The following is a 228,835-nucleotide window of genomic DNA, read 5'->3' on the forward strand; positions in this document are numbered from 1 at the left end:
TTACCAGCATGTCCGATGTGCTCAAGCACACGCCGGGTATCACCATGTCCCAGGACGGCGGTGAGCGCTTCAATATCTACTCGCGCGGCAGCGCGCTGAACACCTACCAGTTCGACGGCGTCACCACCTACCAGGAGAACCAGACCCGCACCATGCCCAGCACCCTGCTGGACATGGCGATCTACGACCGCGTAGAGGTGGTGCGCGGCGCCACCGGCCTGATGACCGGCGCCGGCGACCCCAGCGGTGTCGTCAACGTGGTGCGCAAGCGCCCGACCCATAGCTTTCAGTCCTACATCCAGGGTGGTGTCGGCTCATGGAACTACCAGCGCCTGGAAGCAGATGTGTCCGGCCCGCTGACCCCAAGCGGCAATCTGCGCGGACGCCTGGTGGCGGCCAAGCAGACCAACCATACCTTCATGGACTGGTACCAGCAGGATCGTGACATCGCCTACGGCGCGCTCGAAGCCGACCTCTCCGAAAGCACCGTGCTGCGCCTGAGCATCGATCACCAACGCTACCGGCCGACCGGCGCCCAGGGTGTACCGCTGCTCTACAACAACGGCCAGCAAACCGACTTTTCCCGCTCGACCAGCTCCGGTGCACGCTGGAACGAAGACCGTTTCGAAACCACCAACTACAATCTCGGCCTGGAGCAGCAGTTGGCTGGCGACTGGCAATTCAAGGTGGCCACCACCTACATGGACGTCGACCGCGACACGCGCACTGGCTCTTACTCCAGCCCGTCCGGCAACTCCAACCTGACCCCGCAGGGCATCGCCACCATTGGCCAAAGCGCTTCCTGGGCCACTCAGCGACAGAAAGCCATCGATGCCACGCTCCAGGGGCCGTTCGATTTGTTCGGGCAAACCCACGAACTGATCCTGGGTGCCAACTACCTCGACTACGTCAACCATCATCACGCGGTTGGAGGCCAGGCAGTAACTGTCGATTTCAATAGTTGGGACAATGAGCTGCCCAAGCCTGACATCGACAGTTTCACCCCTAACCTCGACTACGACGTCGACACCCAGCAGAGCGGCTACTTCGTTGCCGGGCGCTTCAACTTCAGCGATGATCTGCACCTGATCCTCGGTGCCCGTGCCAGCAACTACCGTTACCACTATTACCTGCGCAGCCTGCCCAGCGGCGCCCCCACCGACTACCGCTTGACCGAGCGTGGCGTGGTGACACCCTATGCCGGGCTGGTCTACGACCTGAACCCCGAACAATCGGTCTACTTCAGCTACACCGATATCTTCAAGCCGCAATCGAGCCGCGACCGCGAGGGCAAGATGCTCGATCCGGTGGTGGGCAAGAACTATGAAATGGGTTGGAAAGGCGAATTCTACGAAGGCCGGCTCAATGCCAGCGTGGCCGCGTACCTGATCAAGCGCGACAACGTCGCCGAGCTGGATGGCGGCTTCACCGTGCCTGGCACAAACCCGGAAGAGAGCGCCTACCGCGCAGTGAGCGGCGCAGAAACCAAGGGTATCGACCTGGAGCTGGCAGGCGAGCTAAGCCCCGGCTGGAATCTGCAGGGTGGTTACAGCCATTCACGCACCGAAGATGCCGAAGGTGAACGGCTGACCACGCAACTGCCGCTAGACACCTTCCGCCTATGGACGACCTATCAGCTGCCGGGTGAATGGCAGCGCCTGACCCTGGGCGGCGGCGTCGACTGGAATTCCAGCAATTCGCTGTACTTCAGCCGATACAACAGCCGCGTGGGCCAGGATGACTACAGCGTGGTCAACCTGATGGCCCGTTACCGGTTCAACGATCACCTGTCGACCACGCTCAACCTCAACAACCTGTTCGACGAGAAGTACTACGCCGGTTTCGCCGGCAGCTATGCGCACTACGGCGCGCCGCGTAACCTGATGATGAATGTGCGTTACGACTTCTGATTCAGCGCGTCCAGGATGCAGCCCGAAATCTGAGCGTCCTGGACAGCTACACCAGTCAAGTCGACCAGGGTGATCTGCTCGTCGTTGTCCCGACCGGGTACGCGGCCTTCAAGCAGGGCACCCAGTTCAGCCAATTGCTGCGCGCCGATCAGGCCAGTTTTCAGCGCATGGGAGACTTCGCCGTACTGACTGCATTGGTTGAACGCGTCGACGATGATGCGATCAGCCCGCGCGACCAGTGCCGGGTCGAGCTCTTGCTTGCCCGCTGCATCGGCGCCAACCGCGGTGATATGGGTACCCGGTTGCACCCATTCGCTGAGTAACAGCGGATCACGCGATGGCGTTGCGCAGACGATCAGGTTTGCATGGCGCGCAACCACCTCAGGATTGAGCGTGGCCTCAACTTCATAGCCGAGGTCGCTGGCAAACGCTTTGTATGCTGTAAGCTGGGGAACACCGCGCCCCCAGACGACCACCTTGCGGCATGGGCTGACAGCAGCCAGCTGCTCCAACTGCATCCGCGCCTGCGTGCCGGTGCCCAGAACCCCGATGGCTTTGACGTTCACAGGCGCCAGCAGGCGGGCAGCAATGCGCCCGGCCAGCGCGGTGCGGATACACGTCAGCCAGCCTTCATCCTGAAGCAAGGCGATGGGTTGCCCAGTGGTCGCCGATACCACCATCATCAGGCCGTCGTTGCTAGGCAGGCCTTTGCTGGGATTGTCGTAGAAGCCGGTCGATATCTTTACCGTGAAGGTATCACTGCCATCGACATGTGCAGACTTGATGCAGCAGTCGCCGTTGGCCTGGGGGAATGTGAACGCTTGAGTCGGTGGAACCTGGACATTGCCTTTGGAGAAAGCAATGAAACCTTCCTCAAGACGTCGTACCGCGAGGTCAATGTCGAGCCGAGCAATGATCTGCTCTTTATTCAAAATTTTCACTTGACCGCCTCAAGGAATTTTTCGAGCACGATGTTGCGCCCGCAAATGACCACTGCAACGCGTTTGCCACGGTAGTCATCAGCCAACTTCTTCATACCGGCTACCGCGACACCCGCCGCGCCCTCGATGATCCAGCGCTCACCGCTGGCGACATCGCGCATCGCGGCCTTGATCTCTGCTTCGCTGACCAGCACGGTGCGGGCCAGCAGCGCCTGGCAGAGCGGGAAGGTGATGCAGCCGGGTTCGACCACGCCGGCCGTGCCATCGGAGATCGTGTCGTCTTCTTCCATCTCGATGATCTCCCCGGCTTCCAGCGAGCGCTGCAACGTTGGGGCGTTAGCTGGCCAACAGCCGATGATCTCGATGCCCGGGTTTTGCGCACGCAATGCCGCGCCGATGCCCGAAATCATGCCACCGCCTCCTACTGCGACAAACACCGCGTCCAGGTCCGGGGCTTGCTCGAAGAGCTCCATGCCGATGGTGCCCTGGCCGGCGATGACTTCTGGGTCGTTGTAGGGCGAGACAAAGGGTTTGCCCTGGATCGCAGCTTGCCGTGCGGCTTCCAGCTCCACGCCCAGCGGGTCCAGGTCGAGGCTGATCACTTCGGCACCCAGTGCGCGAATAGCACCGAGCTTGTAGGCCGACGCCGACGTGGTCGTGTAAACGGTGACCGGCACCCCCGTTACCTGACCGGCAAGCGCGAGCGCTTGGCCATGATTGCCGGAAGAGGCCGTGATGACGCCCAGCTTGCGCTGTTGAGCTGGCAACAGGCGAATCTTGTTGCTGGCACCTCGAAACTTGAACGAGCCCGTGTCTTGCAGGTGCTCGCATTTCAGATACACGCTGCATCCGGTTATCGCCGAGAGCCCAGCGCTGTAAGTGAGCGGGGTGACACTCACCTGGGGACGCAGTTTCTGATGTGCTTCGGTGATCGCTTGATACAGGGAAGATAGCAATTGGGCATCGACAACCATGGCAATTGAAGTCCGTTCGTGGATTTGTGATCCACAATAGACTCAAAGTCTCTCACGAGCAAGGTGTGGACGGGCCGCGAAGTTCCTTCAAGTATTTGTAAACCGTCGCACGCCCCATGCTCAGCACATTGGCCACATAGTCGGCTCCGCTGCGGCCCTCGAAGGCACCTTCGGCATGCAGTGCCTCCACCAGGGCGCGTTTCTCTTTCATGCTCAGGGTGCGCAGCGACAGACTGCGTTCCTTGAGCCAGGCGTGGAGAAAGGTGTTGATGCGTTCCTGCCAGTCATCCTTGAACAACGCATCGGGCTGCGGCAGCAGGCGGCTGATTTGGAAGAACGCATCCAACGCTTCGCGCGCCTGTTCCAGCACCGAGAAATTCAAGTTGATGCACAACAGGTGCTCGGCCTCACCGCGCGGGTTGTACAGAACAGTGGTCATTGAACGGATCTTCTGACCGTCCCAATTGAGCTTCTCGTAAGGGCCGAGCTTGGCGGCATTGCGCAAATCGCCTAGCTCCAGGTCAAGGGCCGAGTCGTCGCCGATCTTGCGCTTGGAAAAATTGTTGGCGATGTGGATCACGGTCTGGCTCTGCACCTCGTGAACGATGACTTCAGCGTGAGGGAAGAGCAGCAGCGCAATGCTGTCGGCGATTGCCTTGTAATTTTCGATGTTCATGTTTAGCCAGGTTTGGGAAGGGCTTGGAGGCACAGGTAGCCATTTTGTCCATGGTGGACTCAACCGCTGCTCGACTTCAAGGCGACTGCAATGTCGCTTCAGTGCCTTTCGTACTGCCCCGCCTATTAGAGCTCCCTTGGAAGCGACTTTCTAAGCCATCTCATGCGATAAGCCGTGATTATTACACCTTAGAAACAACTTGTAGCGGCCCTTGGAAACAGCCACAATCCACACGTAATTACATGGTACGTAACACAATACGAAATCGTAGGAGCAAACATGGCCCGGGGCGGTATCAACAAGGCGGTAGTGCAGCAGGCAAGGCAGGTGCTGATCGCCCGCGGCGAGTACCCCAGCATTGACGCGGTACGTATTGAACTGGGCAACACTGGCTCAAAAACCACCATTCATCGCTATCTCAAAGAGCTTGAGGAGCAGAAACCCGCAGCACTGCAGGGCACGCCTGCGCTTAGCGATACACTGACGAAGCTTGTGGTGCAGCTGGCCGAGCAGCTCCAGCAAGAGGCGGATACTTGCGTAGAGCGGGCCGAAGCCGCGCTCAACGAACAGCGCGAACAGCTTCAGGCGCAACTGCAAGTGGCGCAGCAGGCACTGGCCGCTGCACACCAGCAACAGCAGATACAGGCCGCCGCACTGGCCGCTGAGTCAGAACGCCTGCACGCTACGCAAAGCACGCTGCAGGCCGAGCAACTGCGCGGCGCCAGCTTGAACCAGTCCCTTGGGGAGCTGCAGGTGCGGCTGACGGACAAGGACGAGCAGGTGCGTTCGCTGGAAGAGAAGCATCGCCACGCGCGCGATGCCTTGGAGCACTACCGCAGCGCCAGCCGTGAACAGCGCGAACAGGACCAGCGTCGCCATGAAGCCCAGGTCCAACAGCTACAGGTCGAGTTGCGTCAGCTGCAGCAAGGGATGATCGTCAAGCAGGATGAACTGACCCGCCTGCATCGAGATAACGAGCGCCTGCTCGGCGAGCATCGCCAGGCCAGTAGCGAACGCAAGGCACTGGATGAATTACTGGAGCAGCGCGATACGCAGATTCAGGGCCTGCGCACGATCCTTGCGCAAGCACAGGGGGCCAGCGACGAAATGCGCCGGCAGTTGCAAGCGCAAGGTCAAACACTGGAGGACAAGCGCGCACTGTGTCTGGAGCAGGGCAGACAGCTGCAGTTTGTTGAAGATCAGTTGCTCAAGCGCGATGAAGCCATCAAGGCTTATCAGGCAAGGGACGACCTGAGAGTCCCATGACCAAAATCACCTCACGCTCCCGCAGAGGCGCCTGCGGGAGCGTTGCCGTGCTTAGCTTTCCACCTGCTTTGCAGCCTCGACACCGGATGCAGACAGCTTGATAGGGTAACTGACGCTCAATGGCTGATCACCCTCAACCGTCACGCTGCCATCCTGTATCAAGCCGTGTGCCTGCAAGGTAACCAGCACATCAGCGACAGCTTTTTCCCCGCGATAGTTGTCCAGTACTTCCTTGCCCAACCCGTGGGGGTGTGCATGCAAGAGCCTGGTGAGAATTTCGCTACGCAATGTATCGTCTGTCATGAGTTGCCTCCGGCTACTGGCCATGCTTGGTCTGAAGTGCCTTGGCCTGCTCCAGGTGATGTTGCAAAGTAGGCAGGGTTTCGCTGGCGAAAGCCTTCAGCTCTGGCTTGTCGGACGAAGCAGCCTCTTTCTTGAACAGTTCGACGGCTTTTTCGTGGGCAGCGACCTGGTTGTTGACATAGGATTTATCGAACGACTCTTCACGCCATTCGAGGATCATCTTTTTGACCTTGTCGGTCAGCGCCGCTTCATCCGGCACGCTGATGTCCAGTTTGCGGGCGATGTCGCCAAGTTTCTGGTTGGCTTTGGTGTGGTCAGTCACCATTTGCTGAGCGAAAGTCTTGATCTCTGCGTTCTGGCTTTTTTCCAGCGCCAGGTTGCCGGTGACCACTTCCGCTATCCCGGCCTCCGTAGCTGCATCGACGAAGTCATCGGAGGATGCGGCCATTGCCTGCAGCGATGCCATGCCAAGTATCAGCGACAAACCTGCACGCTTGATGAACAGATTGCTCATGTCTCACTCCTTGCTATCGGTGGCGCGACCTCAGTGTCGCGTACGGTTGAGCCGTGTCCGTGGTAATAGGTTTAATTTTTTTGCAGGGAGGCCGACCACCGCGCCAATGGTTTGAACGATGCCCGGCGCGGACGCTCACACATTCAAAGGTTGCCGCAATGGAGCAGAGGATGAGCATTGAACGCAGCATTCCCGAGCTTGAAGCCTGGTATGCGCAGTACGACGATGACAGCTATCGTCGGGAGTCGCCGGATGCTTACCACCACGAACTGGTGCGCACGGCCGAAGCGCTGCGCGATGATGGCGCCATCGACTGGGATGACTGGCTGGCACTGAAGGCCTTGGCCGATGAAGCCCACGTCGGTGCGCTGCACACGGCGGTACAGGCCCATGTGGAAGACCCGGACGCATGAAGGCATTGCGCATCGCCACCTTCAACATCAATGGCATCCGTAGCCGCTTGCCTGGCCTGTTGGCTTGGCTAGAAAGGGAAAAGCCCGATATAGCCTGCCTGCAGGAACTCAAGGCGGCCGACGCGCAGTTCCCTGGCGAAGCCATTGAGGCTGCAGGATACGGCTACCTGCATCACGGACAGCCATCCTGGAACGGGGTGGCAATCCTGGCGCGTGACAGCCAGCCGCTGGAAGTGTGCCGGGGACTGCCGGGCATGGAGGATGACAGCCAGAGCCGCTATCTGGAGGCCGCAGTCCATGGCGTGCTGGTCGGCTGCCTTTACCTGCCGAACGGCAACCCGCAACCCGGGCCAAAATTCGACTACAAGCTGCGTTGGTTCGAATGTTTGAACGCCCATGCGCGTGAACTGCTAAGCAATGGCCATCCCACGGTGCTGGCGGGCGACTTCAACGTAGTGCCCACCGATTTCGACATTTATGACACCAAGTCCTGGCGCAAGGATGCCTTGCTGCAACCCGAGTCACGGCTCTGCTTCCAAGACCTGCTCGGCCAAGGGTGGATCGACTCCATTCGCCACCTCTATCCCGAAGCGCGCATCTACACGTTCTGGGATTATTTTCGTAACCACTGGGCCCGTAACGCCGGCCTGCGTATCGATCACCTACTGCTCAACCCAGCACTTGCCCCCTACCTCAAGTCCGGCGGCGTAGACGCCTGGGTACGGAACGAAGCCAAGGCCAGCGATCACGCGCCTACCTGGATCGAACTGGCTACGCGCAAGCGGCGCTGAACTATAGTGAAAGGCGGCAAACGCTTGAGGGCAAGGATTTCCATGGGTGCGGCCAGGAAACAGGACGATGATGGGCTGTTCGCGGTCACCAGCGAGGGGCGGGCCTTGGCGTTGTTCCGCCTGGTGCTGACCTTCATGGCCGTGGTGATGCTGACCTTCGTGATGATCGAAGGCTGGCGCATCTGGCGCGACTATCGGCACGCTTTCAGCAACGCCGAGAACATGGTCAGCAACTTGGCCAGGGCGACTGCCCAGCATGCCGAAGACGCCATTCGCCAGGTAGACGCGATCACCGCTGCGCTGGCCGAGCGCCTGGAGGGGGATGGCTTTGAACAACTGAACCGGCCGCGGCTGCACGCCCTGTTGGCACAACAGAAAGTCATCATGCCGCAATTGCACGGGTTGTTCGTCTATGGGCCTGATGGCAGCTGGATCGTCACCGATCAAGCTGAGATCCCTGCGAACGCCAACAATGGTGACCGTGACTATTTCGTTTTCCACCGCACCCATACTGACCGGGCAGTGCGGATCGGCGCTGTGGTGCGCAGCCGTTCAACCGGGGACTTGATCATTCCCATCTCGCGCAGGCTGAACCATCCAGACGGCAGTTTCGCCGGCGTGTTGCTGGGGACCATCAAGGTCGATTGGTTCGTGCGTTACTACGGCGACTTCAAAATCGATGAACGCGGTGCGCTGGTGTTGGCCAAGCGTGACGGCACCATTCTGGTCCGCAGGCCATTCGTTGAGCAGGTAATAGGCCGCAGCCTGGCCAACAGCGAGATTTTCCGCAAACATTTGCCCTACGCCAGCGAAGGCCTGGCCGAGGCGGTGGCGGTCGTCGATGGCACGCCACGCTTGTATGGCTATCGTGCGTTGGCAAGCTATCCACTGGTGGTCGAGGCGGGGCTGTCAAGGGAGTCGATCATCGCGCCGTGGCGCCATGACATGATCAAGTCGGCCACCGTCATGCTGTTGCTGCTGGCGGGGTTGGGCGCATTCGGCTGGGTAGTGTTGCGTCAGCTGCGCGAGCGAATTGCCATCGAGCGGGCACTGCACCGGGCGCATCAGACGCTCAAGTCGCTGGCCCTGACCGACAGTCTGACCGGCCTGGGCAACCGCCGCAGGCTCGATGCGGTGTTCGAGGCCGAGATTCGACGTGCGCGGCGCCACGGCTATGCGCTGGCAGTGGTGATGCTCGACCTGGATTACTTCAAGCTCTACAACGACCGTTATGGCCACCCCGCAGGCGACCAATGCTTGCGCCGGTTTGCCGAGCTGTTGCAGCAGGCGCTGAAGCGTCCGGCGGACCTCGCGGTGCGTTATGGTGGCGAGGAATTCACTGTGTTGCTGCCCAATACCGATGTGCAGGGTGCGGTTCAGGTGGTCGAGGAAATACTGCAGCTGCTGCGCCGGCAGCTACTTGAGCACGCTACCAGCCCGCTGGGCCGTGTTTCCGCCAGCGCGGGGATCGCCGTGGGTCATCCCGCCATTGATTCAAGTAGCCAGGAGAGCTTGATGAGCGCAGCTGATGGGGCGCTCTACAAGGCCAAGCGGCAGGGCAGAGACAGTTACACCGTCGCTGGCGGGATGGCGATGAGCCTGGGCTAAGGCGGTTGTGTGGTTATGCAATCAGCAAATGCATTGCACATCTTCCCTGCAAGCCATGGGCGTTTTCCGTCGCCAAAATGCCGCGTAACCTAGGGCTTAGCGCGTCCTGTGCAATAACCGCGAACCCGTATCGCGCATAAAACGGCGCATTCCATGGCACGTTGGAGAAGGTTGTCAACGTCAGTTCGTGCATCCCAAGGCGTCGCGCCTCGCTGGCTGCCTGATCCAACAACTGCCGACCAATGCCTTGGCCCTGCGCCTCTCGCCGCACGGACAGTTCCTGCACGTGCATCACCTGTTCTTCCCTGCTTGCGCAAATAAAACCCAGCAAGTGCCCGTCAGTGCTTTCAGCTACCCAGCTACTGCCTGCGGCGATGAAGGAATGATGTTTAGTAGGGTCCAGCACTTCACCGCCGGCCAACCAAGCCAAGCCCGGTAACTGAGCGAACGCCTGCGCGGCCGAACGCTCGATGGCCGCCAGCCTGGGTACATCGTTGCGGCGAGTTGCGCGTATCAACATCGAGGGCTCCTTGAATGCACGCCATTATCAACCCGTGCGCTTGCAGCCGGTCAATGCCGCGTAGAAAAAATAGCCGGTACTCGGTACCCTTGCGCAACTCTTTGCCATCATCCGGACACGCTGCATGCTGCTCAATCTCTTCGTGCTGATCGGCACCTTGGTGGCCATGGAAGGGGTCGGCACGCTGGCGCACAAATACATCATGCATGGCTGGGGCTGGTGGCTTCACCGCTCGCACCACGAACCCCACCTGGGCATGCTCGAAACCAACGATCTGTACTTGGTGGCCCTTGGCCTGATAGCTGCTGCGCTGGTGGCGCTGGGCAAAGCTGGCCATACGCCGTTGCAGTGGGTTGGCGGCGGTGTCGCGGCTTATGGCGTGCTGTATGTGCTGGCCCACGACGGCTTTTTTCACCGGCACTGGCCGCGCAAGCCACGCCCCCTTAATCGCTACCTCAAACGCCTGCATCGCGCGCACCGACTGCACCATGCGATCAAGGGCCGCAAGGGCAGCGTTTCGTTCGGCTTCTTCTACGCACCACCGCTAAACGTGCTCAAGCGCCAACTACGTGCCCGCCGCCTCCAGCGCTAATACCTCAGTTGACCATTTTGCTTTCTGGCGCTACAGATGCCTGCCCCCGGCTGACCCACCAGCCAAACGCTGCCGCCGTGAAGAACATGATCAGGCTGTACAACGCTGCGGGCACGGCCATGGTCGCGTTGTTCAGCAATGAAGGGCTCAAGGCCAGGGCAATCGCCAGGGTGCCGTTGTGGATACCGATTTCCATGCCGATGGCGATGGCCTGGCGCTTGGGAATCCTCAACAGGCGCGGCACCCAGTAGCCGACCGCCAGGCTGATGACGTTGAACAGCAGCGCCGCCAGCCCCACCACTGGGGCGTACGCCACCACCGTCTGCCAGTCCTTGGCCAAGGCCAGCACGATGGTAAAGGCCAGGAACAGCGCAGCCACCAGCTTCATGGGCTTTTCCATGCGTGAGGCAAATCCAGGTGCCCAGTGTCGAATCAGCATGCCCAGGGCTACCGGCAGCAGGACAATGGCAAACACCTGCATGACCTTGGCGAATTGCAGCGGGATGGCCTGGCCAGATTCCATGAAAAACGCCAGCGACAGGTTCACCAGCAGCGGCATGGTCAGGATCGCGATCAGCGAGTTGACCGCCGTCAGGGTGATGTTCAACGCCACATCGCCGTGGGCCAGGTGGCTGAACAGGTTGGCGGTGGTGCCGCCTGGCGAGGCCGCCAACAGCATCAGGCCAACAGCCAACGCCGATTCCAGGCCAAAGCCATTGGCAATCAGGAAACACACCAGCGGCAGCAGCAGAATCTGGCACACCAGGCCAACCACCACGGGCTTGGGGTATTTCACCACACGAGCGAAGTCGGCCAAGGTCAACGAAAGACCCAGGCCGAGCATGATGATGCCCAGGGCCAAAGGGAGAAAGGCGGTCAGCAAGGGCGAGGCGGTCATTGGCGTTCACTCGGACGGGGGATCCAAGCAGTCTAAGGTCGGGCTTGAACGATAGCTAATTGCAATGCGCCAGTACTTGGTAACCTTTTGTTACCGCGGCAGCCATGTCGCGTTGCGGCTGAAGGCTGCGCGCAGTAGCATTCGCGCTTTTGCCAAGGATTCGCCTGTCATGCCGTTCCAGCAAGGTCTGCTTGCCACTCCGGTGCCGGCCCACGCCCGTCACCTGTTTTTCACCCTGCACGCGTCTGAGGCACTGCCAGCGGCACTGGATGCGTTGCTGCCACTGATAGATGGCCAGCATTTGATCGCCGGCATCGGCGCACCCCTGGTGAAGGCAATGGGCCGTGAAGTGCCGGGCCTGCGTGCCTTCCCGCAGCTGGACGCGGCGGTGGAGAACCCAAGCACCCAGCACGCGCTGTGGCTATGGCTGCGTGGTCACGAACGTGGCGACCTGCTGTTGCAGGCACAGGCGCTGGAAAACGCCCTGGCTCCCGCGCTACGCCTGGCCGACAGCGTCGACGGCTTTCTGCACCGCGGCGGCCATGACCTGACTGGCTACGAGGATGGCACTGAAAACCCGGTCGACCAGGACGCCGTCGAGGCGGCCATCGTTGCCCCGTCGCAGGCAGGTCTGGCGGGTTCCAGTTTTGCTGCTTTCCAACTGTGGAAGCACGACTTGGAATACTTCAAATCACTGCCGCAGGCGGATCAGGACAACATTATCGGTCGTCGCCTGAGCGATAACGAAGAGCTCGACGACGCCCCGGCATCAGCCCACGTCAAGCGCACCGCCCAGGAAAGCTTTGAGCCAGAGGCATTCATGGTGCGCCGCTCGGTGGCCTGGGCCGACAGCCGCGGGGCAGGTCTGGCATTCGTTGCCCTAGGCCACAGCTTTGACGCCTTCGAAGTGCAATTGCGGCGTATGAGTGGCCTTGAAGACGGCATTATCGATGGCCTGTACCGCTTCAGTCGCCCACTGACGGGGGGGTACTACTGGTGCCCACCGATGACCGAGACAGGTCTGGACCTTAGCCTGCTATTGCAAGCCTGATCACTAAACATCCAGATACAGAATCAGCGACCGGCGTACGGTAGAGCGGCTAGCCTTGAAAGTTTCCGACTTATGACGGGAGCCTTTCCATGTATGCACGTCGCGATGTCCTACGCGCCGGGGCGGCTTTGGGCCTGCTCGCCACCGCTCCCTGGCTGCGCGCTGCTCCCTCCAGTAGCCTGCTGACCCGCAAAGTACCGTCCACGGGCGAGGCTTTGCCGGTGATCGGCGCAGGCACTTCCGGCAGCTTCGAGGTCCAGGCCGGCTCGGCCGATTACCAGCAGCTCAAGCAGGTCCTCAAGGCCTTTTTTGACGGCGGTGGCAAGGTCATCGACACCTCGCCGAACTATGGCGGTGCCGACAGCATTCTTGGCCAGTTGCTAGAGGAGGGCGGCTGGCACCGGCGGTGCTTCATCGCCACCAAGATCGCCGCCGACAATCGCGCGGATGCCGAAGCGCAATGGGCCGGCACCCTTGCAAGCTTGCGAACCGACAAGGTCGATCTGTTGCAGATCCACAACCTGCGTGACTGGCAGACGCAGTTGCCCTACGCCCGCGAGCTCAAGCAACAGGGCAAGACCCGCTATGTCGGTATCACTCACTATTTGAACAGCGGTCAGGACGAAGTCGCGCGCATTGTGCGCAGCGAGCCTCTGGACTTCATCCAGATCAATTATTCAGTCAATGCACCCGACGCGGCGCGTGAACTGCTGCCCCTGTGCCAGGACAAAGGCGTAGCAGTGCTGATTAACCGCGCATTCGACGACGGGCGCCTGTTTGCCAAGGTCAAGGATCAGCCCCTGCCAGCCTGGGCAGCGGAAGCGGGGGTCGGCAGTTGGGCGCAACTGTTCCTGAAGTTCGCCATCAGCCACCCGGCCGTGACCACGGTGATTCCCGCCACCAGCCGCCCCGACCGCCAGCTGGACCAGCTCAAGGCCGGCCACGAACCGTTACTCTCGCACGCGCAGCAACAGGCGCTGATTCAGCAATTCTCCTAAGGCCATGTTCAACTGGCGCAGAGGACTGAACATCCAACCGGGAGAGGGCCCGGCCGTTATTGCTGGGCTGGCGCTGTTCTACCTGTTGTTCACCGGCTATTTCATGCTGCGACCGGTACGCGAAACCATGGGCGTGGCTGGCGGCGTCGAAAACCTGCAGTGGTTGTTTACCGGTACCTTCATCGCCACCCTGGCATGCCTGCCGTTGTTCGGCTGGCTGGCTTCAAAGGTGCGCCGGCGGCAGATCCTGCCCTGGACGTATGGTTTCTTCACCAGCAATTTGCTGTTGTTCGCTGTGCTATTTGCCCGCGAACCCGATGATTTGTGGAACGCGCGGGCTTTTTACATCTGGTTGTCGGTGTTCAACCTGCTGACCATATCCCTGGCCTGGAGCGTACTGACCGACCTGTTTTCCACCGAACAAGGCAAGCGCCTGTTCGGCCTGCTCGCGGCCGGGGCCAGCCTGGGCGGCCTGAGCGGTCCGATCCTCGGCACGCTGCTGGTCGCACCGCTCGGCCATGCCGGCCTGGTGGTGCTGGCCGGAGTGTTCCTGATGGGCAGCATCGCTGCAGCGGCTTATCTTCAGCGCTGGCGTGACCGCCATCCACTGCCGGCGCCCAATGATCATCCAGCCTCCAAACCCTTGGGCGGCAATCCATTCGCGGGCGCAACGGCCGTGATGCGTTCACCGTATCTGCTGGGGATCGCCTTGTTCGTAGTACTGCTCGCCAGCGTCAGTACCTTCCTGTACTTCGAGCAGGCGAGGATCGTCAGCGAGACCTTTACCGATCGTACTCGTCAGACCCAGGTGTTCGGCATCATCGACAGCGTGGTGCAAGGCCTGGCGATTCTCACCCAGGTGTTCATCACCGGCCGCCTGGCCAAACGAATGGGCGTTGGCGTGTTGCTGGTGGCGGTGCCGCTGATAATGGCGGCAGGTTTCGTGTGGCTGGCCTTGGCGCCAGTGTTTGCCGTGTTCGTGGTGGTGATGGTGGTGCGCCGCGCCGGCGAGTATGCCCTGGTGCGGCCGGGGCGGGAGATGCTGTTTACCGTGCTGCCAGCCGAAGACAAGTACAAAGCCAAGAACTTCATCGACACGGTGGTGTATCGCGGCGGCGATGCGCTAAGCGGATGGGTGAAGCGCGGGCTGGATGTGTTGGGGGAGCATCCGCAGCTGGCCATGTTCATCGGCGCAGCAATCGCTTTGGGCTGGGGGGTGACCGGCGCCTGGCTGGGACGGCGGCAGCGTCAGTTGGACAGTGAAAGCCCATCATCTGCTGGCGCACCAAATACTCCACCGCCGCTTATTTAATGCCACCGGTCCGAACCCATCGCAATAAAGCGAATCCTTCGATATTGCCGAACTCCGAGACTATGTACGGCGTTTGCGCCGTGCATCCCGAAGTCATATGAGGTTTCGCACCATGGACAAGAAAGATAAGGGCAGTGCCGGCAGCCAGGCAGGTCAAGGCAGCCAGGGCGGTTCGAAAAATCCTGGTAACTTCGCCAATGACCGCGAAAAGGCATCCGAAGCCGGACGCAAAGGGGGCCAACAGTCTGGTGGTGGCCACACCAACGACACCAGCCGCAAAGGCGGGCGTTCGTAAGTGACGCAGCGCAGTGTCGGGGCAACCTGGCACTGCGATTCACTCCCGCACGAGGACTTCCCATGCGTTTGCTTCCACTACTTGGATTACTCGGCAGCCTCACCCTTGTTGGTGGCTGCTTCGACCGCGACAGCGATCACCCGGCAAAGGATGCCGATCAGAGCAAGCCTTCGCTGCAGATGCAACAGAATACTGAGAAACCTGCACCACAACCTGCGCCAGGCCCGGAGCCTATGCCGCGCGAAGGCCAGAGCCAATAAGCAGACGAGGAGGGCGGTATGACGGTCTTGTCTCGAAACAGCTTACCCCTGACGCCGGCTTCGACCGCGCACGTTTCCCTCGCCAATCACTATGAATCACTGTTGAACGGCCACGCAAACGGCATTCATGACTGGCTGGCCGAACAACTCGCGCTGACACACTCTCTTCCTGACGACCTGCCAGAGCGCGTCGACCAGTTGCACGCGTGGAGCGCCCAACATGCCGCGCAGGTGGCCGCCGATCATGCCGAATACCTTGAACAGCGCCGCCAGGGCGCGCCCCGTCGTTTTTTTGCCAACCGCGCCCAGGCGTTGTGGTTCATTCAGCAGGTAGCGCCGACCAAGGCAGTAGACGGTGCTTGGCTTTTCGGCACTTTGCGCCACTGGCAAGACCCACGCTTCCACGGTCTGATTCGCACCTACATCGAGGAATTGGGCGAAGGCGACCCGCGCTGCAACCATGTGCTCATCTACCAGCGGTTGCTTAGCCGGCTGGGCTGTTTGGAACCCTTCGAACTGGACGACGAACGTTACCTGCAGGGGGCCCTGCAGTTGGCCTTGGGCATGTGCGCGGATGATTATCTGCCTGAAGTGATCGGCTATAACCTTGGCTATGAACAGCCGCCACTGCATCTGCTGATCACCACTCACGAGCTCGCTGAACTGGGCATCGATGGCTACTACTTCCAATTGCACGTGACGATCGACAACGCAGCCATCGGCCATGCCAACAAGGCCATTCATGCTGTCCAACAACTGTGCCCCCAGGGCAGCGCCGAGGCATTCTACCAACGGGTGCGGCACGGTTACCGGTTGAACGCTCTGGGCACTGACACGCCGACTCTGATCAGGCGCTTCGAGCTTGAATCGCAGATCATGGCGCTACTGGCGCGCAAACGTGTTTTCGGGCAGTTCATGCACGCCGACCGTTGCCGCCTGCAGCAACGCACGGTCAACCAGTGGCTGGCTGATCCTGATGCGCTGCCAGCCTTCTTGCAGGCCTTGCAGGCGCAGGGTTGGATCAAGCGCGGGCAAGATCCTGCCGACAGCCGCTGGTGGTCGCTCATCGACGGCCCCAATGCGCCCATGTTCGGCGTGTTCAATGCCTATGAAAAGCAACTCTGGCATGACTGGATCGCCGACGGCTGGCAAACACCCCAGCGGCGCGTGCCTCCGGGCACCTGGGAGGCTGAATTGATGCAGACCCGCGTGACCCCAGCGGACGACGCCAAGGCAGATATCGAGACCCTTCTGGCACGCATGGCGGGTAATCGCCATGCCCTGCCGGAGGGCCTGCAGGCGACGCGTGCGTATCTCAAGGCCACCGGCCTCGCCCAGGAGGGCCCGCACTGATGATGCTTACCCCGTATGAAGTACAGGCTGATGAGGCATTGCTGAAACTGGGGCAGCGCCTGCGTGCAGATGGCTACCGCTTCACCTGCGTGACGCCCGCTACCCATGCCCGCAACAATGCCAGGGAAGGTACTGAACAGGCGCGTAACCTGCGCGATGTGTTTGGCTGGAGCCGGCCGTTCGCCGCTTCGATGGTATCGGCCGATGAGCTGGAGCAGATGCGCACTGCGCAGGTGCTGTCCCAGCACGGCGACTTGTTGCTTAGCCGGGTACGCTGGTCCAGCCTCGATGACCTGCTCCTGGTGCATTCCGCTTATCCGACCGATGCCAACGACGCGGTATTCTTCGGCCCGGATAGCTACCGTTTCGCCCAGGTCATCCACGACCACTTGCAGCGCAACCCGCTGCCCGTCGAACACGCCGTGGACATCGGCTGCGGCAGCGGCATCGGCGCGCTGATCGTCGCTCGCGCGGCACAACACGCCCAGGTGACCGCGCTCGACATCAACCCTCTGGCCTTGCGTTACACCGCTATCAATGCGGCACTGGCCGGGGTAAGCAATGTGTCGATCCAGTCCAGCGACCTGCTGGACGGCATCAGCGGCACCTTCGATTTGATAGTGGCTAACCCACCTTACATGCTGGATGCCGGGCAGCGAACCTATCGCCACGGCGGTGGGAGTCTTGGCGCGCAGCTGTCAGTGCGCATCGTCGACCAAGCGTGCGAGCGTCTGGGCCCCGGCGGCACCTTGCTGTTGTACACCGGTGTGGCGATCGTTGAAGGTCGCGACCCATTGCTGGAAGCGGTTCGCCTGCGACTGGCCGGGCCGGAATGGGCGTGGGTGTATCGTGAAGTGGACCCCGACGTGTTTGGCGAACAGCTGCTTGAACCGGGGTACGAGCACGTCGAGCGCATCGCCGCAGTGGTTCTGTCAATCAACCGCTGCGCCTGACGCCATGTATCGCGCCTGCACGTTTGGAATCGAAGAAGAATACCTGCTGCTGGATCTGGCCAGCAGGCGGGTGCTGGCATCGCCCTCGAAAAGCCTCGCCGAGCGCTGTCATAAGGTCTTAGGCAAGCACTTCGCCGACGAAATGTTTCTCAGCCAGATCGAGCTGGTATCACCTATATTTGGCAATCTTTTGCAAGCGCGCAGGTTTATCCAGGATAGCCGTTCGCGGCTGATTGAAACGCTGGCCGAAGAGGGTGTGGGCCTGTACTGCGCAGCCAGCCATCCGAATGCACCGTGGCTGCGACAGCGGGCCAGACCAACAGCGCATTATCGGCAATTGTTCGAAGATTATCGGCATGTCGCTCGTCGCAGCTTGCTCAATGGGCTGCACGTACACGTCGGCGTGCCGCCGGGCCATGACCGCATGCAGTTGATCAATCGCGTACTGTACTGGCTGCCGTTGTTTCTCGCGCTGAGCACGTCATCGCCGTTATGGATGGGGCAAGTGACAGGCTACATGAGCTATCGCCGGGTGATTTGTGGGGAATGGCCACACATGGGGCTACCAGAGCCCTTGCAAGACTGGTCCGCTTACGAACGTTACCGGGCATTGCTGCAACGCACCGGCGCACTGGCCGCGGAGGGTGATTTCTGGTGGGCGATAAGGCCGTCACGGCGTTTCCCTACCGTGGAACTTCGCATCTGCGACGCTTGCCCTGACCTGGAGGACGGCCTGTGCCTGGCCGGCCTGTTTCGCCATCTGGTTGAGCACTGCCTGCAACCCGCTCGCCAGGTTGCCCCCGCCAGCCGTGAACTGCGCTGGGTGACCCAGGAAAACTACTGGCGCGCGCTGCGCTATGGGCGCCTGGCCGAATTCATCGGGGTTCATGAGCAGCAACCAGTTACCGCGCTTGGCTGGCTGGCGCAACTGCAAAGCTGCTACCCCATCCAGACCCTGGACGCCGAGTTTGCCTTTACCCGAGCTCAACGCATTCTGCGCGAAGGTAGCAGCGCCGATCTGCAACTGGCCTGTTTGAGGCAGGCGCGCGAAGACGGGGCGAGCAATACCCAAGCGTTGCACGCGGTAGTGGACCAGGTGCTGGCTCAAGCCCGTGGGCCATCAGGGTCGCAACCCACAACGCCAGCACTTGCATTACGCTAGGCTTTGCCGACAATGGCGGCGTCCATTGCAAGCCATTCGGAATGCCCGCCCCATGATGCTGAACCAGCAATTCCCCGACATCACGCTGGCCGATACCCTGTTCGTGTTCGCACTCGAGGCGGAAGCAGGCTCGGTGTTCACCGACGTGAATACCGTCTTTACTGGCATCGGCAAGGTCAATGCCGCCATTGCCCTGACCAAGGCCATCCATCAGCAGCGCCCCAAGCTCATCGTCAATCTCGGCTCGGCCGGCAGCCAGCGCTACGGCAAAGGTGAAGTGGTCTGCTGCACGCGCTTCGTGCAGCGGGACATGGACGTGACGCCTCTGGGTTTTGCCCGTTACCAGACGCCGCTATCCGACATCCCGGTACTGCTGGAGCACGGGCAAGCGATCCCTGGCTTGCCACTCGGCACTTGCGGCAGTGGCGACAGCTTCGAGGTCAACCATGGCGAGTCGCCGTATGACACTGTCGACATGGAAGCCTATGTGCTGGCGCTGATCGCCCGCAGCGAGGGCATACCCTTCGTTTGTCTGAAATACATCTCCGATGACGCCGGCAGCGATGCGGCAGACGACTGGTCGGTGCAAGTGCACCTGGCCGCCGAAGCGTTCAAGCGGGTGTTGTTCAACGCCGCCAGGCAATCTGAGTAAACCTTCCCGTCGCCACGCAGTCATTTCAAGTAAGCGCCCGGCGTTTCCGGGCCAAGGAGGTGGCTGATGACCCTTCTCTGCCTGCTGCGTGGCTGCCATTGGCGTGCCATGGCCCACCCCGAAATCGTCGGGCTGCACTGCCAGCACTGCGACCGCTGTGGCGCGTTGCGTTACTGTCAGCCCGGCCAACCCCTGCAACCTTAGGAGGACCGCCATGGCCAGGGCAATCTGGAAAGGCGCTATCAGTTTCGGCCTGGTACATATCCCGGTGTCCCTCAATACTGCGGTGCGTACGGAGCGGGTTGATTTTGACTGGCTCGACAAGCGCAGCATGGAGCCTGTGGGCTACAAGCGCGTGAACAAGGTGACCGGCAAGGAAATCGACAAGGACAATATCGTCAAGGGCGTTGAATACGAAAAAGGGCGCTATGTGGTGATCAGTGAGGAAGAGATCCGCAAGGCCCGTCCCGAAGCCACCCAGACCATCGATATCTTTTCCTTCGTCGCCGCCAGCGATATCCCCCTGCAGCATTTCGATACCCCGTATTACCTGAGCCCTGACCGGCGTGGCGGCAAGGTCTATGCGTTACTGCGCGAAACCCTGGAAAGCACCGGCAAAGTGGCCCTGGCCACCGTGGTGCTGCACACCCGTCAGCACCTCGCGCTGCTTCGCCCGCTCGACGATGCGCTGGTGATGATCACGTTGCGTTGGCCAGGAGAGGTGCGGGGGGTGGAGACATTGGAGCTGGACAAGAGCGTGACCGACACCAAGGTCGACAAGCGTGAACTGGATATGGCCAAGCGACTGGTCGAGGATATGAGCGGTGACTGGGCGCCGGATGAATACCATGACGCATTCCGCCAGACCATCATGGATTTGGTGGAGGAGAAGGCCAGCAAGGGCAAGATCAGTGTGGTGGACAAGGGCGAGGGCGGCGATGCCGAGAAAAGCGCCGATATCATCGACCTTACCGAACTGCTCAAACGCAGCCTTGGGGGCAAGACTGCCAAGAAAACACCTGTTGAGAAAAAACCAGCTCGTAAGACTCGAAAGGCTTCTTAAGAGCAGGACTGGCCTCTTCGCGGGGCAAGCCCGCTCCCACAGGTGATCGGTGCTCCAACGTGTGGGAGCGGGCTCGTCCCGCGAAGAGGCCAGCGAAAACGCTAGGGAATCTGCGCCTGCAACCCCGAAAGGAAGTCCCCAAACCCCTCCCGCGCCCGGCTATCAATGCGGCTACTGGTCGCCACACTGTGCTTGGCCGTCCAGACGATCTGCGCTCCGCTGGCCTCTAGATCGCGCACCAGCTGCACATCCTCGTGCGCTTTTAAAGGCTGAAAGCCACCTACGCGCTCATAGGCGCGGGCACAAACACCCAGGTTTGCTCCATGAATGTGCCGATGTCCCTCGCACGCCTGATATCCACTGAGGTACAGCTTGCGCAAGGCAGCACGCTGCCACGGCTGCCAGCGCTCGATATGCACCGTGCCACAGACCACCTCGGCACTGCAGTCCAGTTGCGACAGCAGCCAATGCGGCGGTACCTGGCTGTCGGCATCGGTGCAAGCCAGCCACTGGGCTCCGCGCTCCAGCATCAGCTCAGCACCCAGGCGCCGGGCCATGCCGACACTGCCGGCAGCGACCGCCACGGTGTCCACACCGAAACGCTTTGCCACCGCGGCGCTCCCATCGACACAACGGTCCAGCACCACCAGCACTTCGACCTGATGGCCTGCCTGCTCGGCCAAGGCCACCGCTGCACCCATGGCCTTCAGGCAACGGCCCAGCCGACGTGCTTCGTTGTGCGCCGGAATCACCACGGCAATCATGAGCACGTCTCGTTCAGGTCGACCACGCTGGGCTGGCAGGACCAGTATTCCAGCAGAAAATCCGCCTCTTCATGGCGTACGACCGGATACAACGGCAAGTGCCTGGCCAGCATCTGATGGACCTGCTGGCCATCCTGCGGGCAGCCTGCAATCGGGTGGCGCCAGTGGCAGGCCAGCAGGCCGCCGTCATCGGTGAGGCTGGCGACGGATTGCTCGATGACCTGCAACCAGTTGGTGGGATCGAGGTAGTAACCCACCTCGCTGAGCACGATCAGGTCAAAACTGCCGCCAGGCCAGTCCGCCGGCAAGCGACCCTGGGTTACCGAGGCATTGTGCAGGCCCGCAAGGCGCTGCCGGGCCAACTGCACGGCAGTCGGGTCCAGGTCCTGGCACAGCAGTTCGGCACAGCGTTCAGCCAGCGCGGCGCTTACCTCGCCATTCGCGCACGCTGGCTCGAACACGCGTTGGTAACACTGTCGCGGCAGGCTAGCCAGCAGCAAGTCACGCTTGCGCCGTTCGTACCAGCGGGTGCGAAACGCCCAAGGATCCTCATTATCGGCATATAAATCGGCGAAATACTGGGCATCAAGGCTCATGACGTCTCTCTTCACATGAATATCAGTTCGAACGGCTGCAACAGGCAGTCGAGCAGGTGCGCAGGCAATACGGGCGGCCGCTGCTGGTCAGGCTCCAGCTGACTGTGATGCGCGGCGATCGCCTGGCGCTTGCGTGCCACACGTACTTCATCCAGTTGCAGGCGATGCGCCCGTGGCCACGGCAGGCGTGCGTCGTCAGGCTGAGCCCAGTGCCAGGCCCACACCGGCACCTCGACCAGCTGGACGCCGCGCGCGAGCGCGGCTTGGGCGGCGGCGCGGCCGAGCGCTTCGTGATCACAGTGGCCGTCACCGCGCCAGGTGGTCATCAACAGGTCGTCGGGCTTGAGCAGCTGGTTAAGGTGATTGACCAGAAACGCCTCATCACGCGGCAGTCCGCCGTCCTTGAGGTGCAGCCGGCGCCAATCCAGGGTGTTGAGATCCAGGTCCAGCTGCTGCAACGCATGGCGACTCTCCAATGGCCTTTGTCGACGCAGGCGGTGTTCGGTCCAGGTCGGCGAGTCGGGGTGGCTGCCTTCACCATCGGTAGCGGAAATCAGCAGCAGGTCCTTCTCGCGGCCGTGCATTCCCGCCAGTAAACCACCGGCCATCAAGATCTCGTCATCCGGGTGCGGTGCCAGAAGAACCAGGCGTCGGCCCGGGGGAAGGAGCTGTTCCGGAGTAATCCAGGTCGCACGGGCCAAGTGCGCGGACTGTTGCCAATCCGCCCAGGACGTGCCTGAAGTAGCCTGAATGAGGTTTTCCGTCATAGCTGCCAGGCTCCTGCCGGTACGTGGGCCAGCTGTTGTCCGAGGGTGGCCAGATCGCGTTCGGCGTGGCTCTGGCGCAGGTAAACCGGAAGGTCGGCGCTGAGTCGCGCGAAATGGGCGTTGCGACAGAAAGGAGCGGCACCCAGGGCGCGTCCCACATGATGAATGACCTGATCGACCGCCTGTTCCACCTGGGCACGCACGCGCCGTACCTCGAAGCTGGCGTCGGCGGCAGGATGTAGATCGATCCACGCTGCACATTCGCGCAATGCGGCGCGGGCGCCGAACAGCGCTGCGTCTACCGCACCCAGGTGCGCTTGCGCATGGGCCTCTGCTCGGGGTTTGCGGCAGTGCTCGCGCAGATAGTCGGCCAACGCTTCTGCAGCGCCATACCAGCAGGCAGCAATACCCGCGCCGCCATGCCAGAAGCCCGGGCGCGAAAGGTATTGGCCCGAATGGCCGACCGCGATCCCTGGCGTGTCGTCGAAGGCGACTTCCACGCTTGCCGTGATGCCCATGCCAACCGCTTGCCAATGATCGATCTGCAGGTTATTGCGGGTGTCGACCAGCTCGATCGCCACCAACTGCGGCAGGTCACTATCGGTCCAGGCGGTAATCAATGCGTGATCGATCTGCAACGCGCCAGAGCACCACGCCTTGCGCCCGCTCAGGCGTACTTCATCGCCATTTCGGGCAACGATCTGGGCACGGGCATCGGGGGGCTCGGCGGCCCATACGCCCCATACTCCCTCGCCCGCCAGGTGTGTCGCGCCACACTCGGCCAGAATCGCCAGCGCGTCAGTATGGCCCTCGTAGAGTTTTGCCAATGCCAGGTCGCATCCGGCTATCCGCGCCAAGGTCTGCCAGCGCTGCAAGGTCTCGCCACGACCCGGAAGGGGCAGCAGGTCGAGATGGCCAGCCCGCAAGGCCTGCATCAGTTGCGCTAATTGGGCGTCCAGGTTGAGTGCCTGCGGCCGCTCACTGAAGGTGCGCAGCAAGCTGTCCAGCGTGTCCAGATTGAAATCCTGAATGATGCTCATGCCATCCCCATCTGTTTGCGCATGCGCGCGGTAATCGATTGCCGGGTTTTGCCCATTGCCGCCCAGGGGTCGTCGACTTCGGCCAAGCGCTCGTGCAGGTTGCCGATGTGCCATTGGTTGGCGCCTTTCAACTGGCCCAGCTCCTCACGCCATATCGGCACCGACACCGGTAACCCTTCGCGGGCGCGCAGGGAATAGGCGCAGGCCGTCGTAGCGCCTTTGCCGTTGCGCAGGTAGTCGATGAAAATCCGCCCAACCCGATTCTTCGGCCCGGACACCGCGCTCAGGCGGTCGGGGAACAGCTTGGCCAGGTAGTTGACGATGGCATGACTGAAGTCCTTTACCTCATCCCAGCTGGCACGCCGGGTCAGCGGCACCACCAGATGCATGCCTTTGCCCCCACTGGTTTTGAGGAACACTTGCAGGCCCAGTTCGTCGAGCAGGGTCAATGTCAGCTGGGTGGCTTCGATCATGGCCTTCCACGGCAGTGCCGGGTCGGGGTCCAGGTCAAGCACGAAGCGGTCAGGCTTGTCGAAGTCCTTGTCGGTGGCATTCCAGGTGTGCAGTTCGAGCATGTTCATTTGCACCGCACCGAGCAGGGTGTCGGGGCGGTTTATGACCATTGCCGCCTGGCCGGCCTCTGCCTTGTCATAGGTGACGACATTGGCGATATGCAACTGGCCGGCGTTCTTCTGGAAAAACAGCTCGCCGCCCAAACCCTCCGGGGCGCGGACCAATGCGACCGGGCGATCCTTGAGCTGGGGCAGGATCAATTCGCTGACGCTTGCGTAATATTCGGCAACCTGCCGTTTGGTCGCGCCGATAGTGGCGTCGATCACCCTGTCTGGATGGGTGAGGCGCAGGTCGCCTAAGTCTTCGTCTTGCTGTGCTGGTTTATGCTTGGAAACTTTGTTGGCTGGCATGGCACGCTCCAGGTCGATGGCGCTGGCCGGTTTGTCGTCCCGCAAGCCATGAAACACCGAGTGGCGCACGATCCCATCGCGGGTCATTTGCGCGTACGAGACTTCGGCCATCAGTTGCGGCTTGAGCCAGTGCACACCGCGGACCTCGGCACCGGTCGGCGGCTGGGGCAGGGCGGGCTTGGCAACCTCCAAGGGTTTGAGGCGGGCATGGATACTGTCCAGCGTCGTCGCACTGAAGCCCGTGCCCACCTTACCTGCGTAGCGCAACTCGCCGCTGTCGGGGTGGTGCAGGGCCAGTAGCAGCGCGCCGAAACCGCTGCGGCTTCCCTTGGGGTCGGTAAAACCGACGATCACGAACTCCTGGCGTTGCTTGCACTTGAGCTTGATCCAGTCGGCGCTGCGCCGGCCGATGTACGCGCTGCCGGCACGCTTGCCGATCAGGCCTTCGAGCTCCAGACGACACGCGCTGTCGAGCAGCGATTGCACCGGTTGATCGAAATCGGCGGAAAATTCGAGCACCTCGGATGAGTCGTGCTCAAGGAGCTGACGCAGTACTTCACGCCGATCCTCCACCGGCTGCTCGCGCAGGTCCCGACCGCCCAGCAATGGCAGGTCGAAGAGGTAGTAGACGATTTGCCCATCCTGTTCGGTGTCGAAGGCATTCTGCAGGGCCTGGAAATCGGCCACGCCGTTCTCGCCATTGACCACCATCTCGCCATCGAGCCAGGCAGAGTCGATACCGAGTGCACGCAGTGCCGCGACCTGCCGGGGCATCTTGCTGCTCCAGTCATGGCCATTGCGCGTGAACAGGCGAACGTCGTCGCCCTCGATGCGGGCGAGAATGCGGTAGCCATCGAATTTGACTTCATAACGCCAGTCGCCTTGGGGAGGCGAGTCGACCAGGGTCGCCAGCTGAGGCTGCAATGTATCGGGCAGGGCAACCTTTTTACCTGCATTGGCGCGACTGCGCTTGGCCGGTTTTCCGGCCTTCTCCGTTTTCGCCTTACGACGGGGGACCAGGGTGCGATCACTGATCACGCTGTCGGGCTGCGCCTCGACGATGCTGTAATCGGCCTCGCTTCGCGCCTGGCCGTCATGCGACTTGACCAGCATCCATTGCTCTTTCTTACCGGCCAGATGGGTCCTGAACAGGTTCCACACACCGCTGAGCTTTTCGCCTTGCAGGCGAAAACGCAGTTTGCCCTTGGCATAGGCTTGGTGTGCATCACCCTCCGGCTCCCAGATACCCCGGTCCCAGACGATCACATCCCCGGCGCCGTAATGGCCTTCCGGGATATTGCCTTCGAAGTCTGCGTAGTCGAGCGGGTGATCTTCGACATGCACAGCCAAACGTCGCACTTTAGGATCCAGCGACGGGCCTTTGGGAATCGCCCAGCTTTTCAACGTGCCATCCAGTTCAAGCCGGAAGTCGTAGTGCAGGTGACTGGCATCGTGCTTCTGGATGCAGAACTGCAGGGCATGCGCTGCCTTGGCGCGCCCCCGCTTGCCGCTAGGCTCGGACGTGGCGTTGAAGTCACGCTTGCGCTCATATTCCTCCAAGGGTTTGGCCATATCGGGCTCCAGATAGGGTGGCGGTCCTTAATTAGGGAGGCAGCGGGCGAGGCGGGAGTTCAAAAAATTGCAAGCGAGGGGCCAGGCGTGAAAAAGACTGAATCTCGGCTGTTCTGTGCAGTCGACCAGTTACACCCCTCTGATGGAGAGCCGAGATGAGCCAACCCACTGACCGCAGGCCTTACACGCCCAGCGAAATCGACGACACCGAGGATCGCATGGGCAGCGTTCATGAGCTGGATTTCAGTGAGCGCAACGACGAGCGCAAGGGGCGTATCGGCGATGAACGCCCGGCCTCGGAAGTGGACAAGGAGTTCCCGCCGCAGCGCGTGGCAGAGAGTGGCATGACCGGCGGTGAAGCGCTGACCGACAGCCTGCACGAGGATAACGTCACCGATGATGACCTGAGCCCCGACACGTTGCTGGACGAAACGGGTGCACGTGACCCGTATGAGCCGGGCGATGGCGGCGGCCCAGCAGATCAAGATCTGCGCGAAGTCGATGCCAGTGAAATTGGTGGAGGCATTGGCCTGGATGAGGCGGAACTGACCCGTTCCGCCCCACTGGACGGTGAGCCGTGGACGGACGATGTGGCGGATGAGCCGCCAAAGCGGTGATGTCCCATTATGTGGTGTGGGAGCGGCTTTAGCCGCGAAACAGACGACGCGGTGAAGGGCACCGGCTTTGCCGGTGTTCGCGGCTGAAGCCGCTCCCACAGGGTGATGTGTTTTCCAGATCCACAGAACTAATGTGTCTGCCAGATGCCGTTGCTGCGTTCGCAGTCCGTGCGGGCCTGGCCCAGGCTTGGCGTGTCGTAGTAATAGGTGATCACCCGGGCATCCTTGGGCAGGGCAGGCTTGGTCGATGGTTCATCGCGACCCGCAGATTTCGGATTGGCCAGGCTCTCCTGGGTTAGCGGCGCAATACAACTGCCGACGCTGCCATCCGCGCAGCGCGGCACCTTATGTTTTTCGGTGTTGAGCATTTCCTTGCTTTCATTGCTGCACGACCAGTTGATCGCCTCGGCGGGCATGTTGCTGTAGCTGTAGCAGGTCCGCCCCTCCACCGGTTTGATGGCTTCGCTGGACGAGCGGGTCATCACATCGCAGGCTTCGGCCAGCACCTCTGCGCTGGCCAGGCTGCCCAGCAGTATCATCAGCAGGGAAACACGCATGTGTCACCTCCAGGGCGTCAGCCCGTGTTCAGGTTTTGCGCAAGTTCGCTTCGCCGCGCTGGCGCATGGCCCGCGCCCGTTTCTCCAGCACCAGGTAAGTGATCACCGCCAGCAGCAGGGGTATCAGGTAATAAAGGGTGCGATAGCCCAGCAACGCTGCTACAAGGCTGCCCTGGCTCAACTGGCCGTGCAGCAGGGCGAGAAACACCGCTTCCAGCACGCCCAGCCCCGCTGGAATGTGCGCAACCACGCCTGCCACGCAGCTGATCAGCAAGATGCCGAGGATCGACGGGTAGAACAGGTCATCGGGCAGCAACCAATAGATCAACAGCGCCATCAAGGCCCAATTACTCGCCCCCAGCGCCACTTGGCAGAGCGCCAGACGCAGTGATGGCAAGGTGACCTCATGCTCCCGTATGCGCCAGGTACGTCGCTTGGCGAAGCCGCAGGCCAGTAGATAGCCCGCCGCTATCGCTAGCAGCAGAAAACCGATCATCTGCAGGCCGGTTGCACCTACCGCCCAGCTTTCGGGCAACTTGACCAGACGCAGTGCGAAGACCGTGCCCGCCAGCAACATGTAGCCCATCCAGTTGGTCAACAAGCCCAGCGTGAGAATCTTGGTGATAGTCGCCGTATCCAGGCCCAGCCGCCCGTAAAGCCGATACCGCAGGGCCACACCGCCAACCCAGGTGGTGAAGTTGAGGTTGAAGGCATAGCAGACGAACGCCACTGGCAGCACTTGGCGCGCGGGCAGGTGGTGCCCGGTATAAGCCCGCGCCAGAAGATCATAGCTGGCGAACGTCAGGTAGCTGCACATCGCCAAGCCCAAACCCATGACCAAAGTGCTTGGCTTGTAGGCGACCAGCGACTGCCGAACCTCGTTCCAGTCAAGGTTGCGCGCAAGCATGTACAACAAGACCGGGATCAAGATCAGGAACAACAGGGTCAGCACGCGCTTGCCCCAGGTATGCCAGGTTTTTTGCGCCATCAGGTATTGCCCTCGTGCAAATCGCCCTGGGCCTGCATCTCAGGTTGTACCGAGCGAAGCTTTTGTCGGTGAGCGGGGAACCAACCCGCAATACGGGGGAAATAGCGGGTGAGGTGGAAGCCCATGAAGATCAGCGGCGCCCGCCACCAATAACCGCGGATCATCCGTTCCAACGTCACCGCTTTGCAGTGATCATTGGCCAGCGAGGTAAGGTGCTGGTACAGGCACTGATTGAAGCCACGATCTCGGATCAGCAGGTTAGCCTCGAGATTGAACGACAAGCTCAAGGGGTCGAGGTTGCTCGAACCCACGGTCGACCATTCTTCATCCATCAGCGCCACTTTGCCGTGCAGGGGGCGTTGGCAGTATTCGCGAATGCGCACGCCATCACGCAGTAGGTAGTTGTACAGCAACCGGGAGAGAGTACGGACCCAGCGCATGTCCGGCTGGCCCTGCAGGATCAGCGTCACCTCGACCCCTCGGCGAGCAGCGTTGCGCAACTCGCGCAAAAGCCGATAGCCCGGGAAGAAGTAAGCGTTGGCTATCACGATCCGTCGGCACGCAGCACGGACGGCTTGCAGGTAGCACGCCTCGATATCGCTGCGGTGTTGCTTGTTGTCGCGCTCGACCAGTACCGCGCTGACGCCGCCGGCTACTGGCCGGCTGATAGAGCGCACCTCGCTGGGTGGGTCGAGCACCGGGGCCATCAGCCGCTTGCTCGACGCATGCAGCTGCGCCACAACCGGCCCACGCACCTCCACCGCGTAATCCTGCTTGGCCATCGGGCCGAAATCACCCAGATGGTCGGCGCTATAGTTGATCCCACCTATGAACGCCCGCGCGCCATCGATCACCACGATCTTGCGATGCAAGCGCCTGAACAGATTGGTGCGCATGCCCGCCACACGTGGCTGTGGGTCGAAGGCATGGAAATTCACCCCCGCTTCGGTCATGGCCGAAATGAAGCCATCGGGCAGGTCCGCCGTCCCATAGCCATCCACCGCCAGTTCCACCCGTACGCCTCGCTGCGCGGCACCGATCAGCACCTGCTGCAGTTGCTGGCCGACTTTGTCATCGAAAATGATGAAGGTCTCAAGGAGGATTTCTTCGCGTGCCTCGGCCATCGCTTCGAACACGCGAGGGTAATATTCTTCGCCATTGATCAACAGCTCGACGCTGTTGCCCTCCACCCAAGGTCTGTTCACAGGTTGATCTCCGCAGCCAAAGGGGCATGGTCCGACAGATGCGACCACGGGTATTTGGACAGCACCTGAGCCTTGCTTACCTTGGCGTTGCGCAGGTAGATGCGGTCCAGGCGCAGCAGTGGCAGGCGCGCCGGGAAACTGCGTGCCGGCGCCCCAAAACGCTCACCGAACGCTTCCACGAGGCGCTCTGTGAGCACGGCATCGGCCTTGAGCCGCCAGTCGTTGAAATCGCCGGCAACGATGACCGGGGCATTGGCTGGCAAGCTGTCGAGCAGCTGCAGTAACAGGCGCACCTGGTTTTGTCGATGTGCCTCGCGAAGGCCCAGGTGCACGCACACTGCATGCACCTCATCATGGCCCGGTACGTCCAGGCGACAATGCAACAAGCCGCGCTCTTCGTTGCCCTGAATAGACACGTCGAGGTTGCGGTGATCGGCAATGGGGAATTTCGACAGCAGTGCATTGCCATGGTCTCCATGCGGATACACCGCATTGCGCCCATAGGCGAACTGCGGCCACATGCTGTCAGCGAGAAACTCGTACTGCGGTGTCTCGGGCCAGGCTGGATGACGCAGCGCATGCTGCTGGTGGCTGCCGTGTACTTCCTGCAGGAACACCAGGTCGGCACCGGTGGCGCGCACGGCCTCGCGCAACTCCGGCAGGATGAAGCGCCGATTCAATGCGGTGAAGCCTTTGTGCACATTGATCGTCAGCACATTCAGCCGATGTACCGTGGTGATGCGGTCAATGATGCAGCCAGGCTGAGTGGCCAGCTCACCGTTGCGAATTTCGCTCACGCCGTCGTCCTCGTATGTCCTTTGAATAGCGACAAGGCAGGCGCTCAAACGGTTCCAGGGTGTATGACCAATGGCCGACAGGCCCGTGCAGGGAACTTTGCGGCCGCCAACGATTCCACCGAAGGACGCAGCCTGGTGAGGACCGTTGGCATGAAATTCGACCGTTTTGCCCAATCGCTGGCCAACTGGACCGGCCGTCCGATGTCCTTCGCCGTGGCTTTGTTGTTGATCCTGGCGTGGGGCGTGAGCGGGCCGTTGTTCGACTACAACGACACCTGGCAGCTGGTAATAAACACCTCAACCACCATCATCACCTTCCTCATGGTGTTTCTTATCCAGAACACTCAGAACCGTGATAACAACGAGCTGCATATCAAGATTGACGAGCTGCTGCGCACTACCCAACGCGCTCACAAGGCATTGCTCGACCTCGAAGACATGGATCCCGCGCAACTCCACGCACTGCGCAAGCAATACCAACTGATGGGCGAACGCGGGAACTAAGACGGACAAACTGCCACCCGGGATGACGCGCGCGACTGAAAGCCGCCCATTGATCCGAGTGTCCCGGCAACCTGGAGGCAAGCATGGCCAGACACATCATCCACTTCACCGGCCCGATCAACTCTTCTACCTGCGGCAATCTGATAAACACCTGCTCCAAGGTCGTGCAACAAGGTGCCGAAGTGTTGCAGCTAAACATCGCGACGATGGGTGGGGAGTGCAGTTATGGCTTTACCTTGTACAACTTCCTGCGCACGTTGCCCGTGCCGGTGCATACGCACAACCTTGGCACCGTGGAATCGATGGGCAATATCCTGTTCCTGGCGGGCGAGCACCGCACTGCCTGCGCTCACAGCAAATTCCTGTTTCACCCGTTTCACTGGACGCTGCATGGCTCGGTGGATCATGCGCGCATGGCCGAGTATGCGATGAGCCTGGACTATGACTTGCGCCTGTATGCGCAGATCGTCGCCGAGCGCACTCAGGGAAGCGACGAGGTGCTGGATATCCCGCGCTATTTGATGGCCTATCCACGCATTCTGGGACCGCAGGAGGCGCTTGAGTGCGGGATGATTCACGCCATCGACGAAATGGCGATCGAAGCAGACACCACTCAATGGAGTGTCCACGCATAGTTCGGGCGCAAGCATTTGTCTGTCTGAAGTTTCGCGCCACCTGTCAGCTGCGTGCATTCGCATTGAGCAAATCGTTGCACTGATGGCTCGGAAACTAGGCATGGCAACGGTTCATGCGCCCAACCCTCGAATCGCAAGGAGAAACGACATGGCTCGTGATCAAGAGCGAACCAGCCAACGTGGCGGCACCAAGGAAACCAACCCGGGTAACTTCGCCAACGACCGCGAACGCGCATCCCGCGCCGGCCACAAAGGCGGCCAGGCATCGGGCGGCAACTTCGCCAATGATCGTGAACGCGCTTCGCAAGCTGGCCGCAAGGGTGGGCAGAACAGCCACGGCGGGGGCCGTCCGCAACAGGGTTAAGCCACTGCTAATCCGAGGGCCCGCAAGCGTCCGCTCTGCGGGCCGCCTTGGAATGCGATTGTTCGACAATTATTTTGAATCTTTGCCGCCAGGCATCACTCAATGATTAAGTCATCCATGGAGAAGAGGAGGGCCCCGTGATGCCTAATCCGCAACTGTACATCATTGACTACCAACTGCATGGGGAACAGCGCAGTTTCATCATTCGCATGGAGCGGATGGATAACGCCGAGGCCTGGCATTGGGCAAGTTGTGATGCGGGTATCGGCATCATTCCCAAATTCGGTCGTGAAAAAATCAAGAAGGTCAGCCGGCCGATGGCCGAGCGGTATGGCATCACGGCTGTGAGTTGGCGCCTGTCGGGAGGCAAGCCGAGCCAGCCTGTGGGAGATTCGGCCGTCATCAGCTGAAAGCAGGGGCGGGCCTTGAGGCCCGCTCCAAGGTGTCAGGCACCCGACTCCGGGTCGCTGGCCGGGACGCCAGGACGGTTCGGCTCATCATCCGCAACGTTCGGGTCGGCATCCGGATCGTCCGCGCGATCATTGCGCTTTTCCGGGTCCAGTTCGGGCCAGTCATCCTGGGCGCTGCCGCCGCCCATTCGCAGTGTCTCGTTCATCACGATCTCCATGGTGGCATGTGCAATTTAGAGTGCAATGCAGCCAAGGATGATCTGCCCGTCAGCGGCTGCTCCCGACCAACGGCTTCAGGTGCCGGTGTACTTGACTGCCGCCGCCGTACGGGTGGAGACATTCAGCGCCTTGAGCAGCGACGACACATGAATACGCACGGTAAACGGCGAGATATCCAGGGCGCGGGCGATTTCCTTGTTGGTCTTGCCTTGAGCGATCAATCGCAGAACGTCGTGCTGGCGATGGGTGAGCAGTTCAAGTTCGGGCTCACTACCCAGGTTAGGCAACAGCCCTGAAGCCGCGTACTTGACCAGTACTTCGCCCTCGCGAATGGCCAGGATCGCCGCGCCGATCTCGTCGGGCGCGATGCTTTTGCCGATAAAGCCGTCGACCCCGCTGGCCATGACCCGCTCGATCAGGGCGGGCTCATCGACCATCGATACGACAATCAGCGTGGTGCGGGACAATTGCTGGCGCAAGTCAGCCAGGCGCTCGATGCCGGTCAGGCCGGGAAAGCGCAGGTCGAGAATCAGCGTGTCCGGCGCGTCGCCCTGGCTGGCCAGGTTCAGCACCTGCTGCAGGTCGCCGGCTTCCTCGAGCCGAGCGTGCGGCAACACCCGTTGCACGGTGCGGGCCATGGCTTCCCGGAACAGCGGATGGTCATCCGCCACGATGATGCGGCACGTCACGTCTTGGCACTCCCTGTGAACACCGGTTTCCCGGACCCTGCTAATTTAGCAGGTGACATCGGCAACCGTCGCGCCGGGATGGCCGTTATGCGACACCGCACACAAGGACGTCACCATGGACTACAACAAGAACAACGAGCTCGACCAGGCCAACCTGCGGGTCATTGTCGCCAGCTGCGCGCTGGTCTACATCACCGTGCTGGGTTTTTTGCCCGGGCACTCGCTGAACGACTACCTGCCGGTGATCTACTACATCGTCAGTTTCATCGTGCTGTCAGTCGGGCTGCGCCAGGCCATTGCACGCTGGCCGGGGCATTACCCATGGCGGCGGGTGCTGGGCATCGTGCATGACTACACCGGTACCTGTTTTGGCCTGGTGCTGGGCGGTGAAGCGGCGCTGCCGCTGTATGCGGTGATGGTCTGGGTCAACCTTGGCAACGGCATGCGTTTCGGCACGCGTTACCTGTTGATTGCCACCGTGCTGGCGCTCACGGCCCTGGTGGCGGTCTATCAGCTCAACCCGTACTGGCAGGCCAATCCGTTCATGGTGCTGATGCTGCTGACCACCAGCACCGTGATCCCGGTGTATGCCCACCTGCTGCTGGAACGCACGCGCAAGGCCTCGGAGCTGGCGATGGCAGCTACCCGCGAGAAGTCGCGCTTTCTGGCCCAAGCCAGCCACGACCTGCGCCAACCGATCCACTCCATCGGCCTGTTCACTGCGTGCCTGCGCGAAGCGCCACTGGGTGAGCAGGAGCGGCGTCTGGTGGACAGCATTGATCGCTCACTGCTCAATGTATCGCAGCTGTTTCGCTCGATCCTCGACCTGTACACGCTGGACAACGGCCGCGTGCAACCCAAGCTTGAAACCTTCGCCGTTGACGATTTCCTGGCTGAGCTGCGTCATCACAACGCCGAAGCAGCACGCTGGGCCGGCGTCGAAATACGCCTGCGCCCCTGCGGGCACTGGACCCGATCCGACCGTGGAATGCTTGCGACCATGGTGCAGAACGTACTGTCCAACTGCTTCAAGTACGCGGCCCATCGACCGTTGCTGCTGGGGGTGCGACGCCATGGAGAAGGGCTGGCCATCGTCGTTTATGACCAGGGGCGCGGCATTGCTGCTGAACATCATGGGCTGGTCTTCGAGGAGTTCTACCGCGTGCGCCACGTGCGCGACAAGGATGTCGAAGGTGTTGGGCTGGGCTTGTCGATCGTCAAGCGGCTGGGGCGGCTGATAGACGTGCAGGTGCGCTTGAGTTCACGGCTTGGCCGAGGCACAGCGGTAAGCTTGCAAGGCTTGCCACGGCTGGCACCGGGGAAACCGCTTGCCAGCGTTGAACAACAGGCGCTGCAGAACGCAATGCTCGGGGGATTGCGTGTGTGCCTGGTAGAAGATGATCACAACGTGTTGCGCGCCACTTCGGCGCTGTTGCAGCGTTGGGGATGCGAGGTTGAGGCGTACAGCTCACCGCTGGGGCTGAGCAGCCAATGCGAGGTAATCGTAGCGGACTATGACTTGGGGCAGGAGGCGACGGGGGTCGACTGCATCGACAGCTTGCGCAAGCAGCGCGGTTGGCAGGTCCCGGCGCTGATCATGACCGGGCATGACCTGGAAAAGATCCAGGCCATCGTCCACGGGCGTGACATCGCCGTGCTTTCCAAACCCGTGCGACCAGCGCAATTGCGGGTAGCCCTGCGCAAGCTTACTGCAGGATCAGCGCCTGGCCTTCCTTGAGGCACGACGGCGTCGGCTGATACAGCCCCATGCCGCCGATCGCAACGATCGCGCCGCTTGGGAGCTGGCAGTTGTACTCGCCCTTGGCCGTGGTGACGGTATAGTACGTGAGGGTGCTGTCGTTACGCACATCGGCGACCTTGCTCACCTTGGTGTTCAGGGCGAACTCGGCACGCTCTTTGAGGGTGTCGTTGGAGGGTTTGATGGTCTGGCAGCCGGCGACACCGACCAATACGGCGGCGCTCAGGAGGAGTTTGAGGGTGTTCATGGCAATGGGCTTCCTTGGCGTTGTTCTGTGGCCGGACTATAGCGCCGAGGAACGGGCAGGGCAGTAGGGCGGATGTACGAGGTGGCCATGTGCCTCTAATGGATGCTGTACCGGCCTCTGTGGGAGCGGGCTTGTCCCGCGAACACGGGCGACGCCCGTGCCATCCAGCGCGGAGCCTGCTTCCCGGGGCAAGCCCGCTCCCTCAGAGGCCGGTACACGCGCCCCATCACTCAGGCTTTTTCAGCACCAAGGTCAGAATGTCATAACTGGCCACCAGCTCACCCAGCTGGTTGGTCACCTCCACATCCCACGCCACCACGCCTTGCGGCTGCCCCAGCGGGCTGGTCTTGCCCTGGTCGATCTTGCGCTTGCAAGTCAGCCGCGCCTGGATGGTATCGCCAATGCCTACCGGATTGATGAAGCGCAGGGTATCCAGACCATAGTTGGCCAATACCGGCCCGGCGCCTGGGGAGACGAACAGCCCAGCGGCGGCCGACAACACGAAATAGCCATGGGCGATGCGCTTGCCGAACTGTGATTCCTTGGCCGCGATTTCATCGAAATGCATGTAGAAATGATCGCCCGACAAGCAACCGAAGTTCACCAGATCGGCTTCGGTGACCGTACGGCGGTGGGTGAGCAGCGACTCACCGATGCGCAGCTCCTCAAAGTAGCGGCGGAACGGGTGCACCTCGGTCTCGATCACTTCGGCACCGCGCACATATTCCCCCGTCACAGCGGTAAGCATGCTCGGCGAACCCTGCACGGCAGCGCGCTGCAGGTAATGCTTGACCGCACGCAGGCCACCCAGCTCTTCGCCGCCACCGGCGCGACCCGGGCCGCCGTGCTTGAGCTGCGGCAGCGGGGAGCCATGGCCAGTGGACTCTTGCGCGGCTTCACGGTCCAGCACCAACAGTCGACCATGCCAGGCGGCAGCGACAGGAATCGCCTTGGCGGCCACGGCGCGGTCGCCGGTGACCAGGGTCGCCACCAGGCTGCCTTTGCCGCGCGCCGCCAGGGCCAGGGCCTCGTCCAGGTCGTCGTAGGCCATCAAGGTGCTGACTGGGCCGAACGCTTCGACATCGTGGGCACCGCCATCGGCATGCGGGTCGCGGGCCTGGAGCAGAGTCGGCGCGAAGAACGCACCCTCGGCAACACCTTCGCCACGTGGAGCAAAGCCGTCACTGGCGCCAAACAGCTGGTCACAGCTCTGCAGCAGGGCACGTACCCGTTCGCCGACATCACGCTGCTGATCGTGCGAGGCCAGGGCGCCCATGCGCACGCCCTCCAGCGCCGGGTCGCCAACCACCACCTTGCTCAGGCGCTCACGCAGGCGCGAGGCCACGGCATCCAGGTGCTTGGCGGGGACGATGGCGCGGCGGATGGCGGTACATTTCTGCCCGGCCTTGGTGGTCATCTCGCGCACCACTTCCTTGATGTACAGGTCGAACTCTTCGCTGTCCGGCGTGACATCAGGGCCGAGAATGGCGCAATTGAGCGAGTCGGCCTCAGCGGTAAAAGGCACCGAGTTGCGGATCAGGTTGGGCGTCACGCGCAGTTTCGCCGCCGTATCGGCGGAGCCGGTGAAGGTCACCACATCCTGGCCTTGCAGGCGGTCGAGCAAGTCGCCAGTGCTGCCGATCACCAGTTGCAGGCTGCCTGCCGGCAACAGGCCGGACGCGTTCATCAGCCGCACCACGGCTTCGGTCAGGTAGCTGGTGGAGGTCGCGGGCTTGACGATGCAGGGCATGCCGGCGAGGAAGGTCGGGGCGAATTTCTCCAGCATGCCCCAGATCGGGAAGTTGAATGCGTTGATGTGCACGACTACGCCAGCACGCGGCACCAGAATGTGGCTGCCGGCGAAATGGCCCTTCTTGCCCAACGGGATCGCCGGCCCTTCATGCACGAGGTTGCCCGACGGCAGTTCGCGGCTGCCGATACCGGCATAGGAGAACAACGTAGCGTTGCCGCCCTCGATGTCGATCCAGCTGTCGGCACGGGTGGCACCGCTGTGGTGGGACAGGGCGTAAAGCTGCTCTTTGCGCTCGGCCAGGTATAGCGCAATGGCTTTGAGGCGGGCGGCACGCTGCTGGAAGTCCATGGCCATGAGCTCGGTCAGGCCGCGGGCACGGGCGAACTCAACGGCTTCGGCGAAGTCCGGGCGCTCTTCGTGGCTGTACGCCAGGACGTGACCATCCAGAGCGCTGCGCAGGGCCTGGGCGCCGTGCTGGCCGATCCAGCGGCCGGCGATGAAGCTTTGCAGGGTAGGGGCTTCGGACATGCTGTTCTCCATGCTGTTCAAGTGGGGTGAGGGCGTTGTTACCACAGCGCCACGGTGTAACCGATGATCAGGCGGTTTTCGTCCACGGCGTTGGTCAGGCCATTGCCGGAACGGAAGGTGACGTTGCGCCAGCGCAGGCTGACGTCCTTGAACGGGCCGCTCTGGATGACGTAGGTCAGGTCGGTGTCGCGTTCGCGTTCACGGCCATTGCTGATGGTGGCCGTCTCAGCGTGACGGCCGTCGGTATAGCGGGTCATGAAGCTCAGGCCCGGAATACCCATGGCGACAAAGTCGTAGTCGTAACGCAGCTGCCAGGAGTCGAGGCCGGCGCGGGTGAAGGTGTTGTAGGTCACCAGGTTGACAGTGAACGGGTCACCGCCGTTGACGAACGGGAAGGCGCTGTCGCCGGACATCTGTTGCCAGGTGGCGGTGAACTTGTGGGCGCGCACGCCGAGGGTGAACATGGCGTTGAAGTTGCGGTTGTCGATGTTCCCGGCGCGTACGGCGCCGTCGTTGCGGCTGTCGAAGTAGCGCAGGTCGGTGCGCAGGCTCAGGCCTTCGCCCAGCGGGCGGGTATCGATCAGGCCGACGAATTGCTGGCGGTAGATGTCTTCGAGCTTGGCGTAGTAATAGCTGACGCTGGTCTGCGGGGTGATCGCGTAGCTACCACCGCCGAAGTCGAGATGGTCACTGCTGGCGGCGCCGTAGCCCATGTCGTCGCGCCCGGACGAGTCGCGCAGGTTGGTTTTGCTGAGGCGCCCGGCATTGAAGGTCAGCCGGTCGATGTCCTGGCTGGTCAGCTGGCCGCCTTGGAAGGTCGAGGCCAGCAAGCGGGTGTCGTTATATACCACTACCGGCAGGATCGGCTGCAGGGTGCCCAGGCGCAGGGTGCTCTTGGCCAACCGCAACTTCCCGGTCAAACCCAGCTCACTGTAATTGTCGACCGGTTCATGGCTGTTCGGGCCGAACGGCAGCAAGCCGGTGTTGCGTCGGTCGGGGCTTGAGTCGAGCTTGATGCCCAGCTGGCCCATGGCGTCCACGCCAACGCCCAGCGGGCCTTCGGTGAAGCCCGACTCCAGCCGCGCGGTGAAGCCTTGGCCCCATTCCTCGGCCTTGGCTTGCGGCGCATTGTTTTGCCGGAAATCGCGGTTGAGATAGTGGTTGCGCAGGTCCAGCCGTGCGTGGCTGTCGCCGATGAAGTCGGCCAGCGCGGGCAAGGGCAGGGCGAGTGTGGCCAGCCATGCGGCAGAGGTGAAGTGCATGCGGTTCATTGGTGTTGTTCCCGAGAGTCGAAATTCAGTGCTTGCTGGCACCCGCGGCGCCGATGCCGGTCATCGAGCGGATGAACTGGGCGAGATAACGCCCACGTTCCTCGCTGGCACGCTCAGAGGCGTCCGTCACCGAAAATGCCCAGGCGCCGAGAAACGCAAGGCTCATGGAGAACAGGGCTGGGTTGCTATAGGGAAACAATGCTTGCTCGTGGTGGAGCACGTTGACCCACACCGCTGGGCCCAACACCACCAACACTACCGCCGACACCAGCCCGGCCATGCTGCCGCACACCGCACCACGGGTGGTCAGGCCTTTCCAGAACATCGAAAGCAGCAACACCGGGAAGTTGACCGAAGCGGCCACGGCCAATACCAGGCCGGACAGGAAGGCGATGTTCTGCGACTCGAACACCAGGCCCAGCACCACCGCCAACATGCCGATCACCAGCGTGGCGATCCGTGACACGCGCATTTCCTGCTGTTCCGTGGCCTGGCCCTGGCGCACCACGCAGGCATACAGGTCGTGGGACACCGCCGAGGCACCGGACAGCGCCAGGCCTGCCACCACGGCAAGAATCGTGGCGAACGCCACGGCAGAGATGAAGCCCAGGAACAGGTTGCCGCCCACGGCTTGCGCCAGGTGCACGGCGACCATATTGCCGCCGCCGATGATCGCGCCGCTGGCATCGCGGTAGGCGGGCTCGGTACCGACCATGACGATGGCGCCGAAACCGATGACGATCAGCAGCAGGTAGAAGTAGCCAATGAAACCGGTGGCGTAGAACACGCTCTTGCGCGCTTCCTTGGCATCGCTGACGGTAAAGAAGCGCATCAGGATATGCGGCAGGCCGGCGGTGCCGAACATCATGCCCAGGCCCAGCGATATCGCGTCCACCGGGTTCGACAGCAAGCCGCCGGGCGCCATGATCGCCTGGCCCTTGGCGTGAACGGCCACGGCGTTGGCGAACATCGCTTCGGTACTGAAACCGAAGTGTTTGAGCACCATGAACGCCATGAACGTGGTGCCCGACAACAGCATGACCGCCTTGATGATCTGCACCCAGGTGGTGGCGAGCATGCCGCCGAAGGTGACGTAGGCGACCATCAGTACGCCGACCAGCATTACGGCATACAAGTAACTGATCCCGAACAGCAGTTCGATCAGCTTGCCAGCGCCGACCATCTGCGCCACCAGGTACATCAGCGCCACCACCAGGGTGCCGAACGCCGAAGTCAGGCGCACAGGGGTTTGCGCCAGGCGGTACGAAACCACGTCGGCGAAGGTGTACTTGCCCAGGTTGCGCAGGCGCTCGGCGATCAGGAACAGGATGATCGGCCAGCCGGCCAGCACGCCCAGGGCATACAGCAGACCGTCGTAGCCGTTCATGAACATCATGGCCGAAATGCCCAGGAATGACGCGGCGCTGATCATGTCACCGGCGATCGCCAAACCGTTCTGCATGCCGGTCAGGCCGCCGCCGGCGGTGTAGAAGTCACTCGCCGAGCGGGTACGCAGGGCAGCCCAGCGGGTCACCAGCAGGGTGAAGCAGACGAACACCATGAACATCGAGATGGCAGTCCAGTTCATTGCGCGCACTCCTGCTTGACCTTGTCGTTGAGCGGGTCGAGCACGTTGTTGGCGCGGTGGACGTAGATACCGGTGAGGGCAAAGGACAGCACCACCATGAGTACCCCAACCAGCATGCCGACGGTGGTGACGCCGCCGCTCAGGGATTGGCCCAAGGTGCTGGGGGAGAACGCCACCAGCAGGACGAAGCCGTAGTAGATGACCAGCATGGCCAGGGTCAGGCTGCCGTTGAGGCGGCGTTTGCGTCGGACCAGGTGTTGGAAATCGGGGTGGTTGCTGATGCTCTCGATGTGTTCGGGGGTCATGGCAAGCGATCTCTTGGTGTTGTAATTGTTGTAATCAGGTCACTTAAGGGTGGTGCTGAGGGCTTCTTCGCGGGCAAGCCCGCTCCCACAGGTTTTGTGGGTACCGCCGAATCTGTGGGAGCGGGCTAGCCCGCGAAGAAGGCGACTCGGTCTCAGAGCTGGTCGAAATCGAGCACCACCTTGTCGCTGACCGGGTAGGTCTGGCACGACAGCACATACCCGGCCGCCACTTCGTAGTCCTCCAGCGCATGGTTGCTGTCCATCTCCACCTCGCCCTCGATCACCCGGCACTTGCAGGTCGAGCACACTCCGGCCTTACACGAGTAGGGCAGTTCGGCGCCAATGGCGTTGCCGGCGTCCAGCACGCTCTGGGTATTGCGCGGCAAATCGAAGCTGAGCGCGCGGCCATCGCTGATCACGGTGATATGGCTGAGCGCCGAATCCACCTGGCGCGCCGCCTCGCGGGCCTCACGACGGGCTTCGCTGCCAGCGGCGGCGAACAGTTCGAAGTGAATGCGGTCCCCGGCCATGCCGTTGGCCTGCAGGCTGTCACGCACCGTTTCGGTCATGGCCTGCGGCCCGCAGATGAACGCCGCGTCGAGACTGGCCACGTCCATCCAGCGGGAGAACAACTGGCCACATTTGTCGGCGTCGATGCGGCCGTTGTAGAGGTCGACGTCCTGCTGCTCGCGGCTGAACACGAAGATCAGGTTGAGGCGGTCGAGGTAGCGGTTTTTCAAGTCCTCGAGCGTGTTGCGAAACAACGCACCCGAGCTGGAACGGTTGCCGTACAACAAGGTGAAGCGGCTGTCCGGCTCACTGGCCAAGGTCGTGGCGATGATCGAAAGGATCGGCGTGATACCGCTGCCGGCGGCCACGCCCAGGTAGTTGCCCTGGCGGGATGACTGCAGCGGCACGAAGAAGTTGCCAGACGGCGGCATTACCTCCAGTTGCTCACCCGCTTTGAGCACGTCATTGGCGAACGCCGAGAAACGCCCACCCGGCACACGTTTGACGGCCACGCGCAGCTCGCCGTCCTGCACGGCACTGCAGATGGAGTAGGAGCGGCGTACTTCCTCATTGTCCAGCTGGGTGCGCATCACCAGGTACTGGCCCTGGGTGAAACGAAACGCTTCCTGCAGGTGCGCTGGCACCTCGAAGGCAATCGACACGGCGTCGCGGGTCTCATTGCGCACTTGCTTGATGGTCAGGCTGTGAAACTGGCTCATGGTGGTCTCCACGGCTCAAATGCATTTGAAGTAGTCGAACGGCTCCAGGCACGCGCGGCAGCGGTACAACGCCTTGCAGGCCGTGGAGCCGAACTGGCTGAGCAGTTCGGTGTGCTGGCTGCCGCATTGCGGGCAGCACACATCGGGTGCCTCGCCGAGCAGGCTGCGTTTACTGGTGCTGCCGCTTGGCGGGGCGATGCCGTAGGCATGCAAGCGTTCACGGCCCAGCGCGCTGATCCAGTCGGTACTCCAGGCCGGGGTCAACCGGCGTTCGAGTTCAGGGGCAGGAAAACCCGCCTGCTCCAGCGCCTGGCGGATATCAGCCTCAATCACCTCGGTGGCCGGGCACCCGGAATAGGTGGGCGTGACCACCAGGTGCAGATGACCGGCGCGCCAGTCCAGGTCGCGGACAATGCCCAAGTCGACGACGCTGACCACGGGCACCTCGGGATCCATGACCTGGCCCAGTACGGTCCAGGCTCGCGCCAGGTCATCCCTGTGCTGCGCCCGGGCACCGCGATCGCCGACGATCAGCTCACCAGGTCGCATCGGGGTAAGCCCTTGGCAGGAACTGCATCTCGGCCAGCAGCAAGCCGAGGTGTTCGGTGTGCAGCCCTTGGCGGCCACTGAGGTAGAAATGACTGGCCGCTTTCGGCAGCGGCAGCTCCACCGAGGCGAAGGTGGCGCTGACCTGCTTGAGCCAGTCGGCGCCAACCTGCGCAGGGTCGGCAGCGATGCCAGCTCCTGCCAGCTGTATCTCATGATCGCCGCCCGCCGTGAGCTCAACGGTAAAGCGCCACAGCGCTGGGATCGCTTCAAGCATGCGCCGACGACTTTCTTCAGTACCGTCGCCCAGGCGCTGTACCCACTCGGAAGAGCGGCGCACGTGGTAGGTGACTTCCTTCAGCGCTTTGGCGGCGATACCGGCAATACGCGCGTCGTTCGAAGCGGCCAGGCGCTCAAGCACGGCGTGGTGCCAGGCGTCATAGAGGAACTGCTTGGCCATGGTCACGGCGAAGTCGCCATTGGGCTGTTCGACCAGCAACAGGTTGCGAAACGCCCGTTCATCACGGCGAAAGGCCAGGTCGTCGGCATCGCGGCCGTCGTCCAGCAGTTCGGCGGCGTACTCCAGCCAGTTGCGCGCCTGGCCCACCAGGTCGAGTCCGCCGTTCATCAAGGCCAGTTCTTCTTCAATCGCCGGTGCGTGGCCACACCATTCGCACAGGCGCTGGCCCTGGATCAGGGCGCTGTCGCCGAGCAACAGCAGATAAGGGATGAGATCGTGCTTGTGCATGGCCAACCTCACATGTGCCCGACTTCGTCGGGCAGTTCGTAGAAGCTGGCGTGGCGGTAGACTTTGTCGTCCGACGGCGAGAACAGCGGGTCTTTTTCGTCAGGCGAGGAGGCGGTGATCAGCGCCGAAGGCACTACCCACAGGCTGACCCCTTCGCTGCGGCGGGTGTACAGCTCGCGCGCGTTCTCGATCGCCATGGCGGCATCGGCGGCGTGCACGCTGCCGACATGCTTGTGGTTCAGGCCGTGCTTGCTGCGCACGAATACCTCGAAGAGGGTCCAGACAGACATTTCAGATCTCCGCATCAATCGCCGCTCAGGCGGCGTTCTTGTTCTGTTGCTTGCGTGCATAGGCCACGGCCGCTTCGCGTACCCAGGCGCCATCCTCGATGGCCTTACGCCGGGTGGCGACGCGTTCCTGGTTGCACGGGCCGTTGCCCTTGATGACTTCATAGAACTCGTCCCACTGGATTTCGCCAAAGTCGTAGTGGCCGCGGGCTTCGTTCCACTTCAGGTCAGGGTCGGGCGCGCTGCAGCCCAGCAGTTCGAGCTGCGGCACGGTCTGGTCGATAAAGCGCTGGCGCAGCTCGTCGTTGGTCTGGCGTTTGATCTTCCAGGCCATCGACTGGGCGCTGTTGGGGGAGTGTTCGTCACTGGGGCCGAACATCATCAGCGACGGCCACCACAGACGGTTGATAGCGTCCTGGACCATGTCCTTCTGCGCCTGGGTACCCTGGCGCATCATGGTCAGCAGCAGCTCGTAGCCCTGGCGCTGGTGGAAGCTTTCTTCCTTGCAGATGCGCACCATCGCGCGCGAGTAGGGGCCGTACGAGGTGCGCTGCAGCACCACCTGGTTGACGATGGCGGCGCCATCGACCAGCCAGCCCACCGCGCCCATGTCGGCCCAGCTCAGGGTTGGGTAGTTGAAAATGCTCGAATATTTGGCCTTGCCGCTGTGCAGCTTGGCGATTTCTTCGTCGCGGTCAGCGCCGAGGGTTTCCATGGCGCTGTACAGGTAAAGGCCGTGGCCGGCTTCGTCCTGGATCTTGGCCATCAGCTGCAGCTTGCGCTTGAGGCTGGGGGCACGGGTGACCCAGTTGCCTTCGGGCAGCATGCCGACGATCTCCGAATGGGCGTGCTGGGAGATCTGCCGGATCAGGGTCTGGCGGTAGGCCTCGGGCATCCAGTTCTTGGCTTCGATCTTGATCTCGGCGTCGATCTTCTCCTGGAAGTGGCGCTCTTCTGGCGACATCTCCTCCAGCGCCTTGACGCGTTTGACTCCGGTTTCCACTAGCTGTGCGTACATGTTCCGACTCCTGCTAAGGCATGAGTCATTTGTAAGCGATACAAAATATAACGTCAAACAAATTTGTTAGTATCGAATAAGATTTGCGTGTCATTTGCTGGCCTCTTCGCGGGGCAAGCCCGCTCCCACAGGCTTCGCTGCATGACCTGTGGGAGCGGGCTTGCCCCGCGAAGAGGCCATCAGCCACAACGCAAAAAAAAGTCCCGGACTAAGCCGGGGCCATGGAAGGCAGCTGTAGGTTCAGCTGGCCAAACGCTTGTCAAACACGTGGCACGCCTTGCCCTCAGAGCGCTTGAGCGTACCGCAAGGCTGCAACCGCACCTGGGTGCTGATGCCAATGTAGGTCTTGATCTGCTTGGTCAATTCACCAATCAGCAGATTGCGCTGCCCATCATCCATGCCCTGACACTCAGCACGCAGTTCCACATGCAGCTCGACACTATCCAGATTGCCATTGCGATACAGGTGTATCTCATAAAGCTCTGAAAGGTGTTTTATTTTCAGCACCTGCTCCTCGATCTGGGTCGGGAACACGTTGACCCCGCGAATGATCAGCATGTCGTCGCTGCGCCCGGTGATCTTGCCAATGCGCCGCATCGGCCGCGCCGTGCCCGGCAGCAGGCGGGTCAGGTCGCGGGTGCGGTAGCGCACCATCGGCAGCGCTTCTTTGCTCAGCGACGTGAACACCAGCTCGCCGAGTTGCCCATCAGGTAACACTGCGCCGGTCACGGGGTCGATGATTTCGGGGTAGAAGTGGTCTTCCCAGATGGTCGGGCCATCCTTGGTCTCGATGCACTCCATGGCTACGCCCGGCCCCATGATCTCGGACAGGCCATAGATATCCAGCGCATCGATGCCCAGCCGCCGCTCGATCGACCGGCGCAGCTCGTCGGTCCAGGGCTCGGCGCCGAAGATGCCGAGGCGCAACTTGAGGTCGTGGGGGTCGATACCCTGGCGTTCGATTTCGTCGGCCAGGTTGAGCATGTAGGACGGCGTGACCATGATGATGTCGGGCTGGAAGTCGCGGATCAGCTGCACCTGTTTTTCGGTCTGGCCACCGGACATGGGGATCACGGTGCAACCGAGGCGTTCTGCGCCGTAGTGGGCGCCAAGCCCACCCGTGAACAGGCCGTAGCCGTAGGACACATGCACCTTGTCGCCCTTGCGCCCGCCGGCGGCGCGGATCGAGCGGGCGACCACGTTGGCCCAGGTGTCGATGTCGTTCTGGGTGTAGCCGACCACGGTGGGCTTGCCGGTGGTGCCGCTGGAAGCGTGCAAGCGCACCACCTCCTGCTGGGGCACGGCGAACATGCCGTAGGGGTAGTTGTCGCGCAGGTCGTTCTTGCCGGTGAAGGGGAACTTCGCCAGGTCGTCGAGTGATTTCAGGTCATCAGGGTGGGCGCCGCATTCGTCGAAGCGCTTGCGGTACAGCGGCACGTTGTCGTACGCGTGTTGCAGGCTCCAGCGCAAACGTTCCAGCTGGTGCTGACGCAGGGCGTCGACACTGGCGGTTTCCATCGGGTCCAGCAGGGCACGATCGGCATCATGGTACATGTTCATGGCTTCACTCGAATTGTTCTTGTAGACCGGCGCCTTCTGTCGAGAAAGGCGCCGTGAGTGTCATGGACGCAGCATAACCGGCGGCGTCGCGTTCAGTAACAAGCCATTGGTCAGAGACGTTCGATGACCATGGCAATGCCTTGGCCGACGCCGATGCACATGGTGCACAGGGCGTAGCGTCCGGCGGTTTCTTCCAGTTCGTGCAGGGCGGTGGCGACCAAGCGCGCGCCGCTCATGCCCAGCGGGTGGCCCAGGGCGATCGCGCCGCCGTTGCGGTTGACCCGCGTATCGTCGTCGGTCAGGCCCAACTCGCGCAGTACGGCCAGGCCCTGGGCAGCGAATGCCTCGTTGAGCTCGATGACGTCCATGTCGGCCAGCGACAGGCCGGTCAGCTCGAGTACCTTGTGCGTTGCCGGTACCGGGCCGATGCCCATGATGCGGGGTTCGACACCGGCCACGGCCATGCCGACGATCCGCCCACGCGCCTTGAGGTCATGGCGACAAGCCGCTGCGCTGCTGGCAAGCAGCAGTGCGCAGGCACCGTCGTTGACCCCGGAAGCATTGCCAGCCGTTACGCTGCCGTCCTGGCGGAACGGCGTACCGAGCCTCGCCAGCTGTTCCAGGGTGGTGTCCGCGCGCGGGTGTTCATCGTGCTCGACGCGAATGGCCGGGCCTTTGCGCTGGTTGATCTCGACCGGCACGATCTCCCGCGCCAGGCGGCCACGGGCCTGGGCGGCAGCGGCCTTGTGCTGGCTGTGCAGAGCGAAGGCGTCCTGATCAGCACGGGAAATGGAGAATTGTTCAGCAACGTTTTCCGCCGTCTCCGGCATCGAGTCAATGCCGTACTCGGCCTGCATCAACTTATTGACGAAACGCCAGCCAATGGTCGTGTCGAACAGCTCGGCGCTGCGGCCAAAGGCCTGCTCCGACTTGCCCATGACGAAGGGTGCACGCGACATCGACTCGACCCCGCCGGCCAGCATCAGCCCGGCCTCGCCACAGCGCAGGGCGCGGGCGGCATTGCCGATGGCGTCCATGCCCGAGCCGCACAGGCGATTGATCGTGGTACCCGGTACGCTGATCGGTAAACCGGCCAGCAACGCGGCCATGCGCGCCACATTGCGGTTGTCCTCGCCGGCCTGGTTGGCGCAACCAAGGATCACATCGTCGATGGCGTTCCAGTCCAGCTGCGGGTGGCGTGCGACCAGCGCTTTGATCGGTACGGCGGCCAGGTCGTCGGCGCGCACGCTGCTGAGGGCGCCGCCGTAACGGCCGATCGGCGTGCGCACGGCATCGATGATCAGCGCATCGAGGGGCGTGTGGTCAGTCATTTGCGTTCTCCTGCGCGATCACCGAGCCGCGCACTTTGTAGGATTTGCCGTGGAACAGGGCGATCAGCTCGCCGTGCTGGTTTTCGATACGCACGTCATACAAGCCGGTGCGGCCCTTGCGGCTCAGTTCGGTTGCAATCGCCGTGAGCACATCGTCGCGCAAAGCAGGGGCGACATAATCGATGCTGCAGCCCAGCGCGACAGTGGCCTCGTTGTAGCTGTTGCAGGCAAAGGCGAAGGCCGAATCGGCGAGGGCAAACAGAAAGCCGCCATGGCAGGTACCGTGGCCCTGGATCATGTCGCTGCGCACCGGCATGCTCAGTCGGGCCTGGCCAGCGCCGGCGCCCAGCAGGCGGATACCCATGGCCTGGCTGGCCTGGTCGCGGGAGAACATTGCATTGGCGCAGGCTTGGGCCAGTTCGTCCGGGGTGCGTTGCAGTTCAGTCATAAAGGCGGGCTCCTTGAGCGTGGCTGCGGTGCAGCAACAGGGAAGGGCGGTAGCGGCTTTCGCCGTAACTCGATTGCAGGTTTTCCAGCACGCGCAGCGTGTAACCCAGGCCGATCTGCTCAGCCCAGGCCAGCGGCCCACGCGGGTAATTGACCCCGGCACACATGGCCAGGTCGATATCAGCAGCGCTGCCCACGCCCTGCAGCACCGCGTCCGCCGCTTCATTGGCGAGCATGGCCACCGTACGCAGTATTACCAGGCCGGGCAGGTCGGCGACCGCCGCCACCTTGAAGCCTGCGTGCTGCAGCAGCGCAACCACCTGGTCGCGCGCAGCGACCGAGGTGTCGGCAGACCAGCTGATAGCGATGCGCGTCGCCGTGCGGTAGTCCAGGGCCAGGTCGACCAGCACCAGGTTGCGCAGGCCTTCTTCACGTGCACGCTGGCTGGCCAGGCGGCCATCAGAAAGCGCAAGCGTGGCGTCACCGACGTGAATCAGGCCTTTGCCTGCACGCTCCGCAAGGGCGATTCCGCTGTCGCGCACGCGCTCGACCAGAGGCTGCAGCGGCCCCAGATTGCCCTCGATCACGCAGCGCTCAACCGTCAGCGTACTCTGCAGTTCGGTCGCTTGCGGACGCTCGGCGCCTTCGGCGTAGCGATAGAAGCCTTGGCCGCTTTTTCGCCCTAGGCGGCCAGCATCGACCAGCTCCTTCTGCACCAGCGAAGGCTGGAAGCGGAAGTCACCATAAAAGGCATCGAAGACCGAACAGGTCACGGCGTAGTTGACGTCATGCCCAATCAGGTCGGTGAGTTCGAATGCGCCCATGCGAAAGCCGCCGGCATCTCGCAACACCGCATCGAGCGTTGCGCAATCCGTCGCGCCTTCCTGCAGCAGGCGCAGGCTTTCGGCATAGAACGGCCGCGCCACACGGTTGACGATGAAACCTGGGGTTGAACGGGCATGGACCGGCTTTTTGCCCCAGGCTTGGGCCGTTTCATAGAGGCTTGCAGCAATGGCTGAATGGGTTGCAAGGCCCGAAACAATTTCAACCAGCGCCATTACCGGCGCCGGGTTGAAGAAATGCATGCCGATCACGTTTTCAGGCCGGGCAAGGCCTGCCGCCAGGCTGGTGATCGACAAGGACGAGGTATTACTGGCCAGCATGCAGTCGTCTGCGCACAGCGCCTCAAGCTGGCGCAGCAAGTCTTTTTTGACCTGGAGGTTCTCGACGATGGCCTCGATCACCAGGCGGGCATCGGCCAGCGCTTCGAGTGTTTCCTCCGGCTGCAGGCGCGCGACGATTGCCTCGCGGGCATCCGGCTGCAGCTTGCCTTTTTCCACCAGGCGCCCGAGCTGGTGGTCGATCCCCACTACGGCCTGCGCCGCAGCACCGGGGCGATTGTCGTAGAGTTTTACCCGGTGGCCAGCCTGGGCAGCCACCTGGGCGATGCCGGCCCCCATGGCACCTGCACCGATGACCGCCACCAGAGCGTTGCTGTCGAGTGCGCTCATGCTCAACGCCCCTTGAATGCTGGTGTGCGTTTGTTGATGAAGGCACTGACGCCTTCACGATAGTCCTCGCTGCGCCCGGCCAGGCGCTGCAGGTCGCGCTCAAGCTCCAGCTGCTGGTCGAAACCATTGTCGAAGCTGGCGTTGAGACTGCGCTTGATCAACGCCAGGCCGTAGGTCGGCTGAGTCGCCAGGTGGCGGGCTAGGGCAAGGGCCTCTTCACGTAGCTCGGCATCATCGACCACACGGTGAATCAGACCCCATTGTTGCGCCTGCTCAGCACTCAGGCGCTCGCCAAGCATCGCCAACGCCTTGGCTCGGGCCATGCCGACCAGGCGCGGTAGCAGCCAGGTACCACCTGAGTCCGGCACCAAGCCGATCTTGCAGAAGGCCTGGATGAAACTGGCCGAACGTGCTGCCAGCACCAGGTCGCAGGCCAGCGGTATGTTCGCCCCGGCACCCGCCGCCACGCCATTGACCGCGCAAATGACAGGCAACGGCAGGTCGCGCAGGGTGCGTACCAGCGGGTTGTAAAACAGCTCGATGGACTCGCCCAGGTCAGGCACCGCCGCACCGGGGGCGACATTGCGGTCGGACAGGTCCTGGCCTGCGCAGAAACCGCGGCCTTCACCCGTCAGCAGCAGAACGCGCGCGTCACCGCTCAGGCGCACCTGCTTGAGCGCTTCGCGTACCTCCAGGTGCATCTGCTTGTTGAAGCTGTTCAGTTGCTCGGGCCGGTTGAGAATGAGCTGGGCGACACCGCCCTCGATGGAAAACAGGATGTGCTCGAACGACATGGAAGGTTCGCTCCGTCAGGGATGGGAAGGGCTGGTCAACGGCCTTTGAACTGGGCCGGGCGTTTTTCCTGGAAGGCGCGGATGCCTTCGTCGCGGTCGTCGGTGCCGGCCAACAGGGTGAAGGCGTGGCGCTCGAAGCGCAGGCCGCTGGCAAGATCGGTGTCCCCCGCCTTGAGCAGTGCCTCCTTGGCCAGGCGGACTGCCAGCGGCGCCTTGGCGGCAATGCTGAGGGCCACCTGGAGCGCGCGCTCGACGGTCAGTTCAGGCTGGGTGATTTCGCTGACCAGGCCGGCCAGCAACGCACGCTTGGCATCGATTGCCTCGCCGGTCAGCACCATCTGCATCGCCAGCGGCTTGCCCACGGCGCGCAACAAACGCTGAGTGCCACCGGCACCGGGGATGATGCCCAGGTTGATTTCTGGCTGGCCGAAGCGTGCATCGCTACCGGCGATGACGATGTCGGCGCACATCACCAGCTCACACCCACCGCCCAGGGCGTAACCGTTCACGGCGGCGACCAGGGGCTTTGGGAATGCGGCGATGCGTTGCCAGTGGGCAATCCGCGGGTCGTTGAGAATGCCGACCAGATCACGCTCGGCCATTTCGCGGATGTCGGCGCCGGCGGCGAACGCCTTGCGGCTGCCGGTAATGACCACGGCCAGGGTTTGCTCATCGCCTTCGGCCGAATCCAGTTCGGCGGCCAGCTCTGCCAGCAGTTCGGTGCACAGGGCATTGAGGGCTTCTGGGCGTTGCAGGGTGACCAGGCGAACGCCGTGTTCAGGCGCCTGCACTTCGAGAAAACGCGGCATGTCGGGATCCTCAGGCTGCTCGCACGGCGCATTGGATGGCCGGCATTTATTGGAATGGTTTGCAGGGGCGATGCTGGAGCACACCCAGGTGCGATCAATATAAGCATCATGCGATACACTTAATCAATAGTGAATCTCCGTTCTGGTATCTCTTTATGCGGTTGCAGTTCACACAAAAGCTTTATGAGCCTTTGGATGCGCCACCTGATCGGTGATTGACTGCCAGTACAGTAACGATACAAGATCTCTTGACTATGCATATTGATTAGGGAGAATAAGCATGCCTTGCTACCGCCTCGAAGGCTTGACCCCAGTCGTCGACCCGACGGCTTATGTCCACCCGAGCGCCGTACTGATCGGTGATGTCATCATCGGCCCGCACTGCTACGTAGGGCCGTTGGCTTCTCTGCGCGGCGACTTCGGCCGCATTGTCCTGGAAGAGGGCGCCAACTTGCAGGACACCTGCGTGATGCATGGTTTCCCGGGAGGCGACACGGTGATCGAGCGCAACGGCCATGTCGGCCATGGCGCGGTACTGCATGGCTGCCGCGTTGGGGCAGATGCGCTGATCGGGATGAATGCGGTGGTCATGGACGGCGCCCACATCGCACCACGTTGCATCGTCGGGGCCACGGCTTTCGTCAAGGCAGGTTTCGAGTGCGCCGAACAGAGCCTGGTGCTCGGCTCGCCCGCCCAGGCCAAACGCCAGCTGACCGATCAGGAACTGAGCTGGAAACAGCGTGGCACCGCCGAATACCAGCGCCTGAGCCAGCGCTGCATGGCCAGCCTGGTCGAGTGCCCACCCCTGGCCGAACCTGAGGCCGAGCGCCCGCGCATGAGTGACGGCGGCTTCAGGCCCAAAGCCGAGGAGGGCGCATGAACCTCCCTGCAACGCGCAATGGCCAGGCGGGACGCCGCACAGGTATAGTCGATGCTTTCCCCGCGCACAGTTCCTCCATGAGCAACCTCGCCCCGCTGAATCACTTGATCACCCGCTTCCAGGAGCAGACGCCAATCCGCGCCAGTTCGCTGATCATCACCCTCTACGGCGATGCCATCGAGCCCCATGGCGGCACGGTATGGCTCGGCAGCCTGATCAACCTGCTGGAGCCGATCGGCATCAACGAACGGCTGATTCGCACGTCGATCTTTCGCTTGACCAAAGAAGGCTGGCTTACCGCAGAAAAAGTCGGCCGGCGTAGTTACTACAGCCTCACCGGCACCGGCAGGCGGCGCTTCGAAAAAGCCTTCAAGCGTGTCTACAGTCCCAACCAGCCGGCCTGGGACGGTGCCTGGACCCTGGTCTTGCTGTCGCAGCTCGATGCCAGCAAACGCAAGGCCGTGCGCGAAGAACTGGAGTGGCAGGGCTTCGCTGCCATGGCGCCAAACGTACTCGGCTGCCCACGGGCAGACCGCGCCGACCTGGCCGCGACCTTGCGTGAGCTGGAGGCGAGCGACGACAGCATCGTATTCGAGACCCATACTCAGGAGGTCCTGGCCTCCAAGGCCATGCGCGCCCAGGTACGGGAAAGCTGGCGAATTGACGAGCTGGGGCAGCAGTACAGCGAGTTCATCCAGCTGTTTCGACCACTGTGGCAAGCCTTGAAAGAACAAAGCGAGCTCAACCCCGAGGACTGCTTCCTGGCCCGAACCCTGTTGATTCACGAGTACCGCCGGCTGCTGCTGCGAGACCCGCAACTGCCGGACGAGCTATTGCCGGGCGATTGGGAAGGCCGGGCCGCGCGGCAGTTGTGCCGTAATCTGTACCGCCTGGTGTGTGCCCAGGCCGAAGCGTGGCTGAATAGTGCACTGGAAACAGCCGACGGGCCGTTACCGGACGTGAACGAAAGCTTCTACAAACGATTTGGTGGCCTGGCTTGAGGTGGTAGGGCTTAATACAAAACCTTTGACCCTGAAAGCGTAAGGCTTCCGCGTTGGCGAACTGTTGGCCGGGTAGGCTGGCACTGTTAACGGTCGGCCAGTCCCCCAACTACACTAAATGACTATCTAGTGTAGTTATCACTTGAAATTGATTCAAAGCGCACACTACCAAGCTGCCGCCCTTTGCTGCAAAGGAGCAGGCGACGGGGGTTGATCGCCCAGCAACCAGTCGCAGTAACGAGCAATGCCTTGCTCGACAGTCAATGTAGGTGCCGTGTAACCGGTAGCGCGCAAGTGTTCAAGGTCGGCACAGGTGTAACACTGATATTTGCCTCGCAAATTATCGGGAAAGTCGCTGTACGCCAAAACGCCTTCCCGCAAAGCCATCTGCGCACTTGTCCCAAACTTCCGCACAAAAAACCATGTGCGGAGCAAGGAGTTATCAAGGGCTATCAGGCAATCTTGTCGGCCCCTGATTTGAGGCTCAACTTCTCTTCGATCGTGTTCGTGACACTGCGCCAGGGGCATCACGTGGCAGTTGCAGAGTTCGAGAACGCTTTGGAGGATGTTCCATACATCGTTCAAGCTCAGCGCTTATTTGGGGATCCCGATTACCTTCTAATGATCGTCACGGCTGATCTCCCAAGCTTTCAAAGGCTTTACGACGAGCAGCTTTCCAGGCTACCGAACGTTCAGCGGCTGATTTCCACCCTGGTGATGAAGCACGTCATCTCAGACCGTCCGTTGCCGCTGCCAAGCAACTGAACGTCCACAGTTGCCTATCCTCCAAACTTCATCTCTCGGAGGATTAATCATGCAGCCAAAAACCGAAGGACTTGAAGGGCAAGGCCCGAGCGGCGTGCCTTTCATCAATGACCCTGAAAAGCCCACCTCACCGCCGCTGAATGATGCCGACGCCACGGATGCCGCTGAGGCCGAGGAAGACATCGAAGACGACGGTGAGTCGATCTAGACCAGAGGAGTCGCGCCATGGACAACTACCACCTGAGCCCGACAGCCGAAGGCTGGGAACTTAAAAAGGCAGGCGCGGAACGTGCCTCCAAGCGAGCCGCAACGAAACAGGAACTGGTCAGCTCGCTGGCTGACTTCTTTGATGGCAAAACAGCGTCGGTGAAGATTCACAAAGCTGACGGCACGATTGAAGAGGAGCGTACCTACCCGCGCTCTGCTGACCCGAAGCGTTCGAAGGGGTGATTCCTGTCACCGCTGCCGACCTGGGTATTGATGTCCGGGATCCGAGCAGCCACGGGTTTTACAAGTGGTTGCTCGCGAGCTTTCTCATCGGGAAGAGGATTCGATCATCCGTTGCCGTCGAGGCCTATCGAAATCTCGTTGATCGGCATGGGTTGGACACGCCTGGAAAATTGGCTCGCTGCTCCCACCGGGATCTCGTCAGGCTCCTAGGCCAGGCAGGTTATGCCCGGTACGACGAATCCACCGCCACAAGATTGCACGCGCTAGGTGTTGGCCTGGCTGCCGAGCTTGAATTCCGAACGAGTGCTGTAGATAGCGGGTCAATGAAACCAGCTGAGTTTGACCAGTGGCTGCTCAGCTTCAAGGGCATTGGGCCGAAGACGTTGGAAATCTTCAAGCGTGAAGCTGTTCTAGGAGAAAATTGATGTGACAGAGGGGCAAGCTAAGCAGGATGATGCTCTGCTGGCCGACCTACTACTGAAGTGGGCGCCGTCAGAAGCGGAGCGCAATCGCATACTTCGGGACAATGCTCTTAGCCTGTACGGCTTCCCATTCAATGAGAGCGTACGCTGATTGAGCAGCCCCTCGTAGGTCTCGCAGCGTAAAAGCGATGGGGGAGGTAAGGGCCACTCTGCATTCGATGCGGAGGCGTGGGAGGCCCTCACCTAATGGGCTACGTGCGTTTAGCGCACACTTGCCCGTACTTTCTCGCGGAAGCTATTTTCATAGCTGTCCTGAAGTTTGACCTTCTCTGCCAGAGCCGGCAGCAGGCTGCGAGCAATTACGATGATGCCGTCGCGGTCGCCGATAATGGCATCACCTGGGTAGCAAACGACATTGCCGCAGGCGACTGGGACGCCTACTTGGCCTGGGCCCCACTTTGAGGGGCCAGCTGGGTTCACTGCACGGGCGTAGATTGGCAGCCCCATGCTGTCGAGCTCTTCAATATCGCGTACCGCGCCATCAATGACGACCGCTGCAACCTGCTTGGCCAGGCAAATCTCACCGAGAAGATCGCCGAACACAGAGCGGTTCACTTCACCGTTGCCGTTGATGACCAGCACATCGCCCGGCTGCGCTTCGTCCAGCGCACGGTGGATAGCAAGATTGTCACCCTCGCGAGTATTCAGTGGCAGGATTGTGCCGAAGAACGTAGGTTTGCCTGCGGTGTGGCGAATAGCCGAAGCCATCATACCCATCCGGTTTAATACGTCGCCGATGAGCGCTACTGGGTGACTTGCAACCTGGTTGTCTTGGTTACTTCGCAATGAGGTTTTGGGTCGCCCACTGCTCGGCGGTGGTGACTTTAATCGACTGATGCTCGTTGAAGGTTCCGGCTTTCGGCCAGGAAACGCCTCGACCTTGAGCGAAAACGGCACGGTATTTTTTGATGTGGTGGGTAGGGTCTTTTTCCAATTCCTGGAGCAGGAAAGGAACAGACCACAGATTGGTATTGAATGGCCGGCCTAAGGCTCGCTCGAGAATGCCTGCCACCTGCCCATAAGCCACGGTATCACCTGCAAGGTAGACAATTTCGTTACGGAACCGAGGCTCGAAGAATACGATTTGTGCTGTCAATGCCCCAATGTCTTCAGGCGTCGTGAGAGTTACTTTGTTCTCTAGACTGCCCAAGGCGTTAACGGTGTCGCTCTCAAAGTCGACCACCTCAAACACTGGTTCAAAGAGGAAACTCGTGAACATCCCTGTCGAGATGATCACCCATTCTGTTTTGTCTTGGCCACGAAGTAGTTCTCGTACATCCAATTGTGCATCAAAGAGATCTTGAGGGCTGCCGCGTCCGATCACTTCAAAATCGACGCCGAACTGCCATGGGAAGTAGCGTTTTACCCCTGACTTGAGGGCAGCTCTCGCCAGTTTCATCGGGGTTTCTTTGCCCGCGACCATGCCTGCGCAGCCTATGATGGTGTCGAATCGTGCAAATACTTCGGCCAATTGCTCAATGGAAGCGTTGACCAGATCAGCAGCGACCATTTGGATGCCTAGGCTACGAAGCTCATCGATCTCAGCCTTCTTCTCAGGCCGCTGAGTGTTGATGCTTGAATCCCGCAGCAGAACGCTGATCGTTGAGCTGGACGTTCGTTTAGCCACTTGTGCAAGGTTACGCAAAACGGGCAGGCCGAGCTCACCGGCGCCTAGAACGAGAATCGATTGGGAAGGGTAACTGGTCAAGTCGGCCATAATTTCTCCTGGAAGCTGCTGTCTGTAAGATGAGCGAATCGTTGCACGATCCAGCAGCGCTCGTAAGAAGGCACACGTGTGATACCAGGGGAAGCTATGACCGACCATGAAGCCCTCAGGCAGGCAGAAGCTGTCTGTCGGACGCTTAGAGAAGATGATGACGGGGTCAGGCGGGAAGTTCTTGCTCACGCAGGAAGCCGGTGGTCATTGGGTATTCTGCACTCCTTGGGGGTGTATGGAACGATGCGTCATGCTGAAATTAAGCGGCAGATGGCCGGTGTTACTCAACGCATGCTGACCAAGACACTGCGCTCCTTGGAGCGTGACGGTTTGGTCAAACGCATAGAGTTCGGGGAAATCCCGCCCCGCGTTGAGTACGAGCTCACCTCACTGGGCGCGCAGCTCCTGGTAAGGATGTCGCCGGTGTGGACGTGGGTCGTTGAAAATGTCGAAGAAATTCGTCAAGCCAGAATCGTTTTCGACAGTCAAAGTGATGAAAAACCGGCATGGCAAGTCCCATCGCCAATGCCTTCTAATGAATGATCAAATGTAGATTGATATCGAATGGAGACGCCCGCGTTCAAGAGTCGGCGAGTTTTTGCAGCACGCTCATTGCCCGCCGAGCGTCATCCTTCCCCACAAAAATATGGTCATGGTAGTAAGCAGCCACAACGTTGCAGCTAATGCCCGCCTCTGCCAATGCCCTCGCAAAAGCCGCTGTAAGCCCTACAGCCTCTAGCGATGAGTGGATAGTCAACGTGATCCATGAGGCGACGTAGTCATACCCAAGGCCTAAGGCTTCAGCTCGCTCCCGATGGAGAATAACTGTGAGTCCTTCCCTCTCACGGAAACTGCCCAAAATGTCTTGAGTGTGAAGGTTTTCGAGGCTTTCCGTAGTGCAGAAAACATACTCTCCGTCGTTGAGCTCCGGCTGCATTCCTCGCAGAAGGGAGTTGATCGATTTCTCTCCGGCCATTTTGGTCACCTCGTTATTAAAACGCGCATTCTCTAGCTCTTGTGGGAATCAGAAAATCTCATAGTGGTAATCCCCGATTAGCGCTTCTGATGACGCCGTCACTCGATAAACCCCTTGTCGCCGTATTCGAACGAGCCTCTTCTTTCAAAATCAACAGAAGATAATCTTGATGGGAAGCGGGTATGGACGATACGACATTGGCCTACGTCCTATTCATTCAAAGAGAACCTGCGGCGCTTGAGCAGGTACTGGCATTGGGCGAGGCGGAAGCACTTGAAGCCGGCGAACTACTCCCGGCGTTGCGCGATACGATGATAGTCCAGATTCTGACGGCAGAAGCTGGCCAGAGAGGCGTTTCCCTCGAAGCGCTTGTCCAGGAGTTGATCGGCAGACCTGAGGATTCAGCACTAGGTCTTGAGAAATACAACCGTATGCGGGATTTCAATGCCTCCCCTGAGCCATCAGGTGCCCCGAAATCTACCAAGCGCTCGAAGCGTGAAACCGGACATGCTTTGCAGTTTTGTGTTCAAAAACACGATGCCACTCGACTGCACTACGACTTCCGCTTGGAGCTCGGCGGCACGCTCAAAAGCTGGGCGATACCTAAGGGCCCATGCCTGGATCCGAAGGTGAAGCGGCTTTCGGTGCATGTCGAAGATCACCCGCTCGATTACGCCTCATTCGAAGGCACGATCCCGGAAGGGCACTATGGTGCGGGAGATGTCATCGTCTGGGATCGTGGAACATGGCTTCCCCAGGGCGACCCGGCTGAGGCCTACACGAAAGGTCGTATGAAGTTTGAGCTGCAGGGTGAAAAGCTCTCAGGCCTATGGAACCTAGTCCGGACGAACATCGAGGGTAAGCAGGAGCAGTGGTTTTTGATCAAGCATCAGGACGAGGCTGGTAAGCCGCTCGCTGACTTCGACGTTGTGGTCGAGCTGCCCAACAGTGTGCTGAGCGACCGTACCATCCTCCCCAAGAAGCGCGGTCGGGCGAAGGCCACGTCACCCAAGTCGAACCCTCCCACCACTGTCACCGGGCCGAGCACAGAGGGCGCTGTGACTGCAGCACTGCCAGAGAAGCTCTCTCCGCAGCTGGCTACCCTGGTCGACTCCAGTCCCCGAAGCGAAGAGTGGCGCTACGAAATCAAGTTCGATGGTTACCGCATGCTGTGCCGCGTCGATGGAGATGACGTCCGGCTGTTCACCCGCAATGGTCACGATTGGACTGCGAAGTTACCCAAGCAGGCCGCTGCAATCGCCTCGCTCGGGCTTAAATCAGCCTGGCTGGACGGCGAGATTGTGATCCCTGATGAAAACGGCGTTCCCAACTTTCAGCTGCTACAAAATGCATTCGACGCCGGCAAGAGCCAGGGTATCGTGTACTACCTGTTCGACCTGCCGTACCTCAATGGCGCCGATCTTCGGCAGGTGCCGGTTGAGAGCCGCCGTGGACTGTTAAAGCAGCTTCTCGGTGACTCGACCGACCCGCTGCTGAGGTTCTCCGAAGACTTCACCGAAGACGTCGACGCCTTGATGAATAGTGCCTGCCAGATGCGCATGGAAGGACTGATTGGCAAGCGCTTGGGCAGTCCCTACGTATCCCGCCGCAGCGATACGTGGATCAAGCTCAAGTGCAAACATCGCCAGGAGTTCGTCATCGTCGGCTATACCGACCCGAAAGGTGCGAGGAGCGGTTTTGGCGCACTTGTCCTTGCGCTAACCGACCAGCATAGCGGCGAGCTGAAGTACGCCGGCAAGGTCGGGACGGGGTTCACGGAGTCGACTCTCGCCACCATCCTGGAAACGCTGTTGCCGCTGGAGCAGAAACAGGTGCCGGTGATGAATCCACCGAAAGGTGTCGACGGAAAAGGCATTCACTGGCTGCAGCCGACGCTGCTGGCCGAGGTCACCTTCGCTGAGATCACCTCTGACGGCGTGGTCAGGCACGCGGTGTTCCAGGGCATCCGGACGGACAAGCCTGTCCAGGATATTACGGAGGAGAAGCCGGCGCCTGCGCCGAAGGCGCGAAGGTCTGCCAAAGCGAAATCGGACGACAAGAACTCCTCGACCAAGGTGCGAATCACTCACCCGGAGCGTGTGATTGATCCCAGCAGCGGCCTCACCAAACGAGACCTGGCCGAATATTATGCGCAGGTTTCACCCTGGCTCCTGCCTCACCTGAAAGACCGGCCCATTGCGCTGGTCAGGGCACCCGAGGGGATTGCCGGCGAGTTGTTTTTCCAGAAGAACGCTGACCGTCTCGCCATCCCGAATATCACGACGGTACCTAAAGCCGAGGCGGGCAAAGCAGGTATGGTCATCAACAGCGTCGAGGCCCTGGTCGGTGCCGTGCAGATGAGCACCATCGAACTGCACTCCTGGAATGGCACGATCGACCACATCGAGCAGCCAGACCGCTTTGTGTTGGATCTTGACCCTGATCCCGCGCTGCCTTGGAAGGCCATGGTCGAAGCGACTCAGCTGACGTTGGTGGTGCTCGATGAGTTGGGCCTGGAGTCGTTTCTCAAAACCAGTGGAGGTAAGGGCATCCACATCATGGTGCCGCTCACGCCTAAAGCTTCGTGGGAAGAAGTGAAGGATTTCAGCCAGGCCATCGTAAAGTACATCGCCAAGCTGATCCCGGATCGGTTCTCAGCCGTGCTAGGCCCGAAGAATCGTATCGGCAAGATCTTCATCGACTACCTGCGCAATGGCAAAGGTGCGACCACCGCCAACGTCTTTTCGGCGCGGGCCAGAGAGGGGCTGCCGGTATCGGTGCCGATCTTCAGGGAGGAGATCGTCGAGCTGCAGTCTGCGGCCAAGTGGAACATCAAAAATGTTCAGCAGCGTCTGGATGAACTGGGTGGCGATGACCCGTGGACAGAGATCTATGGTTTGAAGCAGTACATCACCGCTGAGATGAAAAAGCGGATCGGTATGAAATAAGGCGCAGGGTGGATGGCGGTTTCACGCTAGACACAAACATTTCTCGCGGCGCTTAGGCCGGTATTCCCTCAGCGTACACCATCCTTACCATCTCACCTGGGTTTGACCAAGTCATCGATAGCGTTACTCAGCATTTCAAGTGAGCAGGGCTTGGCGATGAACCGGGCATTCGCGGGTAGTAGTCCCGGCTTCGGCACCATATGACCCGAAACAATGATGACAGGCAACTGAGGCTGCGTTGACCAGATGACCTTGGCCAATTCCATGCCGTCGGCCTGGCCTGGCATGCGGACATCGGTGATGACGAGGTCGAACGGCACAGAGTCAGCCACCTGCAGCAGCGCCTGATCTGCATTCGAGCACTGGATGACAGCGTGACCAAGATGACTGACGGCCTCCGTCATCAGCCAGCGAAGGATCTCATCATCTTCTACGACCAATACCCTAGATTGCATGGTTCAGCACTCATTGTTATCTCACCATTAGTACCCGCCTTATAACGCGCCGTTTCAAAACCCTGACCGGTGGTGCTTGGTCGTTGCTTTGACCGACCTTGACGATACGCTAGTCTGTGGTAGACCTCAGGGCCGGGCGGAAGGCCAAGGATTACTATGAGACTCTACGAATTCATTGACACCCGCTTGGAAGAAATTCTCCAGGCTTGGGAAGACTTTGCCCGTTCCGTTGAAACGGATTTACCGGAGCAAGATGCAGCTGGACTGCGAAATCACTCGGAGAAAATCTTGCGCACCGTGTCTGCGGACATGCGTACGTCACAGAGTGATTTCCAGCAGTCTGAGAAATCTCAGGGTAGAGGGCCTACCCAATCCAGCGATACGGCTGCTGAAACCCACGCGATCACTCGCCTGATCGCGGGCTTTACCATGGATCAAATGGTCTCTGAATACCGGGCACTGCGCTCCAGCGTGTTGACGCTCTGGTTGGTTCAGGAAGCGATCGACGAGACCTATCATGTACAAGACATGATTCGGTTCAATGAAGCCATAGACCAAGCCCTTGTTGAGTCAATTGCAGCCTATGGTAAGGCTGTCGAGTCAACGCGAAAGATGGTGCTAGGTGTGCTGGGACACGACTTGCGCTCACCGCTGGGCGCTGTGTTGATGGCTGGCGATTTGATCCTTCGTCAACCTGGTCTTGATGAGAAGGGCAGAGTCCTGGCGACTCAAGTCTGCAACAGTGCCCGGCGTGCGAATAACATGGTGAATGATTTGCTTGATCTGGCGCGCTGCAACCTGGGTACAGGTATTCCGGTTCACCTGGAGCAGATCGAACTCAATGCTGTGTGCCACTCGGTTGTAGCTGAAATGAGCACCGCCTTCCCCCAGGCGAACATCAACCTCGTAGAGTCTGCGCATATTGCCGGCCAGTTTGACCCGGCTCGTATCGCCCAGGTGTTTTCCAACCTGGTGGGCAATGCGCTTCGCCATGGCGATCCAACATCCCCCGTAACAGTAACCTTGAACGATGATGTGGATGGCCCTCGCGTCAGCGTACACAACTCGGGGCAGCCGATTCCCCCGGAAGCCATGCCTAATTTGTTCAGGCCTGAAGGCCGATATTCGAGCTACGCCCATGAGGAAAAAGGTGCGTCAGCTGGTCTAGGCCTGGGCCTGTTTATCGCCTCTGAGATTGTGGCCAGTCACGGTGGGAGGATCGAAGTGGAGTCCACGGCCCAAGGGGGAACAACGTTTGATGTCGTATTGCGTGTCGTTGATGGTCAATGAGCTGCGGTTGCCAGATTTGGGACGCATGTCCGCACAAGGCCTGGAAAAAGCATTGCGTCAAAGCAGGCCAGCAAGGATCAGCAGTTCGATGTTGGTAGGCTTCACGTTCACAGTCGCGAGCTCGTCTATCTTGAACCAGCGGCATTCCACGATCTCGTCCGAGGGCCGGGGTTGCAACGAATCCGAGACGGACATTTGGTAGAGATAGTGTTCCTCGGTCTCGAACACCTGGTGCGCAAGAAACCGGGCGTCGGTAAGCGGTAGCGTGGTCTCCTCGCTCAGCTCTCTCTGTGCGGCTTCTAGATGATTTTCGCCGGGATCAATCTTACCTCCTGGCAACGACCACTCTGGTGCCTCCTTGCGCACCATTAGGATTTTGCCTTCTTGTATGCAGATCACTGTCGAATGGCGCTCTCGCATGTCGTTCATATCTGCCCTCCTTTAGAAATGGAGAACAACGGGGACGGTGGAGGTTCAGTCAGAGGCGCCAAGGGTAGGGACGGGAAATATCCGAAAGCTGCACAGCCTGTCACACCAGAAATCCATAATCCGCTGGCCGGTCATTACTTTGCCGCTTCGCTGGGCTATGGTGATCGAACCTAAAAATAAGACTAAAGTCGTAGGAGCTCGGAATGCGGATTCGCGGTGATATTTTTTGGAACTGGGCAGATCCGACGCTTCACCATCGGACACACGACGAGACCTTGGACGACGGCACTAGGATGGACATCCAAGTGCGGCTGTCGCGAACAGGCAACACTCAGATGTTCATCGGCGTCTACGCCGGCACTGGGATGGTGCTCCACGAGGAAGCCTTCGATACCCGCCCGGGAGAGTCGATGACTCGTGCTTTGGCGTGGGGAGTGGGTCGTGCCAGATGCCTTGCTACCGAGCCTCGCCAAGTCAGCCAGCAGTTCGCGTAGACGATCTCCCAGAGGCGAGGATCGTTTTCTTTTCAGCTCAGCGATCCTCGCCTTGCTGAGCCATAACGGCATAGTCACCGTCTAACTAAAGGATCCATGGCTGGACTGATCTTTGCGCGTGCTCGCACAGTTCTGTACGGTGCGATCACCAATCCTGATTTACCTGCTCAGAGAGGCAACTATTGTCTACAGACCTGCTATGTATCGTTTTTGTGCCTGCGCTCGTAGCCTTGCTAAAGGCGGCGGAGGATCGAAAAGGTTCACCCCTCTGCGAGGTTGAGGTGCTTGAGATTCGAGATAACGCAACTGCCACAGCGGTGCCCTTCAGCACCGCTTTTGCATTGGAGAAAGAGCGGGGTTATGAAGATATTGTCCCTGAAGAGTGCTGGAAGGAATGGCAGCGAGTACGCTCATCCCTGTGAGTAACCATTCTACGCTGTGATTCATCAAGGCTTTGGCCGCTACTGCACCGCGTGGCCTCCATTTTCGAACAACGAAGCAAGCGGAGCGCGCGGGCCCCGGAGAGGCCACAGGCATGAGGATGGAAGCCCGCACGGGCCGCAACATGGCGAAGCCGGGGTGCGGTTTACGACAGCCGTCCCCGATAGGGGCACGTCCGGCGTCAGGCTTTCCTGCGCATCCACTCCCAAACGCCGATTCCGCTGCTCGATCATCGCTTGGTCAGCCTGTCCATCCGCAGTGAATCCCATCATCAATTGCGGCACACCCACAGGTAGCGCTTTGTCCTGGTCGGTGTGCCACGTGTGCCATGTCTTTCCATAGGTATGGGCAAGCCGCTCCATCAAGCATGCTCAGCAGGCGCAGGAATACCAGGCGCGATCAACTGCCCGGACGAGACCTCATACCCGTGGCTGTGCCACATCGCCTTCTTCTTGGCCAGCAGTCCAGCGAAGAGCTTCTCGTCGATGATGTAGCAGCAAAACGATTTCGGCAGCTATCGGATAGACCACCATCGCGATAAGCCCTTCCCCTGGATGCATTTGAGCCATACGGCGAGGGTCTTCAACGAAGCTGGCAAAACTGAATACGCTGAATGCGATTCCAAGCAATAGGCCCACCAAGAGAGGGGAGAGCGCGAAACCGAGACCGATCTTCCATTTGCGAGACATCACACTCGTCCTTGCCGAAAATCCACAATTGTCGCATGTCTCAATCTCCGCACGGGAGCGCCAGGTAGAGACGTTCTGCCTCCAGCCTTCGGATTCGTGTCTATTTTTCGCGGCGACCTCTGGCAGAATGCTAAGCAATCATTTTCCGTTCAAGAACGACATTTATGCTGACCGAGTCGGAGCTCACGTCATTAATCCGTAGTGCACACCAGGATTTGGAGTCCTGGTCGAGGTTCGTGGCGCTGACTGAATTTGCTTGGCAGGATCGAGCCGTGGTTTCAGATGCTGCTGGGTGGCAGGCGATCTGGTTTGAGATGGAAATCGTCAATGCCCTTGCACTAGCCGAGTGGGAAGAGCAGGGATCACCTGGTGATTGGCTGCACCAGTGGCGCGCAGGGTATCAAGCGGATGCGCAGGAATTGGCTTCTCAACTTTGTCGCCTGATCGTGTGAGAGAAGACATTTAATGTGCCCGATGCTTTCAGGCTGTGGAGTGCCGGGATTGCTTCAAGTAGAAATAGGAAAATTGCGGGGTTTAAACCATGAGGATTATCGACACGGATCGCAGAAGCTATACCCCACTGAGAATGGCCTATTTGCTCGTAACGGCTGTAATACTGGTGGGTTCTGCGATATTGCTGCTTGGCAAGGGAGCGTGGGGTATATCGGCATTTTTCTGCTTGACCACGCCTTTTGTTGTGGTGTCCGTTTACTTGAAGGACGGCAGGCTGAAGCGCTTCAATGATGGCGTTTCTGAACTGGCGGATTTTTTTTGGCCATTCAACTAACTCCGAATTGAAATCGCGTAAGGTGTGACTCACTAGCGCCTGCACTGCTCTTCCCGCCACACTCGATTGTGAACCAAAGAGCAAGCGGAGCGCGCCGGCCCGGATAGGCCAAAAGTGTGAGGATGAAAGCCCGCTAGGGCCTCAACCGGCGAAGACGGGGTGCGGTTTGCGACAGCCGTCCCCGAATGGGGACACCCAAGGCAATTCTCTATCACGCCGCTTCCGGATGCCTTCGCCTCCTGAGCTGCGAATTCTTAAGCAATCTGGAAGGGTCGGGATTTCAGTTGAGCGATCAGGCAAAAGAAAGCCCGCTGCTAGGGCGGGCTAATGGGAGCTTCTATCACACGTAGGGATAGAGCAAGTGTGGTTGAGGCGCTGTGAAAATTGGGTGAAAGAAAAGTCTTCACCATGTGATCCCAACCTTGAGCAGGGCTAGCTTGCAGCGGATCAGCGTACCTTGAAGCCCTTTTCCACCACCACATCAAGAAGCTCCTTTCGGCCTCCCAGATAATCCATGCTTGTCATAGAGTTATGTACGGCACCTTTCCAGGTCTTCGGGGACATTTTTTGCCGTGAGCGGAAATCGTGGGTCGCTCGCTCATAATCATCCAAGTAATCGCGATAGCTTTCGGGGTCGTACCGGTTGAAATGCAGAACTACAGGCTGAGCAGGACGTGGGCGTATGGCACTGGTGCGGCTCAGGTCTGGACAGCCGAGTGCCATACCGAAGCTCACGAACGCGTGGTCTGGCAGATTGATGATCTGAGCGAGATCCTTGGCGATATTCCGCATCACTCCTAGGAAGACAATGCCCAGACCCATGGACTGGGCAGCCAGCGAAGCATTTTGCGCTGCGAGCGTGACATCGATAGATGCCATGAGCAACGAATCCAGGTACTCCAGAACGACCGGCTCGTCCCCCTGGGTGCGGGTAATGTCCGCAGAGCGGGACGAATCGGCGATCCAAAGGAGTAGGGCGGGAGCTTCTAGGATCCACGGTATGCTGTCGATCTTTACCTCGCGTGCAACGGTGTCGTGGATCTCTTTCTTCAACTCCTCATCCGTGATGGCTACGACGCTCCACTGATTTAGAGCTGATGAGGTCGATGCCGACTGGGCTGCAGCGACCATCGTCTCGATGGCACCTTTCGGCAAGGATTCCGGCAGGAAAGTCCTCACGGACTTATGGCGCAGCATCGCTTCGACCATGGGGGTCATGATGACGGATTCAGGTTTTACCTGGTTTCCGTAACGCTGTTGAAGCAGATCTGATTGTGCGCAGGTAAGCGGGCTCATCTGAGGCCTCCAAGTCAAGATTGAGCACAGGTTATAGGCCTCGCAGAGCTAAATAAGCCCCTGAAAATCGACTACATAATTCACAGCTGTGGACAATCGAGCGATCAGAGATACAATCTGCTGATGGATCATTTGACTGCAATTCGCGCTTTTCAACGGATCGTCGAGACCCGGTCGTTCACCAAGGCGGCGGCCCACTTGTGTATGCCTCGGTCATCTGCGAGCAAGGCCGTACAGGAGCTCGAAGAGCATTTGGGCACCAAGCTTTTACAGAGGACAACTCGCGCTGTCACTCTGACCATGGAGGGGGCCGAGTATTATCGGAAGATCTGTCAACTGGTGGCCCGGCTGGACGAGGCAGAGGCTGATCTGCGAGACATGGGAGCAGCTTCGCAGGGCAGAATTCGAGTAGACCTCCACTCATCACTGGCGCAATTGTTACTGCTTCCAGTGCTCAGCGAGTTCAGGGAGCGGCATCCGCAGATTCAACTGGCATTGGGCATCAGCGACCGCCCAGTGAACCTGATTGAAGAGGGTGTTGACTGCGTCATTCGTGCTGGTCAATTAGCTGATTCCTCGTTGGTCGCAAGGACGCTTTTCAAAGACAAGCTGGTGACCTGTGCGAGTCCCGCCTACTTGTCAAAACACGGTGTGCCGTCGTCACCTGCTGACCTTGAACATCACCAGATCGTTGGATACTTCGGCGCCTCCAATGGAGAGGTTTGGCCACTTCGGTTTCGAAAGCGGGGAGCAGAGCATTTCATCTCACGGTTCGATATTTCGACGAATGACAGTGCCAGCCAGATCAGCATGATCATGAACGGGGCGGGGGTAGGGCAGACGTTTGCCTCTGTTGCAGCCGGGCTTTTCAAGTCCGGTGCTCTCGTGCCAGTCCTTGAGGAACACACGAATTACACGATACCTATTTCAGTGATCTATCCACCGAACAAGCGGCTCAATACCCGGGTACGCATCTTCGTCGACTGGGTTGTAGAGCGCCTGTCGGCGTGATTAGTCTTCTCAGCCCGACGGGGTTTCTTTGGCTCATCTCTACATATCCAGCAAATGACATCCGAGCCTGATTAACCAGGATTAGATGAAAGGCTTGGCCTGGAGATTGCCACGGTTCCCCACTGGATCTTGTGGGCAAAGGAGCAAGCGGAGCGCGCCGGCACCGGAGGGGCCAAAGGTGTGAGGATGGAAGCCCGCGAGGGCCGCAACCGGGCGACGCCGGGTGCAGTTCACGACAGCCGTGCCCGAAGGGGCCACGCCCAATCGTCCACTCGCTCGCGATGTCACTGGCTGCATATGCGAACTCTCCGGTTTAACGAGCCTTAAGCGACATCAACGCAGATCCGTCCAGCTGCCCTATGACCAACCGGCTGGCTGTATGGATCGGTGAGCAGGACTGCCGTTTCGTCGAAGCACTGTTGATACATCCAGTATATCTCGCTAAGCTCGTCAGGAGAACATTTGTACTAATCTCGGTGACTAGCGCCATGAAGAACTCTGAACAGACCATTGACGACCGCTTTGCTTTTTTCTCCCGCGAGGAGCTGCTCGAGCAGCAGTGCCTATTGCTGGGGAGTGAGCTGGGCGTGATGGGGGAGGAATTGACCGCCTCTCGTGAGAAGATCGCAACCTTGGTTTTGATGTGGACAGGCGTCAAGGCGGAGCTACAGAAGGCGGAAGCAGAGCTAAGTCAGGCGAGATATCAGCTTCAGGTCGGGAGCGTTGTCCACTGAGGAAAGTAGCTCTAACGATGTAGGATGGAGTTCGGGGCTGGGGGTATGAAACCTTCTCGTTGCCCCTCGGTTACCCGGTTTTGAGCTGCTGCTTAAGCTTGGTCATTAGGCGCATACCTGCAGCTTCCACGAGATCGCCATGGTGGCTCAGAGCGCCACAGCCCCTGCAAGTGATCACTGATTTACGATGTAGCCTGGTGGGTTGCACAAGATGCTTTCCATCACATTTGAGGCAGCGCAGGGTGAGGCTCATCGTTCCTTCTCCTTGGAAATTTCACGTACTGGGCCCTCGTTCCTTGAGAGAGCGTTACATTGAGTGGTGAGGGGCTTTGATCGTTCAGTCGGGGAATCATGAGCAGCTGCACAGCCAATCTCGCTGTGAGTTATCACCCTGAGAGACGGAGCGCGCAGACCATAGCATTGGGTGGTAATTTGCGATGCGTTCCACACGCCATAGCGTTGTCCCTCAACGTCGCCGGTGCTGGAGGAGGGAGCCTATGTAGGCTGTAGTTGCGATGAAGTGGGCCAGAAATACCCAACCGAATCCCATCATCTCGCTGGTTGATGAGGCTTGCGCACGATCACATTGATCCGGTGCCAATTCACAGCTCCAGAGTCGATAACCATCGATGATTCAGATTCACGCAGCAGAACAATCTCGAATGCCTCGCTTAGCCTCCGAATGTCATCCAGGCTATGGAATGACATCAGCTCTTCGCTCGCCCAGGTGTGCCTCAACCCAAAGAAATGACCTACGAATACACCGCCTGGGACTAGGGCGGTGCGAATCTGGCTCCAAAGGTTGGCAAATTTGTTAGGCCTGCAGAAGGGAAGAGCTAGCCCTGCGTGAATCAAAGCAGATGGTGGAAGGTGGGTCAGATATTCAAAGTCCGCGACCTGAGTCGTGAGTCGGCGAGCTTCGTCCATCGAGCACTTGCGAATCGTCCGCGCGATGGCCTCAGGTTCCTTGTCAATTGCCAAGACCTGCCACCCGCCTTGGATGAGCTGCCATGCTTCATTGCCTGACCCAGATCCCAGGTCTATTGCATGGCGAGGCTGTAGATCTCCGACATAATCCATCGCACAACTGAGAAGCGGAGAAGGTGCTCGGGTTTCTGTACGTTCGTAGAAAGCATTCCAACTCGTCATGGATGAAGCGTCCTTACCAGTCCATGTTTTTAGAGCGCAGAGGCCATCATGGGAAACTTTACCTCAGCGGATCGATACGGATGCTCGGGTAGTGTTTCCGTAGATTACCTAGCAGCGAGGGTAGGCGTGGAGCGGGTGTGCCGAGAGGGCTTCCGCTACAGCAGAAAGTGGTGCTGCCGCTCGATCTCAGCCAGCCGAACGAGATCATGGGTGACCTGTTCGCGGCGGCTCAGCCAGCAGCAAATGGGTGTGCTAGATGCGGTCGGCAGCAGGTGGGGCAAGGGGGCGACGCGACTCGCCAATGTGCCTGGCGATCCGGCTTAGAAAATCGTACTGGGATGAACGTCTACGTTATGTAATCTGAAGAACTGTTCAACTCCAGACCGTGTAGGTGTAGCTTCCATTTTCCTGCCGGCTGAAGGCTTCCGGTCGCTGAATGAAACAGCCATCATTCGTTCGCTCAACAAGAGTTTTGCCAGTCAGATCAGGCACCAGTGGCCATGAAGCGGGAGCCGGTGCAAGGAGTGCTTGCCACAAGATCGAGCGTAGGAAATTTTGTCATCCTCGTAGGAGGAGCATAAAATTCCAATTAGATAGCCATGCGAGTCAAGCACTGGCCCCCACTCATGCCGCCCCAGGCTTGACATTCAATAGCAAAACATGGCCATTTGAGGAAGTATGAATCTCGTTTGGCCAGGTGAACGTCGATCACCCTTTCTGTGCTGATAATCAAGCCGCCGTTTATTTCAACCTCGTCGCCTTGGGCGGTTGGCCCGTTAGAGCGAAAACCCACAACATGAACAGTTTCGCCGACCGCTGGTGTTCTAGAAGTAATGCTAAACGTTGAGAATGTGGCCCCGTCGGCCATTGGCGATACGAGCCTGATGGAGAGCAGACTCAGATCCGTATTCGGAACTCTTACGATGGATATCACCCTCCAGATCTGATGGTGATCGTTGCGGAGAGCCTGGGCCTTGATTTGCGTTTTGCCAGAGATCAGATCCGAAATATGTTCGTCTATCACATGGGTTGCGCACAATACGATGCCTGGTGACACGATAACGCCAGATCCAGTCACGCTGTAATTTTCATCATCCTCAAATGAAATGATGACGAAGACGCCATCGAGCAGATCCCAGTCTTCGAGATACCCAGCTTCACCATGGTGTCCTGGTGTGAAGCAGCGTGGCTGGAAAACAATTTTTCCACCCGATGGTATAGATGCGGCGGAGTCACCGATGATGATTGAGGAAGACTTAGCTGTCACTCAAAAGATTCCGGTGAAGCACGATGTGCTAAACGTAGCTCAGTAGCTGGAACCTTGCTACTCTGTATTCTTTCTTATTTGTATGAAAGGTAAGCGAATGTCCCGTCTCGCAGAATTCCGTAAGCTTGAGCAAACATTGGCCGCACAGCTGGCCGAACTGGAAGCTATGAAAGGCTCCTCCGAGTTGCAAGCGGAGATAGAATTTGAGACCAAATTGCGTGATCTGCTGAACAAATACGGTTTCAGCCTGCGCGACATCATCAACATCCTGGATCCTCAGGCCAACCGCCGACCAGCAGCTCCCGTAGCTGCTGAAAAGGCCCCGCGTCGCGCTCGCCAGGTCAAGCAATACAAAAACCCGCATAACGGCGAAATCATCGAGACCAAAGGCGGCAACCACAAGCTGCTCAAGGAATGGAAAGCTGAGTACGGTTCTGATGTGGTGGAAGGCTGGCTCGCCCAGTAACACGCTCCGCTAACGGTTTGCTAAAGCCCCCTGATGGGGGCTTTTTCTATGGGGATGCTGTCAGGTGAACCCAGATGGGTTAGCTAGCCCAATCGTTTAGATGGCCCGCATCCAATCCAGGGCTCTACGGAAAACGGGGTACTCCTGATCAATCACCTCCGGTTGCCAATTCTTGATGTTGTCCTCCTGAGCGATTATTGCTGCCTCCCCCTTCTCTGTGATGTTCAAGGCATCCTCGATACATCCCATTGGCCATACCCAGGTTGTGTGATCTTTCATGGCCTCATGAGCAGCATTTGCGAGCGGTTGCCCATCGGAGTGCTTAGCAAAGGCGGCCCATTAGTCAGCGGCTGATCCACTCTTTGATGTTCGAGGCATGCCATGTCCGCCGAGTTGAAAGCCTTCAGCTTGGCTAACGATTTGAAGTACAGATTTGACGTTGGTCATCTCTTGGCAATCCTTCGGCAGCCAAGGGCCTCTGGCGTGCGTGAATGCAAAATCCAAGTCAGCGATCACGCCGCATTTGATGCCCATCGCTGTCAGTAGAGAGAAGCCCTTGGGAATAGACGTGCAGCTATCGAGAGCAACAAAGCAGATAGGTTCGAGCTCAGGCCGTACTCCGTAGAGCTTTTCGTAGATGAGAGGCAGCAGCCTCTGATCTGTCTTGCCCTCGCAAAGAATCACTTTTTCGGCGAAATAGATCTCGGCAATGTTCCCGAGCTCGAACATGGGCAAAGGCGTTACTGGCCCGCTGTCGATGCGTATGAAAGACGTTAGTTGGGACGATGCTATTGAGCTTGTTACCGCACCTCGCGGTCTTCTGTATACGGTCGATGGTCAGTTTCTTCGCGTCAGCGCATATTCGCATGTTGACGATGGCTCCAGTGTTACCTTCGGAGCTTTTACAGACCCGCCTGGCTCGTTTTCTAGCCCAGCGACAGTGTATAAGGTCACCGTATTGAAGGTTCGAAATATCCCGTCGGCAGATGCTATCAATGCGTTTCCACTCGACCAGGGCGAGAGTTTGAACGCCGAGCAAGGCTCTTCAGTTGTTGTTGCACGCATGAGTGATGAGCGGCTGGCCGATTTGCGTACATATCTGACAGCTGTTGATTATTCGCGTAAGCAGGTAATGATTGAGGCCCGAATTGTCGAGGTTGACCGGTCCTATTCTAAGAACCTCGGTGTTCAATGGTCTGGTTCTGTTGGTAGCGGTGCTGGTACTTTAATTGGCAGTGTTCCCCTTGGGCTCACACCAGCTGCAATCGCTGGGTTTGGCATCACATCCAGGTCCTTCAACTTGGATGCTGAGCTAAACGCCATGGAGCAGGCGGGTAGGGGGCGTGTAATCTCCAGCCCGCGCGTGTTCACGACTGATCGGCATCAGGCGAAGATCATTAAAGGTTCTCAGGTTCCATACCAGCAGTCGGCCGGTGACGGGGCTACATCCGTCTCTTTTAAAGAGGCTGCGCTTTCGCTCGATGTCACTCCGCTGGTGAATGATTCGGGCGTTCTCCTGGATGTGATCCTGTCCAAGGACGAACCTGATTATTCGAAGGCTATGAACGGGGTGCCGCCGATCAACACAACGTCGCTTACGTCTCGGGTTTTCTCGGGGTTCGGAAAAACAGTTGCGCTGGGAGGTGTATATTCGGACACGGATAGCGCTGTGGTTCGTAGCGTGCCGTTTTTCGGGCAGATTCCTGGCTTGAAGTGGTTGTTCAACAGCACTTCGACTGTGAAGACGGAAACAGAGCTGGTCCTGTTCTTGACGCCTCGCCTAGTAGATGCGCCTATATAACTAAACTAAATGAATATTTAGCATAGTTATATTCGTAGGTTATTAATTAGGGTGGTGTAGGTTTACACCACACCTGAGTCTCATGAGCGCTAGCCAGAGGCTTTACCGGCCTTTATTAGAGCCTGAAAAGCTTGTCCAGTAGCTTCCTCGGCTTCCTTGATTTGCTTTAGCATTGCCAACACAAGCTCATTAATTTCATCCTCGCTAGCGGAATCTGATAGATCGCCCACCATCAGGGACATACTTTTCAAGCGATTAACTTGAGATGAAGCAAAAGCGATTTTGCTATTAGTCATCTCGCTAAAAACGCCGGCTTTGTCTAGAAACTGTTGTGGCAAATCGAGCTGGATACGTGAGGCTCTGGAGGCCAGATCCTTACGTGCTTCTTGGCTGTTCAACACGTTCACCAGATAGGATTGATCTCCGTCAGGAGGTACCACGGCACACCTGAATTTAGCGATTTCGACTTGAGTGGCTGCAATTGGAGTAACCATCAGCTGGGCTAACAGCTTAGAGCCTGTAGACTGCTCGCGTTTGTTCAGCTGCGATGGTAGCCAAAACGGTCCAAATCATACAATTTCCCCGGCAATCGTTGAGAGACAGCCAACCTGTGGCGTCCAGCATTCAAGCACGCCGAAGTGTCCAGGCCAAGGAAGACAACGAAGGGAACAGAGACCTGATGCAACGGCCGCAAGCCGCACTAGGTTGAGCCTGGCTTCAGATCTGCCCACCCACGGCCCCGGTAGCTGCACACGAAGGTGCGCATAATGCATATTATGTTAAATCAGATAATAGGCCAGCCATGCACCTGATGTCAGGAGGTTTTGTAGATTGGACTGTTTGCTTTTGAACGTGGACTACCAAAAATCGTGAGGTTGCGATTGTTTCTTCAGTCCTTCCCTCACAAGCTCGTTTTTCTGAGACTGGACTAAAAATCGCCTGCGAACGTCGCCTTCACATCTGGGTGCTCTGAAAGCCACTCAGCTTGGGACAGTCTAAAACATGCGCGACCCAGCAATTTGCAAACCTGGCTCCAGCAACTACCGTTAAAAGACTCTGAAACCATCGCTGACTAAGCCTATGAGTCAAGGACAGAAACCGCTTCCAATCTTCCCGCGGTACGAAGATTTCTTGCGCCCATTCGACGTAGACATAGAACTGCATCGCGAAATCGAAGGTGCTCTCCTTACTGTAAACCCGGATTGCGTCCCGAGTTTGTGCTGCCGATCAATGGCTCAGTTCATCCGAAAGCATTTGCCTGCGCCTGGCGACCCAAGGGCCAGATTCGGCAGGTATCGTCGGGTCGGCGAATGCATGCTGGTTAGGTTTAATCAAGTATTGCCACTGCACGGGAACTCAGGTAGAGAAATTTTCATTGCGTGTCCTGGCCGGGGACGGCTGTCGTGAACCAAGCCGCCAGATACCCTGATGGCTTGGCCCTTCGAGCCTATTTTCATCCTCACGCCTCCGGCCGAAGGCCTGCGCGCTCCGCTTGCCATCAAATATCTGAGCGCTAGAACAAGGCGTCCAGCGCTCATGATTGCACCTCGGATGGTCAGCCGCGGATCTTGTGGCCTTGGCGCCTCAGCGTTTCAAAAAGGCAGTAGCGTGGGTAAATCCCAAGCTGTTGCCCGCTAGCCTCAAGCAGCTTCTCCGAAATCCAGGCCGCGTCGTCCTTGGAAAAAGCGTAGCCAAACCCTTCGAACTCCATTTCAACACCACCAGGTCTGACTGTTCGGATGGAGACTGCTGTGTAGCCCTGGCGATCGGGCATGATTTCAGGGCTGATTTTATTGAAAGAAATCTCACCAGCTGCGTCCAAATGCCAGTCCATGAGTAGCCTGTATTTGCGTGCCAAGAGTGGCTCATGTTCCCTGGCTGCAGCTGTGGTCGTCTCCGCGCTCGGCTGTTCCACAATCGCAACTGCTTCCGCCAAATAGAATGCCAACTCATAGGCGACAGCTGCGCTGAACTCAATCCACTCCGAGTCGAACTCGACCCTTACGGCGCCCTCGCCCACAGCTATGATCGAACAGTCATAGGCGTCCTCGCATTCTCTTTCACGCCAGCAGTGCAGTTTACGTTGAAAATGTGAGGTGGCTGGAGCAGTGGCTGTACTAAAACTCATTAAATCCTCGATTGAGATTCTGTGTCTCTAACCATAAACGGATGATTTTTTGAGAACTTGAGTTGTATTGGAAAATTTTCTCGCCCTTTTCGCGACGCCATCGCTTCTATGTGCCTCGAGCCTGTGAGCTGTAAATCTCAGGTCTGATGCGCAGCCCGATCGTCAGTGGAGCCATTCAAAACCGATGCTAAAAATCTTCATATTCTGTATATGCTTGGCTCTGTGGCTGTACATATATGCATATGTCAAGACCTCCACTGTTGTGTTATCTTCCCATCATTGATTCAGCCCTCCCCCGGAAATATTTCATTAGAAATGCCGCCGCGGTCTGCACATCCCTTTCTTCAGTAAAGACATTAAATGGCCACATCAAACGCAGTATTTCAGCGCCTCAGTGGCGCAGATGAATCGGGCAGTATTCGTATGCCTCAAAAGCAGCTCGACGCAACGTTGCAGATGTTCCAGGTCGACGTGCTCGCCTCCAATCTGGAGTCGTACTCGATCGATCCTTCACGGGCTCGGGCGAAGTATCCCTGGGCAACCCGATTTGCTATGGGGCATCCGCTTGCCCCTTGGCAACGGCCTTCAGTCTGGACTGAGGAGCAACAGGTTCGGTTTATCACTTCGATCTGGATGGGCTCAGATCTAGGCTCCTACCTGGTAAACGGCTGGTATGAGTTTGCCGAAGACGGTGCTTACGAGCTGAATAGCGAGGTTTTACTCGACGGCCAATTGAACACAATCAGCCCGTTAATCAGCTCAAGGCTAAGCTGATCACCGATGCCCAGCCCTGGCGACGCGAGCAGCTCATCCGGCAGATTAATAATGATGTCGCCACTGCCATCTCCTGGAGTTTGACATTCAATAGTGAAGCACTTTGTGTTGGTCATGACCTTCACCCTGCTGTGGTACGCGATTGAAGGATAAGCTTGCACCAGATCTGCCTATTCAACCCAGCTCCAGCCATCGTTACAACACCCTATGTAGGCGCAACTCACTGGGCTGCAAGTCTCTTTGTATCGAAGCTACACCGATACAGCCGTCAACGCTGATCTTCGGGCAGTATGTGCTGCAGTTTGCAGGAAACCTCTTCTGCGACACGGTTAGCCCTTCAAGTCGAAACCTTTAATTGACCTTGTTCAATTGCGGCAACTGCCATTTGCCCGAGAGCACCTCCGCTGAAGGCTGATATAGGCGTAACATTACATAGAAACCGCCTTCGGGTGCCGGTAACCAGTTCGCGGCATTCTCGCCCTGCGGTTTTTTGTGGGATATAGGAATGCTAATCGAACCATCCGCCGCAACTTTCAGACCTTTGGTGTCAGGGCCGATCTTGTAGCGACCGATCTCGTTGTCAATCAACATTTTGTTGCTGGCGTCATACATCGTTAGCGACCAAAAGGCATTCACCGGCGGTGCAGAAGCCAGTTTCATCTCGTATTGACTGGCCCCTGTGAGTGGCTGGTTCTGGCTGTCGGTAAACCGCAGTGGATACATCGCCTCCTGCTCACCCTGCCCCCCCAGATAGGGTCCGGCCACCATGGCGCGTAGCGGGTAGTTGAACCCAAAGCTGTCCAGCCCGGTCACCCAGTTCCAGCCATTGCGCACTTCAGACGTGCTGGCCAGCGACGCAATCGCTACGTAGGGCGCATCTTTCAGCCCTTCCTCAAGACCTTTGCGAGTGGCCGGATTCAGCCTCTCGGGCGAAAAGCCTTTATCCGTCAGGCCGATGCGGGCGAATTGGGCAAACAATGCTGCGTCGGCAGGTTTGACTGGATTGTCCTTGAGCGCCGACGCCAGTTCCGTGAAGAAACCCAATGGGTCATCGCCCGTCTGCGGCAATGCTGACAAAGTCTCACCCTTGTTCGATTTGCCACTCAACGGCTCGACACTGAATTTTTTCTGCAAGGCGAGAATCGGGGCGACATCTTCACCCTGCTTGACGTGAATGCGCCCCCACAGCCAGATTTTTTTGGTCGAAACGTCAAGGCGCTTCGCGTTCTCTGGTAGCTCGCCCTTCCAGCCCGGTGGCACCAGCACATATTTGCCGGCCTTGGTGCCTGTGGTACGCCGCCCGACATAATGTTCGAGTTCTTGCCACATGTTGAATACATCGACCACATAATAACGGTCATTGGTATCGGGCACACTCAAGACATAGGGCTCGGTGAGATCCAGCACTGCGCTCATGTAGTAGGTGTCATTATTGGCGGTGGGCATGTCCTTGGCCGACGGCGAGGCCAGCGCAGTAGCCCAGCCGATCTGGTTCAACCCTGCACGATAACTGGTGTCGGGCTTGGGTGAAGGAACCATCGTGTATTCACGTGCCACGCGTTCCATGCGTACCAGCGGATAACCCCAGTTGTACGCTGAGATCGCCAGGCTGTAACCATCGGCATGCATCCCCTTTTCCACTGCATCGGGTGTAGCAGGCGTGCTCAACAGCAAATCCGGCGCTGCAGCTTGCGCGTGCATAGCGCTGCCGATAGCGACACACAAGGGCAGGACCCAAGCGAAAAGCCTACGTGCTGAAGCCATAAGAATGTCCTTTTAGGTAGTTGTAAATGTAATGGCCACTTGAAAAAGGGTGTCAACCCTGTCCGCGTCAATCGTCCAATACCCATTCATTCAACTAGCTCAAAGTCGGGCAGCTTGAAGCTCTTGTCGTTCAGCGCATCGGTGCCGCCATAAAAACGCATGGCTGGCAGAGGTCGCTTACCGGCGGTGGGAATCCAATTACTTTCTAAACCCCTGGGTGGCGTTGGTCCCACATAGAGAGTCACGCTTCCATCCGCATTCACGTTCATGGAACTCAGATCGTAGGAGGAGAGCGTTGTGCGATTGGTTTCGCTATAAATAAATGACATGGTGTCGCGATTGTAAACAGTCAATGCCCAGAATTGTTTGACAGGCATTTTTGCGGGAACATCTATCTTGTAGGTCTTCCCGGCTTTGAGTGGATTGCCATTCTTATCTGCCATGGCCATCAGGTATTGCGTTGCGGGTGAGTCACTCAGCTCCTTGGGCATGTAAGTGCACCAGAAGTACTCTGCGGCCCGACCTATGAGATCAATACGGTCCTCATACTCATAAGAGAAACGCTTGTTTTCGTCGGCCATCAACAAGGAGGCGTAATGGCGATCCTGCCAATAAAGCTTGTCCTTCGGAAGATTGTCAAACCAGTGTTGAAGGTAAAACCAGGCATCAATCGCGGCCTGGCGCATGGCTCTCTTGGTCAGCGCGTCAGGGGCAAACGGCTTGCCTTTCTCAATGCCCAGCGATTGCAGCATCCCCAATATCACTTTGTCCTGCGGCCGAGCAGGTTCGGTGGTGATAATCGCATGCATGTCCGCGAAATGTCGTTCGTCATAGAAAGGCAACGTCGGATAGACGGTGTCGATCGGGTCGATGAAACGCTGTTCAGGAGGATCGGTCGCTTGGCTCAAATAGTACATGCGGAGTTTTTTCGCGTACCGGTAAGCATCGGCAGCGGTCTTCCCTGGTGCGCGGACTGAGCGAAAAGCGAGTGCGATCCGAAAGTTTGGTGACGGTACGTGAATATAGCCTGAGGGGATTTCGCCCGAGTATCCCGGCGGCGTGAAAAGCAACTTGCCCCCCTTGCCCCCATCTACACCCGATGGGCCGACATCTGCCATGGTGAGTTGCCACGCGTCCACGACTTGGCCGTAAACGCTGCCCTCCTCGCTGGCTGCGGGTAAATCGAGGACAACCGGACCTTTTCTCAGGTCAGTGAATGCCGTGATGTACGGTGTGCTGCTGTTAGCTGTTATGGCTTCAAGCTTTGGGGTTGCCGGCCCCGAGTAGGCGATAATGTCGTTATCCTTGACACCCAGGTGGTCAAATGCAGCTCGCCTGAAACTGTAGATGGCGATTGCCGGCATATTCCAAAGCACAGCCTCGAATGCACGTTGGTACTTGATCTGGTAGTCGAAATCCTGAATCGAGCTGCGCGAACCCGCCGGAGGCTGGCCGCCTTGGGTTTCTCTTTCACTCAGGGCAAAGCTTGCGTCATGGCTTGTGAGTGCCACAACAGATAGCAAACCGATTGCAAGCAACCTGAAGTCGCGCATTGACTGTTCCCCGCAATTCCCTATGTGACTTCTCAACGCGTGCAACACCTTGCACGGCCAGACCGGCGGATGGGTCGGGTCACGTGGGCGTCCAAGCGCAAACTTGGGCGCCAGTGGCGATGACCCTTACTTTCTGAGCGCTTGGAAAGAACTCACCATATCCTTTGCCCAACTGTCCAACACAGCCTTCGCGTCGCTGGCTTTCATGACCTGGGATGAGTTGTCCAGCTCCGTCCCCGCGCCCTTACGTACAACCTCAGCAACCACCTGGTTGGTATCGCCATCCAGGAATGCAGCTTCTGTAGCAATGCTCGTGTCCTGGTCTCTAATGCCGGTGGCGGTACTGATTCCTGCAGCTAGCAAGGCAATCGGAATGACCTCGTACGGACGCAAGCTTTTGGTCTTGGCACTGACAGCCGTGATCGCCGGACGAACCACCAGCACGCCTGGGCCTGGGCTGGTCGCTAACGGCAGTACCTGGGAGAAGTGATTTTTCAACGTTTGATCGTAGTATTGAGTGATCCCTTGAAGGGTCGCTTGCGGGACTTTTTCCGTAGGCTGCGGCTTGGGATAGAGTTGGCTGGGTTCCAAGTAAACGCTGGTATAGCGCTTGGCATCGACTCCGGGCTTGATCCAACGCATTACCGGTGCCCCGGATGGGGACTTATCTTCTTTCAGGACGCTGTAATCCTTGAGGAAACCTGAGTACTGATCGGCTTCCACATACTTGCTCGCACACCCATGCAACACTAAGGTGCTGAGGCACACCGTTGCAGCCAACGTCTTGATCTTCATGCAGGGTCTCCTTCCATACGATTAGCGATGAAACGCGTCAATCAGAAGCGCCACGTCGCGCCCCCGCCGATGATGTGCAAGGCGCTGTTGTCATAGCTGCCGGACAATGTGTTGCCCGAGCGACTCTTGGTTTGTTCGATATCCATATCACCCAGCCAGACCAAGGTGTACGCCAGGTGCAGATCGAAGTTCTGGTCGACGGCGTAGTTGACCCCTGCTGCCAACCGCCAGGCCTCGCCCATGGGGTTGTCGACTGTGCGGTCCTCATCGTCAACAGCAGAGCTGTCATAGCCGAGGCCCGCGCTCAATCGCCATTGCGAGGTGGCTTGGTAGGTCGCCCCGACCGATGCATGCCAGGTGTCTTTGTATTTACGATCGACAGTGCGGCTGGTACCGCCGGCGTTGGTATCCACATCTACACCCACATCGCCGAACTCACTCCAGTCCTGCCAGCCAAGAGTGCCCAGTAGCGTCCACTGCTCATCCAACTCGTGCGCAACACTGAAGGTGACAGTTTGCGGCACGTTCAGGTCCAGTTCGAGCGAATCGGCATCAAGACGCTGTAGTGCGATATTGAGCAACGGGTTACTGATATCGCTAAGATGCGGTTTATCCTCGAATTCCAGTTTGACCTTGCTGGTATAGGCGAAGCCTACCCGAGTGCGCGGATCGATTTGATAAAGGACCCCAAGGTTCACGCCCACACCAACATCGGTGTCCTTGTACTCCAACTGGCCATCCGGCCGGTCGGTAAGGCCGAGCAGGTTATTGTTGATGGCCATCTCCGTGCGGTAGTAGCCGAGCATGATGCGCGGGCCAATGCCAATGGACAGGTCATCGGTGAACTTGTAGGCCCAGGTTGGTTGCAACGAGACGCCAATGACCGCTGCCTCTTGAGTGAAGTAACGCCCGGCCCAATCGTCGTCGTAGTCCAGCGCCAGGCCGAAGTTGCCATACATGCCAAAGCCAATGGCCGAGCGGTCGTCGATCCGGTGGCTGATGAACAGGCTGGCACCGGGCAGATACTCAAGGGCGTTACCGCCCTCATTGCCGCTGAATTCATTGCGGCTGTCGCGTGAAAAGCGCATGTCGCCAAGTATCACCTGGGTATTGGCGCTGACCTGTGTGCCCTCAAGTTGAGTGATACCCGCAGGGTTGGTCATCAGCACGCTGGGGTCCCGGGCGAGCGCCGCAGAGCCAGCATTGGCGAGACCGTTGCCTTCCTGCCCTGCTTCATAGATGAAAATACCTCCAGCCCAGCCAGGAGCGGTATACATCGCCGCAGCGATAGCTATCAGCGTAGCCCGGTAGACATGCTGGCGGGAGCCGAGGGTCGGCTGGGGTAGGTGACTCTTCTTGATGAAACACTCCGACTTCATATAATTGAAGACCTACGTTGCGTTTCTGGATGAAGCATGTCACCGCTGAGTGTTTGACGCCCTAGACATGCATGGGAATAAAACAGGAAAGACAGCCCAACAGAAAATTACCTTAGGCGACATCTATGCGTTTTCAAGTAGTAGTTGGCAATTGAAATGCGTTACGCCAGCGTTATCGCTTCAGTCCGCCAGGCACACTCGCCCGCGGTGCTGCTTGGCTTGATACATCGCCTGGTCCGCCGCCATTATCAGCATGTCTGCCTCGGTGGCATGCGCAGGAGCGAATGCAAGGCCAATGCTTGGAGTAACGAAATCGATGAGCTCAGCACCGATCCTCACTGGCGCACTCATCACTGCCAAAACCCTATCAGCTAGCGCACTGGCGGCAGTTGCATCCGTCGCAGGCAGGAGCGCCGTGAACTCGTCGCCGCCCAGCCGAAAGACGAAGTCCTGCTTGCGCAGAGCATTGCGCAGGCGCTGGGCCATGCACGACAGCAATGCATCACCGACATCGTGACCGAAGCGATCGTTGACTTGTTTGAAGCGATCCAGATCCAGGAACATCAAAGCCATCGGCAAGTGCTGCGCTGCAAGATGCCGCGCCAACTGTTCGTTGAATGCCTTTCGATTGCCCAGCCCAGTAAGAGCATCGTGATAGGCCATGTCTCGCAGCGCTTGCTGATACTGAACATGCTCACTGACATCGTGCAGGATCCCGCGATAGCCGGTCACGCTGCCTTTAGCGCTGCAGATTATGGAGAAGCGCGTTTCGTAGTAGCCCAGGCTGCCGTCAGCACGCCGCAATCGTGCGGAAAGCGGCGCGCCTGGCTCAGTGTCAAACACAACCCGGGGAAGAGCCGATTGGGGTTGCCCCTCCCCCTGAAGCGATGCGAACGTTTGGCCGATGGTGCCCTCAGCGCGGTAGCCGAGCATCTTGCAGAACGCAGGATTTACCGACTGAATCCTGGTGTGCTGGTCGAGTTCGAAGTAGCCATCTTCCATGGCCTCAAGGATGACACGTTCCCGCGCCTCACTCTGTTCCAGACGGTCCAGCGTTCGGTTGGCCTCCCTTGCCAATAAACCCAACTCATCCTGCCGCGCGTCCGATAAGCGCCCCTTGGCGGAGTCCGTGCCTATGGACAGGAATTGTCGATGCAAGGTAGCGATACGCCTGAGGAGCGTGACGTCCAGCGCTAGGTAGATCAGCAACCAGGCCAAGCTGATGATCGCAGCCATAGCCCCCATCAACAATTTGAGTTGCTGTACCCCCTCGATGTAAAGATGCCGCTCCCGGCTCAACTGCAACTGCGCCTGGGTTTCGCCAAAGCTGTCTTGGAAGATCAACTGGACACTGTGATGGCGAGGATCAATGATCTGACGATTGCTTACACTGATGAACCTGCCATCCGCCGGTAAGGCAAGATGCTCGTCGCTGGCAGACGTCCACTGAAGCACCCCGCCCAGTTGACCTTCAAGAGCAGTGATTCGCTCGGCATCCAGAAACTTACCTGCAAACAGGATTTGCTCTGCCTCTGCTATGCCCACGTAGTAAGCCAGGAGCATAAATGGCTGCCGGTGCACCACCAGGAGTTGAGGGGAAGGTGCTGCGGCGTTAGCCCCGGCCAGATGGTCGAGCTGCGTCGCTACACTGTCCTGGACTGATCCGGGTGACAATGGCTCGCTGCTTCCGTCGCGCCTGAAGCTCTCGGCAGGAAAATCTCTCCACGTTGGCGATTGCCCTTGCGGTGTTCTCAGTACGATGAAGTCGAAACCGGTCCGCCTCAGGACATGGGACGGTAATGGAAAGGACGACTGGATCGGCCGAGGAAGCGTCTCGGCCAGTTCTTGCAAACGATCGGCATCGCGCTCGAAGCCGTTGCCCAGCAGCGCCCGCAAGCGATCTGCCTCTACCATCAGAAGTCGCACGTCTTGCTTGTCCAGCCGCTCGAGCAGCAGGGAATGAGCGATGATGAACGTGAGTCCAAGGACCAGCAATAGAGGTGGTGCGAACAGCCAAAGCAGCTTGGTGCGCAACGTCATGCCTTCTCCCACAAAAGAGCTGCGACGGCTTGAGTCTAGCAAGAGACTACCGCCGGAATCGGGCTATGCTGCAACCAATCCAAACGCAAGCACAGGGGAGCAGGGATGGCGATGAAGCGTTGGTCTGGCTGGGCTGCGTGGCTGTTGCTGACCGTGCATCTTCTGTGGTCTCCCCTCCTCCAGGCGGACAGCTCGCAGTAAGGGGCAGAAGTGGAGGGTGCGATCGCTGATCCCGCTGCGCTCAAAGTCATCAACCGCACGGTGCTGGTCTTTCGGGCGACACTGTTGGGTGAGACGCCCCAAGTGCGTGCCGAACGCGCAAAGAAAGTGATCGAAGACACGCTGCTGGAAAGCGATGATCTGGACGTCCGGGTCGACCCCATCTTGCGCAGCTACCTCGTGCTGCTGGGCGGGCGCCGCGCGTTCATCGTAACGCCGTTGGATGCCGCAGCGAGTGACATCACCGCCGGTGAAGCAGCCGAACGTGCTGCCGACAACCTGCGCTTGGTGGTGGAAGAAACCCGCCAGGCTCGCAGCCTGCGATTCCTGCTCACCGCAATTGGTTACTGTGCTGCAGCAACCCTGCTGTTCTATCTGGCGGCCAAGGGGGCTCGGTACTGTCGGCGTAAACTTCTGGGGCTGCTGCCCAAGCTGATGGGTAAACACTCTGAGCGTTTCAAGGTCGGGCACACCCAGTTGTTCGATATGCAGAACTTCTACTACTTGATCGACAGGTCTCTCTGGCTGCTATATTGGCTGGTACTGCTATTGCTCAGCTACCAGTGGCTGGGGTTCGTACTTTCGCAATTCCCTTACACTCGATATTGGGGAGAAAGTCTCAACGTCCACTTGATGGCACTGCTGGACTACCTGGTCAGCGGAATACTGCGTGCCCTTCCGGGCCTTGCCGTGGCCATCTCGATCTTCTTCATTGCACGCGGTATCAGTGCATTTTGCAAACGCATGCTGCGGCGCATGGCCCGCCCGGGTACGTTGAGTTGGCTGACCGCCGAAACCTTGCTACCTACCATGCGCCTGACTTCACTGGCCATCTGGCTATTTGCTCTGGTGATGGCCTATCCGTACTTGCCTGGTTCGGGAACCGATGCCTTCAAAGGCCTGTCGGTGCTGCTGGGTCTGATGATTTCCCTGGGTGCCACCAGCGTGATCGGCCAAGGAGCCGCCGGGTTGATCCTGACCTATACGCGCACGCTGCGAGCCGGGGAGTTCGTCCGTGTGGGAGATCATGAGGGGACAGTGACCGAAGTGGGCATGTTCACCACCACCATTCGTACCGGTCTTGGCGAGGTCCTGACACTACCCAACACGATGATTACCGGCTCGGTCACCAAGAACTACTCGCGTATCGTGCAAGGCCAGGGCTATGTGGTGGATACGGTGGTGACCATCGGCTACGACACGCCGTGGAGGCAAGTGGAGGCAATGTTGCTGGAAGCGGCTCGGCGCACTGAAGGTGTACTGGAACAGCCCGCGCCCCAAGTATTCCAGACCGCACTCTCGGATTTCTATCCGGAATACCGGCTGGTCGCCCAGGCCATCCCCTCCGAACCCCGGCCTCGAGCGCTGCTTCTGAGCATGCTGCACGCGCATATTCAAGATGTGTTCAACGAATATGGCGTGCAGATCATGTCGCCTCATTATCTGGCTGACCCTGATCAGCCCAAATGGGTGCCCAAGGAGAATTGGCATGCTGCCCCATCTCTGCCGGAAAAATCACAGTAAAGGGGTATGTAATCAGCCAGCGGTGAGCGAAACGATGACGGGCCCGCACACCGCCAGAAGCACATTGGAAATGGCATAGCAGACCGTGAAGCCGATTACCGGTGTATTGCTGCCTGATTGCTCGAGGATCTTGTTCATCGACGCCGCTTCGGTCTGCGCCCCCGCCAGCGCGCCGAAGAGGATCAAGGGATGCATACGCAGTACGTAGTAACCGAAGTACAAGGTCACCACCGGTGGTACGAGGGTGACCACCGCACCAGAGATCAGAAGTGCCCAGCCTTGCGTCTCGATCGCGGCCAGCGCGGCCGGCCCGGCGAGCAACCCGACCACAGCGCCGAATGCCGTGAGGCCAAACTCGGAAAATGCCCATTGCGCGGCAGGCGGCAGCGCGCCGATATCCGGATGACGGGAGTTGTACCAGCCGATCAGCAACCCCACCAATAACACCCCGCCTCCCACACCCAACTCGATCGGAATGATGCCTATATGGGTGGATAACATGCCCAGCAGTGATCCCACGACCAACCCTAGCGCATGGATCGCGATATCACTCTTGTGATGATCCTGGCGCACCCGGCCGACCTGTACAGCCAAGGCTTCGACACTGCTCATGCGGCCAGTCAGCGTAACCACATCGCCGCGGCGCAAGACCGTATCGAGCAACAGCGGCAAGTCCAGGCCCTGGCGCGTGATGCTGACGATGTAACAGCCCATACGGGTGGCGCCGACCAGGTCTTGCTTGATTCGCCGCAGGGTTTTGCCGGCAAGCCTGGGTGACGTGAGCACGATTTGTGCGGTACGGGTCGCAAACGACATCGACAGCTGGTCATCCACCTCGGGGCCGATCCACTGGTTGAGCTGAGCGACCGCATCACGCAAGGCATAAACGCCTAACAGATCGCCACGCTGTAACCGCAAACCGGCGTCACGTTCCAGGATCTGCCCGTCGCGCACAACGCGCTCGACACTGAGGTTACGGTGGAGCCCCTCGATGTCGGCGATGCTCATACCCTGCGCCGCCGGGGCTGTCAGCCGGTGGGCGCGCACCACGATGCGCGTATAGGGAACGCTCAATGCAGCGTCCTCCTGCTCAACACCCAGCGAGCGCTCCAACTCGCGCGCGGCGCTAGCCAGATCGACCCCCAGCAGCCGGGGAGCAATACTCCCTACGAATACCACCAGGCCAACGGTTCCAAATACATAGGTGATGGCATAGGCCACCGCCATGTGGCTGTTCAATTGCGCCTTGGCCGCATCGTCCAGCGACAGTTGGGCAATGGCGCTGCTGGCTGTGCCCATGATGGCGGTGTCTGTCAACGCGCCGGCGCCGAGGCCGGCGGTAAAACCGGCATCAAAACCATAGACGCGGTACATCACCAGAATCGAAGCCAAAGCGGTCGCGCACAAGACTACTGACAGCAGCACCAGCTTCAGCGTACCGCGATTCAGGCTGCCGAAAAACTCTGGCCCACTCTTGAAGCCAACGGCGTAGATGAACAGGGCAAAAAACACTGCTTTCAGCTCATGGGGCACTTCCAGCCCGATCTGGCCAATGACCAGGCCCATGAGCAGTGCTCCGGCGACCGAGCCCAGGTGGAAACTACCGACACGAATACGCCCAATCAAAACCCCCAAGGCAATTGCAAGAAACACTGCGATTTCCGGGTTTGCACGCAAGGCATGAAGCACGTACTCGATCATCACTATCATCCTTGGAAACATCCAGGCAAGGCTGTCCGCACGAGGATAGCTGGCGCTTGAACCGTGCGCCAACCGCCACCGGGCAACCCTGAAGGCACTGCACTTCCACCTTCAATCCGCTAATCGACTAGCCTTCATGCCAGACCTTCAGGCTTGCCTTAGCCAAGGAGACGCCATGTTCAGTTTCATCAAAACCACAGCGCTCGGTGGCCTGCTGTTCATACTGCCGCTGGTATTGGTCTTTGTGTTGGTGGAAAAGGCCATTCACCTGCTGCGCGTTCCGATTGCGAAACTGCTGCCGATGTTCGCCGGCTACAATGTCGCGGGGGTAACCTTGATCACCTTCGCAGCCGTGCTGGGGCTGGTCACGGCGTGCTTTTTGACTGGCCTGTTGGCCAGGACCCGGTTCGCCAGCAACGGTCTGCGCCTGCTCGAAGACAACCTGCTCAGCAACCTGCCCGGTTATCAGTTGTTCAAGGATGCCACTGCGCGCTTCGCAGGGCTGGAAAATGAAGAGGGCTCGAAAGTAGGCATGATTGCCGAAGGAGAAGGTTGGCGCATCTGCCTGGTGCTTGAAGCCGCGGATGACTGGGTCACCGTGTTCATGCCGGATGGTGGACCTGCCGGTGGCACTGCCGGCGAAGTACGACTGCTACCGGCGAACGAAATCGTGATCACCGACCTGGGCTGGATTCCGTTGATGGCTGCATTACGCCGGGGCGGACGGGGCGCGGCTCAGATGTTGCGACCATGGCTGGCAAAACCTTGACGATCTCACCCGGGCCAGGGCTTCAAGGGTTCGCCTGCTGATAGACGCACGTTACCGCTCACCGCCGGTGAACCAGCGCATGTAAGGGTTCTGCGCGGTGACCGGCGCCAACGCCCGCGCCTCACGCATCCACGCCTGACGATTGCCGGTGTAAGCCAGCAACGACAAACCGTAGAAGCGCCGTAGCAATTGCCACTCCTCCTCCACAGCGGCAAGCTCGGATGGCTTGGCATTTTCAAGGGGCGGCGGTACTCGCAATGCCAGCAATGTCGGCAGCACGCGGGTGATCTCACGGGGCCGGACCCAGGGCGCGTACTCAATGCGTGGTCGATCATCGGTCACCGCTTGGGCATCGCCAGCGTAACGCTGCAGGCCCTGGGTATTGGTGACCCAGGTCGCCAGCAAAGCATCGACCGAACCCACCCCGACCTGCGCAAGCGCAGCAGCAATTTGAGGTTGCTCGAAACGTTGGCGGATTCGCGGGACATCCAGCTCTAGCGGTGATGCCGAGCCTATCAGAAGCATTTCATGAAACTCGGTGGTCCACAGCGAAGCATGCGGGAATACGTCGAGGAAGCTGCGAACCAGTGAGCGGCTGTCCTCGTCGTTCTGGGTTGGCAATGGCAGCCATTGGGCGACCAAGCCATGCTCCTGCAGCCGGGACGCCGCCAGCTGGTAAAAATCACGCGAGTAGAGGTTGACCACACCGGCGGCGGATGGTGGTGGCGGCTCCAGGGTAATCACGTCATAGCGCTGGGTACTTCGCAACAATTCGCGACGGCCATCACGCAGGCGGATGTCCAGGCGCGGATCATTCACCGCATCGTAATTGCCAGTAAACAGCGGTGCTGCCGCCAGCACCTGAGGCAGCAACTCGGCGACCACCGGGTGATCCAGGCCTGGGTAACGCAGCATCGCCCCGGCAGTGATGCCGGTACCAAAGCCGATCACCAGCGCCGAACGCGGTTCACCTCGATGCACCAGCAGCGGCAGCAATGCCTGCAGCCGCATGTAGCGCAGCGACGGCATGGCGTCGCCAGTGTTGGACACCCCTTGTATGTACAGGCGATTGAAAGCCTGACCCTGACGCTGCTGGTTGACCACCGCCACCGTACCGCCGCTGCCCTCTTGGTAGAACACCAGCTCGCCACTGCGGGCCCCAGGCAACAGCTGCGACAGCCGTTGAGGCGGGGTGAGCATGCCGGTGACCAAGGTCGCCGCACCTACGACCAGTACCGCTACCCGCAGCCCCGTGCGCACGGCCTCGCCACGCCACACCGCCACCGCGCCGATAACCGCAGCCACGACAGCGAGCACAACGAGCGTACGGACCAGCCCCACTTCAGGAACGAGGACGAACCCTGTGATCATGACCCCGGCGATACCGCCCAGGGTGTTCAGCGCCACCACCACGCCCACGTCCCGGCCGACCCGGCCACTGTCCACGGCCAGGCGCAATGCCAAGGGGAATGCAGCACCAAGCAAGGTGGTGGGCACAAACACCACGCACAGAGCCGCGGCGGCAAAACGTGCGCACATGCCCGCCAGTTGACTGCCGGTCAACTGCAGCACATGGCTTTCCAAGGCCGTCTGCAGCAGGATCAGCCAGCGCCCGAGCCCGGCGACCTGCAGCAATGCCAGCAACCCCGCGCCCGCGATCAGCAGGCCGAAGAGCCCCCAAGGGTCCCGGATGCGGTCCGCCCTGCGCGCATACAAGGCACTACCCACCACCAATCCGGTCAAGTAGGTGGCAAGCACCACCGAGAAGGCAAACGCGCGGGTGCTCATGAACTGGACGATCGATTGCGTCCACACCACTTCATAGCCCAGCGCAACGCCGCCTGCCAGGCAGTACAGGGCCAAGGCCAGCCTGGCTGGCGACGAGCGCGGTGGTGCAGCAGGTGCCGACGTCTTCGGCAGCGGCTCATCCTTGCCTGCTCCAAGCCAGGCACCGAGCGCCGCCAACAGGTTCAACGATGCCGCCACACAGGCGGCCCCGGTTACGCCCAACAGGGGCAACAAGACGAACGCTGCCACAAGGGTGCCGCCAATGGCCCCGGCAGTGTTGGCCGCGTACAGCCGCCCACCCGCCTCGCCCATCCGGCCTGCGCCTGGGCTCATTGCACGCACCAGCACCGGTAGGGTCCCGCCCATCAGCAACGCCGGTAGCCCCACCAGGGTAGAAGGCAGCAGCCAGGCCAGCAGGCCTGCGCTGGCTTCCAGCCGTGCGAACAGTGCGGCGCTCTGCGCCAATGCCAGGGTGGCGGCAACGCCCAGTAGCGCCACTGCCAACTCCAGGCCAGCATACAACCTGACTGGTCGGCGCAACCGGTCGGCCCAGCGGCCGAACAACAGGCCACCCAGCGCCAATCCGGCAAAAAAAGCACTGATGCCCGCAGTGATGGCATAGACCTCAACCCCCACCACCAGTGACAACTGCTTGACCCAAAGCACCTGGTAGATCAGGGCGGCACCGCCGGAGACAAACAGCAGTGCCGCTGGCAGCAGCCATTGCAGCGGCGCCGGCCGTTCGGTGGATTCAGGCGTGTCAGCGCGGGTCAAATTCACAACTGCGGGCATCGCTAAACCTTAGCGGACTCACGGTCATGTCCGCACGAGTAATCAAAGAGTGCGCCCGCCCAAGGCGGGCGCGGCCCATCGCTACTGTTTATTCATCTTTTCTTCGATCTTTTTGTCCACGTCAGACTGGATCTGGTCGATGCTGAAGCTCGCCGGGCGTTGGCTCGGTGGGTAGTCGACAAAAGTCTGCAGGAACCGCGCGGCCCTTTGAGTCCCCTGGAAGAACAGATAGTCGTTCTTGGTCAGCCAGTCGTAGTACTGGTCGGATACGATATCCGCACGTTCGTACGGGTCCATTCGCAGGTTGAATAGTTTCGGTGCACGCAGGCAGGTGAATGGCTCGCTCCAGACAGCGAATCCGCCCGGCGCCCGCTGCTCGCAATAGACGATTTTCCAGTCGTTGAACCGCATCCCTACCAACTCACCGTCGTCGTTGAAGTAGTAAAACTCTGTACGAGCACTTTTGTCAGTCTTGCCGGTGAGGAAATCCAGTTGGTTGTAGCCGTCCAAGTGCACCTTGAAGTTCTTGCCACCGACATCTGCGCCTTTTAGCAGGCGATCCTTGATGTCAGTATCACCCGCGACGGCCAGTAAAGTCGGGAACCAGTCGAGCCCGGAGAACATTTGGGTGGTGACCGAGTCGGCTTTGATCTTGCCAGGCCAGCGCACTATCGCCGGTACTCGATAGGCCCCTTCCCAGTTGGAGTTTTTCTCGTTGCGGAATGGCGTGGTCGCGGCATCTGGCCACGACCACTGGTTCGGCCCGTTGTCAGTGGTGTAAACGACGATGGTATTGTCGGCGATCTTCAAGTCATCCAGCGCTTTCAGCAACTTGCCTACATCACCGTCATGCTCGAGCATGCCATCGGCATATTCGTTGCCGACCATGCCGCTTTGCCCTTTCATCGATTCACGCACATGGGTGAACGCATGCATGCGCGTGGTGTTCATCCACACGAAGAACGGCTTGTCGGCCTTAGCCTGCTTGTCGATGAAGTTGATCGCCGCCTGGGTGGTTTCGTCATCGATGGTTTCCATGCGTTTGCGGTTCAAGGCACCAGTATCCTCGATCTTTCCATCGGCGCTGGACTTGATCACCCCGCGTGGGGTGGTGGCCTTGAGAAATTCAGGGTCATCCTTGGGCCAGTAAGGGCGCTCTGGCTCCTCTTCGGCGTTGAGGTGGTACAGGTTGCCGAAGAATTCGTCAAAGCCGTGATTGGTCGGCAGATACTCATCGCGGTCGCCCAGATGGTTCTTGCCGAACTGGCCTGTCGCATAGCCGTGTGCCTTTAGAGCCTGAGCGATGGTCACGTCGCGGGCCTGCAGCCCCACCGGCACGCCAGGCATGCCGACCTTGGACAGCCCCGTGCGCTTGGCAACCTGGCCAGTGATGAAAGTCGACCGTCCTGCCGTGCAACTATTTTCGGCATAGTAGTCGGTGAACATCATGCCCTCTTTGGCAAGGCGGTCGATGTTCGGGGTTTGGTAGCCGACCACCCCTTGGCCATAGGCACTGATATTGGTCTGGCCGATGTCATCACCGAATATCACCAGAATATTGGGCTTTTCTGCGGCGTTGGCCGAGCACATACCCATTACCGCCGTTGCGGCAAGCGCGAGTGTCGGTATCCATCTTCTACTGGACTTCATAAGGCGATCTCTCCGTATCACGTTTACTGGCATGTGCCACGACTACGTTCACGGGCGGCCTACTGCTCGGCTGGTTCCCTGTGCCCCTGCGGTTTCTTCTTCAATGAACCTTGTTGCTTTCGAATGGGTAGATACGCTGCCATTCCCGGGCCATATCGACCACGGTCCAGTTCGCGCTTCTGGCAGCATCCAGGGCTTGATCCAGACGCCCGACCTTGCTGTTGCGATCATATGCCCACTCACGCGTGGCATCGGTGTGGTGGACCAACCCGGCAAAACGCTTGCCGCTACCTGCCATGGTCCACTGCAGCATCTGCAGGTCGCCGTCGGAATTGCCAAAGGCGAGTATCGGCCGCCGCCCGATGCGATCATTGATGCTGACCGGTTTACCGGGTCCGTCGTCGTTATGCACCAGCTTGGGCAACCTTTCGATCGACAATTTGCCGTTGTCATCGATGAAGCGGGCATCCAGCGTAGTGCCAATCACCTGTTCCGGCGGCACGCCATAAACCTCTTCAGCGAAGGCGCGCATGAAGGCGACCTCGCCGCCCGAAACGATGTAGGTCCTGAAGCCGTTGGCCCGCAGATACTGCAAGAGTTCGAGCATGGGCTGGAACACCATCTCGGTGTAAGGCTTGTGGCTGCGCGGGTGTACAGCCGTCGCCAGCCAACGCCGCGCATTGACCATGAAATCTTCGGTGCTGACCCCGGCGTGGGTCGCGGCGACGATCTTCAGCAGGCCCTCCATACCGCTGTCGGTCAGGGCCTTCTGGTCGCCCTCCAGCACAGCCTTGAACGGTTGCTGTGTGGCCCACTCCGGGTGATGGGGCGCGAGTCGCCTGACTTCGTCCAGGGCAAACAGCACTTCAAAATACAGTGGCTGTTCGCTCCACAGGGTGCCGTCATTGTCGAAAACGGCAATTCGCTCGGCCTCAGGCACATAATCGGTGCTGCCCTCGCTGGTCACAGCGCTGATGAAGGCTTCGATGGCTTGGCGTGAAGCGCCTTCGCGCCAAGAGGGCAACGGGTCCGCGGCCTGAACCGCCAAGGGCAGCAGGAGCAACAGCGTTATCCACCAACATGCGCGTCGCTGCTCGAGCATGAAGCATCCCTCCTCTTTGCAACCTACCTGTTCAGCCTTGACGCTCATGGATTAAGAGCCCTTAAACGGTTGCGATGACTGACTCGCCGTTCAGGCAATGCCGCTCGTCGGAGCGCAGGTAGCAGCGGGCCCAGAGACTGCGTGACCTGGTGGCTTTGGCTGCTTTTTCCATAGCGGTGCTGGAGCCAGTCTAGTAGACGCATTCGCAATGAGGCGGGCAAAGTTGAGGAAAATTCTGATACCGTGCGCTGCCCCGTAACGCGGCGGATCCACAAATACAGGCCGCCGAGCTGAGGCGGATTTTCTGCAAGCTGATTGCGGGCGAGTTGCCAGGCGTAGGCCGCCGACTGCAATCGTGCCGTACGCCGCGCTGCGTGCCAGGTTCCGAAATGCCTCCAGAGCACCTGCAACCAGGGGCGTCCGACATAAATCAGCGCCACGCCGAGGAACAGCAAACCCGCCGCCCACAACCAATGACCAGACAGACGTAACTGTGCCTGGCGGCCAAGCGCGCGCAGGTCCTGGTCGATGGAAAACGGAGCCTTATAGCCGCCGTTGATGACGGTGACATCGATCGCGGGCAACGTCGCGCGTCTGGCCTCACCGGTAGCTGCATCCCACCACTGCAGTTCGATAGCGGGCAACTGGTAGTGACCGGCGGCAGAGGCCACATAGTTGACGCTGTCTTCGCGCTGACCACCGTTCGCGCCCCCTCGGCCATCACTGAGCGCCTTGACAATGGGCGTTTGCACATAGCGCTTGAGGCCCTCCACCTCAAGCAAAGAAGGCGGCGGTATCAGCATCGCCTGCGTGCCCTCTGCACGGATCAGCACTCGGCGGGTAATGCTGTCACCTGCACGCAAGGGTAAGTGCGACAACTGCGTCTGTTGCTCAAGGGTGACATTGCGCGCTACCAGGCGATGTACGGTGGCATCACCGCCCAAGGCCTTGGCAACGAACGACAGCGGTTCACTGGTGAGGGTGACCGGCGTGTCCGACTGCCCCGGAAACACCTGAAAGGTTTGAGCAGGCAGTGTGAAGGTTTGAGCTGTTTGCGGGGTGATCTGGTAGGTATAACGCAACCCGAAAAAGGTCTTGCCATCGCGCTGTTCATTCAGATGCTGCGCTTCGCCGCTAGGCGCACTCACCGCAGCACCGGGTAACGCAATGGTCGGCAGCACCGCCGGCTGAGTGAACCAGGTATCGACCAGCAAGTCGACTTGCAACTCGAGCGTCGCGCCCACCACCGTATCGCCGGCGGGCGCCAGGCGAGCCTGCACCTGCGCGTCGGGGGCTGCCACCGCTAGCCACGGCAGACCGAGTAGCAGCAACAACAGCAAACGCCTCATGGTGTGCCCTCCGCAGCTTGCCGGGAGCTATCCTGAAGCAGGAACTTGCGTCGTAGAAACTGCGCCGGCGATGTGGTCAGGTTGTTTAGCCAGACCTGATCTGACGCCGCTTGCGGGGTTTGTTGCCGCTGTTTGACGCCTTTGGAGGGCGTCTGGTCTTCCACCACCTTGTCGGCCTTCTCGTCAGGGGTGCCCGCTTTTTGCTGGTCTTCGTAGTCTTTGAGCAGCGCCTGGGCCAGTGCAAGGTTGGCGCTAGCCTCGGCAAACGTCGGCTGCCGCTCCAGCGCCTGCTGATACGCCTGTATCGCCTGGGGAAACTTGAACTGGCGCACGTAGATGTTGCCCCGATAGAAAAAAGCCTCCGCGGTATCGATTTTGCCCAGACTGGCCAACGCGACGTCATACTCGGCTGCGTTGTAGGCGGCCAGTCCTTTCCAGTAAGGGTCGTTGAAATGCGCGGCGGCCTGTGGGTAATGGCCTTGCTCAAAGGCCCAGCGCCCCTGTTGGTCAGGGGTGAAGAACGCATCGGCAAAGGGCCCGGCCCGCGCCGTTTGCGGCTGCGTGCCCCACAGCAGCGCTAGCAACACAGTGGCCATCCAATGCACTTTCCATCCTCGACGCAGGCACAGCAGTGCAATCAACGCCACTGGCCAGCACAGCCAGTACCCGGCGTCCTTCCAGTGCACCTGCTGCGAGTCGCCTTGGGTTGCCTGAAAATGCTGCTGCGCATGCAGTTCGATCCAGTCCAGGTCGTCATCGTTCAAGGTCAGGCTGCCCAGCGGTCCGCTGACGGCTTTGGCCAGCCGTCGCAAGCCATCCTGGTCGAAATCTGCTCGCAGCGGGCGCCCGTCGGCGGCTATTCGGGCACGGCCCTGGGCATCGTGCAACACACCGCTGTTGTGGCTGCCGACCGCCAACACCATCACCTGCAGATCACTGCCCTGCAGCGCGTTCGCAAGTGTGGGCAATTGCTCTGCATCGGCGCCATCGGTAAGCAACACCAGCGTGCCAGGTACCTGCTCGGCTGCCAGCAAGCGTTTGGCCACCTCGATCACCCCGACCACATCCTTGCCCGGCCGTGCGATCAAGTCAGTGGCCAGTGCCTGCAGGAATGTGTCGAGCAGGTTCGGGTCGTCGGTCGCAGGCAATACCAAGTACGCACTGCCGGCATAGGCGATCAGCGCCGTACGCGCCCCAGCCCTGCGCATAACCAAGTCGTGCAGGGTGTGCTTGGCGGCTTGCAAGCGAGACGGTGGGACATCGTCGGCGTCCATCGACGGTGACAGGTCCAGCGCGAGTATCAACGGCGCACGGTTGTCGACGAATGCCGGGATATCGCGCTGCCATGTCGGCCCGGCGGCGGCCAGGGCGCCCAGGCCAAGTAGCGCTGCCAGCAAATGCACAGGCCGCATGCGCTGACGCTGCTGCGGCGTGATGATCAAGTGTTGAACCAAGTGCGGGGCGATGATGCCTTGCAATTGCCGCTTCAGGTCATGACGCCGCTGCCAGGCCCAAGGCAACAGCGCGGCCGGAATCCATAGCAATAACCAGTAGGGCCGTAGCAGGTGCAGCGCACTGAGATCGATGTTCATGTCACGGCCTCTCCAGCGCCGGCCGCGCCCGCAACCGGCCGGCCAGAAACGCCAGGCTGTGGCTCACGGCCAGCAACAGCAACGCAGCACCCAGCGGCCACCAGAACAAGTCACGCTTGGGTTGATGGCTGAAAGTCTTGACCGTGTGCGGGGTGATCCGGTCGAGCGTGGCATACACCTGAGCCAGCGCGCCGCGGTCATCGGCACGGAAGAACCTGCCGCCCGTGGTGCGTGCGATACTTTCAAGCGCCTGCAGATCGACTTTGTCTTCGCCGCTGGCCTGCGGGTCGCCGATGCCGATGGTATGGATCACGATATCCCGCTCACGGGCCAAGGCTGCAGCATGCTCGGGCGTGATCGCGCTGCCGGTATCATTACCGTCACTGAGCAACACCATCACCTTTTCCTGCTCCTTGGCCTGTTCCAACAGCTTGATGGCCAGGCCAATGGCGTCACCGATGGCGGTATTCGGCCCGGCCATGCCGACCCCGACCTCATCCAGCAGCAGCGACAGGCTGGCGTGGTCCAGCGTCAAAGGTGCCTGCGGATAGGCACCGGTGCCAAACACGATCAGGCCAATGCGGTCTTGTTTGCGCTGGTCAACGAAATCGCGCACCACCGCTTTGACTGCGGTCAAGCGGTCCACCTGCCGGCCACTGGCATCGGTGAAGTCCCTCGCCTGCATGGACTGGGAAATATCGATCGCCAACAGCATGTCCCGGATCGGCTGATTGTGCTCGATAGCCTTCTCCACCAGCACGGGGCGCGCGCATGCAGCCAAGAGTAAACCCCATACCAGCAAGTTGATCACCGACTGCCAACGGCCACCTGCGCCCGTCGAAGCGCTCGGGAGTTGGTTGACCGCGCGGCTCATGGCGAAGAAAAACGGCACCCGTAACGCGCTGTGCGCTTCTTGGTAGGGAGGCATGAAGCGATAGACGAGCCAAGGCAAGGGCAGCAGCAAGAACACCCAGAGGTAGTCAAACTGCCACATGATGCACCTCGATCCAGCGCCTGCAGGTGTGCACCAACGTGCGGAGTTCTTCATCGTCAAACGCCTGCACCTGCACGTCCGGTGCGTAGGCCAGGGTGTGCAGCTGCGCGGCAAACTGCACCGGCAAGGCAAAGCGTACCCGTTGCTGAAGAAAGCCCTGCCAATGCTGGCCTGAAAGGCTTTGCACCGGCGGCGCATCGGGCAGGGAAAGCGCAACCCGCTTGAGCAGTTCCGGCAGTTCACGCAGCGCCTGTATACGTTGTTCGGGGCTTTCGAGTGCCGCAACGAGCGCGTCCAGCCGCAGTAACGCCTCCCGCCGATAGCGGTTGGCCTGCCAGCGTCGCCAGGCGTACACGGCGCAACCAAGCCCGGCCGCCAGCACTATGGTCAACACCACCGCCCAGCCCCAGGTTTGCGGGACATAGCTGAACGGTGGCACTGGCAGCGGCAGTTCCTTGAGCTGGTCGGTGGACGCCACCGGCAGCCGGGCAGTCATCGCGCACTACCTGAAAGCCGCCCCAGTTCGCGCCGCAACTGCCCCGACACCTCGTCGCCGGTACTGATCATCATCAGCGGGATCTGGCTGCGCCGCAGTAGCTGGGCCACCTCCTGCAGGCGACCCGAGAGAAAGTCGCTCAATGGCCGATGCACCTGGCGTCGGCCGACCTCGAGTTCAACCTGCATCTCACCTTGGGTCACAGTAAGCCTCCCCTTGTCTGGAACCTCCAGTGCAATGGGGTCATACACCTGCATCGCAATCACATCATTGTGCGCACTCAACTGCCGCAGCAGCTTCAGGGTTTGCTCCGACGCCCCCGCAAAGTCACTGATGATGCACACCAAGGCATCATGCCCGGCAATGCCGATGGCCGTGCGCAGCATGTGGTCGAGCTGCCACTCTTGCTCGCTGTCCGGGCCTGCTGCGCTGAGCCGGTTGTTACTGCGCACCACTGCCGCGCAAAGGGCTTCCACCCGCGCGCGGCTGCGCAGCGGTTTGATGTGCACTATTTGGTGGTCATCGAACACCAGCCCGCCCACCCTGTCACCGGCCTGCAGGGCGATCCATGCCGACAACGCGGTGATTTCTGCAGCGGTGACCGACTTGAAACTGCGCTGTGAGCCGAAGTACATGCTCATGCGTTGATCGACCAGCAGCAGCGTTGGCCGGTCACGTTCTTCGGTGAAGGTGCGCACAAACGGTTTGCCATAACGCAACGAGGCACGCCAGTCGAGGTGGCGCAAGTCGTCTCCGGGGATATACCGGCGCAGCTCGTCGAAGCTCAAGCCCCGGCCACGCAGGCGCGAGGCATGGTTGCCCGCCAGGATGCTCGCCAGCGGCTGGCGGGCGACGAAACTCAAGCCCCGCGCGGGGTGCTCAAACGCCATCAACTGAGCGAGCGAAGCGTAGACGAAGCCGTCCTGGGTCGGTTGCATCGGCTTTCTCCGTTCAGGCCGGGATCGCCACTTTGTCCAGTAGCCGGTCGATCACCTGGTCGGCGTCGACACCATCGGCGACCGCGTCGTAGGAGAGCTGCAACCGGTGACGCAACACCGGATGGACGACCGCACGGACATCGTCCGGGGTGACGAAATCCTGCCCTGTCAGCCATGCATGGGCGCGCGCCACCCTATCCAGGCTGATACCACCACGGGGGCTGGCGCCGATCTTGATCCAACGTCCAAGGTCTGAGTCGTGCTCCAGCGGATGGCGGGTGGCGTTGATCAGATCGATCAGGTAACGGTCGATCGCAGGCGATACTGCGATGCTGGCGATTGCACTGCGAGCGGCGAACACCACCTCCTGGGCCAGACGCTCAGGTGCAGGCCGAGGGCGCCCGGCCAGTTGCTCCTCATTGCGCACCAGGCGCAGCACTTGCGTTTCATCCTCGACCCTGGGGTAGTCCAGTTGCAGCTTCATCAGAAACCGGTCCATCTGCGCTTCGGGCAACGGGTACGTGCCCTCTTGCTCGATCGGGTTCTGGGTTGCCAGCACCATGAACAGCCCCGACATCGGGTAGCTCTGGCCGGCCACGGTGATCTGCCGCTCTTCCATGGCCTCCAGCAAAGCGGCCTGGACCTTGGCCGGCGCGCGGTTGATCTCGTCGGCGAGAATCACGTTGCCGAACAATGGCCCAGGTTGAAACTTGATCTCATTGCCCTGAGGGGTCTGCTGCAAAATTTCGCCACCGGTAATGTCCGATGGCAGCAGGTCGGGGGTGAACTGAATGCGCCGCATACTGGCTTCCAGGTGCGTGGCCAAGGCTTTGACAGTGCGCGTCTTGGCCAGCCCTGGCAGGCTCTCCAGCAGGACGTGACCATTGGCCAGCAAGCCAAGGATCACGTGGCGGATAGTTTGCGCCTGGCCGAGCACGCTCTTTGCCACACTGGCCTCTAGGGCGACAATTTGCTCACGTATATCCACAGATACAGTCCTAGTCAGCCGGGGTATCGGTAGGACGCCCCATGAATGCTCGCAACTGCTGAGGGCGACGTGGTAAATCTAGACGCTCGCGTCGCCAATGCCAGGTCAATTGGAACTTTCGTACTTTTGCCAATACGGCTCGATGCTTTGCAAGCGCGGGTCCTCCGGCGCCGCTTTACGCATCCTCAGCACATACGCGTAAGCTTCACGACGCTCACCGGCCAAGGCATGCAGATAAATCAGCGAATACAGCAAGTCGGCGTTGTCCGGCGCTTGCTCCAGGCCTCGCTGCAGGGCCACCAAGGCTTCATCACGGCGATTCAAACGCGACAGCAGCAAACCCTGGTTGTAGCGAATGCGGGTGTTATCCGGCACCGCTACGGCCGCCGTTTCCATCCATTGCAACGCCTCTTCGGGTTGGCGCCGCTCCACCAGCAGCAGTGCCAACATGTAAGCCAGATTGCCGTGGTCGGTGGCAGGCATGTTGCCCAGTGCCAGGCCTGCGCGCAGCACTTTTTCTGCATCATCGGGTTGTTGTTCGGCCATTGCCAGGTTGGCCAGGTTGACTCGCGCCGGTACAAAGTACGGGTCCAGCCGCAGTGCCTGACGGTATTGCTCCATGGCTTCCTGCTGACGACCCTGCCGACTAAGCAGCACTGCCAGATTCAACCGCCCCCCGGGCAGATCCGCATTCCCCCGCAGGCGCTTCTCGTAGTCGGCCAACGCAGTGCTGAACCTGTCTAGGGACTGTGCAGGCAGGTTGTCTCTAGGCACATCTGCGAGCGCCCTGATCGTCTCGTCACGCACAGCCAAGGCGGGGTCTTCGAGCAATGGCAACAACGGTTTGATACGCTGCTCCGCTGGCAGACTCATAAAGCCCGACACGGCATATGCACGTACCAATGGGCTGGGATCCTTCAACGACCATCCCAGGCTGATGAGGGCCTGCGGCCCCAGATCGGCCATCTGCTCAGCGGCGGTGGCGCGCACGATGGTTGGCTTGCCTTTGTCTGCCAGCACCGTATTCAAGAGGCTCAACGTGATGCCTTCACCATTGCGCACTGACTGGAACGATTCGCCGAACAGTACCGGCCGGTGCGGTTCGCCAAACCATCCTTCGATAGCCTTGGCTGCCCAAGCCGGTTGCTTGTCCGTGTGGCAGGCCGTACAGGCGTCGGGGCTGTCCACCTTACTGGCGAGGTCTGGCCTCGGGATGCGCAAGCTGTGGTCGCGACGGGGGTCGACCACCATGTAGGTCTTGGTCGGCATGTGGCATGCGACGCACTGAGCGCCAGGGCTGCCTGCGACATGGTGGTGATGGGCCGGGGTATCGTAATCCTTGGCTTGCAACGTCGCGAAACGGGCTATGGGTGGGTTACCGTTGTGGCATTGCAGGCACAAGCCGTTGCCTTCGACTTTTACCTTGCTGGTGTGCGGGTTGTGGCAATCGGTACAGCCGACCCCGGCGTTGTACATCTTGCTTTGCGTAAACGAGCCATACTCGTACACCTCGCCGTCAATCTGGCCGTCGGCGTGATAAAGCCCGCTGCGCAACGTCGCCGGCAAGCTCTGGTCGAGCTGCGGATGGCCCGGGAGCTGGCCGACACCTAGGGTCTGCCTACGGCTGTGGCAGAAGGCGCACTGTTCGACCTGGCCCTGGCTGCCCAACGCCTTGTAGTCAACGGCCAGGCCTATATCCTTGGCTGACGCATAGGTTTGCCCGTCTGCTACACCTTTGTTCGCCCAGTCGACATGCGCCTGGCCAGGTCCATGGCAGCTCTGGCAGCCGACGTTCTGCTCTTTCCAGGTGGTAGCGAAACTGTCCTGGCGATCGTCGTAGTTCTTCAGCAGCCGGGTGGAGTGGCAGTCTGCGCACATACCGTTCCAGTTCTGGTAGCGCCCAGTCCAGTGCAACGGGTCATTGGGGGCGAAACGTTGTCCCGGATAAAGCGAGAACCATCGCTGCCCACCCTCGCCTTTGGCCCGGCTGTCCCAAGCGATGGTCAGGGCCTGCAGCCGGCCTCGTGGCAGCGCCACCAGATACTGCTGCAGCGGATAGTGGCCAAAGGTGTAGAGAATCTGGAAGTCCGCTGGCTGGCCATCCTCACCTTCGGTGGTCACGAAGAAGCCCTTCTGCTTGCGGAAAAAGCGCGCCGTGACGCCTAATTCGTTATAGACAGCGTTCTTGAAATTGCCGAGCACGTTCGCATCGCTGGCCTCGCGCATCGCCCACCCGTGATCCGAATCTTTCCACGCCTGGGCTTGCGATGCATGACAACCCAGGCACGTAGAGGTCGCTACATACCCTTGCGCGTCGCTCGAAAACTTCGGCAATTGCTCGTGGACCTCAGTGGCTGCCCTGACATTGGCAGCGGTAAAGAGGAGCATCAGACATGTACATCCCACAACTAACGCCTGCAACAACCGGCCGCTTTTTCCGTAACAACGCCCCATCCGTTAGCTCCATGGTCAAGCGAATCAAGGCCTGTGCCAAGCTCTTCTGATAATTTCCGCGCCTACGCCTGGTTGAACAGGCTAGCTTAGCGCTCCAGGTAATACAGGTAACCCTCAGAAAAATATCGACTATGCTCCGCTCGATCGGCCAACTTCGGCCAGCACAATAAAGAAGGCTGATGTTGGAGGTATTAGGTTGAACGTTAATGGCTATCCGTTGTTCGCATTTACATTGCTGATGCACACCGGGCTCGCATACGCCGATGACTCAGCCGAACTGGCCAAGAAGGCACTCAATCCGGTTGCCGCAATGTACAGCCTGCCGATGCAGTATAACTGGGACCAGAAAATGGGACCGAACGGCGACGGCACTCGAAGCCTGACGAACATTCAGCCGGTGTTACCGTTCAACCTCAACGAAGAGTGGAACGTGATTTCACGCACGATCCTGCCGGTGATCGATCAGCACGGCCTCGGAGGTGGCGCCGACAAATCTGGTGTGGGCGATATCACCCAGAGCTTTTTTTTCTCGCCCAAGCAGCCCACTGCAAGTGGCTGGATACTTGGCGCAGGGCCTGCGCTGCTGATTCCCACCGGTAGCGATGATGTCCTGAGCAATGAGCAATGGGCACTCGGCCCCACCGCTGTTGCCTTGAAACAATCCAACGGCTGGACGCACGGCATACTCGCCAACCACCTCTGGGGCCTCGAAGGCAGCCCGGCGGATGGCAAGCAGAAGGTCAATCAAACCTTTTTGCAACCGTTCTTTTCGTACACCAATAGCACGCTGACCACTTTTGGTATCAACAGTGAATCGAGTTACGACTGGCAATCCCGAGAATGGTCGGTACCTGTCAACCTTACCGTCACTCAGTTGTTGAAGATTCAGGGCCACCCCCTCACCCTGCAAGCCGGACCACGCTATTGGCTGGATTCACCGGAGTACGGGCCGCAAGGCTGGGGTTTTCGCTTCGCTGTGACATTGCTATTTCCGCGCTGAGCGCGGGACGCGCAGTTTCACCAGGCATACTGAAACCGTACCGTCCAAGTGTTGATGTCGGGTGAACCGGTCTGCTGCGAAACCGTGTCCGAGTAGGCGAGCAGGCCGCCAAATTGCGGGGACAGCATGAACCCCAGGCTTGCGCCTAGCACCGTGTTTTCCTGCTCGTTGTCCTGCTTGGCACCGCTGATTTTGGTTTCCCCACCTTTGCTATAGGTCGCATCCAACGATACCCAGAGCGCTCGGTTGATGGTATAGCTATAGTGTCCCTCAATGGCGCCGAGCGGGTCCTGTTCCAGCTTCTGGTTGCCCAAATAATCGTCGTTGTCGCCGTACAGTGAAACCCAAGTATTCAACTCGATCCATGTGTTGCCGATGGGGTGGCCAAAGGCGAGTTCGGGTTTGATAACCCACCGGTTGGAGCCAATGTTGATGATGCGATTTTTGTCGTAATCCCCTGTCGGCGCCGTCACCCACAAGGCGCCGGAGAGAAAGGTCTCGGGCACCCATTGCTGGAACTCTTGTTGATTTAACGCAGGCGCACCAAACAGGTTGTGAACCAGAACGATCTGGGTATCGCCCATTCCGCCATTATGCCGGGTTCCGTCAAAGAACCGGCCATTGTCGAAAGACGCCTCGACATCCGCATACGGCTGTATCACCTGAAACCCCGAAGAGCGCCCAGCAATGTCCATCGTGCGTGCATAGCGCAACAGGTACAAGTCGGCATCAAGCGATAAACCATCCAGTGGCAGCGCAGTGTCGATCGGCGTATTGGTATCGATCTTGTTGTAGTAGCCGAAAAGCATATTCAGGTCTTTTGGCAGGTTTTGCCAATCCCGTGCGTTGTCCGCTTGCGCGCCAGTGCTGGACATGACAGCGCAGACGCCCAGCAAGGTGGGCTGATACCATAGGGGACGATTTGGGGAAAGGGGCATATCCCACCTCAACGGATTCAATTGAAGACACGGGGCGAACCTGCAATGCCGACGATGTGTGTTCGGTCGGCGGAAGTATTCGCCCAACCAGCATAGACGCTCGGCGATCAGTTCAAGCCCAATGGGCTGCATCATGCCGGTGTTGAAATTGGCAAATAGCTCTTTCCTTCCTAGTATGAATTCGGCATGCCATTGCCAATGGTGCCGTGGTCGTCTCTGACCAAGGAATAGAGAATGCCGTTTCCCATCGCCGCTCACTATTGCCTTCCTCTATGTCTCGCCTTGGGCAGCCTCGTCGCCCACGCTGAACAGGAGGCAATTAACCAAGATCCCCAATTAGTCCGAGTGCTTCTGGCCGCAGAGCTGGAAACTACTCTGTCCAGCCAGATGAGCGGCACCCTGGGCGAGCTCAAGACCCGCTTCGGTGAGCACGTGACCAAAGGCGCCACCCTGGCTCGTTTCAACTGCAACGAGGCCCAGGCGCGCGGCAAGGTGGCGGTGGCCGAACTGGCCATGGCCCGGCAGAATCTGGAGGCCAAGAAGCAGCTGCGCAAGCTAGACGCCGTGGGCGATATCGAAGTGGCGGCTGCCAATACCGAAGTACAGAAAGCCGACGGCACGCGCGCCATGGGCGAAGCGCAGATGAGCTATTGCCAGGTGATGGCGCCGTTCTCGGGCCATGTCGCCAAGGTGTACGTCAAGCCTTATCAGACCGTCAGCGCCGGCACACCGCTGTTCGATCTGGTCAGTGACGGCGCGTTGAAGGTGCGCCTCAATGTACCGTCCAGCCAATTGAAAGACCTCAGCCCCGGCCTGCCCCTTCAAGTAAGCGTGCATGAAACCGGCAAGACCTACCCGGCCAAGGTCAGCGTGATCAACTCCCGGGTCGATGCCGTGGCGCAGACGGTGGAGCTCGAAGCGCGCTTCGATCAGCGCTACCCCGAGCTGATCGCCGGCATGAGCGGCACGGCGCGGTTCGACCATGACCGTGAATAGGCCGCTGCCGCACCCACAGCTGTTGCTGCAGTTGGATGCCCTGCGCGACAAGGCCATGGCCGCCCAGACGCTGAACGCGCTGGCATTCAGCATGGCCAACGACCTCTACCCGCTGCTGCCCTTTCACCAGTCGCTGGTGTTCGAGCAAGGCAACAGTGGCCTGGAACTGCTGTGCGTGTCAGGCTTGGCGCGGCCCACCGAGGACTCGCCCTACCTGGTGTGGCTGCGCCGGGCCAGCCGCTGGCTCGGCGGGCGCTTGGTCGATGTGCAGCCCGCCTGGTTGACCCACGATAATTGCGCGCCCCCTGAAGACATCGCCGAAGGCTGGGCCGAATGGTGGCCCGCGGGCTTGTGGTGCCTACCGGTGCATGGCCCTGCTGGCCAACGCCTCGGCGTACTGGTCTTGCTGCTCGAGGAGGCCCCGCCCGCGGTACTGCACCAGCAACTCGAAGGCCTTGTCCGCACCTGGGCCTACTGCTGGAGCGCGCTGACCCGGCGCCGGCGAGTCAGCCGCTGGCGCCCCAGCCGCCGTCAGTGGCTGATCACGCTGCTGGTAGTCGCCGGACTGTTGCTAGTGCCAGTCAGGCAGACGGCGCTGGCACCGGCGCAGATCGTTTCGCGCCAGGCGCAGATCGTCAGCTCGCCAATTGATGGCGTGATAGCCCAGGTGCTGGTGCGCCCCAACCAGCCGGTGGACGCTGGCACGCCGCTGCTCACCCTCGATGAGACCACCTTGCGCAGTCGCGCCGAAGTGCTCGGCAAGGAAGTCGCGGTGGCCGATGCCGAGTTGCTGGCGGCCAGCCAGCGAGCGTTCGACAACCCGCAAAGCAAGAGCGAATTGACCCTGCTGCAAGGCCGTGTCCAGCAACGCCGGGCGGAACTTGCGGCGGTGCAAGCGCAGCTTCGGCGCACCCAGGTCGTGGCGCCACGCGCCGGGGTGGCGGTGTTCAGCGACCCCAACGACTGGCTCGGCAAACCGGTGTCGACCGGCGAACGCATCATGCACGTGGCCGACCCGGCGCAACCGGCCATGCAGATCCAGTTGGCGGTGGCCGATGCCATCGCCCTGGAGCCGGGCGCCGAAGTCACGCTGTTCCTCACCGCCTACCCGCTCAGCCCGCTCAAGGGCAAGATCCTTGAAACCAGCTACCAGGCCAAGCCCAGCGATGACGGTGTGGTCGCCTACCGCCTGATGGCGAGTATCGACGAGCAGGCCGAGCATGCCCGCCTCGGCCTGCACGGCACGGCCAAGCTGTACGGCGGCCGGGTGATGCTCGGGTACTACCTGCTGCGTCGCCCACTCGCCTCGCTGCGCGCCTGGAGTGGCTGGTGATGCTAGACCTTACCGACCTGCCACTGCCGCCGCTGCGCGAGGACCTACGCCTGTGCGAAGCCGCCGACAGTCGCGAAGGGGAACCGGCGTGGATGATCCACGACACGGTGCTCAACCGCTTCTATCGCATCGGCTGGCTGGAGTTCGAGTGCCTGCTGCGCTGGGGCCAGACACCGCGACAGATCAGCGAACAGATCTCACGTGACAGTGCGTTGAAACCGGATGTCGAGCAGGTGCTGGCGTTACGTGGCTTTCTCGAACACCACCATCTGCTGCGCCCCGGCGCCGAACAACTGGCCAAGCTGCAGGCGGCGAGTGAAGCGCGCACCTGGTCGAGCTGGCGCTGGTGGTTGCACCACTACCTGTTCTTCCGCGTCCCACTGTTGCGCCCGCAAGCGGGTTTGCAGCGCTTGGCGGCGGCCCTGGGCTGGCTGTTCCATCCGCTGACCGGGGTGCTGGTGGTGAGCCTGACGCTGCTGGGTATCATCCTGGTGATGCAGCAGTGGGACAGTTTCACCCATGCCGTGGTGGAGTCATTCTCCACCGAAGGCTTGCTCAGCTTTGCCCTCGCACTTGTGGTCGCAAAAACCCTGCACGAGCTCGGCCATGCGCTAGTCGCCACGCGCCAGGGCCTGCGCGTCGGGCACATGGGCGTGGCATTCCTGGTGCTGTGGCCGATGCTGTATACCGACACCGGCGAAAGTTGGAAGCTCAAACACGCCAGGCAACGGCTGGCAATTGCTTCGGCGGGCATCGTCACGGAGCTGTCCCTGGCGGGCCTGGCGACGCTTGGTTGGGCCTTGTGTGACGATGGTGCGCTGAGCAACGCCCTGCTGTACCTGGCCACCACCAGCTGGGTGCTGTCGCTGGCGCTCAATGCCAGCCCGTTCATGCGCTTCGACGGCTACTTCATCCTCAGCGACCTGCTGGATTTTCCCAACCTGCACGAACGCGCCTCGGCACTGGCGCGCACGGCCTTGCGGCGGAGCCTGCTGGGGCTCAACGACCCGTGGCCCGAGCCGTTCCCGGTGGGGCAGCGCCGGCTGTTGATCGCCTTCGCCTTTGCCACGTGGTTGTACCGTTTGGTGCTGTTCCTGGGCATCGCCGTGGCGGTCTACCTGTTCTTCTTCAAACTGCTGGGGATCGTGCTGTTCATGGTCGAACTGGCCTGGTTCATCGCATTGCCGGTGAAGCGTGAGTTGAGCCACTGGTGGCAGCAGCGTGCACGCATTCCGGGGCGGCGCAAACAGTTGATCTATGCCTGCCTGGGGCTGGCCGTGCTGGGCCTGGCGCTTCCTTGGCACAGCCAGGTCGATGCCGTGGGCGTAGCTCGTGCGCAACACCAGCTGCGCGTCTACACCCCCTACCCTGCACGGCTGCAAAGCCTGCACCCGGCAGGGCCCATCAAGGCCGGCGAGGTGCTCGCCGTGCTCGACGAGCCAGATCTGGACTCGCGCCTGCGCAGCAGCGAAGCCAGTGCCCGCAGCTATCAAGCGCGCTTGTCCGGGCTGCTCGCCGACCCTGCCGGGTTGGCCGAAGATGCCGCCACCCAACAGCGCCTGAATGTGCAGAACGAGGAAGCCCGCGCCGCACGCAGCGAAATCGCCCGGCTGAACCTGCAGGCACCTTTTGCGGGCGTCTGGTTGGACCTTGAACCAGACTGGCGTCCCGGCCAGTGGCTGAACCGCCAACAAGCGCTGGGTATCCTTATCGACCCTGACCACTGGCAGGTCGATGCCTATGTCGCTCAGGACCAGGTCCATCACCTGGCCGTTGGCAATGCCGTGAGGTTCTACCCTGAAGGCCAGGCCACGGCACTGCGCGGCAAAGTGCTGGCCATCGGCAGCACGCGTGCCGGGCAGCTGGCCCACCGCATGCTTTCCTCGCATTTTGGCGGCCCGGTACCGACCACCAATGAGCCTCTGGTCCCCAGCAACGCTTTGTTCCAGGTACTGATTGCCCTCGATGAGCCGCTGACCACGGTGCGCGAAACCCGCGGCAAGCTGAAGATCGAAGGGGAAAAACGCAGTGTGCTCGGCGAGATGGGCAAATGGCTGCTGGGTGTCGGGCTGCGTGAAAGCGGGTTCTGAACAGTGCCTTTCGGCGCCTGCTCTCCCGCGCAAATGAAACCCGACTACGATTGCTTAAGCCTCGCAACTGGCGTCGAACTTCTGAGCAGGGTACGGAAATGGACATCAATAGCAGAGCCGGCTTTGCCACAGCTTCACGCCCACGGTCGCAGACTCTGGCGCTGGAACAGCGAATTCTCTTCGACGGCGCCGCCGCAACTGCTGTCGACCAGCAGCACCACAGTGACGCCAGCTCCACCGACACCTCGGATACCAGCCACCCCGCGCCTACTGCCAGCGAAGCGCAAACCACTGCCCCAGCGCCCGCCCCACGCAACCTGGTGGTGGTCGATGCCCGCGTGGAAAACCGCGAGCAACTGGTCGCCAGCTTGCCTACCGGCACTACCGCACTGGTGGTGGACCCCGGCCAAGATGCCATCGCCGCCATCAGCACGGCCCTGGCGCAACTGGGCAAAGTCGACTCGATCCAGGTGTTCTCACATGGTGCGTCTGGCCAGTTCACCCTGGGTAACCAGGTATTCACCAGCCAGACGGTCGAGCAGTTGGGTGATCGGCTGAGTGCTTGGCGCGGCGAGCTGAATACCGGTGCCGACATACAGCTGTACGGCTGCGATGTCGGTGCCGGCAGCGCCGGCCAGGCGTTGGTCAACGAGCTGGCTCGCTGGACCGGTGCCGATGTCGGCGCTTCCAGCAATGCCACCGGTAGCCCGCTGGCGGGCGGTGACTGGCGCCTGGAGGTCAGCAGCGGCGATGTCGACAAGGTCATCGCCCTGGCCGCCACGACGCTCGACCGCTTCCAGGGTCTGCTGGCCGACGCCAGCCCCACCGCCAGTCTGAGCAGCGGCGGCGCCGAGGTGCAACTGGGCGAGCAGTTCACCTTTACTGTGAGCTTCAACAACCCCTCGACCCAAGAAGGCTACGCCCCGTTCATCGACGTATTCATGCCGGCTACCGGTCGCGACGGCGATGATGGCGCCAGTTTCGTCTCGGCCACCTACCTGGGCCAGACGGTCAACAGCTACGTGATCACCTTCGATGCCAACGGCAATGCCACCCACCCGCTGGCCAAGGACGCCAGCGGCAACGCCCTGGTGATCAATGCCGCCAGCGTGGGGATGAAACCCGGCGACCAGATGGTGGTGCTGCAGCTGCCCTACGCCAGCGTCACCAATGGCCAGCCCAGCATCGACATCCAGATCACCGCGCAGCTCAGCAACCTGGCCGATACCACCTACTCCGACGGCGCGCCCAACCTCACCATCAACACCCGCGCCGGCTTCGAATACGGTAACGATTCACTGAACAACCCGGTCCAGGACCCGAGCCTGGTGGAAAGCGCGCTGCACAGCTTCATCGTCACGCCGACCCTGCTGAAGGTCGAGCAAACGGTCAACATGCCCGAAGGCGAAACCGTCACCGGGCCGAACTTCACCCGCACCCAGACCGTCACCGTGACCCCGGCCGCGGGGCAGACCCTGAGCAATGTCACCGTGACCCAGACCGTGCCCGATCAGGTGCATGTCAGCGCCATCACCCCAGGGCCGGGCGGCACCCTGACGTCGGTGACGCTGCACGACGGTACCGTACTCTCCAACCCGGCGCTGATCGCCCTGGCCCTGGCCAACCCCAACGCCTTCGTCGCTAGCTACGATGTGCACTACGACACCCTCAGCGCCGCCAGCACGACCCAGGTCAGTTTCTATGTGCCGGAAATCGACGCCAATGGCCGGCCCGTGATCGACCCTGCCACCGGCAACCCGGTGCAGATCAACTTCGGCACCGCCAGCGTCACCGGCGACTGGAGCCCGCTGGACCCGCGCGACCGCCCCACCGACCCCGACGGCTACCCGTTCAGCGAAACCGGCAATGGCCAGGGCGTGACCTTCGTCGCCAAGTCGATCACCCTGCTCAAGCAGGTCAACCTGCAGACGGATGTCGGCACGACCGGCCTCACCCCCGGCGACACCCTGCGCTACACCATGGACGTGGCCATTTCCGACTTCTTCGCCTTTGGCGAAAACATTCTCGAGCAAGGGCAGTTCACCCTGACCGACCTGCTCAGTGATGGCCAGACCTTCGACCCGAACAACCCGCCCACCCTGCTGATCCAGCAACATGGCGTGGCGCAAAACATCGCTCTGATCTACACCCAGACGGTGAATGCCGACGGCAGCACCACGCTGGTCTTCGACATTGCCGAGTCGATCCGTCAGGCCATCGCCGGCCCCGGCATCGCAGCGCTGTTCGGTGACCTGTACGACGACACCGTGCAGGAAGGCGCCACGCGCCTGAGCATCGTCTATGACGCGACCATCGACGCCACCTACACCAGCGACCATCCGCCCCACGACCAGCTCAACGAAGGCGACAGCGTCGGCAACAACGCCACGGTCAATGCCACCGTGCTGCGCGACGCCGTCAACCTCGGCGGCACCCAGACCGACGGTTCCAGCACCACCAGCACCATCGACACCTCCACGGTCGACATCGAACTCACCCAGGTCAATGGCGGCAACCCGCCGGTCAACGGCGAACTGCGCCCAGGCGACGTGGTGACCTTCACCATCAGCTATGACCTGCTGGTGGCCGACTACGAAAATTTCAAGCTCATCGCCTACCTGCCACTGCCTCTGCTCGACGCCACGGGCATCGCCTGGAGCTTCGGCACCGGGGTCGGGCAATGGACGTTCGGCCTTGGCAATACCACGCTGGATGTACCCGACAGCGTGACCACCGGCCCCGGCAACTCGATCAACTTCGACTTTGGCAACTATGTGTCTGGCGGCATCAACGGCGCCACCGTGCAGGTGCGCTTCACCATGGTGGTAGGCGACCAGCCCTACGCCGACCAGCGTGAGCTGGACGTGCTGGCGCAGTCGAGCCAGACCACCACGGTCGACAAGACCGTGCTCACCTCATCGGATGTGGCGGTGATCGAATCGGTCGCCGAGCCGGTGCTGGACATCCGCCACGGCGTGGTTTCCAGCAGCAACGGCACGGTCACCGGCACCACCGGCAGCTGGTCCGCCCCCGGAAGCAGCGGCGTGCCGTTCAGCGGCAGCGTCACCAGCCTGGCGGCGGTGGACGGCAATGTCAGCGGCATCGATGGCGCCGACACCCTGCGCCTGGCCACAGCCCTGAAGAACAGCGGTGGCGGCGGCGCGTTCGATGTCAGCACCAGCATCACCCTCCCCGCCGGGCTGTCGTTTGCCGGCGGCAGCCTGGCAGCCGCCAACCTGCAGATCTACCGGGGTGATGGCACCCTTTTGGTGCTGGGCAGCGACTACAGCGTCAGCGGCAACACCATCACTTTCCTCGACGCCAACGGCCAGGCCAGCCTGCTGGCCGGTCGCGCTGGCACCGCCAATGACCTGTCCGGTGCCAACGTGGTAGTGATCACCTATGACGTCAGCGTGGCCAACGCCATTCTCGCCTCCAGTACCCTGCAAAGCACGGCGGCACTGACCTACTACGCCAGCATCGACGGCGGCCAGGACTTCACACCCACAGACCTGGTCGAAGTCGCCAATCAGCAAGTCGCCGCGCCCACCATCAGCAAGACCTACAAGGATGGCAGCCTCAGCGAGGATGACTCCAGCGCCACCCACACCACCGGCAGCAACCTGGTAATCGGCGAAAGCATCACCTACGACATCGTCGTCAACCTGCCGGAAGGTGCCACCGGCAGCCTGCGCATCAATGACCTGATTCCGCCCGGCCTGCGCCTGGATCCGCGTTTCAACGGTAACCTGGGCTATGAAATCATCACGACCACGGCGGGGAGCGGCGCCCTGTCGGCGAACTTCAATGGCGTCCTCAACGTCAATCCGGTGACCCTGGATGGCAGCGACGGTGCCGACCTGATGCTGGTGTTCTCCAGCGCCGGGGCCACGGCCGACAACGTCATCGGCAACAACAGCTTCGTCATCCGCCTGGTGCTGGTGGCCAGCAACGTGCCCGGCAACCAGCAAGGCACCACGCTGAACAACGGCGCGCAACTGGTCTACAGCGACCCCGACGGCGACACCCCGAACGGCACCGCACCGATTGATCGCAGCCTGGTCAGCCCTCAACAGCCTGGGGTAAGCATTGTCGAGCCCACCCTCAGCGTCACCCAGCAGGTGACCTCGACGCCGACATTCGGTGGCTTCGATGAGGGCGATACCGTCACCTTCACCATCACCGTGGCCAACAATTCCGGCACAGACGCCTTCGACATCAGCCTGCTGGACGTGCTGCCTACGCAAATCGACAACCTGGTGATCAGCGGCACCATCCAATACAACGGCGGTGCCAGCAACAACGGCGGCGTCGATTTCGTCATCCTCAACGGGCAATTGGTGACCGCCAGCGGCGCCAACATCGACATCGCCAACGGCGGCAGTATCGTCATCACCCTCAGCGGCGTGGTCAACGCCACCGCCGCAGGCCAGGCCGCAATCCCCAACAACGTCGACGTGCGCTGGAGCAGCCTGAACGGCACCAATAACAGCACCGATACAGTCAATGGCGAACGTAGCGGTGACGATGGGCTGCTCAATTCGGGCGTGCTCAACGATTACCAGGTATTGAGCGCTTTGCTGATCCCGGTCACCAACGGGATCCAGGTATCGCGCGTCGGCGGGGTGTCCGACACGCCGCCCGCCACCAATGGCAGCGGCGCCACTGATACCAGCGGCCTGCAGGAAACCGTGGCGGTTGGCGAAATCGTCCGCTACCGGGTGGCCGTGCTGGTACCGACTGGGGACAACCCCAGCTACCAGATCCGCATCGAACTGGCCGCAGGCCTGGAATTCATCCCGGCCGACCTCAACAACATCCTGATTGCCATGGTGTCGAGCCAGCTCAATGGCCTGACCACCGACGCCACCAACCTGCTCAGCGGTGGCACGCTGTACATGACCGGCAACCAGAACAGCGACGTGGCCTTGCCTATCCACACCGACCTGGGTGGCGTGGCGCCCTCCGGCGTTTTCGATGGCAATAACGGCCGGCTGCAGATCATCACCAACGCTGACGGTAGCCAGACGATTACCTTCAGCCTCGGCAACCTGACCAATACCGAAGCCAACGACAGCGATATCGAAGGCGTGATCCTCGAGTTCAACGTGCGCGTCAGCAACGTGGTCGGCAACCAGGCCAACACGCAGTTGGGCATGACCGTGTTCGAGCATGTCGGCGACAACGGCGGCGTGGACCGTGGCAAGAGCGATACCCTTTTCGAGCGGGTGGTCGAGCCGAGCTTCACCAGCATGGACAAGTCCGTCATCGACGTGACGCCGGGCGCCGTGGCCGGCACCACCGACGCCACGGTGTCGGTGAGTTTCACCCAGAACGGCGGCGTGCCGGCCTACGAGACGCACCTGGCCGACCAGTTCCCCAACGGCAGCAACTACCAGGTGCAGAGCATCCTGCTCAACGGCGTGGCCCTGGACCTGGGCAACCTGCCTGCAGGCGTCAGCTTCACCGATGGCACGGCCATTGCCGTGGACTTCGCCCGGCTGGCGCCCAACGACACGGTCCAGGTGATCTACACCGTGACCCTGCCCAACCAGACCATCGCCGACAACGCCGCCAGCGCTGCCGTGCTGACCTGGACCAGCCTGCCCAGCGACTTCGAAAGCACCGGCTGGGGCGGTTCGCTGCCCGTCACTGCCGGCGGGGCCACCGGTGAACGCACGGGCCAGGACGGCGCGGCTGGCCTGAACAATTACATCCTCAGCGACGGTGCCGGCATGGGCGTGATCCAGGGCACACTGTGGGACGACACCCGCAGCGCCACGGATAACGTCAGCCCTGACGGGCCTGGCCTGGACGGCATCGGCGTCAGCCTGACCTGGGCCGGTGACGATGGCCAGTTCGGCACCGCCGACGACCGCACCTTCAGCACCATCACCAGCAATGGCGGCCTCTACCAATTCGCCCTGCTGCCCTCGGGCAGCTACCTGATCGCCGTGGCCCAGGACCACCAGGCCAGCACCAACAACAACTTCCGGGTGCGTATCGATACAGACACCGGCGCGGCCTTGGGAGGCCTGGGCCGGGTCAATGTGGCGCTGGGCGAAGGCAGTACCGGCATCGCCGACGCAGGCTACGTGCACATCAACGAGGCACCGATCAACACCGTGGCCGACCAGCAGGGCCAGGAAGACACCGTGCTGCACATCGGCGGCCTGGCCATCAGCGACATCGACGTCAACGCCGGGAACACAGACGGCATCATGACCATCACTCTGACCGTGGTGCATGGCGTCATCTGGCAGACCGCTACCCCGCCAGCCCCCACAGCCACGCCGCCCGCCGGTGCCGGCCGCAGCCTGGTGCTTACCGGCACGCTGAACGAACTGAACGTGCTGCTGAGCCAGCTGTATTACAAAGGCGACCAGGACTTCAACACCTTCCGCGATACGGAAACCCTGACCATGGTCACCAACGACCAGGGCAACTTCGGCGACGCACCGCTCAATGGCGACGGCATCCCCGGGCAGAATCCAGCCGACGCGCTGAGTGACACCGACGTGATGAACATCGTCATCGACCCGGTCAACGACGCGCCGATCGCCCATGACGACCTGGCCATTGCCGTGGAAGCCGGTGGCTTCAACAACGGCGACCCAGGCGTCAACCCGACCGGCAACCTGCTGGCCAACGACACCGATGTCGACATCCAGACCAACAACGACGTGCTCACCGTGACCCGCATCGCCAGCAATATCGTGCCGGGAGGTGTGGCGGTGCCGGGCACCGGCGTCACGGCCATACAGGGGCGCTACGGCACGTTGCTGATCACCGCGGGTGGTGGCTTCCAGTACAACGTCGACAATGCCAATCCTGAGGTGCAGGCGCTGCGCACGGCGGGCAATTTCATCAGCGATTTCTTCGGCTACGACATCGTCGACAGCGGCGGCCTGACCAGCAGCGCGATACTGCAGGTGAATATCCACGGCGCCAACGATACTCCGGTGGCCATCAGTGACGCCGCCACCGCCATCGAGGCCGGCGGCACCAATAACGCCACCCCCGGCCAGGACGCCACCGGCAATGTGCTGACCAACGACACCGACGTTGATTCGGTGGCCTTGGGTGAAACCAAGCAGGTCACCGCCGTACGCTACGACGGCCCCGGGGGCGGTCGGATCATCCCCGTTGCCAGCGGCCAGGCAACCAGCGTGCAGGTGAACTTCGGCACCCTGACCATCAATGCCGATGGCAGCTACCGCTACGTCATCGACAACAGCAACCCCGCCGTGCAGGCACTCTCCCCCGGCCAGACGCTGACCGAGGTGTTCACCTACCAGATGGCCGACACGGGTGGCCTGAGTTCGCTGAACATCCTCGTTATCACCGTGCAGGGCGCCAACGATGCGCCGGCGGCCGTGGACGACGTAAGCAGCGCCAGTGCCGGCGCCAGCGATGGCAGCCCGACGCCGGTCAATGCCAGCGGTAACGTGATTACCGGCAACGCCGGTGTGGGCACCGACACCGACGTCGACAACCTCGATCAGCCGACCGCCACGCAATTGAAGGTCGACGGCGTGCGCAGCGGCCTGGAAAGCGCCGGTGGCGCCCTCAGCCCGGTGGCCAACGGCGCACCTGCGACCATTACCGGCACGGTAGCGCGGCTGGCTGACAGCAGCCTGATCAGTGGCAACTTCGGTCAACTGACTCTCAACGAAGACGGCACCTACAGCTTCGCGGTCAACAGCGCCGACCCGGCGATCCGCGCGCTGAGCGCCGGGCAGAGCCTGCAGGTGATCTTCACCTACCAGATCCACGACAGCGGCGGCCTGATCGACCAGGCGCAGTTGGTTATCACAGTGACGGGGGTCAATGACCCGCCCGTGGTCAATCCGGTCAGCATCGACGCCATCGAGGCGGGTGGGCTGAACAATGCACAACCCGGCCTCGACCCTGCTGGCAGCATACGCGCGGCGTATAGCGACCCGGATGGCGATACCCTGACCATCAGCGGCGTGGTCAGCCCGAACGGTATCAGCGGCACGCCTGGCCAAGCCCTGGCCGGCAACTACGGCAGCCTGGTGCTCGATGCCCAGGGCAACTTCAGCTACGTGGTCGACAACAGCAACAGCGCGGTGCAAGCCTTGCGCACCGATGCCGACCAGCTTACCGAGGTGTTCCAGTACAGCGTCAGCGATGGCAACGGCAAGGTCGTCACCGCCACCTTCACGGTGGTCATCCGTGGCCGCAACGACACGCCCATCGCCACCGATGACAGCGCCATCGCCATCGAGGCCGGCGGTGTCAACAACGGCACGCCCGGCCAGCCAGGCAGCGGCAACGCGCTGGGCAACGACACTGACGTCGATGCCGGTGACAGCAAGACACTCGACGGCATCTACCTCGGCACCCTCGCCGCTGGCGGCACGTTCATCCAGGTGAATGCCGGCGCGACCGTGGTGGCCGGTACCTACGGCACGCTGAGCATCGACGCCAACGGCAACTATGTCTACACCGTCAACGACAGCCTGGCCGCCGTACAGGCGCTCAAGGCCGGCGAGCAGCTGCGCGAGACCTTCAGCTACCGCATGCACGACACTGACGGCGCCAGCGCCCAGGCGCAGATCAACATAACTATCGAGGGCCGTTACGACACCCCGGTGGCCAATGACGATTTTGCCTACGCAGTGGCCGTGGATGACGACGGTACAGGCGGACGTAACCCCACCGGTAACGTGCTGAACAACGACACCGACGTCGATGCCAACGACACCAAGGCCGTCACCGCCGTGGGCGTGGGTGCCGAGAGCAGCAACCCGGCCCTCGACCCACTGACCGGCAGCGCGACCGTGACCACCAACTTCGGCACCCTCACACTCAACGCCGACGGCAGCTATCAGTTCGTGGTCAACTCCAACGACCCCAGCATCATCGCCCTGGGCCCGCTGGGCTTCGTCATCCAGCGCTACACCTACCAGGTCACCGACGGCGGTGGGCTGAACGATACCGCGACCCTGACCATTTTCATCCGCGGCGAAAACCAGCCACCGATTGCCGGCCCCGACCAGGGCCTGGCCGTCGAGGCCGGCGGCTTCGACAACAGCATCCCGGGCAGCGACCCCAGCGGCAATGTGATGGACAACGACAGCGACCCGGACACCATTAACATCCTGTTCCCGGAAACCCTGGAGGTGCTGGCCTTCTGGAGCGGTGACGGCCCGCTGCCCAACGATGCCAGCCTGGTCGGGCAGACCTTGCGCGGCCAGTACGGCGACCTTACCGTCAATGCCGACGGCAGCTGGAGCTATGTGCTGGACAACAGCCTGCAGGCTGTGCAGCAACTGCGCACCAGTGGCCAGACCTTGGTCGACAACTTTACCTACCTGCTTTCGGACATATGGGGCGGCACCGCCAACGGCTTGCTGACCATCACCATTGACGGCCGCAACGACTACCCCGTGGCCAATGACGACATCGCCAACGCCGTCGAAGCCGGCGGCGTGAACAATGGCACCCCCGGCGTGGACCCGCAGGGTAACGTGCTGGACAACGACACCGACGTCGACGGCGTGCAGTACGGCGAGAGCAAGACGGTGCTGCAGTACACCGGCGAAAATGGCCAGACCGCCAGCGCCGGCCAGGTGCTGCAGGGCCTTTACGGGACGCTGCTGATCAGCGCCGACGGCAGCTACCAGTATGTCGTCGACAACAGCAACCCTACCGTGCAGGCCATGCGCAGCGCCGGTGAATCGCTCCGGGAAGTCTTCACCTACCGCATGCGCGACACTGCCGACATCACCGTCGATGCCCGCCTCACCGTCACGATCCAGGGCGCCAACGACAACCCGGTGGCCCGCGACGACAGCAACACCGCCAGCGACCAGGTACCGGCGCCACACACCAGCGGCAACGTACTGCCAAACGACAGCGATGTGGATGCCGGTGACGGGCTGACCGTGACCGGCATCCGCAGCGGCCAGGAAGTTGGCACCGGCAACGCAGGGGTTATCGGCCAGCCGATTGCCGGCCAATACGGCATTCTGGTGCTCAACGCCGACGGCAGCTACACCTACACCATCGACCTGAGCAACCCGGATGTGCTGGCAGCCGCAGGCCTTGGCCAAGTGCTCAAGGACTACTTCACCTACACCCTCAGCGACCTGGCCGGCGGCACCGATCAGGCCCAACTGATCATCACCCTGGATATCTCCACCCCGTACATTCCACCCGGCCCGTATTTCGACCGCGACAGCCAGAACCGTCTGTACAACCTGCCGCTGCCCGACGTGAGCCCGGCAGTCTTCGTCGCACCGGTGGTCGAGCGAATCAACCAGGCCCTGACCTTGTCTGCCTGGAACGCCGATGGCAGCGATGTGCGCCTGTTTGCCACGCCCGAAATCGAAAGCCAGTCGCTTGGCAACGGGCTTGGCCTGGTCCCGGGCCAGTTCGTTGCCAGCGCGGTGGCCGAGAGCCGGCGCGCCAGCCTGGAGGATCAATACTGGATCGACGGCCGCCACGGCGTCATCAGCCTGACCGCCGACGGCCTGCTGCCGGACCCTTCGCTGTGGGCATCTGTACACACCGACATGGTCGCGCCAGCGGAGCAACCGCCACAAGCTGCGCGCGGCTTCCGTGCGCAATTGCGTGAGGCCGCCCAGCGCCGCGGCAGTAACGCCCCATGAAGCCGATACATTCGCCGACGGACCAAGGACTGCCTATGTCAGTATCGACCTTTAAGACCCTCAGCACCTTCACCGCTGTCAGCGTCCTGCTCAGCGCGTGCTCGGCGTTCCAGCCCAAACCATTCACCGAGGACGAAATGCGCCAGCGGGTGGTCGAAGACCAGGCGCGAATGTACAAGGAACAGGAACCGGTCAACGGGCCGATCACCTTCTACGAAGCTTCGGCGCGGGCCCTGAAGTACAACCTCGATTACCGCCTCAAGTTGCTGGAGAGTGCGCTGGCCTCGGACCTGCGCGATGTCTCCAGTCACGAGATGCTGCCGCGCCTGGTGGCCTCGGCCGGTTATGCCGGGCGCAACAACGATTCCGGCGGCACCTCGATCGGGATCGAGGACCGCCAGGTCAGCTTGCGCCCGTCTACCTCCGAAGAACGTTACCGCACCCTCTACAGCCTGGGGCTGTCGTGGAGCCTGCTGGACTTCGGGGTCGCTTACTTCCGCACGCAGCAAAAGAACGACCAGATGCTGATGGCCGAGGAGCGCCGCGAGAAGGTCGCGCAGAATGTTCTGCAAGACGTACGCAACGCCTACTGGCGCGCGCTCGGTGCCCAGCGCCTGCTGCCCGAAGTGGACGGCCTGCTGATGCGCACCCACCGCGCCCTGACTGCCGCTCGTGAGGCCGAAGGCAAAGGTCTGCTGCCGCGCCAGGATATCCTCGCCTACCAGCGTGCCCTGCTTGACTCGGTGTACATGCTCACCGTGCGCCGCCAGGACCTGGAATTCGCCCGCGCCGAACTGGCCGCGTTGATGTCGCTGCCGCCCAATACCCGAATGGTGCTGGCCGACGTCACTGAACAGCCGCTGCCGCTGTTGACCAGCAACGTCGAGCAACTGGAGCGCCTGTCACTGGAGCGGCGTCCGGAAATCATGGAAGAGTGGTACCGCAAACGCGTGAGCATGAACGACCTGAAAATCGCCAAGGCCCAGTTGTGGCCGAACGTGAGCTTCAACTACGGCTATGAGTACGACTCCAACAAGTACTTGTACAACAGCGACTGGAACCAGACCGGCATCAATGTCTCGATGAACCTGCTGCGCCTGTTGCAGTACCCGGACATCGCCGCAGCAGAAAAAAGCCAGGAGAAAACCGACGACATGCGCCGCACCGCGCTGTCGATGGCGATCCTCACCCAGGTCCGCGTCGGCCTGCTGCGCTACCAGCTGGCGCGCCAGGAGGTGGAGTTCGCCGACGAAAGCCTGCGCGTGGACCAGAGCCTGCTCAGCTACGCCCAATCGTCGCGCAACGCGGCGCTGGGCAGCGAACTTGAACTGATCCGCGCCGAAGGCCGCCTGCTGCTGTCGCGCTACCAACGAGAAGCCGCCTACTCCGATGCACAGGCAGCTTGGGGACGGCTGTACAACTCGATCGGTTTCCAGGTTATGCCCAAAGAGATCAGACAGCATGACGTGAAGACCCTGGCAAGAGAGATTCAGAATACGGTTGAGCAGCAGACACGGGAAAATCTACTGGCAGAGGTCAAGTAACCGAGTCTGAAAGACAGCAGAATGAGTTGATTTCCCTCATCAGGTATTGCGCGTGACTTCGTAGACGAAAGCGGGCGGCATGCTGTCGATCTCCAATGGATCTTGCGGAGGTCGATACATGAACATCCTGAAGGTCATTTTTTCAGGCGTGATATCGATGATGCTAAAGCCGTTTTTCTCGGTGATTTTCAAAGCCTCCTGCATGCCGATCAGTTGAGAGGGCTTGGATTCGATAGCGCGGAATGATGAGGGAAACACAAGGTCGCCGGTACCGAGCGTACCGGTAAGGATAACGTCGACCGGACGCGGCAAACTCAGCTCGCCACTACGATGGACGCGCCCGGCAGCTGAGGCATGAAAATCCCCCTGAATGATGGCGGGAGTACGCTTTTTCTGAGCGGCGATGGCACTGATCAAACGCTGATGCTGGGCGAACCAGCCGCGTTGCCAACCAGGTTTTTCCTTGTACAGCACAAGGTTTCCGGCCTTTGCATCGAGCAAATCCGGATACCAGTCGCCCAGCTTACCCGAAGAGTAGGCAAAGGGTAGCGACGGTACGTGCAAGAAATGCGAGGTGTCTTCAGTGACCGTACGCTTGATCAGCCAGTCTTCGACCCATTGTGGGATAACCTGGGCATAATCCCCTTTGTAATTTACATAACGACGGCAATCGTACATCACCGCCTCAAGCAGTGATCCATAACGCAGCGTACCGAAGGTCATGTTGCAATCTTTCGGCAAACCCGCTCTATCGCCCCCCGGCAACCACAACGGCCGATTGCGGTCTGGCAGGTACTCAGGGTAGTAGAGGTGCTGTGTCTGCTCAGCGCCGAGCAAGCCGTAGGTATCCGTTGGCAGCGTCACGTTGATCGAGTCGTAATCGTCGTTTTCGAATAAATCGTGATCGTCAGTGGGAAAAAAAGCGGGTGTCGAGCGTAAAGTGGTCCCGTAAAGGCCGGCAATCTGGTAGTCGCAGATACTCGTGAATACTGGCGCATTCCTGGGATGCATCATCGGAACACTGATGTCCAACTCGCCAAACTTGCCCCACATCTCCTTTTTTACATAATCGGGCGCGACCTTGACGAACGTGGTAGTCAGGTCCCAATAAATGTGGTCGCCGTTAGCGATGACGATATCCGGTGCGTGCGACATGCCTCGCGCCAGTAAACGCCGGCGTACTGCCATATCGAGAAATGTCGTCTTGCCATCGAGCAGCGCACCATCGTAGCCGCCACCACAGGTGTAGGAGAGAATGCGCAGATGCTCAGACCCTGCGTCAGGGTTCGGGAATGTCTTCAGCGGCCAAGGCGCGCAGAGAGCCAGACCGGAAGGGTCGAAGATTTGCAACTCATATCGGGTGTCTGGCTGGAGCGGTGACACATCAAAGCGCCAGAAGCGTCCAGCCAAATCGGTTTGCACACCGTCTACGGGACGGCCATCGACCATCAGTCGTGGTTGGAACTGCAGCGGCTGTTTGAAGGAAGCCTTGATTAGGAAGCGCTCGTGGCTCGCGGTGGGGATCAAGTGTTGCAACTGCCCTGAATCCCAATCATCGCTGCCGGCGGCCCAACTGAGCCGGTGAAGACCGAAGGATCCGAGGGTGCTGGCAGCAGCGCAGCTTTGGATAAAGTGCCGGCGTGTCAAGCCGTCACGCTGTTTCTGCCTCATAGCTCCTTCCCCTTCAGATTGCGCTGCTCGCTGCGCGAGCGCTCATGCCCATGGAAAGCGGTGGGCGAAGCCACTCTCGGCTAATCGCGCTGGCCCAGTCAGGAAGGCTAGATGGCCACGGTCGACTTGCAAGGCAAAAAAAACCTGGCCCAAGCAGCGGGCCAGGTGCTCGGCTAGACCGCCGACAGGTCGATGACCCGATAGAGTGCTCGCTTCGCCTGCACCTTTAATGCTTTTGCAGTGCCGACGGGCGCAGCAGCCAGGCCGCCAGCGCCGGCAGCAGGAGAATCGCGCCGAGCAGGTTGACCAGAAACATGAAGGCCAGCAGGATCCCCATGTCGGCCTGGAACTTGAGCGAGGAAAATGCCCACGTGGCAATCGACAAGGTCATGGTCACAGCGGTGAACACCGACGCTGTGCCACGTTGCTTGAGCGCCTCGACGAAGGCCTCGCGCAGTTCCAAACCGCGTTCGTGCATCTCGTGCTTGATCCGCTCGAACAGATAGATGCCGTAGTCCACCCCTACCCCAACCCCCAGTGCCACCACCGGCAGGGTATTGACCTTGACGCCGATGCCCAGCAGCGCCATCAGTGCATTGCACAACACCGTAACCAGCGCCAGCGGCAGGATCACGCACAGGGTGATACGCAGGCTGCGGAACATCCACAGGCACAGTAGCGCCACCGAGGCGAACAGCGCGCTGTTGACCAGCCGATCACCGGCATGCACTACCTCATTGGTCGCCGCCATTACCCCGACGTTGCCCGAGGCCAGCTGGAAGGTCACCTGCTCACTGTCGTTGGCCGCCTTGAAGGCCTTGATCCTGGTCATCAGTGCGGAAATGGTGTCGGCCTGATGGTCGCGGGTGTAGATCGAGACTGGAATCGCGTTGCATGCGCTGTTCATGTACTCGGTACCCACCCGTGTAGCAAAGCCCACACCTTGAGCAATCTGCGCCGTGGACTCGGGAATCACCCGCCATTTCAGGTCGGTCTCGGCGTAAGCCTGGGTGATGTTGGCAACGAACCCGGCCAGGCTGCGCACCGACGACACGCCATCGTCCTGGCGCAGGAACAGCTCTAGCTCGGCGATCGGGTCGAGCACCTCGCGTTTCACGCAAGGCGTTTCCTCGTCACCCCGCGCCTGGGCGATCACCTGTAGCAGGTCGACGCCGATGGCGAAATCACGGGTGATCACCGCCACGTCCTGGTTGTAGCGCGAGTCGGCGCGCAATTCCGGTACCCCAGCGCCGATATCCCCGACGTGCAGATGACGCGCCTGCAGCAGCCCCAATCCCAGCAGCACCACCGCGCAACCCAGCGCCCAAGCTGCGCCGCGGCGGGTGGCGAGCACCCCAAGCCGCTGCCACAGCGCAGCACCGAGGCCTTCCTTGCCGCGCAAGCTCTGGGCATCGGCCGCCGACAGCCGCATGAACGAGAGCAGGATCGGCAGCAGCATCTTGTTGGTGACGATCATCACCGACACGCCCAGGGTCGCGGTGATGGCCAGCTCACGGACCATTTCGATGTCCACCAGGGCGATCACCATGAAGCCCAAGGCATTGGCCAGCAAAGCAACGGCGCCAGGGATGAACAGCTTCTGGAAGCAGTTGCGTGAGGCCGTGACGCCATCGGCGCCCTGCAGGGTCTCAAGCTTCCAGGCATTGGTCATCTGCACCGCATGGGACACACCAATGGAGAAGATCAGGAACGGTACCAGAATCGACATCGGGTCCAGAGTCAGATCCAGCAGTGGCAACAGGCCAAGCAGCCACACCACCGGTACCACTGCGCAAATCAACGCCCAGCCAGTCAGCATCAGCGAGCCTGAGTACCAGTACAGCAGCACGGCGGTGATTAGCAATGCGACGATGAAGAACACCAACACGCCGGATGCACCCTCGGCGATGTCGCCGATGGACTTGGCGAAACCGATGATATGGATGCTGATATCAGGGCGTTGGTTAGCCTGACGGATCTGTTCGAGCTTTTTCGCCACCTCCTGCAGATCCAGGCGCTGGCCCGTAACCGGATCGGTTTCCTGCAGGTTGGCGACCACCATGGCAGAGTGCAGGTCGCTGGAAACGATGCGCCCGACCCAATCGGACTTCAGCGTGCGCTCTCGCACTTGGGCAATCTGCTCGGCAGTACCCGAATAGCTGGAGTCGACCAGGTTTCCCCCGGTGAAACCGTCCTCGACCACCTCGGTGTATCGCACGTTGGAGGTGAACAGCGAGTTTACCGAGCTGCGCTCCACGCCGTTGATGAAGAACACCTCGTCAGACACCTTGCGCAGTACTGCCATGGCCTCGGGCGTGAATACCTCGCCCTGGTGATTCTTCACCGCCACTAGCACCTTGTTGGCGCCGCCAAAGTCCTTCTGGTAATTGAGGAAGGTCTGCATGTATCCGTGGTGGAGCGGGATCATCTTGAAGAAACCCGCCTCCACTTTCAGCCGAGTGGCGCTGTAGCCCAGCGCCAGGGTAAGGAGGATGAACAGCGCCAGTAGCGGCCGCCGCTGGTGGAAAATCCAGTACGACAGCTTTCCGACCAGGCCCCGGGAGAAGTCCTGACGCTGCAGGTGCACGGTATCTTTCAAGAATTGTTCCTGGGTACTCATGGGTTACTCCTCCACGGCGTCGAGGTGGGTCACGCCACGGTCCCCAACGGCCAGCAGTTGCCCATCGCCGAGTTCAAGAGCACGGGCCAGGCTGGCGTGGGTGGACGGCAGCGCCTTGAAGGTCAGCCCGTTGTCATCGCTGGCCATCAGCTGGCCGCTGTTGCCCAGCAGCAGGATGCGGCCCGTGCGCTGTTGCAGTGCGCCATTGAAGGCGAAAGTGGTACCGGTCGCGCGTTGGTGCCAGGTGCGCCCGGCGTCGGCGGAATACCAGAGGTTGCCGCGCATGCCGTAGACCAGCAGACCGCCGTCCTGCAACTGCAAGGCGCCGAAGAGGCTGCCGGCATAGGGGATCTGTCGGGCTTGCCAGGTTTGCCCACGGTCGTCGGAGCGTGCCAAGGTGCCGCTCTCCCCCACCATCAGCAAGCCACCGTCGGCCAGGTCGATGACCTGCGAGATATGCCGATCGAAATCAGCGTCGAGCACCGGCAAGCGTTGCCAGCTGGCCCCGTTGTCGGTGGACAGCAGGTATAAGCCGAACGCCCCCCAGGCAGCCATCCGACCATCACCCAGCGACGCAACGCCCAGCAGCGCGTCGCCGTTGGTCTCGGCCTCAACGGTAGCCCAGTGGGCACCACCGTCGGTAGTGCGCAGCAAGGTGCCGCCATGGCCGACCGCTACCCCGGTAGCGGCGTCGGCAAAGGCCACACCGACCAACGTGCGCGTGGTCGCCGTGCGGACCGTGGACCAGTGATCGCCGTGCAGGCCGGCGCGCATCACCACGCCACGCTCGCCGACCGCCACCAGGCCGTTGGCGGTGGCGGTAATGTTGAGCAGCAGCGCTCGGTTCGAACGGACCGAGGCGTCAGGAAAGGCAGGTTCGGCCAAGGCTTGACCGGCGAGCAGGCACAGGCCTACCAGCAGCGGCAGACAGGTTCGCGACATGGGATACTCCGGCGGGCTGCGCAGGGTCGCTGCGCAGCGCACTCAACTGGACGGGGTTCGGTTTACTTGCCCATTCGACGCAGGGCGTCGGGCTGGAAGTCGACGAAGCGCCCCTTGGTGCCGAACGTCCAGGGCTGGGTTTCCTCGTTAGCCAGACCGGCGAGGTAGTAGCTACCGTTGCTCAGGTCATGCCAAATGTTGGCGCGGTACCACGGCACCTGTGCATCGTAGAACTGTACCAGCGGGTGCACACCGACCCGCCACAGGGTGCCGCGGGTGTCGTACGCGTCGCTGGCCAGCACAGTCCAGGAGTCTTCATCCAGGTACATCACGCGTTTGCCGTACACGTGCTTGGCGTCCTTGCGCAGGGAGGCCTCCACAACCCACACCCGGTGCAGCTCGTAACGCATGAAATCAGCGTTCGGGGTGTTGGCGGTAAGGATGTCTTTGTACGGCGTGTCCTTGGCGCCTAGTTTGTAATCGTTGTACGGAACATACATCTCCTGCTTGCCGAGCAGCTTCCAGTCGAAGCGGTCCGGAGCGCCGTTGTAGCCGTCGAAGTCATCGGTTACACGCAAGCCTTCGGTGCCATCATTGACATTGTCGTAGGCCAGGTCAGGGGCACGCCGCACGCGGCGCTGGCCCACGTTGTAGATCCACGCCGAACGCACTTCCCTGACCTGATCGATGGGTTCGTGCACCAACTGCACGGTGCCGGCCAGGGTCGCCGGAGAGATGAAGCGCGCTGAATAGTTGAGCAATCGGTTGTCCGACTGCTTGTCCATATTCATGTCGAACACCCGATTTTCCTGGATACGCAGGTTGTAATAGTCGCCGCTGCCGCGCACCGGGAAAGAAGCGTAGGTACGTTGCAGACCACCGCCCAGGTAGCGCAGGTTGTGATTCCAGATCGCCTCCAGGCCGCTGGACGGAACCGGGAACGGTGTAGTGGTGCCGTTGAGATTGCTGACGCCGAAGCCGTTCAGCTGGACGTTTGGTGCCTCCTGCCTGACCTTGGCGGCGATCTGCGAAGGCACGCTGGCGGTGCGGTGGGTCGGGTACACCGGCATCTTGAAGTTTGGGTATTTGGCGAGCAGCGCCTGCATGCCGGGCGTGACCTTGTCCTTGTACTGGGCGAGGTTAGCTGCGGTGATGGTGAACAGTGGTTTCTCGCTGGCGAATGGGTCGATGTAGCCTTGGGCCGCGTTCCAGCCGGCCGGCGGCTGAGTCAGCCCACCGGTATACGCGGGGATCGAGCCATCGGCATTGCCCGCCATTTCACCTCCCAGCGGCGTAAGGTCCTTGCCCAGGCGGGCAGCCTGTTCAGCCGTGGTCTGGGCCAGTACCGGGCCGCTGAGCGCAAGCAGCAGCGCTGCGGCCAGATGGGCAGTGTGCAGAGTCGGTTTCATCGAAGACTACCTCTTGTTGTTCTAGTCAGAAGCTGTAGCTGTAGCTGGCGGCATAGAAGTCGCGGTCGTGAAGCGGGTCGTATTCGGCGCTGTTGTCGAAACTCACGTAGCTGAAGTCGAGCTTGTGCTGCTTGTTGTAATCGAACGTGATACCCAGGGCCGACGTGATCCGCCCTTCGTTGAACTGGCCGTCCATGGACACCCCATCGACGTCCTGGCCGATGAAGGCGTAGGGCGAGGCGGTGAAACGGCTGCCGAGGAAATTGTTGTAATCGAGCTGCCCGCGCAGGCGATAACCCCAGGCGAAGTCAGTGACATAGCCGTCGTTCTTGCAGCCGGCAGGGCTTGCGTTGACCAGGCTGGGCACGGGATTGCTGCAGGTGTTGCCGCCGGCCGGCACCGACTGCGCCGACCCCAGGCCGTAGATGAAGCCGCGACCATAACGGCGGCTGTCATCGTCCTGGGGCACGTTGTTCCACTGCGCACCGACTTCAGCGATGATGGTGAGGTTGTCGGCCTTGAGCACGTTGGGGAATACATTGACCCCATTGATCTGCAGCTGGGTTTTCTCGTAGCGGTCCCAACCGGCGGTGAACGGTGCACTGGCAAGCTTGACCTGTTGCAACAGGTCCGCCGCCGGACCTACGCCGGCCAGGGCACCGTTGAGCAGGTCGGCACCGTTGATCTGCACTGGCTGGTTGGGCGAGTAGCTCAGCTCCGAGCCGATCGACCAGCCGGCCATCGTGGTGGTAAAGCTCAGGCCGAACAGACGAATGTTTTCTGGGTACTCCCAGCTTGGGCCAACGAACTGCCCGGCGGCATTGCGCCCAATGGCGCCCGGTGGATTGGCGCCGGGGAATTCGGACAGCGCCGCGGACGCTGTGCTGCGCATCCCCAGGTACGGGGTGCGCGAGTGGTAGTTCAGGTAATACAGGCCGGCCTCGGCGTCCAGGGCATCGACGGGGATACGCAATGCCACGCCCCATTGACCGCTGTCGTGAGGATCTTTGCCCTTGACCTCCGGCAAGTAAGTGCCAGCGGCAATCTTGGTGGGCGACGACGGGTCGGTGCCGCCCAGGAACGTGCCTAGCTGGCAATCGCCGAAGTCCTGGCCGATGGCGCTTTCAGTCACCGACCAATAGTGGCCGCAACCTTCAATGGCGGTGCTTTCGTATTTGAGTTGATAAAAGGCCTCCATGGACATGCCCGCTGGCAGGCCGATGTTGAGGTAGGCCATCCACACAGGTATCAGTGCTTCCTTGAGCTCGGTACCGGGGCGACGCAAGGCCGGCACGTCGAGTGGGTTGACCTGGTTGATGCCCTGGATGAACGCGCTCTCGCCCCAGTTCACGACTTGCCGGCCAAGGCGCACCTGCACCGGGGAGTCATTGATATACCAAGTGTTGTAGAGGTAGGCATCGAGCAGGTAGACACCGCTGAACTTCTGCAGATCGGCAGTACCGTCGTCATTCAGCGGCTTCTTGCGGTACCCGTTGGAGGCGCTGCCGAAGTTGACGCTCTCGTCCTTCAGTGCCTGGTCATACCAGCCTTTGACCCGCACCAATCCCCCCATGTCGCCGTTGCGTAGCGACACGTCGGTGACGAACTTGGCAATCGAGGAGAAGCGGTCGCCCTTGTCGTAGTTCAGGTTGCCAGCATCCACTGAGCCCCCAGTGCCGCCAGACTTGCCGAGCAGCGCACCGTTGGACGCACTGTACAGATCATGGTCCTGGCCTTCGGCACGCCATTGCGAACCGACGGACAACGTGGTGTTCCACTCCCCTTCCCAGCCGTTCTCCAGCTGGAAAGGCAAGGCCTGGACAGTGCCGGCCGACAAGCAGACGGCCAGTGCCAGCGGTTTGAGAAACAGACGATGGTTGACGTTCTTGTTATTGTGCATGCAAGTCTCCGGCACCGCCCTTGGCCTGCCTGGGCGTCGTGCGCCAGGCAATCGAGCGTTCTTGTTGGTTTGCCAAAGAATGCCCAGAAGCATGCAGAAACATTTGTCGTTCGATGTCAGCCATTTATCTTTTGCCGCCAACCGTCAGCCACATCTATCGCGAGTGAGCAAAACCGACGAGGATTGACCTTGCCGCCCCTAATAAGAAGACCCTGAACTGTCATGACGGCCCTGATCAAGACCACTTCCCTGACTGGTTTCCCCCAGCTCGTACGCGAACTGGGGGGCGACCCCGACCACTTGCTACGCCAGGTAGGCATCGAGCCGAAGTCGCTGGAGAGCGGCGCCGCGGTTTTCCCCTACCGTTCGCTGATCAATTTGCTGGAGCTGTGTGCCGAACATCTGCACTGCCTGGATTTCGGCCTGCGCCTTGCGGAACGCCAGAGCATCATGATCCTCGGCCCGCTGGCAGTGGTGGCTCAGAATGCGCGAAACGTCGGCGAGGGCCTGAAGGAAATCATCCATTTCCTTCACATCTACAGCCCTGGCGTGATGGTGCACCTGGACCTTGACTATGAACCGGGACGCCCGCACTTGATCTATGAACTGCGCCTGCGCCAAGTGCCACGCCAGCGGCAAATCATCGAACTGTCCCTGGGCGTGATGCTAAAGACCCTGCAGATGCTCCACGGCCCAGGCTGGCGACCCTGCGCAGTGCTGTCCCGCACCGAGGCGCGCATGCCGCAAAGCCGCTATCAACGGATGTTTGGCGCACGCATCCATTTCGGCCAGGCGCACAACGCACTGGTACTGCTGCCGGAGCATCTGGAAAAGCCAATCAACCAGCATAACCGCCAGTTGCACGACACCATGATGGACTACGTGAGCAACCTCGGTGCGGCGCAGCCGATGCAGATCCGCAGCCAGGTCGACGATGCCATACGTCGCTTGCTGCCAACCCAGCGCTGTGCCCTGCCACTGATCGCCGACCAGCTGGGGCTTCGCGAACGTTCGCTGCAGCGGCGTTTGGGCGAGCATGGCCTGGTGTTCGAGGACATGGTGGAACATGTGCGCCGGGAGCTCGCCGACCTGTACCTTGCTGAGGCAGATATGCCCATGGCGCAGATCGCCGGTTTGCTCGGCTATGCCGAGCAGAGTTCGTTCAACCGTGCTTGCCGTCGTTGGTATGGCACGCCGCCGCGTGAGCGGCGCGCACAACTACGGCTGGTGAAGGCGATGCCGACTCACGCGTAACGGATCATGATCTTGGCGTGCTGGTCTGGCTGAGACAGTGCGGCGAAGGCATCGGCGACACCATCGAGGTCCACCCGCCCGGTGATCATCGGTGCAGCGTCCAGGCTGCCGTCGGCAAGGGCGTGAAGCACCTGGGCGAACTCTTCGCCGGTATAACCGAAGGAAAAATGCACGTTCATTTCCTTGCCGATACCGATGAGCGGTTCGATGCGGTCGCTCTCCATGCAAACACCGACCACCACCAGGCGCGAGCGCGGGGGTGCGTGCTGAATCACCTGCTGGATCATCCCCGGTACACCCACACATTCGAATACCACGCACGGCCGCGGTTGCGGGCCCAGCCCCAGCAGGGCCATGGGCCCGTTGATGTCGTAGCCTTCAGGCGCGGCGAGCTCCAGCCAGGATTGATAAGGCGACTGTTCGGCCGGGTTGACCACGCAGTCGGCACCCATCTTTTCCGCCAACGCCCGCCGCCCGGCGGAGAAATCCGCGGCCACCACCGGGCCGATGCCCCGCGACTTGAGGATGGCGATCATCGCCAGGCCGATCGGGCCACAGCCGATCACCACTGGCACTTCACGGCCATCCAGCCCTGCGCGGTTCACCGCGTGGGCGGCGACGGTCAACGGCTCGGTAAGCGCAGCGATCTCGGCCGGCAGATCGCCGGGCACCGGCAGCACCATCTGCTCGGGCAGCACCATCTGCTCGCCGTAGCCACCCGGGTAGTGGTTGGAGAACCCAATGTGGTGGAACTGCCGCGGCGTGATCACGAACGGCAATGAACATACCCGGGTCCCCACTTTGAATTTCTTTTCACTGCCGGGGCCGTGATCAAGGATCTCTGCACAATACTCATGGCCGAACACGACGCCCTGACGCTCATCGAAGGCAATCGGGATATTACCGCGCTTGAAGTTGGCCAGTACGTGCTGGCAATGGTGAAACATGTGCAGATCTGACCCGCAGATACCGCAAGCAAGGGTTTTGACCAGCAATTCGCCCTGTCCCGGTTCAGGGTTGGCGAGGGTCTCGACCCGCAGTTGTTGGTCACGCATGACGACAGCTTTCATGAAGATCCTCCGCAGTTCCAGGCGCCCCGTTCGGCGGCGCTGCAATCATTTGAGCTGGCCGCTATCGCGTAGCCATTGTTCGGAGCGCTGCAGCCCTTGAGCCAGGCTCACGCGGGGTGCGTAACCGAGCAACCGGCGCGCCTTTTCGATGGAGATGCCACCTGTGCGAGCGAACATGTACATGGTGTCAGGCGCCACTTCACCTGGACGCTTGAGCACCCGATTGATCCCCCACACGATGCGGGTCAGCGCCACGGCGACTGGCAATGGCAGGCTGCGCGGCGCGCCACCTCGCCCGGCCCAGCGCCAGTGGTGGCCGAAAAACTCGCGGCAAGTCACCGACTCAGTGGCGCTGATATGGAAGATCTGCCCGCTGGCCTGTGGCAGACCGGCGGCAAGCATCACCCCGTCCAGCAAATCGTCGATGTAGACTGGCGTCCAACGCCCTTTGCCCCCATTGGGCAAGATAAGGGCACCGGCCTTGGCCATTTTCAGCGGTTCGCTCAGCCAGGCGCGCGAGCCCGGGCCGTAGACATCACCCGGCCGCACCACGGTACAGTCGATTTCACCGGCGGCGTGGGCTGCCAGCACCAGGTGCTCGCTGGCACCCTTGGCCACGCCGTAGCGGTAGTGGTCACCGATTACCACGTCGCAGCGCTCGTCGGCTGCTTCCGGGTAGTTCCAACCTAGCGCGGCGATCGAGGAAAACTGCACGAAGCGTTTGCAGCCGCTGGCGATAGCCACGTCCAGGCAGTTACGCACCCCGCGCACCGACACATCGCGGTAGAGTTTCCACGACGCGGCGAGGGAAACCACTGCTGCCGTATTGATGAACAGCTCACAGCCACGGGCGTGCTCGGCCCACTGCTCAGGCCGCGTCAGGTCGCCAGCGACGACGTTGAGGGGCAGGTTGGCGCACAGGTCCATGCCTCGCACCTCGGCGCCCAGCGCACGATAGCGTCGCGCCAAGGCCTGGCCTATGAAGCCGTTGGCGCCGGTAATGAAAACTGACCGAGGCACGTCAGGGGTCTGTCCCTGCGCACCGACCGGCATGGTGGGATGGCTCATCGAGCACTCTCCAGCAACGGGGATGGAAACGGGCGCGATGGCGCCCGCGAGGCAGGTTCAGCCGAGGGTGTAACCGGCATGACCGGGACGGATATAGCGGGCACGCTCCAGGCCGCGCTCCTTCACCAGTCGATCAATGATCTGCATGATGTCGGTGGCGTCCATCACGTTGACGAAATTGCCGTCCTGGTCGAAATTGATGTTGGCGCCATAGACCACCATGAACGTATCGGTTGGCCCAGTGTTGTCCGCCGGCACGCTGAAGGTGTGGATCGAGCCACCGGGCTCGTACAAGTAGGAGCCTGCGGTTTGCGGCTGATCCGGGTACTCGACGTAGTGCCACTTGCCCGACAGGGTAAACAGGTGCACGGGGCCTGTGTGGTAGTGGCACGGCAGGCGAACCCCAGGCTGAAAGATCACCCGCAGGGTCCAGATGCCCAGATTCGGGTCGAGGTACAAGGGCTGCACGTCGACACCGGGAAAGTACGGCGCCAGGGCGTCCTTGTAGACCGGCAATTCATTGGTATTGAGCGTCAGCAATTCAGTGTGTTCGAACACCGGAGTGGGCATTGGCATTGTTGTTGTCCTCATGCGGGCATTGATAGGGTCAGGCAGTGGCCCCTACCCACATAGTGCGTCGCTTGCATGATTGAGGACTTGCCATCTCATGCCGCACGTTTGGCATATGGCGTCAGATCCTGCCCGCCCCATGATGCACAAGGCCCGGTCAGCTGGGCTGCCGGGCCAATGGCACTGCGCGTCAAGCGAGTGCTCAGTGCGTCGGGTACTGCATGAACTTCTCCACCATCTGGTCTACCGTGAACGTCGCTGGTCGCTGGCGCGGTGGGTAGTCCTTGAAGGTATGCAGGAACTGCTGCACGCGGATCATCGCGGGGAGCGCCACCACGGCGACCTTTTTGTCCCACCACACGTTGTAACTGTTCGACTCGGTGTCGGCCCGCTCGAATGGATCGCGGCGCAGGTTGAAGACCTTGGGTATACGCAGTTCAACGAAAGGGTCGCGCCATACGTCGAAGCGTTGCGCACGCTGCTCGGCAAATACTACCTTCCAATCGCCATCACGCATGCCCAGCAGTTTCCCGTCGTCGCTGAAGTAGTAGTAATCGGAGCGCGGACCTTTCTTCTGGGCGCCCGTGAGATAAGGCAGGAAATTGTAGCCATCCAAGTGCACCTTGAACTGTTCGCCTCCTACCTGATAGCCGTTAAGCAGCCGCTCCTTGATGTCGCCTACGCCGGCAGCGGCCATCAGCGTCGGCAGCCAGTCCTGGGCCGACATGATCTCGTTGGAAATACCGCCAGCCTTGATATGCCCAGGCCAGCGCACCAGCGCCGGTACGCGGAATCCGCCTTCCCAGTTGGTGTTCTTCTCGCCGCGGAAAGGCGTGATACCGGCGTCCGGCCATTGGTTGAAGTGCACGCCGTTGTCGGTGGTATAGATCACGATGGTATTGTCGGCGATACCCAGGTCATCGAGTTGCTTCAGCAATTGCCCGACGTGGCCGTCGTGTTCAAGCATGCCGTCGTTGTAGAAACCCTGCCCGGATTTGCCTGCCACCTTGTCGCTGATGTGGGTGTAGTAGTGCATGCGGCTGGAGTTGAACCAGACAAAGAACGGCTTGTCCGCCTTCACCGCTTTGTCGATGAAGCCTTTGGAAGCTTGCAGGAATTCCTCGTCAATGGTCTCCATTCGCTTGCTGTTCAGTGCACCAACGTCTTGGACCTTGCCGTCGGCGAAACTGTGGATCACCCCGCGTGGATGGATCATCTTGTCGATGGTTGGATCTTTGGTCCAGTCTGGATCTTCAGGCCCCTCTTCGGCATTGAGGTGATAGAGGTTGCCAAAGAACTCGTCGAAACCGTGTTGAGTTGGCAAGAATTCGTCACGGTCGCCCAAATGGTTCTTGCCGAATTGGCCAGTGGCGTAACCCAGAGGCTTGAGTAGCTGCGCCAGGGTCGGGTCCTGCTTCTGGATGCCGACCGGCGAACCGGGAATACCGACCTTGGTGAGCCCCGTGCGCACCGGGTGCTGCCCGGTGATGAAGGCCGCGCGCCCGGCCGTGCAACTCTGTTCGCCGTAGTAGTCCGTGAACATCGCGCCTTCCTCACCCAATCGGTCGATGTTGGGGGTGTGGTATCCCATCATGCCGTGACTGTAGCGGCTGACGTTGGTGATGCCGATGTCGTCGCCGAAGATCACCAGGATATTAGGCTTGTTGGCGGCATAGGTCATAGATGAAAGCAGGGTGCCAATGGCGACTAGCAGGGAAGTGAACAGACGCATTGCGTGCTCCAGGCGTGAAACGCCGGTGAAAGGTAGTTACTTGCTACCAGTGTCGAGGGCATCTGGATTCACTGAATTGCCATTTGACGTCAGTGTTTTAGCTCTTAAGGACTTCCAATAAAAATCAAAACCTCTAGGCAAATCCACCTATGATTGTCTAGCCTTCTCATCGTCGAGATCAGGGGGTGCGGGCAATCATGCACCGGCTCATCTAAGGTGAGGATTGGATGCACGTCACATTGTTGCTGGAGGGTCTAGATCACTACATCAGTGACGAAACGCCTGTGCGAGTGGTCAATATCTCGGTCAATGAACTCGGCTTGGGGTTATCCGCTTTCGCAGGCGACGAGCCAGAAGCGCGAGATCATCGGGGCAACCCTCGATAGGAAAAAAGAAGCGGCTGATGCGATGGGAGCATACGGTCGTTGAGGCTGAAGCTTCCAAGGGAGCGCGATTCAAGGAAAATGGAAAATGAGCATCCTCTAGGGTTGCTTAGCGATATATTAGGTCTGATAAGCCACAGGTTATCCCTACCTATCGCAGCGTTGAACGAGAAGACATTGACAGAGCCGATACCGATGCCCTCCTCCTCGCCGTTGGTACTGGCGGAACTGGCCGCCAGCACCCGTGCCGCCGCAGACGCGTTCATCGCAGCGGGAACCGCGGCAAACACCGTACGCAGTTATCAGAGCGCCCTCGCCTATTGCTCCGCCTGGCTGCAACTGCGCTACCGGCGCGCACTCGGTGATGGCGCCCTGCCCCCGGAGGTGGCGGTGCAGTTCATTGTCGACCACCTTGCCCGACCCGACGGTGCAGGCGGCTGGAGCCACCTGCTGCCAGCGAACCTCGATGCCGCGCTGGTCGCCGCCGGCGTCAAGGGAAAACCAGGCCCGTTGGCATTCAGCACAGTCAGCCACCGCCTGGCCGTCCTGGCCAAGTGGCACCGCTTGCAGCAGTGGGAAAACCCGGCAGAGAGTCAGGTCGTGAAAACCCTGTTACGTGAGGCCCGTAAGGCCCAGGCTCGCCACGGTGTATCGGTTCGCAAGAAAACCGCCGTGGTGTTGGAACCTCTGCAGGCGATGCTCGCCACCTGCACCGACGGCGTGCGCGGCATCCGCGACCGAGCCCTGCTCTTGCTCGCCTGGAACGGTGGCGGCAGACGACGTTCGGAGGTGATTGCTCTGCAAGTGGAGGATCTGCGGCGTTTGGATGCCGACACCTAGCTGTATTCACTGGGAACAACAAAGACCGACACAGGGTGTGTCCGTCGCGAGAAGCCTTTGCGTGGGCCCGCAGCGCAGGCCCTGGATGCCTGGTTAGCCACCGCCCCAGCGCTCAGCGGACCGCTGTTCCGACGCTTGTACAAAGGTGGACGAGTCGCTACGGCGGGCCTCTCTGGCGACCAGGTTGCGCGCATTGTCAAACGCCGCGCCCAACTGGCCAAGCTCGACGGCGATTGGGCCGCGCACAGCCTTCGCTCGGGGTTTGTCACTGAGGCCGGAAGACAGGGGGTATCTCTGGGTGAGGTAATGGCCATGACGGAGCACCGCAACGTTAGTACTGTTATGGGCTATTTCCAAGCAGGATCACTGTTAAGTAGCCGCGCCTCCCAATTGATGTCCATTTCCGACGAACCGGACAACGACCATGCCCTTACACCGGTGACGGGCAAATAACCCTACAACTTTTCTTGTCGTAGATCGAGGTTATTTCCCCATGTCTGCCGCACCAAATAAGTTTGTTCGGGTGGTCAGTGAAGGGTTTACCATTTAAACCGGCTATCATTTGGTCCGGGTGCTAGGTTGAGACCCTCCAAAAATTGTCCGGTCGCAGGAGGTAGCATGGTTTGGCGGCGCATCATATATGCAATCAGCCATAGAGCAATTTCAGGCTTGTCTCGACGTACTCGACGACCTAAAACTAAAGGATCCATTGGTGCATAACCAAAAACATCATCCTCAGAAGAGATAATCTGAAATACACCGAAGACCATACCGCAGTAGAACAATGCTTGCATGCGAGAGGAAACTGAGCCGTATAACCCCTCCTGCAACGGCGTACTTATAGTAGTCTTCTTCGTTCTATCAATTGACCGGCTACGGCCGTTCTGACCGTGTAAATAGCCTTTCCAAGAGCCTCCGTAACAGTCCCATTCCTAACACCCTTTTTTCGCGACCGTACGCTGTCGGAATTGAGCTGGAAAATCAGCTGTATTTTGATGCGGGAGTGGAAACCCCTAAAACTTTTCCACTTTCCATCAAGTGGATACTGAAAATCTCACTTAAATCAGTCTATTGGGATTTTCCAATTTTTGCTCGACGCTCACACTTACTGTCTCCCATACTGCGTTTCTCAGCGTGATGCTGTGCTCATCTAATTCCTCCCGTTTCTACTAAGGATTGGTACCAATCAGCGTAAGGCGTGTTGGTTACCTTGTAGCGGCTATAGTCCGGGCTCCCATCACTCCACCATACTGGGCCTCTTTCTCCTAAAGCCACCTTGGCAGCAGCTACCTGCAATCGAGCAGCTTTAAGCTGCTCTGCATTACCAGAGGTCTTCGCGCTTTTCACGGCTCGCCGTGCCTCCATGAGCTGTACCACCAGGCGCTGACGCTCTTCATCGTGTAGCAACGGATTACTGCATCGCCACAGCTGCCCCTTTACGACGAAATAGCGGCCATCGGGTGTCTTAGGATACATAGCGCAGGTCTCGTAAGCTCAGAAGCACGTCAAGGCGAACTTGCTGAGCGCTAGAGAACCATCATGAATTTGTGACCAAGCCATCGAACCCTCCTCGTCATGATCCCTGCAGCCCACCTAGTTTGCTCAGAAGCCGCTTGAGATCAGCAATATCCTGAGCATCCAAGCGAGCAGCGATCAATTGCTCGGCCTGCTTTGCCTGATCGATCATCGAAGCCAGCATGTCCTCTCCCCGTGGCGTCATTGACACCAGCTTGCGGCGGCGGTTGGCCTCATCGGTCTCGACAGTCAACAAGCCACTCTTGCTCATGCGGTCGATCACATAGGTGCCCGTGGCTTTATCGAAGCCGGCCCGCTGCCCCAGGGTTTGTTGGTCGCAGGTGCACTCCTCGGCCAGCACCACCAGGATCGCGTACTGCACAGCAGACAGGCCCGTATCCACGCACTGCGTCCAGCAGGCAGTGGAATGCTGGCCGGCCCGGCGCACCAGGTGCATCAGTGAACATTCCCCGTGGGGCCACAAAGGCGCTGCAACAATTACGGCGCGTAGGTCCGTGAACATCTTGACTCCGTTGACGAATGAAATTAAGTTTGACTACGAACAGTTCGAACTAAAACAAATGACAAGGGCACTACCCCACGAATCCAGTGATCGGCGTGAAGTGTAACGGAGGTCGCTGCGCTCGCTTACAAAACCTACAGCGAACATGACCCGTCAGCGACCATGCCACGGACTTGTACCGCCAAAGCCTGAGGAGAATCCCCTGAAGTATTACGACGACCTGAGAAGCTATATCGCGGCCTTGGATGATCTGGGCGATATCATGCACGTGCACCGGGAGGTCGATTGCGATTTCGAACCCAGCGCAATCACGCGGCGCAGCTACGAGATCCAGTCGCCTGCGCCGCTTTTTCATCGGGTGGCCGGTGTAAGGCCAGGCTTTCGACTTTTCGGTGCGCCGGCCTCGTTGTCCTCGTGCAAGCACATGCCCTACGCACGGGTGGCCTTGTCACTGGGTCTGGCTGCGCAATCCACAGGACCCGAGATCATCGAGGCACTCTCGGCGGCGCGGCAGCAGCCGGGGATCGCGCCAGTTCGAGTCGCCAGCGACGACGCGCCGTGCCATGAAAACATCTTGCGTGGCGACGATGCCGACCTGGATCGTTTTCCAATTCCCTACGCCCACGATAAGGATGGCGGCCGGTACGCCAACACCTGGGGCACGCTCATCGTCAAGACGCCTGATGGCCAGTGGACAAACTGGTCCATTGCCCGGGTAATGAAGGTGGACGGCAAGCGCATGGTCGGGCTGGTCGTGCCGAGCCAGCACATTGGCCAGATCTGGACCCAGTGGGTACAGCGTGGCGAGCCGATGCCCTATGCGCTGGTGCAGGGGCCGGCCCCCGCGATTTCATGTGTTTCCGGCATACCCATTCCAGCTCAGGCCGATGAAGCGGACTACGTCGGAACGCTGGCTGGAGCGCCGGTTACAGTGGTCAAAGCCATCAGCGTGGACCTGGATGTACCCGCCACTGCCGAAATCGTCATCGAAGGGCATGTGTCCATCGCCCGCGACTGCCAGGAAGGTCCCTATGGTGAATACGGTGGCTACTTGGGCGAAGGCTCATCTGCGCAACCCACCTTCCACGTCGAAACCATCACCCACCGGCATGACCCGATCTGGCCGATGTCGGTGACCGGCCGGCCGGCCGACGAGTCCCATACCCTCTGGGCCATGGGGCTGGCCGCGGATGCGCTGACTCACTTGCGCGAAGCCGGGCTACCGGTGAAGACCACCTGGATTCCGGAAGACTCTACGGTGCATTGGCTGCTCGTGGTCATGCCCGAGGATTGGCGTGAGCGGCTGCCGGGTGTGGACAGCCAGGCGCTGGCACAGCGCATCGGCGAAGTGCTGTTCAAGACCGATGCCATGGTGTTCATTCCGAAAGTCTATGTTGTCGACGACGACTTCGATCCCACCGACCTGCGCCAGGTGGCCTGGGTGCTATCGACCCGGGTTCACCCGCTGGGGCGTCGCGCGGTATTCGCCGATCAGCGCGTGGTCCGCCTGCCGCAGTGCTACGAAGAGCACGAATACGTTGCCGGTAAAGGCCCCAAGGTGGTGTTCGACGCCTTGCAGAGCCAGCGTCATGTGCATGCCTCGTTCGCGCAGGGATATCCCCAGGACGTGCGTGAACGCGTTCTGGAAAAATGGCCAGACTGACACGTCAATGCGGACTTTTCACCCGCTCACTTCGCTAGGATCGACTGGGCAGGAGGGGCACGCCTAGCATCGCATGGACGTTGGCAATCAAGTCATCCATCGCAAAGGGCTTGATCAATACTGCCGATGAATCTCGCAATACCTCATCGTCAAACACCGAGGGATTAGCGTAACCGGTCATGAAAATGACGGGCAAACCTTCACGGGTTTGGCGTCCAAGCGTCGCCATCTCCTGCCCATCGATACCACCCGGCAGACCTATATCCGTTACCAGCAGATCGATGCGTGTATCTGAGGCCAGCAATTGTAGCCCCGCCTGGCTGTCTGTTGCCTCGATAACCGTGCAACCCAAACCACTCAGAACGTCACTGACAAACAAACGCACTGAGGGCTCGTCATCGACAACCAATACAGTGCGGTCTGACCATCGAAGTGATAAATCATGAGGCATTTCAGTTCGGCCAATGGGCTCTGGCTGACCCAGAGCGGTTGGCAGCGAAAGGTGAACGCATGTCCCAATCTTTTCCTCAGAAATAATTCTGACCTGCCCTCCTGACTGTTTGGCAAAGCCATACACCATCGACAACCCCAAGCCCGTGCCTTCACCCAAAGACTTGGTAGTGAAGAACGGTTCGCAAGCTTTAAGCAGCGTTTCGGGAGACATGCCCACCCCGTTGTCGGTCACGCAGATTGTCAGGTACGAACCTGACTTCAGCTCCGAATCCAAATCGGGGCCTTCCTCAAGTGTTACGTTGGTTGTCGTGATGGTGATCTTGCCAGCTTTCTTGCCAATGGCATCCCGCGAGTTGATGCAAAGGTTCAACAGTGAGTTTTCGACCTGGACCGGATCGACCAAGCAGGTGAAAGGCTCTGCCCGCAAATCGACATGAAGTTGAATAGACGGGCCGACGGTACGTCGTATGAGATCCGTTAGCCCGGCGATCAGCCCATTGATGTCTGTGCGAGAAGGTTGCAAAGGTTGACGGCGTGAAAACGCCAACAATCGATGCGTGAGGGCAGCCGCCTTTTGGGCTGCCCCGTGTGCAACTTCAAGGTAGCGCTCTACATCCGCCGACCGCCCTTCCTTTCCCCGCAGTCTGGCCAAATCCAGGCTGCCGGTGATACCTGCCAGCAGATTGTTGAAGTCATGTGCGATGCCTCCGGTGAGCTGCCCTATCGCTTCCATTTTTTGCGCTTGGCGCAGCGCATCCTGTGCGGCCTCGCGCTGGGCAACGGCTTCGCTGACACGCTCCTCCAGGGTCCGATTCAGGTTCAAGAGCGCGGCCTCGGCCTCTTTTCGAGCGGAGACATCAATAGAAGAACCAATGAGCCCTATGACCTCTCCAGCCTCATCGAGTAAAGGTGCTTTAACCGAGAGCCAGGTGGTCGCAGAGTTGTCGGGCATGTCGATCCGCTCTTCGATCTGAACAGCCTTGCCGCCACGCATGACCTCCTGATCGGTCTGCATCACCTGGCGTGCCTGGGCCTTATCTTCCAGGAACTCCAGATCAGTTTTACCCAGATAAAACTCTGGGGGTTTGCCGATCAGTTGTGTCGCCCCATGGTTTGCAATGAGGACTCTCCCCTCCAGGTCTTTCGCATAGACAACACCGGGCACCGCAGCTGTGAAGGTGCGCAACAACGCCGAGACGCGGTCTCGCTCGGCCTCGGCAGCCCTTCGAGCTTCGATGTCCATGAGCACGCCGGGAAAACGTATCGCCTGCCCTTGAGCATCAAGTTCGGCGTGCCCATTGGCCTCGATCCAGTGATAGCGACCGTCATCGTTGCGCACCCTATACTCGCAGCGAAACGTGCCGCCTCGTGCCATCGCTTCTTCGATATCCCGTAAAACGCGCTCACGATCTTCTGGATAAATTGATGTGAACGCTTCGGCTATCGGAATACCCGCTTCGCATTTCTGAGCCGGAATCCCAAAAGACCTGGAAAAGCGCTCATCTGCCGTCACTCGGTCACTCGGGATATCCCAAACCCAGGTGCCCACCACCGCTGCGGCTTCCAGAACCAGGCGAAGTTTTTCCGAAGACGCGTCCGTTGCCCCCTCTCTTGCAGACCGAAAATCTTCCGACTGTGGTGGGCAAGATTGCGGTGTCCCATCATTGTTCATAAATCACCTCTGTCGCTGCCTACAAAAAATAGCGTTGAAGGCGGAGGGTTTCGCTTGCGCCGTAAGACGATGGGTTACATCGTCCCGCGATTCACGGACGAGGTTGAGAATGAACGTGTACAGAGAGTTCGACCCAAGCGCAACGGTTTCCTACCACGCGACCCTAGTTGAGACGGTTGGGATCTAAGTATTAACTCAACCTTCGAGAATGCCAGATCACCAGGGATACCATCGTAGATGGCCGCTGTCCTAACCGTATATGGGCCGGTGAGTACCACTGGGTATGATCCGCCCGCCCCCCCTCATCGTCTCCGGGAAGGGAAACAATGGAGTCCTTCGATCTACAACGCATGCTGTTGGGCGAACTGCCCCTGACATTTCTCCTGGAAGTCGCCCTTCGGGTGCTAGCGGCTTTCGCAGCAGTTTTCTTTTTTCTCAAGTTCAGTGGTCGTCGCGGCATCAAACAGCTCTCCCGCTTCGAGCTAGTGGTGATCCTGACCCTCGGCTCTGCTGCCGGGGATGTAACTTTCTACGAGGATGTCCCGCTCCTGCCGGTGGCGCTGGTATTCCTGACACTCCTGCTGCTGTATCGAGGTACTGTCTACCTGATGACGCAGAGCAGGACGTGTGAGGCCTGGATTGATGGGGTGCCGATCACGGTGGTCAAGGACGGCATGTACGAGATTCATTCGCTGCGTAATATGAACATTTCCTCGAATGAACTCTTTATGGAGCTACGCCAAAGAGGGGTGGAGCACTTGGGGCAGGTGCGGTTGGGCTTGCTGGAAACAGATGGCGAACTCAGCTTGTATTTTTATGCGCCAGAAGACACGAAGGCGGGCCTATCAGTGCTTCCGTTCGAGCATCGCCTGGAATACGCCTCTGCTCCCCATGCTGGTTTGTATTGCTGCGTGGGGTGTGGTTTTTCGACCTACCATGAGGCACACGACTTGATCGTATGCGAGCGCTGTGGCCATGGCGTTTGGTCTCCAGCGCTGGACACACTCAGAAACCGTTAGCTGTCTCGCGGCAAACCGAACAGGCTAGCCTGTTCTCCGGGAGACGCGGTATTAAGCGGAGAACACGATGACTGATCAGATAGCTCTACTGGACGATGAGATCGCTTTCCTGGGTCAGATTGCTGCCGAGCTGGAAAAGCAGGTCGGACCCAGTCCCGTCACTCGCCCCTTGGTCATCGCTTGGCTGAGCGAATGGCTGAAGAAGGGATCAAAGCCCGACTTGCCTCACCTGCCTCAGCCTCTCATGGCAGCTTATGCCGCTTGGGCTCATCAAGCAGCGGATCGATGGACGCAATAGCCGCATAGAGGCGTGAACAATGCTAACAAGGTGTTTCAGCAACCACGGGGCAATGTCATTTTGATAGCTATCACCGATTATCGCTTTCCAATTTTCACCCGCGTTGGATGGTGTAATCTCCCGCCGCTTTTGCACCCAACCTTCATTGACCGAATTTGTGGAGTAGTAAAACGTGGAATGCTGCAACATTGGCGCTGCCGCAATATTGGCTTGGCGTCACCGCTTTTTGAGTACCGATGCGATCGATGAGGAGGAATACGAGAGTGCGTGCCGTAGCGCTGAAGACCTGGCGTTTTCCGGGACCATCAGCCCTAAGGAATGGGCTCACCTCGTGAGGCAAGCTAACGCTGCGCTGCTCAATCTCGATGGGATAAGGGTGGCGTAATTCCTTGTGGTAAATACTTCTGTGGCAGCAGAGTAATGAACGGTAGCGTGGTCACCGATAATCGTCCCCTGCTATTGCTCTGAGATAAAAAGAATCAGCCTCCAGACGTAGATCACGCCATTCCTGCCAAGAGATGATTCCTTGACGATCCATCTCATCGGCCTGACGAAGCAGTTCTTCGTGATAGTCGTCTGGCGAATCCATACGCAATGCTCTGTCCTCCAGCACCCGGAACCACGCGGCCAAGCAATCAAGCTTTCGCAGTTGAGCTGCAGAGAGGTCTTTCTCAATCGTTCGCATATGGATGCCTCACACGTCGATGCCCGGTTGAGTCGTCGAATCTCTCAGAGGTTCAGCAGAGCAGCGTCAGTGGACGCCTATCACCGATCTTCGAGCACTGCTGATGCCTCACGCATAAAAATCTGCAGGGTTTTCGGGCCGATACCTTCGAAACTCAAGAGCCAAGATTGGAAGGGTAATACGTCCCTCCCGCTCCTCCTCAACGTGTTCAACTGAACATCCAGTTCGTCAAAAAACCGAACGCCCAGTGCCTGTAGCCGTCTCGCCGTAGACTCATCGTACCGGGCATATCCCGCTTGACCAAGGAACCTGACTAAATCGCGATGCGGGCAACGGGCCAACTTCTCGGGCGTATCCAGGCCCTGCTGATCAACCAGGTTCCGATAGGCCTCAACGGCGACAGAAGATCGAATTCTCTTCCCGATCAAAAAGCTCGCGAGCAGCCACCTGAATAAACCCTGGCCTTCCGGATCTCTGAACTCGATTCCGAGATCGGCAGCTGTGACTGGATCTTTGATAGCGCTGCTCCTGCGGCCTATATCGACTCTACGTCGTCCTGGAGATCCTCCTCCGCCTCGGCGGCATCCGTGGCGTCGGCATCATTCAAGGGCGGTGAGGTGGGCTTCTCAGGATCGTTGATGTAGGGCACGCCGCTGGGGCCTTGCTCTTCAAGTCCTTCGGTTTTCTGCTGCATACGAAATCCTCCAGGTAATGACGCTTGGAGGGTTATCGCAACTGAAATGTTCATTTGCGTGTCATCAGGGCCGCTGGCCGCCCCCTATTTCACAGCGCATCCATTTCTGCAATATCGAGGGCTACCTGATCAGCCGACCGATCAAACATCGCCTGCTCCTGGGCATCCAACGTCATCTCGATCACCCGCTCAATCCCACCGCTTGCCAACACACAAGGAACACCCATCGCAATACCTTTACGCCCATACTCACCCTCAAGAATCGCGACCGTCGGTAAAATACGGTTTCGCCCGTTGGCAATGGCGTCCACCATCTGGGCAATGGCCACGCCTGGTGCATCGCAAGCGCTGCCTACTTTCTTCAAGCCTAGAATTTCACCGCCGCCCTGGCGTGTGCGCTCTACAATGCGATCTATTTGCTGACTGGACAAAAATTGTGTCAACGGCACCGAACCGACCGCGCAGTAACGCATTAACGGGACCATGCTGTCGCCATGCCCACCCAGCACCAGCGCCGTGATATCCCGAGCAGAAAACCCTGTTTCTTCAGCAATGAAACACTTCATGCGTGCGGTATCCAATACACCCGCCTGTCCAAACACCTTATTGCGTCCCAGCCCACTGAGCTTCCAAGCCCTGTACGTCAGCACGTCGACTGGGTTCGATACCACCAGGACCGTTGCTGACGGCGCATAACGTTTAATGTCCTGCATGATGCCGTCGAGAATAGGCATATTGATACTCAATACATCCTGACGCGACTGGCCTGGCTTACGGGGAACGCCCGCCGTGATCACCACCAGGTCCGAATCCTGCAACAGTTCGGCCTTGGACCCGCCTAAGACCCGGGTATCAGAACCCGACTCGACTGCCGCCTGCCAAACGTCCAGCGCCTTACCTTGGGCCAGGCCACCTTGCACATCGATCAGCATCAATTCACGGCAATACTCTTCCCGAGCGATGATCTGAGCCGCCGCCTCGCCAACTATCCCAGCACCTACGATTGAAAGTTTGTTCACTTAACACCTCCCGCAGCTCACGTCTTCTGACGCAAGCGGCTGTTCAGAGAAGCTCGCAGTCCTGTACCCTGCCCCGCGCCCTACAACCGCTTCGGAATGCCTACTGCCCATGAATAAATTGATCCTGCCCATCGCCATCTTCTTTAGCGTGCTAATCGCTGGAAAAATCGCTGAGCACTACGCCATGGACGGCAGTTGGAAAATCGGTTTGCTGTGCCTGGTGGCTGCCGCGGTCCAGATCGCAGTGACGCGCTACCAACGCTCGCAGCAGCGAAAAGCTCAGCGCTGAAGCGCCATGGGCGACGCCCTGACGCTCACATCAGGCAATAGAACTCGCTGACCTGCGCCACCACTGCGCCCTTACCATCGTACAAGCGCGCCTCGGGCGTCAGCGCCATCGACCGCGCCTCCAGGACATAACGTTCGCCCGCCTTGAAATGCGCGTAAGGAATGGTCAGGTAACATTCGCGCACGGTGGTGCCACCCATCATGCTCATGCCCCCACCGCCACCGACTTCATAATCGAAGCGAACCATCAGCTCATGGCTGCCGGGGCTCACTTGAAAAAACCGGCCGTCCTTCAGGCGTTGCTTGTCCAGCCGCTCGGCCAGCAGTACTCGGTCATTGGGAAATGGCATCGAGAAATCGACCCAGGCCATTTGCGGATTGGCGGCGGGCATGGGCGCCTGACAACCCGCCACCAGCGTGATTGCGAGTAACAGCATCAACCTGCACATGATGAATGTCCCAAGGGATCATCTGTTCAGCATAGCGCCGACCCGGGCCGTTCTGCCATTTCGCAGACAAACACTGCCACTTTGGCGCAAGTAGGCTGCGCAACTGCAATCAGGGCGTTATGGTGGGGCCTCAGGTAGGACCCCCATCTGCATCGGAGGCAGTCATGACAACCCTTTTTCGCATTAGTGTGCTGGTATTGGTGGCGGGCATGTTGTTGGGCGACATCGTGCTAGCCAGTGTCGGCCTGGTGGTTGTATGTGGTGCGGCTATTTACAGCAGCATCCAGCAGGACAAACAGGCTGATTGCCCTTCGCCTTCAGATTTTATTGCCTAGTTGCACCCGCACTCGTTCGATCTCAGTCACCACCTGCTCCGTCGCCTCCTCGACCGTGCGCTCATTGCGACACAGGAACCAGCCGTTGTCGGTGGCCACCTGCTCGAACGCCTTGGTACAGGCGACTTGCTCCTGGAGGTTGAACAGCACGGTGCTGCGCAGCCCTGCCGAGCGTGCGGCCGCCCTCGCCCATGAAACTTCAGGCTCGGTGACAACCCCCACATGCAGGTCTGGTACCCGTACATTTCGGTCGATGTTCAACGCCAGCACCTGGGCAAACGGCACGAGCCGGCGAAACGCCGCATCAGACGGGTACCAGCGATCAATCAAAATGATGCTGTCCGCAGGTTGCTTAGGCAGCACATGCTGGGAAATCCAAGCGCGGCTATCGGCCAGCCGCTCACACACCTCCAGCTCCAGAGCTTGGCTGGGGTTCCTGACGAATGTGTTGACCAGGGCCATCGTGTCCGCCCGGCCGGGATCGTTGTTTCGCTCGCACAGCCGGACCACTTTGTGCCTATCAGCCCGCAACGCTCTGGTAACCGACTCCAGCAATGTCGTTTTACCCGTTCCCTTGGGTCCATCGAACGAAATGAACATGCTTCAAAGCTGCCTTAGTGAGCCAACACGCCAGGAGTACACTTGTACTCCACCCGTATAATCCGTACTTCACTCTACCCGTCGAGCATCACGGCGTACCGCCTGTGGTGGCACGCCATAGCCCCGCATGAACACCTCGCGCATGTGCCGCCGATCCCTGAAGCCGGTTTCCTTGGCCACCGTATCCAGGCTGTGGCGGCTTTGTTCAATCATCAAACGGGCCGCCTCCAAGCGCAGGCTCTCCACCGCCTTGGCGGGTGATTGCCCAGTTTCAGCGGTAAACACCCGAGTGAACTGCCGTGGGCTCAGATGAGCTACCTCCGCCAGCTCTTCCACGCCCAGCGGGCGGTTGAGGTGCTGCCGTGCATAAGCGAGGGTGCTCTGGATACGATCAGACTTGGGCGCGAGCGCCAGCAGTTCCGAGTGCTGCGATTGCCCGCCGGAGCGGCGCTGGTGCATGACCATCTTGTGCGCGATGGAGCGGGCGAGCGCGGCACCCAGGTCCTTCTCCACCATCGCCAGCGCCATGTCCAGGGCGGCGGTCATCCCCGCCGACGTCCAGACCGGGCCATCGACGATGAAGATCCGGTCCTCTTCGACCTTGACCTCGGGGTGCATGCGCTTCATCGCCTCGGCGTAGTACCAGTGGGTCGTTGCGCGCCGACCGTCGAGCACCCCGGACTGGGCCAGCACGAACGATCCGGTGCACAGGCCGGCCGTGCGCCGCGCCGCTTCGACGAAACCGCGCACGCTGTGCAATACCTTATCGCCAGGCGGGCTCTGCGGCGTCAGCGTGCCAGTCACCATCCAGGTGTCTGCCAATCCGGGCGCCCCCAGCGGCAGGGTATCGACATGCATGCCGAGCGAAGAGCGGACAGTTCCCCCGCCCATGGAGAAGTTTTGGATCCTGTAGACCTCCTTGCCCGCCACCAGATTGGCGAACTCGAACACGGTTTGTGTCGCCAGGGACATGACCTGGAAGCCTTCGGTAAGCAGGTAGCCGACGCGGTGCATGGCGTTGTTCCGTTACTGGGTGTCCTGAAACACTACCCTATACGTCATTTAAGACATTCGCAACGTTGCGCATCATGGCGGCATCCCCAACCAACGGAGCTCAGCCATGACACAGCAATTCAAAGGCACTGCACTGATCACCGGCGCATCCACCGGTATCGGCTCAATCTTCGCAGAGCGCCTGGCGCGCCGCGGTTATGACCTGGTGCTGGTAGCGCGCAACCGGGAGCGACTCGATGCACTTGCCAGCCGTATCAGCGGCGAAACCCAGCAAAGCGTCGAAGTGTTTCCGGCAGACCTGGGCAACGCCGCCGACCTGGCGCGAGTCGAACGTAAACTGCGCGAAGACGCCAGCATCAGCCTGCTGGTCAACAACGCCGGCATCGGTACCCACACCAGCCTGCTGGAAAGCGATGTCGAGCGCATGGCCGAGATGATCAGCCTCAACGTCACCGCCCTCACCCGCCTGAGCTATGCCGCCGTGCCAGGCTTTGTTGAGCGCAAGCACGGTGCACTGATTAATATCTCGTCTATCGTCAGCCTGGCGCCGGAGCTGCTCAACGGCGTGTATGGCGCCAGCAAAGCCTATGTCACCGCGTTCACCCAGTCGCTGCACAAGGAGCTGGCCGGCGATGGCATCAAGGTTCAAGCGGTATTGCCGGGCGCGACGGCGACCGACTTCTGGCAGATCGGCGGCCTGCCCGTGGAGAATCTCGACCCAGGTATCGTCATGTCGGCTACCGACCTGGTAGAGGGTGCCCTTCAAGACTTCGACAAAGGTGTGCTGATCTCGATCCCGTCGATGCATGACCTGACACCGTACGAAACCTTTGAAGCCAACCGACAAACGCTGCTCGGTCAGCTTTCAAACAACCGTCTGGCGCCACGCTACAACGCCTGATCGCGTTTACAACGGCAGGCGCAGGTAATCCTCCGGATTTTCATCGCAGCAGTGAAAGTCTTACCTCGCCTCGCCGGTTTTTGTAGCAAGCCAATACGGATAGCCTGACACCACTTCCACTTTATCGAGGTCATGCCAATGAAGGCCGTTGTCTACACCCAAGCCGGTTTGCCTATTCAGGACCCGCAGTCCCTGTTCGAAACAGACCTGCCCCAACCAACTCCAGGCCCCCGAGACCTCCTGGTCGAGGTCAAGGCCATCGCCGTCAACCCAGTCGATACCAAAGTGCGCGCCAGCCGCAACACCGGCCAGCCGCAGGTTCTGGGCTGGGACGCGGTTGGCGTCGTGCGCAAGGTCGGCAGCGAAGTGTCGCTGTTCCAGCCGGGCGACGAGGTGTTCTATGCCGGCGCCATCGACCGCCCCGGCAGCTACAGCGAGTTTCACCTGGTCGATGAACGCATCGTTGGCCACAAGCCGCGCAGCCTGGACAACGCCAGCGCCGCTGCCTTGCCATTGACATCCATTACTGCCTGGGAGCTGTTGTTCGACCGGCTGGGCGTCGAGCAGAACGGCGGCGCGGGCGAACGCTTGCTGATCATCGGCGCCGGTGGCGGCGTAGGCTCGATACTCGTGCAACTGGCCCGGCAACTCACCCAGCTGACGGTGATCGGCACCGCCTCGCGGCCTGAAACCCGGCAGTGGGTCAGCGAACTGGGTGCCCACCACGTGATCGACCATTCGCTTTCGATCCCGCTGCAACTGGCAGAGCTGCAGCAGGACCCGGTGGACTACGTGATCAGCCTGACCCACACCGACAGCTACCTGGCGCAACTGGTGGAAGTGCTGCGCCCGCAAGGCAAGCTGGCACTGATCGACGACCCGGCGCAGCTGGATGTCATGCCGCTCAAGCGCAAGTCGCTGTCCCTGCACTGGGAGCTGATGTTCACCCGCTCGCTGTACAAGACCGACGACATGATCAAGCAGCATCAGTTGCTGGAGCGGGTGTCGGCGCTGGTCGACGAGGGCGTGATCAAGACCACGGTGGGCGAGCACTTCGGGGTGATCAGCGCAGTCAACCTCAAGCGCGCCCATGCCCTGATCGAAAGTGGCAAGGCCCGCGGCAAGGTTGTTCTGGAAGGGTTCTGATCTTCCGCGTGTGTCAGTTGGCCGTTGCCTGCGCCGCGCTTCGTGCGCGGTGCAGGCAATTGGTCAGGTGCAGGCGCATCGCCGCACGTGCCACCTCGGCGTCGCCCCGCTCCAGCGCGGCATAGATCTGCTCGCGCTCACGCGCCTGCAGCTGGCGCTGTTGCTTGTCGACGGTGGGTTGCAGGTCATTGATCAAGGTATTGCCCACATGGGTCATGGCATCGATGAAGAAGCTGTTACCGGTGCACAGGGCGATCTGCAGATGGAACTCGAATTCGATGCGGCTGCTGTCCTTGTGCAACGGCCCGACGGCGTTGGCCTCATCCAGCGCTTTGCGCAGGGTCAGCAGCTGGTTTGGAGTAGCGCGTTGCGCAGCCAGCGCGGCACCTTCGACTTCCAGGCTCAGGCGCAGCTCGATGCGGGCCACCGCATCGTGGGCGGTGCCCTTTTCGCCCTTGCGCTCGTGAAAGTCACCTGGCCGGGTGGTGTCCACGACGAAGGTGCCGATGCCCCGGCGCGTCTCTACCAGCCCCTCTGCCTGCAGCCGCGACATGGCTTCGCGCACCACGGTACGGCTGACGCCGCGTTGTTCGGTGAACGCTTGTTCGGTGGGCAGCTTGCTGCCGGCAGGTAGCTCGCCAGCCAGAATTTGGCGCGACAGGTCGAGCACCAGTTGCTGGGCCAGGCTGAGGCGCCGGTCAGGGGTGTCCCGTTCCATTCAAATGATCCCTTCAAACAAACGATGCGCGATTATACCCGCAGACTTGCGCGCGAACGCACTATAATGCCGGCTGATCACATTAGAGCAAGACGATGTCCGACGTTACCTCTACTGCCTCCGTCAAACCACGCCGCCTCGCCGAAGCGCTGGTCGAGCGCTTTGCCCAACGCATCCGCGAAGGCACCCTCAAACGCGGCGACAAACTCCCCACCGAAGTGCAGATCATGGCCGCCGAAAGCGTCAGCCGGGCAGTCGTTCGCGAAGCCATGTCGCGGATGCAGGCGGCAGGCCTGGTCGATACCCAGCACGGTGTCGGTACCTTCGTTCTCGACATGCCGGCGCCTGAGGGCTTCAACGTGGGGCCGGCGACGATCGCCCAGCTGTCCGATGTGCTCGACCTGCTGGATTTTCGCCTGAGCCTGGAAGTACAGGCGGCGGGCATGGCTGCCGAACGGGCCACGCCGCAGGCGATCGAAGAACTCGAACACGCCCTGCAGGCGCTGCTGGAAGGCCCGGAAAAGTCCGGCAGCACCATCAATGCGGACTTTCAATTCCACCTGAAAATCGCCAAGGCCGCTGGCAACCCCTACCTGATCGATATCATGAAGCACCTGGGTACCAAGCTGATCCCGCGGACCCGGATGAACTCCGCCTACACCGGGCAGAGCCATCGCAGTACCTACCTGGCAGGGATCAACGCCGAACATCAGCAGATTTTCGACGCAATCGTCAGCAAGCAGGTCGATGCAGCGCGCGCGGCCATGTTCCTGCACCTGAGCAATAGCCGCATGCGTCTGCGCGAAGCGCAGCTACGCCAGGCCTTCTATAGCGAGTGACTCCGCTTACTCAGCCTGGGGTGCCGGCACCACGTCGTGGAATGCCAGGCCGGCACTGTCCTTGACCTTCCAGGGGTTGCTGCCATCGGTCTCACTGAACTGGACAGCGTCGAACCTCGAATCCTTCAGGCCATCGATGCGTGCCTTGGCTGGCCCACTGAAACGCACTCGTTCAAACGCCAGCTGCTGGTGATAGGCACCATGCTGGCTGTCGCCCTTGACCTCGATGGCGGCCAGTTGAGCGTTCTCCACCGTCACGTCGCTGACCTGCACATCACGGAACTGCCCCGGGACGGTCGAGCGCTGGTAATCCAGCTTGGCGTTGGGGTCGTTGTAATCCAGGGTAAAAATGAAGGCCTGTTTAGCGGTATTGCGCAGCGCGGAATCGCGGAAGATCACATTGCGCGCCCCGCCACCCATGAAGTTGGTGCTTTTCATGCGCAGGCCGGCATCGGTGCCGTAGGACACATTGTCCTCGGCCAGGATGTTCTGGATCCAGGCCCCGGTATGGCTGCCCGCGACCACCATGCCGTGCCCGTTGTGGAAGTAATTGTTGAAGATCCAGGCGTCTTCCTGAGGTTTCTGCCCCACGGCCTGCGCCCCGGTACCGGCGGCGAAATTGACGCAGTCATCGCCGGTATCGAAGAAATTGTTGAACACCATTGCGCCACGGCTGTTGGCGAACTCGATGCCATCACCGTTATTGGCATCAAAGGTCGTGTGCGTGGTGTTGGCCAGCACCACGTTCTCGGTTTCCAGGTTCATGATGCCGTGGTAAGCCGGGTTGAGCACGGTAATGCCACCGTAGAAGACGTTCTTCACCTCGCGCAGGGTAATCAGCGACGAGCGCATCTGGCCGTAGGCGTCCTTGACGTTCATGCCCTCGGCCACCGCGCGCTCGACCTGGGCCTTGGCCAGCACGCCGTCGTGCATATAACGGGTGTTGTCGCTGGCTCGGTAGGACAGGTCGGCGTTACGTTTCCAGCCATTGCCGTCGATCGTGCCCTTGCCGACGATGCGAATGTTCTCGAAAGCCTGGTGCTTGCGCGGGTCGCGCGGCAAGGCGTTGATCAGCGACGCCGGGCGCACGGTGGTGGAGTACGGGTACTGGATATAGCCGTCGCGCGGGTAGTCTTCGGCGCGTTCCGAGCCCAGCAAAGTTGCGCCTTCGGCAATCTCCAGGGTCATGTCGCTCTTCAGGTAGAGCGCGCCGCTCTTGTAAGTGCCCTTGGGCAGCAGCACCTTGCAGCCCGCCGTACACGCATCGATGGCGCGCTGGATCGCAGCGGTATCCACCGTTGTACCATCACCCTTTGCGCCGTAATGCCTGACATCGAACAGCGCCGCCACGGCGGTGGTGCGCTGAACGACTACAGGGCTGTCGGCCGACTCTTTGCCGTGCCGGTCTACCGAACGCACGGTGAAGCGGTACTGGCTATCGGGCTTGAGGCCTTGGGCAGTGAAGCTGTGGATGGCGATACGGTGATGGAAGTTGCGCGTGTCCTGCTGGTAGAACCGGTCGATGTAAGGTTTGGCTGGAGATACCTGGGCGTTGTTGTCATTGCTGGCGCCCAGCAGCCGGCCATTGGCGTAGACGTGATAGTCGGCAATGTCTGCGTGCTTGGCGGGCTTTTCCCAAACCAGGATGATCTGTTGATCGTCGTAGGCCAGGGTCGGGACCAGGACTTTTGTGGGGGCTTCGAGTGCCCATAGTGGCAGGCTGCAGCCCATGGCCAGGGTGGCCAGCGAAGCTCGGGCAAATGAAAAGACAATCGGCATATTTTATCGTCCTTGCGACTCGGCACTGAAGTCTCGGCTGGCCTGCACGAGCATGCGGGTGTAGTCGTGGCTGGCCAAGTCCTGGCTCAAGGCCTGGCTGTCCAGGCGCTCTACGATCCGCCCCTGCTGCATCACCGCAACCTTGTCGCACAGGTGGCTGACCACGCCCAGGTCGTGGGTCACCATCAGGTAGGTGAGCTTCTCTCGCTGACGCAGGTCCGCCAGCAGGTTGAGAATCTCAGCCTGCACCGAGACGTCGAGCGCCGAGGTGGGTTCATCCAGCAACAGCACGCGCGGTTCGAGGATCAGCGCCCGGGCAATCGCCACGCGCTGGCGCTGGCCGCCAGACAGCTGGTGCGGGTAGCGGTAGCGAAAGCTCTCGTTGAGGCCGACCTTGAGCAGAATGTCGTTGATGCGGTCATCCCGATCGCCCATGGCGTGGATGGTCAGCGGCTCGCGCAAGGCGGTGTCGAGGGTATGGCGCGGGTGCAACGAGCCATACGGGTCCTGGAAGACCATCTGCACCTTGCGAAAGTGCTCCTTGGGCAGCTTGTGCTGCAGCGCCACGCCGGCAATGCTCAGCGCCCCACTCCAATGCCGGTACTGCCCGGCCAGGCAGCGCAACACGGTGGTCTTGCCAGACCCCGACTCCCCCACCAGGCCGAACGACTCACCGTCTTCGACCCTCAAGTCGACGTCGTGCAGCACCTGGTTGAGCGCCGCGCCGACGCCAAAGCTCAGGTTCAGCGATTGTGCTTGGATCATGGACATCGTCAGTACCTCAGCAAGTCAGCCAGTGGGGGTCGCGCTGCAACACCGGCAAGCGCGGGCGGCGGTTGTCCATGCTCGGCAAGGCTGCCAGCAGGCCACGGGTGTAAGGGTGTTCGGCGTAGTGCAGGTCGCAGGCGGCAAGCGATTCGACCACCCGCCCGGCATACATCACCAGCACCCGATCGCAGTAATTGCGCACCAGGTTGAGGTCGTGACTGACGAAGATCAGCCCCATCTGCTGCTCGACCACCAGCTCTTCGAGCACGTTGAGCACCTGCTGGCGCACCGACACGTCGAGCGCTGAAGTCGGCTCGTCGGCGATGATCACCTCCGGGTTGGTGATCACCATCATGGCGATCATGATGCGCTGGCCCATGCCGCCGCTGACTTCATGCGGGTACAGGTTGTAGACCCGCTGCGGGTCGCGGATATGCACCTTCTCCAGCATCAGCAGCACCCGCTCGCGGGCCTCGCTGCGGCTGGCCTTGTGGTGCGCAAGATAAGCCTCGGCGATCTGCTCGCCGACCTTGACCACCGGGTTGAGCGAGTACTTGGGGTCTTGCATGATCATCGAAATGCGCTGGCCGCGGATCTTCTGCATGGCCTTTTCGCTGGCACCGAGCAGGTCGACATCGCCGAACTGCAGGGCCTTGGCAGTAATCTGCGTGCTGGCCGGGTGCAGTTTGAGCAGGCTGCGCCCGACCGTGGACTTGCCCGAACCGGACTCACCGACAATGGCAAGCTTCTCGCGGCCCAAGGTGAACGACACATCGCGTACCGCGTGCATTTCTTTCTTGCCATTGACGAAACGCACGTTGAGCGAATCGACATTGAGTTTGAGCGTCGACATGAAACCTCCCGTTATTCGCTACGTGGATCGAGAATGTCCCGCAGGCCATCGCCCAACAGGTTGAACGCCAGGCTCACCAGCATGATTGCCGCGCCAGGTACCGCGACCAGCCACCAGCATTCGAGCATGTAGCGCCGGCCGGTGGAGATCATCGCGCCCCACTCCGGCAGCGGTGCCTGCGCACCCAGGCCGAGGAATCCCAGGGCCGCAGCGGTGAGGATGATCCCGGCCATGTTCATGGTCAGGCGGATGATCACCGATGACAGGCACATCGGCACGATGTGGCGCAGGATGATCCGCGTCGACGAGGCCCCCTGCAGTTCCACCGCGACCACGAAGTCGGCCTTGCGCAGCGACAGGGTCTCGGCCCGCGCCAGGCGTGCGATCGGTGGCCACGAGGTCAGGGCGATGGCGACCACCGCATGCTCAAGGCCAGGGCCAAGGGCGGCAATGAAGGCCAGCGCCAGCACCAAGCTGGGGAACGAAATGAAGATGTCGGTGATACGCATGAACACCGTGTCGACGATGCCACCGAAGTAGCCCGACACGGTGCCGATGAACAGCCCGATCGGGCCGACGATGACGGTCACCAGGGTAATGATGTAGAGGGTGATGCGTGAGCCGTAGACCAGCCGGCTGAAAATGTCGCGGCCGTATTCGTCGGTGCCGAACCAGTGTGCGGCGCCCGGTGCCTGCAAGGCATTGGCGAGGTTCTGCACCACCGGGTCGTGGGTGGCGATCCACGGCGCGAAGGCGGCCACCACCACCAACAGCAAGGCAACCAGCAGGCCGGCCAGGGTCATCGGGTTGCGCAGCAGGTGGCGCAGCACCCGCAGGCTGCTCTTGTACAACGCGTCGAAGCTCGAAGCCGGCGAATGGTCAGCCTGTGGCTTGGCGCTTGTTCCGGTATCAGAAATATTGGCAATCATCGGCATGCTCTCAACGTTGCTTGTAGACGCCCAGGTAGCGGGTCGCTTCGGCGTCATCGCCGGTAAAGCCCTTGATGTCCAGCGCACTCACGGCGGTGTCGGTCATCTGCGAGATCATCATGATCGGCCCGGCCTGTTCGTCGTAACGCTGCTGCGCCTGGTGGTACAGGTTCAGGCGCTTGTCTGCATCGCGTTCGACCCCGGCCCGGTCGATCAGCGTATTGAGCTGTTGATCGAAGAACGACGCCCGCCAACCCTGGAAGTTGGGCAGGCCGGCGCTGTCGCTGTTGTCCGGGTTGTAAGCGAAGGTGCGCAGGCTGAAATACGGATGCGGATAGCGCTCGGCACCGCGGGCCACGATCATCTCGAAATTGCGCGCACGCATGGCGCCATACACCTGGTTGCCGGTGCCGGTGACGATGTTGGCGGTGATACCGCCCTCGGCCAGGGTCGCCTGCATGCGCGCGGCAATGTCGATGAAGGGCGGCTCGGACAAGGTGCGAATGGTGGTGGTGAACCCTTGCGGGTAGCCGGCTTCGCTCAGCAGCGCCTTGGCCTTGGCCACGTCGAGCGTGTAGCCAGGATCGGGCAGGCGGGCTTGCAGGCCCAGCTGCATCGGCTGCTGGTTGAGCGTGCCGTAATGCGGCATCACCTGCTGGTCGATGCCCTGGTAGTCGATCAAATTGCGCACCGCTTCGCGGACCTTGCGGTTGGCGAACTCGGGTTGCTTCATGCTCATCGCCACGTAGTACATCGTGCCGCGTTGCAGCGGCTGCACCTGCAGCCTGGCAGCGCTCTCGATGGCCTTGATGTCGGGCGCGGCCATGCCGTACGCCAGGTCGAGGTCGCCACGTTCGAGCATCAGGCGCAGCGATTGCGACTCGGTCATGTGCCGCACCAGCACCCGCTTCATCTTGGCCGGGCCCGCCCAGTAGCCGTCGAAGCGGGTCATCACCAGTGCGTCGTTGGCGCTCCACTTGCTCAGCGTGAACGGGCCGCTGCCGGCCTCGTTGGTCACCAGCCAGGCCGCGCCGAGATCGCCATTCTTTTCGTGCTTGAGCACAGCCAGGCGGTCGACGACCACCGCGCTGGGTGACGTCGCCAACGAATCGATCAGCAGCAGCGGGGCCGCCGGCTGAGGCAGGTTGACCACCAGGGTGTGAGCGTCGCTGGCGCGGATCAGCCCCTGGATGTTGTCGGCGCTGTAGCCATAGGCCTTCCAGGTGGTGGCTAGGCCATAGTTGAGTTTCATCACGCGGTACAGCGACCAGGCCACGTCTTCGGCCGTCAGCGGGTTGCCGGAGTGAAACGTGACGTCGCTGCGCAGGTGGAAGGTAATCTGCTGGCCGTCTTCGCTGATCTCCCAGCGTTCGGCCAGCTGCGGCAGGTGCTGTTCCGGATTGCCCTGGTCGCGCTTGACCAGCGTGTCATAGAGATTGGCATTGACGCCCGAGGCGTCCAGGCCGGGAGCGTTGGCCGGGTCGATGGAAAACAGGTTGACCATGCTCATGCCGATGATCAACTGGTCCGCAGGGGTCTTGGCCTGTACCGCAGCCATGGGCGCCAGTACCAACGCCATGCCCAGCAGGCTCATGTGCAGGGGGGAACGTAAAGTCTTCATTGAGCGTCCTTCTTTTTATAATTGTTCACGCTGACCCCGCAGGGCTCAGCGGGTCCTTGGATCGAACACCTTGTACAGGGCATCACTGATCAGGTTGAGGGCGACGAAGATCAGGCCGATCACCAGCACGCAGCCCATCACCGCGTTCATGTCCCCCAGCAGCAAGCTGCTGGTGAGGTACTGGCCAAAGCCGGGCCAGGCGAACACCGTCTCGATCAATACCGCACCTTCGAGCAGTGAGCCGTAGGCCAGGGCCACCACCGTCAGCAGTTGCACCAGGATGTTGCGAAAGGCGTGGTTCCACACCACCTGGCGCCGCGACAGGCCCTTGACCCGTGCGGTGATGATGTATTCCTGGGACAACTGCTCGAGCATGAAACTGCGGGTCATGCGGCTGATGTAGGCCACCGAGTTCAGGCCAAGGATCAGCCCAGGCAGGACGATGTGCCGCACAGCGCTGCTGAAGGCTTCCCAGTCGCCGGCAAGCGCCGTGTCGATCAGCAGCAGGCCGGTGACGTCCGGCACCATGCCGTCATAGGCCAGGTCGATCCGCCCTGCCCCGCCAGCCCAGCCGAGCCAGGCGTAGAACACCAGCAGGCCCATCATGCCGACCCAGAAGATCGGCGTGGAATAGCCGAACAGGGTGATGACCCGCGCCACATGGTCGCCGACTCGTCCCTGGTTGCTGGCCGCGACCACGCCCAGCGGCAGGCCGATAAGGATGCCGAACAGGATCGCCAGGGTGGCCAGCTCAATGGTCGCCGGGAACACCCGCCTGATGTCATCGAGCACCGGGTGGCCGGTGAGCAGCGCATTGCCGAAATCACCGTGCAGCAGGTCGTTCAGGTACAGCCCGAACTGGGTCCAGATCGGTTTGTCCAGGCCCATGGCCCGGTACACCTGGTCGTAGGTTGAGCTATCGGCATCCGGCCCGACCACGGCCAGCACCGGGTCCAGCGGCATCACCCGGCCGATGAAAAAGGTCAGCGCCAGCAGGCCAAGCAAGGTCACCAGCACCGTGCTGGCACGGCGCGCCGCGGCAGAGACACGCGGGCCCATCACAGAGGCAGTCGAAAGCAACATAACAAGCTCCTGAAAAAACGTTCAGCAAACACCGAGGCGCGCACCGCTCATCGCGACTTGTAGACGTCTTTATAACGGGTGGTGGCCGCGCTGTGGGCCTGATAGTTCTGTACATCGTGGTACAGCACCACGGTGTCGGTCATCTGCGAGATCGGCAGAATCGCCCCCACCTGCGCGTCCAGGCTTTGTTGGATCTGCTGGTACTGGGCCTGCTGCCGGGCCTTGTCGGGCTCGACTTCGGCCTGCTCGATCAGGCTGTTCAACTCAGGGCTGTAGAACGACGTGCGCCAGCCCTGGAAGTTGCTGAGCTTGGCTTCGTCGCGGTTGTCGGGGTTGTACACCAGGGTGCGCAGGCTTGAATGCGGATGCCGCTCGGCCCCGCCGCCGCCGCGGCCGACCAGGATGTCGAAGCTGCGCTCGCGCATGGCGCCGTAGATCTGGTTGCCGGTGCCGGTGACGATGGTTGCTTGGATGCCGGCCTGGGCCAGGGTCGCCTGCAGGCTGGAGGCGATGTTGATGAACGGCGGCTCGGTCAGTACACGAATGGTGGTCTTGAAGCCGTTGGGGTAACCCGCCTCGGCCAGGAGCTTTTTCGCCTGCTCCACGTTCAGCGTGTAGCCCGGATCATCCAGGCGTGCCGGCAATCCCAGCGGCAGCGGGCGCTGGTTGAGCTGCCCATAGTGCGGCATGACCGTCTGGTTGATGCCCTGGTAGTCGATCAGCGCACGCACGGCCTGGCGCACGCGGGCGTCGTCGTAAGGCTTGTTCTTGACGCTCAGCGCCACGTAGTAGAGGGTGCCGCGCTGCACGGTCTGGGTACGCACCTGGTCGGATGTTTCCAGTGCCTCGATGTCCGGTGCCGACATGCCCTTGGCCAGGTCCAGGTCGCCACGCTCGACCATCAGGCGCAACGACTGCGACTCGGTCATGTTGCGCATGACTACGCGCTTGAGCTTGGCCGGGCCACCCCAATACCCGTCGAAACGGCTCATCAGGATCACATCGTTGGCGCGCCAGTCATTGAGGATGAACGGGCCACTGCCGGCCGCATGGGTGGTCAGCCAGGCGCCCCCCATGTCGTTGCCCTTCTGGTGCTGCTGGACGATCTTGCGGTCGAGAATGAATGCGCTGGGCGAAGTGGCCAGGGTATTGAGCAGCAACAGCGGGTCGGTCGGGCGCGGCAGCTCGACCACGAAGGTGTGTTCATCCACGGCGCGCAGGTACTGGTCGACGTTGCCGGCGGTGAAGCCGTAAGCCTTCCAGGTCGAGGCCAGCGCCAGGTTGAGCTTGAGCACGCGCTGCAGCGACCAGGCGACGTCTTCGGCACTCAGCGTATTGCCGGACTGGAACTTGACGCCCTGGCGCAGGTTGAACGTGAGGGTCTTGCGGTCATCGCTGACCTGCCAGCGCTCGGCCAGTGCCGGCAGCAGCTGGTCCGGGTTGCTGGCATCCTGAACCAGCAGCATGTCGTAGAGGTTGGCATTGACCTCCGAGACATCCAGCCCCGTGGCAGCAGCGGGGTCCAGCGACAGCAGGTTGATCATGCTCATGCCGACGATCAGCTGGTCGGCCGGGGTTTTTGCGAAAGCAGCAGGTACCGAGGTCATCGCCAGCGACGCAGCCAGGACCCCCGCCCAGAATGTGGGGAGTACGCTCATGTGAGATTGCCTTTTTATAGTTATTGGACTCTCGGGCGGCCCGCTGTCAGGCGGGCCGCCATGCACGAATCAGAAGCTGTGCAGCGTGTTGGTCTCGACGTAGTCGAAGTCGATCTCCTCGCCCAGGCCAGGTAGATCGGACAGGTGCACGAAGCCGTCTTCATCCATCGGGTCGACCAGGCGCTTGAGGTACGCCGGCACCTCGTCATAGTTAAGGAACGGGTGCAGCAGGCCGCGCTCGTACCAGGTGCAGTTCTTGATCGCGCCGACCACCGCCAGGTTGGCCGCGCCGTTGCCATGGATCTCGCAGTTCATGCCGAACGACTCGGCCATGTGCGCCACCTTCAGGCACGGTGAGATGCCTCCCACACCGGCGACCCCCGCGCGCAGGATGTCACAGACATCGTTCTTCACCCAGCTGGCCCGGCTCAGGTGCTTGCCGCCCAGGCTCTCCGGCCCCAGCACCGGAATGTCCAGCTGCCCGGCCAGCCAGGCATAGGATTCGGCAGAGTCCTCCATCATCGGTTCTTCGAACCAGGTGAAGTCGAGTTTTTCCAGGGCCCGGCCGATGGTCAGGGCTTCGGTGCGGCTGTACCAGTGATAGCCATCGATCATCAGCGCGATGTCCGGGCCGACGGCCTCGCGCACGGCGGCGCAGGCCTTGATGTCCATGCTCACGCTGGGCGCAAACGACACCGGTGGCATCCAGGTGTGCAGCTTGATCGCCTTGTAGCCGCGCTTGACCAGGGTCTCGGCAAAGCGGCCGTACTCGTCCGGGGTCGACAAGCCACCTTCGAGTTCATCGCCACACATGGTCGAGCCGTAGGCAGGCACCTTGTCGCGGTAGCCGCCAATCAGCTTGTGCACCGGCAGGTTCAGCTTGCGCCCGGCCCAGTCCCACAGCGCCTGCTCGACCAGCGCCAGAGCACGGTCGGTCAACTGGCTGGCACTGCCGCGCTGCCAGTGCGCGAGATCGTGCCAGATCTTTTCCCGGTCGAAGGCGTTGGCGCCAACCAGCACCTTGCGCACGAAGCCGTCGAGCACATACGGGCGGATCAGTTCAGGGGCGCCCAACGCATACCCTTCGTTGCCGCACTCGGTGCGGATGCGCAGCAACGCCATCTGGGCCTGGGTCACATCGCCCGGGTGGGCATGGCCCGCGCTGTCGACGGCGCGGCGTGTGGGGTAGGAAAAAACCTGGACGTTTACGGCGGTGATGATCATGGACGTCTGAGCCTTCTTATTGGATTTGTGGCGGGTGAGTCACGCTCTGGCAGTGATCCTACGTCATCATACAACTTTTGAAAAGCACCCCTTGTAATCTTTCAAAAACTGTCTGATTAGCTCACAGTTTCGCCTTTTCTTGCCCACTCGAAACCAACACACCTAGCAAGATAAGCTTGTAAGCAGCTTCTTAGAGGCGTCATGTCACGTCATCCGACAACATCACATAAAATCGTAGACAACCACCATGTCGTACGATAACTTACGAAAAAGTTCGCCCAGGAGCCCTACCCACCCCTACCGACCCGACGCTGACGCTGCACCTCATAACGACCTCAACAAAAACAAAAAAAGAAGATCGCATGAACACCACACTCCGCCTGCTCGTTGCTGTCAGTACCCTCGGCCTGTCGTTCCATGCCTGCGCGGACTCGGCCAGCATCAACTACCGCCACGGTTACACCGAAGACGACAGCATCCACTCCGACCGGATCAAGCTCAGTTACAGGAAGGACAGCGGCCTGGGTTTCGCCGCCGAGATCAAATACAAGACTGCGGGCGATCGTGAAGACGTCGCCTACGACAACATGGTCAACAACGGCCATGAGTTCACCGTGGACTACAACTACAAGCTCAGCCCACGCTCGACGCTGACGCCCGCGTTCCAGATGGACAGCTCCAAGGACTCCACCACCTACAAGTTCGGCCTCAAGTACAGCTACAAGCTCTCCGACACCTGGTACGCCGCGGGCCGCGTGCGCCAGGATGCGCGCAGCCTCGACCGCGACCAGGTCGATCATTCCTGGGCCGACCGCGCCAAGGACAACCAGAACACCACACGCCTGGAAGGCTGGCTCGGCTATACGCCCAAAGGCCCTTGGGCGTTCGAGTACCAGTACATCCATTTCCAGACCGACTACATCCGCTACGACAACAAGAAAAGCGACTACGAGCAGAACATGATCATCAAGTACAAGCTCGACAAGCAGTGGGCGCCGTTCATGGAAATCGGTGACATCAAGGTCAATTCGTACACCGACGACCGTCAGGCCCGCTGGCGTGTCGGGGTCCAGTACAACTTCCTGTAAACCACGCTCCCAATAAAAAAGGCGTTCGTCATGACCACACCCTTGAGTAAACCCTTCAATCGCATCCTGCTGACCGGCGCCGCCGGCGGGCTGGGGCAGATCCTGCGCGATGCGCTGCAGGCGCACGCACAGGTCGTGCGCGCCTCGGACATCAGCGCGATGGCGCCAGCAGCTGGCGTGCATGAGGAAGTGTTCAGCTGCAACCTGGCCGACAAGGCCGCCGTTCTGGCGCTGGCCGAGGGCGTGGATGCCATCGTGCACATGGGCGGAATCTCGACCGAACGGGCATTCGAAGCCATTCTCGACGCCAACATCCGCGGCACCTTTCATATCTATGAAGCAGCGCGCAAGCACGGGATCAAGCGAGTGGTGTTCGCCAGCTCCAACCATGTGACCGGCTTCTATCCGCAGGACCAGCAACTGGATGCGCACGCCCCACGCCGCCCGGATTGCTATTACGGGTTGTCCAAGTCGTACGGTGAAGACCTCGCGACCTTCTACTACCACCGCTACGGCATCGAAACCGTGAGCCTGCGCATCGGCTCGTCGTTCCCCGAGCCGCGCAACCTGCGCATGCTGTCGACCTGGCTGAGCTACCCCGATCTGGTTCACCTGCTGGAGCGCGCCCTGCTTGCCGAGAACGTCGGCCACACCGTGGTCTATGGCGTCTCAGCCAACCGTGACCTCTGGTGGGACAACCGCTACGCCGCCCACCTGGGCTTCGACCCGCAAGACAGCTCCGAGCGTTTTCGTGCCCGCATGGAGCAAATGCCCAAGCCCGCGACCGATGATCCCAGCGCCCAGTTGCAAGGTGGCGCGTTCACTACCGCTGGCCCTTTTGGCGACTGAATCCGGAACCTGCCCATGATTGCCGAACTGATCATCGACGCACGCAATGCCACGGGCGAAAGCCCGGTCTGGCAAGCACAGGAAAACGCCCTCTACTGGGTGGACATCCCCGCCGGTCGTCTGCACCGCTGGCAACTGGACGGCCAGACCCAGTCCTGGCGGGCCGACCAGGTGCTCGCTTGCATTGCCCGCACCCCGCAGGGGCACTGGCTGGGCGCGCAACAAAGCGGGTTGTTCCGCCTCACGCCCCAGGCCGACGGCCGCCTGCATGCCGAACCCTGCGCCAGCGTCGAACACGCAAGGCCCGGCATGCGTTTCAACGACGGTCGCTGCGACCGCCAGGGCCGCTTCTGGGCGGGCACCCTGCAAAGCAGCCTGGCTGCCGACCAGGCCGGCGCACTGTACCGCTATGACCCAAAGCCAGATGGACCGGTGCAGGCCTTGCACGCCCAGTTGCAGGGCCTGAACGTGCCCAACGGCCTGGCGTTCAGCCCCGATGGCAAAACAATGTATCTGTCCGACTCGCACCCCAGCGTGCAGCTGATATGGGCCTTCGATTACGACATCGACAGCGGCACGCCGCACAACCGCCGGGTGTTCGTCGACATGAACCAGCATCCCGGGCGCCCCGATGGTGCAACGGTCGACGCCGATGGCTGCTACTGGATCTGCGCGATCGATGCCGGCCAGGTGCTGCGCTTCACGCCGCAAGGCCAACTGGACCGCGCGCTTGACGTTCCGGTGAAGAAACCGACCATGTGCGCATTCGGCGGCCCCAGGCTGGACACCTTGTTCGTGACCTCGATCCGCCCCCAGGGCATCGACCTGAGCGACCAACCACTGGCCGGTGGCGTATTTGCCCTCAACCCGGGGGCACAGGGCTTGCCTGAGGTGCAGACGCGCGCCTGATCACCCGGCATCCAGATGACTAAGCTAAATCCGCACGCTAGACTCCGAGCTTGAATATGACCGTAATCACTTCGTTTACCTGAAATATTCGGCAGTCACGCAGGCAGCCGGTATTCGCCATACCGGCAGGTGCCCATGACTTTGCAATCCCACGTCGACTTGACCAACTGTGGTCGAGACCCTGGACTGGGCCGGCGACCCCAACAAGACCTATGAAAGCGGCCCGCTGGGTGAACGCCTGACCCCTCGCAAGAGCTTTGCCGTGTGGAAACAGGCCGTGCACCAGCATTGCCTGCCCTGGAGCGAACAAGACCGCCAGTTCGGCGAAGCTATCCGCGCCGCGATCGTCGAGGTTGCCCTGCACAACAGCGAGCTGCTGGCCGATGAGCGTTCCCGATCGGACGTGCGCCAGCGGATGCTCAATGAAGAGCTCAACCACCGAGTCAAGAACATTCTCTCGCTGATCGGTGCCTTGGTCGCCCACCCGACTTCGGAGAACCAGACCCTCAACGGCTACGTGGCAACCCTGAAGGGACGTATCCAGGCGTTGTCTCTGGCCCACGACCAGGTCGTGCGAGGTGACGGTGGCGGACGTTTCTCCGCGCTGCTGGAAGCTGAGCTATCGCCTTACCGCACCTCGGCCGATGCACTCGAACTGTGGGGCCCCAACCTGCTCCTCGATGCCCGTGCCTTTTCCGTGCTGGCGCTGGTGCTGCACGAATTGGCGACCAACGCCGCCAAGTATGGTGCGCTGTCGCGGGCCGGCGGCAAGCTGTCGGTGACCTGGGTGGTCGATGCGGGGGGCGCTTGCGAAATCACCTGGTGCGAGAGCGGTGGGCCAACGGTGCGCCCGCCAACGCGCAGCGGCTTCGGCTCGGTACTGATCGAACGCAGCATTCCGTTCGATCTCGGCGGTAGCAGCAACCTTGAATACAGGCCCGAGGGCGTGTTTGGGCTGTTCAGGATTCCTGCCAAACACCTGACCTTGGTGGAAGACGCTGTTGCCGACGCAGCGCCGGTGGCGCAAACGCTACCGCAAGTGGACTACACGCGCCTGGTCGATGCTTGTGTGCTGATACTCGAAGACCAACTGGTGATTGCGGTCGGCCTTGAGCAGATTCTGGCCGATGCGCATGTAGAGGATGTCCTGACGGCAAGCTCCGAGGCAGAAACGATGAAGCTGCTGCTTGAGCGTAAACCGGATGTAGTAGTGCTGGACATCAACCTCGGTACCGGCACATCCATTGCCGTGGCCGAAGAACTCACCCGGCTAGACATCCCGTTCCTGTTCGCCACCGGCTATGGCGACAGCATCAGCATCCCCGGCCATTTGAAGCATGTGCCGGTGGTGCGCAAGCCCTATGATGCTGTCTCGATCCTGTCCAACCTGGAAAAGCTGCTTGCCTAGTGCGCTCTGCGACCTATTTCTCAGCGGTATAGCAGGGCATTGTGGGAGCGGGCTTTTCCCGCGAAGCAGACACCGCGCTGGATGGCACGGGCTTCGCCCGTGTTCGCGGGACAAGCCCGCTCCCACAGGAATTGCGCAACTCTTTAAATTTTGAGCAAGACAGTTGCTCCCACCGGGACCGCGCGAGCTTTTGAATTTTGAGCACAGGCGTCGCGCAGGGCTCTTACAACGCCTGGCCCTGCAAGATCAGATCAGCGCCCTTCTCCGCCACCATCAACACCGCAGCATGGGTATTGCCCGAGGTGACGTTGGGGAAGATCGACGCATCGACGATGCGCAACCCTTCCAAACCATGCACCTTGAGCCGCGTGTCCACCACCGAGGTCTGCTCGTCCGGCCCCATCGCGCACGAGCCGCACAGGTGGTAGATGGAACCGCAGTTCTCGCGGAAGTACGCCAGCATCTGCTCCTCGCTCTGTACGGCCGGCCCAGGCAGCACCTCTTCCACGGTGATGCCCTTGAGCGCCGGCGCCTGCATGATCTTGCGCATCAGCTGGCTGCCCTGGATCACCTCGTCGATATCCTTTTGCGTGGTCAGGTAGTTCGGGTCGATCAGCGCGGCATCGCGCGGGTTGGCCGAGGCGATCTCGACATGGCCACGGCTGGTCGGGCGGCAGGGGTTGAAGCACAGCAGGAAGCCTGAGTAAGGTTCCGGCTTGAGGCTGGCCTTGTTGTTCTTCGGGATCTGGTACGACAGCGGGTTGAAGTACAGCTGCAGGTTGGGGTTCTGCTCACCTTCGGCACCCCGGAAGAAACCGCCCGCCTGGTTGACGCTCATGGCCAGCGCGCCTTTGCGCGTCAGCAGGTATTGCAGGCCGAGCTTCATTTGCCCGAGCAGCGAGCTGAGCTGGTCGTTCAGGGTCGGGATATTGGCCTTGTAGTAATAGCTGACGCACAGGTGATCCTGCAGGTTGCGCCCCACGGCCGGCAATTGCTTGACCTGGGTGATGCCATGACGGTCGAGCAATGCCCGGTCGCCGACGCCGGACAGTTGCAGGATTTTCGGCGTATCCACCGCGCCCGCACACAGAATCACTTCCCTGCGCGCCGTGAAGGTGCGCGAAACCCCCTTCTGGCTGACCAGCACACCGGTGGCCCGCTGCCCCTCGAACACTACACGGTCTACCAGCGCATGATGCTCGACGGTCAGGTTCGGCCGCTGCAACGCCGGGTGCAGGTGCGCAAAACTGCTGGAGCAGCGCTGGCCATTACGGGTGTTGACGTCATAGATGCCCGCCCCTTCGAACGTCGGCCCGTTGAAGTCGTCGCTGCGCGGGTAGCCCAGCTCTTCGCAGCCCTTGAGAAACACGTCGCAGATCGGGTGCGTCTGGCCCTTCATCGGGGTGATGCTGATCGGGCCGGTGCCGCCGTGGTACTCGCTGTCGCCCAGCGGGTGGTTCTCCAGCTTGCGAAAGTACGGCAACACGTCCTTGAAGCCCCAACCCGGGTTGCCCTTGGCGGCCCAGTCATCGAAGTCGTGGGCCTGGCCGCGCACATAGATCATCGCATTGATCGAGCCCGAGCCGCCCTGCACCTTGCCGCGCGGTGCATACAATGCGCGCCCGCCAAGCTGCTGCTGCGGCTGGCTGTAGTACATCCAGTTGTAGGTCGGGTTGTAGTACATCTTGGCGAAGCCGACCGGGATCTTGAACCAGAACGAATCGTCCTTGCCGCCCGCCTCCAGCAGCAACACGGAATGCTTGCCCGAAGCGGACAGGCGGTTGGCCAGGATGCAACCGGCAGCACCCGCGCCGGCGATGATGTAGTCGTATGTCATGCAGGTTACCGCGTAAGTCGGGTTGAACGCCGCCCGATGCCGGGCGGCATCGGGTCAGCCTTTGGCCGGCGAGATGTCGCGCACGTCGGCTGGGGTCGGGGCCATCTGCAGGTGCAGGCGCTGGCCGGTGTACGGGGTGTGCTCGCGCACCACGTCCATGTTCAGCTCCACGCCCAGGCCAGGCTCGCTGGACGGGATGATGTAGCCGTCTTCCCACTGCAGCGGTTTGTTCAGCACCTGAGCGTGGAAGCCGCCCCAGGTCTCGATGCTTTCCTGGATCAGGAAGTTCGGCGTGCAGGCCGCCAGCTGGAAGCTGGCCGCTGCGCCGATCGGGCCGTTGTACAGGTGCGGGGCGATCTGCGCGTAGTACACCTCGGCCAGGCTGGCGATCTTCTTCGCCTCCAGCAGTCCGCCGCAGCGCGCCACGTTCATCTGCAGAATCGAGGCGCCGCCGGCCTGCAGCAGCTTGAAGAACTCATATTTGGTGGTCAGCCGCTCGCCGGTGGCGATGGGGATGCTGGTCTTGCCGGCGACCTGGGCCATGGCGTCTTCCTGCCCTGGCGGGATGGGCTCCTCGAACCATAGCGGGTCGTACTTTTCCAGGCGCTTGGCCAGGCGGATGGCCGAGGACGGCACCATTTGCCCATGGGTGCCGAACAGCAGGTCGCACTTGTCGCCGACTGCTTCGCGGATCTTGCGGCAGAAGGTTTCACAGCGCTCCAGCACCTCCAGCGAGATCTGGTGCCCCGAGTAAGCGGTATACGGCCCGGCCGGGTCGAATTTCACGGCGGTAAAGCCCTTGTTCATGTTCTGCACGGCGCACTCGGCGGCCAGGTCCGGGTCGTCGTAGTCGTACTCGCCCTGGCTGTTGACCGGGTACAGGTAGGTGTAGGAGCGCAGGCGCTCATGCACCTTGCCGCCCAGCAACTCGTAGACCGGCTTGTTCGCCGCCTTGCCGATGATGTCCCAGCAGGCCATCTCCAGGCCGCTGACCACACCCATCATGGTCAGGTCCGGGCGCTGGGTGAAGCCACTGGAGTAGGCCTGGCGGAAGAAACGCTCGATGTGGTGCGGGTCCTGGTCGAGCAGGTAACGCTCGAACACGTCCTCGATGATCGGCAGCATGGCCTTGGGGCCGAAGGTTGCGGCGTAGATCTCGCCGACGCCTTCGATGCCGCAGTCGGTACGCAGCTTGACGAACAGCCAGTACATGCCACCAATGTGCGGTGGCGGGACGGCGACGATATGGGTTTCAAGGGCGACGATTTTCATCTCAGGCACCTGTGTTCTGAAGGGATGCTTTGCGGTTTACCCGGGCGCGCAGTGCCACTGCCGCCAGGGTGCCAATCAGCCCCACGCTGCCGACGTAGCCGAAATAGAGCTTGTAGCCGAGGGCGCCTGGGAAATGTTCGGTGAGGTAGCCGTTGATCAACGGAATGAAGGCATCGGGCAAGTAGCCGATCACCGAGACGATGCCGATGGCAAGGCCGGTGATGCGCAGCGGGATGTCGCAGGTATCCAGGATCGCCCAGTACAGGCCACGGATGGCGTAGGTCATCAGGCCGATGAAGATCACCGTGGCGATCAGCAGACCCAGGCTGTTCAGCGCCGGGAACAGGATCAGCCCGAACACCCCGAGGGACGCCAGCAGCATGGCGACGATCAACACCGAGACATTGCTGAACTTGTCGCCCAGCCAGCCGCCACCGATCCCGCCAATAGGCCGCATCCACAGCTTGATGGTGGTGATGGTGCCGGCCATTACGGCGGTCATGCCGCTGCCTTGCAGGTAATCGGAGAAGCTGTAGGTGGCCCAGAAGATGTGGTAGCCGCAGAACACGATGGCGGTCACCAGCCAGAGTTCGGGGATTCTCACCAGGGTCGCCAGGTCGGCCAGCAGGTTGAACCTGCCCTTCTCAACCGGCTCGGTCGCTTCCATGGACTTGGGGTCCTTGAGCAGCACCAACACGGAACCAATGGCCATACAGGTGAAGGAGTACAGATAGACCACCTGACGGAAGCCCTCGGCCGCCGATTCCCCACGCGTCTCGGTCGCCAGCGCGAACAGGGCCAGCGCCACGGTCGCCAGCAACGCTTCAACCAGGCCACGGCCACCGTCGAGGATACCGAAGAAGCGGCCCTGCTCGGAATGCCGGGCGATCATCTTCACCCGCTTGAGCACCGAGGCCCAGAACGTCAGGCCTGTGGTCAGGCCCCAGCAACCGAAGATCACCAGCAGCGACGACATGCCCGGCGCGGTGGAATACCACAGCCCCAGGGCACCAGTGGCCACCAGCGAGAAGAAGATCAGAAAGCGTGGCGCAATGCGGTCGGCCAGCCAGCCGCTGGGCAGGTAGCTGAGCAGGAAGATCGTACCGAGCATGGAATACAGGTAGCCCAGCTCGCTGTGGTTGATCTGGAACACCTCCAGCATGGTGGTCTGATAGACCTGGCGCAGGTAGAGGATCGGGTAGATGGCGCCAGCGGCGAGCACCAGCAGCAGGAGTTGGAAATAGCGACTTCCCTTGTCGCTGTTGCCCTGGGCAAGGGCGGCAGAACCCTGAACAGCGGCAGCATTGGCAGCATGCTTGGACATGGATGAGGCCTCGGGCAGCCCGCACTACGGGCCTGCCTGTTGATTGTTTTTATTGGGGGTGAAACGGCTGCACGCGTGCGTACAGCTTGCTACGTGCCGCTCAGTACTTCATGACCACCAGTCGGGTCTGGGTGAATTCGAGCATCCCGTGCTTGCCGTCGTCGCCGCCCAGGCCCGAGCGCTTCCAGCCGGCGTGGAAGCCCTGGTAGGGGTCGGCCGGGGTGCGGTTGACGTACAGCTCGCCCGCTTCGATGGCGCCCGCCACTTTCATGGCGGTGCGGTAGTTCTCGCTGTAGAGCACCGAGGACAGGCCGAACTGGTGATCGTTGGCCATGGCCAGGGCATGGTCGATGTCGCGGTAGCTGAGCAGCGCCAGCACTGGGCCGAAGGTTTCTTCCTGGACGATTTCCATGTCCTGGCGGCAGTGGCTGAGCAGGGTCGCCGGGTAGAAATGACCTGGGCCATCTGGCAGCACGCCGCCGGTTTCCAGCACGGCGCCTTGGGCCAAGGCGCGCTCGACCATGGCGTGGATGTTGCGGCGCGCAGCGGCGTTGACCAGCGGCCCCATCAGTTGCGGGTCCAGGGCGCGGTTGCCGAAGCGCACCGCTTCGAACTTGGCCTTGAGCAATGCCAGCAGGCGGTCGTGCACGCTTTCGTGGGCGTACACCCGTTCAACTGCCGTGCACAGCTGGCCGCAGTGGGTGGTCTTGGAGCCGACAATGGCGCTTGCTGCCTGCTCAAGGTCGGCGTCGGCCTCGACGATGACCGGAGTCTTACCGCCAAGCTCCAGCGACGGCTTGGCGATGTTGGCCTTGCAGTAGTCGAGCACGATGCGCCCGGCGTTGACGCTGCCGGTCAGGGTGATCAAGCCGACGGCGGGGTGCGTGCACAGGCTGGCGGCGGTGGCATGGTCCATGGTGAGGATGTTCAGCACGCCCGCCGGCAAGCCGGCCTGTTGCGCGGCGCGGGCGATCTCGAAGGCCGACAGCGGAGTGTTGTTGCTCGGCCGTACCACCACGGTGTTGCCAGCAATCAGCGCCGGAGCGACCTTGCGCAGCAGGGTGTAGACCGGGTAGTTGAACGGGATCAGGCAGGCCACCACGCCAATCGGTTCGCGGTGCAAGAAGAGCTTTTCGTCCGGGGTGTCGCTGGGGATGATCTCGCCTTCGATGCGCCGTGCCCATTCGGCGTGGTAGCGGGTGATCTGCGCCGCGTAGCGGGCTTCGTTGCTGGCGTCGCTCAGGCTTTTGCCAGACTCGCAGGCCAGCGCCTCGCCGACCTGCTCGGCGCGCGCTTCCAGGGCATCGGCAAAGGCGCGCAAGTGCTCGCCACGCTCGATGCTGGTGAGCGTGCCCCAGGTTTTCTGCGCCTTGGCGGCGGCCTCGACAGCGGCAATCGCTTCAGCGGCCGTGGCGGCCGAGACCTGGCCGACCCGATTTTCGGTGGCTGGGTCTTGTACGGCGATGAGGGCCGTGGTGGCAGGCTCGACAAAGGAGCCGTCAACAAAATTTCGCTCGAATCGCATGGCGGTTGCCCATCGTTTTAACGTTGTTATGTCCCGGCAGTGTTGTCATCCGGCCACGGATGGACAAACGATTAATTGCGCAGGCAAACATTCGAAAAACGCACGTTAGGCAACCCAGGGCTCAAACAGCCGGGGTGGACGGCTCCAGCTGGCGCTGCGACAGCCAGATTTCTGCCTGCAGCCATTGGCTGAAGGCCTGCAGCTGCGGCAGGTCGCGCTGCTCCGGCCGGGTCACCAGCCAGTATGACTGGTGGCCGTCCACGTGCACGTTGAGCACCTGGGTCAACTGCCCGCCGGCCAGCTCCGGGGCGACCATGTGCCAGTCGGCGATGGTGATGCCCAGGCCATCGACTGCGGCGCGAATGGCCAGGTCGAGCAGGTCGAATTCGTAACCGCCCTGGGTATCCACGCCGGTGATGCGCGCGGCGTCCAGCCAGTGCTTCCAGGTCAGGTAGCGCTGGTCTTCACGCGCCAGCACGTGCAGCAGAGTCATGTGATTGAGGTCGATGCCCTGCGCTTGCTGTTCACGGCCGTACAACGACGGCGCACACACAGCGACATGCCGCTCCTGGAACAACAGCGAACTGTCCAGCCCATCCCATTCGCCATTGCCGAAACGGATCGCGCAATCCAGCGTCGCGGCCTCGGCCAGGCTGTCCTGCAGGCGCGTGCCGATGCTCAGTTCAAGTTCCGGGTGGGCTTCGCGCAAGCGCCCCAGGCGTGGCATCAGCCAGCGGCTGGTGAAGGTGGGCGGCGCATTGAGGTGCAGGCGGTTGGCGTGGGTCTTCTGCTGGATGCTGCGTACGGTCATCTCGATCTTGTCGAACGACTGATGCAGTGCGCGCAGCAGCACGCGCCCGGCGTTGGTCAGCTCCAGGTGATGGTGGCGCCGTTGCAGCAGGTCTTCGCCCAATTGCTCCTCCAACTGGCGGACCTGGCGGCTGACCGCACTCTGGGTCACGTTGAGCAACTCGGCGGCGCGTGTGAAGCTGCCGGTGCTGCCGGCCACCTCGAAAGCTTTGAGGGCATTGAGGCCGGGCATTTTTCGTTTCATGGAGGGCACTCGGGAAGGCATTCGACTAGGTGCCTAGCTTCCCATGCTTTGTAGGACAATTCCTAGCCAACGAGACCACCATTAAACCGGTAACGTGCATTTAGCGAAGGTTTTCCCCGCCATTTAATCGTTTGTCTCCCCCGCCCCCGCTGGCAACACTGCGCGCATCTCACATAACAATAACCGAGAGCTGCCCCATGCCCTTGCCCGCTTCCCTGCGCCTGCAGTCTGCCTGCCTGGCCACCCTTTCGCTGATGTCCGTACCCGCCCTCGCCGTTCAGGTCACCGACAACCTCGACCTGGGTGGCGCCGTGCGCGCGCGCTGGGACTACGACCCGGACCGCGACATCCAGAAGTTCAACTTCGACACCGTATTCCTCACCGCCAAATACAGCTCCGACACCTGGATCGGTGCCGCGAAGTACCGTTTCTATGGCCGCGCCTACCCCTACAAGTACACCAACAACGTGGGCGATGTTGCCTTCGCCGAAACGGCGTGGGTCGGGTACAAGTTCAACCCCGATCAGCAGGTACAGGTGGGTCTGAACCAGATCCCGTTTGGCCTGCAGCCCTACTTCGGCAGCACCTTCTTCGAGACCCTCGGCAACGTGGTCGGCCTGGAAGATGTCGAGCAGATCGGCGCCAAGTACATCCAGCAGGCCGGTGACTGGAACCTGCAGGCCGGCTATTACCTGCGCCCGGCCTGGCAAGGCAAGGGCACCAGCAATGGCCGCACCTATTCCTCCGTGGTGTCGTCGGCCGACAGCTACGTCGAAGATGGCAGCGACAACCGCGAGCGCAACACTGCCGTGGTGCGCGTGGCCAAGGCGCTGGAGTTGGGGGATTGGAAATCGGAAGCCGGGGTGTCTGCCATGACCTCCACCCTGAAGAACAACGACACCGGCGACGACGGCCGACGCAATGCCGTGGCCGTGCACTACCTGGGCAAGAACGGCCCGTGGGGCGTGCAACTGATGGCGGCGCGTCAACAAATGTCGCCACGCAACGCCGGCACCGACGAAGTGGTGACCTTCGGTGGCTACGACGGTACGTTCAACGTTGCCAGCCGCGGCAACTTCTACGTCGCCGACCTGAGCTACGACGTCGACGGCAAGTACCTGTTCAACCAACTGAGCGGCATCAAGCTGTACGCCAACTACAGCGCCTTCGACAAGTCGGCCTCGGGCTTCGACACCTCCGAGCGAGTCATCCTCGGTTCGTCGTTCTCGCTGAGCAAATTGTGGATAGCCACCGAATGGCTGTTTGGCAAGAACGACCCCTACATCGGTGGCAGCAGCTATACCCAGAGCCTGGGTGCTGGCGGCAGCGATCAGTGGGAAAACCAGCTGTACGTAAACATCGGTTACTACTTCTGAAGCGCCCGCTCCATGCGCCAACTCCCGCCCCTCACCATGCTGCGCGTCTTCGAAGAAGTCGCGCGGCATCGCAGTTTCAGCCAGGCCGCCCTCGGGTTGAATGTCACCCAGGGCGCGGTCAGCCGGCAGATCAAGCAGCTTGAAGATTACCTGGGGGTCGCCCTGTTCGTGCGCACGCCCCAGGGCCTTACCCTGACCGAGTTCGGCGTGGCGCTATCGCCACAGCTGGCCGGTGCCTTCGACCAGATCGAGCGCGCCTTGCAGTCGGTCAAAGTACCCAACCTGCGCCAGCGCCTGCGGGTGCTGGCACCGCCAACCTGGGCCACGCGTTGGTTATCGCCGCACCTGCGCAGCTTCTGCCAGCAGTATCCCGACATCAGCCTGAGTATCAGCAACCAGGGCAGCCAGCAGAGCCTGGCGCAAGTCGATTGCCGGATTCGTTTCGGACTGGCGCCGGCCGAGCATTGGCACAGTGAATTGCTGGTAATGGAACGGCATATCGCCGTGGCCAGTGCCGAGCTGTTCAGCAACGGCGAGCCACCCGACCTGCATCGACATCCGCTGCTGCACATCCTGCATGACGGCAAGCGGCTGCAGGTGTGGGAGAACTGGCTGGCGGCCATGGGGCGTGAGGATGTGGATGCCGGGCTCGGGCTGGAATTCAGTACCCTGGATCAGGTGATCCACACCGCTGTGGCAGGTGGTGGGTTGGCAGTGATTGACCGGCAGATGATTGAACGTGAACTGCACGATGGGAGTTTGGTGCCGATTGCGCCGCTGGAGGTGATCGGGCCGTATGGGTACTGGCTGGATGTGGCGGGTGAAAAACAGGGGTTGTCGAAGGTGCGGTTGTTTACTGAATGGTTGGGCAGAATCAAAAAATAGTTGTTGAATGTGCTGGCCTCTTCGCGGGGCAAGCCCGCTCCCACAGGCGCCCCACAGTTCTCAAGGGCTGTTAAGTACCTGTGGGAGCGGGCTTGCCCCGCGAAGAGGCCATGAGTCTAAGCCACCGAAACCACAGCCCCTTCAACCTCCTCCTTGGGCACCAAACACGCCTGGCTCAAGGTTAATGCCTTGGTCTCCGGCGCCCAGGCCCAGGAAATCAGCGCGCCAAACGCCAACACCCCAGCCAGAATCCCCATGGTCGGGCTCAAGCCAATCCCCGCCACACTCACCGGCAGCAGGAAGGTACTCACCGCCGATCCCAACCGGCTAACCGCCGTCGCCAGGCCAATCCCGCTAGCCCGCACCGGAGTCGGGAAGCTCTCGGCCGGGAACACTCCCACCAGGTTGCTCACCGCCGACAGCACCAGGGTGAACACCCCGAATACCAACACCATCAGCCACGCCGCACTGCCCGGCAATACCGCCAGCAGCAACAACGCCGCCGCCAGCACCACGAACGAGCCGATCAGGAACCCGCGCCGCGAGAACTTCACCGTGCACCAGATACCCGCCACCGCGCCGAGGATCAGCATCAGGTTGAGCATCAGCTCGGTGCCGAAGCCCTCGGCAAGGCCCATCTTCGCCAGAATCGTCGGCAGGAAGGTATAGATGGCGAAGTACGGCATCACGATGCAGACGAAGAACAGGCAGTTGAACGCCGTGCGCTTGCGGTACTCACGGCTGAACAACGCCGCATAGCCCGAACCGTGCCCGTGGGCCGGTTCTTCATCCAGCACCACGTGCGCGCCCAGGTGCTTGCGCACGATGGCCCGTGCTTCTTCGGCGCGGCCACGATTGAGCAGCCAGCGTGGTGATTCCGGGGTGCCGATGCGCGCCAGCAAAATCAACCCCGCCGGGATCGCCGACGAGGCCAGCATGTAGCGCCAGGCGTCATCGCCCAGGCTGAGCATCGCCGTGCCGACAAAGGTGGCCGCCACATAGCCAAAGGTCCAGATCACGCTGAACGAGCCCAGCAGCACACCGCGGTGCTTGCGCGGGGCGAATTCGGCGAGCATGGCGTGGCCCACGCTGAAGTCGCCGCCCAGGCCGATGCCGATGAGTATTCTGCAGAACAACAGCGCCATGGCGCTTTCGACATAGAACTGCATGACCGACGCCAGGGTGATCAGCACGAAGCTGATCAGGAAGATCTTCTGCCGCCCCAGGTGGTCGGAAATCCAGCCGAAAAACAGGCTGCCGAGAAACAGGCCGATCAACGCGGAAGCGCCGATCAACCCCTGCCAGAAGGCATCCAGCTGCATTTGCGGGCTCAGCAGGGTGAAAGCAATGCCGATCAGGCCAAGGATGTAGCCATCGGTGAAGTGCGCGCCAAAGGTCAGGCCCGCGATTTTCAGGTGAAACCGGCCAATCGGCAGGTCGTCGATCTTGACGGGTTTAACAGACATGTTCGTCTCCGTTTATTGTTCTTGAACTAGAGATGAAGCCAATGTGCCGCCAGCATGCGCGCCGGCGGCGTTGCCCGGTGTCAGAGCCCGCCCATCAGCAGGTATTTGATCTCCAGGTATTCGTCGAGTCCGTACTTCGATCCTTCGCGGCCCAGGCCGGACTCCTTGATGCCGCCAAATGGCGCGAGTTCGGTGGAAATCACCCCTTCGTTGATGCCTACCATGCCGGCCTCCAGGCCCTCGGCCATGCGCCACACACGGCCGATGTCGCGGCTGTAGAAGTAGGCCGACAGGCCATACGGCGTGTCGTTGGCCTGGCGCAGCGCTTCGGCCTCGTCCTTGAAGCGGAAGCAGGCGGCCACCGGGCCGAAGGTCTCGTCGCTGGCGATCAGCATGTCGCGGCTGGCGTCGGCCAATACCGTCGGTTCATAGAAGGTGCCGCCCAGCGCGTGGCGACGGCCACCGCAGACCAATTTCGCGCCCTTCTCCAGTGCATCGCTGACATGGGCTTCGACCTTCGCCAGCGCAGCCGCATTGATCAGCGGGCCTTGCTCGGTCTCGCCCTCGAGCGCTACGCCTACGCGCATCGCCTGGACCGCCTCGGCCAGCTTCGCCACGAAGGCGTCGTACACGCCGTCCTGGATGAAGAAGCGGTTCACGCATACACAGGTTTGCCCGGTATTGCGGAATTTCGAGGCCATGGCGCCCTTCACGGCGGCGTCCAGGTCGGCGTCGTCGAAGACAATGAACGGCGCATTGCCGCCCAGCTCCAGCGACACCTTTTTCAACGTATCTGCAGCCTGGCGCATCAGCAGCTTGCCGGTACGGGTGGAGCCAGTGAACGACAGCTTGCGCACCACGCTGGAAGCCTGCAGCGCGCCGCCGATGGCTACTGCATCGCCGGAGACGATGTTGAACACACCGGCCGGAATCCCGGCCTGCTCGGCCAGCACGGCCAGGGCGAAGGCCGACAGCGGCGTTTCTTCCGACGGCTTGAGCACCATGGTGCAACCCGCCGCTAGCGCCGGGCCGACCTTGCGCGTGACCATGGCCAGCGGGAAGTTCCACGGCGTGATTGCCGCGACCACACCAATGGCCTCCTTGATCACGACGATCCGCGCATCGGCCTTGTGGCTGGGAATCACATCGCCGTAGGCGCGCTTGGCTTCCTCGGCGAACCATTCCAGAAAGCTCGCCGCATACACCACCTCACCCATGGCTTCGGCGAAGGGCTTGCCCTGTTCACGGCACATCAGCGTGGCCAAGTCACGTTGGTTGACCAGCATCAGCTCGGCCCAACGCTTCAGGCGCTGACTGCGGTCTTTGGCCGTCAGCGCTCGCCAAGCCGGCAAGGCACGTTCTGCAGCGCCGATGGCCAGCTCGGTTTCCTCAGCGCCGGCTTTCTGCACCTGGGTGATCAGTTCGCCGGTGGCCGGGTCGAGCACCGCATAGGTTGGGCCGCCGGACGACCACTGGCCATCGGTGAAATGCCCGTTGCGCAGCAACCCACTCATGCCGCCACCCCGTTCAGCGCGAACCGCTCGATACCGGGCCGCGCGCTGCGCAGGATGCGTTTACCCGAGGTGTAGTCGTTGATCAGGTCGCACGGCGTGTAGTTGCGCTCGAGTTCATGCAGCTCTTCGCCATCCAGCCGGGTTTCCAGGGCCGCCAGCGCACTGTCGAACTGCGCCGTGGTGTCGGCGCCCACCAGCATGCAGTCGACGCCAGGGTGGTTGAGCACCCACGCCTGGGCCACCTGGGCATTGGATACGCCACGCGCCCTGGCCACACGCTGCACCGAATGGGCGATCTCGAACGAGGCCTCGTCGCTGTACATTTGCTGGGTGAAAAAGTCGGTCTGGTTACGGGTCGACTGCACGTCGCCGGTCAACAAACCCCGGGCCAGCGGGCTGAACACCGAGACGCCCAAGCCCTGGTCACGGCAGAACGGGATCATCTCGCGCTCTTCTTCGCGGTAGGCGCAATTGAGCTGCAGCTGCATGTTGATCGGTTTGACCCAGCCATTGCGCTCGCAGCACATGAGGATCTTCGCCAGCTGCCCGGTCAGCATCGTCGACACGCCGATATAACGTGCCTTGCCCGCTTTGACGATGTCGTTGAGTGCACCCATGGTTTCCTCGACCGGAGTGTTCACGTCGAAGAAATGCAGCATGTACAGGTCGACATAATCCATCCCCAAGCGTTTGAGCGAGGCATCGATGCTGTCCATGATGTGCTTGCGCGAGTGGCCGCTGGCATTGATGCCGCCGCCCGTGCCATAGCCGACCTTGGTGGTGATCACCAGGTCTTCGCGGCGAGCCAGGCGCTTGACGATGCGCCCCACCACCTCCTCGCCAACACCGGCCGAATAGAAGTCGGCCAGGTCGATGAAGTTCACCCCGTTGTCCAGGGCATGGGCCACGATCGGCTCGCTCTGCTTTTCATCGAAGATCCACGGTTTCCAGTCCGGGGTACCCATGTTCATGGTGCCCAGGCACAGGCGCGAGACTTCCAGGCCGGAGTTGCCCAAACGAATGTATTGCATGGCGGCGACCTCAGGCTTTGGGGGTGTAGAACGGGTTGCTGATCTGCCCGACCACATCGGCCAGCTGGGCACGCTCGGGCTTGCCGGTGAGCGCGGCGCGGATCGCCGTGCGGCAGGCGTTGTAGTTGTTCAGGTACACCGCATCCAGGTCGTCGCAGGCCGGGTTGACCCAGTTGGCGGTGACGATGGCCCACTCGTCTTCGGCCTCGGCCGGCAGCGTGCCGTCTAGCAGCGCCTCGGTAACCGCCTTGGCGATACCCGCCTGCGACGCGCCCCAGGTGGCGTTACCGTGCAGATCGCCAACGATGGCGGCCTTGTTCACGTAGAGGGTCATGGGTTTGACCGGGATGTTGGGCTGGGCGATCACCATGAACGGGCAGTGCCCCTGGCTGGGCGACGCCAGGCTGGTGGCGAAGGCCTGGCCGGCCGGGCCGTTGCGCGGGCCGATGAGGATATTGATGTGGGCGGCGTTGACGCCTGGGCCTTCGAAGCCTTCGCCAATGTACAGGTCGAGTTCTTTCATCTGTGCAAACACTCTTTGTTGTTAGAGGAACCGTGTTTGCGATTTTTTAACACCGCCGCAGCGCACAGCTGCAACCACATAAAGTCATGGGGGTATGAGCTGGCCTCATGGCCCAGATGCGTGGCGGGTTTACTCCCCCCAAAGGGTGATTTCGGGCGTACCGCGAGTGTGGGAGCATGGCCCTGTCCCACCCCCAGCTCTGCCCCTGATCGAACGCCATCGCCACTATCGAGCCTGCTCGCATCGTGCGGCGTCCTGCATCCCAAACCAGGAGTCAGCAATGCATACAACAACAACTACAGCCCATCCACCCCACCCTGCGTCGCACCCCGTTACTCACGCTGGCCGCTTCAGAAAATCCATGGGCATGACCTCGCTGGTGCTGTTCGGCCTCGCCTACATGGTCCCGCTCGCGGTATTCACCACCTACGGGCTGGTCACCCAGATGACCAAGGGGCACCTGCCCACCGCCTACCTGCTGACCCTCGCCGCCATGCTGCTCACCGCCTACAGCTATGGCCGCATGGTCCAGGCCCACCCTTACTCCGGCTCCGTCTACACCTACACGCGCAAGGCATTTGGCAGCCACTTCGGCTTCATCGCCGGCTGGACCTTGCTGCTCGACTACATTTTCCTGCCGCTGCTCAGCTACTTGCTGATCGGTATCTACATGGCCGAATACTTCCCGGCGATACACGCCTGGGTGTGGGTGCTGGGCTCCATCGCACTGGTCACCTTCCTTAACCTCATCGGCATCGAGTCGATCACCCGGGTCAACTGGATCCTGGTGGTGGCGCAACTGGTGTTCATCGTGGTCTTCGTCGCGTTATCGGTGCGCAACCTGTCCGATCAGGCCGCGCCGGTCTCATTGCTGGCACCGTTCCACCACGAAGGCTTCAGCGTGCCGCTGATCATGACCGGTGCGGCAGTGCTGTGCCTGTCGTTCCTGGGGTTTGACGCGGTCTCGACCATGGCCGAAGAAACCACTAACCCCGAGCGGCGCATCCCCCAAGCGATCATGGCGGTGTCAGTAATCGGTGGGATGCTGTTCCTGCTGGTGTCGTATTTCGCGCAGATGGTCTTTCCGGAGTGGTCAACGTTCGCTGACCCGGATTCTGCTTCGGTGGATGTCATGCGTCGGGTCGGCGGCGAGTTGCTGGTCACAGCCTTTACCGCCACCTACGTGGCCGGCTGCTTCGCCTCGGCGATGGTGTCCCAGGCCAGCGTGTCGCGGGTGCTGTTCGCCATGGGCCGTGACGGTGCGTTGCCCCGCGTGTTTGGGCAGCTGGTGACGAAGAAACGTGTGCCGGCGACGGCGATCATGCTGGTCGCTGGTCGCGCTGTTCATCACCCTCGACACCGTCGCCAACATGATCAGCTTTGGCGCGCTGTTCGCCTTCTCGGCGGTCAACCTGGCGGTGGTCAAGCATTACCTGGTAGACACCAAGCTGAGCGGCACGCGCAACTACCTGCTGTACGGCGCCATTCCGGCGCTGGGCTTTCTCAGCACGCTGTGGCTGTGGAGCAGCTTGTCGAGCATGTCGTTCACCATCGGCCTGTGCTGGATGGGCGCCGGCTTCATCTGCCTGCTCGGGCTGACACGTGCCTTCCGGGTGAAGCTGCCTGACCTGCAGATGGCAGATTGATCCATAACGCACATCAATCCATGCGAACAATGCAATTCTCATATCAATACCCCTGTCGCACCATGCTCCGCCTATAAGAACCGTGCGCCGTCTCCAGCCGGCGCACGTCATAAAAGCGGTATGGAGTACAGGCAATGACAGTAGCAACTTCCTCCGGCGGTTCCCGTGCCGGCGCGATCTTCAAGGTCACGTCGGGCAACTTTCTCGAACAGTTCGACTTCTTCCTCTTCGGTTTCTACGCCACGCAGATCGCGGCGGTGTTCTTCCCTGCCAGCAGTGAATTCGCGTCCTTGATGATGACCTTCGCCGTGTTCGGCGCGGGGTTTCTGATGCGCCCGCTGGGCGCGGTGGTATTGGGTGCCTACATCGACGAGGTGGGCCGGCGCAAAGGGCTGATCGTCACCCTGTCGATCATGGCCAGCGGCACCATCCTGATCGTGCTGGTGCCCGGCTATGAAAGCATCGGCCTGCTCGCGCCGGCGTTGGTGCTGGTCGGCCGCCTGCTGCAAGGCTTCTCGGCAGGTGCAGAACTGGGCGGCGTATCGGTGTACCTGGCGGAAATCGCCACGCCCGGCAACAAAGGCTTCTTCACCAGTTGGCAATCTGCCAGCCAGCAAGTGGCAATCATCGTGGCGGCGGCGTTGGGCTTTGCCCTGAACCAGTGGATGGCCCCGGCGATGATCGCCGATTGGGGCTGGCGCATCCCGTTCTTCGTCGGCTGCCTGATCGTGCCGTTCATCTTCCTGCTGCGCCGCAACCTGGCGGAGTCCGAGGAATACGCTGCGCGTAAGCATCGCCCGTCGATGGCTGAAGTGTTGCGGACCCTGGTGCAACACTGGACGACGGTGGTCGCCGGGATGCTGATGGTCGCGCTGACCACCACGGCGTTCTACCTGATCACCGTGTACGCGCCCACCTTCGGCAAGACCGTGCTGCACCTGAGCACGTCCGACGCACTGCTGGTGACCTTGCTGGTGGGCGTGTCGAACTTCATCTGGCTGCCGCTAGGTGGCGCGCTGTCCGACCGTATCGGTCGCCGCCCGGTGCTGATCGCCATGAGCCTGCTGACATTGGCCACGGCCTACCCGGCGCTGGATTACCTGGTCAACGCGCCGAGCTTCCTGCACATGCTGCTGGTGCTGCTGTGGTTGTCGTTCATCTACGGCCTGTATAACGGCGCGATGATCCCGGCGCTGACCGAGATCATGCCAGTCGAAGTGCGCGTTGCCGGCTTCTCGCTGGCCTACAGCCTGGCCACTGCGGTGTTCGGTGGTTTCACCCCGGCGATCTCGACCTTCCTTATCCAGTACACCGCCGACAAGGCCGCACCGGGTTACTGGATGAGCTTCGCGGCGCTCTGCGCACTGTGCGCGACGCTATTTCTCTATCGCCGCTCAAGCGGCCGCCTGCAACCGGCCCTGGGCTGAAGGAACATGAACATGCGCAAACTACTGCAAAGCATTGCCCTGCTGGCCAGTGCTGGCCTGGCCACTGTCGCCCAGGCTGAACAAATCAAGGTGATGACCTCCGGCGGCTTCACCGCCGCCTACCAGCTGCTCGGCCCGAAATTCGCCGCTGCCAGCGGCAACACTCTGGATACGACCCTCGGCCCCTCGATGGGCAAGGCGCCCGAAGCCATCCCCAATCGCTTGGCCCGCGGTGAACAGGCCGACGTGGTGATCATGGTGGGCTACGCGCTCGATGAGTTGATCAAGCAGGGCAAGGTCGACCCGGCTTCACGGGTGGAGCTGGCCGATTCGCGGATCGGCCTGGTGGTGCGGGCTGGCGCGCCGAAGCCGGATATCGGCTCGGTGGCGGCACTCAAGCAGACCCTGCTGGCCGCCAATTCGGTGGCCTATTCGGACAGTGCCAGCGGCGTATATGTTGAAAACCAGTTGTTCAAGCGGCTGGGCATCGAAGATCAGCTCAAGCCCAAGGCCACTATGGTGCCGAAAATTCCGGTCGCTTCGGTGATTGCCAAAGGTGACTACCAGCTGGGCTTGCAACAGGTCAGCGAGTTGTTGCCGGTGCCGGGCGTGAGTTTTGTCGGCAAGCTGCCCGAAGCGGTACAGTCGGTGACCCGCTTTGCCGCTGGCATCCCGGTCAATGCCCAGCACCCGCGCCAGGCCAAGGCATTGCTCGACTACCTGGCGGCACCAGGCGCGCAGCAGGATGTACAAGCCACCGGGCTGGATTCGGTCAGGCGCTGACGTCGGCCTTCATCTGCACCACCAGGCGCTCCAGCGCCAACGCCGCCGGGGTCAGCGTGCGACCCCGGCGCTTGATCAAGCCGACACTGCGCATCACCTCAGGGTCGGTCAACGGCACCCGCGTAAGGATCGGATGATCCGCCGCCGGCATCGCCATCAACGGCACTGCGGCCACCCCCAGGCCCGCTTCGACCAGGCCGATCATGGTGGTCACGTGGCGGGTTTCGCAGATGCTCTGGCGCTGTGGCACGATGCCACTGAGTGCCTGGTCGAGCAGGAAGCGGTTGCCCGATGTCTTGCCCAGCGAGATGTAGTCCTGCTGGTAGAACTCTTCCCAACTGACGCTACTGCGCCCCGCCAGCGGATGATCGCGCCGGCACGCCACCACATAACTCTCCTGCACCAGCGGCTCGAACTCCACGTCAGCCTCCAATGTGCCCATGAAGCTCAGGCCAAAATCCGCCTCGCCTTCGACTACGGCACTGAGTACATCGTGGGCGCTGGAGTCCAGGACTTTGACCTTGATGCGCGGATACTGCTGGTGGTAATGGGCAATCACCCGCGGCATGAAGTAATACGCCGCCGAGGGTACGCAGGCGACCGTCACCTGTCCAAGCCGGGTCGAGGCGACTTCGCTGATGCCCAGCAAGGCATTGTCCAGATCGTCCAGCAAGCGCTCGACGTTGGGCATGAAACCCCGCCCGGCCTGGGTCAGGCTGACCTTGCGCGTGGTGCGCTCGAACAGCCGTACGCCCAGCGCATCTTCAAGCTTTTCGATGCGCCGGCTCAGTGCTGGCTGGGAGATCCGGACCGCTTCTGCGGCCTTGCTGAAACTGCCTTGGTCGACCACTGCACGAAAGGCTTGCAAGTCATTGAGGTCGAAATTGATGGCCATGGCGCGCACTCGGGTACCGGCAGATTGATACGGGTATTTTATGAGTTCAGGTAATTAATGCAAAATGTAACGAGCAACCCACGTTTCAGTTAAGGATTCAGATGTCTGTTCAGGAATTACCGCCGCTCACCCGCTCCAAAGGCGAAATCGGCAGAATGGAAGCCGCCATGGCCTTAGGCAGTTTTGCCATCGGCACCGGCGAATTTTCCATCATGGGGCTGATGCCGGACATCGCCAGCAACCTGCATTTGAGCGAACCCCAGGTCGGTCATGCCATCAGTGCCTATGCGCTGGGCGTGGTGGTCGGTGCGCCGGCGCTGGCGATCCTTGGTGCCAAGCTGCTGCGCAAGCACATGCTGTTGCTGTTGATGGCGCTGTACGCCATTGGCAACCTGGCCACCGCGTTCGCCCCGTCTTTCGCCAGCATGGTCGCCTTCCGCTTCATCAGCGGCCTGCCCCACGGGGCGTTTTTCGGCATCGCCGCCGTGGTGGCGTCGAGCATGGTGCCAACCGATCAGCGTGCCGGGGCCGTGGCCAGGGTGATGATGGGCCTGACCCTGGCCATGCTGCTGGGCAACCCGGTGGCGACCTTGCTCGGCCAGTTGTTCGGCTGGCGCTCGGCTTTCATCCTGGTAGGGGCGATTGCCTTGTGCACCATTGCCCTGGTCTGGCGCTATGTGCCCCAGCCGCACGATGAGCCGCGCAGCGACCCGCGCAAGGAGCTGCAAGCCTTCACCCTGCCCCAGGTATGGATGGCGCTGGCCATTGCTTCGATCGGTTTTGCCGGCATGTTCTGCGTGTTCAGCTACCTGGCACCGACCATGCTGCAGGTGACCCAGGTGTCGCCGGAGTGGATTCCGTTTGGCCTGGCCGCATTCGGTGCCGGCGGCATCATCGGCAACATTGCCGGCGGCAAGCTGTTCGACCGCCTGCAGTTCCGCGCCGTGGGCGTCGTGCTGCTGTGGTCGACCGCAGTCTTGTTGTTCTTCACCTTCGCGGCCCATTCACTGTGGACGATCCTGCTGGGCGTTGGCCTGGTCGGCACCATGATCGCCCTGGCCGCGCCGTTGCAGATCCGCCTGATGGACATCGCCCACGAGGCGCCGAGCCTGGCTGCAGCGTCGAACCACGCCGCCTTCAACCTGGCCAATGCTTTGGGCCCGTGGCTTGGCGGCATGGCCATCAGTGCCGGGCTGGGCTGGACCAGCACTGGCTACATCGGCGCCGCCACGGCGCTGGTCGGGCTGGGTATCTACCTGGTGGCACGCCGCATGAAGGGCGGTCGCTAGGCTGTAGGAGCGGCTTCAGCCGCGAACAGCGGCAAAGCCGGTGCCATCCACCGCGTCGCTAGCTTCGCGGCTGAAGCCGCTCTGAGAGGTTTATTTCAATGCACCGCCCAGCCCCGGCTCATCGCCCGGTACTTGCGCGGTGGCATGGCGAAAAAGCTGTGAAAGCGTCGATAGAAATAGGAAAAGCTGGTAAAGCCGCTGGCAATGGCAATCTCCGACATCGGCTTGTCGGTGTGCTGCAGCAATTGCCGGGCATGCCCCAAGCGCAGTTCGAGGTAGAACGTCAGCGGGGTCGACTGCACATGCTGGCGGAACGCGCGTTCAAGCTGGCGTCGGGATAACTTCACATGCCGTGCGATCTCGTCGATGGCGATTGGCTCCTCGATGTTGCTGCTCATTAGCTCGATCGCTTCGTTGAGGTTCTGCGGCAATCCCACTCTGAACGGCGGCACCACCTTCGGCACTGCCGGCGCAGGTTTGTCGGCCGCGACGATCTGCTCCACACCGACCAACAGGCTTTTACCGTAACGCCCGGCGAGCAGTTCGAGCATCATGTCCAGCGCACTGGAGGCGCCTGCGCAACTCAGGCGCCGACGGTCCAGCACATGGCCTGCGCGGCTGACCCGCACCCCAGGAAACAACTCACTCATCATCGCCCGGCCTTCCATATGGAAGGCGCAGTCATGCTCATCGAGCAACCCCGCTTCGGCGATGAAGTAGGCGCCGTTCCACAAGCCACCCAGAAGGCATCCATGGCTGTCTGCTTCGTGCAGCTTGCGGCGCAGGCGCGGGTTGCGTTTCAGCGGCACCCTGAAGCCACCGCAGACGAACAGAAAATCCAGGCTGCGCGCGTCAAGCTCCGCGAGGGTCTGATCGACCGAAAGGACAATACCTGAATCACTCCTGACCTGCGCGCTGTCGCCGACCATCTCAAAGGTGAAAAGCGGCTTGGCGCTGACCTGATTGGCAGCGGCCAGGGTGTCCATGGCCGTGGTCAACGTCATCATCGAGAAGTGTTCCAACAACACGAACCCGACCCGGCGCAATGCATCGCCGGTGGCCAGCCGCTGATCCGGCGCCAAGTGAGCGAAATTCCTGTTTCTGAGGTGGCTGGCGGCTGGCTGGGTCATGGCTGTGCTCTGTGATGGGTTTACTTGCTGGCTTGCATCGCTGCAGCACGCGCGGCCTGCAGCCAACTGTCGAAGGCCTGGCGATGCGCGGCGATCCATTCCTGGCTGTGGCGCTGGATATCGGCAAAGGACTTTTCGCCGTTCTGCATCTTCAGGTTCTGCGCGCTCTCGTCTGCAGCAGGGATCTGCATCAGCGAGAGGAATTTCACGGCCGCCGGGTTTTCCTCGGCGAACTCGCGGTTGATCACCGCCTCGATCTTGTCGATCGCGAAGCCCAGGTTCTTGCCTTGGTACAGCGTGTCGACGGTGTTGTCGCCGCCCGGCAGATCGGTTTTCGGCACTTCCAGCCAGACCACATCGCGCCCTTCGACCATCACCCCGGCCACCCACTGCGGCATCCAGGTGTAATAGAGCACCGGCTTGCCTTCCTTGAAGCGGGTGATGGTGTCGGCCATCAGCGCGAAGTACGAGCCCTGGTTGACGTGGATTCGGTCTTCCAGCCCGTAGGCTTTCATTTGATGGGCAATCACCAGCTCACAGCCCCAACCAGGGTTGCAGCCGGTCATGTCGGCCTTGCCGTCACCGTCGGTGTCGAACAGCTTGGCAATCTCCGGTTTGTTCAGGTCGGTGAGGTACTTGATGTGATACTGCTCGGCGGTCTTCTTGTCGATCAGGTAGCCCTGCAGCACACCGGGGAGGATGTCGCCGACCTTGACCATGTTCTGGTCGCCGCCAGCCTTCTCGTAGAAGCTGGCGTGCAGCTTGTCCCACAGGTTGACGCTGAAGTCGGCATCGCCGTAGCCAACCGCCAGGATCATCGTGGCGTATTCGGTTTCCTTGGCTTTCTGCACGTTGTAGCCCAGCTCGCGCAGGCCCTCCAGGGCCACTTCGCCGCGGAAGCGCTCTTCATCGACCGTGGGGAATGCCGGGGTGATCTTTATCCCCTCGCCCGGCTTGTCGGCCGAAGCGCTGGCGTGCAGGCAGGCAAGGCCAAGGGCCAGGGCGCAGGTGGTGTGCAGAAGACGGCGGGTGAAGTTGAACGGGGTCATCATCGCGTACCTTTTTCTGGTTGTTGTTTCGGCATACGGAAAAGTGACAGGCGCAGCACTGCGCCAACGGGGCCGGTGTGGTACCAGCGCAGGCTCGGGTCGGCGCTGCTGCGTGCACCCATGGCCTGGGTCAGGCGGTCGAGGAAGATCGCCAGCAGCACCAGCCCGACGCCACCGACGGTGGCCAGGCCCATGTCCAGCCGGCCGATGCCGCGCAGCACCATCTGGCCCAGGCCACCCACCGAGATCATTGAGGCGATCACCACCATCGACAGCGACAGCATCAGCGTCTGGTTAAGGCCGGCCATGATCGTCGAGGTGGCCAGCGGCAGTTGCACCCGGGTCAGCATCTGCCGGGGCGTGCAGCCGAAGGCACGGGCGGCTTCGATCTTGTCTTCCGGCACCTGGCGGATGCCCAGGTTGGTCAGGCGCACCAGCGGCGGCAAGGCGAAGACGATGGTCACCAGCACACCCGGCACGTTGCCGATGCCGAACAACATCACCACCGGCACCAGGTAGACGAATGCCGGCAGCGTCTGCATGGCATCGAGGATCGGCCGGATGATGCTTTCCAGGCGGTTGCTGCGGGCGCAGACGATGCCCAGCGGGATGCCGATGACCGCGCAGAAGAACACCGAGGTGAGCACCAGCGCCAAGGTGGTCATCGACTCCGACCACACCCCAATCAGCCCGAGCAAGGTCAGCGTGACGAAGCACAGCAGCGCCATGCGCTTGCCCGCCAACTGCCAACCGAGCAACGACGACAGCAGGATGCCAATGGTCGGAGGAATGCTCTGCAGGGTGAATTCGATGCCGTTGAGTACCTGGTCGATCGGCCAGCGGATGGCGCGGAACACCTCGCGGAAGTTGTGCACCAGGAAATTGAGCGTTGCGGTGACCCAGTCGCCCAGGGGGATGGCGGCCGCCTGGAACGGGTCGAGAAGGCTGAATTCGGACATGGGGGCAAACCTCGCGTGGGTTCAGTGGCGGCTCAAAGACGCCAAGGGCGCGTTCATCGCCAGGCTGGAGCACTGGCAGCGGCTGTTGAAGGTCTTGAAGAACGCGCGCACGTAGTCGTTGGCCGGCTGGTTGATCAGCTCCTGCGGCGTGCCGATCTGCACCACCCGGCCGCCCTCCATGATCGCGATGCGGTGGCCGATGCGGATGGCTTCCTCGATGTCGTGGGAAATGAAGATGATGGTGCGTTGCTGCTCCTGCTGCAGGCGCATCAACTCGCCCTGCATTTCGCTGCGGATCAGCGGGTCGAGGGCCGAGAAGGCTTCGTCCATCAATAGAATCGTTGGGTCGTTGGCCAGCGCCCGGGCCAGGCCTACTCGCTGCTGCATGCCCCCGGACAGCTGATGCGGGTAGCTGTGCTCGTGGCCGGCCAGGCCGACCTGGGCCAGTGCTTCGCGGGCACGGCTGTGGCGCTCGGCTTCCGACACGCCGGCAATCTCCAGGCCAAACGCGGTGTTCTGCAGCACGCTCATGTGCGGCATCAGCGCGAAGGACTGGAACACCATGCCCATGTCCTTGCGGCGCACGTCGAGCAGGTCTTTATCGGAGAGGCCGGTGATTTCACGGCCGTTGAGGTGGATGCTGCCGGAGGTGGGTTCGATCAGGCGATTGAACAGCCGCACCATGGTCGACTTGCCCGAACCGGACAGGCCCATGATGACGAAGATCTCGCCACGCTTGACGGAAAAGCTTGCATCGAACACACCGACGACGTGGCCGGTCTTGCTGAAGATTTCGTGCTTGTCGGCACCCTTGTGAAGCATCTCCATGGCCATGTCCGGGTTGGCCCCGAACACTTTGAAGATGTTTTTTACGCAAATGATTTCATCGCCCTGATACATACGACCCTCATTATTATATTTATGACCAATTAACAGTGGCTTCGCATTGTTAGCACGCTACGAAGTTTTGATTGGCAGGCGGCCTGCAACAGCAGGCGAGGTAAGTCGCGAGGTTTTTTAAAACTGTATCCCGGGTTCAGCCAGGCGCATTGTATATCCGAGTCAATTTGTATTATGAAACGCGCATTACGCAGCGCCAGAGCCAGCATTCATAGGGAAAAAACTCGCATAACCTGAAGTAATACGAAGAGGAAAAATAAGCGCGTTGACGCTCTAGATGAGCACTTTGATAATCGGCCCATACCTGTAAGGGTCCATTAAAAACAAGAGTGCCTGAGGACAACGATGAACAGCCCGACGCTACTATCCCATCGCCAACTTATTGAATCACGCCAACCCGGATTTGGCATGAATGGCGCGTTGTACAGCCGCCAGGATATCTTCGAAAACGACATGGATATCTTCTTCAATCGGCACTGGATCCAGGTGGCGGTCACCGCCGATGTGGACGAGCCGGGCGATGTCTACACCGTGGATATCGGCAAGGCGTCGGTGCTGATCCTGCGCGACGATGACGAGCAGATCCGCGCCTACCGCAACGTCTGCCGCCACCGCGGCGCGCGCTTGAAACCCGCAGGCAAGTCCACTGTCGGCATGCTGGTGTGCCCCTACCACCAATGGACCTACGACCTGGACGGCAGCCTCAAGCATGCCAGCCACATGGGCAAGGGCTTCGACCCCAAGTGCCGCAGCCTGATCCCCGTGCACTGCAAGGTCATCGGCACCCATGTGCTGGTTTGCCTGGCCGACACCCCGCCGGACGACATCAAGGATCTCGAGGAAGTCATGGGCCCACGCTTCGCGCCCTTCGACCTGACCAACACCCGCATCGCCTACGAACTCGACTACATCGAGGAAGGCAACTGGAAACTGGTGATGGAGAACAACCGCGAGTGCTACCACTGCGCCGGTACCCACCCGGAGCTGATTGTCTCGTACCAGTCCGAAGACCTGGGCGTCAGCCTGGAAGAAATGAGCGAAGACGCCCGTGCCTCCTATGACGCCTACCAGGTGCGCAAGGCCGGCATCGAAGCGGACTGGCAGCAGTCCGGCCTGCTCTATGAAACCGTGGAGCACCTGCATGACGATGCGCCCACGCAGTTCCGCACCCAGCGCATGATCATCGCCGGCAGCGGCGAGTCGCAGACCCTCGACACCAAGGTGGCCTGCACCAAGCTGCTCGGCAACCTCACCCGCCGCGACCTGGGCGACACCCACCTGTGGGGCAACAACGCGTGGACGCATGTGATGAGCGACCACGCGATGATCAGCTGGATCATCCCGCTGTCGCCGGAGCGCACCCTGGTGCGCACTAAATGGCTGGTACACCGCGATGCTGTCGAAGGCGTCGACTATGACCTGCAGAAACTGACCGAAGTGTGGGTCGCCACCACCCAGCAGGACGCCGCCCTGGTCGCCATCACCCACAGCGGCACCCAGGACCCGGCCTTCCAGCCGGGCCCGTACTCCACCTTCACCGAGCCGTACGTGGACCAGTTCGCCCGCTGGTACACCTCGCGCCTCGCCGCCCACGGAGTGTGAGGCCATGACTGTGTTCGAGAATATCGCCAGCTTGCGCGCCGACCAGCGCTTTACCGACAGCGACCACTGGGCCGCCCACGGCGCCCAGTGGGCCAGCGGCGAAAGCCGGCGCATCGAGTGCCTGAACGTGGTGGATGAAACCCATGACGTGAAGACCTTCACCTTCCACAGCCCGGACTACCACGCCCTGGCCTATGAGCCCGGGCAGTTCCTCACCGTCTCGCCGGTGATCGACGGCGCCAGCGTGTCGCGCTGCTATACCCTGTCGTCGACACCGACCCGCCCCTTCACCTTCTCGATCACGGTCAAGCGGGTTCCGGGCGGCAGCGTTTCCAACTGGCTGCACGATAACCTGCGCGCCGGCAGTGCCTTGGCCGCTTCGGGCCCGGCGGGCGTGTTCACCCCGGTCGCCGGGCCCGCGCGCAAGCTGCTGTACCTGTCAGCCGGCTCCGGCATCACCCCGCTGATGGCCATGACCCGCGCTGCCGCTGACCTGCACGCCGACCTCGACATCGTCTTCGTGCATAGCGCACGCACGCCCAAAGACATCATCTTCCGCGACGAACTGGCCCGCCTGGAGCGCAGCATGCCCCGGCTGCGCACGCTGTTCTTCTGCGAAAGCAGCGGCGACGAGCCGGACTGGAGCGGCCCGCTTGGCCGCCTGTCACTGGATGAATTGAAACAGCGCATCCCCGACTTCATGGAGCGCGCGGTGTTCACCTGCGGCCCCAAAGGCTACATGGATGCGGCCAAAGGGCTGCTGGCCGGCGCCGGTTTTGACCTGTCGCGTTATCACCAGGAAAGTTTCGACATCAGTGCCGAGGCACAACCCGAACCCGCACCTGCCATCCCCGGCCAGGCGGTCGACACCTTCACCGTGCGCCTGGCGCGCTCGGGCAAGACCTTCACCATGGGCGCCGACCAGACCGTACTGGCCGCCGCCAAGAAAGCCGGCGCCGTGGTGCCTTCCTCGTGCAGCCAGGGCGTCTGCGGCACCTGCAAGACCGCGGTGCTCGAAGGCAGCGTGGAGATGCATCACAACGGCGGCATCCGCCAGCGCGAAATCGACAAAGGCCTGCGACTGCTGTGCTGCAGCCGCCCTACTTCGGACCTGGTGATCGACCTCTGAACGTCTAGCTGTACATTTCTCAGCAACGCAGCCAAGAGGGCCGCTCGAGAGGCCCTCTGCAACAATAAAAAGGATAGAGCCGATGCGTGCAAAACAGGGCCTTTTCAAAGGCCTCAACCCTATTGTGACAGTAGGGTCCCTCTCCATTGTGGTCGCCTTCGTGGTGCTGTGCGCTTCCCACGGCGACCAGGCAGCCGGCGTGTTCAAAGGCGCCTCCGACGCCATCCTCGATCACCTCAAATGGTTTTACCTGGCCCTGGTCAGCGGCGTCCTCGGGGTGTTGATCTTCATTGCCTTCAGCCGCCACGGCACACTCAAGCTCGGGCGCCCCGACGAAAAACCGGAATTCAGCTTCGCCGCCTGGATCGCCATGCTGTTCAGCGCCGGCATGGGCGTGGGGCTGATCTTCTGGTCGGTCGCCGAACCTGTGCTGCACTACGCCAGCAACCCTTTCACGCCGGGTCTGAGCGACCAGGCCGCGTCCATGGCCATGCGTATCACCCTGCTGCACTGGGGCCTGCACCCGTGGGCGATCTTTACCGTGATCGGCCTGGGCCTGGCCTACTTCGCCTACCGCGAGGGCCTGCCGCTGGCCCTGCGCTCGATCCTCTACCCGATCATCGGCAACCGCATCTACGGGCCTATCGGCCATACCGTGGACATCATCGGCGGCGCAGTGACCGCCTTTGGTGTTTCACAGTCATTGGGGCTGGGGGTCGAGCAGATCAATATGGGCATGCACCAAGTGTTCGGTACCCCGGTCAGCCTGTCGTTCAAGCTGATGATCATTGCCGTGGTCACGGTGATTGCCTCGATTTCGCTGGTGGCTGGCGTGTCCAAGGGCATGAAGCGCCTGTCCACCCTGAACATGTGGATTTCCTTCGGGCTGATGCTGGTGGTACTGGGGCTCGGCCCGACCAACTACATCCTGAACCTGCTATTCGAGTCTGCCGGCGACTACGCGCAGAACATCATCGGCATGAGCTTCTGGACCGACGCCCAGGCCGATGGCGACTGGCAGAAGAGCTGGACCGCCTTCTACTGGCCGTGGTGGATGACCTGGGGGCCGTTCGTGGGCCTGTTCATCGCACGCATTTCCCGCGGGCGGACCATTCGCGAGCTGATCGTTGGCGCGCTGCTAGTGCCGACCTTGGTGACCATCCTGTGGATGGCCGTGTTCGGCGGTGCCGCGCTGAAGGATGAACAGCAGATGCGCAAGGCGTACGAGCAACAGCCGGTGGCCGAACAAACCGCCGCAGGCCCGTTCCAGGGTGGTCCCATCCTCGAAGCCACCCGCAAGGAAACCACCACGGCAATGTTCACTCTGCTCGACCGCCTGGGCGGGCCGAGTTTGGGCGCGCTGCTGAGCGTGGTCATCTGCCTGCTGCTGGCCGTGCACTTCGTCACCGCCGCCGATGCCGGCACGCAGGTGCTGTGCATGCTCAATTCGCTGGGCAGCATCGACCCGCCCAACTGGATACGGGTGTTGTGGTGCGTGCTGGAGGGAGCGATTGCGGCGAGCCTGGTGATCGCCGGGGGGCTGCTGGCGATACAGATGGCAAGCATTGTGGTCGGGTTGCCGATTGCCATCTACATGTTGCTGACCGGGTATAGCCTGATGCGCAGTTTGATGGCCAATGAGCAGGTACCTGGCGTGCAGGTTCCTGCCCTGGCTACACAACTACATATGCCCAAAGAGCTGGTTTAGCAGAAAACCTGTGGGAGCGGGCTTGCCGAGACGTCGGACCGCCCGCGAAGCAGGCACCGCGCAGGATGGCACGGGCTTCGCCCGTGTTCGCGGGACAAGCCCGCTCCCACAGAGGGGCTGGCCACGCATATTCAACCGTGCTTGTCTGCTTTCCAGGTGTGCTCATTCACCAAGTTCGCTGGCCGCTGGCCGGCCAGCGCGCTCAGCAGATTCTCCACCGCACACCGCGCCATCGCCTCGCGCGTCTCATGGGTCGCAGAGCCGATATGCGGCGTTGCAACCACGTTATCGAGTTGCAGCAGCGGCGAATCGGCGGGCAACGGCTCTTGCACGAACACATCCAACCCGGCAGCGCGAATGCGCTTTTCGCGTAGCGCTTCGATCAGCGCCTGCTCATCCACCACCCGCCCGCGCGCGATGTTGACCAAAATCGCTTCGGGCTTCATCAGCTTGAATTCTCGCGCCCCGATCAAGCCTTCGGTGCTGGCACTCAAAGGCACCGTCAAACAGACGAAATCCGACTCGCTCAGCAACGCGTCGAGGCTGCAGTAACGGGCATCGTAACGGGCATCCACTTCCGGCTTGGCCCGCGAACTGTGGTAAAGCACGCGCATGCCAAAACCGGCCGCGCCACGCCGCGCCAGGGCCTCGCCAATGCGCCCCATGCCGACGATGCCCAGCGTCTTGCCGTGCACGTCGCTGCCAAAATGCGCCGGCCCCAGGTTCGCCTGCCAGTGGCTGTCCCGCACCCAACCGGCCAGCTCCACCACGCGCCGGGCGCTGGCCAGGATCAAGGCGAAGCCGGTGTCGGCGGTGGTTTCGGTCAGCACATCGGGCGTGTTGGTGAGCATCACGCCACGGCGGGTCAGGTCGGCGATGTCGTAGTTGTCTACCCCGACCGATACGCTGCAGACCACTTCCAGTTCAGGTGCCAGATCCAGCAGGCTGCTGTCCAGCCGCAGGCTGGCGCCCAGCAGTCCATGGGCGCCGGGCAAAGCATCGCGCAGCCGCGCCAGGCCGTCACTGGCGCGGGTGTCCACCCAGGTCACCTCGACCTGTTGCTGCAACCGCGCAAGCAAGGCATCGGGCAGGCGCTTGTAAAGGACGATTCGCTTTTTCATGCTTGGTTTCCTATTGGCTCATTGCCAGGCCCTGGCCACGGGGCTTGGCCTGGCCAGAGGTCTGTGAAGTTTTCAGCACGGCCGTGAGGGCCACTGCAGTTAGCAGCGCCCCGGACATGAACAGGTACGAGGCGCCCGGGCCACCGGTCGCGCCATTAAGGTAGCCGACCAGCCACGAGCCACCGAACGAGCCCAGCGCGCCCATGCTGTTGATCAGCGCCATCGCCCCGCCGGCGACGTTGCTGGGCAGAATCTCCGGCACGATGGCGAAGAACGGGCCATAGGGGGCGTACATGCAGGCGCCGGCCACCACCAGCAGCGCGTAGGACACCCAGAAGTGCTCGGTGCCCAGCGCATAGGAGCCATAGAAAGCCAGCGCGGCGATCAGCAGCGGCGGCCAGACGAAGCGCTTGCGCTTCTGCAGGCGGTCCGAGGCCCACGACACCCCGACCATCGCCAGCACCGCGGCCATGTAAGGCACCGACGCCAGCCAGCCGGCCTCGACGATATCGACGTTGGCCGCCTGCTTGAGGATCGACGGCAGCCACAACACGAAGCCGTACACGCCAATGCTCCAGCAGAAGTACTGCAGCGACAGCACGATCACCTGCGGTGAGCGGAACGCCTCGCGGTAGTTCTTCACCGGTTTGATGCCTTGCTGCTCAGCGGCCAGGGCCTGCTGCAACGCGGCCTTTTCATGCTCGCTCAGCCAGTCGACCTGGGCCGGCCGGTCCGCCACCAGGCGCCACCAGATGAACGCCCAGAGCACCGCTGGCAGGCCTTCGATGATGAACATCCAGCGCCAGTCGAAGTGTTTGATCAAGTAGCCCGACACCACCGACATCCACAGGATGGTCACCGGGTTGCCAAGCATCAGGAAGGTATTGGCGCGCGAGCGCTCGGCGCGGGTGAACCAGTGGCACAGGTACACCAGCATGGCCGGCATCACCGCCGCCTCGACCACGCCCAGCAGAAAACGGATGCCGATCAGCAGGTAGACATTGCTGATCATCCCGGTCAGGGTCGCCAGGCCACCCCAAAGGATGAGGCTGACGAAAATCAGCTTCTTCACGCTGCGTTTTTCGGCGTAGATCGCACCGGGCACCTGGAAAAAGAAATAGCCGAGGAAGAACAGCGCGCCGAGCAGGGACGACAGCACCGGGGTGATCTTGAGGTCGTCGGCCATGCCGGATGCTGCGGCGAACCCATAGTTGGCGCGGTCCAGGTAGGCGAGGCTGTAGGTGATGAACACGATCGGGATGATGTACCACCAACGGCGTGGGGCAAGGCTTGTCGATTGCATGATGTATGCTCCTGAGCTTGTTGTTTTTGTCGCAACAGGGCCGGCGTACCGGCGATCAAAGTTTCAGGCACTCTTGGCTAGCGTGTAGGCCTCCAGTTCACTGCGTAACGGCAGCCCTTCCATGTCGCCGCGCGACTGCACGGCGCGGCTGCCGCACCAGTTGCCACGCGCCACTGCCTCGGCCAGTGGGCGGCCTTCGAGCAATGCACTGACCACGCCGACGGCGAAGGCGTCGCCGGCGCCGACGGTGTCCACCACCTTGGCCACCGGCACCGGGGCCACGCGCCCCTCGCACTGGGTGTTGCGGTAATAGGCGCCCTCGCCCCCCAGCTTGATCACCACCTGCTCGACACCTCGGTCGAGGTAGTACGCGGCGATGTCCGCCGGTGATTCAAGACCGGTCAGCAAGCGACCCTCTTCAAGGCCGGGCAGCAACCAGTGTGCCTTCAGCGCCAGCGCGTTCACTTCACGCACCATGCTGGCCTGGCTGGGCCACAGCGATGGGCGCAGGTTGGGGTCGAAGGAAATGCTCCTACCCTCAGCGCGCATGTGGTCCACCAGCTCGTGGGCCAGCGCCCTGCAGCCGGTCGACAGCGCCAGCGGAATACCGGTGGCGTGCAGGTGCCGGGCCTGCAGTAACGCTGGGCTGAGTTGCGTGGGCGAAAGCTGGCTGGCAGCGGAGTTGCGACGAAAATACTCGACCACCGGGTCACTGCCATCGTCGCAACGGCCCTTGAGCTGGAAGCCTGTAGGGAAGTGGGTGTCCACTTCGACGCGGCTGCAGTCGAGCCCCTCTTTGCGCAGGCTGTCGAGCACGAAGCGGCCTAGCGAATCGTCGCCCACCCGGCTCAGCCAGCGCACCCGAAAACCCAGGCGGGCCAGGCCGATGGCCACATTGCTGTCGGCGCCGGCAATGCGCTTGGCGAATGCGCCCACGCTGGCCAAGTCGCCGACCTGCTCGGCAACGAACATCGCCATGGTTTCGCCAAAACACAGCACGTCATGTTCAGGCATGGCTCACCTCCGCGCCCAGGCCAATACGCGCCAGGTTGTTCACCTGGGCGCGGGTCAGCGCCAGCAGGTCGTCGCCGGCGAGGGGATATTCCACGGCGCGTACCAGGCCCGGGGTGAACGCATCGAACAACGCCTCCCAGGCCACCAGGTCGGCTGCCTGAGGCACAACGGCGATCAGACGGCCACTGGCTTCGCGCTGCACAGCCTTGCAGTGCACGTAACGCACCCAACGACCGAGCTGCTGTGCGGCTTGCAGCGCGGACTCGCCCTGCCATTGCCAGTTGCCGATGTCGAAGGTCATGCCCAGCTGCACGCCCAACGCTTCGCTGTACTGGAAAAATTGCAGCAGTGGTTCTATTCGCCCGCCTTGTGGGGTCTGGTCATTCTCCACCAGCAATACGGGGTCGCCCTGATGCAACAGCGCTTTCAAGGCGCTCAGGTCGCGTTGGGGGTGGTAATGCCCCAGGGATACTTTCAGCGCCACGGCGCCCAGTGCCCGTGCCAATGCCAGCTTGGCCGGCAGGCGCGGGTCGAGCTGGCCGTCGGGCGTCCACAGTTCCAGTGGCGAGGAATACAGGCATTCCAGGCCCAACGCCTTGATTGCCGCAGACAACTTGGCAGCGTCCGGGGCTTCGTCGAACAGCTCTTCACGCAGTTCGACACGCATCACGCCAGCAGCGGCCAGCAGTTCAAGGAAGCTCTCCTGCCCTTGCTGGCGCACCAGGCTGGCACCGTAGCTGGAGAGGCTGATGGAAACGGGGTTCGCGTGCATTGTTTTTATCCCTATGAAACCGGTTTCATTTTTAGTTGCAGCAACGAGCAGCATTACTGCTCGCGGGTTTAGTCGCGTGGGTGAGTGGAACCTCGGATGATCAGGTCAGCCTTGAAGTCGATGCGCCGTGGCGCCCCGCTCTCGCCGCGCAGGCGGTCGAGCAGGCACTCGAAGGCGGCGACGCCGATGCGTTCGGTGGGCTGGGCCAGCGCAGTGATGCCGCTGCCGACCAGCGGGTACCAGTCCAGCTCGTCCAGGGCGATCAGGCCCACGTCCTGGAACAGCTTGCAGCCGCTGTCGTGGAGTACACGGGTCACAGCCAGTGTGGCCACGCCGTTAAAGGTGAAGATGGCCCGAGGGCCATGGCCATTGCTGTCAAGGAAGGCGCCGAGCCGGGCCTGCAGGTGGGTGTCGATTTCCAGCAGTTGCTGGCGCATGCCGGCACGGCGGCTAACCGACGCGGTGAACGCCTGGACCCGTTCAAGCCGCGAACTGGTGCCATCCAGCGGCTCGGTGACCGCCAGGATGTCGCGGTAGCCACAAGCTTGCAGGTGGTCCAGGGCCTGTTCGATGGCGTCGGCGTTGTCCAGGCCGACCAGGTCGACGTTGAGCTCCGGCAGTTGCCGGTCGACCAGCACCATGGGCATGTCGCGCTGCAGGGTGAGCAACTCGCCCGGGTGACGGCCCAGTGTATTCACGATCAGGCCTTCGACATTGTAGGACTGCAGGGCCTCCAGGTGATGGCGCTCCTGCTCGTCGTCGCGGTTGGTGTTGCACACCACCAGGCTGTAGCCGTGCTGGCGGCAGGCGGTTTCCACACCGTGCATCACCGCGACCGAGTAGGGGTTGAGGATATCCGCCACCAGCATGCCGATCAGCCGCGTCTGACCGCGCTTCAAGCCCCGGGCCATCTGGTTGGGCCGGTAGCCCAGGCGCTCGATGACTTCTTCCAGCCGCTTGGCGGTGGCCTCGGCGAGCAAGTTGCGGTCGCCGCCGATGTAGCGCGACACCGTGGCCTTGGACACGCCGGCGACACGCGCCACCTCGCTGATGGTCACGCGCTCGCGGGGATGGGCTGGCAGGTCGGTCATTTCGGGTCCCTTGTGATTATTGTCGGCGGCGGTGACTGAAACCGGTTTCAATACATCAAAACCAAGGCTTTTCGTCACCTACCGTTCGTCGGGATTTTACCAGTTAGCAGCCATCACCCTCCACTTGTGGGAGCGGGCTTGCCCGCGAACCAGGGCAAAGCCCTGGCCATTCACCGCAGTGTTCTCTTCGCGGGCAAGCCCTGCTCCCACAGGGTGAGGTGACCTCCGTCAGCGCAAGCCTTTCACATCACTGGCCGAAACAGCGCTGCCCTCATTTCCCCAACTGCTGCGAATGAAATTCACCACCTCAGCCACTTCCTGATCACTCAAGCGCCAGCCGAACGCCGGCATGGTGAAGTTCGACGGCGCCGCATGCGTCGCCGGCACCGTGCCGCCCGCCAGCACCACGTGGATCAGCGAGGTGGCATCGGCCGTCTGCACTACCGGGTTACCGGCAAGGGCCGGGAACACTCGGGTATAGCCCTGGCCATCGGTACGATGGCAGGCCGCGCAGTTGTCGATGTACACCGCCGCGCCCGGCTTGCTGTCGTCGCCCTTCCACAACGCCTGCGCGACCTGCGGGTCGTAGACGTGCGGCTGGTCGTCCGGGTTGCTGGGCGGCAGCGTCTTCAGGTAACGGGCAATCGCCGTCAGGTCGGCGTCGCTCAGGTGCTGCATGCTGTGCTCCACCACGTCGCTCATGCCGCCAAATACGGCACTGCGGTCACTGCGCCCGGTCTTGAGGAACTGCACCAGTTGTTCTTCGCTCCAGCTGCCCAGGCCATCCTTGTGATCACCCCGTAGGTTCTTGGCGATCCAGCCTTCCAGCGGCGCACTGCCGGCCAGGAACTGTGCGCCATCGGCGGGGCTCAGCGCCTGTTCCTGCATGGTCAGCGCACGTGGGGTATGGCATGCGCCGCAGTGGCCCAGGCCCTCGACCAGATAGGCGCCGCGATTCACCACAGGGTCCGTTTCGGCAGGTGCTTGCCAAGCTTTCACTTCCGGTGCGAACAACCCGCGCCAGATCGCCAGCGGCCAACGCATGCTCAGCGGCCAAGGAATGTCCGTGGCCTTGTTCGGCTGCGCTACGGGCTGCACGCCTTGCATAAAGTAGGCGTACAAGGCGCGCATGTCGTCGTCCTTGACCCGCGCATAGGAGGGGTACGGCATGGCGGGGTACAGCGTGCTGCCATCTTTGCCGATGCCTTTGCGCACCGCCAGATCGAAGTCTTCAAAGCTGTAGTGGCCGATGCCAGTGGCGTCGGGCGTGATGTTGGTTGAATACACGGTGCCGATGGGGGTTTCCATCGGCAACCCGCCAGCGAACGGCTTGCCGCCCTTGGCGGTATGGCAGGCCACGCAGTCGCCAGCGCGGGCCAGGTACTCACCCTGCTTCACCAACGCATCGGTCGCTTCATCGGCCTGCGCCGCCAGGCTTGCGCCAAACATCAGGGACGCGATCAACAATGTCTTCATGTTCATCGTTCCTCAAGCCTGGACCAGCGGGCCGGGGTTTTTCAGGTACTGCTCACGGATGGCCCTGGCCGACCAGTACGTCAGTGCCGCCACCAGGCCAGTCGGGTTATAGCCCAGCCCCTGCGGAAACGCCGAGGCGCCCGGGACGAACACGTTGTGCACGTCCCAGCTCTGCAGGTAACGGTTCAGTGCGCTGGTCTTGGGATCGGTGCCCATGATCGCGCCGCCGTTGAGGTGGGTGGTCTGGTAGCTGGCGGTGTTGAAGTGCTCCTTGACCTTCTTGCCGAGCACGGCGATGGCCTTGGGGTTCATCGCCTGGGCGATCTTGCTGAGTTTTTCGACCATGAACTGGTTCATCTTGATGTCGTTTTCCTGCCAGTCGAAGGTCATGCGCAGCAGCGGCTGGCCGTAGGCGTCGCGGTAGGTCGGGTCAAGGTCGAGGTAGTTGCCGCGGTACGACTGGTGCGCGCCATGGGCGTCCATCGACACCTGGTGGGTGTAGTAGTCGGCGGTGGCCTTCTTCCAGGCGCTGCCCCAGGCGGGGGTGCCGGGCGGGTTGGCGACACCGGCAATCGGCCGGCTGCCCGCCTGGTTGACCCACATCGGCGAGCCACCGACGAAGCCGTGCGGCCCATGATCGAAATTGTCGGCGTTGAAGTCGTCGATCGCCACGCCGTTGCCGCCGGCGCCGATGAAGTTGTTGGTGTAGGTGTCCTTGTCGAAGAAGGCTTTCACCGTGCCCATGTTCTGGTAGGCGAAGTTGCGCCCCACCACGCCTTCATTCTTGATCGGGTCGTAGGGTTTGCCGATGCCAGACAGCAGCATCAGGCGCACGTTGTTGAACTGGAAGGCGGCGAGGATGACGATGTCCGCTGGCTGCTCGACTTCGCGCCCCTGGGCATCGATGTAGGTCACCCCGGTGGCCTTGCGCTTGCTGTCGTCGAGGTTGACCCGCAGCACATGGGCGTTGGCGCGCAGTTCGAAGTTCGGCACCTGGCGCAGCACCGGCAGGATGTTCACGTTGGGCGAGGCCTTGGAGTACATGTAGCACACGTAACCACTGCAGAAACCGCAGAAGTTGCACGGCCCCATCTGCGCGCCGTAGGGGTTGGTATACGGGCCGGAGGTGTTCGCCGACGGCAGGTTGTAGGGTTTGTAGCCCAGGCTCGCAGCGGCCTTTTCGAACAGTTTGGCCGACACCACGTTCTTCTGCGACACCAGCGGGAATGGGTTGGAGCGGTCCGGCGCGTAGGGGTTACCGCCCTTCCCTTCACCGACCACCTTGCCGTTGACGGTCCAGGCCTGGCCGGAGGTGCCAAAGACTTTTTCGGCGAAGTCGAAATGCGGCTCAAGCTCTTCGTAGCTCACGCCGAAGTCCTGGATGGTCATGTCTTCAGGGATGAAGCGCTTGCCGTAGCGTTCCTCGTAGTGGCTGCGCATGCGCAGTTCCATGGGGTCTACCCGAAAATGCACACCGGACCAGTGCAGCCCCGCGCCGCCGACGCCCTTGCCGGGCAGGAACGCGCCGAGCTGGCGATTGGGCAGCGCAACATCATTGCCATTGTGGCGGATAGTGACGGTTTCTTTCGACACGTCGACAAACAGCTTTTTGCGCACGCTGTAGGTCAGTTCATCGATGACCTGCGGATAGCTGCCTTCGGGGTAGGTGTCCTGCATCGGACCGCGCTCTAGCGCCACCACCTGCAGCCCGGCTTCGGTGAGCTCCTTGGCCATGATGGCGCCCGCCCAGCCGAAACCGACGATCACCGCATCGACCTTCTTCATTGCATTGGCCATGCCTTACGCCCTCTCGCCACGAATCGAAACTGCCGGAAACGGGTAAGGCTCGTTGCGCTCGACCCAGTCCATGAAATCTGCCCGGGCGCCGGGGAAGCCGATTTGCGTCCAGCCAACCATGCCTTTGTTGCCGCCATGGATCGGGTCGCAGAAGAAGCCTTCGCGGGTGTTTTGCACCAGCAGGCTGAAGAACACCTTGGCAGGCAGTTGCTCGAAAATGATCTCACCGGCTTCGATCTTGCCGAGAACCTTGTCTCGGGTAGCGCTGTCTTGCTCGGAAAAGGTCTTGCCGCTGGCGTTTTTGCACCAGGCGTCCGCTGCGGCGATGCCCAGGCGGTAGATCTGTTGCGGGCTGAGCTGCAACTGGTAACCGAGCTCCGGCGCGGCGTCGGCTTTGAACGGGCCTTGCATGTACCACTGGGCACCCGTCGCGTATGGGGTATTCATCTGCCGATCGATAAACTCCGCAGCGCCGGCTTCCAGCGCTCCTGGGCCGAGTTCATCGGCGGGGATGATGCGTGACACAGCCGCCTGCACGAAGGCCCATTCTTCTTTGGTGAAGAAAGTTGGCTGGTAATCACCCGCGGGTGGCGTGGCTGGCACCTTGTGCTCGCGGACCGGCTCGGCCAGCAACTGGCTGGCGCCCAGGCCGGTACTGGCCACGGTGACGACCGGGATCAGGGTCAGGGTCTTGCGCAGGAAATCTCGGCGCGGGTTGTCGGGGGCATGCTCGGGCATTTCGAGTCCTCATCAGCATTGGGCGGCCTTGGGTTGCGCCATCTGGGTTTTGATCAGGGCCTGGGGCCCTGAGAAAGTCGCGCAATCTAGCTGATTCGGAAATGTTTTGAAACCGGTTTCATCGCTATCTCACGGGCAACCTGAATCCCTGTGAGAGCGACGGTCTTGCTCAAATTTTAAAAACGTGCGCGGCTCCTGTGGGAGCGGGCTTGCCCGCGAAAAAGGCACCACGGTGGATGGCACGGGCTGCGCCCGTGTTCGCGGGGCAAGCCCGCTCCCACAGAAATCGCGTAGGCTTCGGCAATTTGAGCAGCACAGTACCGCCCTCCACACTTGAGGCCCGCCATGTTCGACTGGGAAGATCTCCGCCATTTCTCCGCTTTCATCAGCGCCGGCTCGCTCTCGGCCGCCGCCAAGCAGCTGGGTGTCGACCACGCCACCGTGGCCCGACGCATTGCCGCGCTGGAAGCGGCGCTCAACCTCAAGCTGGTCGACCGCAGGCCCCGGGCCTACGTGCTGACCGACGAAGGCCGCCGGGTGGGCCTGTACGCCGAGCAGATGACCCAGTCATCCTTCGCCCTTGAGCACTTTGCCAGCGCCGGCCAACAGCAAGTCGAGGGTGAGGTGGTGCTGGCTGCCCCACCCGCCTTGCTGGGCAGCATCGTCGCGCGACGCCTGGGCGAGCTGTATCAGCGCTACCCGCAGTTGCGCTTGAAGCTGGTGGGCAGCAAGTCACGCGCTTCGCTGGCACGCCGCGAAGCCGACATCAGCATTGCCCTGGCCCGACCCAGTGAACCAACCCTGGTGGCCAGCCTGCTCGGCTACCTCGAATATCGCCTGTATGCGTCGGACGCTTTCATCCGCAACGCCCGCGCACCGCGCTATATCGGCTACGACCAGTCGCAGAGCAAATCGCCGCAGCAGCAATGGCTGCTCGCGCAAACCGACCATCAGCCTTTCGTGTTGCAAAGCAACGACCTGCGCATCCAAGCCCAGGCTGCCGCCGGCGGCATCGGCATTGCCTGCCTGCCGGCATTCATGGCCGAGGAGCATGGCCTTCACGCGACCGGGGACGATGACCAGACCATGAGCATCGAAATCTGGCTGGCGGTGCATGAAGACGTGCGCAACACCCCGCGCATCAAGGCGGTTACCGACTTCCTGCAACATCAGGTCAAGCCGCTGCTGCGCTTGTGAAATTCTGCAGAAGTCGCCTGCACCGATACGGAGTTTTCGCAACCCCGCAGCCCCGCTAAGCTTCCCTCCATCGTCAACGATCACTGAGGAGAAGCGGATGCAGTACGTCAAGTTGGGCAACACCGGCCTGGATATCTCGAAACTCTGCCTGGGCTGCATGACCTTTGGCGAACCCGACGCCGGTACCCACCCCTGGACCCTCGGCGAGGCCGACAGCCGCCCGATCATCCGCCACGCCGTCGAGCAAGGCATCAACTTCTTCGACACCGCCAACAGCTACTCGGCCGGCACCTCGGAGATCATCCTCGGCAAGCTGCTGAAGGAATTTACCCGTCGCGACGAAACCGTCATCGCCACCAAGGTGTTCTTCCCCGCCAACATGTGGGAAGGCAGCACCCGCCCCAACGAACAAGGGCTGTCGCGCAAGGCGATCCTGGCCAACATCGACGCCAGCCTGACGCGCCTGGGCACCGACTACGTCGACCTCTACCAGATCCATCGCTGGGACTACCACACCCCGATCGAAGAGACCATGGAAGCCTTGCACGATGTGGTCAAGGCCGGCAAGGCGCGCTACATCGGCGCCTCATCGATGTACGCCTGGCAATTCGCCAAGGCCCAACAGGTGGCCGCGAGCAACGGCTGGAGCCGCTTCGTCTCGATGCAGAACTACCTCAACCTGATCTACCGCGAAGAAGAGCGCGAGATGATCCCGCTGTGCCTCGACCAGGGTGTCGGCCTTATGCCCTGGAGCCCGATGGCCCGCGGCCGGCTCACCCGCCCGCACGGGCAGCAGACCGAGCGCACGCGCACCGATATCTCCGGGCAGTCGTTCTACGCCGGCACCGAGGTGGAAGACGGACGTGTGATCGATGTGGTTGAGCAGATTGCTCGTGAGCGGGGTGTGCCGATGGCGCAGGTGGCGCTGGCCTGGGTGCTGGGCAAGCGTGGCGTATCGGCGCCGATCGTGGGGGCATCCAAGGCAGCGCAGCTGGATGATGCGATTGCGGCGCTGGAATTGAAGCTCAGCACCGATGAGATCGCGCGGCTGGAAGCGCCGTATGTGCCCCATACGGTGACTGGCTTCAAGTAAATATCCTGAGGCAGTTCCGGCCTCTTCGCGGGCAAGCCCGCTCCCACAGGATTTGTGAGCGCCTTGGACCCTGTGGGAGCGGGCTTGCCCGCGAAGAGTACATTTGCATCCCGACGGAAATTACATCACCTGAATGCGCGCCCGCCGAACCGCTCCGGCATGCCACCCCTGCAGCAACACCGCCAGCGCTGCCAGCCCGGCAGGCACCAGCAATGACCCGAACACCTGGGCGAAGCTCCACCCCAACGCCAGCATCTGCGCCCCGGCAAAGGCACTGAGGATGGCCCCGAACCGCCCGATGCCACTCATCCAGCTGGCTCCGGTCGCCCGCGCCTCGGTCGGATAGAACCCAGCCGCCAAGGCGTTCATGCCCACGCTCGCCCCATTCAGGCCAAAGCCCACGGCCCAGGCGACAGCACACAGCCAGGTGAAGTCACCCGCCACCTGGCCAATGGCAAAAATCACCGCACCGCTGAACAGGAAGGTCAGCATCAGCACCCGTTGCGGGTTGCAGCGGTCCATGGCCCAGCCCACCGAAATCGCCCCCAACGGCCCGCCGATCTGGAAGCAGGCCGTGACGATGGCCGCCTCCGACACCGAGAAACCCCCGCCCTCTTTCACCAGCGTTGGCAACCAGCCGCTGAACAGATAGACCAGGAACAACGCCAGTACATAACCCGACCACAGCATCAGGGTGCCGAAGCGGTAGCGCGGTGAAAGAATGGTGCTGATGGCCCCGACTGGATTCGGCGTGGCCGCAGGCACTGCGAAGGTGCTGTCAGGACCGCAATGTTCCGGTGCCAAGCGGCAGACAATGGCGCGGATGCGTTGCGGGTCGGCGCCCTTGCTGACCAGGAAGGTCACCGACTCCGGCAACCGCCAGCACAGCAACGGCAGGGCCAGCAGCGGCAGCACACCGCCCAGCGCCAGCACGCTGCGCCAACCGAGGTTGGGGATCATCCAGGCGCTGACGAACCCACCGAGTGCCGCCCCCAGCGAAAAACCGCAGAACGCCAGGGTGATCAACAGGGAACGGCTGCGCGCCGGGGCGTATTCGCCGACCAGGGTGCTGGCATTGGGCATCGCCGCGCCCAGGCCAAGGCCGGTGAGAAAACGCAGGGCCACCAACGTTTCCAGGTTCGGCGAAAACGCTGAGGCCAGCGTCCATAGGCCGAACAACAGGACGCTGCCCAGTAGCACCACCTTGCGCCCATAACGGTCTGCCAGCGGACCGGCGATCAACGCGCCCAGGGCCAGGCCGATCAGCGCCGCACTGAGCACCGGGCCCAGGCTTTGCGCGCCGAGCTGCCACTCGCTCTTCAACTGCGGCGCGATGAAACCGATGATCGCCACGTCCAGGCCATCCAGGGCGATGATCAGGAAGCCGAGGAACACCACCCACTTCTGGTACCGGCCGATGGGTTGCTGGTCGATCAGTTGGCGCACGTCGATGACGTTGGGGGCTTTCATTTCTGCCTTACCTCTTGTTGTTTTTATGGAAGGGCAAGCCTGCGGCTACAGGCTGCGCATGTGCACCGGCTTGATGATCCGCGTCTCTTGGGCCACCACCAGGTCCCGCGTGGCCTGCAGGTACGCGGCAAAGTCCGGGTCGGCATCACGGGCGGCACTGCGCCGTTCGAAGTCGTCCAGGCTGTCGTAGCCCCACAGGTGCACCACCTGGTTGAGCGGGCCGATGCAGCTCACGTAGAACCCCAGCGGCACACCGAGGTGGCGCAGCAGGATCGGCATTGCCAGCTGGTCGAAGGCTTCGAGAAACGCCGCCATGCAGCGCGGGCGGATGGTGTAGACGCGGTGGTCGACAATCGCCTTGCCCATCACGCCACCTCCCGGGCCGGGCCCGCGCTCGCCAGGCCCTGCTCGACACCCGCGAGGTGGCGACCGGTGATGTAGCCAAACGTCATGATTGGCCCCAGGGTGATGCCGGCGCCTGGGTAATTGCCGCCCATCATGCTGGCCCGGTCATTGCCCACGGCATACAGCCCGGCGATGGCCTGGTGCTCGGCATCGAGCACTTCACCGACCACGCTGGTGCGGATGCCATCGAACGTACCAAGGTCGCCCATGATCACCTTCACCGCAAAATAGGGCCCCTCGCCCACCGGTGCCACGCAGGGGTTGGGCTGTTGTTGCGGGTCGGCCAGGTAGCGGTTGAAGCTTGTGCTGCCGCGGCCGAACTGGCGATCTTCGCCGTGCACGGCACCCAGGTTGTATTCGCTGACCGTACGCTCCAGGCCCTGGGCATCGATGCCCGCTTTTTGCGCAAGCTCGGCCAGCGTGTTGCCTTTGAGCAGGTAGCCGTTGCGCAGCAGCGGCCCCAGCGGCATCGGCGCGGGCTTGGCGTAACCCAGGCCGTACTTGGCCAGGGTGCGCCGGTCACATATCAACCACATCGCGGTTTCCGCCTGCTCGGCGCAAGCCTCGACCAACGCCGCGCCCACGTCGTGGTACGAGTTCGACTCATTGGTAAAACGCTGGCCCGAGCGCAACACGCCGATCACACCAGGCTTGTAGCGGTCGAGCAGGTGCGGGAAGGCGACGTGCCCTCCGGCGCCCATCGGCACCTTCGACACCGGCATCCAGGCCGCCGGCGCTTGCAGGCGTATATCGACCTGGCCACCCAGCGCTTCAGCCATCCGCGCGCCATCGCCGGTATTGCCCGGCGGTACCGGCGAAAAGTGTTCGCCACCGCGACGTACATGCGGGTAAGCCTGCTTGAGCCGCTGCAGGTCGTGGGAAAACCCGCCACAGGCCAGCACCACCCCACGCCGCGCCTCGATCCGCAACTCGCCATCGCCCTGCCGGGCCATCGCGCCCGTCACCCGGCCGCCCTCACGCAACAGCTGCCTGGCCGGGGTGCCGGTCAGGATCGGAATGCCCAGGTCCAGTGCGGATTTCACCAGCCGCGCGGCCAGCGCGTTGCCGCTGGTGACTTGCGTGCCACGCCGGTACAACGCCAGCTCCTTGAAGTGCGTCAGCAGGCGCTTGGCGACGTAGACAAACGATGTCAACGAACGGGTGACGTTGAAGAAGTGCTTGAGGTCGGCATTCGAGGAATTGAACATCATGCCAATGAACGTGATGCTCTTGAGCGGTGGCCGCAGCCGCGCCATGTCTGCGCCCAGGCCACGAATATCGTAGGGTGCGGCCAGGATCGAGCGGCCGATGTCGACACCGCCTGCCACGTCCGGGTGGTAGTCGGGATACAGCGTCGGGACGAACTTGACCGTGGTTGCTCGCTCGAAGAAATCCACCATCTCAGGTCCATAACGCAAAAACGCCTCGACCGCCGGCGCATCGAAGCAGGCAGCGGTCTCGTTGCGCAGGTAAGTCAGCGCCTGCGCCGGGTCGTGGTTGACATCATGCCGGTTGCCCGGCACCCATAGCACGCCACCGGAAAACGCCGTGGTCCCGCCAAAGCAGTCGTCCTTCTCGATGACCAGCACGTCCAGGCCCTGTTTTTTCGCGGTGATCGCCGTGGCCAGGCCACCGGCCCCAGCGCCGATCACCAGGACATCGCAGGTACGCGTTTTCATGCGCGCACCCCTTCGAAGCCAGGGCGCGGGATCAGCGCCATGGGCATGCTCTCGAGGCCGCCATCGACGGTCAGCTCGGCACCGTTGATGTAGTCGGCACGCGGGCTGGCCAGAAACAGCACGGCCTCGGCGATGTCCTGCGGCTCGCCGATGCGCTGGTTGGCGGTCATCGCGCTGCGCTGCCGTTCGATCTGCGGGTCGGCATAGAACGCAGCCGACAGCGGCGTGCGGATCAGCCCCGGGCACACCGCATTGCTGCGCACCCCGCGCGGCCCCCACTCCACGGCGATCTGCCGCGACAGCATGCTGACCCCGGCTTTGGCCGCGCTGTAGGCGCCACTGTTGGGTTGCGGATAATGGGCCGCGATCGAGGCGACATGCACGATGCGCCCCTGGCCGCGCTCAAGCATCGAACGGCCGAAGGCCTGCGCGCACAGCAGGTAGCCACTGAGGTTCACGGCCAGCACCTGGTTCCACTGCTCCAGGCTCAGCGTGTCGAGCGCGCCCGGGCGCAGCACGCTGGCATTGTTGACCAGCACATCGCAGCGCCCATGCAGCGCCTGTACCTGGGCGGCGGCCTGCTCGACGCTGGCCGGGTCGGCAATATCACAGGCCAGGGCACTGACCTCACCGACGCTGTGCTCGCCAAGGGTGGCCGCCAACTCCCGGCACTTGTCGCCATCGCGGTCCAGCAGCACCACGTGGGCATGCTGCTCGACCAGCGCGGCGGCCAGCGCCGCACCAATGCCACCGGCCGCGCCAGTGACCACGCAAACGGCCGAATCCAGGCCCAGCCAATCAGAAGAAATCTTGTTGTTATGCATGCTGCTCTCCAGAGTGTCGCTTCATCTGGCGAACAGCCTAGGGCCGGCGGACCTGTCGGCAGAATGGACAAAACCTGCAAGCGCCACCACATTCCCGACAATTTCGTCCACGGCCCCCTGAACCCTGTACGCACCTGTGGCACAGTGGCCAGGTAGCGATCAGAACAATTAAAACAACATGAACAAGATCCCCAACTACGCCCTTTATGGCGAAGCCGCGCCGCCGGTGTGGCACGAGGCCTTGCATGTGGAGCAGATCTCCCTGCGCTCTGGCGCACACAACTGGGAGATCGCCGCGCACCGCCACGACGGGCTACTGCAGCTGCTGTACCTGCAAAGCGGCAGCGGCGAGGTGCTGTTCGACAGCGAGCGCGTGCAGGTGCAGGCGCCCTGCGTGGTCTATGTGCCGGCGCAAGTGGTGCACGGCTTCCACTGGGCCGGCCAGGTCGAGGGCCAGGTGATTACCGCTGCCCAGCCGCCGCTGGAGAGCATCGCCCAGGTACTGGCGCCGCAGTTGCTGGCGCAGATCCGCAAACCCCAGGTCATCGCCCTGCCCCAGTGGCGCACCGAAGACGACCCGTTGTTGCCGCTGTGCCGCGCCCTGCGCGAGGAATATCACAACCGCGCTCGCGAACACGTCGCCAGCAGCATGTCGTTGCTTCTGGCCCTGTTGATCCAGGCCCTGCGCCAGGAGCCCGCGCAGGCCGGCGAGGAACGCCGCCCGGCGTCACGGCGCAGCCAGCAGTTGACCGGGTTTCGCGAGCTGGTGGACAGGCACTACCGCGAGCATCGGCCGTTGGGCTTCTATGCCAATGAGCTGGGCATGACCCTGGCGACGCTGGGGCGCTTGTGCCAGGAGCACCTGGGGATGACGCCGATGCATGTGATCAACGCGCGGTTGGTGCTGGAGGCCAAGCGGGCGCTTGGGCATTCGGACGCGAGTGTGAAGGAAATCGCCCATGAACTGGGGTTTGCCGATGTGGGGTATTTCAGCCGGTTTTTCCGCAAGCAGTGTGGAGTGAACCCAAGTGCGTTTCGCGGCAGCCAGGGCAGCTAGCGGACCGCGGGCGTTTCAATACCCCGTCATTTCCAGGTACCCGCGCCCAGTGCCACCCACCCGGACAGGCCCTTCCCAATACGGGAACCGCGTCCCCATCCAGGCCTTGGGCTCCAGTGCATCTACCTCGACATCCACCTGCAGCGATGGCACCTGCACGCGCCAGCGCGTCGGTAGCTGTTTGCCGTTGAGCTGCTTCGTCCAGGCCAGCGGGGTCAGCTCGATCTGCTCCCCCTGCAACGCCCGCGATTGCCCCTGCGCATCCACCCAGGTCCCCGCCCGGTATGGCAGGCCCTGGGCTTCACGCACCTGGAACAGCATCAATTTCGCCCCACTGTCCAAGTGCAGCGAGAACCAGTCCCAGCCAAGCTGTCCGGCCGCCAACGGCTGGCTGCTCCATTCCCGGTCGAGCCACGCCTGCCCGGTCACGGCGATGCGCTGCCCATCCCGCTCGACCTCGCCACTGACCGTGTAGAACGGCTGGCTGTAGTAGTACGACGCCTGGCCCTTGCCGGATTTTTCGCTGTAGCCGTTCACGCCATGCAGCACCAGAGGGCGATCAGTCTTCAGAGCCAGGTCATAGCTAAACCCTTGTCCACTGGCGCGCATCTTCAGCTGGTCGACATCCGGATTGCCTTGCAACGACCAATCATTGATCCAGGCGCGCAACGGCTGCGCCTCGGCGCCTGCCTGGCCCACACCGCCACGCGCCAGGGTTTCGCTGACCTGATGGCCACCCGGGCCAGTAAGGGCGGCGTGGCCCATCCACACGTTGGGGCTGTTCCAGTTCATGGTTTCTGGCCCAGGGCGCAGCCCCGAGCGGAACAGTGTCCATTGCACGCCCCAATCGCGGCCCTGGGCATCGCGCAGGTTGGCGGTGACGTACCACCACTCGATGCGAAAACCGTTATGCGCGCCATGGTCACGGGGAAAGACCAACGGTACGCCCGCCACTACCTGACTGAATGCACCCGCATCGGCGCCAAGGCCTGCGAAACTTTTTGGCGCAGGCTCGGGTGAGTCGCACCCGGGCAGCAACAGGCAGGCCATCAGCAGCCAGGCTTCAGTTTTCATCGGCGAACTGCCTCAACAAAGCGCTCGGCTGGCTGCGTGCCAGCTGCCACAGCGGCCAGGCGCTGGCCAGCAGGCTGGTGAACAGGCCCAACACGGCGAGCTGCAGCCATTGCCCTGGGAACACATGCCACGGCAGGCGCCAGCCGAAGGCCTGCACGTTGACCACCGCCACCAGGCACCAGGCCAGCAACAGGCCCAAAGGGATCGCCAGCAGCACGGTGAAACCACTGAGCATCAGTGTCTGCCCCAGGCTCAGCCAGGCCAGCCAGCGGCGTGGCACACCCAGTGCCCATAAGGGTGCCAGCTGCCCCAGGCGGCGCTGGCCCAAGGTCAGCTGGCTGATGAACAGCGCCACCCCGGCCACGCCCAGGGTCAGGCTGTTCAACGCCGCCGTGACGGCGAACGTGCGGCTGAATATGTCGCTCGACCAGGCTTTCAAGCGGGCTTGCTCGACAACCTGGTTGTCATCCAGGGCGTAGCGTTGCTGCAGGTCGTCCTTGAGTGCCGCGACCTGGCCTGCGTGCACCAACAGGCTCAGGCCGGTCAGGCTGGCGCCCGGCGCGTGCCGGCGCAGCCAGTCGGCGTTGATCAGCACATGGCCTTTGGGGTTGCCGTAATCCGCGTGCAGGCCGACCACCGTCATCGCCTGTGGCGGCTCGCCAGGCAGCTGCAGCGTATCGCCCACGCCCAGCCCCAGGCGCCGGGCCAGTTGCTCGCTGAGCATGGCCCCACGGCCAGCGGCCAGCGCCTGCCAGGCACCCGGCGCCTGCTTGAGCAACGGCCAATGCTGGCGGTAGAAACGGTGGTCGATCACCCCCTGTACCTGCACCGGCCATTGCTGCAAACGCCAGTCTACCCGCCAACTGGGCAACACTGCGCTGACGGCTGGATCGACCCGTAACTGCGCCTCTATCTGCTGCGCCTGGAGGCTGTCGCGGGGGGTGACGTACAGGTCTGCAGCCAAACGCTGATCGAGCCAGCCAATGAAGGTGCGGCGGAAACCTTCGGTCATGCCGCCAACCCCGACACTGGCGGCCAATGCCAGCAGCAGCGCCATCAGCGCCAGGCTCAAGGCCGGCAGTTGCTGGCGGCTGTCGGCGATGAACCATTGCGCCAGTGGGCGCTGACAGCAATGCGCAAGACACCGGAGCATTATCGCCAGCAACCCCGGCAACAGCAGTGCTGCTGCCAGCAGCAACGCCGCAAGCATGGCGAATGCACTGGCCAGCCCAGTGCCAAAGTAGCCGCATCCCATGGCAATCCCTAGCAGCACTGCAGCGACCACGGCCTGGCGTCGCAACCAGGGCACTTGCGCCAGGCGCCAGGCCTGGGGTTGCGCCAGTGCCAGCAACGGCAAACGGGCTGCGCGCAACAGGCTGTCGAGCCCGGCCAGCAGCGCGCCCAGCAGGCTGACGGCAATGCCCAGCAACCACCACTGCGCCGGCAGGTGCAGGTGCCCGGCCACCTGGGCGCCGTACAACCCCCGCAAGCTGGAAGCGAAATCGGGCAACATCAACGCCGCCAACAGGTAACCCGCCGCCACGCCCGCCACGCCGCCCAAAACCGCAAACAGCCCCAGTTCCAGCGCCAGGGCCGTCAGCATTACCAGCAGGCTGACGCCGCAAGCGCGCAAGGTACGGATCAACCCGCGCCGCTGTTCCAACGCCAGGCCAATCGCCGCATGGGCAATGAACAATCCCACCACGAAGGCAAGCAGGCCGAGGGCAGTGAGGTTGAGGTGGAAGCTTTCCGTAAGGCGCTGCAGATCGGCGTCATCGCCAGGAGGCTGAAACTTGAGGTTTGCTGCGAGCTCGTCCGGCAGCGGGCGATCGCTGTCACTGAGCAGGCGCGATAATTGCCCGGGCGCCTTGAGCAACGCCTGGGCCTGGCCGATATCGACCACAACCACCCCCGGCGCCAATTGGGCCTGCAGGGTCAAGGGCGGCAGCACTTGCCCGTCCGCCGTGAGGACCTGCTCGCCGGCCTTTCGGCCCAACTGGCGCAGGGTATCCGGCCCTACCCAGGCCTGCCCTGGCGTGCCAATGAACGCCTGCAGGTCGAAGCCTTGCACGTCGGCACCGGCGACCGCCATGCCCGGCAAGAGGCTCAGCGGCTCGATGCCGATCAGCCGCAGTGCAACCTGGGGCTCACCGGCCAAGCGCAAACGCCCTTCAAGCACCGGTGTCACCTGCCAGCCCAGCTTGCGCAGTTGCACATACAAGCCTTGGTCGAAATGCTGCACGGTCCGCGCCACCAGTTGTGCGCGAGCGGGCCCGGCGAGCACGGCGCTGGCTGCTGCGTAGTCGTTGCGCGCCTGGGTATTGAGTGCCTGCACGCCGGTCCACAAGGCCGTGGCCAGCCACAGCCCGGTGAAGATGCTGATGCACTGCAGGCGGTGGCGCCACCAATGGCTGCCCAGCGCCTGTAGGGTGATCAGCAGGTGGTTCATCACCCTTGTACCCGGCCCATCTGCAGCACACAGCGGCGCTGCAGGCGCGCGGCCAGGCGTTGGCTGTGGGTCACCATCAGCAGGCTGCTGCCGGCTTCTTCCACCAGTTGCAGGAGCAGCGCCAGGACCTCGTCGCTGCTTGCTTCGTCGAGGCTGCCGGTCGGCTCGTCGGCGAGCAGCAGCAACGGCCTGCTCGCCAGGGCCCGGCCAATGGCGACACGCTGTTGCTGGCCGCCGGACAACTGCTCCGGGTAGCGCTGCAGCAGGGGCGTCAGGCCCAGGCGTGATGCCAGATGCGTCACCCACGTTGGGTCATGGCGGCCTGCCAGGCGCGCCTGGAAAGCCAGGTTGGCGGCGACATCCAGGCTGCTGATCAGGTTGTATTGCTGGAACACCAGGCCGATGCCCTCGCGTCGCCAGCGCGCCAGGGACGCCTCGCCACGGTTGTCTAGAGGTTCGCCGTCAATGAGGATGCGCCCGCTGTCGGCGTGGTCGAGGCCGGCCAGCAGGTGCAGCAAGGTGCTCTTGCCGCTGCCGGACTCGCCCATTAGTGCCAGGCTGCTGCCGCGTGGCAGGGTCAAGTCGACACCGCGCAGTACCTGCAGTGGGCCTTGGGCGGTAGTGAACGACTTGTGCAGGTGTTCGACGACCAGCATTGCAGGGGACACCTTCTAAAGGCGGGTCAGATTGTAGGCATAGCTGCAATTGCCGCTTTTGGGCAACTATCCTGTGCTGTTTTCACTGGCCCTTTCGCGGGCAAGCCCGCTCCCACAGGTTCAACATCGACCTTCAGTACGAAGTAGAACCTGTGGGAGCGGGCTTGCCCGCGAAGAGGCCGGTACAGACAATCTAATTCACCAACACCTGCTGCACTTCCCCCACCGTCGCCGCCAAACTGTTCAAATGCAGTCCCAACACCCGCTCCACCGGCGCCTGGTCCAGCGGCCAGTGCAGCGCAATACTCCCCGCCAAACGCCCCTCCACCCGCACCGGCAAGGCAATCGCGCGGATCAGGAACGGCAAACGCACCGGATACTCCCAGAATCCTTCGGTGCGCTGGCCAAAGCCCTTGTGCCCATCCGCTTCGATATCGCGCAGCAGCGCCTCATCACCGACCCGCTCATGGGCCGCGAGGCGCTGCACCTCATCCGCCGCCAGTTCCTTCAAACACGCCCGCCCCATGGCCGAATGAAACAGGCTGGCATGGTGCCCGACGATCTGGCAGTTGACCGGGTAGCGCTTGCGCAGCACCTGCGGGATCGCGCTTTCCATCACCTCCAGCCGCTCACCGTCAAAACACGACAGGTCCGCCACCAACCCAGTGCGCTCGCTCAGTTCCAGCAATAACGGCGCAGCGCTTTCCACCAGTTGGCGCTTGAAGCGCTGCTGACGGTCGCCGAACAGGCGTCGGGCGCACAGGCGATAACGGCGGTCGCTCAGGCCACGGTAGACCCAGCCCTGCTCCTGCAAGGTGGCGAGCATGCGCGACACCGTGGCCTTGGGTAGCGTCGTCAGGTAATGCAGCTCTTCCAGCCCCAGCGCCTGATGCTCACCGAGCAATTCGACGATGGCCAGCGCCCGTTCCACCGAGCGCACGCCGCCACTCTCTGCGGTGATCCCCATGGTTTCGACCTCCTTGTCTGTGCGTGGATGGTCATCATGCCCAGCAAGATACGGGCCTGCCCAGGGTTATCAACGTGATTGCAGGCACGCAGGGGGCCGCCGCTCTACCCAACGGGTCAGCTGTTCGTGGGCAAAGGCCAGCTGCAGCACCGCGTGGTCGGCCTGCGCCGGGCCTATGATTTGCAGGCCCATCGGCAATCCGACGGCGTTGAAGCCCACCGGCACGCTCATGCTCGGCAGGCCGGCCAAGGTCGGGCCGATCACCACCTCCATCCAGCGGTGGTAGGTGTCCATCACCTGCCCGCCGACCACCTTCGGCCACGGCTCGGCTGCGTCGAAAGGGAACACTTGGGCAGACGGCAACAGCAGGAAATCGTAACGCTGGAACAATACGTTCAACGCCTGGTACCAGGCGCTGCGGTCCAGCGAGGCTTTGTAGATATCCGCCGCCGTCAGCTGCAGCCCCCCTTCTACCTCCCACTGCGCCTCCGGTTTGAGCAATGCGCGCTTGTCGGGGTCGGCATAGGCTGCGCTCAGGTTGCCATGCACCAGGAAGTGGCGATGGGTGAGCCAGCATTGCCACAAGCGCGCCATGTCGAAGCCGGGCTGGCAGGCCTCGACCTCGCAGCCCAGCTCGGCGAAGTCCGCCAGCGCGGCTTCGCACAGGCCCATGACACCGTCATCCATCGGCAGATAGCCATCGAAGTTGCCCAGCCAGCCGACCCGCACGCCCTTGAAGTCGCGTGGCAAGCCTGCCGCAAAGTCGCCCGGCCCATCACTCAGCGACAGCGGCGCACCAGGGGCCCGCCCAGCCTGCACCGACAGCAGACGCGCCACATCCGTCACCGTGCGCCCCATCGGCCCTTCCGTGGCCAATTGCTGCATGAACAGTTCCGGCGTCGGCCCATAAGGCACCCGCCCTTGCGAAGGGCGCAGGCCGAACACGTTGTTGAACGCCGCCGGGTTGCGCAACGAGCCCATCATGTCGCTGCCATCGGCCACCGGCAGCAAGCGCATGGCCAGCGCTGCCGCCGCACCACCGCTGCTGCCACCTGCCACACGGCCGTGGTCGTAGGCATTGGTGGTGGTGCCGTACAAGGTGTTGTAAGTCTGCGAACCCAGGCCGAATTCCGGCACATTGCTCTTGCCGACAATGATCGCCCCACTCGCCCGCACTCGCGCCACGCTGACCGCATCGTGCGCCGGCACCTGCTCGGCGAACAGCGGCGACCCCAGCGTGGTGCGCAGCCCCGCCGTGGCCGCCAGGTCCTTGATCGCCTGCGGCATGCCATGCATCCAGCCGCGCGATTGGCCACCTGCCAACTCACGGTCGCGCTCATCGGCCTCGGCCAGCAACGTTGCGCCGTCACGCAGCGACACCAGCGCATTGACCTTTGGGTTGAAGCGCTCGATATGGCTCAGGTAGGCGTTCATCACTTCACGGCACGACAACTGGCGGGCATGGATCGCCTGGGACAGCGCCTCGGCATCCAGGGCGACGATCGGGTCGATGGCGGACAGGTTCACGGTTTCACTCCAAGGTTGAAGGCGACAGGCTTGCCGGCACGCGGCGCCTCTTTCAGGCAATAGGTGCCCAGCAGCGTCAGCAGGCAGGCGAACAGCACGTAGAACGACGGCGCCACCGGCGTACCGAGCACCTTGCTCAGCCAGGTAACGATCAGTGGCGCGAAACCGCCGAATACCATCACCGCCACGTTGTAGGCCACCGACACCCCAGTAGAACGCACCTCGATGGGGAACTGCTCGGCCAACGCCGTCGGCGCCGGGCCGAAGAAGCCGCCAATGGCGGTGCACAGCAGCAGTTGCATCACCAGCAGGCGCTCGATCGACGGCGCCTCGGCCACCCACACGTACAGCGGGTAGACCATCACGAAGAACGCCAAGGTAAAGGCCATCAGCACCGGCCTGCGGCCCAGTCGGTCGGACAGCGCGCCGGCCAACGGGATGACCACGGTCATCAGCCCCACCGCCAGCATCTGCACCAGCAGCACCTGGTCCAGCGGCAGGCCCAGGTTCTTATGTGCAAAGGTCGGCATGTTCACCAGCACCACGTAGAACGACACCGTCGCCCCACAGGCCAGCCCCATCGACACCAGCAGGCTGCGCCGATGCTCACGCAGCACCTGCCACAGGCTCGGCGCCTGGCCCTTGGCCTGCTTGCGGGCTTCGAGGAACTCCTCGGGCTCTTCCATGTGCTTGCGAATCCACAGCCCCACCGGACCGATCAGCAAACCGATCACGAACGGGATCCGCCAGCCCCAGCTGTCCAGCGCCTCAGGCGTGCACAGGTGCGTCACCAACGCCACCATCGCCGCCCCGGAGAACACCGCCAGGCACTGCCCCACCAACTGCCACGAGCCATACAGCCCCTTGCGATGGGCCGGCGCGCTCTCCACCAGGAACGCCGTGGCGCTGGCATACTCGCCGCCCGTGGCGAAGCCCTGCAGCATGCGCGCGACCACGATCAGCAGCGGCGCGCCCATGCCGATGGCCAGGTAGTTGGGCGCAAAGGCGATCATCGCGATCGACACTGTCATCAGCCGAATGATCAGCTGCATGGCCGCCTTGCGGCCCTTGCGGTCGGAATAGATGCCCAGCAGCACGCCACCCACCGGGCGCATGAAAAAGCCCACGCCGAAGGTGGCCAGGGCCATCAGCAGCGAGGCGTACTCGTCGTCGGAAGGGAAGAACTGGCGGGCGATGATGCTCGCCAGAAAGCCGTACACGATAAAGTCATACCACTCCAGGGCATTGCCGATGACCGCCGCGACCACTTGCCGGGTACGCGACGCGCCTGTGTTTGAAGTCTGCATGCAGGGCACTCCATCAATCTGTTGGCCAGAAACGGTTCAAGTGCGGCAGTTGGGGAAGCGTGCAGCTTTTCAGGCGGGCTTGAGCCAGCTCTCCGCCAGCGCACCCCAGTAGGCGGCGCCGGTCAGCAGGATGTCGTCGTTGAAGTCGTAGGCAGGGTTATGCACCATCGGCCGCTGCACGCCGTTGCCGATGAACAGATAAGCGCCCGGGCAGCGCTGCAGCATCCAGGCGAAGTCCTCGCTGCCCATCAGCTTGCGGGTATTGCCGTCCACCGCGTCAGCGCCGAGCAGCTCAACCCCGACCTGATGGGCGAAGGCATTTTCTGCGGCGTGGTTGACCAGCACCGGGTACGCCGGGCGATGCTCGATGCTCGCGGTGCAGCCATAACTCTCGGCTTGGTGGGTGATGATTGCCCGCACCCGCTCCAGCGTCTGCGCCCGAACCTCGGCATTGAGCGCACGCAAGCTCAGGCGCAACAGCGCCTGCTGCGGGATCACATTGGCCGCCTCGCCCGCCTGCAGCGCGCCGACGGTCACCACCGCAGCCTCCTGCGCATCGATATTGCGCGCCACCACCGTCTGCAGCGCCATCACCACACTGGCCGCCGCCACCAGCGGGTCGACGGTCAGGTGCGGCATCGACCCATGCCCGCCAACCCCATCGAGGGTCACCGTGAGCAAGTCCTGCGAAGCCATCATCGGCCCCTCACGAAAGCCCAGGTGCCCCGCCGGCAGCCCCGGCATGTTGTGCATGCCGAACAGCGCGTCACAGGGGAAGCGCTCCAGCAACCCATCGGCCAGCATCGCCTCCGCCCCGCCCTGGCCCTCCTCGGCCGGTTGAAAGATCAGCGTCAGCGTGCCGTCGAATTGCCGCGTCGCTGCCAGGTAGCGCGCCGCGCCCAGCAGCATGGTGGTGTGACCGTCATGGCCACAGGCGTGCATGCAGCCCTGGTGGCGGCTGCTGTACGCAGCGCCGGTGGCCTCGTGGATCGGCAGCGCGTCCATGTCGGCGCGCAGGCCCAGCTTGCGTGGGCTGCTGCCATTGCGCAGCACGCCGACCACGCCAGTCTTGCCGATGCCGGTGTGCACCTCGTAGCCCCACTTTTGCAGCAGCGTGGCGACCAGGGCTGAGGTGCGGCTTTCTTCGAAGCCGAGTTCGGGGTGGGCGTGGATGTCGTGGCGGATGGCGTGCAGGTCGCTGGCCACGTCGTTGAGCCAGGCCAGGATGTGCTGGTGTTGCTGCATGGGGAATCTCCTCGCGCGGGTGGGTCCCGTTCTTGTTGTTCGCTTTGAGATCACGACGGGGAAGGCAGGTCGTGCTTGACGACAGATAAGCGCGAGTGGGGTGGGAGTACAAACGAATGTGGTTCCGTGGTGTGGAACAACGTTAGCGCGGGGTGCGGTTTTTCCTACAGGAAACGGCCTGGAAAATCGGATTCATCCGCTTTCTTGTAGTCCGTTTCCCAAAGATAATGCCGGCGCCTGTTTTTCGTTGCACACACTAAACCTGGCCCCTAGTCTCGGTTGGTCGCTGCTGATTCAGCGACCGGCTTTGACAGGCCGATGATTGTTGTCCGTGTGCATACGCTTATGGCGGCTGTACGTGCGGGCACATTCGTGTGCGCCGAGTGCCAACAATCTCGGTCTGTCAACCCGCGTACAGCTGCCACCCACTTGTTTGACAGCAAGGAAGATTGCGGCTCAACCATTGTTGGAGCGTAAGCATGCTTAAGATAGTCCCCGATCCACCCCACAACCTTCATACCCTGGAAGACACGCTGATGATGGCCGCAGACTACGCCCTCTGCGCCGAAGCCGTTGCGCAGCAGGCGATGTTGATGCAACCCAGGTCGCCCTCCTCCTTGTTGATCATGACCTCGATGCACGAGTTCGAAGCCTTGCGCAAATTGCTTGAGTTGGCACTGGTGCAAGTGCAGATGCCGCCTCACTCAAACGTGCGGCACTAGTCGGTTCATGTTCTGCCTGGACGGCAGTCACCCACCCTGTGGGCGCCGGCATGCCGGCGATAGGCCCGCCCAGGCAACCGCGTTTTCAGGGAGATATACAATGCCAAAAGAAGGCACAGTCGAAAAAACCACACCCGGCAAAACTACGTTCTATCAAGCGGAAGGCCGAACACAACCGCTGTTCTGCATCGCCCCAGGCATCCCTTGCCAGAATGCACGGGAGCAGGCGTCGGAGCTGATGGGATGTGTGCGGGAATTGACCATTACCGGGCTGATGGACGAAAAGCCGCAATTTTTATGGGCATCCTATTACTTGAGTGCGCTGGCGAAGGCATTGCTGGATGATGCTGAGTTGGGGATGCAGCGCTAGGTGTGCAAAGAGCTGGCCTCCCGTAGCGTAACGGTGGGTCAGCTTCAACTATCGATCCGGGACCATCTGCAACTGCCGATAGATGCGCTGCAAGCCTATGAGAGCCGCTGGTTTTTTCGATGAATCGGCCAAACAAGAGTTAGAGGTCATTGAATTCGGACCACGGATCGTATTTGTAATGCTCATCAACTTCAAGGAACGAAAGACCTTTCAAACCATCTGCATACGATCTAAAACGCTCACTACAAAACAGCTCCAAGGTCTCTTGGCATCGAAAAAAATCACTTTCGACATCATCGGACACCACAAACAAATCAATATTATCGATAGGGGCCGAGCCTGGATATAGCGAACTTTCAAGAATAAGCCCACTTTCTAGATCTCGGGAAACCTCATACACAGAGCGTACTTTATCAAGTGCAGCAATGCTTTCACCGGGCAAGAATATAAAACACTCTTCTTTTCTAATTTTTCCGCGCAATGAGAGATCGAGAGGAATAGCTTTATAGCTTACCCCCAAATCGTCACAAACATTCAAGAACTCTCGGGATACATACACGCAGCCCAATTGATAAAAATCAAAATCCAACTCATCAATACGCATATCTAAACTCGAAAGCTTTAGAGAGTATTGATGCTTGATATCCAGCCGCTTTGGATTAAGCTCAAAAGGATCCCATTCGAATCTTTCGCAGTTAAAAAAACCTGTTAAGCTTTCAGGGCATCCCTTCTCCGCCGAGCTGTAACTTACCACGTAATATTTCTTGTCACTCACATTCATAGCCACCGTCCATCACGTCTTTGTTATTTTTCCAACTTACCGCTATGAAGACTCATGTAGCTATCAGTCTAGTTCTTGAATAGCGTTTCTGATCATATGACTAAAGAACTCTTTGAAATCTTGGTGAATGACATTCTTATCACCTGTCCGCTTAAAGGAAAGTTCCGTCTCTAACACGACCGGCTCTCCAGCGCTACCGATAACTGAGGTATCTATTGAATAAATTGGCCCATACCCTGATGCTTTAATTACAATCATCGAATCATCAGCATCACCGTCTGCACGAGCCCTTTTTGTCGCAAAAACTACGCTTGGAACCGTTGTAGATCCTATACCGCTTTTTGTAATGCCGTAGTAGGTGTCACCAGCAAACGATAGCGCTCCATACTTTTTTAGAAACAGCCTGTAAGAAGGCGGAAACTTTACACACAGAGCTTCCTCGAAATCACTTATCTCATTATCAGGTGCGCCTCCGGCAAAAGCTGGATCATCTCCGCTCTTGATAATTTCCATTTCTAATTGATCTATATAGCTCACCATACACCTCTCTAAAACATTTGAAGATCGAATCCACCTTTATGATGCTTCCAAGTATTGAAGCCACTACTCATCCTTGGCGGAACAACCTGATTCCGGTGCATTTAGCGATGTAGTCATCGCGCTCCATATCTCCCGCTACCTAACCATGCAAGTTTAGCTTGTGCAAGTGACCGGCATCGTATCATAAAGGATGAACCTTCCGATCGTCTCTGCCGGAGTCAATCTGGTCAACCCCTAGTTCACTTCTATCAGATATAAGTCCTTTGCCACACATCATCATTCTGCTGTTCTCGCTTGCTCATCATCCACTTCCCATCATTCATGGTGATCGTCATCTTGAAGCAAGCCTGCATTCCTGTTGTTTTTCTAATCACAACGGAGACCAAGTTTAATGCCTCTTCATGCAACTCTACCACATCACTATCCGGATCATATTCTGGATGACGACCGCAAATAATATTTTTTACGCGGTCATAATTTCGATGATCGGCTATCACATACTTCTCAAAAATAGCCGAAAGATCTCGCCTCATTTTTTCCTCAAGATCTGTCTCTGATGAATCATCCGAAAACGTCTCCATGTTTTTTCTATAACAGCACGACTCCCACTCATACATAGCCGTCATAAAACCAATCAAAACAACCTGATACGCTTCACGCACATTAGTTACCGAATATTTTTCCATTTACCTAATCACACGTCGCTGGTTAACCCAAATGCTGGTAGGACTACAAACCAATTTTCAATCAACTAAAACACTTCCCGGCTCATGCTTATCCTGCTGAACCAGCTTTACAACCACCTCCCAACCGCCATCTTTGTAATCTTTTCGACCAAAAAAATACATACGTCATAACCCCCTCGTAATGATCCTCACTCGAGCAACCCTCCACTTCAAACTGATGAACAAAATCCATTGGCGTATTGCCTAAAAAGCGCCAGCTAGGCTCGTGCAGCCATTTCGGCGACGCACCGTAGGATCGAAAGCTATCGGCCAACCTGGAGGTTATCCAGGATATGGCTTTTTTTGGAGCAGCGACAATCCAGTCTACCGTCGGCACTTCCAACCCTTGATTAATATATTCATCAAACAAACTATTCACAAAGCCGTCGGCTTCCTCATGACTGGTTCCGGCTTTGTATTTTCTTGCGGCCACATGACTGCAGAACTGAACAAAATATATGATTTATCGCGATCTACCATGCAACCACTCCTTTTATGACTTCAATCAACTCGCAGCCCACCTTTCTGTAATTTCACGCAACTTTTAGATGACAATGATTTTATCCTTTGAATACCCCACGGGCCACCTTCCTGAAAAATACAGATCAATAACCTTGGACCACGCGCCATTACCCCCATAATACGTTTCAGATACGTACTGCCTAAATGCAAAACATGCAGCATTTCGCGCAACAATGCCAAAGTCATGCGGACCACAAACAAACTTACCCTTGTGTACACTTTTAATCGACTGCATTACTGCCTTACTAATTCGAAGCCGTGAATCTACCAATTCTTTAGGAGGCTTCGGGTACGCGCTGAAAGGATCCTCTTGAGTAGGTGAAGTCGGAAGCCATTCAATATCTTTGTAACAACCTTCAAAATCGCTTTCATTAGGCTCTACAAATACCTTAAAAACACTTTCCACATAAATTACCCCACTTTTAAAATCCGAGGCGAGGCCCATTTTTGAAAAAAGATCGGCACGCACCACTTCAACAGTTAACTCATCAACATTAAACATAGCACATCCTCATGCCTGCTATTGTGCCTGGCGGCAGAGCTTTTCTGCTGTGCTGGACAACTGTACTTAAACCCCGCCAGCTGCATGAAACCCTGAGATTCCGGGGACCCAGTGATTGGGCAGCTTACCTCTCGTCGGCATATAATTCGATAAATTATTTACGCCCCACTTTCAAGTGGAATTACATGGTGAAGTGCTACACCTTCCGGTCAAACTCGCCCTGCATTAACCTCACTGTCTTATCAGATAATTTGGATCGCGAACAAACTCTTTTTAAATACAACAAAACAATTAAAAAATTTCCTCAGACTTTAACTGACTTGCGCCACTTAGCAATAGCATCTTTAGCCAACGATTCACTGCATCTATTGCTCAAAACAAAAACACAGAACACTGCAATCCTTGTATAAGCAGAGAATCAGATTTACCTCGAAAAACGATTCTTTGTCTCTGCTTTTTTCCACGAAATTAGAATGCTCGCCTCACCCAGGACCTTGTTCACCGCCTCAAGCTCGTCGGGCTCTACATACCATAACCATGACGAAGAGCTCAGTGCCTGTAGCAAGCCGCGCTGGTGATTATCGCCAATCCACTCACCTAATGATTGACTGCCCACTTTGATTTTCAAATGATTATCATTTAGCAGGTTTACAGGATACACCATACGTAGCATATTTTTCTGATAGCGCCTTGCCCCCTGAAACCTGCCGGGGATTTCCTTCTTAAATGACAAAGAATTTTCATATGGGTACAGGGTAGCCATATTATTTCCCGCAGCATAACTGAACGCTTTACTAATTTTCTCACAGAAATAAATCACTCCGTAAGGGGCCGATGAATTATCGCAAGTGAACTTAACAAAATCGACTAATTCTTCGAGACCTATCGAACCACCTGAACATTGCCCATCAATATGACAAAAGCCACCAAATTCGTTCGTTGAATAGCCAAATGATGCATACCAAGGAGTAACACCCGATTTCTCGTTGTAAAGCCTAAAAGCCGTTGCATCCCCACTGTTAATTTTTTCTTCTAGTTCCGCCACAGACACAATTATAAGATCATGGTCGCCAACATGATCACCGCAAGTAAGATATTGGTAGAAACCAGCGCTAGTTATAGGCAAATCTAAACAAGCAAAAAAATGCTTTGCAAGCTTTAATGCCATTTTGGGAGCAACATGTTCAACCCCATATATAGCCAAGGCAATAGACATAACTGAACCTATACTCCAGAAATTAAATCATCAAGGATGGATTTCATGCCAGGCGCACTATAAGGATGCTCCAGCACCAAAAATTCGCTTCGCTTACTAGGCTCTGTATGTATACAGATGTCGCAAACACCGCATGAAGCAAGTTAGTGAGACCATGGCAGCATAACTTTTTGCAAGCTTGTCGAAGCGTGTCACGATCCGGCGGTTCTCTTTCAGCCAGACTAACATGCGCTCGACGATGTTGCGCTGTCGATATTTGTGCCAATCAAACAGTCTTGTTAAGCCAGGCTTGGGCTCGGGGTACATCGAGCGCAGGGGATGACAAGTTACACTCGATGATGATTGACCATGCGCCCGTCCGGCAGGGTCAGTGTGGTCAAGTTGCTGAGCGGGTTGTACTCATAGTCCTGAGCACCCTGGGGCGCGAGTTCCTGAGTCAGGCGTCTCAGCAGGTCATAATTGTAACTCAGCTTTTCAGCCGTGATGCCGAGTTGTTTGGCTAAACTGCTCGCCGTTCGCTGAATGCTTAGCAGCCGCTCGAATAGTCTGTTCCGCTCCGGACGCTTGGCACTTCGCTGTAGCCGAATCCCCTCAGGCGAATCCGATGACCGTAGGAGTAACAGCAGCAATATCGGACACTCCAGGATTCAGAGTACATGGTTGCTCAACCGCTAATTGGCAATTTTTAAGATCAGTCTCGAAGGCGAGTTTTAAACTTCGTAAATTCATGCCTCTTTAGAAGTTGAAACCTGCAGCTTTACGCCAAGCGAATACAAAGCCCCAAGCCAGCCTCACCCAACTCAACTTACGCCCTTGACACACCATCTAAAATACAAAGCCACATATTATTGAATAAAACCTGTTTGAGAGAGATCTCCTCACCACCCTGCCTCATGACAACCTCTTCCAAATGACGGCCCGAAAGAAAATTATTGGAATATTAATTCATAAAAATTACTCAACTGAACTGCATATTTTTTAGCTCCCGAAACCCTAATCGCTCTCAGGTAAGATTCAAGCCCGCGCGAATTAAACCTCAAAAAGTGCAACTCAATCAGATATCCTATCAGGAAATTAGGATAGAATGGATGCACCTCTAAAACCACATCGCCTTCGTCTTCTGGATGCTTGCCGTCTTGCTCATCATCAGCCCCATCCAAAGATTTAAGCTTTGCACCAACAAACTCTCGAACCACCCCTAGATCGTGCGCAACGACCTCCAAGTCGACAGCGGTTAAACTTGCAGCATTAAGTTTATTGGCATCATATTGAATAACAATATCAGGAATCAAATCAGTATTTAGTGGCAAATGTAAATCCCCAGCTACTCCCTTTAACAACTTTGCGTAGGCTTCACTTCCCAACCAAGCGCGAACGTCATCTACACTTACCATACGTCAAGCCCTCTTACTATCCGAACCAAATCACTTACAACATGCCTGAACAGGTCCACCGCTTCGTGCTGCCAGGGTGCCCGGGCATTCAAGTTTTGATTTCTATGAACACACCATTCCCAGCAATTCGCTGCGATATTCCTGGCGCTACTCCAACATCCACATCCCCAAAGATCAAACCAGGCAGTGGGATTGGACATGAAACGGTACAGAATTAAACGTCCATCTAAGCAAATTGAATCTTGTATTGCAAAAGGCCAACTCCAGCCCCTCTAATCATCTTATTCAATAAAATCTAATAGCTCATCGAGAGATCCAAATTGATCGGAGCCTTCTAACGAAACACTTCCTGAATCTACGAGAAAAATACTGTCCGATCCGCCTTTGTCTATCAATAGCATCCGACCGCCCGAGTCATCCCCAATCGCAATCATGCCTATAAAATTCTCGTCAATTTCAAATGTACGATTACGTTCCTCAACTTCACTCACCGAATAAATCAAAACCAGATCATTCAGGAAAGCTCCATCGCTTTGCTTCCAGAAATTGACGATCCAACACGTGCTAGAAATGCCACAGCGCTTACATAACGCTTCAATACTCGTCTCGGAGGCACCATCATGACGCTCAGAAAAAACCACCATTACTCAAATGCTCCCAAAGCTTCGTATTATTTATTTGATTTACTTGCTGCACTTTAGGCAGCGTTTAGACTAGATTTCGGTTACCAATGGTGTGGCGAGGTGGTGTTTTAAGCAGATCGTACGGCCCAGCGGGTCGGTTTCTTCGACCAGGCCGCCAAAGTCGTCGTACTTGAGCGCCAGGCGGTTACCGTCCGGCAAGGTGAAGCCGACGATGTTGCCGAACGCATCGAAATCCATGCCGTAGCGCTCGCCGCCGAAGTCGCGGCTGGCGATGACGCGGCGGTCTTCGTTGTAGTGGATCTCCAGCTCGCGGCCGAGGACGTCGGTGGCCCAGCTGGTGCGCTGGGCGACGTCGTAGCGGAAATGGTAATGCTCGCCGTCGCTGGTCCAGTGTTCGACCACGCGGGGCTTGTCGTGCTGGGTTTGCCAACGGTACTCGCAGATCAGGTCAAGGGGATTGCTGTGGCGAACCATCAGGCCATCGCCGTAGGCGAATCGCCGTACCGAATCGCCGTTACGGTTGATGACTTCGTTCAGCTGGCCGTTGTCGTCGTATCGATAGCGCACCAATGTTTCCACGGCGTGCTGGTCGACGATGCGTTTGACTTCGGTCAGGCGACCGAGGGGGTGCTCGTAATGCAGGTGGACCCGGACATTGCCTGGGGCGCTGATATCGGTCAGGCGCTGATTGGCATCCCGGGTGAACTGCAGGTAGTGGCCCAGTGCGTTTTCCAGGCGGTACAGCAGTACGGCGGTGTTGTCGTCCGGTACTTCACCGGAGTAGAAGAACACATTGTCCAGGGTCTGCAGCAGGTAGTGGCCGCCTGCGGTGCGGACCAGATGAATGTCCGCGCTGAGAGCTGACTATTCTTACAGCGTTTCAAACTAATAAAAAGTGGGGACCGAGTAACGCCCCCTTACTTTTATGCTCAATTGTTAGAGAGCCACTAGCGACACCATTGCAGTACTCAACATATTGAGCTATTGATCATCCCACGTGCCGCGCTATGCAACGGCCCGCTAATTTTCTGCCATTGCGCCCTAAGATAAACAAGCTAAATTACATCGAAACGTATGCCGGCGAAAGGAAAGCCACTGGGTAGTGAGCTCGATTTGATTCGTCCTACTAACAACCCCTCAAGCACAGCAGTCAAATTATCTTTAAAATACTCAACCTCCGGCGACCTAGAAGCAATAATTGCTATCTGCCACTCGCTACTATTTTGCATCGAGGTTACAACCCAAAAAATGTAATCCCCATTGTCGGTAACACCTACTGGTATCAACCCGTTTTCTACAGGATAAAGGGGATAGCTAAAATAATCACTATCAGACTCTTTCAGATCATTGAAATCACTTAAAACCAATCTGAATTGATCAAAGAAATTGATATCTTCATTTTTGCTAAATGGATTAAACACAACCAAAAAATCAGCTATCCTTCCGGACCCATAGACATTTATAAATTCAACATAGTCTGAAGGGAAAGGCATCCCATCAATCAGTGGCCACTATTCACCCGCACCCGCTTCATTAGGTGTGACGGGAGGCGCCATGATTGCAAGAAGATTATTTATTGACATATTCACATCCCAGGAGCGGTTTCTTTAATCAGGCGGCCATAGTCCTCGTA

At 60.8% G+C, this 228,835-nt stretch carries 205 protein-coding genes and 7 pseudogenes (1 of these 212 running past the window's edge); 75 read left to right on the forward strand and 137 right to left on the reverse strand.

Annotation, left to right across the window (positions count from 1 at the left end; genetic code table 11):
• A protein-coding gene (locus ACZ6YA_RS10265) for a TonB-dependent siderophore receptor (protein WP_465896981.1) crosses the window boundary here: on the forward strand, positions 1–1,910 show its 3' portion. The gene continues 490 nt to the left of window position 1, outside the view; the window shows 1,910 of its 2,400 coding nt (coding positions 491–2,400); its start codon lies beyond the left edge, outside the window; its stop codon occupies positions 1,908–1,910.
• Here ACZ6YA_RS10265 and ACZ6YA_RS10270 read toward each other — a convergent pair.
• Genes ACZ6YA_RS10270 through ACZ6YA_RS10280 form a run of 3 tightly spaced genes read right to left on the reverse strand, consistent with a single transcriptional unit; the run spans position 1,898 to position 4,501 of the window.
• Positions 1,898–2,851, reverse strand: coding sequence for an ornithine cyclodeaminase family protein (locus tag ACZ6YA_RS10270; RefSeq protein WP_465896982.1), 954 nt, complete (start codon positions 2,849–2,851; stop codon positions 1,898–1,900). The two genes, ACZ6YA_RS10265 and ACZ6YA_RS10270, sit on opposite strands and share 13 nt — an antisense overlap.
• Positions 2,848–3,825 carry a threonine/serine dehydratase gene (locus ACZ6YA_RS10275; protein ID WP_465896983.1) on the reverse strand — a complete coding sequence of 326 codons (978 nt, stop codon included), beginning with the start codon at positions 3,823–3,825 and terminating at the stop codon, positions 2,848–2,850. The genes ACZ6YA_RS10270 and ACZ6YA_RS10275 overlap by 4 nt, the downstream gene beginning before the upstream one ends.
• 52 nt (positions 3,826–3,877) lie before the next feature.
• Positions 3,878–4,501 carry a helix-turn-helix transcriptional regulator gene (locus tag ACZ6YA_RS10280; RefSeq protein WP_465896984.1) on the reverse strand — a complete coding sequence of 208 codons (624 nt, stop codon included), beginning with the start codon at positions 4,499–4,501 and terminating at the stop codon, positions 3,878–3,880.
• A gap of 279 nt (positions 4,502–4,780) precedes the next feature.
• On the opposite strand from ACZ6YA_RS10280, the gene ACZ6YA_RS10285 reads away from it, so the two are divergent.
• Positions 4,781–5,767, forward strand: a complete 987-nt coding sequence (locus tag ACZ6YA_RS10285; RefSeq protein WP_465896985.1) for a DNA-binding protein — start codon at positions 4,781–4,783, stop codon at positions 5,765–5,767.
• A gap of 51 nt (positions 5,768–5,818) precedes the next feature.
• On the opposite strand, the gene ACZ6YA_RS10290 is transcribed toward ACZ6YA_RS10285, so the two are convergent.
• Together ACZ6YA_RS10290 and ACZ6YA_RS10295 are read right to left on the reverse strand one after the other, a co-directional pair.
• Positions 5,819–6,070, reverse strand: coding sequence for a hypothetical protein (locus ACZ6YA_RS10290; RefSeq protein WP_465896987.1), 252 nt, complete (start codon positions 6,068–6,070; stop codon positions 5,819–5,821).
• 13 nt (positions 6,071–6,083) lie between these two features.
• The gene (locus ACZ6YA_RS10295) at positions 6,084–6,584 is read right to left on the reverse strand and encodes a DUF4142 domain-containing protein (protein WP_465896988.1); all 501 of its coding nucleotides are present in this window, start codon (positions 6,582–6,584) and stop codon (positions 6,084–6,086) included.
• 170 nt (positions 6,585–6,754) lie between these two features.
• Between ACZ6YA_RS10295 and ACZ6YA_RS10300 the strand changes: the two genes are divergently transcribed.
• From ACZ6YA_RS10300 to ACZ6YA_RS10310, 3 genes are read left to right on the forward strand one after another with little or no spacing between them, the layout of a single operon-like run.
• Positions 6,755–6,997 (forward strand): hypothetical protein, encoded by a 243-nt coding sequence (locus ACZ6YA_RS10300; protein ID WP_465896989.1) that lies wholly within the window; start codon positions 6,755–6,757, stop codon positions 6,995–6,997.
• Entirely contained in the window at positions 6,994–7,788 is a 795-nt protein-coding gene (gene xth, locus ACZ6YA_RS10305; RefSeq protein ID WP_465896991.1) for an exodeoxyribonuclease III, read from the forward strand. Before ACZ6YA_RS10300 ends, xth begins: the two co-directional genes overlap by 4 nt.
• Before the next feature lie 42 nt (positions 7,789–7,830).
• Positions 7,831–9,396 carry a sensor domain-containing diguanylate cyclase gene (locus ACZ6YA_RS10310; protein ID WP_465896992.1) on the forward strand — a complete coding sequence of 522 codons (1,566 nt, stop codon included), beginning with the start codon at positions 7,831–7,833 and terminating at the stop codon, positions 9,394–9,396.
• Between the two features lie 13 nt (positions 9,397–9,409).
• Here ACZ6YA_RS10310 and ACZ6YA_RS10315 read toward each other — a convergent pair whose 3' ends face one another.
• Positions 9,410–9,916: a GNAT family N-acetyltransferase gene (locus ACZ6YA_RS10315; RefSeq protein WP_465896993.1), complete on the reverse strand. Its 507-nt coding sequence runs from the start codon at positions 9,914–9,916 to the stop codon at positions 9,410–9,412.
• A 124-nt stretch (positions 9,917–10,040) separates the two neighbouring features.
• On the opposite strand from ACZ6YA_RS10315, the gene ACZ6YA_RS10320 reads away from it, so the two are divergent.
• The gene (locus ACZ6YA_RS10320) at positions 10,041–10,508 is read left to right on the forward strand and encodes a sterol desaturase family protein (protein WP_465896995.1); all 468 of its coding nucleotides are present in this window, start codon (positions 10,041–10,043) and stop codon (positions 10,506–10,508) included.
• A 4-nt stretch (positions 10,509–10,512) separates the two neighbouring features.
• On the opposite strand, the gene ACZ6YA_RS10325 is transcribed toward ACZ6YA_RS10320, so the two are convergent.
• Entirely contained in the window at positions 10,513–11,406 is an 894-nt protein-coding gene (locus ACZ6YA_RS10325) for a bile acid:sodium symporter family protein (protein WP_465896996.1), read from the reverse strand.
• 169 nt (positions 11,407–11,575) lie between these two features.
• Between ACZ6YA_RS10325 and ACZ6YA_RS10330 the strand changes: the two genes are divergently transcribed.
• From ACZ6YA_RS10330 to ku, 11 genes are all read left to right on the forward strand, one after another.
• The gene (locus ACZ6YA_RS10330; protein ID WP_465896997.1) at positions 11,576–12,457 is read left to right on the forward strand and encodes a Dyp-type peroxidase; all 882 of its coding nucleotides are present in this window, start codon (positions 11,576–11,578) and stop codon (positions 12,455–12,457) included.
• Positions 12,458–12,546: 89 nt separating this feature from the next.
• Positions 12,547–13,455, forward strand: coding sequence for an aldo/keto reductase (locus ACZ6YA_RS10335; RefSeq protein WP_465896998.1), 909 nt, complete (start codon positions 12,547–12,549; stop codon positions 13,453–13,455).
• Positions 13,456–13,459: 4 nt separating this feature from the next.
• Complete coding sequence (locus ACZ6YA_RS10340; protein WP_465896999.1) at positions 13,460–14,767, forward strand: NTP/NDP exchange transporter; 1,308 nt, start codon at positions 13,460–13,462, stop codon at positions 14,765–14,767.
• Between the two features lie 112 nt (positions 14,768–14,879).
• Entirely contained in the window at positions 14,880–15,062 is a 183-nt protein-coding gene (locus ACZ6YA_RS10345) for a con-10 family general stress protein (protein WP_465897000.1), read from the forward strand.
• Positions 15,063–15,124: 62 nt separating this feature from the next.
• Complete coding sequence (locus tag ACZ6YA_RS10350; protein ID WP_465897001.1) at positions 15,125–15,322, forward strand: hypothetical protein; 198 nt, start codon at positions 15,125–15,127, stop codon at positions 15,320–15,322.
• Between the two features lie 18 nt (positions 15,323–15,340).
• The gene (locus tag ACZ6YA_RS10355; RefSeq protein ID WP_465897002.1) at positions 15,341–16,675 is read left to right on the forward strand and encodes an iron-containing redox enzyme family protein; all 1,335 of its coding nucleotides are present in this window, start codon (positions 15,341–15,343) and stop codon (positions 16,673–16,675) included.
• Complete coding sequence (locus ACZ6YA_RS10360) at positions 16,675–17,628, forward strand: methyltransferase (RefSeq protein WP_465897003.1); 954 nt, start codon at positions 16,675–16,677, stop codon at positions 17,626–17,628. Before ACZ6YA_RS10355 ends, ACZ6YA_RS10360 begins: the two co-directional genes overlap by 1 nt.
• Positions 17,629–17,632: 4 nt before the next feature.
• Positions 17,633–18,790, forward strand: a complete 1,158-nt coding sequence (locus ACZ6YA_RS10365; protein WP_465897004.1) for a carboxylate-amine ligase — start codon at positions 17,633–17,635, stop codon at positions 18,788–18,790.
• 52 nt (positions 18,791–18,842) lie between these two features.
• Positions 18,843–19,442 (forward strand): phosphorylase family protein, encoded by a 600-nt coding sequence (locus ACZ6YA_RS10370; protein WP_465897005.1) that lies wholly within the window; start codon positions 18,843–18,845, stop codon positions 19,440–19,442.
• A 66-nt stretch (positions 19,443–19,508) separates the two neighbouring features.
• The gene (locus ACZ6YA_RS10375) at positions 19,509–19,646 is read left to right on the forward strand and encodes a PSPA7_2676 family Cys-rich small protein (protein ID WP_465897006.1); all 138 of its coding nucleotides are present in this window, start codon (positions 19,509–19,511) and stop codon (positions 19,644–19,646) included.
• A 10-nt stretch (positions 19,647–19,656) separates the two neighbouring features.
• Positions 19,657–20,505, forward strand: a complete 849-nt coding sequence (gene ku / locus ACZ6YA_RS10380) for a non-homologous end joining protein Ku (RefSeq protein ID WP_465897007.1) — start codon at positions 19,657–19,659, stop codon at positions 20,503–20,505.
• A gap of 101 nt (positions 20,506–20,606) precedes the next feature.
• Here ku and ACZ6YA_RS10385 read toward each other — a convergent pair whose 3' ends face one another.
• The 5 genes from ACZ6YA_RS10385 to ligD (ACZ6YA_RS10405) are packed head-to-tail and all read right to left on the reverse strand — an operon-like array spanning position 20,607 to position 26,167.
• Positions 20,607–21,269 (reverse strand): glycosyltransferase family 2 protein, encoded by a 663-nt coding sequence (locus ACZ6YA_RS10385; RefSeq protein WP_465897008.1) that lies wholly within the window; start codon positions 21,267–21,269, stop codon positions 20,607–20,609.
• Positions 21,266–21,865, reverse strand: coding sequence for a class I SAM-dependent methyltransferase (locus ACZ6YA_RS10390; protein WP_465897009.1), 600 nt, complete (start codon positions 21,863–21,865; stop codon positions 21,266–21,268). Before ACZ6YA_RS10390 ends, ACZ6YA_RS10385 begins: the two co-directional genes overlap by 4 nt.
• An 11-nt stretch (positions 21,866–21,876) precedes the next feature.
• Entirely contained in the window at positions 21,877–22,632 is a 756-nt protein-coding gene (locus ACZ6YA_RS10395) for a PIG-L deacetylase family protein (protein WP_465897010.1), read from the reverse strand.
• Positions 22,629–23,672, reverse strand: coding sequence for an acyl-CoA dehydrogenase (locus ACZ6YA_RS10400; protein WP_465897011.1), 1,044 nt, complete (start codon positions 23,670–23,672; stop codon positions 22,629–22,631). The genes ACZ6YA_RS10395 and ACZ6YA_RS10400 overlap by 4 nt, the downstream gene beginning before the upstream one ends.
• A complete protein-coding gene (gene ligD, locus ACZ6YA_RS10405) occupies positions 23,669–26,167 on the reverse strand; it encodes a DNA ligase D (protein WP_465897013.1) in 2,499 nt (832 codons plus the stop codon). The genes ACZ6YA_RS10400 and ligD (ACZ6YA_RS10405) overlap by 4 nt, the downstream gene beginning before the upstream one ends.
• Before the next feature lie 155 nt (positions 26,168–26,322).
• Here ligD (ACZ6YA_RS10405) and ACZ6YA_RS10410 point away from each other — a divergent pair, with 155 nt between their 5' ends.
• Positions 26,323–26,784 (forward strand): phosphotransferase system, HPr-related protein, encoded by a 462-nt coding sequence (locus tag ACZ6YA_RS10410; RefSeq protein ID WP_465897015.1) that lies wholly within the window; start codon positions 26,323–26,325, stop codon positions 26,782–26,784.
• A gap of 128 nt (positions 26,785–26,912) precedes the next feature.
• Here ACZ6YA_RS10410 and ACZ6YA_RS10415 read toward each other — a convergent pair whose 3' ends face one another.
• From ACZ6YA_RS10415 to ACZ6YA_RS10430, 4 genes are read right to left on the reverse strand one after another with little or no spacing between them, the layout of a single operon-like run.
• On the reverse strand, positions 26,913–27,341 hold the full coding sequence (locus ACZ6YA_RS10415; RefSeq protein WP_465897017.1) for a hypothetical protein: 429 nt from the start codon (positions 27,339–27,341) through the stop codon (positions 26,913–26,915).
• Positions 27,342–27,369: 28 nt separating this feature from the next.
• The gene (locus tag ACZ6YA_RS10420; RefSeq protein ID WP_465897018.1) at positions 27,370–28,329 is read right to left on the reverse strand and encodes a lysylphosphatidylglycerol synthase domain-containing protein; all 960 of its coding nucleotides are present in this window, start codon (positions 28,327–28,329) and stop codon (positions 27,370–27,372) included.
• Positions 28,329–29,534, reverse strand: coding sequence for a cardiolipin synthase ClsB (gene clsB, locus ACZ6YA_RS10425; protein WP_465897019.1), 1,206 nt, complete (start codon positions 29,532–29,534; stop codon positions 28,329–28,331). Before clsB ends, ACZ6YA_RS10420 begins: the two co-directional genes overlap by 1 nt.
• Complete coding sequence (locus ACZ6YA_RS10430; protein ID WP_465897206.1) at positions 29,531–30,307, reverse strand: endonuclease/exonuclease/phosphatase family protein; 777 nt, start codon at positions 30,305–30,307, stop codon at positions 29,531–29,533. The genes clsB and ACZ6YA_RS10430 overlap by 4 nt, the downstream gene beginning before the upstream one ends.
• A 174-nt stretch (positions 30,308–30,481) precedes the next feature.
• Between ACZ6YA_RS10430 and ACZ6YA_RS10435 the strand changes: the two genes are divergently transcribed.
• The 4 genes from ACZ6YA_RS10435 to ACZ6YA_RS10450 all read left to right on the forward strand — a co-directional run bounded on the left by ACZ6YA_RS10435 (position 30,482) and on the right by ACZ6YA_RS10450 (position 32,244).
• Positions 30,482–30,835, forward strand: coding sequence for a low affinity iron permease family protein (locus ACZ6YA_RS10435; protein WP_465897020.1), 354 nt, complete (start codon positions 30,482–30,484; stop codon positions 30,833–30,835).
• Between the two features lie 83 nt (positions 30,836–30,918).
• Positions 30,919–31,470, forward strand: a complete 552-nt coding sequence (locus ACZ6YA_RS10440; RefSeq protein WP_465897021.1) for an ATP-dependent Clp protease proteolytic subunit — start codon at positions 30,919–30,921, stop codon at positions 31,468–31,470.
• A gap of 148 nt (positions 31,471–31,618) precedes the next feature.
• On the forward strand, positions 31,619–31,834 hold the full coding sequence (locus tag ACZ6YA_RS10445) for a con-10 family general stress protein (RefSeq protein WP_400800856.1): 216 nt from the start codon (positions 31,619–31,621) through the stop codon (positions 31,832–31,834).
• A 140-nt stretch (positions 31,835–31,974) separates the two neighbouring features.
• Positions 31,975–32,244 carry a DUF6555 family protein gene (locus tag ACZ6YA_RS10450; protein WP_400800859.1) on the forward strand — a complete coding sequence of 90 codons (270 nt, stop codon included), beginning with the start codon at positions 31,975–31,977 and terminating at the stop codon, positions 32,242–32,244.
• 35 nt (positions 32,245–32,279) lie between these two features.
• Here the strand turns inward: ACZ6YA_RS10450 and ACZ6YA_RS10455 are convergent, their stop codons facing one another.
• Positions 32,280–32,450, reverse strand: coding sequence for a hypothetical protein (locus ACZ6YA_RS10455; RefSeq protein WP_465897022.1), 171 nt, complete (start codon positions 32,448–32,450; stop codon positions 32,280–32,282).
• An 87-nt stretch (positions 32,451–32,537) separates the two neighbouring features.
• Positions 32,538–33,152, reverse strand: a complete 615-nt coding sequence (locus ACZ6YA_RS10460; RefSeq protein ID WP_465897024.1) for a response regulator — start codon at positions 33,150–33,152, stop codon at positions 32,538–32,540.
• Positions 33,153–33,267: 115 nt separating this feature from the next.
• Here ACZ6YA_RS10460 and ACZ6YA_RS10465 point away from each other — a divergent pair, with 115 nt between their 5' ends.
• Positions 33,268–34,890, forward strand: coding sequence for an ATP-binding response regulator (locus ACZ6YA_RS10465; RefSeq protein WP_465897025.1), 1,623 nt, complete (start codon positions 33,268–33,270; stop codon positions 34,888–34,890).
• Here the strand turns inward: ACZ6YA_RS10465 and ACZ6YA_RS10470 are convergent.
• From ACZ6YA_RS10470 to paaF, 16 genes are all read right to left on the reverse strand, one after another.
• A complete protein-coding gene (locus ACZ6YA_RS10470; protein WP_465897026.1) occupies positions 34,859–35,158 on the reverse strand; it encodes a hypothetical protein in 300 nt (99 codons plus the stop codon). The genes ACZ6YA_RS10465 and ACZ6YA_RS10470 overlap by 32 nt on opposite strands.
• A gap of 226 nt (positions 35,159–35,384) precedes the next feature.
• Positions 35,385–37,439: a phenylacetic acid degradation bifunctional protein PaaZ gene (gene paaZ, locus ACZ6YA_RS10475; protein ID WP_465897027.1), complete on the reverse strand. Its 2,055-nt coding sequence runs from the start codon at positions 37,437–37,439 to the stop codon at positions 35,385–35,387.
• Positions 37,440–37,477: 38 nt separating this feature from the next.
• Positions 37,478–38,710 (reverse strand): OprD family porin, encoded by a 1,233-nt coding sequence (locus tag ACZ6YA_RS10480; RefSeq protein WP_465897028.1) that lies wholly within the window; start codon positions 38,708–38,710, stop codon positions 37,478–37,480.
• A 25-nt stretch (positions 38,711–38,735) separates the two neighbouring features.
• A complete protein-coding gene (locus ACZ6YA_RS10485) occupies positions 38,736–40,298 on the reverse strand; it encodes a cation acetate symporter (protein WP_465897030.1) in 1,563 nt (520 codons plus the stop codon).
• Positions 40,295–40,603, reverse strand: a complete 309-nt coding sequence (locus tag ACZ6YA_RS10490; RefSeq protein WP_465897031.1) for a DUF485 domain-containing protein — start codon at positions 40,601–40,603, stop codon at positions 40,295–40,297. The genes ACZ6YA_RS10485 and ACZ6YA_RS10490 overlap by 4 nt, the downstream gene beginning before the upstream one ends.
• A 152-nt stretch (positions 40,604–40,755) precedes the next feature.
• Positions 40,756–41,832: a 1,2-phenylacetyl-CoA epoxidase subunit PaaE gene (paaE, locus tag ACZ6YA_RS10495; RefSeq protein ID WP_465897032.1), complete on the reverse strand. Its 1,077-nt coding sequence runs from the start codon at positions 41,830–41,832 to the stop codon at positions 40,756–40,758.
• A gap of 15 nt (positions 41,833–41,847) precedes the next feature.
• On the reverse strand, positions 41,848–42,381 hold the full coding sequence (gene paaD, locus ACZ6YA_RS10500; RefSeq protein ID WP_465897034.1) for a 1,2-phenylacetyl-CoA epoxidase subunit PaaD: 534 nt from the start codon (positions 42,379–42,381) through the stop codon (positions 41,848–41,850).
• Positions 42,368–43,126, reverse strand: coding sequence for a 1,2-phenylacetyl-CoA epoxidase subunit PaaC (gene paaC, locus ACZ6YA_RS10505; protein ID WP_465897035.1), 759 nt, complete (start codon positions 43,124–43,126; stop codon positions 42,368–42,370). Before paaC ends, paaD begins: the two co-directional genes overlap by 14 nt.
• Positions 43,127–43,134: 8 nt before the next feature.
• The gene (gene paaB / locus ACZ6YA_RS10510) at positions 43,135–43,416 is read right to left on the reverse strand and encodes a 1,2-phenylacetyl-CoA epoxidase subunit PaaB (RefSeq protein ID WP_465897036.1); all 282 of its coding nucleotides are present in this window, start codon (positions 43,414–43,416) and stop codon (positions 43,135–43,137) included.
• A 25-nt stretch (positions 43,417–43,441) separates the two neighbouring features.
• Entirely contained in the window at positions 43,442–44,431 is a 990-nt protein-coding gene (gene paaA, locus ACZ6YA_RS10515; protein WP_465897037.1) for a 1,2-phenylacetyl-CoA epoxidase subunit PaaA, read from the reverse strand.
• 240 nt (positions 44,432–44,671) lie between these two features.
• Positions 44,672–45,991 (reverse strand): phenylacetate--CoA ligase PaaK, encoded by a 1,320-nt coding sequence (paaK, locus tag ACZ6YA_RS10520; RefSeq protein ID WP_465897038.1) that lies wholly within the window; start codon positions 45,989–45,991, stop codon positions 44,672–44,674.
• A gap of 110 nt (positions 45,992–46,101) precedes the next feature.
• On the reverse strand, positions 46,102–47,322 hold the full coding sequence (pcaF, locus tag ACZ6YA_RS10525) for a 3-oxoadipyl-CoA thiolase (RefSeq protein WP_465897039.1): 1,221 nt from the start codon (positions 47,320–47,322) through the stop codon (positions 46,102–46,104).
• A complete protein-coding gene (gene paaI / locus ACZ6YA_RS10530; RefSeq protein WP_465897040.1) occupies positions 47,315–47,770 on the reverse strand; it encodes a hydroxyphenylacetyl-CoA thioesterase PaaI in 456 nt (151 codons plus the stop codon). Before paaI ends, pcaF begins: the two co-directional genes overlap by 8 nt.
• Positions 47,763–49,280: a 3-hydroxyacyl-CoA dehydrogenase PaaH gene (paaH, locus tag ACZ6YA_RS10535; protein ID WP_465897041.1), complete on the reverse strand. Its 1,518-nt coding sequence runs from the start codon at positions 49,278–49,280 to the stop codon at positions 47,763–47,765. The genes paaI and paaH overlap by 8 nt, the downstream gene beginning before the upstream one ends.
• A 2-nt stretch (positions 49,281–49,282) precedes the next feature.
• Complete coding sequence (gene paaG / locus ACZ6YA_RS10540) at positions 49,283–50,074, reverse strand: 2-(1,2-epoxy-1,2-dihydrophenyl)acetyl-CoA isomerase PaaG (protein WP_465897042.1); 792 nt, start codon at positions 50,072–50,074, stop codon at positions 49,283–49,285.
• A gap of 35 nt (positions 50,075–50,109) precedes the next feature.
• On the reverse strand, positions 50,110–50,883 hold the full coding sequence (gene paaF, locus ACZ6YA_RS10545; RefSeq protein ID WP_465897043.1) for a 2,3-dehydroadipyl-CoA hydratase PaaF: 774 nt from the start codon (positions 50,881–50,883) through the stop codon (positions 50,110–50,112).
• A 280-nt stretch (positions 50,884–51,163) separates the two neighbouring features.
• Here paaF and paaY point away from each other — a divergent pair, with 280 nt between their 5' ends.
• The 6 genes from paaY to ACZ6YA_RS10575 all read left to right on the forward strand — a co-directional run bounded on the left by paaY (position 51,164) and on the right by ACZ6YA_RS10575 (position 54,404).
• On the forward strand, positions 51,164–51,763 hold the full coding sequence (gene paaY / locus ACZ6YA_RS10550; protein WP_465897044.1) for a phenylacetic acid degradation protein PaaY: 600 nt from the start codon (positions 51,164–51,166) through the stop codon (positions 51,761–51,763).
• Positions 51,764–51,840: 77 nt separating this feature from the next.
• On the forward strand, positions 51,841–52,764 hold the full coding sequence (gene paaX / locus ACZ6YA_RS10555) for a phenylacetic acid degradation operon negative regulatory protein PaaX (protein WP_465897207.1): 924 nt from the start codon (positions 51,841–51,843) through the stop codon (positions 52,762–52,764).
• A gap of 210 nt (positions 52,765–52,974) precedes the next feature.
• Positions 52,975–53,529 (forward strand): Lrp/AsnC family transcriptional regulator, encoded by a 555-nt coding sequence (locus ACZ6YA_RS10560; RefSeq protein WP_465897045.1) that lies wholly within the window; start codon positions 52,975–52,977, stop codon positions 53,527–53,529.
• Positions 53,530–53,578: 49 nt separating this feature from the next.
• Positions 53,579–53,737: a hypothetical protein gene (locus ACZ6YA_RS10565; protein WP_465897046.1), complete on the forward strand. Its 159-nt coding sequence runs from the start codon at positions 53,579–53,581 to the stop codon at positions 53,735–53,737.
• Between the two features lie 17 nt (positions 53,738–53,754).
• The gene (locus ACZ6YA_RS10570) at positions 53,755–53,979 is read left to right on the forward strand and encodes a DUF2188 domain-containing protein (RefSeq protein WP_465897048.1); all 225 of its coding nucleotides are present in this window, start codon (positions 53,755–53,757) and stop codon (positions 53,977–53,979) included.
• Entirely contained in the window at positions 53,976–54,404 is a 429-nt protein-coding gene (locus tag ACZ6YA_RS10575) for an HhH-GDP family DNA glycosylase (protein WP_465897049.1), read from the forward strand. Before ACZ6YA_RS10570 ends, ACZ6YA_RS10575 begins: the two co-directional genes overlap by 4 nt.
• Positions 54,405–54,662: 258 nt before the next feature.
• Here the strand turns inward: ACZ6YA_RS10575 and ACZ6YA_RS10580 are convergent, their stop codons facing one another.
• Positions 54,663–55,247: an RraA family protein gene (locus ACZ6YA_RS10580; RefSeq protein WP_465897051.1), complete on the reverse strand. Its 585-nt coding sequence runs from the start codon at positions 55,245–55,247 to the stop codon at positions 54,663–54,665.
• On the reverse strand, positions 55,237–56,178 hold the full coding sequence (locus ACZ6YA_RS10585; protein ID WP_465897052.1) for an aromatic alcohol reductase: 942 nt from the start codon (positions 56,176–56,178) through the stop codon (positions 55,237–55,239). Before ACZ6YA_RS10585 ends, ACZ6YA_RS10580 begins: the two co-directional genes overlap by 11 nt.
• Before the next feature lie 96 nt (positions 56,179–56,274).
• Between ACZ6YA_RS10585 and ACZ6YA_RS10590 the strand changes: the two genes are divergently transcribed.
• Complete coding sequence (locus tag ACZ6YA_RS10590; protein ID WP_465897053.1) at positions 56,275–56,721, forward strand: winged helix-turn-helix transcriptional regulator; 447 nt, start codon at positions 56,275–56,277, stop codon at positions 56,719–56,721.
• A 37-nt stretch (positions 56,722–56,758) separates the two neighbouring features.
• Here ACZ6YA_RS10590 and ACZ6YA_RS10595 read toward each other — a convergent pair whose 3' ends face one another.
• Positions 56,759–57,154 carry an ACT domain-containing protein gene (locus ACZ6YA_RS10595; protein WP_465897054.1) on the reverse strand — a complete coding sequence of 132 codons (396 nt, stop codon included), beginning with the start codon at positions 57,152–57,154 and terminating at the stop codon, positions 56,759–56,761.
• Between the two features lie 182 nt (positions 57,155–57,336).
• On the opposite strand from ACZ6YA_RS10595, the gene ligD (ACZ6YA_RS10600) reads away from it, so the two are divergent.
• Complete coding sequence (gene ligD / locus ACZ6YA_RS10600; RefSeq protein WP_465897055.1) at positions 57,337–60,102, forward strand: DNA ligase D; 2,766 nt, start codon at positions 57,337–57,339, stop codon at positions 60,100–60,102.
• A 92-nt stretch (positions 60,103–60,194) separates the two neighbouring features.
• Here ligD (ACZ6YA_RS10600) and ACZ6YA_RS10605 read toward each other — a convergent pair whose 3' ends face one another.
• The gene (locus ACZ6YA_RS10605) at positions 60,195–60,557 is read right to left on the reverse strand and encodes a response regulator (RefSeq protein WP_465897056.1); all 363 of its coding nucleotides are present in this window, start codon (positions 60,555–60,557) and stop codon (positions 60,195–60,197) included.
• Positions 60,558–60,713: 156 nt separating this feature from the next.
• Here ACZ6YA_RS10605 and ACZ6YA_RS10610 point away from each other — a divergent pair, with 156 nt between their 5' ends.
• Positions 60,714–61,847: an ATP-binding protein gene (locus tag ACZ6YA_RS10610; RefSeq protein ID WP_465897057.1), complete on the forward strand. Its 1,134-nt coding sequence runs from the start codon at positions 60,714–60,716 to the stop codon at positions 61,845–61,847.
• 57 nt (positions 61,848–61,904) lie between these two features.
• Here ACZ6YA_RS10610 and ACZ6YA_RS10615 read toward each other — a convergent pair whose 3' ends face one another.
• A complete protein-coding gene (locus tag ACZ6YA_RS10615; protein WP_465897058.1) occupies positions 61,905–62,276 on the reverse strand; it encodes an NUDIX domain-containing protein in 372 nt (123 codons plus the stop codon).
• Positions 62,277–62,479: 203 nt separating this feature from the next.
• On the opposite strand from ACZ6YA_RS10615, the gene ACZ6YA_RS10620 reads away from it, so the two are divergent.
• Positions 62,480–62,770 (forward strand): hypothetical protein, encoded by a 291-nt coding sequence (locus ACZ6YA_RS10620; RefSeq protein ID WP_465897059.1) that lies wholly within the window; start codon positions 62,480–62,482, stop codon positions 62,768–62,770.
• A gap of 461 nt (positions 62,771–63,231) precedes the next feature.
• Here the strand turns inward: ACZ6YA_RS10620 and ACZ6YA_RS10625 are convergent.
• Positions 63,232–63,704: pseudogene (locus ACZ6YA_RS10625) on the reverse strand (DUF1264 domain-containing protein); the annotation flags it as partial.
• On the reverse strand, positions 63,631–63,900 hold the full coding sequence (locus tag ACZ6YA_RS10630) for a hypothetical protein (RefSeq protein WP_465897060.1): 270 nt from the start codon (positions 63,898–63,900) through the stop codon (positions 63,631–63,633). The pseudogene ACZ6YA_RS10625 and the gene ACZ6YA_RS10630, both read right to left, overlap by 74 nt.
• Before the next feature lie 164 nt (positions 63,901–64,064).
• On the opposite strand from ACZ6YA_RS10630, the gene ACZ6YA_RS10635 reads away from it, so the two are divergent.
• Both ACZ6YA_RS10635 and ACZ6YA_RS10640 read left to right on the forward strand, forming a co-directional pair.
• Positions 64,065–64,352 carry a hypothetical protein gene (locus tag ACZ6YA_RS10635; protein WP_465897061.1) on the forward strand — a complete coding sequence of 96 codons (288 nt, stop codon included), beginning with the start codon at positions 64,065–64,067 and terminating at the stop codon, positions 64,350–64,352.
• 89 nt (positions 64,353–64,441) lie between these two features.
• On the forward strand, positions 64,442–64,687 hold the full coding sequence (locus tag ACZ6YA_RS10640) for a hypothetical protein (RefSeq protein WP_465897062.1): 246 nt from the start codon (positions 64,442–64,444) through the stop codon (positions 64,685–64,687).
• Positions 64,688–65,134: 447 nt separating this feature from the next.
• Here ACZ6YA_RS10640 and ACZ6YA_RS10645 read toward each other — a convergent pair whose 3' ends face one another.
• Positions 65,135–65,983, reverse strand: coding sequence for a nitroreductase family protein (locus tag ACZ6YA_RS10645; RefSeq protein ID WP_465897064.1), 849 nt, complete (start codon positions 65,981–65,983; stop codon positions 65,135–65,137).
• A gap of 123 nt (positions 65,984–66,106) precedes the next feature.
• Between ACZ6YA_RS10645 and ACZ6YA_RS10650 the strand changes: the two genes are divergently transcribed.
• Both ACZ6YA_RS10650 and ACZ6YA_RS10655 read left to right on the forward strand, forming a co-directional pair.
• Positions 66,107–66,994 carry a LysR family transcriptional regulator gene (locus ACZ6YA_RS10650; RefSeq protein ID WP_465897065.1) on the forward strand — a complete coding sequence of 296 codons (888 nt, stop codon included), beginning with the start codon at positions 66,107–66,109 and terminating at the stop codon, positions 66,992–66,994.
• A 359-nt stretch (positions 66,995–67,353) separates the two neighbouring features.
• Positions 67,354–67,728: a hypothetical protein gene (locus ACZ6YA_RS10655; protein ID WP_465897066.1), complete on the forward strand. Its 375-nt coding sequence runs from the start codon at positions 67,354–67,356 to the stop codon at positions 67,726–67,728.
• Positions 67,729–68,277: 549 nt separating this feature from the next.
• Here the strand turns inward: ACZ6YA_RS10655 and ACZ6YA_RS10660 are convergent.
• Entirely contained in the window at positions 68,278–68,877 is a 600-nt protein-coding gene (locus ACZ6YA_RS10660; RefSeq protein WP_465897067.1) for a class I SAM-dependent methyltransferase, read from the reverse strand.
• A 589-nt stretch (positions 68,878–69,466) separates the two neighbouring features.
• Positions 69,467–70,144 carry a trypsin-like peptidase domain-containing protein gene (locus ACZ6YA_RS10665; RefSeq protein ID WP_465897068.1) on the reverse strand — a complete coding sequence of 226 codons (678 nt, stop codon included), beginning with the start codon at positions 70,142–70,144 and terminating at the stop codon, positions 69,467–69,469.
• Positions 70,145–70,241: 97 nt separating this feature from the next.
• Between ACZ6YA_RS10665 and ACZ6YA_RS10670 the strand changes: the two genes are divergently transcribed.
• Positions 70,242–70,610 (forward strand): histone-like nucleoid-structuring protein, MvaT/MvaU family, encoded by a 369-nt coding sequence (locus ACZ6YA_RS10670; protein ID WP_465897069.1) that lies wholly within the window; start codon positions 70,242–70,244, stop codon positions 70,608–70,610.
• 339 nt (positions 70,611–70,949) lie between these two features.
• Here the strand turns inward: ACZ6YA_RS10670 and ACZ6YA_RS10675 are convergent, their stop codons facing one another.
• Complete coding sequence (locus tag ACZ6YA_RS10675) at positions 70,950–71,339, reverse strand: TOPRIM nucleotidyl transferase/hydrolase domain-containing protein (RefSeq protein ID WP_465897070.1); 390 nt, start codon at positions 71,337–71,339, stop codon at positions 70,950–70,952.
• On the opposite strand from ACZ6YA_RS10675, the gene ACZ6YA_RS10680 reads away from it, so the two are divergent.
• Positions 71,338–72,411, forward strand: a complete 1,074-nt coding sequence (locus ACZ6YA_RS10680; protein WP_465897071.1) for a hypothetical protein — start codon at positions 71,338–71,340, stop codon at positions 72,409–72,411. The two genes, ACZ6YA_RS10675 and ACZ6YA_RS10680, sit on opposite strands and share 2 nt — an antisense overlap.
• 89 nt (positions 72,412–72,500) lie before the next feature.
• Here the strand turns inward: ACZ6YA_RS10680 and ACZ6YA_RS10685 are convergent, their stop codons facing one another.
• Positions 72,501–72,809: a hypothetical protein gene (locus tag ACZ6YA_RS10685; RefSeq protein WP_465897073.1), complete on the reverse strand. Its 309-nt coding sequence runs from the start codon at positions 72,807–72,809 to the stop codon at positions 72,501–72,503.
• Positions 72,810–73,966: 1,157 nt separating this feature from the next.
• Complete coding sequence (locus ACZ6YA_RS10690; protein ID WP_465897074.1) at positions 73,967–74,539, reverse strand: hypothetical protein; 573 nt, start codon at positions 74,537–74,539, stop codon at positions 73,967–73,969.
• Between the two features lie 360 nt (positions 74,540–74,899).
• Here ACZ6YA_RS10690 and ACZ6YA_RS10695 point away from each other — a divergent pair, with 360 nt between their 5' ends.
• Entirely contained in the window at positions 74,900–75,313 is a 414-nt protein-coding gene (locus tag ACZ6YA_RS10695; protein ID WP_465897075.1) for a DUF262 domain-containing protein, read from the forward strand.
• A 351-nt stretch (positions 75,314–75,664) separates the two neighbouring features.
• On the opposite strand, the gene ACZ6YA_RS10700 is transcribed toward ACZ6YA_RS10695, so the two are convergent.
• From ACZ6YA_RS10700 to ACZ6YA_RS10720, 5 genes are all read right to left on the reverse strand, one after another.
• On the reverse strand, positions 75,665–77,077 hold the full coding sequence (locus ACZ6YA_RS10700) for a DUF1254 domain-containing protein (protein ID WP_465897076.1): 1,413 nt from the start codon (positions 77,075–77,077) through the stop codon (positions 75,665–75,667).
• 86 nt (positions 77,078–77,163) lie between these two features.
• Positions 77,164–78,630: a DUF1254 domain-containing protein gene (locus tag ACZ6YA_RS10705; RefSeq protein ID WP_465897077.1), complete on the reverse strand. Its 1,467-nt coding sequence runs from the start codon at positions 78,628–78,630 to the stop codon at positions 77,164–77,166.
• Positions 78,631–78,756: 126 nt separating this feature from the next.
• Complete coding sequence (locus ACZ6YA_RS10710; RefSeq protein WP_465897078.1) at positions 78,757–79,425, reverse strand: DUF3313 domain-containing protein; 669 nt, start codon at positions 79,423–79,425, stop codon at positions 78,757–78,759.
• A gap of 41 nt (positions 79,426–79,466) precedes the next feature.
• Entirely contained in the window at positions 79,467–80,702 is a 1,236-nt protein-coding gene (locus ACZ6YA_RS10715) for an OmpP1/FadL family transporter (RefSeq protein WP_465897208.1), read from the reverse strand.
• A gap of 282 nt (positions 80,703–80,984) precedes the next feature.
• Positions 80,985–82,844 (reverse strand): diguanylate cyclase domain-containing protein, encoded by a 1,860-nt coding sequence (locus ACZ6YA_RS10720; RefSeq protein WP_465897079.1) that lies wholly within the window; start codon positions 82,842–82,844, stop codon positions 80,985–80,987.
• A gap of 210 nt (positions 82,845–83,054) precedes the next feature.
• On the opposite strand from ACZ6YA_RS10720, the gene ACZ6YA_RS10725 reads away from it, so the two are divergent.
• On the forward strand, positions 83,055–84,587 hold the full coding sequence (locus ACZ6YA_RS10725; RefSeq protein ID WP_465897080.1) for a mechanosensitive ion channel family protein: 1,533 nt from the start codon (positions 83,055–83,057) through the stop codon (positions 84,585–84,587).
• A gap of 12 nt (positions 84,588–84,599) precedes the next feature.
• Here the strand turns inward: ACZ6YA_RS10725 and aspT are convergent, their stop codons facing one another.
• Entirely contained in the window at positions 84,600–86,288 is a 1,689-nt protein-coding gene (gene aspT / locus ACZ6YA_RS10730; protein WP_465897081.1) for an aspartate-alanine antiporter, read from the reverse strand.
• Positions 86,289–86,463: 175 nt separating this feature from the next.
• On the opposite strand from aspT, the gene ACZ6YA_RS10735 reads away from it, so the two are divergent.
• Positions 86,464–87,057, forward strand: coding sequence for a DUF502 domain-containing protein (locus ACZ6YA_RS10735; protein ID WP_465897082.1), 594 nt, complete (start codon positions 86,464–86,466; stop codon positions 87,055–87,057).
• Positions 87,058–87,108: 51 nt separating this feature from the next.
• Here ACZ6YA_RS10735 and ACZ6YA_RS10740 read toward each other — a convergent pair whose 3' ends face one another.
• The 10 genes from ACZ6YA_RS10740 to ACZ6YA_RS10785 all read right to left on the reverse strand — a co-directional run bounded on the left by ACZ6YA_RS10740 (position 87,109) and on the right by ACZ6YA_RS10785 (position 101,200).
• Positions 87,109–89,637, reverse strand: a complete 2,529-nt coding sequence (locus tag ACZ6YA_RS10740; RefSeq protein ID WP_465897083.1) for a spermidine synthase — start codon at positions 89,635–89,637, stop codon at positions 87,109–87,111.
• 81 nt (positions 89,638–89,718) lie between these two features.
• Positions 89,719–91,287 carry an arylsulfatase gene (locus tag ACZ6YA_RS10745; protein WP_465897084.1) on the reverse strand — a complete coding sequence of 523 codons (1,569 nt, stop codon included), beginning with the start codon at positions 91,285–91,287 and terminating at the stop codon, positions 89,719–89,721.
• Between the two features lie 100 nt (positions 91,288–91,387).
• Positions 91,388–92,389, reverse strand: coding sequence for an HAD family hydrolase (locus ACZ6YA_RS10750; RefSeq protein ID WP_465897085.1), 1,002 nt, complete (start codon positions 92,387–92,389; stop codon positions 91,388–91,390).
• Between the two features lie 44 nt (positions 92,390–92,433).
• Positions 92,434–93,738, reverse strand: a complete 1,305-nt coding sequence (locus ACZ6YA_RS10755) for a hypothetical protein (protein WP_465897086.1) — start codon at positions 93,736–93,738, stop codon at positions 92,434–92,436.
• A complete protein-coding gene (locus ACZ6YA_RS10760; RefSeq protein WP_465897087.1) occupies positions 93,735–95,330 on the reverse strand; it encodes a VWA domain-containing protein in 1,596 nt (531 codons plus the stop codon). The genes ACZ6YA_RS10755 and ACZ6YA_RS10760 overlap by 4 nt, the downstream gene beginning before the upstream one ends.
• Position 95,331: 1 nt before the next feature.
• Positions 95,332–96,324 carry a vWA domain-containing protein gene (locus ACZ6YA_RS10765; protein ID WP_465897088.1) on the reverse strand — a complete coding sequence of 331 codons (993 nt, stop codon included), beginning with the start codon at positions 96,322–96,324 and terminating at the stop codon, positions 95,332–95,334.
• Complete coding sequence (locus ACZ6YA_RS10770; protein WP_465897089.1) at positions 96,311–96,820, reverse strand: DUF4381 domain-containing protein; 510 nt, start codon at positions 96,818–96,820, stop codon at positions 96,311–96,313. Before ACZ6YA_RS10770 ends, ACZ6YA_RS10765 begins: the two co-directional genes overlap by 14 nt.
• Complete coding sequence (locus ACZ6YA_RS10775; protein WP_465897090.1) at positions 96,817–97,758, reverse strand: DUF58 domain-containing protein; 942 nt, start codon at positions 97,756–97,758, stop codon at positions 96,817–96,819. Before ACZ6YA_RS10775 ends, ACZ6YA_RS10770 begins: the two co-directional genes overlap by 4 nt.
• A 13-nt stretch (positions 97,759–97,771) precedes the next feature.
• Positions 97,772–98,746: an AAA family ATPase gene (locus ACZ6YA_RS10780; protein WP_465897092.1), complete on the reverse strand. Its 975-nt coding sequence runs from the start codon at positions 98,744–98,746 to the stop codon at positions 97,772–97,774.
• Positions 98,747–98,851: 105 nt separating this feature from the next.
• Positions 98,852–101,200: a tetratricopeptide repeat protein gene (locus ACZ6YA_RS10785; RefSeq protein ID WP_465897093.1), complete on the reverse strand. Its 2,349-nt coding sequence runs from the start codon at positions 101,198–101,200 to the stop codon at positions 98,852–98,854.
• Between the two features lie 238 nt (positions 101,201–101,438).
• On the opposite strand from ACZ6YA_RS10785, the gene ACZ6YA_RS10790 reads away from it, so the two are divergent.
• Entirely contained in the window at positions 101,439–102,200 is a 762-nt protein-coding gene (locus ACZ6YA_RS10790; RefSeq protein ID WP_465897209.1) for a transporter, read from the forward strand.
• Between the two features lie 17 nt (positions 102,201–102,217).
• Here the strand turns inward: ACZ6YA_RS10790 and ACZ6YA_RS10795 are convergent, their stop codons facing one another.
• A complete protein-coding gene (locus ACZ6YA_RS10795; protein WP_465897094.1) occupies positions 102,218–103,075 on the reverse strand; it encodes a transporter in 858 nt (285 codons plus the stop codon).
• A 297-nt stretch (positions 103,076–103,372) separates the two neighbouring features.
• On the opposite strand from ACZ6YA_RS10795, the gene ACZ6YA_RS10800 reads away from it, so the two are divergent.
• From ACZ6YA_RS10800 to ACZ6YA_RS10820, 5 genes are all read left to right on the forward strand, one after another.
• Positions 103,373–104,134, forward strand: a complete 762-nt coding sequence (locus tag ACZ6YA_RS10800; RefSeq protein WP_465897095.1) for an efflux RND transporter periplasmic adaptor subunit — start codon at positions 103,373–103,375, stop codon at positions 104,132–104,134.
• A complete protein-coding gene (locus ACZ6YA_RS10805) occupies positions 104,121–105,467 on the forward strand; it encodes an efflux RND transporter periplasmic adaptor subunit (protein ID WP_465897096.1) in 1,347 nt (448 codons plus the stop codon). The genes ACZ6YA_RS10800 and ACZ6YA_RS10805 overlap by 14 nt, the downstream gene beginning before the upstream one ends.
• Positions 105,467–107,557 carry a site-2 protease family protein gene (locus ACZ6YA_RS10810; protein ID WP_465897210.1) on the forward strand — a complete coding sequence of 697 codons (2,091 nt, stop codon included), beginning with the start codon at positions 105,467–105,469 and terminating at the stop codon, positions 107,555–107,557. Before ACZ6YA_RS10805 ends, ACZ6YA_RS10810 begins: the two co-directional genes overlap by 1 nt.
• Before the next feature lie 98 nt (positions 107,558–107,655).
• A complete protein-coding gene (locus tag ACZ6YA_RS10815) occupies positions 107,656–118,197 on the forward strand; it encodes a VCBS domain-containing protein (protein ID WP_465897097.1) in 10,542 nt (3,513 codons plus the stop codon).
• Positions 118,198–118,232: 35 nt separating this feature from the next.
• The gene (locus ACZ6YA_RS10820) at positions 118,233–119,741 is read left to right on the forward strand and encodes a TolC family protein (protein ID WP_465897098.1); all 1,509 of its coding nucleotides are present in this window, start codon (positions 118,233–118,235) and stop codon (positions 119,739–119,741) included.
• A gap of 39 nt (positions 119,742–119,780) precedes the next feature.
• Here the strand turns inward: ACZ6YA_RS10820 and ACZ6YA_RS10825 are convergent, their stop codons facing one another.
• The 5 genes from ACZ6YA_RS10825 to ACZ6YA_RS10845 all read right to left on the reverse strand — a co-directional run bounded on the left by ACZ6YA_RS10825 (position 119,781) and on the right by ACZ6YA_RS10845 (position 128,283).
• On the reverse strand, positions 119,781–121,412 hold the full coding sequence (locus ACZ6YA_RS10825; RefSeq protein ID WP_465897099.1) for an alkaline phosphatase D family protein: 1,632 nt from the start codon (positions 121,410–121,412) through the stop codon (positions 119,781–119,783).
• A 226-nt stretch (positions 121,413–121,638) separates the two neighbouring features.
• A complete protein-coding gene (locus tag ACZ6YA_RS10830) occupies positions 121,639–124,032 on the reverse strand; it encodes an efflux RND transporter permease subunit (protein WP_465897100.1) in 2,394 nt (797 codons plus the stop codon).
• Positions 124,033–124,035: 3 nt separating this feature from the next.
• Positions 124,036–124,974 carry a WD40/YVTN/BNR-like repeat-containing protein gene (locus ACZ6YA_RS10835; RefSeq protein WP_465897101.1) on the reverse strand — a complete coding sequence of 313 codons (939 nt, stop codon included), beginning with the start codon at positions 124,972–124,974 and terminating at the stop codon, positions 124,036–124,038.
• 62 nt (positions 124,975–125,036) lie between these two features.
• Positions 125,037–126,383, reverse strand: a complete 1,347-nt coding sequence (locus tag ACZ6YA_RS10840) for a DUF1329 domain-containing protein (protein WP_465897102.1) — start codon at positions 126,381–126,383, stop codon at positions 125,037–125,039.
• Positions 126,384–126,408: 25 nt separating this feature from the next.
• Positions 126,409–128,283 (reverse strand): DUF1302 domain-containing protein, encoded by a 1,875-nt coding sequence (locus ACZ6YA_RS10845; RefSeq protein ID WP_465897103.1) that lies wholly within the window; start codon positions 128,281–128,283, stop codon positions 126,409–126,411.
• A gap of 222 nt (positions 128,284–128,505) precedes the next feature.
• Here ACZ6YA_RS10845 and ACZ6YA_RS10850 point away from each other — a divergent pair, with 222 nt between their 5' ends.
• Positions 128,506–129,537, forward strand: a complete 1,032-nt coding sequence (locus ACZ6YA_RS10850; protein WP_465897104.1) for an AraC family transcriptional regulator — start codon at positions 128,506–128,508, stop codon at positions 129,535–129,537.
• On the opposite strand, the gene ACZ6YA_RS10855 is transcribed toward ACZ6YA_RS10850, so the two are convergent.
• From ACZ6YA_RS10855 to ACZ6YA_RS10870, 4 genes are all read right to left on the reverse strand, one after another.
• Positions 129,528–130,607 carry a zinc-binding dehydrogenase gene (locus tag ACZ6YA_RS10855; RefSeq protein ID WP_465897105.1) on the reverse strand — a complete coding sequence of 360 codons (1,080 nt, stop codon included), beginning with the start codon at positions 130,605–130,607 and terminating at the stop codon, positions 129,528–129,530. The two genes, ACZ6YA_RS10850 and ACZ6YA_RS10855, sit on opposite strands and share 10 nt — an antisense overlap.
• A 45-nt stretch (positions 130,608–130,652) precedes the next feature.
• A complete protein-coding gene (locus tag ACZ6YA_RS10860; RefSeq protein WP_465897107.1) occupies positions 130,653–131,675 on the reverse strand; it encodes an NAD-dependent epimerase/dehydratase family protein in 1,023 nt (340 codons plus the stop codon).
• 57 nt (positions 131,676–131,732) lie between these two features.
• Positions 131,733–132,251 (reverse strand): 2,4'-dihydroxyacetophenone dioxygenase family protein, encoded by a 519-nt coding sequence (locus ACZ6YA_RS10865; RefSeq protein ID WP_465897108.1) that lies wholly within the window; start codon positions 132,249–132,251, stop codon positions 131,733–131,735.
• 196 nt (positions 132,252–132,447) lie between these two features.
• Entirely contained in the window at positions 132,448–133,977 is a 1,530-nt protein-coding gene (locus ACZ6YA_RS10870; protein WP_465897109.1) for an arylsulfatase, read from the reverse strand.
• A 578-nt stretch (positions 133,978–134,555) separates the two neighbouring features.
• On the opposite strand from ACZ6YA_RS10870, the pseudogene ACZ6YA_RS10875 reads away from it, so the two are divergent.
• Positions 134,556–135,653, forward strand: a pseudogene (locus tag ACZ6YA_RS10875) (site-specific integrase).
• A gap of 86 nt (positions 135,654–135,739) precedes the next feature.
• Here ACZ6YA_RS10875 and ACZ6YA_RS10880 read toward each other — a convergent pair.
• The 3 genes from ACZ6YA_RS10880 to ACZ6YA_RS10890 form a co-directional block, all read right to left on the reverse strand.
• Positions 135,740–135,994, reverse strand: coding sequence for a hypothetical protein (locus tag ACZ6YA_RS10880; RefSeq protein ID WP_465897110.1), 255 nt, complete (start codon positions 135,992–135,994; stop codon positions 135,740–135,742).
• Positions 135,995–136,346: 352 nt separating this feature from the next.
• Entirely contained in the window at positions 136,347–136,676 is a 330-nt protein-coding gene (locus ACZ6YA_RS10885; RefSeq protein ID WP_465897111.1) for a hypothetical protein, read from the reverse strand.
• Between the two features lie 97 nt (positions 136,677–136,773).
• Positions 136,774–137,172: a MarR family winged helix-turn-helix transcriptional regulator gene (locus ACZ6YA_RS10890; protein ID WP_465897112.1), complete on the reverse strand. Its 399-nt coding sequence runs from the start codon at positions 137,170–137,172 to the stop codon at positions 136,774–136,776.
• A gap of 211 nt (positions 137,173–137,383) precedes the next feature.
• On the opposite strand from ACZ6YA_RS10890, the gene ACZ6YA_RS10895 reads away from it, so the two are divergent.
• Entirely contained in the window at positions 137,384–138,901 is a 1,518-nt protein-coding gene (locus ACZ6YA_RS10895; RefSeq protein WP_465897113.1) for a UbiD family decarboxylase, read from the forward strand.
• Positions 138,902–138,935: 34 nt separating this feature from the next.
• Here the strand turns inward: ACZ6YA_RS10895 and ACZ6YA_RS10900 are convergent, their stop codons facing one another.
• Complete coding sequence (locus tag ACZ6YA_RS10900; protein ID WP_465897114.1) at positions 138,936–141,026, reverse strand: hybrid sensor histidine kinase/response regulator; 2,091 nt, start codon at positions 141,024–141,026, stop codon at positions 138,936–138,938.
• 326 nt (positions 141,027–141,352) lie between these two features.
• On the opposite strand from ACZ6YA_RS10900, the gene ACZ6YA_RS10905 reads away from it, so the two are divergent.
• Positions 141,353–142,045 (forward strand): DUF421 domain-containing protein, encoded by a 693-nt coding sequence (locus tag ACZ6YA_RS10905; protein ID WP_465897115.1) that lies wholly within the window; start codon positions 141,353–141,355, stop codon positions 142,043–142,045.
• A gap of 734 nt (positions 142,046–142,779) precedes the next feature.
• On the opposite strand, the gene ACZ6YA_RS10910 is transcribed toward ACZ6YA_RS10905, so the two are convergent.
• The 4 genes from ACZ6YA_RS10910 to ACZ6YA_RS10925 all read right to left on the reverse strand — a co-directional run bounded on the left by ACZ6YA_RS10910 (position 142,780) and on the right by ACZ6YA_RS10925 (position 144,741).
• A complete protein-coding gene (locus tag ACZ6YA_RS10910; RefSeq protein ID WP_465897116.1) occupies positions 142,780–143,028 on the reverse strand; it encodes a hypothetical protein in 249 nt (82 codons plus the stop codon).
• A gap of 80 nt (positions 143,029–143,108) precedes the next feature.
• Positions 143,109–143,546 carry an HhH-GDP family DNA glycosylase gene (locus ACZ6YA_RS10915; protein WP_465897211.1) on the reverse strand — a complete coding sequence of 146 codons (438 nt, stop codon included), beginning with the start codon at positions 143,544–143,546 and terminating at the stop codon, positions 143,109–143,111.
• Positions 143,547–143,563: 17 nt separating this feature from the next.
• Positions 143,564–143,722, reverse strand: coding sequence for a hypothetical protein (locus ACZ6YA_RS10920; RefSeq protein ID WP_465897117.1), 159 nt, complete (start codon positions 143,720–143,722; stop codon positions 143,564–143,566).
• Between the two features lie 89 nt (positions 143,723–143,811).
• On the reverse strand, positions 143,812–144,741 hold the full coding sequence (locus ACZ6YA_RS10925; protein ID WP_465897118.1) for a malate dehydrogenase: 930 nt from the start codon (positions 144,739–144,741) through the stop codon (positions 143,812–143,814).
• Positions 144,742–144,850: 109 nt separating this feature from the next.
• On the opposite strand from ACZ6YA_RS10925, the gene ACZ6YA_RS10930 reads away from it, so the two are divergent.
• Positions 144,851–145,030, forward strand: coding sequence for a hypothetical protein (locus tag ACZ6YA_RS10930; RefSeq protein ID WP_465897119.1), 180 nt, complete (start codon positions 144,851–144,853; stop codon positions 145,028–145,030).
• A gap of 25 nt (positions 145,031–145,055) precedes the next feature.
• On the opposite strand, the gene ACZ6YA_RS10935 is transcribed toward ACZ6YA_RS10930, so the two are convergent.
• Positions 145,056–145,478, reverse strand: a complete 423-nt coding sequence (locus ACZ6YA_RS10935; protein ID WP_465897120.1) for a PA0061/PA0062 family lipoprotein — start codon at positions 145,476–145,478, stop codon at positions 145,056–145,058.
• 164 nt (positions 145,479–145,642) lie between these two features.
• On the opposite strand from ACZ6YA_RS10935, the gene ACZ6YA_RS10940 reads away from it, so the two are divergent.
• The gene (locus tag ACZ6YA_RS10940; protein ID WP_465897121.1) at positions 145,643–145,813 is read left to right on the forward strand and encodes a hypothetical protein; all 171 of its coding nucleotides are present in this window, start codon (positions 145,643–145,645) and stop codon (positions 145,811–145,813) included.
• Here the strand turns inward: ACZ6YA_RS10940 and ACZ6YA_RS10945 are convergent.
• Both ACZ6YA_RS10945 and ACZ6YA_RS10950 read right to left on the reverse strand, forming a co-directional pair.
• Complete coding sequence (locus tag ACZ6YA_RS10945; protein ID WP_465897122.1) at positions 145,796–146,413, reverse strand: dTMP kinase; 618 nt, start codon at positions 146,411–146,413, stop codon at positions 145,796–145,798. The two genes, ACZ6YA_RS10940 and ACZ6YA_RS10945, sit on opposite strands and share 18 nt — an antisense overlap.
• A 69-nt stretch (positions 146,414–146,482) precedes the next feature.
• Positions 146,483–147,427, reverse strand: coding sequence for a GlxA family transcriptional regulator (locus ACZ6YA_RS10950; RefSeq protein WP_465897123.1), 945 nt, complete (start codon positions 147,425–147,427; stop codon positions 146,483–146,485).
• Positions 147,428–147,533: 106 nt separating this feature from the next.
• On the opposite strand from ACZ6YA_RS10950, the gene ACZ6YA_RS10955 reads away from it, so the two are divergent.
• The gene (locus ACZ6YA_RS10955; RefSeq protein WP_465897124.1) at positions 147,534–148,328 is read left to right on the forward strand and encodes an SDR family NAD(P)-dependent oxidoreductase; all 795 of its coding nucleotides are present in this window, start codon (positions 147,534–147,536) and stop codon (positions 148,326–148,328) included.
• Positions 148,329–148,466: 138 nt separating this feature from the next.
• Positions 148,467–149,474 carry a zinc-binding alcohol dehydrogenase family protein gene (locus ACZ6YA_RS10960; protein ID WP_465897125.1) on the forward strand — a complete coding sequence of 336 codons (1,008 nt, stop codon included), beginning with the start codon at positions 148,467–148,469 and terminating at the stop codon, positions 149,472–149,474.
• A 13-nt stretch (positions 149,475–149,487) separates the two neighbouring features.
• On the opposite strand, the gene ACZ6YA_RS10965 is transcribed toward ACZ6YA_RS10960, so the two are convergent.
• Entirely contained in the window at positions 149,488–150,192 is a 705-nt protein-coding gene (locus tag ACZ6YA_RS10965; protein ID WP_465897126.1) for a FadR/GntR family transcriptional regulator, read from the reverse strand.
• A gap of 95 nt (positions 150,193–150,287) precedes the next feature.
• Here ACZ6YA_RS10965 and ACZ6YA_RS10970 point away from each other — a divergent pair, with 95 nt between their 5' ends.
• Positions 150,288–151,031 (forward strand): FadR/GntR family transcriptional regulator, encoded by a 744-nt coding sequence (locus ACZ6YA_RS10970; RefSeq protein WP_465897128.1) that lies wholly within the window; start codon positions 150,288–150,290, stop codon positions 151,029–151,031.
• 6 nt (positions 151,032–151,037) lie between these two features.
• Here the strand turns inward: ACZ6YA_RS10970 and ACZ6YA_RS10975 are convergent, their stop codons facing one another.
• The 8 genes from ACZ6YA_RS10975 to ACZ6YA_RS11010 all read right to left on the reverse strand — a co-directional run bounded on the left by ACZ6YA_RS10975 (position 151,038) and on the right by ACZ6YA_RS11010 (position 160,946).
• Entirely contained in the window at positions 151,038–152,810 is a 1,773-nt protein-coding gene (locus ACZ6YA_RS10975; protein ID WP_465897130.1) for a glycosyl hydrolase family 28 protein, read from the reverse strand.
• A gap of 3 nt (positions 152,811–152,813) precedes the next feature.
• Positions 152,814–153,581, reverse strand: a complete 768-nt coding sequence (locus ACZ6YA_RS10980; RefSeq protein ID WP_465897131.1) for an ABC transporter ATP-binding protein — start codon at positions 153,579–153,581, stop codon at positions 152,814–152,816.
• Between the two features lie 10 nt (positions 153,582–153,591).
• Positions 153,592–154,431 (reverse strand): ABC transporter ATP-binding protein, encoded by an 840-nt coding sequence (locus tag ACZ6YA_RS10985; protein ID WP_465897132.1) that lies wholly within the window; start codon positions 154,429–154,431, stop codon positions 153,592–153,594.
• A gap of 11 nt (positions 154,432–154,442) precedes the next feature.
• Complete coding sequence (locus tag ACZ6YA_RS10990; RefSeq protein WP_465897133.1) at positions 154,443–155,360, reverse strand: ABC transporter permease; 918 nt, start codon at positions 155,358–155,360, stop codon at positions 154,443–154,445.
• A 10-nt stretch (positions 155,361–155,370) separates the two neighbouring features.
• A complete protein-coding gene (locus tag ACZ6YA_RS10995) occupies positions 155,371–156,981 on the reverse strand; it encodes an ABC transporter substrate-binding protein (RefSeq protein ID WP_465897134.1) in 1,611 nt (536 codons plus the stop codon).
• A gap of 45 nt (positions 156,982–157,026) precedes the next feature.
• Positions 157,027–158,064, reverse strand: a complete 1,038-nt coding sequence (locus ACZ6YA_RS11000) for an ABC transporter permease (RefSeq protein WP_465897135.1) — start codon at positions 158,062–158,064, stop codon at positions 157,027–157,029.
• A gap of 47 nt (positions 158,065–158,111) precedes the next feature.
• A complete protein-coding gene (locus ACZ6YA_RS11005) occupies positions 158,112–159,722 on the reverse strand; it encodes an ABC transporter substrate-binding protein (RefSeq protein ID WP_465897136.1) in 1,611 nt (536 codons plus the stop codon).
• Between the two features lie 69 nt (positions 159,723–159,791).
• On the reverse strand, positions 159,792–160,946 hold the full coding sequence (locus tag ACZ6YA_RS11010; protein WP_465897137.1) for a mandelate racemase family protein: 1,155 nt from the start codon (positions 160,944–160,946) through the stop codon (positions 159,792–159,794).
• A 362-nt stretch (positions 160,947–161,308) separates the two neighbouring features.
• On the opposite strand from ACZ6YA_RS11010, the gene ACZ6YA_RS11015 reads away from it, so the two are divergent.
• The 4 genes and pseudogenes from ACZ6YA_RS11015 to ACZ6YA_RS11030 all read left to right on the forward strand — a co-directional run.
• Positions 161,309–162,034 carry an oligogalacturonate-specific porin KdgM family protein gene (locus ACZ6YA_RS11015; RefSeq protein ID WP_465897138.1) on the forward strand — a complete coding sequence of 242 codons (726 nt, stop codon included), beginning with the start codon at positions 161,309–161,311 and terminating at the stop codon, positions 162,032–162,034.
• A gap of 30 nt (positions 162,035–162,064) precedes the next feature.
• Positions 162,065–162,883 (forward strand): NAD-dependent epimerase/dehydratase family protein, encoded by an 819-nt coding sequence (locus ACZ6YA_RS11020; protein WP_465897139.1) that lies wholly within the window; start codon positions 162,065–162,067, stop codon positions 162,881–162,883.
• A gap of 15 nt (positions 162,884–162,898) precedes the next feature.
• Positions 162,899–163,792, forward strand: a complete 894-nt coding sequence (locus ACZ6YA_RS11025) for an SMP-30/gluconolactonase/LRE family protein (RefSeq protein ID WP_465897140.1) — start codon at positions 162,899–162,901, stop codon at positions 163,790–163,792.
• A gap of 169 nt (positions 163,793–163,961) precedes the next feature.
• Positions 163,962–165,200 (forward strand): annotated as a pseudogene (locus tag ACZ6YA_RS11030) (HWE histidine kinase domain-containing protein); the annotation flags it as partial.
• Positions 165,201–165,423: 223 nt separating this feature from the next.
• On the opposite strand, the gene ACZ6YA_RS11035 reads toward ACZ6YA_RS11030, so the two are convergent.
• The 5 genes from ACZ6YA_RS11035 to ACZ6YA_RS11055 form a co-directional block, all read right to left on the reverse strand.
• Complete coding sequence (locus tag ACZ6YA_RS11035; RefSeq protein WP_465897141.1) at positions 165,424–167,037, reverse strand: GMC family oxidoreductase; 1,614 nt, start codon at positions 167,035–167,037, stop codon at positions 165,424–165,426.
• A 54-nt stretch (positions 167,038–167,091) separates the two neighbouring features.
• Positions 167,092–168,309, reverse strand: a complete 1,218-nt coding sequence (locus tag ACZ6YA_RS11040; protein WP_465897142.1) for a mandelate racemase/muconate lactonizing enzyme family protein — start codon at positions 168,307–168,309, stop codon at positions 167,092–167,094.
• 1 nt (position 168,310) lies between these two features.
• Positions 168,311–169,633 carry an MFS transporter gene (locus ACZ6YA_RS11045; RefSeq protein WP_465897143.1) on the reverse strand — a complete coding sequence of 441 codons (1,323 nt, stop codon included), beginning with the start codon at positions 169,631–169,633 and terminating at the stop codon, positions 168,311–168,313.
• 100 nt (positions 169,634–169,733) lie between these two features.
• Positions 169,734–171,158: an aldehyde dehydrogenase family protein gene (locus ACZ6YA_RS11050; RefSeq protein ID WP_465897144.1), complete on the reverse strand. Its 1,425-nt coding sequence runs from the start codon at positions 171,156–171,158 to the stop codon at positions 169,734–169,736.
• Positions 171,159–171,279: 121 nt separating this feature from the next.
• A complete protein-coding gene (locus ACZ6YA_RS11055; RefSeq protein WP_465897145.1) occupies positions 171,280–172,212 on the reverse strand; it encodes a LysR substrate-binding domain-containing protein in 933 nt (310 codons plus the stop codon).
• Positions 172,213–172,466: 254 nt separating this feature from the next.
• On the opposite strand from ACZ6YA_RS11055, the gene ACZ6YA_RS11060 reads away from it, so the two are divergent.
• Both ACZ6YA_RS11060 and ACZ6YA_RS11065 read left to right on the forward strand, forming a co-directional pair.
• Positions 172,467–173,588, forward strand: coding sequence for a hypothetical protein (locus ACZ6YA_RS11060; protein ID WP_465897212.1), 1,122 nt, complete (start codon positions 172,467–172,469; stop codon positions 173,586–173,588).
• A gap of 12 nt (positions 173,589–173,600) precedes the next feature.
• Complete coding sequence (locus ACZ6YA_RS11065) at positions 173,601–174,473, forward strand: LysR substrate-binding domain-containing protein (protein WP_465897146.1); 873 nt, start codon at positions 173,601–173,603, stop codon at positions 174,471–174,473.
• Between the two features lie 116 nt (positions 174,474–174,589).
• Here the strand turns inward: ACZ6YA_RS11065 and ACZ6YA_RS11070 are convergent, their stop codons facing one another.
• The 4 genes from ACZ6YA_RS11070 to fae form a co-directional block, all read right to left on the reverse strand.
• A complete protein-coding gene (locus ACZ6YA_RS11070) occupies positions 174,590–175,939 on the reverse strand; it encodes an MFS transporter (protein WP_465897147.1) in 1,350 nt (449 codons plus the stop codon).
• A gap of 80 nt (positions 175,940–176,019) precedes the next feature.
• Complete coding sequence (locus ACZ6YA_RS11075) at positions 176,020–177,453, reverse strand: NAD-dependent succinate-semialdehyde dehydrogenase (protein ID WP_465897148.1); 1,434 nt, start codon at positions 177,451–177,453, stop codon at positions 176,020–176,022.
• Positions 177,450–178,484, reverse strand: a complete 1,035-nt coding sequence (locus ACZ6YA_RS11080) for an aldo/keto reductase (RefSeq protein ID WP_465897149.1) — start codon at positions 178,482–178,484, stop codon at positions 177,450–177,452. The genes ACZ6YA_RS11075 and ACZ6YA_RS11080 overlap by 4 nt, the downstream gene beginning before the upstream one ends.
• Positions 178,485–178,494: 10 nt before the next feature.
• Positions 178,495–179,007, reverse strand: a complete 513-nt coding sequence (fae, locus tag ACZ6YA_RS11085) for a formaldehyde-activating enzyme (RefSeq protein WP_465897150.1) — start codon at positions 179,005–179,007, stop codon at positions 178,495–178,497.
• Between the two features lie 280 nt (positions 179,008–179,287).
• Here fae and ACZ6YA_RS11090 point away from each other — a divergent pair.
• The 3 genes and pseudogenes from ACZ6YA_RS11090 to ACZ6YA_RS11100 all read left to right on the forward strand — a co-directional run bounded on the left by ACZ6YA_RS11090 (position 179,288) and on the right by ACZ6YA_RS11100 (position 182,863).
• Positions 179,288–180,653 (forward strand): annotated as a pseudogene (locus ACZ6YA_RS11090) (APC family permease).
• A gap of 134 nt (positions 180,654–180,787) precedes the next feature.
• Positions 180,788–182,080 (forward strand): tricarballylate/proton symporter TcuC, encoded by a 1,293-nt coding sequence (gene tcuC / locus ACZ6YA_RS11095; RefSeq protein ID WP_465897151.1) that lies wholly within the window; start codon positions 180,788–180,790, stop codon positions 182,078–182,080.
• A 12-nt stretch (positions 182,081–182,092) separates the two neighbouring features.
• Entirely contained in the window at positions 182,093–182,863 is a 771-nt protein-coding gene (locus ACZ6YA_RS11100; protein WP_465897152.1) for a substrate-binding domain-containing protein, read from the forward strand.
• On the opposite strand, the gene ACZ6YA_RS11105 is transcribed toward ACZ6YA_RS11100, so the two are convergent.
• Positions 182,853–183,758, reverse strand: coding sequence for a LysR family transcriptional regulator (locus tag ACZ6YA_RS11105; RefSeq protein ID WP_465897153.1), 906 nt, complete (start codon positions 183,756–183,758; stop codon positions 182,853–182,855). The genes ACZ6YA_RS11100 and ACZ6YA_RS11105 overlap by 11 nt on opposite strands.
• Before the next feature lie 101 nt (positions 183,759–183,859).
• On the opposite strand from ACZ6YA_RS11105, the gene ACZ6YA_RS11110 reads away from it, so the two are divergent.
• Positions 183,860–185,047, forward strand: a complete 1,188-nt coding sequence (locus tag ACZ6YA_RS11110; RefSeq protein ID WP_465897154.1) for an MFS transporter — start codon at positions 183,860–183,862, stop codon at positions 185,045–185,047.
• Between the two features lie 95 nt (positions 185,048–185,142).
• Here the strand turns inward: ACZ6YA_RS11110 and ACZ6YA_RS11115 are convergent, their stop codons facing one another.
• From ACZ6YA_RS11115 to ACZ6YA_RS11130, 4 genes are read right to left on the reverse strand one after another with little or no spacing between them, the layout of a single operon-like run.
• On the reverse strand, positions 185,143–186,177 hold the full coding sequence (locus tag ACZ6YA_RS11115; RefSeq protein WP_465897155.1) for a GlxA family transcriptional regulator: 1,035 nt from the start codon (positions 186,175–186,177) through the stop codon (positions 185,143–185,145).
• 20 nt (positions 186,178–186,197) lie between these two features.
• Complete coding sequence (gene proX / locus ACZ6YA_RS11120) at positions 186,198–187,226, reverse strand: glycine betaine/L-proline ABC transporter substrate-binding protein ProX (protein WP_465897156.1); 1,029 nt, start codon at positions 187,224–187,226, stop codon at positions 186,198–186,200.
• Positions 187,226–188,185 carry a glycine betaine/L-proline ABC transporter permease ProW gene (proW, locus tag ACZ6YA_RS11125; RefSeq protein WP_465897157.1) on the reverse strand — a complete coding sequence of 320 codons (960 nt, stop codon included), beginning with the start codon at positions 188,183–188,185 and terminating at the stop codon, positions 187,226–187,228. The genes proX and proW overlap by 1 nt, the downstream gene beginning before the upstream one ends.
• 21 nt (positions 188,186–188,206) lie before the next feature.
• Entirely contained in the window at positions 188,207–189,085 is an 879-nt protein-coding gene (locus ACZ6YA_RS11130) for a quaternary amine ABC transporter ATP-binding protein (RefSeq protein WP_465897158.1), read from the reverse strand.
• A gap of 408 nt (positions 189,086–189,493) precedes the next feature.
• Here ACZ6YA_RS11130 and ACZ6YA_RS11135 point away from each other — a divergent pair, with 408 nt between their 5' ends.
• From ACZ6YA_RS11135 to ACZ6YA_RS11145, 3 genes are all read left to right on the forward strand, one after another.
• A complete protein-coding gene (locus ACZ6YA_RS11135) occupies positions 189,494–190,687 on the forward strand; it encodes an aromatic ring-hydroxylating oxygenase subunit alpha (RefSeq protein WP_465897159.1) in 1,194 nt (397 codons plus the stop codon).
• Positions 190,688–190,691: 4 nt separating this feature from the next.
• Positions 190,692–191,816: an FAD-binding oxidoreductase gene (locus ACZ6YA_RS11140; protein WP_465897160.1), complete on the forward strand. Its 1,125-nt coding sequence runs from the start codon at positions 190,692–190,694 to the stop codon at positions 191,814–191,816.
• Positions 191,817–191,898: 82 nt separating this feature from the next.
• Positions 191,899–193,524, forward strand: coding sequence for a BCCT family transporter (locus ACZ6YA_RS11145; RefSeq protein ID WP_465897161.1), 1,626 nt, complete (start codon positions 191,899–191,901; stop codon positions 193,522–193,524).
• A gap of 131 nt (positions 193,525–193,655) precedes the next feature.
• On the opposite strand, the gene ACZ6YA_RS11150 is transcribed toward ACZ6YA_RS11145, so the two are convergent.
• The 8 genes from ACZ6YA_RS11150 to ACZ6YA_RS11185 form a co-directional block, all read right to left on the reverse strand.
• On the reverse strand, positions 193,656–194,645 hold the full coding sequence (locus tag ACZ6YA_RS11150) for a 2-hydroxyacid dehydrogenase (RefSeq protein ID WP_465897162.1): 990 nt from the start codon (positions 194,643–194,645) through the stop codon (positions 193,656–193,658).
• A gap of 10 nt (positions 194,646–194,655) precedes the next feature.
• A complete protein-coding gene (locus ACZ6YA_RS11155; RefSeq protein ID WP_465897163.1) occupies positions 194,656–195,948 on the reverse strand; it encodes an MFS transporter in 1,293 nt (430 codons plus the stop codon).
• Between the two features lie 63 nt (positions 195,949–196,011).
• Positions 196,012–196,962 carry a sugar kinase gene (locus ACZ6YA_RS11160; RefSeq protein WP_465897164.1) on the reverse strand — a complete coding sequence of 317 codons (951 nt, stop codon included), beginning with the start codon at positions 196,960–196,962 and terminating at the stop codon, positions 196,012–196,014.
• Positions 196,955–197,734 (reverse strand): sugar phosphate isomerase/epimerase family protein, encoded by a 780-nt coding sequence (locus ACZ6YA_RS11165; RefSeq protein WP_465897165.1) that lies wholly within the window; start codon positions 197,732–197,734, stop codon positions 196,955–196,957. The genes ACZ6YA_RS11160 and ACZ6YA_RS11165 overlap by 8 nt, the downstream gene beginning before the upstream one ends.
• 68 nt (positions 197,735–197,802) lie before the next feature.
• Positions 197,803–198,825: a LacI family DNA-binding transcriptional regulator gene (locus ACZ6YA_RS11170; protein WP_465897166.1), complete on the reverse strand. Its 1,023-nt coding sequence runs from the start codon at positions 198,823–198,825 to the stop codon at positions 197,803–197,805.
• A 228-nt stretch (positions 198,826–199,053) separates the two neighbouring features.
• A complete protein-coding gene (locus ACZ6YA_RS11175) occupies positions 199,054–200,301 on the reverse strand; it encodes a c-type cytochrome (protein WP_465897167.1) in 1,248 nt (415 codons plus the stop codon).
• Positions 200,302–200,313: 12 nt separating this feature from the next.
• On the reverse strand, positions 200,314–202,098 hold the full coding sequence (locus ACZ6YA_RS11180) for a GMC family oxidoreductase (protein WP_465897168.1): 1,785 nt from the start codon (positions 202,096–202,098) through the stop codon (positions 200,314–200,316).
• Between the two features lie 3 nt (positions 202,099–202,101).
• Positions 202,102–202,836 (reverse strand): gluconate 2-dehydrogenase subunit 3 family protein, encoded by a 735-nt coding sequence (locus tag ACZ6YA_RS11185; protein ID WP_465897169.1) that lies wholly within the window; start codon positions 202,834–202,836, stop codon positions 202,102–202,104.
• Positions 202,837–203,181: 345 nt separating this feature from the next.
• Here ACZ6YA_RS11185 and ACZ6YA_RS11190 point away from each other — a divergent pair, with 345 nt between their 5' ends.
• Positions 203,182–204,033: a LysR family transcriptional regulator gene (locus tag ACZ6YA_RS11190; protein WP_465897170.1), complete on the forward strand. Its 852-nt coding sequence runs from the start codon at positions 203,182–203,184 to the stop codon at positions 204,031–204,033.
• Between the two features lie 97 nt (positions 204,034–204,130).
• Positions 204,131–205,126 carry an aldo/keto reductase gene (locus tag ACZ6YA_RS11195; RefSeq protein ID WP_465897171.1) on the forward strand — a complete coding sequence of 332 codons (996 nt, stop codon included), beginning with the start codon at positions 204,131–204,133 and terminating at the stop codon, positions 205,124–205,126.
• A gap of 120 nt (positions 205,127–205,246) precedes the next feature.
• Here ACZ6YA_RS11195 and ACZ6YA_RS11200 read toward each other — a convergent pair whose 3' ends face one another.
• From ACZ6YA_RS11200 to ACZ6YA_RS11215, 4 genes are read right to left on the reverse strand one after another with little or no spacing between them, the layout of a single operon-like run.
• Positions 205,247–206,596 carry an MFS transporter gene (locus tag ACZ6YA_RS11200; protein ID WP_465897172.1) on the reverse strand — a complete coding sequence of 450 codons (1,350 nt, stop codon included), beginning with the start codon at positions 206,594–206,596 and terminating at the stop codon, positions 205,247–205,249.
• Positions 206,597–206,641: 45 nt separating this feature from the next.
• The gene (locus ACZ6YA_RS11205) at positions 206,642–206,962 is read right to left on the reverse strand and encodes an NIPSNAP family protein (RefSeq protein WP_465897173.1); all 321 of its coding nucleotides are present in this window, start codon (positions 206,960–206,962) and stop codon (positions 206,642–206,644) included.
• Positions 206,962–208,680: an FAD-dependent oxidoreductase gene (locus tag ACZ6YA_RS11210; RefSeq protein ID WP_465897174.1), complete on the reverse strand. Its 1,719-nt coding sequence runs from the start codon at positions 208,678–208,680 to the stop codon at positions 206,962–206,964. The genes ACZ6YA_RS11205 and ACZ6YA_RS11210 overlap by 1 nt, the downstream gene beginning before the upstream one ends.
• The gene (locus ACZ6YA_RS11215) at positions 208,677–209,504 is read right to left on the reverse strand and encodes an SDR family NAD(P)-dependent oxidoreductase (protein ID WP_465897176.1); all 828 of its coding nucleotides are present in this window, start codon (positions 209,502–209,504) and stop codon (positions 208,677–208,679) included. Before ACZ6YA_RS11215 ends, ACZ6YA_RS11210 begins: the two co-directional genes overlap by 4 nt.
• A 178-nt stretch (positions 209,505–209,682) precedes the next feature.
• Between ACZ6YA_RS11215 and ACZ6YA_RS11220 the strand changes: the two genes are divergently transcribed.
• The gene (locus tag ACZ6YA_RS11220) at positions 209,683–210,561 is read left to right on the forward strand and encodes a helix-turn-helix domain-containing protein (protein WP_465897177.1); all 879 of its coding nucleotides are present in this window, start codon (positions 209,683–209,685) and stop codon (positions 210,559–210,561) included.
• Between the two features lie 15 nt (positions 210,562–210,576).
• Here ACZ6YA_RS11220 and ACZ6YA_RS11225 read toward each other — a convergent pair whose 3' ends face one another.
• The 7 genes from ACZ6YA_RS11225 to ACZ6YA_RS11255 all read right to left on the reverse strand — a co-directional run bounded on the left by ACZ6YA_RS11225 (position 210,577) and on the right by ACZ6YA_RS11255 (position 219,786).
• Entirely contained in the window at positions 210,577–211,635 is a 1,059-nt protein-coding gene (locus tag ACZ6YA_RS11225; RefSeq protein ID WP_465897178.1) for a lipocalin-like domain-containing protein, read from the reverse strand.
• Positions 211,625–214,084, reverse strand: a complete 2,460-nt coding sequence (locus tag ACZ6YA_RS11230) for an FtsX-like permease family protein (protein ID WP_465897179.1) — start codon at positions 214,082–214,084, stop codon at positions 211,625–211,627. The genes ACZ6YA_RS11225 and ACZ6YA_RS11230 overlap by 11 nt, the downstream gene beginning before the upstream one ends.
• Positions 214,084–214,740 (reverse strand): ABC transporter ATP-binding protein, encoded by a 657-nt coding sequence (locus tag ACZ6YA_RS11235; RefSeq protein WP_465897180.1) that lies wholly within the window; start codon positions 214,738–214,740, stop codon positions 214,084–214,086. Before ACZ6YA_RS11235 ends, ACZ6YA_RS11230 begins: the two co-directional genes overlap by 1 nt.
• Positions 214,741–214,933: 193 nt before the next feature.
• Positions 214,934–215,707, reverse strand: coding sequence for an IclR family transcriptional regulator (locus tag ACZ6YA_RS11240; RefSeq protein WP_465897181.1), 774 nt, complete (start codon positions 215,705–215,707; stop codon positions 214,934–214,936).
• Positions 215,708–215,776: 69 nt separating this feature from the next.
• Entirely contained in the window at positions 215,777–217,234 is a 1,458-nt protein-coding gene (locus ACZ6YA_RS11245) for an amidase (protein ID WP_465897182.1), read from the reverse strand.
• Complete coding sequence (locus tag ACZ6YA_RS11250; RefSeq protein ID WP_465897183.1) at positions 217,231–218,541, reverse strand: citrate-proton symporter; 1,311 nt, start codon at positions 218,539–218,541, stop codon at positions 217,231–217,233. The genes ACZ6YA_RS11245 and ACZ6YA_RS11250 overlap by 4 nt, the downstream gene beginning before the upstream one ends.
• Before the next feature lie 69 nt (positions 218,542–218,610).
• Entirely contained in the window at positions 218,611–219,786 is a 1,176-nt protein-coding gene (locus ACZ6YA_RS11255) for a M20 aminoacylase family protein (RefSeq protein WP_465897184.1), read from the reverse strand.
• A 479-nt stretch (positions 219,787–220,265) separates the two neighbouring features.
• Here ACZ6YA_RS11255 and ACZ6YA_RS11260 point away from each other — a divergent pair, with 479 nt between their 5' ends.
• Complete coding sequence (locus ACZ6YA_RS11260) at positions 220,266–220,508, forward strand: hypothetical protein (RefSeq protein WP_465897185.1); 243 nt, start codon at positions 220,266–220,268, stop codon at positions 220,506–220,508.
• 100 nt (positions 220,509–220,608) lie between these two features.
• Positions 220,609–220,878 (forward strand): DUF3077 domain-containing protein, encoded by a 270-nt coding sequence (locus ACZ6YA_RS11265; protein WP_465897186.1) that lies wholly within the window; start codon positions 220,609–220,611, stop codon positions 220,876–220,878.
• Between the two features lie 139 nt (positions 220,879–221,017).
• Here the strand turns inward: ACZ6YA_RS11265 and ACZ6YA_RS11270 are convergent, their stop codons facing one another.
• The 11 genes and pseudogenes from ACZ6YA_RS11270 to ACZ6YA_RS11320 form a co-directional block, all read right to left on the reverse strand.
• A complete protein-coding gene (locus ACZ6YA_RS11270; protein ID WP_465897187.1) occupies positions 221,018–221,659 on the reverse strand; it encodes an imm11 family protein in 642 nt (213 codons plus the stop codon).
• 63 nt (positions 221,660–221,722) lie between these two features.
• On the reverse strand, positions 221,723–222,199 hold the full coding sequence (locus ACZ6YA_RS11275; protein WP_465897188.1) for an SMI1/KNR4 family protein: 477 nt from the start codon (positions 222,197–222,199) through the stop codon (positions 221,723–221,725).
• A 248-nt stretch (positions 222,200–222,447) separates the two neighbouring features.
• Complete coding sequence (locus ACZ6YA_RS11280) at positions 222,448–222,885, reverse strand: NTF2 fold immunity protein (protein WP_465897189.1); 438 nt, start codon at positions 222,883–222,885, stop codon at positions 222,448–222,450.
• A gap of 583 nt (positions 222,886–223,468) precedes the next feature.
• Positions 223,469–223,948 (reverse strand): hypothetical protein, encoded by a 480-nt coding sequence (locus tag ACZ6YA_RS11285; RefSeq protein ID WP_465897190.1) that lies wholly within the window; start codon positions 223,946–223,948, stop codon positions 223,469–223,471.
• A 424-nt stretch (positions 223,949–224,372) separates the two neighbouring features.
• Positions 224,373–225,164, reverse strand: a complete 792-nt coding sequence (locus ACZ6YA_RS11290; protein ID WP_465897191.1) for a hypothetical protein — start codon at positions 225,162–225,164, stop codon at positions 224,373–224,375.
• A 96-nt stretch (positions 225,165–225,260) separates the two neighbouring features.
• Positions 225,261–225,482 (reverse strand): annotated as a pseudogene (locus ACZ6YA_RS11295) (IS5/IS1182 family transposase); the annotation flags it as partial.
• Between the two features lie 20 nt (positions 225,483–225,502).
• Positions 225,503–225,774 (reverse strand): annotated as a pseudogene (locus tag ACZ6YA_RS11300) (HNH/ENDO VII family nuclease); the annotation flags it as partial.
• Positions 225,775–226,093: 319 nt separating this feature from the next.
• Positions 226,094–226,558 carry a hypothetical protein gene (locus ACZ6YA_RS11305; RefSeq protein WP_465897192.1) on the reverse strand — a complete coding sequence of 155 codons (465 nt, stop codon included), beginning with the start codon at positions 226,556–226,558 and terminating at the stop codon, positions 226,094–226,096.
• 281 nt (positions 226,559–226,839) lie between these two features.
• Positions 226,840–227,202, reverse strand: coding sequence for a hypothetical protein (locus ACZ6YA_RS11310; RefSeq protein WP_465897193.1), 363 nt, complete (start codon positions 227,200–227,202; stop codon positions 226,840–226,842).
• Between the two features lie 72 nt (positions 227,203–227,274).
• Positions 227,275–228,048: pseudogene (locus ACZ6YA_RS11315) on the reverse strand (type IV secretion protein Rhs); the annotation flags it as partial.
• A gap of 209 nt (positions 228,049–228,257) precedes the next feature.
• Positions 228,258–228,695: an SMI1/KNR4 family protein gene (locus ACZ6YA_RS11320; protein WP_465897195.1), complete on the reverse strand. Its 438-nt coding sequence runs from the start codon at positions 228,693–228,695 to the stop codon at positions 228,258–228,260.
• Positions 228,696–228,835 lie beyond the last annotated feature (140 nt).

Source organism: Pseudomonas sp. NPDC090752 (assembly GCF_055584805.1).

Coding starts and splice junctions, on each gene's coding strand:
- ACZ6YA_RS10700 (WP_465897076.1), bottom strand. CDS start 77,077: ATGGCTTCAGCACGTAGGCTTTTCGCTTGGGTCCTGCCCTTGTGTGTC.
- paaF (WP_465897043.1), bottom strand. CDS start 50,883: ATGCCGCGTTTTCTCGAAGTGCAGGCGCCTGAACACGGCGTTCGCCTG.
- ACZ6YA_RS10490 (WP_465897031.1), bottom strand. CDS start 40,603: ATGACCCCCGAACACATCGAGAGCATCAGCAACCACCCCGATTTCCAA.
- ACZ6YA_RS11290 (WP_465897191.1), bottom strand. CDS start 225,164: ATGTCTATTGCCTTGGCTATATATGGGGTTGAACATGTTGCTCCCAAA.
- ACZ6YA_RS10395 (WP_465897010.1), bottom strand. CDS start 22,632: ATGACGGAAAACCTCATTCAGGCTACTTCAGGCACGTCCTGGGCGGAT.
- ACZ6YA_RS10635 (WP_465897061.1), top strand. CDS start 64,065: ATGCTGACCGAGTCGGAGCTCACGTCATTAATCCGTAGTGCACACCAG.
- ACZ6YA_RS10735 (WP_465897082.1), top strand. CDS start 86,464: ATGTTCAGTTTCATCAAAACCACAGCGCTCGGTGGCCTGCTGTTCATA.
- ACZ6YA_RS10590 (WP_465897053.1), top strand. CDS start 56,275: ATGACCGACCATGAAGCCCTCAGGCAGGCAGAAGCTGTCTGTCGGACG.
- ACZ6YA_RS10800 (WP_465897095.1), top strand. CDS start 103,373: ATGCCGTTTCCCATCGCCGCTCACTATTGCCTTCCTCTATGTCTCGCC.
- ACZ6YA_RS11170 (WP_465897166.1), bottom strand. CDS start 198,825: ATGACCGACCTGCCAGCCCATCCCCGCGAGCGCGTGACCATCAGCGAG.
- ACZ6YA_RS10785 (WP_465897093.1), bottom strand. CDS start 101,200: ATGGGGCGTTGTTACGGAAAAAGCGGCCGGTTGTTGCAGGCGTTAGTT.
- ACZ6YA_RS10880 (WP_465897110.1), bottom strand. CDS start 135,994: ATGCAAGCATTGTTCTACTGCGGTATGGTCTTCGGTGTATTTCAGATT.
- ACZ6YA_RS10900 (WP_465897114.1), bottom strand. CDS start 141,026: ATGAACAATGATGGGACACCGCAATCTTGCCCACCACAGTCGGAAGAT.
- ACZ6YA_RS10445 (WP_400800856.1), top strand. CDS start 31,619: ATGGCTCGTGATCAAGAGCGAACCAGCCAACGTGGCGGCACCAAGGAA.
- ACZ6YA_RS10855 (WP_465897105.1), bottom strand. CDS start 130,607: ATGAAAGCTGTCGTCATGCGTGACCAACAACTGCGGGTCGAGACCCTC.
- ACZ6YA_RS10370 (WP_465897005.1), top strand. CDS start 18,843: ATGATGCTGAACCAGCAATTCCCCGACATCACGCTGGCCGATACCCTG.
- ACZ6YA_RS11010 (WP_465897137.1), bottom strand. CDS start 160,946: ATGATCATCACCGCCGTAAACGTCCAGGTTTTTTCCTACCCCACACGC.
- ACZ6YA_RS11260 (WP_465897185.1), top strand. CDS start 220,266: ATGCTTAAGATAGTCCCCGATCCACCCCACAACCTTCATACCCTGGAA.
- pcaF (WP_465897039.1), bottom strand. CDS start 47,322: ATGACTGACCACACGCCCCTCGATGCGCTGATCATCGATGCCGTGCGC.
- paaG (WP_465897042.1), bottom strand. CDS start 50,074: ATGTCGTTCGAGCACATCCTGTTTTCCATCGAGGGCGGTGTCGCCCAG.
- ACZ6YA_RS10850 (WP_465897104.1), top strand. CDS start 128,506: ATGACGGCCCTGATCAAGACCACTTCCCTGACTGGTTTCCCCCAGCTC.
- ACZ6YA_RS11185 (WP_465897169.1), bottom strand. CDS start 202,836: ATGCCCGAGCATGCCCCCGACAACCCGCGCCGAGATTTCCTGCGCAAG.
- ACZ6YA_RS10330 (WP_465896997.1), top strand. CDS start 11,576: ATGCCGTTCCAGCAAGGTCTGCTTGCCACTCCGGTGCCGGCCCACGCC.
- ACZ6YA_RS11210 (WP_465897174.1), bottom strand. CDS start 208,680: ATGAAAACGCGTACCTGCGATGTCCTGGTGATCGGCGCTGGGGCCGGT.
- ACZ6YA_RS10355 (WP_465897002.1), top strand. CDS start 15,341: ATGACGGTCTTGTCTCGAAACAGCTTACCCCTGACGCCGGCTTCGACC.
- ACZ6YA_RS10890 (WP_465897112.1), bottom strand. CDS start 137,172: ATGCACCTGGTGCGCCGGGCCGGCCAGCATTCCACTGCCTGCTGGACG.
- ACZ6YA_RS10805 (WP_465897096.1), top strand. CDS start 104,121: ATGACCGTGAATAGGCCGCTGCCGCACCCACAGCTGTTGCTGCAGTTG.
- ACZ6YA_RS10400 (WP_465897011.1), bottom strand. CDS start 23,672: ATGAGCATCATTCAGGATTTCAATCTGGACACGCTGGACAGCTTGCTG.
- ACZ6YA_RS10835 (WP_465897101.1), bottom strand. CDS start 124,974: ATGTCGCGAACCTGTCTGCCGCTGCTGGTAGGCCTGTGCCTGCTCGCC.
- ACZ6YA_RS11285 (WP_465897190.1), bottom strand. CDS start 223,948: ATGTTTAATGTTGATGAGTTAACTGTTGAAGTGGTGCGTGCCGATCTT.
- paaC (WP_465897035.1), bottom strand. CDS start 43,126: ATGCACAAGCACGATCTCATCCCTTATCTGCTGTTGCTCGGCGACAGC.
- ACZ6YA_RS10995 (WP_465897134.1), bottom strand. CDS start 156,981: ATGAAGACTTTACGTTCCCCCCTGCACATGAGCCTGCTGGGCATGGCG.
- ACZ6YA_RS10315 (WP_465896993.1), bottom strand. CDS start 9,916: ATGTTGATACGCGCAACTCGCCGCAACGATGTACCCAGGCTGGCGGCC.
- ACZ6YA_RS10655 (WP_465897066.1), top strand. CDS start 67,354: ATGACCAACCGGCTGGCTGTATGGATCGGTGAGCAGGACTGCCGTTTC.
- paaE (WP_465897032.1), bottom strand. CDS start 41,832: ATGAGCCAGTTTCACAGCCTGACCATCAAGCAAGTGCGCAATGAGACC.
- ACZ6YA_RS10910 (WP_465897116.1), bottom strand. CDS start 143,028: ATGCGAACGATTGAGAAAGACCTCTCTGCAGCTCAACTGCGAAAGCTT.
- ACZ6YA_RS10450 (WP_400800859.1), top strand. CDS start 31,975: ATGCCTAATCCGCAACTGTACATCATTGACTACCAACTGCATGGGGAA.
- ACZ6YA_RS11055 (WP_465897145.1), bottom strand. CDS start 172,212: ATGAAACGAAAAATGCCCGGCCTCAATGCCCTCAAAGCTTTCGAGGTG.
- ACZ6YA_RS11320 (WP_465897195.1), bottom strand. CDS start 228,695: ATGCCTTTCCCTTCAGACTATGTTGAATTTATAAATGTCTATGGGTCC.
- ACZ6YA_RS10770 (WP_465897089.1), bottom strand. CDS start 96,820: ATGACTGCCCGGCTGCCGGTGGCGTCCACCGACCAGCTCAAGGAACTG.
- ACZ6YA_RS10440 (WP_465897021.1), top strand. CDS start 30,919: ATGGCCAGACACATCATCCACTTCACCGGCCCGATCAACTCTTCTACC.
- ACZ6YA_RS10950 (WP_465897123.1), bottom strand. CDS start 147,427: ATGCACCGCGTCGGCTACCTGCTTACCGAAGGCTTCCAGGTCATGTCC.
- ACZ6YA_RS10565 (WP_465897046.1), top strand. CDS start 53,579: ATGCAGCCAAAAACCGAAGGACTTGAAGGGCAAGGCCCGAGCGGCGTG.
- ACZ6YA_RS10295 (WP_465896988.1), bottom strand. CDS start 6,584: ATGAGCAATCTGTTCATCAAGCGTGCAGGTTTGTCGCTGATACTTGGC.
- ACZ6YA_RS10990 (WP_465897133.1), bottom strand. CDS start 155,360: ATGATTGCCAATATTTCTGATACCGGAACAAGCGCCAAGCCACAGGCT.
- ACZ6YA_RS11075 (WP_465897148.1), bottom strand. CDS start 177,453: ATGAGTGGGTTGCTGCGCAACGGGCATTTCACCGATGGCCAGTGGTCG.
- ACZ6YA_RS10810 (WP_465897210.1), top strand. CDS start 105,467: ATGCTAGACCTTACCGACCTGCCACTGCCGCCGCTGCGCGAGGACCTA.
- ACZ6YA_RS10410 (WP_465897015.1), top strand. CDS start 26,323: ATGAGCCAACCCACTGACCGCAGGCCTTACACGCCCAGCGAAATCGAC.
- paaH (WP_465897041.1), bottom strand. CDS start 49,280: ATGAGCGCACTCGACAGCAACGCTCTGGTGGCGGTCATCGGTGCAGGT.
- ACZ6YA_RS11060 (WP_465897212.1), top strand. CDS start 172,467: ATGTCCGTACCCGCCCTCGCCGTTCAGGTCACCGACAACCTCGACCTG.
- ACZ6YA_RS11230 (WP_465897179.1), bottom strand. CDS start 214,084: ATGAACCACCTGCTGATCACCCTACAGGCGCTGGGCAGCCATTGGTGG.
- ACZ6YA_RS10920 (WP_465897117.1), bottom strand. CDS start 143,722: ATGCAGCAGAAAACCGAAGGACTTGAAGAGCAAGGCCCCAGCGGCGTG.
- ACZ6YA_RS10335 (WP_465896998.1), top strand. CDS start 12,547: ATGTATGCACGTCGCGATGTCCTACGCGCCGGGGCGGCTTTGGGCCTG.
- ACZ6YA_RS10935 (WP_465897120.1), bottom strand. CDS start 145,478: ATGTGCAGGTTGATGCTGTTACTCGCAATCACGCTGGTGGCGGGTTGT.
- ACZ6YA_RS10840 (WP_465897102.1), bottom strand. CDS start 126,383: ATGAAACCGACTCTGCACACTGCCCATCTGGCCGCAGCGCTGCTGCTT.
- paaB (WP_465897036.1), bottom strand. CDS start 43,416: ATGTCTGTCTGGACCCTCTTCGAGGTATTCGTGCGCAGCAAGCACGGC.
- ACZ6YA_RS10595 (WP_465897054.1), bottom strand. CDS start 57,154: ATGGCCGGAGAGAAATCGATCAACTCCCTTCTGCGAGGAATGCAGCCG.
- ACZ6YA_RS10955 (WP_465897124.1), top strand. CDS start 147,534: ATGACACAGCAATTCAAAGGCACTGCACTGATCACCGGCGCATCCACC.
- ACZ6YA_RS10480 (WP_465897028.1), bottom strand. CDS start 38,710: ATGAACCGCATGCACTTCACCTCTGCCGCATGGCTGGCCACACTCGCC.
- ACZ6YA_RS10930 (WP_465897119.1), top strand. CDS start 144,851: ATGAATAAATTGATCCTGCCCATCGCCATCTTCTTTAGCGTGCTAATC.
- ACZ6YA_RS10720 (WP_465897079.1), bottom strand. CDS start 82,844: ATGACGTTGCGCACCAAGCTGCTTTGGCTGTTCGCACCACCTCTATTG.
- ACZ6YA_RS10290 (WP_465896987.1), bottom strand. CDS start 6,070: ATGACAGACGATACATTGCGTAGCGAAATTCTCACCAGGCTCTTGCAT.
- ACZ6YA_RS11070 (WP_465897147.1), bottom strand. CDS start 175,939: ATGTCTGTTAAACCCGTCAAGATCGACGACCTGCCGATTGGCCGGTTT.
- ACZ6YA_RS10865 (WP_465897108.1), bottom strand. CDS start 132,251: ATGCCAATGCCCACTCCGGTGTTCGAACACACTGAATTGCTGACGCTC.
- ACZ6YA_RS10325 (WP_465896996.1), bottom strand. CDS start 11,406: ATGACCGCCTCGCCCTTGCTGACCGCCTTTCTCCCTTTGGCCCTGGGC.
- ACZ6YA_RS10485 (WP_465897030.1), bottom strand. CDS start 40,298: ATGAACTGGACTGCCATCTCGATGTTCATGGTGTTCGTCTGCTTCACC.
- ACZ6YA_RS11200 (WP_465897172.1), bottom strand. CDS start 206,596: ATGAAAGCCCCCAACGTCATCGACGTGCGCCAACTGATCGACCAGCAA.
- ACZ6YA_RS11140 (WP_465897160.1), top strand. CDS start 190,692: ATGACTGTGTTCGAGAATATCGCCAGCTTGCGCGCCGACCAGCGCTTT.
- ACZ6YA_RS11190 (WP_465897170.1), top strand. CDS start 203,182: ATGTTCGACTGGGAAGATCTCCGCCATTTCTCCGCTTTCATCAGCGCC.
- ACZ6YA_RS11195 (WP_465897171.1), top strand. CDS start 204,131: ATGCAGTACGTCAAGTTGGGCAACACCGGCCTGGATATCTCGAAACTC.
- ACZ6YA_RS10765 (WP_465897088.1), bottom strand. CDS start 96,324: ATGTGGCAGTTTGACTACCTCTGGGTGTTCTTGCTGCTGCCCTTGCCT.
- ACZ6YA_RS11205 (WP_465897173.1), bottom strand. CDS start 206,962: ATGGGCAAGGCGATTGTCGACCACCGCGTCTACACCATCCGCCCGCGC.
- ACZ6YA_RS10825 (WP_465897099.1), bottom strand. CDS start 121,412: ATGAGGCAGAAACAGCGTGACGGCTTGACACGCCGGCACTTTATCCAA.
- ACZ6YA_RS10705 (WP_465897077.1), bottom strand. CDS start 78,630: ATGCGCGACTTCAGGTTGCTTGCAATCGGTTTGCTATCTGTTGTGGCA.
- ACZ6YA_RS10845 (WP_465897103.1), bottom strand. CDS start 128,283: ATGCACAATAACAAGAACGTCAACCATCGTCTGTTTCTCAAACCGCTG.
- ku (WP_465897007.1), top strand. CDS start 19,657: ATGGCCAGGGCAATCTGGAAAGGCGCTATCAGTTTCGGCCTGGTACAT.
- ACZ6YA_RS11065 (WP_465897146.1), top strand. CDS start 173,601: ATGCGCCAACTCCCGCCCCTCACCATGCTGCGCGTCTTCGAAGAAGTC.
- ACZ6YA_RS11255 (WP_465897184.1), bottom strand. CDS start 219,786: ATGCAGCAACACCAGCACATCCTGGCCTGGCTCAACGACGTGGCCAGC.
- ACZ6YA_RS10715 (WP_465897208.1), bottom strand. CDS start 80,702: ATGTATACCGCTCCTGGCTGGGCTGGAGGTATTTTCATCTATGAAGCA.
- ACZ6YA_RS10340 (WP_465896999.1), top strand. CDS start 13,460: ATGTTCAACTGGCGCAGAGGACTGAACATCCAACCGGGAGAGGGCCCG.
- ACZ6YA_RS10740 (WP_465897083.1), bottom strand. CDS start 89,637: ATGCCCGCAGTTGTGAATTTGACCCGCGCTGACACGCCTGAATCCACC.
- ACZ6YA_RS11025 (WP_465897140.1), top strand. CDS start 162,899: ATGATTGCCGAACTGATCATCGACGCACGCAATGCCACGGGCGAAAGC.
- ACZ6YA_RS10375 (WP_465897006.1), top strand. CDS start 19,509: ATGACCCTTCTCTGCCTGCTGCGTGGCTGCCATTGGCGTGCCATGGCC.
- ACZ6YA_RS10970 (WP_465897128.1), top strand. CDS start 150,288: ATGTCCGACGTTACCTCTACTGCCTCCGTCAAACCACGCCGCCTCGCC.
- ACZ6YA_RS10775 (WP_465897090.1), bottom strand. CDS start 97,758: ATGCAACCGACCCAGGACGGCTTCGTCTACGCTTCGCTCGCTCAGTTG.
- ACZ6YA_RS10585 (WP_465897052.1), bottom strand. CDS start 56,178: ATGGCCGACTTGACCAGTTACCCTTCCCAATCGATTCTCGTTCTAGGC.
- ACZ6YA_RS10435 (WP_465897020.1), top strand. CDS start 30,482: ATGAAATTCGACCGTTTTGCCCAATCGCTGGCCAACTGGACCGGCCGT.
- ACZ6YA_RS11220 (WP_465897177.1), top strand. CDS start 209,683: ATGAACAAGATCCCCAACTACGCCCTTTATGGCGAAGCCGCGCCGCCG.
- ACZ6YA_RS11105 (WP_465897153.1), bottom strand. CDS start 183,758: ATGGCCATCAATTTCGACCTCAATGACTTGCAAGCCTTTCGTGCAGTG.
- paaZ (WP_465897027.1), bottom strand. CDS start 37,439: ATGTCCGAAGCCCCTACCCTGCAAAGCTTCATCGCCGGCCGCTGGATC.
- ACZ6YA_RS11180 (WP_465897168.1), bottom strand. CDS start 202,098: ATGGCCAATGCAATGAAGAAGGTCGATGCGGTGATCGTCGGTTTCGGC.
- ACZ6YA_RS11145 (WP_465897161.1), top strand. CDS start 191,899: ATGCGTGCAAAACAGGGCCTTTTCAAAGGCCTCAACCCTATTGTGACA.
- paaA (WP_465897037.1), bottom strand. CDS start 44,431: ATGTACGCACAGCTAGTGGAAACCGGAGTCAAACGCGTCAAGGCGCTG.
- ACZ6YA_RS10710 (WP_465897078.1), bottom strand. CDS start 79,425: ATGAAGATCAAGACGTTGGCTGCAACGGTGTGCCTCAGCACCTTAGTG.
- ACZ6YA_RS10285 (WP_465896985.1), top strand. CDS start 4,781: ATGGCCCGGGGCGGTATCAACAAGGCGGTAGTGCAGCAGGCAAGGCAG.
- ACZ6YA_RS11110 (WP_465897154.1), top strand. CDS start 183,860: ATGTCTGTTCAGGAATTACCGCCGCTCACCCGCTCCAAAGGCGAAATC.
- ACZ6YA_RS10350 (WP_465897001.1), top strand. CDS start 15,125: ATGCGTTTGCTTCCACTACTTGGATTACTCGGCAGCCTCACCCTTGTT.
- ACZ6YA_RS11015 (WP_465897138.1), top strand. CDS start 161,309: ATGAACACCACACTCCGCCTGCTCGTTGCTGTCAGTACCCTCGGCCTG.
- paaY (WP_465897044.1), top strand. CDS start 51,164: ATGCCTTGCTACCGCCTCGAAGGCTTGACCCCAGTCGTCGACCCGACG.
- ACZ6YA_RS10940 (WP_465897121.1), top strand. CDS start 145,643: ATGACAACCCTTTTTCGCATTAGTGTGCTGGTATTGGTGGCGGGCATG.
- ACZ6YA_RS11305 (WP_465897192.1), bottom strand. CDS start 226,558: ATGGTAAGTGTAGATGACGTTCGCGCTTGGTTGGGAAGTGAAGCCTAC.
- ACZ6YA_RS10965 (WP_465897126.1), bottom strand. CDS start 150,192: ATGGAACGGGACACCCCTGACCGGCGCCTCAGCCTGGCCCAGCAACTG.
- ACZ6YA_RS10620 (WP_465897059.1), top strand. CDS start 62,480: ATGCGGATTCGCGGTGATATTTTTTGGAACTGGGCAGATCCGACGCTT.
- ACZ6YA_RS10605 (WP_465897056.1), bottom strand. CDS start 60,557: ATGCAATCTAGGGTATTGGTCGTAGAAGATGATGAGATCCTTCGCTGG.
- ACZ6YA_RS11040 (WP_465897142.1), bottom strand. CDS start 168,309: ATGAAAATCGTCGCCCTTGAAACCCATATCGTCGCCGTCCCGCCACCG.
- ligD (WP_465897013.1), bottom strand. CDS start 26,167: ATGGCCAAACCCTTGGAGGAATATGAGCGCAAGCGTGACTTCAACGCC.
- ACZ6YA_RS11100 (WP_465897152.1), top strand. CDS start 182,093: ATGCGCAAACTACTGCAAAGCATTGCCCTGCTGGCCAGTGCTGGCCTG.
- ACZ6YA_RS11215 (WP_465897176.1), bottom strand. CDS start 209,504: ATGCATAACAACAAGATTTCTTCTGATTGGCTGGGCCTGGATTCGGCC.
- ACZ6YA_RS11035 (WP_465897141.1), bottom strand. CDS start 167,037: ATGACATACGACTACATCATCGCCGGCGCGGGTGCTGCCGGTTGCATC.
- ACZ6YA_RS10570 (WP_465897048.1), top strand. CDS start 53,755: ATGGACAACTACCACCTGAGCCCGACAGCCGAAGGCTGGGAACTTAAA.
- ACZ6YA_RS10345 (WP_465897000.1), top strand. CDS start 14,880: ATGGACAAGAAAGATAAGGGCAGTGCCGGCAGCCAGGCAGGTCAAGGC.
- ACZ6YA_RS11150 (WP_465897162.1), bottom strand. CDS start 194,645: ATGAAAAAGCGAATCGTCCTTTACAAGCGCCTGCCCGATGCCTTGCTT.
- ACZ6YA_RS10385 (WP_465897008.1), bottom strand. CDS start 21,269: ATGATTGCCGTGGTGATTCCGGCGCACAACGAAGCACGTCGGCTGGGC.
- ACZ6YA_RS10645 (WP_465897064.1), bottom strand. CDS start 65,983: ATGAGCCCGCTTACCTGCGCACAATCAGATCTGCTTCAACAGCGTTAC.
- ACZ6YA_RS11050 (WP_465897144.1), bottom strand. CDS start 171,158: ATGCGATTCGAGCGAAATTTTGTTGACGGCTCCTTTGTCGAGCCTGCC.
- ACZ6YA_RS11265 (WP_465897186.1), top strand. CDS start 220,609: ATGCCAAAAGAAGGCACAGTCGAAAAAACCACACCCGGCAAAACTACG.
- fae (WP_465897150.1), bottom strand. CDS start 179,007: ATGAAAGAACTCGACCTGTACATTGGCGAAGGCTTCGAAGGCCCAGGC.
- ACZ6YA_RS11270 (WP_465897187.1), bottom strand. CDS start 221,659: ATGAATGTGAGTGACAAGAAATATTACGTGGTAAGTTACAGCTCGGCG.
- ACZ6YA_RS11250 (WP_465897183.1), bottom strand. CDS start 218,541: ATGCAGACTTCAAACACAGGCGCGTCGCGTACCCGGCAAGTGGTCGCG.
- ACZ6YA_RS10660 (WP_465897067.1), bottom strand. CDS start 68,877: ATGACGAGTTGGAATGCTTTCTACGAACGTACAGAAACCCGAGCACCT.
- ACZ6YA_RS10390 (WP_465897009.1), bottom strand. CDS start 21,865: ATGAGCCTTGATGCCCAGTATTTCGCCGATTTATATGCCGATAATGAG.
- ACZ6YA_RS10675 (WP_465897070.1), bottom strand. CDS start 71,339: ATGTTCGAGCTCGGGAACATTGCCGAGATCTATTTCGCCGAAAAAGTG.
- ACZ6YA_RS11155 (WP_465897163.1), bottom strand. CDS start 195,948: ATGCAATCGACAAGCCTTGCCCCACGCCGTTGGTGGTACATCATCCCG.
- ACZ6YA_RS10755 (WP_465897086.1), bottom strand. CDS start 93,738: ATGAGGCGTTTGCTGTTGTTGCTGCTACTCGGTCTGCCGTGGCTAGCG.
- ACZ6YA_RS10790 (WP_465897209.1), top strand. CDS start 101,439: ATGCACACCGGGCTCGCATACGCCGATGACTCAGCCGAACTGGCCAAG.
- ACZ6YA_RS11135 (WP_465897159.1), top strand. CDS start 189,494: ATGAATGGCGCGTTGTACAGCCGCCAGGATATCTTCGAAAACGACATG.
- ACZ6YA_RS10455 (WP_465897022.1), bottom strand. CDS start 32,450: ATGAACGAGACACTGCGAATGGGCGGCGGCAGCGCCCAGGATGACTGG.
- ACZ6YA_RS10365 (WP_465897004.1), top strand. CDS start 17,633: ATGTATCGCGCCTGCACGTTTGGAATCGAAGAAGAATACCTGCTGCTG.
- ACZ6YA_RS10895 (WP_465897113.1), top strand. CDS start 137,384: ATGACCCGTCAGCGACCATGCCACGGACTTGTACCGCCAAAGCCTGAG.
- ACZ6YA_RS10985 (WP_465897132.1), bottom strand. CDS start 154,431: ATGTCGACGCTCAAACTCAATGTCGATTCGCTCAACGTGCGTTTCGTC.
- ACZ6YA_RS10275 (WP_465896983.1), bottom strand. CDS start 3,825: ATGGTTGTCGATGCCCAATTGCTATCTTCCCTGTATCAAGCGATCACC.
- ACZ6YA_RS11240 (WP_465897181.1), bottom strand. CDS start 215,707: ATGGGGATCACCGCAGAGAGTGGCGGCGTGCGCTCGGTGGAACGGGCG.
- ACZ6YA_RS10830 (WP_465897100.1), bottom strand. CDS start 124,032: ATGAGTACCCAGGAACAATTCTTGAAAGATACCGTGCACCTGCAGCGT.
- paaD (WP_465897034.1), bottom strand. CDS start 42,381: ATGCGACCTGGTGAGCTGATCGTCGGCGATCGCGGTGCCCGGGCGCAG.
- ACZ6YA_RS10860 (WP_465897107.1), bottom strand. CDS start 131,675: ATGAGCCATCCCACCATGCCGGTCGGTGCGCAGGGACAGACCCCTGAC.
- ACZ6YA_RS10310 (WP_465896992.1), top strand. CDS start 7,831: ATGGGTGCGGCCAGGAAACAGGACGATGATGGGCTGTTCGCGGTCACC.
- xth (WP_465896991.1), top strand. CDS start 6,994: ATGAAGGCATTGCGCATCGCCACCTTCAACATCAATGGCATCCGTAGC.
- ACZ6YA_RS10360 (WP_465897003.1), top strand. CDS start 16,675: ATGATGCTTACCCCGTATGAAGTACAGGCTGATGAGGCATTGCTGAAA.
- ACZ6YA_RS10975 (WP_465897130.1), bottom strand. CDS start 152,810: ATGCCGATTGTCTTTTCATTTGCCCGAGCTTCGCTGGCCACCCTGGCC.
- ACZ6YA_RS11310 (WP_465897193.1), bottom strand. CDS start 227,202: ATGGTGGTTTTTTCTGAGCGTCATGATGGTGCCTCCGAGACGAGTATT.
- aspT (WP_465897081.1), bottom strand. CDS start 86,288: ATGATCGAGTACGTGCTTCATGCCTTGCGTGCAAACCCGGAAATCGCA.
- ACZ6YA_RS10415 (WP_465897017.1), bottom strand. CDS start 27,341: ATGCGTGTTTCCCTGCTGATGATACTGCTGGGCAGCCTGGCCAGCGCA.
- ACZ6YA_RS10300 (WP_465896989.1), top strand. CDS start 6,755: ATGAGCATTGAACGCAGCATTCCCGAGCTTGAAGCCTGGTATGCGCAG.
- ACZ6YA_RS10820 (WP_465897098.1), top strand. CDS start 118,233: ATGTCAGTATCGACCTTTAAGACCCTCAGCACCTTCACCGCTGTCAGC.
- ACZ6YA_RS11165 (WP_465897165.1), bottom strand. CDS start 197,734: ATGCACGCGAACCCCGTTTCCATCAGCCTCTCCAGCTACGGTGCCAGC.
- ACZ6YA_RS11130 (WP_465897158.1), bottom strand. CDS start 189,085: ATGTATCAGGGCGATGAAATCATTTGCGTAAAAAACATCTTCAAAGTG.
- ACZ6YA_RS10465 (WP_465897025.1), top strand. CDS start 33,268: ATGGACTACAACAAGAACAACGAGCTCGACCAGGCCAACCTGCGGGTC.
- ACZ6YA_RS11115 (WP_465897155.1), bottom strand. CDS start 186,177: ATGACCCAGCCAGCCGCCAGCCACCTCAGAAACAGGAATTTCGCTCAC.
- ACZ6YA_RS10945 (WP_465897122.1), bottom strand. CDS start 146,413: ATGTTCATTTCGTTCGATGGACCCAAGGGAACGGGTAAAACGACATTG.
- ACZ6YA_RS11000 (WP_465897135.1), bottom strand. CDS start 158,064: ATGTTGCTTTCGACTGCCTCTGTGATGGGCCCGCGTGTCTCTGCCGCG.
- ACZ6YA_RS10870 (WP_465897109.1), bottom strand. CDS start 133,977: ATGCGTCTGTTCACTTCCCTGCTAGTCGCCATTGGCACCCTGCTTTCA.
- ACZ6YA_RS10795 (WP_465897094.1), bottom strand. CDS start 103,075: ATGTCCAGCACTGGCGCGCAAGCGGACAACGCACGGGATTGGCAAAAC.
- ACZ6YA_RS10280 (WP_465896984.1), bottom strand. CDS start 4,501: ATGAACATCGAAAATTACAAGGCAATCGCCGACAGCATTGCGCTGCTG.
- ACZ6YA_RS11020 (WP_465897139.1), top strand. CDS start 162,065: ATGACCACACCCTTGAGTAAACCCTTCAATCGCATCCTGCTGACCGGC.
- ACZ6YA_RS10695 (WP_465897075.1), top strand. CDS start 74,900: ATGGCCACATCAAACGCAGTATTTCAGCGCCTCAGTGGCGCAGATGAA.
- tcuC (WP_465897151.1), top strand. CDS start 180,788: ATGACAGTAGCAACTTCCTCCGGCGGTTCCCGTGCCGGCGCGATCTTC.
- ACZ6YA_RS11225 (WP_465897178.1), bottom strand. CDS start 211,635: ATGAAAACTGAAGCCTGGCTGCTGATGGCCTGCCTGTTGCTGCCCGGG.
- ACZ6YA_RS10980 (WP_465897131.1), bottom strand. CDS start 153,581: ATGTCCATGATCCAAGCACAATCGCTGAACCTGAGCTTTGGCGTCGGC.
- paaI (WP_465897040.1), bottom strand. CDS start 47,770: ATGACTGAACTGCAACGCACCCCGGACGAACTGGCCCAAGCCTGCGCC.
- ACZ6YA_RS10650 (WP_465897065.1), top strand. CDS start 66,107: ATGGATCATTTGACTGCAATTCGCGCTTTTCAACGGATCGTCGAGACC.
- proX (WP_465897156.1), bottom strand. CDS start 187,226: ATGACCCCGTTCAACTTCACCCGCCGTCTTCTGCACACCACCTGCGCC.
- ACZ6YA_RS10680 (WP_465897071.1), top strand. CDS start 71,338: ATGGGCAAAGGCGTTACTGGCCCGCTGTCGATGCGTATGAAAGACGTT.
- ACZ6YA_RS10610 (WP_465897057.1), top strand. CDS start 60,714: ATGAGACTCTACGAATTCATTGACACCCGCTTGGAAGAAATTCTCCAG.
- ACZ6YA_RS11275 (WP_465897188.1), bottom strand. CDS start 222,199: ATGGTGAGCTATATAGATCAATTAGAAATGGAAATTATCAAGAGCGGA.
- ACZ6YA_RS10320 (WP_465896995.1), top strand. CDS start 10,041: ATGCTGCTCAATCTCTTCGTGCTGATCGGCACCTTGGTGGCCATGGAA.
- ACZ6YA_RS10745 (WP_465897084.1), bottom strand. CDS start 91,287: ATGAAGTCCAGTAGAAGATGGATACCGACACTCGCGCTTGCCGCAACG.
- ACZ6YA_RS10885 (WP_465897111.1), bottom strand. CDS start 136,676: ATGTATCCTAAGACACCCGATGGCCGCTATTTCGTCGTAAAGGGGCAG.
- ACZ6YA_RS11280 (WP_465897189.1), bottom strand. CDS start 222,885: ATGGAAAAATATTCGGTAACTAATGTGCGTGAAGCGTATCAGGTTGTT.
- ACZ6YA_RS11005 (WP_465897136.1), bottom strand. CDS start 159,722: ATGAGCGTACTCCCCACATTCTGGGCGGGGGTCCTGGCTGCGTCGCTG.
- ACZ6YA_RS10960 (WP_465897125.1), top strand. CDS start 148,467: ATGAAGGCCGTTGTCTACACCCAAGCCGGTTTGCCTATTCAGGACCCG.
- ACZ6YA_RS10470 (WP_465897026.1), bottom strand. CDS start 35,158: ATGAACACCCTCAAACTCCTCCTGAGCGCCGCCGTATTGGTCGGTGTC.
- ligD (WP_465897055.1), top strand. CDS start 57,337: ATGGACGATACGACATTGGCCTACGTCCTATTCATTCAAAGAGAACCT.
- ACZ6YA_RS10670 (WP_465897069.1), top strand. CDS start 70,242: ATGTCCCGTCTCGCAGAATTCCGTAAGCTTGAGCAAACATTGGCCGCA.
- paaK (WP_465897038.1), bottom strand. CDS start 45,991: ATGAACATGTACCATGATGCCGATCGTGCCCTGCTGGACCCGATGGAA.
- ACZ6YA_RS11080 (WP_465897149.1), bottom strand. CDS start 178,484: ATGCAATACATTCGTTTGGGCAACTCCGGCCTGGAAGTCTCGCGCCTG.
- ACZ6YA_RS10640 (WP_465897062.1), top strand. CDS start 64,442: ATGAGGATTATCGACACGGATCGCAGAAGCTATACCCCACTGAGAATG.
- ACZ6YA_RS10615 (WP_465897058.1), bottom strand. CDS start 62,276: ATGAACGACATGCGAGAGCGCCATTCGACAGTGATCTGCATACAAGAA.
- ACZ6YA_RS10420 (WP_465897018.1), bottom strand. CDS start 28,329: ATGGCGCAAAAAACCTGGCATACCTGGGGCAAGCGCGTGCTGACCCTG.
- paaX (WP_465897207.1), top strand. CDS start 51,841: ATGAGCAACCTCGCCCCGCTGAATCACTTGATCACCCGCTTCCAGGAG.
- ACZ6YA_RS10630 (WP_465897060.1), bottom strand. CDS start 63,900: ATGTCTCGCAAATGGAAGATCGGTCTCGGTTTCGCGCTCTCCCCTCTC.
- ACZ6YA_RS10905 (WP_465897115.1), top strand. CDS start 141,353: ATGGAGTCCTTCGATCTACAACGCATGCTGTTGGGCGAACTGCCCCTG.
- ACZ6YA_RS10760 (WP_465897087.1), bottom strand. CDS start 95,330: ATGAACATCGATCTCAGTGCGCTGCACCTGCTACGGCCCTACTGGTTA.
- ACZ6YA_RS11235 (WP_465897180.1), bottom strand. CDS start 214,740: ATGCTGGTCGTCGAACACCTGCACAAGTCGTTCACTACCGCCCAAGGC.
- proW (WP_465897157.1), bottom strand. CDS start 188,185: ATGTCCGAATTCAGCCTTCTCGACCCGTTCCAGGCGGCCGCCATCCCC.
- ACZ6YA_RS11045 (WP_465897143.1), bottom strand. CDS start 169,633: ATGTCCAAGCATGCTGCCAATGCTGCCGCTGTTCAGGGTTCTGCCGCC.
- ACZ6YA_RS10690 (WP_465897074.1), bottom strand. CDS start 74,539: ATGAGTTTTAGTACAGCCACTGCTCCAGCCACCTCACATTTTCAACGT.
- ACZ6YA_RS11175 (WP_465897167.1), bottom strand. CDS start 200,301: ATGAAGACATTGTTGATCGCGTCCCTGATGTTTGGCGCAAGCCTGGCG.
- ACZ6YA_RS10750 (WP_465897085.1), bottom strand. CDS start 92,389: ATGCTCGAGCAGCGACGCGCATGTTGGTGGATAACGCTGTTGCTCCTG.
- ACZ6YA_RS10815 (WP_465897097.1), top strand. CDS start 107,656: ATGGACATCAATAGCAGAGCCGGCTTTGCCACAGCTTCACGCCCACGG.
- ACZ6YA_RS11160 (WP_465897164.1), bottom strand. CDS start 196,962: ATGCCTGAACATGACGTGCTGTGTTTTGGCGAAACCATGGCGATGTTC.